237 protein-coding genes, 4 tRNA genes and 1 pseudogene (2 of these 242 only partly in view) are annotated in these 224653 nt (G+C 66.3%); 77 read left to right on the forward strand and 165 right to left on the reverse strand.

The window, feature by feature from the left end:
• The 10 genes from LH407_RS05340 to glmS all read right to left on the reverse strand — a co-directional run.
• A protein-coding gene (locus tag LH407_RS05340) for a DUF4190 domain-containing protein (RefSeq protein ID WP_322132325.1) crosses the window boundary here: on the reverse strand, nt 1-47 show its beginning. The gene continues 499 nt to the left of window position 1, outside the view; the window shows 47 of its 546 coding nt (coding positions 1-47); the start codon lies at nt 45-47; its stop codon lies off the left edge, out of view.
• A gap of 59 nt (nt 48-106) precedes the next feature.
• A complete protein-coding gene (locus LH407_RS05345; protein WP_322132324.1) occupies nt 107-424 on the reverse strand; it encodes a DUF4190 domain-containing protein in 318 nt (105 codons plus the stop codon).
• A gap of 75 nt (nt 425-499) precedes the next feature.
• Nucleotides 500-790 (reverse strand): DUF4190 domain-containing protein, encoded by a 291-nt coding sequence (locus tag LH407_RS05350; protein ID WP_322132323.1) that lies wholly within the window; start codon nt 788-790, stop codon nt 500-502.
• A gap of 86 nt (nt 791-876) precedes the next feature.
• Nucleotides 877-1923 (reverse strand): tRNA (adenosine(37)-N6)-threonylcarbamoyltransferase complex transferase subunit TsaD, encoded by a 1047-nt coding sequence (gene tsaD / locus LH407_RS05355; RefSeq protein ID WP_322132322.1) that lies wholly within the window; start codon nt 1921-1923, stop codon nt 877-879.
• Nucleotides 1920-2405, reverse strand: coding sequence for a ribosomal protein S18-alanine N-acetyltransferase (gene rimI / locus LH407_RS05360; RefSeq protein WP_322132321.1), 486 nt, complete (start codon nt 2403-2405; stop codon nt 1920-1922). The genes tsaD and rimI overlap by 4 nt, the downstream gene beginning before the upstream one ends.
• Entirely contained in the window at nt 2402-3010 is a 609-nt protein-coding gene (gene tsaB, locus LH407_RS05365) for a tRNA (adenosine(37)-N6)-threonylcarbamoyltransferase complex dimerization subunit type 1 TsaB (protein ID WP_322132320.1), read from the reverse strand. Before tsaB ends, rimI begins: the two co-directional genes overlap by 4 nt.
• The gene (tsaE, locus tag LH407_RS05370; protein WP_322132319.1) at nt 2994-3473 is read right to left on the reverse strand and encodes a tRNA (adenosine(37)-N6)-threonylcarbamoyltransferase complex ATPase subunit type 1 TsaE; all 480 of its coding nucleotides are present in this window, start codon (nt 3471-3473) and stop codon (nt 2994-2996) included. Before tsaE ends, tsaB begins: the two co-directional genes overlap by 17 nt.
• Entirely contained in the window at nt 3470-4561 is a 1092-nt protein-coding gene (alr, locus tag LH407_RS05375) for an alanine racemase (RefSeq protein WP_322132318.1), read from the reverse strand. Before alr (LH407_RS05375) ends, tsaE begins: the two co-directional genes overlap by 4 nt.
• Nucleotides 4558-4923, reverse strand: a complete 366-nt coding sequence (locus LH407_RS05380; protein WP_322132317.1) for a holo-ACP synthase — start codon at nt 4921-4923, stop codon at nt 4558-4560. The genes alr (LH407_RS05375) and LH407_RS05380 overlap by 4 nt, the downstream gene beginning before the upstream one ends.
• A gap of 15 nt (nt 4924-4938) precedes the next feature.
• Nucleotides 4939-6795 (reverse strand): glutamine--fructose-6-phosphate transaminase (isomerizing), encoded by a 1857-nt coding sequence (gene glmS / locus LH407_RS05385; RefSeq protein ID WP_322132316.1) that lies wholly within the window; start codon nt 6793-6795, stop codon nt 4939-4941.
• A gap of 65 nt (nt 6796-6860) precedes the next feature.
• Between glmS and coaA the strand changes: the two genes are divergently transcribed.
• Nucleotides 6861-7805, forward strand: a complete 945-nt coding sequence (gene coaA / locus LH407_RS05390) for a type I pantothenate kinase (RefSeq protein ID WP_322132315.1) — start codon at nt 6861-6863, stop codon at nt 7803-7805.
• 91 nt (nt 7806-7896) lie between these two features.
• Here the strand turns inward: coaA and LH407_RS05395 are convergent, their stop codons facing one another.
• The 6 genes from LH407_RS05395 to truA form a co-directional block, all read right to left on the reverse strand.
• Entirely contained in the window at nt 7897-8163 is a 267-nt protein-coding gene (locus LH407_RS05395) for a hypothetical protein (protein WP_322132314.1), read from the reverse strand.
• Between the two features lie 209 nt (nt 8164-8372).
• Nucleotides 8373-9479, reverse strand: coding sequence for a hypothetical protein (locus LH407_RS05400; protein WP_322132313.1), 1107 nt, complete (start codon nt 9477-9479; stop codon nt 8373-8375).
• Between the two features lie 32 nt (nt 9480-9511).
• Nucleotides 9512-10873, reverse strand: coding sequence for a phosphoglucosamine mutase (gene glmM / locus LH407_RS05405; RefSeq protein ID WP_322132312.1), 1362 nt, complete (start codon nt 10871-10873; stop codon nt 9512-9514).
• A gap of 14 nt (nt 10874-10887) precedes the next feature.
• A complete protein-coding gene (rpsI, locus tag LH407_RS05410) occupies nt 10888-11376 on the reverse strand; it encodes a 30S ribosomal protein S9 (protein WP_322132311.1) in 489 nt (162 codons plus the stop codon).
• 29 nt (nt 11377-11405) lie between these two features.
• The gene (gene rplM, locus LH407_RS05415; RefSeq protein WP_322132310.1) at nt 11406-11852 is read right to left on the reverse strand and encodes a 50S ribosomal protein L13; all 447 of its coding nucleotides are present in this window, start codon (nt 11850-11852) and stop codon (nt 11406-11408) included.
• 145 nt (nt 11853-11997) lie between these two features.
• Nucleotides 11998-12891: a tRNA pseudouridine(38-40) synthase TruA gene (truA, locus tag LH407_RS05420; protein WP_322134891.1), complete on the reverse strand. Its 894-nt coding sequence runs from the start codon at nt 12889-12891 to the stop codon at nt 11998-12000.
• Nucleotides 12892-12925: 34 nt separating this feature from the next.
• Between truA and LH407_RS05425 the strand changes: the two genes are divergently transcribed.
• Complete coding sequence (locus tag LH407_RS05425) at nt 12926-14785, forward strand: acyltransferase family protein (protein WP_322132309.1); 1860 nt, start codon at nt 12926-12928, stop codon at nt 14783-14785.
• A 62-nt stretch (nt 14786-14847) separates the two neighbouring features.
• Here LH407_RS05425 and rplQ read toward each other — a convergent pair whose 3' ends face one another.
• The 47 genes and pseudogenes from rplQ to LH407_RS05660 form a co-directional block, all read right to left on the reverse strand.
• Entirely contained in the window at nt 14848-15411 is a 564-nt protein-coding gene (gene rplQ, locus LH407_RS05430) for a 50S ribosomal protein L17 (RefSeq protein ID WP_322132308.1), read from the reverse strand.
• Nucleotides 15412-15451: 40 nt separating this feature from the next.
• A complete protein-coding gene (locus LH407_RS05435) occupies nt 15452-16447 on the reverse strand; it encodes a DNA-directed RNA polymerase subunit alpha (protein ID WP_322132307.1) in 996 nt (331 codons plus the stop codon).
• Between the two features lie 179 nt (nt 16448-16626).
• Entirely contained in the window at nt 16627-17025 is a 399-nt protein-coding gene (gene rpsK / locus LH407_RS05440; RefSeq protein ID WP_322132306.1) for a 30S ribosomal protein S11, read from the reverse strand.
• A gap of 48 nt (nt 17026-17073) precedes the next feature.
• Nucleotides 17074-17448 carry a 30S ribosomal protein S13 gene (gene rpsM / locus LH407_RS05445; RefSeq protein ID WP_322132305.1) on the reverse strand — a complete coding sequence of 125 codons (375 nt, stop codon included), beginning with the start codon at nt 17446-17448 and terminating at the stop codon, nt 17074-17076.
• 156 nt (nt 17449-17604) lie between these two features.
• A complete protein-coding gene (gene rpmJ / locus LH407_RS05450; RefSeq protein WP_129072182.1) occupies nt 17605-17721 on the reverse strand; it encodes a 50S ribosomal protein L36 in 117 nt (38 codons plus the stop codon).
• Nucleotides 17722-17786: 65 nt separating this feature from the next.
• The gene (infA, locus tag LH407_RS05455; RefSeq protein WP_179495133.1) at nt 17787-18008 is read right to left on the reverse strand and encodes a translation initiation factor IF-1; all 222 of its coding nucleotides are present in this window, start codon (nt 18006-18008) and stop codon (nt 17787-17789) included.
• Between the two features lie 131 nt (nt 18009-18139).
• Nucleotides 18140-18757 carry an adenylate kinase gene (locus LH407_RS05460; protein WP_322132304.1) on the reverse strand — a complete coding sequence of 206 codons (618 nt, stop codon included), beginning with the start codon at nt 18755-18757 and terminating at the stop codon, nt 18140-18142.
• Nucleotides 18754-20073 carry a preprotein translocase subunit SecY gene (secY, locus tag LH407_RS05465; protein ID WP_322132303.1) on the reverse strand — a complete coding sequence of 440 codons (1320 nt, stop codon included), beginning with the start codon at nt 20071-20073 and terminating at the stop codon, nt 18754-18756. The genes LH407_RS05460 and secY overlap by 4 nt, the downstream gene beginning before the upstream one ends.
• A gap of 79 nt (nt 20074-20152) precedes the next feature.
• Complete coding sequence (gene rplO, locus LH407_RS05470; protein ID WP_322132302.1) at nt 20153-20896, reverse strand: 50S ribosomal protein L15; 744 nt, start codon at nt 20894-20896, stop codon at nt 20153-20155.
• Entirely contained in the window at nt 20896-21081 is a 186-nt protein-coding gene (gene rpmD, locus LH407_RS05475) for a 50S ribosomal protein L30 (RefSeq protein WP_322132301.1), read from the reverse strand. The genes rplO and rpmD overlap by 1 nt, the downstream gene beginning before the upstream one ends.
• Nucleotides 21081-21785, reverse strand: coding sequence for a 30S ribosomal protein S5 (gene rpsE, locus LH407_RS05480; protein ID WP_407650641.1), 705 nt, complete (start codon nt 21783-21785; stop codon nt 21081-21083). The genes rpmD and rpsE overlap by 1 nt, the downstream gene beginning before the upstream one ends.
• On the reverse strand, nt 21782-22153 hold the full coding sequence (gene rplR, locus LH407_RS05485; protein WP_322132299.1) for a 50S ribosomal protein L18: 372 nt from the start codon (nt 22151-22153) through the stop codon (nt 21782-21784). Before rplR ends, rpsE begins: the two co-directional genes overlap by 4 nt.
• A 2-nt stretch (nt 22154-22155) precedes the next feature.
• Nucleotides 22156-22692: a 50S ribosomal protein L6 gene (gene rplF / locus LH407_RS05490; RefSeq protein WP_322132298.1), complete on the reverse strand. Its 537-nt coding sequence runs from the start codon at nt 22690-22692 to the stop codon at nt 22156-22158.
• A 6-nt stretch (nt 22693-22698) separates the two neighbouring features.
• Nucleotides 22699-23097 (reverse strand): 30S ribosomal protein S8, encoded by a 399-nt coding sequence (rpsH, locus tag LH407_RS05495; protein WP_322132297.1) that lies wholly within the window; start codon nt 23095-23097, stop codon nt 22699-22701.
• A gap of 70 nt (nt 23098-23167) precedes the next feature.
• On the reverse strand, nt 23168-23764 hold the full coding sequence (gene rplE / locus LH407_RS05500) for a 50S ribosomal protein L5 (RefSeq protein ID WP_322132296.1): 597 nt from the start codon (nt 23762-23764) through the stop codon (nt 23168-23170).
• Nucleotides 23765-23842: 78 nt separating this feature from the next.
• Nucleotides 23843-24178, reverse strand: a pseudogene (gene rplX / locus LH407_RS05505) (50S ribosomal protein L24); the annotation flags it as partial.
• Nucleotides 24179-24180: 2 nt separating this feature from the next.
• The gene (rplN, locus tag LH407_RS05510) at nt 24181-24549 is read right to left on the reverse strand and encodes a 50S ribosomal protein L14 (protein ID WP_179495097.1); all 369 of its coding nucleotides are present in this window, start codon (nt 24547-24549) and stop codon (nt 24181-24183) included.
• A 3-nt stretch (nt 24550-24552) separates the two neighbouring features.
• Complete coding sequence (gene rpsQ, locus LH407_RS05515) at nt 24553-24861, reverse strand: 30S ribosomal protein S17 (protein ID WP_322132294.1); 309 nt, start codon at nt 24859-24861, stop codon at nt 24553-24555.
• Between the two features lie 2 nt (nt 24862-24863).
• Nucleotides 24864-25187 carry a 50S ribosomal protein L29 gene (gene rpmC, locus LH407_RS05520; protein ID WP_322132293.1) on the reverse strand — a complete coding sequence of 108 codons (324 nt, stop codon included), beginning with the start codon at nt 25185-25187 and terminating at the stop codon, nt 24864-24866.
• Nucleotides 25187-25606, reverse strand: coding sequence for a 50S ribosomal protein L16 (gene rplP, locus LH407_RS05525; RefSeq protein WP_322132292.1), 420 nt, complete (start codon nt 25604-25606; stop codon nt 25187-25189). The genes rpmC and rplP overlap by 1 nt, the downstream gene beginning before the upstream one ends.
• Nucleotides 25607-25608: 2 nt before the next feature.
• Nucleotides 25609-26388 (reverse strand): 30S ribosomal protein S3, encoded by a 780-nt coding sequence (gene rpsC, locus LH407_RS05530; protein ID WP_322132291.1) that lies wholly within the window; start codon nt 26386-26388, stop codon nt 25609-25611.
• The gene (gene rplV / locus LH407_RS05535; RefSeq protein WP_322132290.1) at nt 26388-26789 is read right to left on the reverse strand and encodes a 50S ribosomal protein L22; all 402 of its coding nucleotides are present in this window, start codon (nt 26787-26789) and stop codon (nt 26388-26390) included. The genes rpsC and rplV overlap by 1 nt, the downstream gene beginning before the upstream one ends.
• On the reverse strand, nt 26789-27070 hold the full coding sequence (gene rpsS / locus LH407_RS05540; protein WP_322132289.1) for a 30S ribosomal protein S19: 282 nt from the start codon (nt 27068-27070) through the stop codon (nt 26789-26791). Before rpsS ends, rplV begins: the two co-directional genes overlap by 1 nt.
• 11 nt (nt 27071-27081) lie before the next feature.
• Complete coding sequence (gene rplB / locus LH407_RS05545; RefSeq protein ID WP_322132288.1) at nt 27082-27921, reverse strand: 50S ribosomal protein L2; 840 nt, start codon at nt 27919-27921, stop codon at nt 27082-27084.
• Between the two features lie 17 nt (nt 27922-27938).
• On the reverse strand, nt 27939-28238 hold the full coding sequence (gene rplW, locus LH407_RS05550; RefSeq protein ID WP_322132287.1) for a 50S ribosomal protein L23: 300 nt from the start codon (nt 28236-28238) through the stop codon (nt 27939-27941).
• Nucleotides 28235-28882 (reverse strand): 50S ribosomal protein L4, encoded by a 648-nt coding sequence (rplD, locus tag LH407_RS05555; protein WP_322132286.1) that lies wholly within the window; start codon nt 28880-28882, stop codon nt 28235-28237. Before rplD ends, rplW begins: the two co-directional genes overlap by 4 nt.
• Before the next feature lie 2 nt (nt 28883-28884).
• Nucleotides 28885-29535, reverse strand: coding sequence for a 50S ribosomal protein L3 (gene rplC, locus LH407_RS05560; protein ID WP_322132285.1), 651 nt, complete (start codon nt 29533-29535; stop codon nt 28885-28887).
• Nucleotides 29536-29574: 39 nt separating this feature from the next.
• A complete protein-coding gene (gene rpsJ, locus LH407_RS05565) occupies nt 29575-29883 on the reverse strand; it encodes a 30S ribosomal protein S10 (RefSeq protein WP_092503033.1) in 309 nt (102 codons plus the stop codon).
• A gap of 335 nt (nt 29884-30218) precedes the next feature.
• A complete protein-coding gene (locus LH407_RS05570; RefSeq protein ID WP_322132284.1) occupies nt 30219-31235 on the reverse strand; it encodes an acyltransferase family protein in 1017 nt (338 codons plus the stop codon).
• 10 nt (nt 31236-31245) lie between these two features.
• The gene (locus LH407_RS05575; protein WP_322132283.1) at nt 31246-33390 is read right to left on the reverse strand and encodes an MMPL family transporter; all 2145 of its coding nucleotides are present in this window, start codon (nt 33388-33390) and stop codon (nt 31246-31248) included.
• Between the two features lie 121 nt (nt 33391-33511).
• Nucleotides 33512-37969, reverse strand: a complete 4458-nt coding sequence (locus LH407_RS05580; RefSeq protein ID WP_322132282.1) for a cell wall-binding repeat-containing protein — start codon at nt 37967-37969, stop codon at nt 33512-33514.
• 222 nt (nt 37970-38191) lie between these two features.
• Entirely contained in the window at nt 38192-39385 is a 1194-nt protein-coding gene (gene tuf, locus LH407_RS05585; protein ID WP_179495069.1) for an elongation factor Tu, read from the reverse strand.
• A 109-nt stretch (nt 39386-39494) separates the two neighbouring features.
• Nucleotides 39495-41609: an elongation factor G gene (gene fusA, locus LH407_RS05590; RefSeq protein ID WP_322132281.1), complete on the reverse strand. Its 2115-nt coding sequence runs from the start codon at nt 41607-41609 to the stop codon at nt 39495-39497.
• Nucleotides 41610-41692: 83 nt separating this feature from the next.
• Nucleotides 41693-42163 (reverse strand): 30S ribosomal protein S7, encoded by a 471-nt coding sequence (rpsG, locus tag LH407_RS05595; RefSeq protein ID WP_322132280.1) that lies wholly within the window; start codon nt 42161-42163, stop codon nt 41693-41695.
• Nucleotides 42163-42537 (reverse strand): 30S ribosomal protein S12, encoded by a 375-nt coding sequence (rpsL, locus tag LH407_RS05600; RefSeq protein WP_322132279.1) that lies wholly within the window; start codon nt 42535-42537, stop codon nt 42163-42165. The genes rpsG and rpsL overlap by 1 nt, the downstream gene beginning before the upstream one ends.
• Nucleotides 42538-42820: 283 nt before the next feature.
• A complete protein-coding gene (locus LH407_RS05605; RefSeq protein WP_322132278.1) occupies nt 42821-43264 on the reverse strand; it encodes a DUF6121 family protein in 444 nt (147 codons plus the stop codon).
• The gene (locus LH407_RS05610; RefSeq protein WP_322132277.1) at nt 43236-44024 is read right to left on the reverse strand and encodes a hypothetical protein; all 789 of its coding nucleotides are present in this window, start codon (nt 44022-44024) and stop codon (nt 43236-43238) included. The genes LH407_RS05605 and LH407_RS05610 overlap by 29 nt, the downstream gene beginning before the upstream one ends.
• 74 nt (nt 44025-44098) lie before the next feature.
• Nucleotides 44099-44869 carry a type 4a pilus biogenesis protein PilO gene (gene pilO, locus LH407_RS05615; RefSeq protein ID WP_322132276.1) on the reverse strand — a complete coding sequence of 257 codons (771 nt, stop codon included), beginning with the start codon at nt 44867-44869 and terminating at the stop codon, nt 44099-44101.
• Nucleotides 44866-45555: a hypothetical protein gene (locus LH407_RS05620; RefSeq protein ID WP_322132275.1), complete on the reverse strand. Its 690-nt coding sequence runs from the start codon at nt 45553-45555 to the stop codon at nt 44866-44868. The genes pilO and LH407_RS05620 overlap by 4 nt, the downstream gene beginning before the upstream one ends.
• A complete protein-coding gene (gene pilM, locus LH407_RS05625) occupies nt 45552-46550 on the reverse strand; it encodes a type IV pilus assembly protein PilM (RefSeq protein ID WP_322132274.1) in 999 nt (332 codons plus the stop codon). Before pilM ends, LH407_RS05620 begins: the two co-directional genes overlap by 4 nt.
• Nucleotides 46543-47376, reverse strand: a complete 834-nt coding sequence (locus tag LH407_RS05630) for a prepilin peptidase (RefSeq protein WP_322132273.1) — start codon at nt 47374-47376, stop codon at nt 46543-46545. Before LH407_RS05630 ends, pilM begins: the two co-directional genes overlap by 8 nt.
• Nucleotides 47373-49238 carry a hypothetical protein gene (locus LH407_RS05635; RefSeq protein WP_322132272.1) on the reverse strand — a complete coding sequence of 622 codons (1866 nt, stop codon included), beginning with the start codon at nt 49236-49238 and terminating at the stop codon, nt 47373-47375. Before LH407_RS05635 ends, LH407_RS05630 begins: the two co-directional genes overlap by 4 nt.
• Nucleotides 49232-49822: a hypothetical protein gene (locus LH407_RS05640; protein WP_322132271.1), complete on the reverse strand. Its 591-nt coding sequence runs from the start codon at nt 49820-49822 to the stop codon at nt 49232-49234. Before LH407_RS05640 ends, LH407_RS05635 begins: the two co-directional genes overlap by 7 nt.
• The gene (locus LH407_RS05645) at nt 49819-50238 is read right to left on the reverse strand and encodes a hypothetical protein (protein WP_322132270.1); all 420 of its coding nucleotides are present in this window, start codon (nt 50236-50238) and stop codon (nt 49819-49821) included. The genes LH407_RS05640 and LH407_RS05645 overlap by 4 nt, the downstream gene beginning before the upstream one ends.
• A 103-nt stretch (nt 50239-50341) precedes the next feature.
• The gene (locus LH407_RS05650; RefSeq protein WP_322132269.1) at nt 50342-50764 is read right to left on the reverse strand and encodes a type IV pilin protein; all 423 of its coding nucleotides are present in this window, start codon (nt 50762-50764) and stop codon (nt 50342-50344) included.
• A gap of 141 nt (nt 50765-50905) precedes the next feature.
• On the reverse strand, nt 50906-52150 hold the full coding sequence (locus LH407_RS05655; protein ID WP_322132268.1) for a type II secretion system F family protein: 1245 nt from the start codon (nt 52148-52150) through the stop codon (nt 50906-50908).
• Entirely contained in the window at nt 52150-53265 is a 1116-nt protein-coding gene (locus LH407_RS05660; protein ID WP_322132267.1) for a type IV pilus twitching motility protein PilT, read from the reverse strand. Before LH407_RS05660 ends, LH407_RS05655 begins: the two co-directional genes overlap by 1 nt.
• Between LH407_RS05660 and LH407_RS05665 the strand changes: the two genes are divergently transcribed.
• A complete protein-coding gene (locus tag LH407_RS05665) occupies nt 53264-53563 on the forward strand; it encodes a hypothetical protein (RefSeq protein ID WP_322132266.1) in 300 nt (99 codons plus the stop codon). The genes LH407_RS05660 and LH407_RS05665 overlap by 2 nt on opposite strands.
• 118 nt (nt 53564-53681) lie before the next feature.
• Here the strand turns inward: LH407_RS05665 and LH407_RS05670 are convergent, their stop codons facing one another.
• A complete protein-coding gene (locus LH407_RS05670) occupies nt 53682-55349 on the reverse strand; it encodes a GspE/PulE family protein (RefSeq protein WP_322132265.1) in 1668 nt (555 codons plus the stop codon).
• A 93-nt stretch (nt 55350-55442) separates the two neighbouring features.
• Nucleotides 55443-55847, reverse strand: coding sequence for a hypothetical protein (locus LH407_RS05675; RefSeq protein WP_322132264.1), 405 nt, complete (start codon nt 55845-55847; stop codon nt 55443-55445).
• A 165-nt stretch (nt 55848-56012) separates the two neighbouring features.
• On the opposite strand from LH407_RS05675, the gene LH407_RS05680 reads away from it, so the two are divergent.
• Genes LH407_RS05680 through LH407_RS05690 form a run of 3 tightly spaced genes read left to right on the forward strand, consistent with a single transcriptional unit; the run spans nt 56013 to nt 58836 of the window.
• Nucleotides 56013-56666: a response regulator transcription factor gene (locus LH407_RS05680; protein ID WP_322132263.1), complete on the forward strand. Its 654-nt coding sequence runs from the start codon at nt 56013-56015 to the stop codon at nt 56664-56666.
• Nucleotides 56663-57841, forward strand: coding sequence for a sensor histidine kinase (locus tag LH407_RS05685; protein WP_322132262.1), 1179 nt, complete (start codon nt 56663-56665; stop codon nt 57839-57841). Before LH407_RS05680 ends, LH407_RS05685 begins: the two co-directional genes overlap by 4 nt.
• Nucleotides 57838-58836 carry a hypothetical protein gene (locus LH407_RS05690; RefSeq protein WP_322132261.1) on the forward strand — a complete coding sequence of 333 codons (999 nt, stop codon included), beginning with the start codon at nt 57838-57840 and terminating at the stop codon, nt 58834-58836. Before LH407_RS05685 ends, LH407_RS05690 begins: the two co-directional genes overlap by 4 nt.
• Before the next feature lie 156 nt (nt 58837-58992).
• On the opposite strand, the gene LH407_RS05695 is transcribed toward LH407_RS05690, so the two are convergent.
• From LH407_RS05695 to LH407_RS05705, 3 genes are all read right to left on the reverse strand, one after another.
• Nucleotides 58993-62874 (reverse strand): DNA-directed RNA polymerase subunit beta', encoded by a 3882-nt coding sequence (locus tag LH407_RS05695; protein ID WP_322132260.1) that lies wholly within the window; start codon nt 62872-62874, stop codon nt 58993-58995.
• Nucleotides 62875-62921: 47 nt separating this feature from the next.
• Nucleotides 62922-66446, reverse strand: coding sequence for a DNA-directed RNA polymerase subunit beta (gene rpoB / locus LH407_RS05700; RefSeq protein WP_322132259.1), 3525 nt, complete (start codon nt 66444-66446; stop codon nt 62922-62924).
• A gap of 299 nt (nt 66447-66745) precedes the next feature.
• Entirely contained in the window at nt 66746-68530 is a 1785-nt protein-coding gene (locus tag LH407_RS05705) for an Ig-like domain-containing protein (RefSeq protein ID WP_322132258.1), read from the reverse strand.
• A gap of 187 nt (nt 68531-68717) precedes the next feature.
• Here LH407_RS05705 and LH407_RS05710 point away from each other — a divergent pair, with 187 nt between their 5' ends.
• Entirely contained in the window at nt 68718-71375 is a 2658-nt protein-coding gene (locus tag LH407_RS05710) for a LuxR family transcriptional regulator (RefSeq protein ID WP_322132257.1), read from the forward strand.
• Here the strand turns inward: LH407_RS05710 and LH407_RS05715 are convergent.
• The 4 genes from LH407_RS05715 to LH407_RS05730 form a co-directional block, all read right to left on the reverse strand.
• Nucleotides 71372-71740, reverse strand: coding sequence for a group I truncated hemoglobin (locus tag LH407_RS05715; protein ID WP_322132256.1), 369 nt, complete (start codon nt 71738-71740; stop codon nt 71372-71374). The two genes, LH407_RS05710 and LH407_RS05715, sit on opposite strands and share 4 nt — an antisense overlap.
• A 49-nt stretch (nt 71741-71789) precedes the next feature.
• Nucleotides 71790-73349 (reverse strand): glucoamylase family protein, encoded by a 1560-nt coding sequence (locus tag LH407_RS05720; protein WP_322132255.1) that lies wholly within the window; start codon nt 73347-73349, stop codon nt 71790-71792.
• Nucleotides 73350-73431: 82 nt separating this feature from the next.
• Nucleotides 73432-74433, reverse strand: a complete 1002-nt coding sequence (gene speB / locus LH407_RS05725) for an agmatinase (protein ID WP_322132254.1) — start codon at nt 74431-74433, stop codon at nt 73432-73434.
• A gap of 3 nt (nt 74434-74436) precedes the next feature.
• Nucleotides 74437-74793, reverse strand: a complete 357-nt coding sequence (locus LH407_RS05730; RefSeq protein ID WP_322132253.1) for a group I truncated hemoglobin — start codon at nt 74791-74793, stop codon at nt 74437-74439.
• A gap of 112 nt (nt 74794-74905) precedes the next feature.
• On the opposite strand from LH407_RS05730, the gene LH407_RS05735 reads away from it, so the two are divergent.
• Nucleotides 74906-75769, forward strand: a complete 864-nt coding sequence (locus LH407_RS05735; protein WP_322132252.1) for a spermidine synthase — start codon at nt 74906-74908, stop codon at nt 75767-75769.
• Between the two features lie 52 nt (nt 75770-75821).
• Here the strand turns inward: LH407_RS05735 and LH407_RS05740 are convergent, their stop codons facing one another.
• The gene (locus LH407_RS05740) at nt 75822-76826 is read right to left on the reverse strand and encodes a hypothetical protein (protein WP_322132251.1); all 1005 of its coding nucleotides are present in this window, start codon (nt 76824-76826) and stop codon (nt 75822-75824) included.
• A gap of 130 nt (nt 76827-76956) precedes the next feature.
• On the opposite strand from LH407_RS05740, the gene LH407_RS05745 reads away from it, so the two are divergent.
• Nucleotides 76957-78075 carry a PQQ-dependent sugar dehydrogenase gene (locus tag LH407_RS05745; RefSeq protein ID WP_322132250.1) on the forward strand — a complete coding sequence of 373 codons (1119 nt, stop codon included), beginning with the start codon at nt 76957-76959 and terminating at the stop codon, nt 78073-78075.
• A 74-nt stretch (nt 78076-78149) separates the two neighbouring features.
• A complete protein-coding gene (locus LH407_RS05750) occupies nt 78150-78599 on the forward strand; it encodes a SprT-like domain-containing protein (protein ID WP_322132249.1) in 450 nt (149 codons plus the stop codon).
• A 3-nt stretch (nt 78600-78602) separates the two neighbouring features.
• Here LH407_RS05750 and LH407_RS05755 read toward each other — a convergent pair whose 3' ends face one another.
• Complete coding sequence (locus LH407_RS05755; RefSeq protein ID WP_322132248.1) at nt 78603-78905, reverse strand: DUF427 domain-containing protein; 303 nt, start codon at nt 78903-78905, stop codon at nt 78603-78605.
• Nucleotides 78906-78988: 83 nt separating this feature from the next.
• Here LH407_RS05755 and LH407_RS05760 point away from each other — a divergent pair, with 83 nt between their 5' ends.
• The 3 genes from LH407_RS05760 (at nt 78989) to LH407_RS05770 (ending at nt 81888) form a co-directional block, all read left to right on the forward strand.
• Nucleotides 78989-79453, forward strand: coding sequence for a hypothetical protein (locus tag LH407_RS05760; RefSeq protein ID WP_322132247.1), 465 nt, complete (start codon nt 78989-78991; stop codon nt 79451-79453).
• Nucleotides 79454-79629: 176 nt separating this feature from the next.
• Nucleotides 79630-81240, forward strand: coding sequence for a DEAD/DEAH box helicase (locus tag LH407_RS05765; RefSeq protein WP_322132246.1), 1611 nt, complete (start codon nt 79630-79632; stop codon nt 81238-81240).
• A gap of 42 nt (nt 81241-81282) precedes the next feature.
• A complete protein-coding gene (locus tag LH407_RS05770; protein WP_322132245.1) occupies nt 81283-81888 on the forward strand; it encodes a CGNR zinc finger domain-containing protein in 606 nt (201 codons plus the stop codon).
• A 147-nt stretch (nt 81889-82035) separates the two neighbouring features.
• On the opposite strand, the gene LH407_RS05775 is transcribed toward LH407_RS05770, so the two are convergent.
• A complete protein-coding gene (locus LH407_RS05775; RefSeq protein WP_322132244.1) occupies nt 82036-82563 on the reverse strand; it encodes a 2-phosphosulfolactate phosphatase in 528 nt (175 codons plus the stop codon).
• A 105-nt stretch (nt 82564-82668) separates the two neighbouring features.
• The gene (locus tag LH407_RS05780) at nt 82669-83208 is read right to left on the reverse strand and encodes an NUDIX hydrolase family protein (protein ID WP_322132243.1); all 540 of its coding nucleotides are present in this window, start codon (nt 83206-83208) and stop codon (nt 82669-82671) included.
• 31 nt (nt 83209-83239) lie between these two features.
• Here LH407_RS05780 and LH407_RS05785 point away from each other — a divergent pair, with 31 nt between their 5' ends.
• Nucleotides 83240-83863, forward strand: a complete 624-nt coding sequence (locus LH407_RS05785) for an alpha/beta hydrolase (RefSeq protein WP_322132242.1) — start codon at nt 83240-83242, stop codon at nt 83861-83863.
• On the opposite strand, the gene LH407_RS05790 is transcribed toward LH407_RS05785, so the two are convergent.
• Nucleotides 83860-87642 (reverse strand): lamin tail domain-containing protein, encoded by a 3783-nt coding sequence (locus tag LH407_RS05790; RefSeq protein WP_322132241.1) that lies wholly within the window; start codon nt 87640-87642, stop codon nt 83860-83862. The two genes, LH407_RS05785 and LH407_RS05790, sit on opposite strands and share 4 nt — an antisense overlap.
• 128 nt (nt 87643-87770) lie before the next feature.
• Here LH407_RS05790 and LH407_RS05795 point away from each other — a divergent pair, with 128 nt between their 5' ends.
• Both LH407_RS05795 and LH407_RS05800 read left to right on the forward strand, forming a co-directional pair.
• The gene (locus tag LH407_RS05795) at nt 87771-88340 is read left to right on the forward strand and encodes a GIY-YIG nuclease family protein (RefSeq protein WP_322132240.1); all 570 of its coding nucleotides are present in this window, start codon (nt 87771-87773) and stop codon (nt 88338-88340) included.
• 10 nt (nt 88341-88350) lie between these two features.
• Entirely contained in the window at nt 88351-89538 is a 1188-nt protein-coding gene (locus tag LH407_RS05800) for an acyltransferase family protein (protein WP_322132239.1), read from the forward strand.
• A 6-nt stretch (nt 89539-89544) separates the two neighbouring features.
• Here the strand turns inward: LH407_RS05800 and LH407_RS05805 are convergent, their stop codons facing one another.
• The 11 genes from LH407_RS05805 to LH407_RS05855 all read right to left on the reverse strand — a co-directional run bounded on the left by LH407_RS05805 (nt 89545) and on the right by LH407_RS05855 (nt 98044).
• Nucleotides 89545-90207, reverse strand: a complete 663-nt coding sequence (locus LH407_RS05805) for an NADPH-dependent F420 reductase (RefSeq protein ID WP_322132238.1) — start codon at nt 90205-90207, stop codon at nt 89545-89547.
• A 59-nt stretch (nt 90208-90266) separates the two neighbouring features.
• On the reverse strand, nt 90267-90437 hold the full coding sequence (locus LH407_RS05810; protein ID WP_322132237.1) for a CsbD family protein: 171 nt from the start codon (nt 90435-90437) through the stop codon (nt 90267-90269).
• A gap of 122 nt (nt 90438-90559) precedes the next feature.
• Complete coding sequence (locus LH407_RS05815; RefSeq protein ID WP_322132236.1) at nt 90560-91780, reverse strand: Dyp-type peroxidase; 1221 nt, start codon at nt 91778-91780, stop codon at nt 90560-90562.
• Complete coding sequence (locus tag LH407_RS05820; RefSeq protein ID WP_322132235.1) at nt 91780-92316, reverse strand: copper chaperone PCu(A)C; 537 nt, start codon at nt 92314-92316, stop codon at nt 91780-91782. Before LH407_RS05820 ends, LH407_RS05815 begins: the two co-directional genes overlap by 1 nt.
• Complete coding sequence (locus LH407_RS05825; protein WP_322132234.1) at nt 92313-92936, reverse strand: copper resistance CopC family protein; 624 nt, start codon at nt 92934-92936, stop codon at nt 92313-92315. Before LH407_RS05825 ends, LH407_RS05820 begins: the two co-directional genes overlap by 4 nt.
• A gap of 106 nt (nt 92937-93042) precedes the next feature.
• Nucleotides 93043-93624: a hypothetical protein gene (locus LH407_RS05830; RefSeq protein ID WP_322132233.1), complete on the reverse strand. Its 582-nt coding sequence runs from the start codon at nt 93622-93624 to the stop codon at nt 93043-93045.
• A gap of 83 nt (nt 93625-93707) precedes the next feature.
• Complete coding sequence (locus LH407_RS05835; RefSeq protein ID WP_322132232.1) at nt 93708-95012, reverse strand: ABC transporter permease; 1305 nt, start codon at nt 95010-95012, stop codon at nt 93708-93710.
• Nucleotides 95009-95704 (reverse strand): ABC transporter ATP-binding protein, encoded by a 696-nt coding sequence (locus tag LH407_RS05840; protein ID WP_322132231.1) that lies wholly within the window; start codon nt 95702-95704, stop codon nt 95009-95011. The genes LH407_RS05835 and LH407_RS05840 overlap by 4 nt, the downstream gene beginning before the upstream one ends.
• Nucleotides 95705-95872: 168 nt before the next feature.
• Nucleotides 95873-96802 carry a YncE family protein gene (locus tag LH407_RS05845; RefSeq protein WP_322132230.1) on the reverse strand — a complete coding sequence of 310 codons (930 nt, stop codon included), beginning with the start codon at nt 96800-96802 and terminating at the stop codon, nt 95873-95875.
• A 192-nt stretch (nt 96803-96994) separates the two neighbouring features.
• Nucleotides 96995-97447: a hypothetical protein gene (locus LH407_RS05850; RefSeq protein ID WP_322135036.1), complete on the reverse strand. Its 453-nt coding sequence runs from the start codon at nt 97445-97447 to the stop codon at nt 96995-96997.
• 507 nt (nt 97448-97954) lie between these two features.
• Nucleotides 97955-98044: transfer RNA gene (locus LH407_RS05855), tRNA-Ser, on the reverse strand.
• A gap of 90 nt (nt 98045-98134) precedes the next feature.
• Here LH407_RS05855 and LH407_RS05860 point away from each other — a divergent pair.
• Nucleotides 98135-98428, forward strand: coding sequence for a rhodanese-like domain-containing protein (locus LH407_RS05860; protein ID WP_322132228.1), 294 nt, complete (start codon nt 98135-98137; stop codon nt 98426-98428).
• A 51-nt stretch (nt 98429-98479) separates the two neighbouring features.
• Nucleotides 98480-99820 (forward strand): DNA repair protein RadA, encoded by a 1341-nt coding sequence (gene radA / locus LH407_RS05865; RefSeq protein ID WP_322132227.1) that lies wholly within the window; start codon nt 98480-98482, stop codon nt 99818-99820.
• A gap of 18 nt (nt 99821-99838) precedes the next feature.
• On the opposite strand, the gene LH407_RS05870 is transcribed toward radA, so the two are convergent.
• The 3 genes from LH407_RS05870 to LH407_RS05880 all read right to left on the reverse strand — a co-directional run bounded on the left by LH407_RS05870 (nt 99839) and on the right by LH407_RS05880 (nt 102350).
• Nucleotides 99839-100504, reverse strand: coding sequence for a DedA family protein (locus LH407_RS05870; protein ID WP_322132226.1), 666 nt, complete (start codon nt 100502-100504; stop codon nt 99839-99841).
• A gap of 61 nt (nt 100505-100565) precedes the next feature.
• A complete protein-coding gene (locus LH407_RS05875; RefSeq protein ID WP_322132225.1) occupies nt 100566-101678 on the reverse strand; it encodes a DUF2510 domain-containing protein in 1113 nt (370 codons plus the stop codon).
• A 120-nt stretch (nt 101679-101798) separates the two neighbouring features.
• Nucleotides 101799-102350 carry a TetR/AcrR family transcriptional regulator gene (locus LH407_RS05880; protein WP_322132224.1) on the reverse strand — a complete coding sequence of 184 codons (552 nt, stop codon included), beginning with the start codon at nt 102348-102350 and terminating at the stop codon, nt 101799-101801.
• A 49-nt stretch (nt 102351-102399) separates the two neighbouring features.
• Here LH407_RS05880 and LH407_RS05885 point away from each other — a divergent pair, with 49 nt between their 5' ends.
• Nucleotides 102400-103110, forward strand: a complete 711-nt coding sequence (locus LH407_RS05885) for an MBL fold metallo-hydrolase (RefSeq protein ID WP_322132223.1) — start codon at nt 102400-102402, stop codon at nt 103108-103110.
• A 1-nt stretch (nt 103111) separates the two neighbouring features.
• Here LH407_RS05885 and LH407_RS05890 read toward each other — a convergent pair whose 3' ends face one another.
• From LH407_RS05890 to LH407_RS05905, 4 genes are all read right to left on the reverse strand, one after another.
• Entirely contained in the window at nt 103112-103999 is an 888-nt protein-coding gene (locus tag LH407_RS05890; RefSeq protein WP_322132222.1) for an aminodeoxychorismate lyase, read from the reverse strand.
• Nucleotides 103999-104634, reverse strand: a complete 636-nt coding sequence (locus LH407_RS05895; RefSeq protein ID WP_322132221.1) for a hypothetical protein — start codon at nt 104632-104634, stop codon at nt 103999-104001. Before LH407_RS05895 ends, LH407_RS05890 begins: the two co-directional genes overlap by 1 nt.
• 26 nt (nt 104635-104660) lie before the next feature.
• Nucleotides 104661-105164, reverse strand: coding sequence for an amino-acid N-acetyltransferase (locus LH407_RS05900; protein ID WP_322132220.1), 504 nt, complete (start codon nt 105162-105164; stop codon nt 104661-104663).
• Nucleotides 105165-105299: 135 nt separating this feature from the next.
• Complete coding sequence (locus LH407_RS05905) at nt 105300-107783, reverse strand: ATP-dependent Clp protease ATP-binding subunit (protein ID WP_322132219.1); 2484 nt, start codon at nt 107781-107783, stop codon at nt 105300-105302.
• A gap of 171 nt (nt 107784-107954) precedes the next feature.
• On the opposite strand from LH407_RS05905, the gene LH407_RS05910 reads away from it, so the two are divergent.
• The 5 genes from LH407_RS05910 to LH407_RS05930 are packed head-to-tail and all read left to right on the forward strand — an operon-like array spanning nt 107955 to nt 110560.
• Nucleotides 107955-108563, forward strand: a complete 609-nt coding sequence (locus LH407_RS05910; protein ID WP_322132218.1) for a hypothetical protein — start codon at nt 107955-107957, stop codon at nt 108561-108563.
• Complete coding sequence (locus LH407_RS05915; RefSeq protein WP_322132217.1) at nt 108560-109183, forward strand: hypothetical protein; 624 nt, start codon at nt 108560-108562, stop codon at nt 109181-109183. Before LH407_RS05910 ends, LH407_RS05915 begins: the two co-directional genes overlap by 4 nt.
• Nucleotides 109180-109404 (forward strand): helix-turn-helix domain-containing protein, encoded by a 225-nt coding sequence (locus tag LH407_RS05920; protein ID WP_322132216.1) that lies wholly within the window; start codon nt 109180-109182, stop codon nt 109402-109404. The genes LH407_RS05915 and LH407_RS05920 overlap by 4 nt, the downstream gene beginning before the upstream one ends.
• A 9-nt stretch (nt 109405-109413) precedes the next feature.
• A complete protein-coding gene (locus LH407_RS05925; protein WP_322132215.1) occupies nt 109414-109563 on the forward strand; it encodes a hypothetical protein in 150 nt (49 codons plus the stop codon).
• Between the two features lie 16 nt (nt 109564-109579).
• Entirely contained in the window at nt 109580-110560 is a 981-nt protein-coding gene (locus LH407_RS05930) for a pirin family protein (protein WP_322132214.1), read from the forward strand.
• Between the two features lie 120 nt (nt 110561-110680).
• On the opposite strand, the gene LH407_RS05935 is transcribed toward LH407_RS05930, so the two are convergent.
• The 15 genes from LH407_RS05935 to tilS form a co-directional block, all read right to left on the reverse strand.
• Nucleotides 110681-110860 carry a hypothetical protein gene (locus tag LH407_RS05935; protein ID WP_322132213.1) on the reverse strand — a complete coding sequence of 60 codons (180 nt, stop codon included), beginning with the start codon at nt 110858-110860 and terminating at the stop codon, nt 110681-110683.
• 104 nt (nt 110861-110964) lie between these two features.
• Complete coding sequence (locus LH407_RS05940; RefSeq protein WP_322132212.1) at nt 110965-111108, reverse strand: hypothetical protein; 144 nt, start codon at nt 111106-111108, stop codon at nt 110965-110967.
• 30 nt (nt 111109-111138) lie between these two features.
• Entirely contained in the window at nt 111139-112641 is a 1503-nt protein-coding gene (lysS, locus tag LH407_RS05945; RefSeq protein ID WP_322132211.1) for a lysine--tRNA ligase, read from the reverse strand.
• Between the two features lie 164 nt (nt 112642-112805).
• Nucleotides 112806-113666 carry a pantoate--beta-alanine ligase gene (panC, locus tag LH407_RS05950; RefSeq protein WP_322132210.1) on the reverse strand — a complete coding sequence of 287 codons (861 nt, stop codon included), beginning with the start codon at nt 113664-113666 and terminating at the stop codon, nt 112806-112808.
• A gap of 27 nt (nt 113667-113693) precedes the next feature.
• Nucleotides 113694-114392 carry a Rossmann-like and DUF2520 domain-containing protein gene (locus LH407_RS05955; RefSeq protein WP_322132209.1) on the reverse strand — a complete coding sequence of 233 codons (699 nt, stop codon included), beginning with the start codon at nt 114390-114392 and terminating at the stop codon, nt 113694-113696.
• The gene (locus LH407_RS05960; RefSeq protein WP_322132208.1) at nt 114389-115915 is read right to left on the reverse strand and encodes a PH domain-containing protein; all 1527 of its coding nucleotides are present in this window, start codon (nt 115913-115915) and stop codon (nt 114389-114391) included. Before LH407_RS05960 ends, LH407_RS05955 begins: the two co-directional genes overlap by 4 nt.
• A 29-nt stretch (nt 115916-115944) precedes the next feature.
• Nucleotides 115945-116424, reverse strand: a complete 480-nt coding sequence (locus LH407_RS05965; protein WP_322132207.1) for a PH domain-containing protein — start codon at nt 116422-116424, stop codon at nt 115945-115947.
• Nucleotides 116421-116903, reverse strand: a complete 483-nt coding sequence (locus LH407_RS05970) for a DUF3180 family protein (RefSeq protein ID WP_322132206.1) — start codon at nt 116901-116903, stop codon at nt 116421-116423. Before LH407_RS05970 ends, LH407_RS05965 begins: the two co-directional genes overlap by 4 nt.
• Nucleotides 116900-117373, reverse strand: coding sequence for a 2-amino-4-hydroxy-6-hydroxymethyldihydropteridine diphosphokinase (folK, locus tag LH407_RS05975; RefSeq protein ID WP_322132205.1), 474 nt, complete (start codon nt 117371-117373; stop codon nt 116900-116902). The genes LH407_RS05970 and folK overlap by 4 nt, the downstream gene beginning before the upstream one ends.
• Nucleotides 117370-117768 (reverse strand): dihydroneopterin aldolase, encoded by a 399-nt coding sequence (gene folB, locus LH407_RS05980; RefSeq protein WP_322132204.1) that lies wholly within the window; start codon nt 117766-117768, stop codon nt 117370-117372. The genes folK and folB overlap by 4 nt, the downstream gene beginning before the upstream one ends.
• Complete coding sequence (gene folP / locus LH407_RS05985) at nt 117765-118550, reverse strand: dihydropteroate synthase (RefSeq protein WP_322132203.1); 786 nt, start codon at nt 118548-118550, stop codon at nt 117765-117767. Before folP ends, folB begins: the two co-directional genes overlap by 4 nt.
• Nucleotides 118547-119119, reverse strand: a complete 573-nt coding sequence (gene folE, locus LH407_RS05990; RefSeq protein ID WP_322132202.1) for a GTP cyclohydrolase I FolE — start codon at nt 119117-119119, stop codon at nt 118547-118549. Before folE ends, folP begins: the two co-directional genes overlap by 4 nt.
• An 8-nt stretch (nt 119120-119127) precedes the next feature.
• Nucleotides 119128-121137, reverse strand: coding sequence for an ATP-dependent zinc metalloprotease FtsH (ftsH, locus tag LH407_RS05995; protein WP_322132201.1), 2010 nt, complete (start codon nt 121135-121137; stop codon nt 119128-119130).
• A 427-nt stretch (nt 121138-121564) separates the two neighbouring features.
• Nucleotides 121565-122116 carry a hypoxanthine phosphoribosyltransferase gene (gene hpt, locus LH407_RS06000; RefSeq protein WP_322132200.1) on the reverse strand — a complete coding sequence of 184 codons (552 nt, stop codon included), beginning with the start codon at nt 122114-122116 and terminating at the stop codon, nt 121565-121567.
• A 31-nt stretch (nt 122117-122147) separates the two neighbouring features.
• Nucleotides 122148-123257, reverse strand: a complete 1110-nt coding sequence (tilS, locus tag LH407_RS06005) for a tRNA lysidine(34) synthetase TilS (protein ID WP_407650642.1) — start codon at nt 123255-123257, stop codon at nt 122148-122150.
• Nucleotides 123258-123305: 48 nt separating this feature from the next.
• Here tilS and LH407_RS06010 point away from each other — a divergent pair, with 48 nt between their 5' ends.
• Entirely contained in the window at nt 123306-123788 is a 483-nt protein-coding gene (locus LH407_RS06010) for an inorganic diphosphatase (protein WP_322132199.1), read from the forward strand.
• A gap of 29 nt (nt 123789-123817) precedes the next feature.
• On the opposite strand, the gene LH407_RS06015 is transcribed toward LH407_RS06010, so the two are convergent.
• Together LH407_RS06015 and LH407_RS06020 are read right to left on the reverse strand one after the other, a co-directional pair.
• Nucleotides 123818-125035: a C40 family peptidase gene (locus tag LH407_RS06015; RefSeq protein ID WP_322132198.1), complete on the reverse strand. Its 1218-nt coding sequence runs from the start codon at nt 125033-125035 to the stop codon at nt 123818-123820.
• A 139-nt stretch (nt 125036-125174) separates the two neighbouring features.
• A complete protein-coding gene (locus LH407_RS06020; RefSeq protein WP_322132197.1) occupies nt 125175-126398 on the reverse strand; it encodes a M23 family metallopeptidase in 1224 nt (407 codons plus the stop codon).
• Between the two features lie 218 nt (nt 126399-126616).
• On the opposite strand from LH407_RS06020, the gene LH407_RS06025 reads away from it, so the two are divergent.
• The 3 genes from LH407_RS06025 to LH407_RS06035 all read left to right on the forward strand — a co-directional run bounded on the left by LH407_RS06025 (nt 126617) and on the right by LH407_RS06035 (nt 126899).
• Nucleotides 126617-126692, forward strand: a tRNA-Glu gene (locus LH407_RS06025).
• Nucleotides 126693-126712: 20 nt separating this feature from the next.
• A tRNA-Asp gene (locus LH407_RS06030) sits at nt 126713-126786 on the forward strand.
• 37 nt (nt 126787-126823) lie between these two features.
• A tRNA-Phe gene (locus LH407_RS06035) sits at nt 126824-126899 on the forward strand.
• Between the two features lie 80 nt (nt 126900-126979).
• Here LH407_RS06035 and LH407_RS06040 read toward each other — a convergent pair.
• On the reverse strand, nt 126980-127807 hold the full coding sequence (locus LH407_RS06040; RefSeq protein ID WP_322134889.1) for a DUF4328 domain-containing protein: 828 nt from the start codon (nt 127805-127807) through the stop codon (nt 126980-126982).
• Between the two features lie 100 nt (nt 127808-127907).
• A complete protein-coding gene (locus LH407_RS06045; protein ID WP_322134888.1) occupies nt 127908-128324 on the reverse strand; it encodes a MarR family winged helix-turn-helix transcriptional regulator in 417 nt (138 codons plus the stop codon).
• 57 nt (nt 128325-128381) lie between these two features.
• Between LH407_RS06045 and LH407_RS06050 the strand changes: the two genes are divergently transcribed.
• The 4 genes from LH407_RS06050 to LH407_RS06065 all read left to right on the forward strand — a co-directional run bounded on the left by LH407_RS06050 (nt 128382) and on the right by LH407_RS06065 (nt 130189).
• Complete coding sequence (locus LH407_RS06050) at nt 128382-128753, forward strand: VOC family protein (protein WP_322134887.1); 372 nt, start codon at nt 128382-128384, stop codon at nt 128751-128753.
• A gap of 73 nt (nt 128754-128826) precedes the next feature.
• A complete protein-coding gene (locus LH407_RS06055; protein ID WP_322134886.1) occupies nt 128827-129159 on the forward strand; it encodes a TraR/DksA family transcriptional regulator in 333 nt (110 codons plus the stop codon).
• Between the two features lie 59 nt (nt 129160-129218).
• On the forward strand, nt 129219-129605 hold the full coding sequence (locus tag LH407_RS06060; protein WP_322134885.1) for a DUF2510 domain-containing protein: 387 nt from the start codon (nt 129219-129221) through the stop codon (nt 129603-129605).
• A 107-nt stretch (nt 129606-129712) separates the two neighbouring features.
• Nucleotides 129713-130189 carry a nucleoside deaminase gene (locus LH407_RS06065; RefSeq protein WP_322134884.1) on the forward strand — a complete coding sequence of 159 codons (477 nt, stop codon included), beginning with the start codon at nt 129713-129715 and terminating at the stop codon, nt 130187-130189.
• An 82-nt stretch (nt 130190-130271) separates the two neighbouring features.
• Here LH407_RS06065 and LH407_RS06070 read toward each other — a convergent pair whose 3' ends face one another.
• The 6 genes from LH407_RS06070 to LH407_RS06095 all read right to left on the reverse strand — a co-directional run bounded on the left by LH407_RS06070 (nt 130272) and on the right by LH407_RS06095 (nt 139889).
• Nucleotides 130272-133658, reverse strand: a complete 3387-nt coding sequence (locus LH407_RS06070) for a cell wall-binding repeat-containing protein (RefSeq protein WP_322134883.1) — start codon at nt 133656-133658, stop codon at nt 130272-130274.
• A gap of 323 nt (nt 133659-133981) precedes the next feature.
• Entirely contained in the window at nt 133982-135703 is a 1722-nt protein-coding gene (locus tag LH407_RS06075) for an amylo-alpha-1,6-glucosidase (RefSeq protein ID WP_322134882.1), read from the reverse strand.
• 34 nt (nt 135704-135737) lie between these two features.
• Nucleotides 135738-136556: a carbohydrate ABC transporter permease gene (locus LH407_RS06080; RefSeq protein ID WP_322134881.1), complete on the reverse strand. Its 819-nt coding sequence runs from the start codon at nt 136554-136556 to the stop codon at nt 135738-135740.
• Nucleotides 136553-137533, reverse strand: a complete 981-nt coding sequence (locus LH407_RS06085; protein WP_322134880.1) for a carbohydrate ABC transporter permease — start codon at nt 137531-137533, stop codon at nt 136553-136555. The genes LH407_RS06080 and LH407_RS06085 overlap by 4 nt, the downstream gene beginning before the upstream one ends.
• 30 nt (nt 137534-137563) lie before the next feature.
• Nucleotides 137564-138790, reverse strand: coding sequence for a sugar ABC transporter substrate-binding protein (locus LH407_RS06090; protein ID WP_322134879.1), 1227 nt, complete (start codon nt 138788-138790; stop codon nt 137564-137566).
• A gap of 94 nt (nt 138791-138884) precedes the next feature.
• Nucleotides 138885-139889, reverse strand: coding sequence for a LacI family DNA-binding transcriptional regulator (locus tag LH407_RS06095; RefSeq protein ID WP_322134878.1), 1005 nt, complete (start codon nt 139887-139889; stop codon nt 138885-138887).
• A gap of 154 nt (nt 139890-140043) precedes the next feature.
• Between LH407_RS06095 and LH407_RS06100 the strand changes: the two genes are divergently transcribed.
• Nucleotides 140044-140664 (forward strand): class I SAM-dependent methyltransferase, encoded by a 621-nt coding sequence (locus LH407_RS06100; protein ID WP_322134877.1) that lies wholly within the window; start codon nt 140044-140046, stop codon nt 140662-140664.
• A 75-nt stretch (nt 140665-140739) separates the two neighbouring features.
• Here the strand turns inward: LH407_RS06100 and LH407_RS06105 are convergent, their stop codons facing one another.
• From LH407_RS06105 to helR, 4 genes are all read right to left on the reverse strand, one after another.
• The gene (locus LH407_RS06105) at nt 140740-140943 is read right to left on the reverse strand and encodes a hypothetical protein (RefSeq protein WP_322134876.1); all 204 of its coding nucleotides are present in this window, start codon (nt 140941-140943) and stop codon (nt 140740-140742) included.
• On the reverse strand, nt 140940-141161 hold the full coding sequence (locus LH407_RS06110; protein ID WP_322134875.1) for a hypothetical protein: 222 nt from the start codon (nt 141159-141161) through the stop codon (nt 140940-140942). The genes LH407_RS06105 and LH407_RS06110 overlap by 4 nt, the downstream gene beginning before the upstream one ends.
• Before the next feature lie 74 nt (nt 141162-141235).
• Nucleotides 141236-142294: a hypothetical protein gene (locus LH407_RS06115; protein ID WP_322135037.1), complete on the reverse strand. Its 1059-nt coding sequence runs from the start codon at nt 142292-142294 to the stop codon at nt 141236-141238.
• Nucleotides 142295-142364: 70 nt separating this feature from the next.
• Nucleotides 142365-144602: an RNA polymerase recycling motor ATPase HelR gene (helR, locus tag LH407_RS06120; RefSeq protein WP_322134873.1), complete on the reverse strand. Its 2238-nt coding sequence runs from the start codon at nt 144600-144602 to the stop codon at nt 142365-142367.
• 90 nt (nt 144603-144692) lie between these two features.
• On the opposite strand from helR, the gene LH407_RS06125 reads away from it, so the two are divergent.
• The gene (locus LH407_RS06125; protein WP_322134872.1) at nt 144693-144890 is read left to right on the forward strand and encodes a hypothetical protein; all 198 of its coding nucleotides are present in this window, start codon (nt 144693-144695) and stop codon (nt 144888-144890) included.
• Here the strand turns inward: LH407_RS06125 and LH407_RS06130 are convergent.
• The 4 genes from LH407_RS06130 to LH407_RS06145 form a co-directional block, all read right to left on the reverse strand.
• Nucleotides 144887-145345 (reverse strand): SRPBCC family protein, encoded by a 459-nt coding sequence (locus LH407_RS06130; RefSeq protein WP_322134871.1) that lies wholly within the window; start codon nt 145343-145345, stop codon nt 144887-144889. The genes LH407_RS06125 and LH407_RS06130 overlap by 4 nt on opposite strands.
• 5 nt (nt 145346-145350) lie before the next feature.
• Nucleotides 145351-146805: a phytoene desaturase family protein gene (locus LH407_RS06135; RefSeq protein ID WP_322134870.1), complete on the reverse strand. Its 1455-nt coding sequence runs from the start codon at nt 146803-146805 to the stop codon at nt 145351-145353.
• Entirely contained in the window at nt 146806-146997 is a 192-nt protein-coding gene (locus LH407_RS06140; RefSeq protein WP_322134869.1) for a hypothetical protein, read from the reverse strand.
• Between the two features lie 96 nt (nt 146998-147093).
• A complete protein-coding gene (locus LH407_RS06145) occupies nt 147094-147417 on the reverse strand; it encodes a DUF7882 family protein (RefSeq protein ID WP_322134868.1) in 324 nt (107 codons plus the stop codon).
• Nucleotides 147418-147604: 187 nt separating this feature from the next.
• Between LH407_RS06145 and LH407_RS06150 the strand changes: the two genes are divergently transcribed.
• The 3 genes from LH407_RS06150 (at nt 147605) to LH407_RS06160 (ending at nt 149446) form a co-directional block, all read left to right on the forward strand.
• Nucleotides 147605-148561, forward strand: a complete 957-nt coding sequence (locus LH407_RS06150) for a DNA topoisomerase IB (protein ID WP_322134867.1) — start codon at nt 147605-147607, stop codon at nt 148559-148561.
• A 30-nt stretch (nt 148562-148591) separates the two neighbouring features.
• The gene (locus LH407_RS06155) at nt 148592-149056 is read left to right on the forward strand and encodes a CinA family protein (RefSeq protein WP_322134866.1); all 465 of its coding nucleotides are present in this window, start codon (nt 148592-148594) and stop codon (nt 149054-149056) included.
• A gap of 123 nt (nt 149057-149179) precedes the next feature.
• The gene (locus LH407_RS06160) at nt 149180-149446 is read left to right on the forward strand and encodes a GlsB/YeaQ/YmgE family stress response membrane protein (RefSeq protein ID WP_322134960.1); all 267 of its coding nucleotides are present in this window, start codon (nt 149180-149182) and stop codon (nt 149444-149446) included.
• A gap of 68 nt (nt 149447-149514) precedes the next feature.
• Here the strand turns inward: LH407_RS06160 and LH407_RS06165 are convergent, their stop codons facing one another.
• Nucleotides 149515-149727 (reverse strand): hypothetical protein, encoded by a 213-nt coding sequence (locus tag LH407_RS06165; RefSeq protein WP_322134865.1) that lies wholly within the window; start codon nt 149725-149727, stop codon nt 149515-149517.
• The gene (locus LH407_RS06170) at nt 149724-150047 is read right to left on the reverse strand and encodes a DUF7882 family protein (RefSeq protein ID WP_322134864.1); all 324 of its coding nucleotides are present in this window, start codon (nt 150045-150047) and stop codon (nt 149724-149726) included. The genes LH407_RS06165 and LH407_RS06170 overlap by 4 nt, the downstream gene beginning before the upstream one ends.
• Nucleotides 150048-150289: 242 nt before the next feature.
• On the opposite strand from LH407_RS06170, the gene LH407_RS06175 reads away from it, so the two are divergent.
• The 3 genes from LH407_RS06175 (at nt 150290) to LH407_RS06185 (ending at nt 152154) form a co-directional block, all read left to right on the forward strand.
• Nucleotides 150290-150907: a flavodoxin family protein gene (locus LH407_RS06175; RefSeq protein ID WP_322134959.1), complete on the forward strand. Its 618-nt coding sequence runs from the start codon at nt 150290-150292 to the stop codon at nt 150905-150907.
• Nucleotides 150908-150981: 74 nt separating this feature from the next.
• Nucleotides 150982-151860 carry an SDR family oxidoreductase gene (locus LH407_RS06180; protein ID WP_322134863.1) on the forward strand — a complete coding sequence of 293 codons (879 nt, stop codon included), beginning with the start codon at nt 150982-150984 and terminating at the stop codon, nt 151858-151860.
• Nucleotides 151861-151884: 24 nt separating this feature from the next.
• Entirely contained in the window at nt 151885-152154 is a 270-nt protein-coding gene (locus LH407_RS06185; protein WP_322134862.1) for a DUF7218 family protein, read from the forward strand.
• A gap of 57 nt (nt 152155-152211) precedes the next feature.
• Here LH407_RS06185 and LH407_RS06190 read toward each other — a convergent pair whose 3' ends face one another.
• From LH407_RS06190 to ypfJ, 3 genes are all read right to left on the reverse strand, one after another.
• Nucleotides 152212-152358: a hypothetical protein gene (locus tag LH407_RS06190; RefSeq protein ID WP_322134861.1), complete on the reverse strand. Its 147-nt coding sequence runs from the start codon at nt 152356-152358 to the stop codon at nt 152212-152214.
• Nucleotides 152359-152421: 63 nt separating this feature from the next.
• Nucleotides 152422-152994, reverse strand: coding sequence for a hypothetical protein (locus LH407_RS06195; protein WP_322134860.1), 573 nt, complete (start codon nt 152992-152994; stop codon nt 152422-152424).
• 32 nt (nt 152995-153026) lie between these two features.
• Nucleotides 153027-153893 (reverse strand): KPN_02809 family neutral zinc metallopeptidase, encoded by an 867-nt coding sequence (ypfJ, locus tag LH407_RS06200; protein WP_322134859.1) that lies wholly within the window; start codon nt 153891-153893, stop codon nt 153027-153029.
• Between the two features lie 111 nt (nt 153894-154004).
• Here ypfJ and LH407_RS06205 point away from each other — a divergent pair, with 111 nt between their 5' ends.
• Nucleotides 154005-154790: a TspO/MBR family protein gene (locus tag LH407_RS06205; RefSeq protein ID WP_322134858.1), complete on the forward strand. Its 786-nt coding sequence runs from the start codon at nt 154005-154007 to the stop codon at nt 154788-154790.
• Between the two features lie 31 nt (nt 154791-154821).
• On the opposite strand, the gene LH407_RS06210 is transcribed toward LH407_RS06205, so the two are convergent.
• Together LH407_RS06210 and LH407_RS06215 are read right to left on the reverse strand one after the other, a co-directional pair.
• A complete protein-coding gene (locus LH407_RS06210; RefSeq protein WP_322134857.1) occupies nt 154822-155490 on the reverse strand; it encodes an MOSC domain-containing protein in 669 nt (222 codons plus the stop codon).
• Between the two features lie 76 nt (nt 155491-155566).
• The gene (locus LH407_RS06215) at nt 155567-157636 is read right to left on the reverse strand and encodes an acyl-CoA dehydrogenase family protein (protein ID WP_322134856.1); all 2070 of its coding nucleotides are present in this window, start codon (nt 157634-157636) and stop codon (nt 155567-155569) included.
• A gap of 260 nt (nt 157637-157896) precedes the next feature.
• Here LH407_RS06215 and cofG point away from each other — a divergent pair, with 260 nt between their 5' ends.
• From cofG to fgd, 3 genes are read left to right on the forward strand one after another with little or no spacing between them, the layout of a single operon-like run.
• A complete protein-coding gene (gene cofG, locus LH407_RS06220) occupies nt 157897-160134 on the forward strand; it encodes a 7,8-didemethyl-8-hydroxy-5-deazariboflavin synthase CofG (RefSeq protein ID WP_322134855.1) in 2238 nt (745 codons plus the stop codon).
• Entirely contained in the window at nt 160131-161633 is a 1503-nt protein-coding gene (locus LH407_RS06225) for a flavin-containing monooxygenase (protein ID WP_322134854.1), read from the forward strand. The genes cofG and LH407_RS06225 overlap by 4 nt, the downstream gene beginning before the upstream one ends.
• A gap of 15 nt (nt 161634-161648) precedes the next feature.
• A complete protein-coding gene (fgd, locus tag LH407_RS06230; protein WP_322134853.1) occupies nt 161649-162656 on the forward strand; it encodes a glucose-6-phosphate dehydrogenase (coenzyme-F420) in 1008 nt (335 codons plus the stop codon).
• Nucleotides 162657-162816: 160 nt separating this feature from the next.
• Here fgd and recQ read toward each other — a convergent pair whose 3' ends face one another.
• Both recQ and LH407_RS06240 read right to left on the reverse strand, forming a co-directional pair.
• Nucleotides 162817-164769: a DNA helicase RecQ gene (recQ, locus tag LH407_RS06235; protein ID WP_322134852.1), complete on the reverse strand. Its 1953-nt coding sequence runs from the start codon at nt 164767-164769 to the stop codon at nt 162817-162819.
• 32 nt (nt 164770-164801) lie between these two features.
• Nucleotides 164802-165614 carry an alpha/beta hydrolase family esterase gene (locus LH407_RS06240; protein WP_322134851.1) on the reverse strand — a complete coding sequence of 271 codons (813 nt, stop codon included), beginning with the start codon at nt 165612-165614 and terminating at the stop codon, nt 164802-164804.
• A 71-nt stretch (nt 165615-165685) separates the two neighbouring features.
• On the opposite strand from LH407_RS06240, the gene LH407_RS06245 reads away from it, so the two are divergent.
• The 3 genes from LH407_RS06245 to LH407_RS06255 all read left to right on the forward strand — a co-directional run bounded on the left by LH407_RS06245 (nt 165686) and on the right by LH407_RS06255 (nt 168843).
• Entirely contained in the window at nt 165686-166123 is a 438-nt protein-coding gene (locus LH407_RS06245) for a MarR family winged helix-turn-helix transcriptional regulator (RefSeq protein WP_322134850.1), read from the forward strand.
• Nucleotides 166124-166200: 77 nt separating this feature from the next.
• A complete protein-coding gene (locus LH407_RS06250) occupies nt 166201-167397 on the forward strand; it encodes a Fic family protein (RefSeq protein ID WP_322134849.1) in 1197 nt (398 codons plus the stop codon).
• Nucleotides 167398-167415: 18 nt separating this feature from the next.
• On the forward strand, nt 167416-168843 hold the full coding sequence (locus tag LH407_RS06255) for a class I adenylate-forming enzyme family protein (protein WP_322134848.1): 1428 nt from the start codon (nt 167416-167418) through the stop codon (nt 168841-168843).
• Nucleotides 168844-168904: 61 nt separating this feature from the next.
• Here LH407_RS06255 and LH407_RS06260 read toward each other — a convergent pair whose 3' ends face one another.
• Nucleotides 168905-170041 (reverse strand): glycine-rich domain-containing protein, encoded by a 1137-nt coding sequence (locus tag LH407_RS06260; protein WP_322134847.1) that lies wholly within the window; start codon nt 170039-170041, stop codon nt 168905-168907.
• A 181-nt stretch (nt 170042-170222) separates the two neighbouring features.
• On the opposite strand from LH407_RS06260, the gene LH407_RS06265 reads away from it, so the two are divergent.
• Nucleotides 170223-171425 carry an alpha/beta hydrolase family protein gene (locus tag LH407_RS06265; RefSeq protein ID WP_322134846.1) on the forward strand — a complete coding sequence of 401 codons (1203 nt, stop codon included), beginning with the start codon at nt 170223-170225 and terminating at the stop codon, nt 171423-171425.
• Here LH407_RS06265 and LH407_RS06270 read toward each other — a convergent pair.
• The gene (locus LH407_RS06270) at nt 171403-172383 is read right to left on the reverse strand and encodes a Gfo/Idh/MocA family protein (RefSeq protein ID WP_322134845.1); all 981 of its coding nucleotides are present in this window, start codon (nt 172381-172383) and stop codon (nt 171403-171405) included. The genes LH407_RS06265 and LH407_RS06270 overlap by 23 nt on opposite strands.
• 10 nt (nt 172384-172393) lie before the next feature.
• Complete coding sequence (locus tag LH407_RS06275) at nt 172394-172858, reverse strand: hypothetical protein (RefSeq protein WP_322134844.1); 465 nt, start codon at nt 172856-172858, stop codon at nt 172394-172396.
• 108 nt (nt 172859-172966) lie between these two features.
• Here LH407_RS06275 and alr (LH407_RS06280) point away from each other — a divergent pair, with 108 nt between their 5' ends.
• From alr (LH407_RS06280) to LH407_RS06295, 4 genes are read left to right on the forward strand one after another with little or no spacing between them, the layout of a single operon-like run.
• A complete protein-coding gene (alr, locus tag LH407_RS06280; RefSeq protein WP_322134843.1) occupies nt 172967-174073 on the forward strand; it encodes an alanine racemase in 1107 nt (368 codons plus the stop codon).
• Nucleotides 174070-174993, forward strand: a complete 924-nt coding sequence (locus LH407_RS06285; protein ID WP_322134842.1) for a D-alanine--D-alanine ligase family protein — start codon at nt 174070-174072, stop codon at nt 174991-174993. The genes alr (LH407_RS06280) and LH407_RS06285 overlap by 4 nt, the downstream gene beginning before the upstream one ends.
• Nucleotides 174990-176228, forward strand: coding sequence for a sensor histidine kinase (locus tag LH407_RS06290; RefSeq protein ID WP_322134841.1), 1239 nt, complete (start codon nt 174990-174992; stop codon nt 176226-176228). The genes LH407_RS06285 and LH407_RS06290 overlap by 4 nt, the downstream gene beginning before the upstream one ends.
• On the forward strand, nt 176225-176875 hold the full coding sequence (locus LH407_RS06295; protein ID WP_322134840.1) for a response regulator: 651 nt from the start codon (nt 176225-176227) through the stop codon (nt 176873-176875). The genes LH407_RS06290 and LH407_RS06295 overlap by 4 nt, the downstream gene beginning before the upstream one ends.
• Here the strand turns inward: LH407_RS06295 and LH407_RS06300 are convergent, their stop codons facing one another.
• Complete coding sequence (locus LH407_RS06300; protein WP_322134839.1) at nt 176876-177541, reverse strand: nuclear transport factor 2 family protein; 666 nt, start codon at nt 177539-177541, stop codon at nt 176876-176878.
• 26 nt (nt 177542-177567) lie between these two features.
• A complete protein-coding gene (locus LH407_RS06305; RefSeq protein ID WP_322134838.1) occupies nt 177568-178503 on the reverse strand; it encodes an NADP-dependent oxidoreductase in 936 nt (311 codons plus the stop codon).
• 69 nt (nt 178504-178572) lie between these two features.
• Here LH407_RS06305 and LH407_RS06310 point away from each other — a divergent pair, with 69 nt between their 5' ends.
• The 3 genes from LH407_RS06310 to LH407_RS06320 are packed head-to-tail and all read left to right on the forward strand — an operon-like array spanning nt 178573 to nt 180234.
• Nucleotides 178573-179520, forward strand: a complete 948-nt coding sequence (locus tag LH407_RS06310) for a GlxA family transcriptional regulator (protein ID WP_322134837.1) — start codon at nt 178573-178575, stop codon at nt 179518-179520.
• 49 nt (nt 179521-179569) lie between these two features.
• Complete coding sequence (locus LH407_RS06315) at nt 179570-179848, forward strand: ArsR/SmtB family transcription factor (RefSeq protein ID WP_322134836.1); 279 nt, start codon at nt 179570-179572, stop codon at nt 179846-179848.
• Nucleotides 179845-180234 (forward strand): VOC family protein, encoded by a 390-nt coding sequence (locus tag LH407_RS06320; protein ID WP_322134835.1) that lies wholly within the window; start codon nt 179845-179847, stop codon nt 180232-180234. Before LH407_RS06315 ends, LH407_RS06320 begins: the two co-directional genes overlap by 4 nt.
• A gap of 57 nt (nt 180235-180291) precedes the next feature.
• On the opposite strand, the gene LH407_RS06325 is transcribed toward LH407_RS06320, so the two are convergent.
• From LH407_RS06325 to LH407_RS06340, 4 genes are all read right to left on the reverse strand, one after another.
• On the reverse strand, nt 180292-183135 hold the full coding sequence (locus tag LH407_RS06325; RefSeq protein WP_322134834.1) for a cell wall-binding repeat-containing protein: 2844 nt from the start codon (nt 183133-183135) through the stop codon (nt 180292-180294).
• A 173-nt stretch (nt 183136-183308) separates the two neighbouring features.
• Entirely contained in the window at nt 183309-184742 is a 1434-nt protein-coding gene (locus LH407_RS06330) for an MFS transporter (protein ID WP_322134833.1), read from the reverse strand.
• A 71-nt stretch (nt 184743-184813) separates the two neighbouring features.
• Complete coding sequence (locus LH407_RS06335; protein ID WP_322134832.1) at nt 184814-185737, reverse strand: ion transporter; 924 nt, start codon at nt 185735-185737, stop codon at nt 184814-184816.
• Between the two features lie 34 nt (nt 185738-185771).
• Entirely contained in the window at nt 185772-186428 is a 657-nt protein-coding gene (locus LH407_RS06340) for a GntR family transcriptional regulator (RefSeq protein ID WP_322134831.1), read from the reverse strand.
• 153 nt (nt 186429-186581) lie between these two features.
• Between LH407_RS06340 and LH407_RS06345 the strand changes: the two genes are divergently transcribed.
• Both LH407_RS06345 and LH407_RS06350 read left to right on the forward strand, forming a co-directional pair.
• On the forward strand, nt 186582-187277 hold the full coding sequence (locus LH407_RS06345) for an alpha/beta fold hydrolase (RefSeq protein ID WP_322134830.1): 696 nt from the start codon (nt 186582-186584) through the stop codon (nt 187275-187277).
• Nucleotides 187278-187303: 26 nt separating this feature from the next.
• Nucleotides 187304-187951, forward strand: a complete 648-nt coding sequence (locus tag LH407_RS06350; protein WP_322134829.1) for a trimeric intracellular cation channel family protein — start codon at nt 187304-187306, stop codon at nt 187949-187951.
• 7 nt (nt 187952-187958) lie between these two features.
• Here the strand turns inward: LH407_RS06350 and LH407_RS06355 are convergent, their stop codons facing one another.
• The gene (locus LH407_RS06355) at nt 187959-188441 is read right to left on the reverse strand and encodes an ATP-dependent zinc protease family protein (protein ID WP_322134828.1); all 483 of its coding nucleotides are present in this window, start codon (nt 188439-188441) and stop codon (nt 187959-187961) included.
• Nucleotides 188442-188468: 27 nt separating this feature from the next.
• Here LH407_RS06355 and LH407_RS06360 point away from each other — a divergent pair, with 27 nt between their 5' ends.
• Genes LH407_RS06360 through LH407_RS06370 form a run of 3 tightly spaced genes read left to right on the forward strand, consistent with a single transcriptional unit; the run spans nt 188469 to nt 191893 of the window.
• Nucleotides 188469-189659, forward strand: a complete 1191-nt coding sequence (locus tag LH407_RS06360) for a RimK family alpha-L-glutamate ligase (RefSeq protein WP_322134827.1) — start codon at nt 188469-188471, stop codon at nt 189657-189659.
• A gap of 4 nt (nt 189660-189663) precedes the next feature.
• Nucleotides 189664-190548 (forward strand): EamA family transporter, encoded by an 885-nt coding sequence (locus LH407_RS06365; protein ID WP_322134826.1) that lies wholly within the window; start codon nt 189664-189666, stop codon nt 190546-190548.
• 52 nt (nt 190549-190600) lie between these two features.
• On the forward strand, nt 190601-191893 hold the full coding sequence (locus LH407_RS06370; RefSeq protein ID WP_322134825.1) for a hypothetical protein: 1293 nt from the start codon (nt 190601-190603) through the stop codon (nt 191891-191893).
• Nucleotides 191894-191901: 8 nt separating this feature from the next.
• On the opposite strand, the gene LH407_RS06375 is transcribed toward LH407_RS06370, so the two are convergent.
• The gene (locus LH407_RS06375; protein WP_322134824.1) at nt 191902-192951 is read right to left on the reverse strand and encodes a lysylphosphatidylglycerol synthase transmembrane domain-containing protein; all 1050 of its coding nucleotides are present in this window, start codon (nt 192949-192951) and stop codon (nt 191902-191904) included.
• A gap of 93 nt (nt 192952-193044) precedes the next feature.
• On the opposite strand from LH407_RS06375, the gene LH407_RS06380 reads away from it, so the two are divergent.
• Both LH407_RS06380 and LH407_RS06385 read left to right on the forward strand, forming a co-directional pair.
• The gene (locus tag LH407_RS06380; RefSeq protein ID WP_322134823.1) at nt 193045-193779 is read left to right on the forward strand and encodes a polyprenol monophosphomannose synthase; all 735 of its coding nucleotides are present in this window, start codon (nt 193045-193047) and stop codon (nt 193777-193779) included.
• A gap of 35 nt (nt 193780-193814) precedes the next feature.
• The gene (locus tag LH407_RS06385; protein ID WP_322134822.1) at nt 193815-195098 is read left to right on the forward strand and encodes a hypothetical protein; all 1284 of its coding nucleotides are present in this window, start codon (nt 193815-193817) and stop codon (nt 195096-195098) included.
• A gap of 12 nt (nt 195099-195110) precedes the next feature.
• On the opposite strand, the gene LH407_RS06390 is transcribed toward LH407_RS06385, so the two are convergent.
• From LH407_RS06390 to yczR, 4 genes are all read right to left on the reverse strand, one after another.
• Entirely contained in the window at nt 195111-197120 is a 2010-nt protein-coding gene (locus tag LH407_RS06390; RefSeq protein WP_322134821.1) for a DEAD/DEAH box helicase, read from the reverse strand.
• 259 nt (nt 197121-197379) lie between these two features.
• Nucleotides 197380-197847, reverse strand: a complete 468-nt coding sequence (locus LH407_RS06395) for an NUDIX hydrolase (RefSeq protein ID WP_322134820.1) — start codon at nt 197845-197847, stop codon at nt 197380-197382.
• 9 nt (nt 197848-197856) lie between these two features.
• A complete protein-coding gene (locus LH407_RS06400; protein ID WP_322134819.1) occupies nt 197857-201504 on the reverse strand; it encodes an efflux RND transporter permease subunit in 3648 nt (1215 codons plus the stop codon).
• Between the two features lie 62 nt (nt 201505-201566).
• A complete protein-coding gene (yczR, locus tag LH407_RS06405; protein ID WP_322134818.1) occupies nt 201567-202985 on the reverse strand; it encodes a MocR-like transcription factor YczR in 1419 nt (472 codons plus the stop codon).
• Between the two features lie 61 nt (nt 202986-203046).
• Between yczR and yczE the strand changes: the two genes are divergently transcribed.
• Together yczE and LH407_RS06415 are read left to right on the forward strand one after the other, a co-directional pair.
• Nucleotides 203047-203679, forward strand: a complete 633-nt coding sequence (gene yczE, locus LH407_RS06410) for a membrane protein YczE (protein WP_322134817.1) — start codon at nt 203047-203049, stop codon at nt 203677-203679.
• Nucleotides 203676-203798: a hypothetical protein gene (locus LH407_RS06415; RefSeq protein WP_322134816.1), complete on the forward strand. Its 123-nt coding sequence runs from the start codon at nt 203676-203678 to the stop codon at nt 203796-203798. The genes yczE and LH407_RS06415 overlap by 4 nt, the downstream gene beginning before the upstream one ends.
• Nucleotides 203799-203842: 44 nt before the next feature.
• Here LH407_RS06415 and LH407_RS06420 read toward each other — a convergent pair whose 3' ends face one another.
• Nucleotides 203843-204586, reverse strand: a complete 744-nt coding sequence (locus LH407_RS06420) for a MerR family transcriptional regulator (protein WP_322134815.1) — start codon at nt 204584-204586, stop codon at nt 203843-203845.
• Nucleotides 204587-204741: 155 nt separating this feature from the next.
• Here LH407_RS06420 and LH407_RS06425 point away from each other — a divergent pair, with 155 nt between their 5' ends.
• Together LH407_RS06425 and LH407_RS06430 are read left to right on the forward strand one after the other, a co-directional pair.
• Nucleotides 204742-205545 carry a DUF4097 family beta strand repeat-containing protein gene (locus LH407_RS06425; protein ID WP_322134814.1) on the forward strand — a complete coding sequence of 268 codons (804 nt, stop codon included), beginning with the start codon at nt 204742-204744 and terminating at the stop codon, nt 205543-205545.
• Nucleotides 205542-206138 (forward strand): PadR family transcriptional regulator, encoded by a 597-nt coding sequence (locus tag LH407_RS06430; protein ID WP_322134813.1) that lies wholly within the window; start codon nt 205542-205544, stop codon nt 206136-206138. The genes LH407_RS06425 and LH407_RS06430 overlap by 4 nt, the downstream gene beginning before the upstream one ends.
• A 6-nt stretch (nt 206139-206144) precedes the next feature.
• On the opposite strand, the gene LH407_RS06435 is transcribed toward LH407_RS06430, so the two are convergent.
• Nucleotides 206145-206789: a hypothetical protein gene (locus LH407_RS06435; protein ID WP_322134812.1), complete on the reverse strand. Its 645-nt coding sequence runs from the start codon at nt 206787-206789 to the stop codon at nt 206145-206147.
• Nucleotides 206790-206809: 20 nt separating this feature from the next.
• On the opposite strand from LH407_RS06435, the gene LH407_RS06440 reads away from it, so the two are divergent.
• Genes LH407_RS06440 through LH407_RS06450 form a run of 3 tightly spaced genes read left to right on the forward strand, consistent with a single transcriptional unit; the run spans nt 206810 to nt 209651 of the window.
• A complete protein-coding gene (locus LH407_RS06440; RefSeq protein WP_407650646.1) occupies nt 206810-208891 on the forward strand; it encodes an APC family permease in 2082 nt (693 codons plus the stop codon).
• Nucleotides 208891-209286 carry a fluoride efflux transporter FluC gene (locus LH407_RS06445; RefSeq protein ID WP_322134811.1) on the forward strand — a complete coding sequence of 132 codons (396 nt, stop codon included), beginning with the start codon at nt 208891-208893 and terminating at the stop codon, nt 209284-209286. The genes LH407_RS06440 and LH407_RS06445 overlap by 1 nt, the downstream gene beginning before the upstream one ends.
• Nucleotides 209283-209651 (forward strand): fluoride efflux transporter FluC, encoded by a 369-nt coding sequence (locus LH407_RS06450; RefSeq protein WP_322134810.1) that lies wholly within the window; start codon nt 209283-209285, stop codon nt 209649-209651. Before LH407_RS06445 ends, LH407_RS06450 begins: the two co-directional genes overlap by 4 nt.
• On the opposite strand, the gene LH407_RS06455 is transcribed toward LH407_RS06450, so the two are convergent.
• Together LH407_RS06455 and LH407_RS06460 are read right to left on the reverse strand one after the other, a co-directional pair.
• Nucleotides 209633-209959, reverse strand: a complete 327-nt coding sequence (locus LH407_RS06455) for a hypothetical protein (protein ID WP_322134809.1) — start codon at nt 209957-209959, stop codon at nt 209633-209635. The genes LH407_RS06450 and LH407_RS06455 overlap by 19 nt on opposite strands.
• Complete coding sequence (locus LH407_RS06460) at nt 209956-210156, reverse strand: hypothetical protein (RefSeq protein ID WP_322134808.1); 201 nt, start codon at nt 210154-210156, stop codon at nt 209956-209958. The genes LH407_RS06455 and LH407_RS06460 overlap by 4 nt, the downstream gene beginning before the upstream one ends.
• Nucleotides 210157-210323: 167 nt before the next feature.
• Here LH407_RS06460 and LH407_RS06465 point away from each other — a divergent pair, with 167 nt between their 5' ends.
• Entirely contained in the window at nt 210324-210893 is a 570-nt protein-coding gene (locus LH407_RS06465; RefSeq protein ID WP_322134807.1) for a D-alanyl-D-alanine carboxypeptidase family protein, read from the forward strand.
• Here the strand turns inward: LH407_RS06465 and LH407_RS06470 are convergent, their stop codons facing one another.
• Nucleotides 210894-212045 carry an AAA family ATPase gene (locus LH407_RS06470; protein ID WP_322134806.1) on the reverse strand — a complete coding sequence of 384 codons (1152 nt, stop codon included), beginning with the start codon at nt 212043-212045 and terminating at the stop codon, nt 210894-210896.
• A gap of 47 nt (nt 212046-212092) precedes the next feature.
• On the opposite strand from LH407_RS06470, the gene LH407_RS06475 reads away from it, so the two are divergent.
• Nucleotides 212093-212962 carry an LLM class F420-dependent oxidoreductase gene (locus LH407_RS06475; protein WP_322134805.1) on the forward strand — a complete coding sequence of 290 codons (870 nt, stop codon included), beginning with the start codon at nt 212093-212095 and terminating at the stop codon, nt 212960-212962.
• Between the two features lie 10 nt (nt 212963-212972).
• Here LH407_RS06475 and LH407_RS06480 read toward each other — a convergent pair whose 3' ends face one another.
• The 3 genes from LH407_RS06480 to LH407_RS06490 are packed head-to-tail and all read right to left on the reverse strand — an operon-like array spanning nt 212973 to nt 215487.
• The gene (locus tag LH407_RS06480; protein WP_322134804.1) at nt 212973-213812 is read right to left on the reverse strand and encodes a hypothetical protein; all 840 of its coding nucleotides are present in this window, start codon (nt 213810-213812) and stop codon (nt 212973-212975) included.
• Between the two features lie 2 nt (nt 213813-213814).
• Nucleotides 213815-214375, reverse strand: a complete 561-nt coding sequence (lspA, locus tag LH407_RS06485; RefSeq protein ID WP_322134803.1) for a signal peptidase II — start codon at nt 214373-214375, stop codon at nt 213815-213817.
• A 2-nt stretch (nt 214376-214377) separates the two neighbouring features.
• Entirely contained in the window at nt 214378-215487 is a 1110-nt protein-coding gene (locus tag LH407_RS06490; protein ID WP_322134802.1) for an NAD(P)-binding domain-containing protein, read from the reverse strand.
• Between the two features lie 159 nt (nt 215488-215646).
• Here LH407_RS06490 and LH407_RS06495 point away from each other — a divergent pair, with 159 nt between their 5' ends.
• Nucleotides 215647-215853: a DUF3073 domain-containing protein gene (locus LH407_RS06495; RefSeq protein ID WP_322134801.1), complete on the forward strand. Its 207-nt coding sequence runs from the start codon at nt 215647-215649 to the stop codon at nt 215851-215853.
• A gap of 22 nt (nt 215854-215875) precedes the next feature.
• Here LH407_RS06495 and purM read toward each other — a convergent pair whose 3' ends face one another.
• The 3 genes from purM to LH407_RS06510 all read right to left on the reverse strand — a co-directional run bounded on the left by purM (nt 215876) and on the right by LH407_RS06510 (nt 217955).
• Nucleotides 215876-216982 carry a phosphoribosylformylglycinamidine cyclo-ligase gene (gene purM, locus LH407_RS06500; protein WP_322134800.1) on the reverse strand — a complete coding sequence of 369 codons (1107 nt, stop codon included), beginning with the start codon at nt 216980-216982 and terminating at the stop codon, nt 215876-215878.
• A gap of 142 nt (nt 216983-217124) precedes the next feature.
• On the reverse strand, nt 217125-217433 hold the full coding sequence (locus tag LH407_RS06505) for a response regulator transcription factor (protein WP_407650647.1): 309 nt from the start codon (nt 217431-217433) through the stop codon (nt 217125-217127).
• Between the two features lie 99 nt (nt 217434-217532).
• Entirely contained in the window at nt 217533-217955 is a 423-nt protein-coding gene (locus tag LH407_RS06510; protein ID WP_322134799.1) for a hypothetical protein, read from the reverse strand.
• Between the two features lie 253 nt (nt 217956-218208).
• On the opposite strand from LH407_RS06510, the gene purF reads away from it, so the two are divergent.
• Nucleotides 218209-219666: an amidophosphoribosyltransferase gene (gene purF / locus LH407_RS06515; protein WP_322134798.1), complete on the forward strand. Its 1458-nt coding sequence runs from the start codon at nt 218209-218211 to the stop codon at nt 219664-219666.
• 127 nt (nt 219667-219793) lie between these two features.
• Nucleotides 219794-221155, forward strand: a complete 1362-nt coding sequence (locus LH407_RS06520) for a D-alanyl-D-alanine carboxypeptidase family protein (RefSeq protein ID WP_322134797.1) — start codon at nt 219794-219796, stop codon at nt 221153-221155.
• Here LH407_RS06520 and LH407_RS06525 read toward each other — a convergent pair.
• Nucleotides 221143-221469: a hypothetical protein gene (locus LH407_RS06525; RefSeq protein ID WP_322134796.1), complete on the reverse strand. Its 327-nt coding sequence runs from the start codon at nt 221467-221469 to the stop codon at nt 221143-221145. The genes LH407_RS06520 and LH407_RS06525 overlap by 13 nt on opposite strands.
• Complete coding sequence (locus tag LH407_RS06530) at nt 221466-221831, reverse strand: sterol carrier family protein (protein WP_322134795.1); 366 nt, start codon at nt 221829-221831, stop codon at nt 221466-221468. Before LH407_RS06530 ends, LH407_RS06525 begins: the two co-directional genes overlap by 4 nt.
• Before the next feature lie 53 nt (nt 221832-221884).
• Here LH407_RS06530 and purD point away from each other — a divergent pair, with 53 nt between their 5' ends.
• The 3 genes in view from purD to LH407_RS06545 are tightly spaced (at most 43 nt apart) and all read left to right on the forward strand, a layout consistent with a single transcriptional unit that may run on beyond the window.
• The gene (gene purD / locus LH407_RS06535; protein ID WP_322134794.1) at nt 221885-223126 is read left to right on the forward strand and encodes a phosphoribosylamine--glycine ligase; all 1242 of its coding nucleotides are present in this window, start codon (nt 221885-221887) and stop codon (nt 223124-223126) included.
• Complete coding sequence (locus LH407_RS06540) at nt 223123-223971, forward strand: phosphoribosylaminoimidazolesuccinocarboxamide synthase (RefSeq protein WP_322134793.1); 849 nt, start codon at nt 223123-223125, stop codon at nt 223969-223971. The genes purD and LH407_RS06540 overlap by 4 nt, the downstream gene beginning before the upstream one ends.
• 43 nt (nt 223972-224014) lie before the next feature.
• On the forward strand, nt 224015-224653 hold the 5' portion of the coding sequence (locus LH407_RS06545; RefSeq protein WP_322134792.1) for a hypothetical protein. The gene runs 504 nt beyond the window's last position; only the first 639 of its 1143 coding nucleotides appear in the window; it begins with the start codon at nt 224015-224017; the stop codon falls past the right edge of the window.

The following is a 224653-nucleotide window of genomic DNA, read 5'->3' on the forward strand; positions in this document are numbered from 1 at the left end:
GCCGGAGGAGTGGGGATCGGGGGGACGGTCTCGTCTGAATCTGCCATGACCCGACTCTATCGCGGGGCACCGGCGAGAGGCATGGCCGTGGCGCCGGAACGTGGGCCTAGTTGTAGGTGGCGGCGATTCCCACAAAGAGGAGGATGAAGGCCACATAAACGAGCGAGAGAACGATCACGACGAGAGAGAAGCCGATTCCGACATAGCCCGCGATGATTCCCGTCAGCCAAAACGCCTTGGCCTGCGGCTCCCGCTTCTGAGCGAGGTGCCCGAGCACCACGGCGGCGATCGACACGAAGATGCCGAGGAAGAAGCCGGAGAGCCCGAGCGCCATCGACACGATCGACAGCGTCTGCGACGGCTGGGACGAGACCGAAGCGTACGGGTCAGCCGATTCCGTGGTCTGCGTTGGGGTGTCGGTCATGTGAACGACCCTACCGCCGGGAATACACAAACGGGGCCGCACCCAAAGGCGCGACCCCGTTGTGTGAACGGAGATCTAGTAGGACGAGTAGCCAACGGCTCCTGCGAATGCGAAAAGCGAGAACCACACGATCCAGAAGATGATCCAACCAACGGCACCGAGGTAGCCGAGGATCAGTCCGATGATGGCAAGCACGTTGCCCTGCTCGCCTGTCTTCTTAATCTGACTGAGCGAAATGTGGCCGGTGATGATACCGACGAGGCTGAGCCCCAGGATCGACGTGACAAGCGAAACGATCGAGAGAACGTTCCACTTGGCCGCCGGCGCGACAGGCGCGGCGGCCGGGGTGGGCACGGATTCAGACATGGCAACTCCTTTGACGACGAAGACGTGAGAACGGCGGTGCCATAGTGGCAGCGCGCTCGGGCGCTGTCAACACGCCGTGCCGGAGGTTACGGCGCCTGGACGACGGTGACCGGGAGGGTTGAGTCCGCGCCGAACTCGAGCCCGGACGGCGCCCGGCCGGCAGCCACGAGTTGGGAGCCAATCGCCGCGATCATCGCACCGTTGTCGGTGCACAAGCTCAACGGGGGGATCCTCAACTCCACGCCGGCGGCGGCACAGCGTTCCTCAGCGACCGCACGCAGTCGGGCGTTCGCGACAACGCCGCCCCCGAGCAACAGCCTCGGCACCCCGAGGTCAGCACACGCGGCCAGTGCTTTCGCGATGAGTACATCAACGACCGCCTCGCGGAAGCTCGCGGCCACATCCGCCACCGGAACCGGAGCCCCGGCATCCTGCTCACGCTCGACCCAGCGTGCGACCGCGGTCTTGAGTCCGGAGAACGAGAAGTCGTAGCGGTGCTGGGCCATGTCCTTGGGGAGACTGAGCCCCCGCGGGAAGCGGATCGCGGTCGGATCGCCGCCCACGGCCGCACGGTCGATTTCCGGACCACCCGGATAGGGCAGCGAGAGCAAGCGCGCGACCTTGTCAAAAGCCTCACCGGCAGCGTCGTCGATGGTCTCACCGAGGAGCTCGACGTCCGAGATGAGATCGCGAACGAGGAGCAGGGACGTGTGCCCGCCCGAAACGAGGAGCGCAACGGTCGGGTACTCGATGTCGTCGCCGGTGAGCAAATCCGCCCCGACGTGCCCGACGAGATGATTGACGGCGTACAGGGGTTTGTCGAGCGAGAGGGCAAGCGCCTTGGCGGCTCCGACACCCACCATGAGAGCACCCGCGAGGCCCGGACCACTCGTGACCGCGATGGCGTCGAGGTCCTGGAGGCTCACACCAGCGTCATCCAACGCGCGCTGAAGGGTCGGCGCGAGCGCCTCGAGGTGAGCGCGGGCGGCAACCTCGGGAACAACACCTCCGTACCGCGCGTGCTCCTCCATGGAGGATGCGATCACGTTTGCGAGAAGCTCCGTTCCCCGGACGATGCCGACACCCGTCTCGTCGCAACTCGTCTCGATACCGAGCACCAGGGGCCCACTCATGCCATCGCCACTTTCGGTTCGGGGATCGTCAAGCGCATGATGATCGCGTCAACACCGTCCGGTTGGTAGTAGCGGGGGCGGACGGCGATCGCCTCGAAGCCGAGCGAATCGTAGAGCGCCTGCGCACCCGGGTTGTCGGCACGGACCTCGAGGAAGAGCTCGCGAGCGCCGCGCCGACGCGCCTCGTCGATGAGAGCGCCCATGAGCACACGCCCTAGGCCCTGCCGTCGAGCCGACGGCACGATCGCGATGGTCTGGATGTCCGCCTGCGGCTCCCCACGGGGCGCTCGGAGCCCGGCATACGCGTCGACCTGCTCCGGTACACCTACCGGGAACGCAACGAGGTAGTAGCCGAACCGATCGACGAGTTCGGCCGCCATATTCTCACGCGACCACGCGTCGGTGCCGAAGACGTCCTCCTCAATCGCCATGATGGGATCGAGATCCTCGGGAGCCGCGCGGCGAAGCTGCCAGGTCGTCATCCGGTCACTCGCTTCGGACCGGCGGAGATCGTGACGTCCGGAGAGCGCAAGTACAGCGGTTCGTCCGCCGGGAACGGGCGACCGACGGCGTACCAGGTCTCCGCGAGGTGGCCGAGGGATGCGGCGTCGATCGAGGTCGCATGAATGAGGTGGTGGCCGGCGGGTGCTACGAACCCTTCAGCCTTGGCGAGCGCGGGCCCCTCGACGCGCAGCGGGAGCCCAGCGTCGTCGGAGCCGGAGTACACGGAATAAAAGAGTTCGCGCCTGCGGGCATCCGTCGTCACCACGATCGGTTCATCCTCGCCGAACGCGACGGCGTCGTGGCTGGCGAGCGGCACGACGGGCACTCCGGTACCGAAGGCGAAGGCACGCGCGGCAGCGATGCCCACACGAAGCCCCGTGAACGGCCCCGGCCCCATGCCGGCGACGACACCAGACAACTCGGTTACCGCGATTCCGGAATCGCGGAGGCATTCGTCGATGAGCACACCGATGAGCTCGGCATGGCCGCGTGTATCAGGGCTCGACGCGACGGCGAGTGTGCCCAGATCGCGATCGACGATGGCGACGGATGTTCCCACCGACGTATCAATGGCCAGCAGCACGCCAGCTCACCCCCTCCCACCGGGCCCCGACGCCCGTGATCGTGACGGTTCGAGGCTCAACTTCGGCCGACTCGTCGCCGCCGTGCGGCCGCTCGATGTCGATGCGCAGCCACGAGTCGGTGATGCCGTCGAGCAGGCCGTCGCCCCATTCGACGACCACGATCGAACCCGCGAAATCCAGGTCGAGGTCGTCGAGTTCGACGGGACTGCGAAGACGGTACGCGTCGACGTGCACGAGGGGTGCGCCGTGCTCCCGTGGGTGTGTTCTCGCGAGCACAAACGTCGGGCTCGTGACAGGCCCGCGAACGCCGAGCGCCTCACCGATGCCACGCGTGAGCGTCGTCTTGCCCGCGCCGAGTTCGCCATTGAGCATGACAAGATCCCCGGCACGCACCTCTGCCGCGATACGAGCGCCCAACTGCGACATCTCCTCGGGGCTGCGGATGCTCAGCACCTCGCTCATACGTACTCCCGGGTCACCCGGCTGCCGATACGCGTCACGATCTCGTAGTTGATGGTGCCCGCGGCCGCCGCCCAGTCGTCGGCGGACGGAACACCGGTTGACGGGTCCCCGAACAGCACAACACGATCGCCCACCGCGATGGGCGCATCCCCCACGTCAACGATGAACTGGTCCATGGCGATACTCCCGGCGACACGGAAGGCATCACCGCCGACGGCCACCGGTGCTCGGCCCGATGCCGCACGCGGCACACCGTCGGCATAGCCGAGAGGCACAAGAGCCAGGGTCGTCTCCTCGGTCGTGCGATAGCGGTAGCCGTACGAAACCCCGTGACCGGCTGGCACGCGCTTGAGGGAGACCACCGTCGTCTCGAGGGTCATCGCGGGGGTGAGGCCGAGGTCGAGTGACGACACATCGTCGAAGGGCGAGAGCCCGTAGCATCCGATGCCGAGACGGACGAGAGAGAAACGAGCGTCGGGTAGACGGAGTGTTGCGGCGGTCGCCGCGAGGTGCACAAACTCGGGCTGGAGGCCTGCCGACCGAGCGGCATCGAGGGCCTCGTCGAAGCGCGCGAGTTGCTCGCGGTCCTCGACCTCGCCCGTGTTGGAAAGGTGACTCCACACTCCGACCACACGGAGCAGGCCCGCGCGCTCGTGGGCGGCCGCCGCCTCGACGAGAGCCGGCCACTCGGTCGCGGTTGCGCCACCGCGGCCGAGTCCCGTGTCCGCCTTGAGGTGCAGGACAGCACCCGGAGCGGTTGTCGCCACCGCCTCGAGTTGCTGGAGGGAACCCACGCCGAGCTCGATGCCCGCCGCCACTGCCGTGGGGAACGCGGCATCCGTCTCGTGCAGCCAGGCCAGGATCGGAGCCCGGATGCCCGCCTCTCTGAGCTCCAACGCTTCGTCGATCGTCGCCACACCGAGGCGCTCCGCGCCACCCTCCAGTACCGCGCGGGCGGAGGGGACCGCGCCATGACCGTAGCCGTCGGCCTTCACGACCGCCATCGCGGCAACACCACCGGCGGCACGGCGCAGTGTCTCAACGTTGCGCGAGATCGCGCCGAGGTCGATGGTTGCGAGCCTGCTCACGATTCGGCCACCACATAGGCGATGGCGATGCCGGCGTCGTGGCTCATGGAGAGGTGCACGGCGGTGATGCCGCGCGCGTCGGCGATCGCGCGCGTGGAGTCCTGCAGCTCGAAGCTTGGGTTACCCAGTTTGTCGTTGACGACGAGCATGTCGTGCCACTGCACGCCACTTGAGTCGCCGAGCGCCTTGATGAGTGCTTCCTTCGCTGCGAACCGTCCGGCGAGCGAGCGCAACGGCATGGGTTGGCCGTCCTTGAGCTGTTCGCTGGGAGCGAACAGACGGTCTTTGAGGGTCGGTGTGCGCACGAGGGCGCGCTCGAATCGAGCGATGTCGACGACATCCACCCCGATACCGACGATCATGAGATGCGCTTCCGGCTACTCGACCGTGACGGACTTCGCCAGGTTGCGCGGCTGGTCGACGTCGAGACCCTTCGCGTCCGCGAGCTCCATGCCGAAGATGTGTAACGGCACAACGGCGAGGAGCGGCTCGAAGAGGCTGCCAGCGAGCGGGATCGGGATGACCTCGTCGGCGAAGGGGAGCACCGCGGCATCCCCCTTCTCGGCGATGGCGATCACACGCGCGCCGCGGGCGCGGATCTCCTGGATGTTCGAGACCACCTTGGGGTGCAACGACGACGGGTCGCGGGGGCTCGGCACGATCACAAAAACCACCTGACCGGGTTCGATGAGGGCGATCGGCCCGTGCTTGAGCTCACCAGCCGCGAAACCCTCCGCGTGAATGTACGCGAGCTCCTTGAGCTTGAGCGCACCCTCCATCGCGATGGGGTAACCGACGTGACGACCGAGGAAGAGAACGGACTGGGTGTCGGTCATCCAGTGGGCGAGTTGGCCGACCTGGCCCTGGGCAACGTCGATGACCTCCGCGAGCTTGTCGGGGACGGCCTGGAGCTCGTCGACGGCCGCGCGAATCGCTGCGTCGTCGAGGGTGCCGCGCACCTTCGCGAGGTGAAGACCGATGAGGTAGAGCGCCGTCACCTGCGCGACAAACGCCTTCGTGGATGCGACCGCCACCTCGGGGCCTGCGTGCGTGTAGACGACGGCGTGTGACTCGCGCGGGATCGTCGCACCCTGGGTGTTGCACACCGAAAGAAGGTGCGCCTTGGACTTGTCGTGCACGTACTTGACCGCCATGAGCGTGTCCATCGTCTCGCCGGACTGGCTGATCGAGATGACGAGCGTGCGGTCGGAGAGGATCGGGTCGCGGTAACGGAACTCGTGCGACAGCTCGACATCGACAGGGATGCGCGACCACTGCTCGATCGCGTACTTGCCGAGCATCCCGGCGTATGCAGCCGTACCGCACGCGATGATGACGATGCGGTCGATATCGCGCAGTGCCTCATCGCCGATGGGGTCGAGTTCGTTCAGCTGCACGAGACCGTCGTGGGTGCGGCCGAGGATGGTCTTGGCGACGGCTTCGGGTTCCTCACTGATCTCCTTAGCCATGAAGCTCGACCAGCCGCCCTTGTCGCTCGCGGAGGCATCCCAGGCGATCTCGAACTCGTCAGTCTCGACCGACTTGCCGTCGAAGTCGGTGACGACAACCGAATCGGGGCGAATGGTGACGATCTGGTCCTGGCCGATCGCGACGGCCCGACGGGTGTACTCGACGAAGGCCGCGACATCCGACCCGAGGAAGTTCTCGCCGTCACCGAGTCCGATGACGAGCGGCGAATTGCGGCGAGCGCCGACAACCTCGCCAGGACGGTCCTCGTGCATGACGAGGAGAGTGAAGGCACCGTGGAGTCTGCCAACAACCTCACGCAACGCCGCTGTCAGGTCGCCCGTGCGCGCGTAGGCCTCGCCCACGAGGAGAGCCGCAACCTCGGTGTCGGTCTCACTCGTGAATTCGGCGCCGCGCTCGAGCAACTCCTGCTTGAGGTCGGCGAAGTTCTCGATGATGCCGTTATGGATGAGCGCGAGCTTTCCATCGGCGGAGAGGTGCGGATGCGCGTTCCTGTCCGTCGGGCCGCCATGGGTAGCCCAGCGCGTGTGACCGATACCGGTACCGCCGTTACCGAGCGGGCGGTCTTCGAGGTCATCAACGAGCACCTGCAGCTTTCCGGCACGCTTACGGGTTCCGATCTGCCCCGCCTCATCGAGCACGGCGACACCGGCCGAGTCGTACCCCCGGTACTCGAGCCGCTTGAGCCCGCCGAGGAGCACCTCGAGACTCTTGTTGTCACCGACGTAACCCACGATTCCACACATGGGGTCGATTGTAGTTCTCGCGTCGCTGAGAACCCCGCTCGCGGCCCTGACTAGGATGGGGCGCAATGTCCGATCCCACCGCTCAGGGCGGCCATCCGTCGCCGTTTCTTGAGATCGATCGCGCCGAGTGGGCCGCTCTTGCTCCCCGCATGGAGACACCCCTAACCCAGGCGGAGATCGTTGAACTTCGCGGCATCGGCGATCACCTCGACCTTGTCGAAGTGGAAGAGGTCTACCTTCCCCTCTCCCGACTCCTCAGCCTCTACGCCGAGGGCGCGCAACAGCTCCACGACGTCACAACGACCTTCCTCGGCACGTCATCGCGCCGCACACCCTTTGTCATCGGGGTCGCCGGCTCCGTCGCCGTCGGCAAGTCGACGGTGGCACGTCTCCTGCGCGAACTGCTCGGCAGATGGGAGGGAACCCCCAGAGTCGAGCTCGTGACAACCGACGGATTCCTCTACCCCAACGCCGAACTCGAACGGCGCGGACTCATGGAACGTAAAGGCTTTCCGGAGTCATACGACCGTCGCGCACTCCTGCGGTTTGTGAGCAGGGTCAAGGCAGGCGAAACGGAGGTCGGAGCGCCGGTCTACTCCCACCTCGAGTACGACATCGTGCCGGATGCCGAGGTGATCGTGAACTCGCCCGACGTGCTCATCGTCGAAGGCCTCAACGTGCTCCAGCCCCCGGCGCCCGGCAAACACCTCGCCCTCAGCGACCTCTTCGACTTCGGAATTTACGTCGATGCGAGAACGAGCGACATCGCGCGCTGGTACGAGGAACGTTTCCTGTCGCTGCAACGCGGGGCGTTCTCCAACCCCAAGTCGTACTTTCACCGCTTTGCGTCGCTGACCGAGGAACAAGCGCGAGCTCGCGCTGCGGGGATCTGGGCATCCATCAACGAACCGAACCTCGTGCAGAACATCCTGCCGACCCGTCAGCGGGCGTCCCTCGTTCTGCGCAAGGGACCTGCGCACGCCGTGCACAGCGTGCTCCTGCGCAAGTAGCGCATCGCCTTTTCGTCGACTGATGCCAAATGGCTGCTATTTCCGCGCCCAGAGCAGCCATTTGGCAGCACTCGGCGACGCGGGGTGGGGGCTAGTTGTACCAGCGGAGCTCTTTGGGGAAGGGGATGCCGCGCGCAGCGGTGTACGCGCGCGCGGCGGCTCGCGCTCGATGCCAGCCGGGAATCGCCCTCAGGCACTGAACGAGCAGAAGCACCGCCATTGCCGCGAAGAGGCCCACCACGAGCCATCCCCACCACTCCTCGCCGAGCTTTGTGGCAAGGAACCAACTGCTGGCACCGATCAGGGGCACGAGCCAAAGGGAGAGGTAAGGGTTCACGGGCGCCCTCTGCTGGCGCATGCCGTAGACGGAGGGGGCATTGCCTATCGCTCCTATGACTACCGCGTCGAGTTCTTTATCTCGCTTCGCTCTGAACTCGTCAGTTGCCCAGCCCTCACTCTCCCAGGGCCACTGAATGTTCGACTTTCGCGACGACACAGCACCACCGTACCGACGCGAGTCTGTCGAGTGCTGCCGTTTGGCTTCTATCCCTGCGCTCGGAGCGGCCATCAGCTGCTGCGGAGGAGCGTCAAGTCGAAGTCGTAGACGTACGATGCGTCGGCGTAGTCGCCCGAGAGGGAGATCGAGATGACCGGTTCGGCGCTTCGTCCGGCAGGATCGCGCGAGACGTAGGCGTGCGCCTCAGCGTCGTCGATCGCGGCGTCACTGAGCGCGAGATCGACCGCGGCACCAACCTGCGCGAAGTCGAGGTCCGAGGCATCAAAAAGCTCCGCAGAGAGGTCGGTCGGCTGGATGAGCTCCGGACCATCACGCCATGCGCGACCGTACCGGTACAGGTAGGTGTCGGTTGTGCTTGCGCCAGGTGTGGTCGGTGCATCGACGATGAGGTAGGTGTCGTAGAAGACGACACTCGTGAACTCGTAGCCCCCGACAACATCGGCGACAGCATCCACCGCATCCTGCTGGAATCGCCCCGTGACGAGGCTCGTGCCATCCCACTCTCCCGCCGCCAGACTTTGCGCGGCCCGGGAGATTGAACCCCATGCTGGCACCGTCGTCACCACGGCCGCGACCGTGATGATGACGAGCGAGACCGCGGCCTGAGCTCCCGCACCCAGACGCCGCCGCGTACCGGGGCGCGGTGTCGCCGGTGTCGACTCGGTCGCACGTTCCCACGTGGGAACGCTCGATGCGGCAGGGATAAAGGACGGATCGTTGTGGGCTCGGCGCGCCCGCTGCGACATGGATGCCGGGTCGCTGGGGATGATCGTGACATCCGGCCGGTGCGGTGAGAGCCGCCTCACCTCGATGATCGCGCCGGACGTGAACAGGCGCATATCGTCGCTCGGAACCTCGACGATCGTGGTCGTCTGGTAGGCGTCCTCCCCCTCTGGCGCGACAGTCAGACGCACGGACAGTTCCTGCACACCGTCGAGTTCTCGTCCGGTGCGGGATACGGTTTCGATGCGCGCGATGGCACGACCATGGTCCGGCATCGTCGTTCGACGCACCCCGCCGAAAAGCGCGAGGATGAAGAAGGCAGACACTCCGGTCGACCACACGAGAATGTAGATCCAGTCGCCCGTCACGATCGAACCGACGACGCCACCAATGAAGACACCGGCAGCAACCTTCGCCAGAATCGACAGAATCATGCGGTCAGGGTATCGGGCCGCGCGAGGAGGGGCTACAGCGCCAAGCGCTCCTTGACGATCGCCGCGAGCTCGGCCGCGACCTCGTCGGCGACGGACTGCTCGGATGCCTCGACCATGACCCGCACCATGGGCTCCGTGCCCGACGGGCGCAGCAGGACTCGCCCCGAGTCACCCAGACGCTCGCTCGCGACCTGCACGGCCGCGGCAATGACTTCGTCCGAACCGAGGGCGCGGTGATCGACTCCGCGCACATTGACGAGCACCTGCGGGTACACGGTCATGACGGAGGCGAGCTCCTTCAGTGACTTGCCCGTGCGAGCGAGCTCGGCGGCCAGGTGCAGCCCCGTCAGGATGCCGTCGCCCGTTGTCGCGAACTTCGTCATGATCACGTGGCCGGACTGTTCGCCGCCGAGGGAGAGGCCCTCGGCCGCGAGGGCCTCGAGCACGTAGCGATCGCCGACAGCGGTCTCGAGCATCCGGATGTCATTCTCGGCCATCGCACGGCGAAGACCGAGATTACTCATGACGGTTGCCACGAGCGTGCGATCGGTGAGCACACCGCGCTCGGCCATCGACAGGGCCAGGATCGCCATGATCTGATCGCCGTCGACGACGTTGCCCTCGGCGTCCACGGCAAGGCACCGATCGGCGTCGCCGTCGTGTGCGATACCGAGGTGCGCACCGTGAGCGACAACGGCCGCGCGGAGCGACTCGAGGTGGGTCGAACCGACACCGTCGTTGATGTTGATGCCGTCGGGGTCCGCGCCGATGACGGTGACCTGAGCCCCGGCATCGGTGAACACCTGAGGCGACACCCCTGCTGCGGCGCCGTGGGCGCAGTCGAGCACAACGTGCAGACCATCGAGGCGGTGCGGAAGCGTCGAAAGCAGGTGCACGATGTAGCGGTCCTCGGCATCCGAGAACCGACGGATGCGACCGACATCGGCACCGGTCGGTGCGAGCTTCGACGACTCGAGTGCCGCCTCGATACGGTCCTCGACCTCATCGGGGAGCTTGGTTCCCCCGGTGGCGAAAAACTTGATGCCGTTGTCGGGAGCCGCATTGTGCGACGCCGAGATCATGACACCCAGGTCCGCCTTGAAATCGGCCACCAGAAAAGCCGCGGCCGGGGTCGGGACCACACCAGCGTCATAGACGTCGACACCGGAACTGGCAAGACCAGCGGCGACGGCGGCGGCAAGAAACTCACCAGAGATACGCGGATCGCGCGCAATCACCGCGACCGGCCGACGACCGGATGCTCGGCGACCGTCGGCGACTCGGCCCTTGCCCAGCACGACTGCAGCCGCCTGGGCAAGGCCGAGCGCAAGCTCGACGGTCAATTCGGAGTTCGCGAGACCGCGAACCCCGTCCGTACCGAAAAGACGAGGCATGGTGCCCGCGAAGCTTAACGCTTCGAGAACTGCGACGCCTTGCGCGCCTTCTTGAGACCGGCCTTCTTGCGCTCGATGACGCGAGCGTCGCGCGTGAGGAAGCCCGCCTTCTTGAGCGTCGGACGGTTGTTCTCGCGGTCGATCTCGTTGAGCGCACGAGCGATCGCGAGACGCAGGGCGCCGGCCTGGCCCGAGGGGCCACCACCGGTGATACGTGCGGTCACATCGTACGAACCCAGGAGGTCGAGCACCTTGAACGGGTCGTTGATGAGCTGCTGGTGCAGCTTGTTGGGGAAGTACTCGGCGAGGTCACGGCCGTTGACGGTCGCGGTACCGGCGCCGGGGACGAGACGAACGCGAGCGATCGCCTCCTTGCGGCGACCCACCGCCGCACCCGAAACGTTGAGGACGGCGCGGGGAGCCTTGGGGGCCTCCGACGCGGGCGTCTCGGTGGTGAAGCTCTCGGCGACGGTCTCGCCGATGGAATCCTGAATGCTGGCCACTGTCTTAGATCCTTTGGGTTTCGCTGGCGCTACTGAGCGACCTGGGTGAGGGTGTACGGCTTCGGCTGCTGTGCAGCGTGGGGGTGCTCGGCACCCGCGTAGACCTTCAGCTTCGACAGCTGGGCCCGGCCGATCGAGTTCTTCGGGAGCATGCCGCGAACGGCCTTCTCGACCGCGCGGGTCGGGTGCTTCTCGAGGAGCTCGGTGTACGAGGTGGCGGTGAGGCCGCCCGGGTAACCCGAGTGACGGTACGCCTTCTTCTGCGCGAGCTTGGAACCCGTGAGGGCGACCTTCTCCGCGTTGATGATGATGACGAAGTCGCCGCCGTCGATGTGGGGGGCGAACGTCGGCTTGTGCTTACCGCGCAGGAGCGTGGCAGCGTGGCTGGCGAGACGACCGAGAACGATGTCGGTCGCGTCGATGATGACCCAGTCCCGCTGGATGTCCTCGGGCTTGGGAGAATAGGTGCGCGTCACAGTAGTGCTGCTTTCCGTTGATCGAGTGAGGTGTTCGTGAATCCCGCTCCGGTGGGGAGTTCCGCCTCGATGAGGTGGGAACGCTCCGGTGGAGGGCTCATGATCGGATGTCGACGGTCGGGCCGCGCGACACCAAAGGTCAAGCTTAGGTGATCGGTGTGCCCTGGTCAAACGCCTCGTCGTCACGACGTGCACGTGTGCGCTCGGCACGGGCCGCCAGGTCGGCGTCCTCCGGATAGCCGACCTCGACGAGCGTGAGGCCCTGGGCCGGCATGACCTTGAACTCGCTCGTGCGTTGCTGCTCCCGACGGATGCCCACCATCCTGTCGCTCGCAAGCTTGCCCTCCCCCAAGGCGACACCGGCACCCACGAGCGCACGCACCATGCTGTGGCAGAACGCATCGGCCTTCAGGTGCGCCGTGATCACCCCATCGGCTCCGCGAACCCAACGGAACTCCTGCAGCTCCCGAATGGTCGTCGACCCCGCGCGAGGCTTGCAGTAGGCCGCCCAGTCGTGAAGCCCCACCAGCTCATCGGATGCCACGTTCATCGCGTCGACGTCGAGAGCGGACGGGTACCACGTCGTGAACAGACGGTGCAGCGGATTGCGGGCTGCGAGGGAATCCGCGATGCGGTACTCGTAACGTCGCCACACCGGGGAGAACCTCGCGTCGAACCCGTCCGGCGCCAGCGCCGCGCGGGTGAGAACCACATCGGACCGGAGCCCCGCGATGCCGTTGATGCGACGTACCAGGGCGGAACCGGGATCCGGCGCCGGTCTACCGCCGTGGGGCTTCGCGAGAGAGCGGAGCTGTTCCGGGGTGAGGTCGAGGTGCGCCACCTGACCCGTGGCGTGAACCCCGGCATCCGTGCGTCCCGCGACGGTGAGCACAGGCGGGTTGTCGTCGCGGAGAACGGTCGCGAGCGCCTCCTCCAGCACACCTTGCACCGTGCGCAGGCCAGGCTGCTTCGCCCAGCCCGCGAATCCCGTGCCGTCGTAGGCCAGGTCGAGCCGCATGCGGATACGGGACTCGTCCATCACGGTTGCCCAGCGTAGTCTGGGTGCGCCCATCATGACCGCCAGCCTGACTTCGACCCGCGCCGTCGCGACCCCGAATGCCTCGGTGCCGGTCACGCGTGTCCACCTTTCCGGACTCGACGGTCTTCGCGCCGTCGCCGTGCTCGCTGTCATGGTGTTCCACTTCACGCCGATCGCCGCCCCCGGCGGGTACATCGGAGTTGATGTCTTTTTTGTCATCAGCGGCTTCCTCATCACGGGCCTGCTGCTGCGCGAGCACACATCGCGCGGCCGGATCTCACTGAGACAGTTCTGGATGCGACGCGCTCGACGCCTCCTGCCAGCCCTCGTTCTGGTTGTCGCGGTATGCAGCGCCGCTGCCTTTTTCGTCGGTGGGGACGTCATCGTCGGTCTGGGTGTGCAGATTCTGGGGGCCGCCACCTTCAGCAGCAACTGGATTTACATCGCGCAGGGCACGAGCTACTTCGATGGCACAACACCGGAGCTCTTCCGAAATCTGTGGTCCCTCGCGGTCGAGGAGCAGTTCTACCTCGTCTGGCCACTCCTGCTCGTCGCACTCCTGCTGCTCCGGAAGCGTCGCACACGCATCGCCATTGTGCTTGCCATCGCCGCAGCATCCGCCGCCGCCATGGCCGTGCTCGCTCCAGCATCGGGCGATGCCACGCGTGTCTACTACGGCACCGATACCCATGCCTTCGGTCTCGCGCTCGGTGCCGCGCTGGCGATGCTGCTCTCCGCTCGGTTCTCCCCAGGCTCCGTCGCGCCACCCCGACGCTGGTTGGCGTGGGCCGGCGCTGTCGCCGTCGGTGGCATCGTTTTGCTCGCCGTGGCGATGCCGGCAGAGGATCCCTTCGTCACGCGGGGTGGCCTGGTACTCGTCGCACTCCTGACGGTTGTCGCCATCGCGGGAGCCACCGAAGCGGGCTCGTGGCTCGGGCGCTCACTCGATGCGGCACCCTTGCGATGGATCGGTGAGCGGTCGTACGGCCTCTACCTCTGGCATTGGCCGGTGCTCATCCTCGTAGCCGCAACACTGCCTCGGGATGCCGCGTGGTGGACGGCCCCGGTTCTCGCCCTCGCCATCACGACCCTCGCTGCGGCGCTCTCCTATTCATTCGTGGAGCTCCCCATCAGGCGCAGCGGGGTTCGCGCCTACGTCGCGGACCGCCGTCGCACAGTCGCGGGGAGCATCGGGCTGCTGGCGGCCTTCGCACTCGCCGTGAGCGCCGTAGCCCTCGACCCCGGCAAGACCTCCGCCCAGATCGCCATCGAGGAAGGGGCCGCTGCGGTGGCTGCGGCGACGGCGCGGGCACAGGAGGCAGCGGCAACCACCGATCCTGCACCGGACGAGCCGGACCTCGTGACCGGCGACCAGGTCTACGCGATCGGTGATTCCGTCATGCTCGCCGCCGCACCGTGGTTACAGGAAAGGTTGCCCGGCATCGCTATCGACGCGGAGGTGTCCCGGTCGATGTTTGTCGCACCGTCGCTCGTCCAGGCCGCCGTCGACGCAGGCACCATGCGTCCCATCCTCGTTCTGGGGCTCGCCACCAACGGAGACGTCGACCCGGACGATCTGGCGGAGGTACTTGACATCCTCGGACCCGACCGGCTTCTCGTTGTCGTCAACGGCCAGGCGCCCCGCGACTGGATCCCCATCGGCAACCAGGTTGTGGCCGACTTTGCCCGGTCCGAGCGCGAAGTCGAGCTCGCTGACTGGCACGGTGCCATCGCCCCGAACATCCATGAACTCGCGAGCGATGAGGTCCACCCCGGTGGCCCCATCAGCGGTGGCATCTACGTGGACTCGGTGATGGATGCCCTGCAGCGCCTCTCCGAACTGCCGGCACCTCTCGACGAGGTCTACGACCCCTCCGTCAACCGCGTCATCTGATAGCCGTTAACGCAGGAACCCCGCCACGAGGGCGGGGTTCCTGATGAACTTCGTGCGAGACGTTACTTCGCTTCGTCCTCGGCGGGAGCGTCGTCGGCGACCTCCGCGTCAGCGTCAGCGACCTCGTCTGCGACCGTCTCGTTCTCGACGTCGGGGGTCGACTCCTCGACCTCGGCGGCCGTCTCGGTCTCCTCGACCGACTCGGTCTCCTCGGCGACGGGCGCCGCAGCCTTCGTCGAAGCCTTGGTCGACTTCGCCTTCGGCTTCACCGGCTCGAGCACGAGCTCGATCTGAACCATAGGAGCGTTGTCGCCCTTGCGGAAACCGAGCTTCGTGATGCGGGTGTATCCGCCTTCACGGTTCTCGACGAGCGGTGCGATCTCCGTGAAGAGCTCGTGAACGACCGTCTTGTCGCCGATGACCGACAGCACGCGACGACGTGCGTGAAGGTCGCCACGCTTGGCGAACGTGATCAGGCGCTCAGCGACGGGACGCAGACGCTTGGCCTTCGTCTCAGTCGTCTTGATGCTCTTGTGAGTGAACAGGGCCGCGGCGAGGTTCGCGAGCAGCAGGCGCTCGTGCGCCGGTCCTCCGCCGAGTCGGGGTCCCTTGGTGGGTGTAGGCATGGTGTGGTTTCTCCAGTACTAAGTACGCTGCGGCGCGGGCCTAGGCGTTGGTCTCGTCGTCGTCGTAGCCGCCGTAGAAGTGCGCGCCGTCGAATCCGGGAACACTGTCCTTGAGCGACAGTCCCATCTCGACGAGCTTGTCCTTCACCTCGTCCACCGACTTCTGTCCGAAGTTGCGGATGTTCATGAGCTGCGTCTCCGACAGGGCGACGAGTTCACTCACGGTGTTGATGCCCTCGCGCTTGAGGCAGTTGTAGCTGCGCACCGAGAGATCGAGGTCCTCGATGGGCATGCTCAGCTCGCTGGAGAGCACAGCGTCGACCGGCGCGGGGCCGATCTCGATACCCTCCGCCGCGCTGTTGAGCTCACGGGCAAGGCCGAAGAGCTCGGTCAGCGTGCGACCGGCCGAAGCGACGGCATCCCGCGGGCTGATCGCGGACTTGGTCTCGACATCGACGACGAGGCGGTCGAAGTCGGTGCGCTCACCGGCGCGAGTGGCCTCGACACGGTAGGTGACCTTGAGCACGGGCGAGTAGATGGAGTCGACCGGGATCTGGCCGGACTCGCTGAACTCGCTACGGTTCTGCGTCGCCGAGACGTAGCCACGACCACGCTCGATGGTCAGCTCGAGCTCGAACTTCGCCTTGTCGTTCAGCGTTGCGATGACGAGCTCGGGGTTGTGGACCTCAACGCCGGCCGGAGCCGAAATGTCGGCGGCCGTGACCTCGCCCGCGCCCTGCTTGCGCAGGTACGCGGTGATGGGCTCATCGTGCTCACTCGAGACGACCAGGTTCTTGATGTTGAGGATGATCTCGGTGACATCCTCCTTGACACCGGCAACGGTGTCGAACTCGTGAGGCACGCCATCGATACGGATGCTCGTGACCGCTGCGCCGGGGATCGACGACAGCAGGGTGCGGCGCAGGGAGTTGCCGAGCGTGTAGCCGAAGCCAGGCTCGAGGGGCTCGATGACAAACCGCGAACGGAACTCGGAGATGTTCTCCTCAGCGAGGGTGGGGCGCTGTGCAATAAGCACTGATGATTCCTTTCGGCGAGGTGTCCGCTATTTGACACCTGGGTACGACGGGTGGCTGGCCCGCCGGTCTGTTGAGTTATTAGCGCGCTTGTCTATGGCGCAGGTACTACGTAACCGCGACCGGGACGGTCGCGGCGTTTGACCGAGCGGGGGCCAGAAATGGCCCCCGCTCTATCGAGTCAAACGCGGCGACGCTTCGGCGGGCGGCACCCGTTGTGCGCCTGCGGGGTCACATCGTTGATCGAACCCACCTCGAGGCCGGCGGCCTGAAGCGAGCGGATCGCCGTCTCACGACCCGATCCCGGGCCCTTGACGAAAACGTCAACCTTCTTGAGCCCGTGCTCCTGCGCCTGACGCGCAGCAGACTCGGCGGAAAGCTGAGCGGCGAACGGGGTCGACTTACGCGAACCCTTGAAGCCGACGGTGCCGGACGAAGCCCAGCTGATGACCGCTCCGGTCGGGTCGGTGATCGTCACGATCGTGTTGTTGAACGTCGACTTGATGTGGGCCTGGCCCAGCGCGATGTTCTTCTTGTCCTTCTTGCGCGGCTTACGAACGGCCGATTTTGGTGCTGCCAATGTTTTCTCCTAAAACCTGTGGCGACGCCGGTGGGCTAAACCCAGCGACTATCGGGCCTTCTTCTTGCCTGCAACGGTGCGCTTCGGTCCCTTACGGGTACGAGCGTTGGTCTTGGTGCGCTGCCCGTGGACGGGCAGACCCTTGCGGTGACGGATTCCCTGGTAGGAACCGATCTCGACCTTGCGACGGATGTCCGCTGCGACCTCACGGCGCAGGTCACCCTCGACCTTGAAGTTGCCCTCGACGTAGTCGCGGAGGGCGATGAGCTGGTCGTCGGTGAGATCCTTGACGCGGATGTCCCCGTTGATGCCGGTGTCGGCGAGGGTCTTGAGTGCCCTCGTGCGGCCAACACCGTAGATGTACGTCAGTGCGACCTCCACGCGCTTATCGCGCGGGATGTCAACGCCTGCTAGACGTGCCATGGTGGCTTCTCCTGTGAGTGAGTGGAGGTGTGGTGCACCGCCGGTGCCCGGGCCTCCAACCCGAGGTGTCCCCCGCCCCGAAGGGTGGGATCTGGCGGTGCGGTTCTGTATTCAGTTACGAGCTTTTGGGAGGGGCGCTGTCAGCGCCCCTCGGCATCAACCCTGACGTTGCTTGTGGCGCGGGTTCGACTTGCAGATCACCATGACGCGGCCGTTACGACGGATGACGCGGCAGTGGTCGCAGATGGGCTTGACGCTGGGGTTTACCTTCATGATTGTTCCTATTCGCTGTCTTCGTACCCACGGATGACCGTGGGCCGTTACTTCTCAGCGGATCTTTACTTGTAGCGGTAGGTGATACGGCCGCGTGTCAGGTCGTACGGGCTCAACTCGACCACTACGCGGTCCTCGGGGAGGATCCGGATGTAGTTCTGTCGCATCTTGCCGGAGATGTGAGCAAGCACCTTGTGGCCGTTCGTCAACTCAACGCGGAACATCGCGTTGGGGAGAGCCTCAACCACCGAGCCTTCAATCTCGATGACGCCGTCTTTCTTGGCCATATCCTCTTCGTCGTTAGAAGTGTGATCCGCTGGTCTGCGGGGGATGTGGTGTTCGAACGGTGAGCAAATTCGGACACGCCGAAGCGCTTACAAACACCAAAGGTCGAGCTTAGGCTATTTCGCTGGCAGTATCAAGCAGACATCGGCTGCGGAAAGCCGCGTTCGCTCAGAGCGCTCGTGATGCGCTCAGTGACCTCATCGATCTCGCCGATACCGTTGACCTCGACGAGCAAGCCGCGTGCGCCGTAGATGTCGATGATCGGTTCGGTCTGCTCGCGATACACCTCGAGGCGGTGACGAACGACGGAGTCGGAATCATCCGAACGTCCCTGCTCCTGGCCACGCAGGCGCAACCGCTCGATGACCACCTCCGGGTCGGCGACGATCTCAACGACGGCGTCGAGCGAGTGCCCGTGGCTGAGCAAGATCGCATCGAGCTCACGCACCTGGTCCGCGGTGCGCGGATACCCGTCGAGCAGGAATCCACCAGCCGCGTCGACCTCGGAGAGGCGGTCGCGGACGAGGTCGTTCGTCAGGGAGTCGGGAACGTTGTCCCCGGCATCCATATACGCCTTCGCCTTGAGCCCGAGCTCGGTCTCATTCTTCACATTGCTACGGAAGATGTCGCCCGTCGAGATTGCAGGAATGCCGTAGTACTCCGCCAGCCGTGCCGCCTGCGTTCCCTTGCCCGCGCCGGGAGGACCGATCAGGAGGAGACGCGAAGCGGGTCGTTCCTGCACCGGCGTCACCGCAGCAGGCCCTCGTAGTGCCGCTGCTGAAGCTGGGAATCGATCTGCTTCACCGTCTCAAGTCCGACACCCACGATGATCAGGATGCTCGCGCCGCCGAACGGGAAGTTCTGGTTCGCCTGCACGAGAGACAGAGCGAAGAGCGGAATGAGCGCCACGATACCGAGGTACAGCGAGCCGGGCAGCGTTACGCGAGTCAACACGTAGTCGAGGTACTCCGCAGTGGGACGACCCGCGCGGATACCCGGGATGAAGCCGCCGTACTTCTTCATGTTGTCGGCGACGTCCTCCGGGTTGAAGGTGATCGCGACGTAGAAGTAGGTGAAGCCCACGATGAGGAGGAAGTACACGAGCATGTACAGACCGTTGTCGCCGGTGGCGAAGTAGGTCTGGATCCAGGTGACCCACTCGGGGTTGTTGCCGTCCGGCGACTGGTTGAACTGCGCGATGAGCGCAGGCAGGTAGAGAAGCGAGGACGCGAAGATCACGGGCACAACACCGGCCATGTTGACCTTGATGGGGATGTAGGTGTTGTTGCCGCCGTAAGTGCGACGCCCCACCATGCGCTTGGCGTACTGCACGGGAATACGCCGTTGTGATTGTTCGACGAACACGACCGCGGTCATGATCACCAACCCGACGAGGATCACGAGAATGAAGATCTCCCAGCCGCGGGCCACCTGGATGTTCCACAGGGCCGTGGGGAAGGTCGCCGCGATCGACGTGAAGATGAGCAGCGACATGCCGTTTCCGACACCACGCTCGGTGATGAGCTCACCGAACCACATGATGAGGCCGGTGCCGGCGGTCATCGTGATGACCATGAGGAGCATCGCGGGAATCGACTCGTTCGACACGAGCTGGTTACAGGCAGCGACGTTGTTGCCCGGGAAGAGCGCACCGCTGCGCGCAACTGTGATGAGGGTGGTCGACTGGAGCACACCGAGCGCGATCGTGAGGTAGCGCGTGTACTGCGTGAGCTTCGACTGACCGGCCTGACCCTCCTTGTAGAGGGTCTCGAAGTGCGGGATGACCACACGCAGCAGCTGCACGATGATCGACGCCGTGATGTACGGCATGATGCCGAGCGCGAAGATCGAGAGTTGGAGTAGCGCGCCACCGCTGAAGAGGTTGATGAGGTCGTAGAGGCCCTCGGTGTTGGCGTTGCCGGCGAGACAGGCCTGGACGTTGCCGAAATCGACGAACGGTGCCGGGATGAACGATCCCAGGCGGAACAGCGCAACAATGCCGAGTGTGAACCCGATCTTCCTGCGAAGGTCGGGCGTGCGGAAGATCCGCGCGACAGCTCTAAACACAAGGCCTCCGATTACTTAGGTGTGCAGCGGGTGGGGCACCGCCGTGGTGCCCCACCCGAATAAAGCCAGACGGGTTCGGTTACTTGACTGAACCGCCAGCCGCGACGATCTTCTGCTCAGCAGAGCCGGAGACCTTGTCGACTGCAACGTTCAGCTTAACCGTAATGTCACCGTTACCAAGAACCTTGACCTTCTCGTTCTTGCGGACGGCGCCCTTGGCGACGAGGTCACTCACCGTGACGTCTCCACCCTTGGGGTAGAGCTCGGCGAGCTTCTCGAGGTTGACGACCTGGTACTCGACCCGGAACGGGTTCTTGAAGCCGCGCAGCTTGGGCGCGCGCATCACGAAGTTCAGGTTGCCGCCCTCGAAACCGGCGCGCATCTGGTAACGAGCCTTGGTTCCCTTGGTACCGCGACCTGCCGTCTTACCCTTCGAGCCCTCACCGCGTCCGACGCGGGTCTTGTCCTTCTTCGCGCCAGCGGCGGGACGAAGGTGGTGGGCCTTGAGTACCTGCGGGCGGGAAGCGACGTCAGACGACGTCTCCTTCTTCGCCGCAGCGGGCTTCTTGGCGGTGGTCTTGGCGGGAGCCTTGTCCGCAGCAGCAGCCTTGGCCGGGGCCTTGTCCGCAGCAGCAGCCTTGGCTGGAGCCTTATCGGCGGCGGCCTTGGCCGGAGCCTTCTTCTCGGCTGCAGCCTTGGGAGCGGCGTCCTTGGTGGCGGCGGCCTTCGCCGGAGCCTTCTTCTCGGCAGCAGCCTTGGGAGCAGCGTCCTTCGCGGCGCTGGCCTTCGCTGGGGCCTTCTTGGGGGTGGCTTCGTCAGCCATTAGTCAATCTCCTCAACCTTCACGAGGTGAGCAACCGTGCGAACGTAGCCGCGGTTCTGCTGGTTGTCCTCACGGACGACCACATCACCGATGCGGCGAAGCCCGAGGCTCCGCAGCGTGTGGCGCTGGTTCTGCTTCTCACTGATCGTGGACTTGATCTGGGTCACCTTCAGGCGTGCAGCCATCAGACACCTGCCTTCTCTGTTGCCGCAGCCTCAGCCTCGGCGCGCAAGAGGCGCGACGGTACGACGTGGTCCACCTCGAGGCCGCGACGTGCGGCAACCGCACGCGGCTCCTCGAGCTGCTTGAGCGCAGCGACGGTGGCGTGGACGATGTTGATCGTGTTCGACGATCCGAGCGACTTGCTCAGAACGTCGTGGATGCCGGCGCACTCGAGCACCGCGCGCACGGGACCACCGGCGATAACACCGGTACCGGCGGATGCGGGGCGCAGAAGCACGACGCCGGCAGCGGCCTCACCCTGGACGGGGTGCGGGATCGTCGCGGCGACGCGAGGAACGCGGAAGAAGTTCTTCTTCGCCTCCTCGACACCCTTCGAGATCGCGAGCGGAACCTCGCGAGCCTTGCCGTAGCCGACGCCCACCAGGCCGTTGCCGTCTCCGACAACGACGAGTGCGGTGAAGCTGAAGCGACGACCACCCTTGACGACCTTGGACACGCGGTTGATGGTCACGACGCGCTCGAGGAACTGGCTCTTCTCGGCGTCACGGCCCTGGCCGCGGTCGCGGTTGGGGTTGCGCTCGCGGCTACCGCGGCGAGCCTCGCGGGGCTCGCTCGTGGTGTCGGTTGCAGGTGCATCCGTCACGGCGGCCTCGGTAACCTCTGCGGTCACGTCCTGCTCCTTGTTTGTTGTCTCTTCGTTGCTCACAGGCTCAGACCACCTTCCCGGGCGCCATCTGCGATCGCTGCGACGCGTCCCGCGTAGCGGTTGCCACCGCGGTCGAACACGACCGACTCGATGCCGGCCTTCTTGGCACGGTCTGCCACAAGCTCGCCGACCTTGCGGGCCTTGGCGGTCTTGTCACCGTCGAAGGTGCGCAGGTCCGCTTCGAGCGTGGACGCCGACGCGATGGTGTGACCCTTCGAGTCATCGACGACCTGCACGAAGACGTGGCGGGCCGAGCGGGTGACCACGAGACGCGGACGCGCCTCGGTGCCGACGACCTTCTTACGAAGGCGTGCGTGGCGACGGCTCTTGGCCGCCGACTTGCTCTTACCTCTGGTTCCGAGAGCCATGATTACTTACCACTCTTTCCGGCCTTGCGGCGGACGACCTCGCCCGCGTAACGCACACCCTTGCCCTTGTACGGCTCGGGCTTGCGCAGCTTGCGAATGTTCGCCGCGACCTCGCCGACGGCCTGCTTGTCGATGCCGCTGACGGTCAGCTTGTTGTTTCCCTCGACGGTGAACGTGATGCCCGCGGGCGGGTCGACCGTGATGGAGTGCGAGTATCCGAGAGCGAACTCGACCGAGTTGCCCTTGGCCTGGACGCGGTAACCGGTACCGACGACCTCGAGGCCCTTGGTGTAGCCCTCGGTCACACCGATGATCTGGTTAGCGATCAGCGTGCGCGTGAGACCGTGGAGCGAGCGCGACTCGCGCTCGTCGTTCGGGCGCGTGACGTGGAGCTGGCCATCCTCGATCGCCACCTCGATGGGGCTCGCGACGGTGAGCGCGAGCTCACCCTTCGGGCCCTTGACGGCGACGGCCTGGCCGTCGATCTTCACCTCGACCCCGGCAGGGATCGAGATGGGAAGTCGTCCAATACGTGACATGACGAGTTACCACACGTAGGCGAGGACTTCCCCACCCACGCCCTTCTGAGTCGCCTCTTTGTCCGTGAGGAGTCCGGAGGAGGTGGACAGGATGGCAACGCCGAGTCCGCCGAGAACCTTGGGGATCTCGGTCGACTTTGCGTACACGCGCAGTCCCGGCTTGGAGACGCGCTTGATACCGACGATCGAGCGCTCACGGTTGGGGCCGTACTTCAGGTCGATCGTGAGGGTCTGGCCGACGCGAGCGTCCTCGACCTTCCAGTCGGAGATGTAGCCCTCGGTCTTGAGGATGTCGGCGATGTGCGACTTGAGCTTGCTGCTGGGCAGCGAAACCTGGTCGTGGTGCGCCGAGTTGGCGTTGCGCAGTCTGGTCAGCAGGTCTGCGACCGGATCTGTCATGGTCATGTGTTGGTTTTCCTTGTCTCGTCTGGTTTCGACACCCCGTACACGGAGGCCGACCTGGTCGATGGGTGGGTTAGCTCGCGGCCTGCTCGTTCGAGCGGAAGGGGAATCCGAGCGCCTTGAGCAGCGCGCGACCCTCCTCGTCGTTCTTCGCCGTGGTCACGATGGTGATGTCGAATCCGCGAACGCGGTCGATCTTGTCCTGGTCGATCTCGTGGAACATCGACTGCTCCGTAAGACCGAAGGTGTAGTTGCCGCGTCCGTCGAACTGACGGTCCGAAAGTCCACGGAAGTCGCGGATACGCGGGAGGGCGAGCGTCACGAGACGATCGATGAACTCCCAGGCGCGGTCGCCGCGAAGCGTGACGTGGGCACCGATCGGCTGGCCCTCACGCAGCTTGAACTGCGCGATGGACTTGCGAGCTGCGGTGACCTGCGGCTTCTGACCCGTGATCGCAGTGAGGTCGCGCACGGCGCCCTCGATGATCTTCGAGTCGCGAGCGGCCTCACCGACACCGGTGTTCACGACGACCTTGACGATCCCGGGAACCTGGTGAACGTTGGTGAAACCGAAGTCCTTGGTCAGCTGCGCCGCGATCTCTTTGCGGTACTTCTGCTTCAGGCGGGGCTGGTAGGCGCCAGCCTCCGCGGCAGTAGTGGTCTTGGCCATTGTTCGTTAGTCCTCTTCCGTCTTCTCGACGGACTTCTTGGTGGATGCCTTAGCGGCCTTCTTGCCTTCCGCGCGACGCGACTTCTTGAAGTAGCGGACGCGAACCGTCTTGCCGCGGTCATCCGTCTCGATGCGGAATCCCACACGAGCCGGCTGCTTGGTGTCGGGGTCGACGAGCGCAACCTTGGACACGTGGATCGGGGCCTCCATGGTCTCGATGCCACCGGTCTTCGTACCGCGCTGGGTCTGACCGACCTTGGTGTGCTTCTTGACGTAGTTCACGCCCTCGACGACGACGCGGTTGTTCTCCACGTCGATGCCGATCACGCGACCCTGCTTGCCACGGTCGCCGCCGCGAGCCTGCGTGGCCCCGCTGATGACCTGGACGATGTCGCCCTTACGAATGTTTGCCATAACTACAGCACCTCCGGTGCCAGCGAGATGATCTTCATGAACTTCTTGTCGCGAAGCTCACGGCCGACCGGGCCGAAGATGCGGGTACCACGGGGGTCCCCGTCAGCCTTCAGGATGACGGCGGCGTTCTCGTCGAACTTGATGTACGAACCGTCGGGACGACGGGTCTGCTTGACGACGCGCACGATGACGGCCTTGACGACATCGCCCTTCTTGACGTTTCCGCCGGGGATGGCGTCCTTGACGGTCGCGACGATGACATCACCGAGTCCTGCGTAACGACGGCCGGAGCCACCGAGGACGCGGATCGTCAGGAGTTCCTTGGCGCCGGTGTTGTCGGCGACCTTGACTCTCGATTCCTGCTGCAGCATGACTTACTTCGCCTTCTCGAGGATCTCCACCAGACGCCAGCGCTTGGTGGCGCTGAGCGGGCGGGTCTCGCTGATGATGACGAGGTCGCCGACGCCGGCGCTGCCGGCCTCGTCGTGCGCCTTCACCTTGGAGGTGCGGCGGATGACCTTGCCATAGAGGGGGTGCTTCACGCGGTCCTCGACCTCGACGACGATGGTCTTGTCCATCTTGTCGCTGGTCACGTACCCGCGGCGCGTCTTGCGGTAACCGCGGACGAGCTCGGCCGTCTCGACCTGCTCTTCGGCGCTGTTAGCGGTGTCAACCTTGGCCATGACTACGCCTCCTTCGTCTCTTCGGTCGCCTCGGCGGTGTCAGCCGCGTCAGCCTTCTTGGTGGTCTTCTTGGTCGCCTTGGCCGGAGCCTCGACCGGAGCGGGCGTGGCACGGATGCCGAGCTCACGCTCACGGATGACCGTGTAGATACGCGCGATGTCGCGCTTGACGGCACGAATGCGGCCGTGGCTCTCGAGCTGGCCGGTGGCCGACTGGAAGCGCAGGTTGAACAGCTCTTCCTTGCTCTTCTTCAGCTCGTCGACGAGTCGCTCGTCTTCGAAGGTGTCGAGCTCGACAGGGCGGAGCTCCTTGGATCCGATCGCCATTACGCGTCGCCCTCCTCGCGCTTGATGATGCGTGCCTTGAGGGGCAGCTTGTGGATTGCACGGGTCATGGCCTCACGAGCGAGTTCCTCGTTGACACCGGCGACCTCGAAGAGGACGCGACCCGGCTTGACGTTGGCGACCCACCACTCGACCGAGCCCTTACCGGAACCCATGCGGGTTTCGGCCGGCTTCTTGGTCAGCGGGCGGTCGGGGTAGATGTTGATCCACACCTTTCCACCACGCTTGATGTGACGGGTCATTGCAATACGTGCCGCCTCAATCTGGCGGTTGGTCACGTACGCGGGAGTGAGAGCCTGAATGCCGAACTCTCCGAAAGCCACCGTCGTGCCACCGGTCGCCTGGCCGCTACGGCCGGGGTGGTGCTGCTTACGGTGCTTGACCTTACGAGGGATCAACATGGTTACGCCTCAACTCCTGTGGCAACCGGCGCCTCAGCCTTGGGAGCGGAGGAGCGGCGCGAACGGTCTCCGCCATCGCGACGGTCGTCGCGGCGGTCGGGACGGGATGACTTCTGGTTGGCCTGCTCGCGAGCAAGCTCCTTGTTGGTGATGTCGCCCTTGTAGATCCACACCTTCACGCCGATGCGACCGAACGTCGTACGAGCCTCGTAGAAGCCGTAGTCGATGTTGGCGCGGAGCGTGTGCAGGGGCACGCGGCCCTCGCGGTAGAACTCGGAGCGGCTCATCTCTGCGCCACCGAGGCGGCCAGAGACCTGGATGCGGACACCCTTGGCGCCGGCGCGCTGGGCACCCTGCAGACCCTTGCGCATCGCGCGGCGGAACGCCACACGAGCGGAGAGCTGCTCGGCGATACCCTGAGCAACCAGCTGAGCCTCGGCCTCGGGGTTCTTCACCTCGAGGATGTTGAGCTGGATCTGCTTGCCCGTGAGCTTCTCGAGGTCGGTGCGGATGCGCTCTGCCTCGGCACCACGACGTCCGATAACGATGCCGGGACGTGCCGTGTGGATGTCAACGCGAACGCGGTCACGCGTGCGCTCGATCTCGATGCGTGCAACACCGGCGCGGTCGAGCGAGGTCTTGAGCAGGTTGCGGATCTTGACGTCCTCGGCGACGTAGTCGCTGTAACGCTGTCCCGGCTTGGTGCTGTCCGAGAACCAACGCGACACGTGGTCGGTGGTGATTCCGAGACGGAAACCGTACGGGTTTACCTTCTGTCCCATTAGTTCTTCCCTGCCTTGGCCGCAACGGGTGCGCTGGTCTCGGCGATGTGGTCGGGCGTCGCGAGGACCACGGTGATGTGGCTCGTGCGCTTGAGGATCTGGCTGGCACGACCCTGTGCGCGCGGACGGAACCGCTTGAGGGTTGTGCCTTCGTCGACGTAGGCCGCCGAGACGATGAGGTCCTGCTCGTCGAGGAAGCTGTTCGTGGCATCCGCCTTGACGCGAGCGTTGGCCATGGCGGCCGCAACGAGCTTGTAGATGGGCTCGCTGGCGCTCTGCGGGGCGAACTTGAGGATGGCGAGAGCCTCCTCAGCCTGCTTTCCACGAATGAGGTTGATGACTCGACGTGCCTTGGTGGGCGTGACGCGGATGTGCTTCACGCGGGCGATTGCTTCGACCATTAGCGGCGACGTCCCTTCTTGTCATCCTTCACGTGACCGCGGAAGGTGCGGGTCGGCGAGAACTCGCCGAGCTTGTGCCCGACCATGGTCTCGGTGACGAACACGGGGATGTGCTTGCGACCGTCGTGCACCGCGATGGTGTGACCCAGCATCGCCGGGATGATCATCGAGCGGCGCGACCAGGTCTTGATCACGTTTTTGCTACCGGACTCGTTCGCCTTCACGACCTTCTGCAGCAGGTGGTCGTCGACGAAGGGGCCCTTCTTCAGACTGCGTGGCATCTTCGGTACTCCTACTTGCGCTTCTTGCCGACGTTGCGGCGACGAACGATGAGCTGGTCACTGGGGAGGTTGCGCTTACGCGTACGACCCTCCTTCTGGCCCCACGGGGTAACGGGGTGACGTCCACCGGACGTCTTGCCCTCACCACCACCGTGCGGGTGGTCGACGGGGTTCATGGCGACACCACGCACGGTCGGGCGGACGCCCTTCCAGCGCATACGGCCGGCCTTACCCCAGTTGATGTTCGACTGCTCGGCATTGCCGACCTCGCCGATCGTGGCGCGGCAGCGCAGGTCGACGTTGCGGATCTCACCCGAGGGCAGGCGAAGCTGCGCGTAGGGGCCGTCCTTGGCGACGAGACGAACGGATGCACCGGCCGAACGAGCCATCTTCGCTCCACCACCCGGGCGCAGCTCGATCATGTGGATGACCGTACCGACGGGGATGTTCTTGAGCGGGAGGTTGTTGCCGGGCTTGATGTCAGCGCCGGGACCCGACTCCACGATGTCGCCCTGGTTCAGCTTGTTCGGGGCGATGATGTAGCGCTTGGTGCCGTCCACGTAGTGGAGCAGCGCGATGCGCGCCGTGCGGTTGGGGTCGTACTCGATGTGAGCGACGCGGGCGTCGACGCCATCCTTGTCGTTGCGCTTGAAGTCGATCACGCGGTACTGGCGCTTGTGGCCACCACCGATGTGACGGCTCGTGATGCGGCCGGCGTTGTTACGACCACCGGTCTTGGGCAGCGGACGCAGCAGCGACTTCTCCGGCGTCGAACGGGTGATCTCGGCAAAGTCTGCAACCGAGGATCCGCGGCGACCGGGCGTCGTGGGCTTGTACTTACGAATAGCCATGATTGATCTCTCTGCTCCTAGCCGACCGCGGTGAAGATGTCGATGGAGCCACTCTTGAGCGTGACGATGGCGCGCTTGGTGTCCTTGCGGCGACCGGTGCCGAAGCGGGTGCGGCCGGCCTTGCCCTGACGGTTCAGGGTGTTCACCGAAGCGACCTTGACGCCGAAGATCTTCTCGATAGCGAGCTTGATCTCGGTCTTGTTGGCGCGGGGGTCCACCACGAAGGTGTACTTGCCGTCATCGATCAGGTTGTAGCTCTTCTCGGAGACGACGGGCGCGAGGATGATGTCGCGGGGGTCCTTGTACGTGAGCGTCATGCGCTGACCTCTTCTTTCTGGGTCTTCGACGCGACGAACGTCTCGTACGCGGCCTTCGTGAACACGACGTCGTCGCTGACGATGACGTCGTACGCATTGAGCTGGTCGACCCACAGCACGTGGACGTCCTTGAGGTTGCGCAGCGACTTGAAGCCGATCTCGTCACCGCGGTCGAGCACCACGAGGACGCTCCTGCCGGCGATCGAAGCGAGAACCGCTGCTGCACCCTTGGTCGACGGTGCGTCACCCTTGCCGAACGAGTCGACGATGGTGAGACGCTCACCGCGTGCGCGGTCCGAGATGGCGCCGAGCAGAGCCGCAGCGATCATCTTCTTGGGGGTGCGCTGCGAGTAGTCGCGGGGCTGCGGACCGTGGACCGTGCCACCGCCGCGGTGCTGCGGCATGCGGACCGAACCCTGGCGGGCACGACCGGTGCCCTTCTGCTTGAAGGGCTTGCGGCCGGAGCCGGAGACCTCGCCACGACCCTTGGTCTTGTGGGTGCCCTGACGGGCGGCTGCGAGCTGAGCGACGACGACCTGGTGGATGAGCGGAACGTTGGTCTGCACGTCGAAGATCGACGCGGGCAGCTCAACCGAGCCGGTCTTCTTGCCGGAGGTGTCGACGACGTCGAGCGAGTTCGCCATGATCAGGCTCCCTTCACTGCGTTGCGGACGAAGACGATACGACCACGAGCGCCGGGCACGGCGCCCTTGACGAGGAGGATGCCCTTCTCGAGGTCGACCGAGTGGACGGTCAGGTTCAGCACGGTGACGCGGTCGCCACCCATACGACCCGCCATGCGCATTCCCTTGAACACGCGGCTGGGGGTCGAGGAGGCACCGATCGAACCGGGCTTGCGGTGGTTACGGTGTGCACCGTGGGAGGCCGAAACGCCGCGGAAGTTGTGGCGCTTCATGACACCCGCGAATCCCTTGCCCTTGCTGGTGCCGACGACGTCGACCTTCTTGCCGGGCTCGAAGATGTCGACGGTCAGCTCCTGGCCGAGCGAGTACTCGCTCGTGTCATCCGTGCGCAGCTCCGTGAGGTGACGACGCGGCGTGACACCGGCCTTCTCGAAGTGGCCGGCGAGCGGCTGGGTGACCTTGCGGGGGTCGATCTGGCCGTACGCGATCTGAACGGCGCTGTAGCCGTCGACCTCGGGCGTGCGGACCTGCGTGACGACGTTCGGGGTGATCTCCACGACGGTCACCGGGACGAGCTTGTTGTTCTCGTCCCAGACCTGCGTCATGCCGAGCTTCTTGCCCAGCAGACCCTTGGTGGTCTTGGTGTTAGACATTGGTTTCCTCTTCGGCTCTCGAGTCTTCGCCTCTAAGGGCTAGAGCTTGATCTCGATGTTGACGTCGGCGGGCAGGTCGAGACGCATGAGCGAGTCGACAGCCTTGGGCGTCGGGTCGACGATGTCGATGAGCCGCTTGTGGGTGCGCTTCTCGAAGTGCTCGCGGCTGTCCTTGTACTTGTGAGGGGAGCGGATCACTGCGACCACGTTCTTCTCGGTCGGAAGCGGGACCGGGCCCACCACCGTGGCACCCGCGCGGGTAACCGTGTCGACGATCTTGCGTGCCGACGAGTCGATGACCTCGTGGTCGTACGACTTCAGTCGAATGCGGATCTTCTGTCCCGCCATGACGTCACTCTCTTCTCTTGCTCATAGGCCTGCGCGGCAACGAGGCCTTGCGACCCCGCCATGCGCAGCACTTCTGCTGTGCACCACTGTTTACGTATCAATGTCGTTCTCCGCCGCCGCAGGCACAGACGTACCCACGGCATCAGAAATCGATTGAGTCTTTAGAGTTCTGCTCCCTGCGGCCTAGCCTCCGCGCCCGTCAACCGGACTAGCTCTGTGAGCCGGACTATGCACTGCCTGGGAGTGAGTCGCACGCATGGAGCGGCGACGTGTTGAACTAGAAGAGTTTGCCACACCCCGGCATTTGCTGCAACCCGGGCGTGTCGCGATTGTGCCTATCGCTCGATCGGTTCCTTCGCGGAAGCCTTGCGCGGCCTGCGCGCGGGCGGATTCCACTCGAAGAACCACTCGACGGCGCGGTAGCGATCGGCGAGAACGGTGATGATCACGGGCGGCACCAGGCCGCAGAGGAAGGTGATGGGGATGAGCCAGCGCAATGGCACGTCACCGTTCGACGTCATCCATCGCAAGGGATATTCGATGAACGGCCAGTGCAGGATGTACACCTTGATCGTGCGTTCCCCCACGTAACGAATGGGAGAGAGGAACCGGGCACTGGCAATGGGTCTCACGAGGCCTGCCGCGCCGACGAAAAACGTCACGGTGATCACGACCTTCCAGATCACACCCTGTGGCGCCTGCCCGTAGAGGTTCTGGATGGTCACGGCCACCGTGGCCGCGGTGAAGAGGACAGCGCACAGGATTCGGTTGTCGAGGAATCTCTCGAATCCCGAGATGAAGGGGCCGAGCGCCACCCCGATGAAAAAGGCGACGGCCTGGTACCAGAACCGTTCCCACTCCCCCTCGATCGGCAGCATGCTGAGCCCCACCGCGGCCACAGCGATGATGAGCGGGTGCACCCAACGACAGAGGAGAGCAATCGCGTAGTACAGGACGAGGTAGCCGAGGAACCACAGCGGAGTGGCGGACTCTATGAACAGCAGATGGAACAGGTCGGGGAAGACAAAGGCACCTGCGGCGAGCGCCGAGAGAAGCGCGAGGATGACCGTCCACAAGACGTACGGATAGAGGACCTTCGAGAGCTTGCCCTTGAGGTAGCCCCACGTGCCCTTGAGAAGCGAGCGCGGCACGAGCATGCCCGACAACAGGAAGAGCATGGGCATCCGCAGCGGCGTGAGGATGTTGATGATCGTCGGGAGGACCGGAACCGGGTCGTCGTAGTACTGGATGAGGCGAACGGTGTGCGTGACGACGACCATGATCACCGCGAGCCCGCGGAGCACGTCCATCCAGTCGCGGCGCCCGGGTCCCCACTCGGTCGTCTGCAGCATCCATTCGACCCTACCTGCCCTCGCGCGCACCCCCTCCGGCGGGAACCGTGCGCGAGCGCGCGAAACGAGGAGCCCACCAGTTGGCTGAGCCGAGCAGGGTCATGACCGCTGGCATGAGCAGCCCGCGGATGATGGTGACGTCCAGGAGGATGGCGACAACCATGCCGACGCCGACCTCCTTCATGGCGAGGAGATCGCCCGCCGCGAAACCGATGAAGACGATCGAGATAGCCAGCGCGGCGAGGGTCACCACGGGTGCCGTCTGGGTGATGCCAGCGAGGACGGCTTTGTCGCTGGCTGCCCGCGGAGTCAGCGTACGATCTCGCGCGCGCCAGTGCTCGGTGATGCGCGCGATGAGGAAGACCGCGTAGTCCATCGACAGCCCGAAGGCGAGGAGGCCGATCAGGAGAGGGGTCGACGCGTCGACAGCACCCCAGGGAGTGAACCCCAGGATGCCCGCGCCCCAACCCCACTGGAAGACCGCAACGACAACCCCCAACGTCGCGGCGATCGTCAGTGAGTTGAGGAGGAGGGTCTTGAGCGGAACGATCACGGATCGGGTGAGCGCAAACAGCAGAACGAACGTAGCCACCAGAACGACCACCGCGGCGATCGCAAGACGCTCGGCGAGGTGATCGAGGGTATCGACGAGCTCTGCGGCAGGGCCGCCCACAGCGATCGGGAGATCGGCGTCCACGGCTCGCACGTCGCGGACCAGTTGTTGCGCCGCGGCCCCCGTGGCATCTCCCTCTGGGGTGAGGGCGATGATCGCCGTTCCCTCCGGCAGGTCGGGGATGAGCGCCTCGGCATCGACCACACCGGGAAGCGCGGCGACACGATCGAGGATCGGAACAACGGCAGGATCGCCGATGTCGCCGTCGACAGAAACAACGATCGGCTCCACGCCGAGCTCATCGAATCGCGTGATCGTCGCCTCGTAGGCACGGCGCTCCTCCGCGCCGGCAGGGAGCGACCGAATGTCGGAGCTGCCCAGAGTGAGGGTGGTCAGCGGCGCGGCGAGAATCACGAGGAACAGAGTCGCCGAAACGGTGACGAGCGCGGGCCGTCGCTGCGCGAACGCCGCAAGTCGCGGTACGAGCCGCCGCGCATCCGTGCCGGTCCGGGGTCGTGGGCGCGACCACGTCCGCTGCCCCGACGACGGTATCCACCGATGCACGAGGGAAATCCAAGCGGGGACGAGCGTGACACTCGCGAGCGCCGCCACAACGACGGCAATCGCGCCTCCCACCGCCATGCCCGACAACAGCGGGTCACCGAGGAGGAAGAGGCCGGCCAGTGAGACACACACAATGACGGCGGAGACCAGCACGGCGCGACCAGCGGTGTCGACAGCCGAGGCGACGGCGTCGACGGGATCGGGCATCCTGAGCCGTTCCTCCCGGAATCGGAAGATGACGAGGATGCCGTAGTCAACGGCGAGCCCGATGCCGAGCACGGTCACGACGTTCACGGCGAACTCGTTGACCGACACGACACTCAGAAGCCCACTGAGCACGAGCAGTGACACGGCGATCGTCGTGATGGCCGTCACGACGGGCAGGACGCCGATACGAAATCCGCCGAGAATGACCACCAAGAGCACGAGCAGTATGAGGATCGCGGCGCCCTCGCCGATCGCGGCGCCCGTGATGGCCAGGTCGACGAAGGCTTCCTCCGCAAGCACTTCGCCACCCACGAGAACGTCGGCCGGCTCGATCGTGTGGAGGAGACTCGCGACCTCGCGCGCGACCGAGACGGCGTCATCGGCGGAGAGCCCCTCGTCGAGTTCGATGACGGCGAGTGAGCTGCGGCCATCGTCGCTGGATAGACCACCACCCGTGTAGGCGTCGGTGACGGTGACAACACCCGGAATCGCACGGATCTGCTCCATGACGGCACTCGCGCTCGCGATGAGCGCCCGGTCGAAGAAGTCCTCACCCTCGATGACCGCGACGACCGTCGGGCCACCCGGGTCCACCTCGTCCACGAGACGGGCGACCTCGAGAGACTCGGACCCCGCCGGGGCGTTCGGGATCTCGGCCGCGCTGTCGAAAACCGCACCGCTCAGCCCGAGCCCTGCAACAAACAGCACGGCCCACACGGAGAGCACGGTGAGGCGCCGACGCGCAACCCAGGCTCCGAGGCTCCTCAGCATTCGGTGGTCCCTTCGATCCTGCCAACAGTACTGGCGCCGGAGCGCACACAGCGATGGCCGTCGCCCCGCCGGACCTCCCGATCCGGCGGGGCGACGGCCATCCCGTCTTACTTACCCTTCATCACCCACACGCGGTGAGACTTGCCACTCCCTCGCTCAGCGAAACAGGTCCGCCGAGCAGAGTGATGTGCGTCGCACCGAGAGCTTCGATGTCATCGAGAACACCCTGCGGAACGCACGTACCCGGGACCACGTACATGGGGGCACCGATGGATGCTGCCCACGCCGAGCCCGCCAGAGCGTCAGGGAAGTTCAGTCCCGTCGTCAGGAACACACGCTCAGCGGTGTCGTAGGCGTCCGCGTTGATCGCGCGAGCCGCCTGGTAGCGGTCAGCACCGGCAAGGCGCACCGTGTTCGCAATCTGCGACAGGTCGTCGAAGAGTCCGGGCGAAACACTGTTGACTCCACCGAGCACCTTGATCGACGTCACCCCGAGATCTTCGAGGAGGTTCGCCGTCGCGGTGTCCAGATCGGTCGCCGTTCCGTTCACGAGGATGACGGGCGAATCGTTCGCACCCGCCACGGCACCACCGGTCAGCGCGTCGGGGAAGTTGCGCCCCGTCGCGATGTACGCGGTCGTCGCGCCGGACTCGCCGAAGACGGCCGATGCGAGCGCACGCGACGCCTCATACCGGTCGGTTCCCGCGATGCGCTCGATCGTTCCGGGCAGGCCCTCGAGCTGGGCGTAGACCGCCTCGGAGACGGATGCCGGTCCGCCCACCACAACGATGTGCGAGGGGCTCAACCGCTCGAGCTCGTCCGCCACCACCGTGGGCACCAGGGTCGGCGAGACCAGGAGCAGCGGGCCACCCGAGAACGCGGCCGCGGGACCAGCGGAGAGAGCATCCGGGTAGTTCTGACCGTTGGTGATGAACACCACGTCAGCGCCCTCCGGGTACGACTGTGCCGAAATGGTTGTCGCTACCGAGTAGCGGTCAGGACCGGCGATACGGTCGACGACCGTCTCACCCGGGATGACCGCGTCGATCTCGAGCACCTGCTCCTCGGAGACGAGCCCGGCGTTGTCGGTGGCGCGGTAGGTCACCGTCTCGGCGCCGGCACCGACGAGGAAGCCGAAGTCGTACTCGGTCCACTCGTCTTCCGCGTCACCGCTCAGGCGGTACTCCACCGACGCCACACCACTTGTCGCATCGGACGCGGTGAGCACAACCTGGCGACCGGAGAGCGATGCGCTCACCGTCGGGGCCACCGTGTCGCGCTGGATCGTCTCGACGATTTCCTCCGACTCGTTGCCCTCGGAGTCGGTTGCCGTGAACGCGACCTCGGTCGTTCCGTCGGTCGAGACCACGATCGGGGCGGTGTGCGGGGCGTACTCCCCGGTACCGACCTTCGACTCCAGCTGCACGGTGCCGGGAATGTTGCTCGCTCCCGTCGCGGTCACCGATACATCGGTGGTCCACCATCCGTTGTCACCGTTCGGCGTCGCCGGGTCGAGAGTCGTCGTGACCGTGACCTCGGGGTCGGCGAGCTTCTTGATGCTCACGTCGCGGTAGTACACCGTCTCACCGGAACCGTGGTTCTGGAGGCCGATGAACCCCTGTGCCAGGTCCCTCGCGGGATCGGTGCTCGTGAAGTCGTTGACCAACGCCCCGTTGAGGTAGATCTTGATCGTGTTGTCGTGGACGACGATGTCGTACGTGTTCCACTGTCCGACCGGGTTGAGCGCGGCGTCGCGCGCTTCGAGGTCGGCACCCTGGAACGTGTAGATGGCGCCCGTCGTGCGGTCGTCGGCATCCGTCGCGTCGATCTGGATCTCGTAGCCCTGGTTGACGGCGACCCAGGGGTCGTTGCCCGGGTTCGGGAAGCCGACGAAGATACCACCGTTGTGGTCGGCGACGAGCTTCCAGTCCAGCTGCAGTCGGTAGCTGTTGAACTCCTCGGCGGTGTACCAGAGGAGGCCAAGGCCACCGAACGTGCGCAGCGTGCAGTCGTCCTGGCGAGCGAACGAACCGGGTCCAGCGAGACGCCACTTCTCGAAGCTCTCGAGGGTGCCGTCGAAGAGCGGCTGGAAGCCGTCTTCCTGGGCCGCCGGCGTGCAGATGTCGGGCTCGCCGATCGACAGCACGTCGAAGTTGACGTTGCCGTCGTCGCCCGAGTCGTACCGCAGCGAGATCGTGTTTGTGCCCGCATTGAGCGCCACGTCACGCGAGATGGTGTCCCAGGTCTTCCAGTCGCCGAGGCGCGGAAGGTTCCATGGGCCGACCTTCTGGTCGTTGACGTAGAGCGAGATCTTCTTGCTGCCGTCGAACGGGTTGGGGCCGTTGGCGTAGCGGAGGTTGACCGGGTAGGTACCCGCCTCGGGCACCGTCACGGTGAAGTTCACGCCGGCGCCGACATTCTGGATGCCCGCCACGAAGCCGAGTCCGGAGTATCCGCTGTGTTCGGTCGCGATGCCAGCCGACCCGGTGAGGGCCGCCTCCTCCGCTTCGTACCAGCCACGATCGGCCGGTGCGACGTAGCCCGGAAGGCTGTTGAGCGTGTACCAAGCCTCGGTGCTCCACAGTTCCTTGCCCGACTCGGACTCGAACGGGCGCGGCGACCGCACGTGGACCACGTATCCGGGCTTGAGCCCTTCCACGGAGAGCGTGACGGTCGTGCGGTCCTCGGAGACGACAGCGTCGGTGACGCTCAGCGTCTCCTCGCCGACCTTCGGTCCGCCGTAGGAGGGGGTGGGGACGTACTTCCAGTGGTTCACGCGGTACGCGTTCGCCGCGTTGGCTGCGGTCTCCTCAGAGATCGGCTCCGTGTACTCGAGCTCGAAGCCACCCTCGATGACGCGCATCTCCTTGATGTCGAACGCGTTCTGTCCAGCGGGGTCGAGCTTCTGGAGGCCGTAGTTGAGCTTTCCGTTCTCGCCCCAGTTGCCACCCTCACCGGTTCCACCGATGTAGAGAGCGCCGTCCGGGCCCACGATGACACGGTTCACACCGACCTCGAGCCCCGCGGTGTGACGGAAGACCGCACCCTGGTACTCGTCGTCGATCTTCTCCAGGTACGCACGCTGGAGACCACCGTAGGTGACGTCACCGAACAGCATCTGACCCGCGTACACACCCTGGTCGAGCAGGATCGGGGTGCTCGGCGAGTTGCCGATCTCGTTCTGCGGGATCCACAGAGCCGGTGCGCTCACCGGGTTCGAGTCGAACGGTCCAGCCGGGTTCATGTAGTGGTTGAAGAACTTGCCCTGCTCAATGTGGACGAGCTTGGATGCCGGAAGCCATCCACCCTGGTTGTCCATGGCGAACCGCTCACCGTCGGGACCGAACGCGATTCCGTTCGGCGTGCGCAGACCACCAGCGACATAGGAGACCTCACCCGTCGTACGGCTGACGGCAAGCGACGTTCCGCGGTTCTGTGCGGGCTGCGGGTTGGTGGTCGCGCCACCGTTGTCAATGGCGACCGAGAGGTTGAGGTAGAAGTTCTCGTCGTCGTGAATGAGACCGAATGCGAATTCGTGGAAGTTGCCGCCATCCGGCCACTCCGCGAACTTCGTGTGGACGTCGAACTGGCCGTCGTCGTCGGGGTCGGTGAGCTTGGTCAGTTGGTGACGCTCGGAGACGTAGATCTCGTCGCCGATGATGTCGATACCCATGGGGTTCTTGAGCCCCGTCGCGATCTTGGTGACCGTGACATCCTCGGGGCCGTCGGCCTCCGTGGCACCCTCAACGAGGAAGACCTCGCCGGGAGCGGGGTTGGGCACCCAACCGCCGGCGCTGACCGAACCCGTGGTGACAACCACGAGGTCGCCCTCGTCGGTGAAGTCGAGCGCCGCAACCTTGGGCTGGAAGCCCTCGGGGCGGAGGTTCACGAGGCTGTAGTCCGGGTTGACCGACTCGAGACGAAGACCGTCACCGGGGGTGTCGGTTGCTCCCTCGCAGAACTTGGTGCCGGGCGCGACAACACGCACGACGTCTGCGTCGGTGCTGAGGGCGCTGTTGGGGATCGTGACGAAAGAGCTCGACCCGGGCGTGCGCCACTGAACGAGAAGTCGCTGGCCGTAGTCGTCCTCGAAGTGCTCGACAAAGAGCGGGTACGTACCAGCGTCGAGGGTGATGTTCGCTTCGACGGAGGTCGAGTCCTGGTAGCCGTCGTTGTTCAGGAGGAGCTGGTTGTTGAGGGTCAGCCGCGCACCGTCGTCATTGGTCATGCGGATCGTGTACTGACCGGACGTCGGAACGGTCAGGTTCGCGATGGTGTGGCTGATGAACTTACGGGATGCCCCGAAGTCCGCGTCGCTCGTGAAGTCGATCGTCGGCATGAGCTTGTCGACGTTCGGGGTCTGCCCGGACTTCAGGGTGCAGAGCTCGGGGAAGACCTGATCGGGCATTTGGTAGACACGCAGCGTAACGCCGGGAGTCTGCGGGGGTAGATCGGCGTGGACCGCTGTCACCCCCATGGTGAGGGTGAGCGCACCGACGGCAAGGCCCGTCAGGGCCACCTTCGCTGCGGTGAGAGACCTGGACCGTCGTCGGATCGACGGACCGATAGCTGTGGGCATCGTTGCTCCTCTGTGACTGGGACTGGCTGCGCGGGCACCACTGCTCGCTCGCCAAACAGAGATAGCGTAGACAGCTTTCGCTGCCATGTCCACATGTTTAAGTCGTTGTTCGCCATTACTGCGATTCTGAGACAACAAAGCATCCTTCGTCTCTCGTTTTTTGTGCGACAACGACGAAGGGGCCGAGCCCGAAGGCTCGACCCCTGTCGTTGTGATCCGTTGTTACTTGAGGATCTTGGTCACCTTGCCGGCGCCCACGGTGCGGCCACCCTCACGGATGGCGAAGCCGAGGCCCTCCTCCATGGCGATGGGCTGGATGAGCTCAACCGTCATGTCGGTGGTGTCGCCGGGCATAACCATCTCGGTGCCGTCGGGCAGCGTGATGACGCCGGTGACGTCGGTGGTGCGGAAGTAGAACTGCGGGCGGTAGTTCGCGTAGAACGGGTTGTGACGCCCACCCTCATCCTTGGACAGGATGTACGCGGTGCCCTCGAACTGGGTGTGCGGCGTGACCGAACCCGGCTTGACGACGACCTGGCCGCGCTCGACATCCTCGCGCTTGGTGCCGCGGAGCAGCAGACCACAGTTCTCGCCGGCCCAGGCCTCGTCGAGCTGCTTGTGGAACATCTCGATACCCGTGACGGTCGTCTTCTGGGTCGGGCGGATGCCGACGATCTCGACGTCCGAGTTGATGGCCAGCGTGCCACGCTCGGCGCGGCCCGTGACGACGGTTCCACGACCGGTGATCGTGAAGACGTCCTCGATCGGCATGAGGAACGGCTTGTCCTTGTCGCGCACCGGGTCCGGAACGGACTCGTCAACGGCGTCCATCAGGTCGAGAACGGACTGAACCCACTTCTCGTCACCCTCGAGAGCCTTGAGGCCGGAGACGCGCACGACGGGAGCGTTGTCGCCGTCGAAGCCCTGGCTCGAGAGCAGCTCGCGAACCTCGAGCTCGACGAGCTCCAGGATCTCCTCGTCGTCGACCATGTCGGACTTGTTGAGCGCGACGAGCAGGTAAGGAACACCAACCTGCTTGGCGAGCAGCACGTGCTCACGCGTCTGCGCCATCGGGCCGTCGGTGGCCGCGACAACGAGGATCGCGCCATCCATCTGGGCGGCACCGGTGATCATGTTCTTGATGTAGTCGGCGTGACCCGGGGCGTCAACGTGTGCGTAGTGACGCTTCGGGGTCTCGTACTCGACGTGCGAGATGTTGATCGTGATACCACGCTGGCGCTCTTCCGGCGCCGAGTCGATGGACGCGAAGTCACGCTGGACGTTCGTCGCCGACGGGTACTTGTCGGCCAGGACCTTCGAGATCGCCGCGGTGAGCGTCGTCTTTCCGTGGTCGACGTGACCGATCGTTCCGATGTTTACGTGCGGCTTGTTCCGCTCGAACTTGGCCTTAGCCACTGTGGGTCCTCCTCAGGACTCGGTGCTGTCGCATCCGGATGGTTTTCCGGATGCTCGGCGATTGGTGTGTGTTTATGTTAGTAGAACTGCCTCAGACTACTGACGGACGTCAGTCGCCCTTGCTCTTCTGGATGATCTCGTCAGCAACCGCCTTGGGAACTTCCGAGTAACTGTCGAAGGTCATCGAGTACACGGCACGGCCGGAGGTCTTGGACCTCAGGTCGCCCACGTAACCGAACATCTCCGACAGAGGCACCTTGGCCGTGACGACCTTGACGCCGGTCGCGTCCTCCATGGACTGAATCTGCCCACGGCGGGAGTTGAGGTCACCGATGACGTCACCCATGTACTCCTCGGGAGTACGCACCTCGACCGCCATGAGCGGCTCGAGAAGCACGGGGTTTGCCTTACGAGCGGCCTCCTTGAAGGCCATCGAGCCGGCGATCTTGAACGCCATCTCCGACGAGTCGACGTCGTGCGCCGCACCGTCGAGGAGGAGTCCCTTGACACCGACCATCGGGTAGCCAGCGAGGACACCGACGGCCATGGCCGCCTGGAAGCCCGCGTCGACCGACGGGATGTACTCGCGCGGAACACGACCACCGGTGACCTTGGACTCGAACTCGTAGATCTTGTCCGCCGTGACCTCGAGAGGCTCGAGCGAGATCTGGACCTTCGCGAACTGGCCAGAACCACCGGTCTGCTTCTTGTGCGTGTAGTCGTGCTTGTCGACAACGCGGCGGATCGTCTCGCGGTAGGCCACCTGGGGCTTACCGACGTTCGCCTCGACGTTGAACTCGCGCTTCATGCGGTCGACCAGGATGTCGAGGTGGAGCTCGCCCATTCCCTTGATGACCGTCTGGCCGGTGTCCTGGTTCTGCTCGGTGCGGAACGTCGGGTCCTCTTCGGCGAGCTTCTGGATGGCCGTGCCGAGCTTCTCCTGGTCGGCCTTGGTTTTCGGCTCGATGGCGACCTCGATCACGGGCTCCGGGAACGTCATCGACTCGAGGACGACCTGGTTGTTCAGGTCGCTCAGGGTGTCACCGGTGGTGGTGTCCTTGAGTCCGATGACCGCGTAGATGTGGCCGGCGGTCACACTCTCGACGGGGATCTCCTTGTTGGCGTGCATCTGGAAGATCTTGCCGATGCGCTCCTTCTTGCCCTTCGTCGAGTTGGCAACCTGGCCACCCGACTCGAGGCGTCCGGAGTAGACGCGGATGAAGGTGAGTCGACCGAAGAACGGGTGAACGGCAACCTTGAAGGCGAGCGCCGCGAAGGGCTCCTCCGCCTTGGGGTGACGCTCGATCTTCTTCTCCTCGTCGCGAGGGTCGGTGCCCTCGGTCGCCGGCACGTCGAGCGGGCTCGGCAGGAAGTCGACGACGGCGTCCAGCATCGGCTGAACACCACGGTTCTTGAACGCGGAACCACAGAGGACCGGGTAGATCTCGCTTGCCACGGTGAGCTTGCGGATGCCCGCCTTGATCTCGGCGACCGTGAGCTCCTCACCAGCGAAGTACTTCTCGAGCAGCGCGTCGTCGGTCTCGGCGACGGTCTCGAGGAGCACCTGGCGGTACTCGTTTGCCTTGTCGACGAGATCGGCAGGGATCTCCTCGACCTCGTACTTGGCACCCATGGTCACGTCGCCCTTGGCGTCGGACGGCCACACCAGGGCACGCATCTCGACGAGGTCGACAACACCAACGAAGGCGCTCTCGGAGCCGATGGGGAGCTGGAGAACCAGCGGCTTGGCGCCGAGCTTGTTGATGATCGTGTCGACCGTGAAGTAGAAGTCGGCACCGAGCTTGTCCATCTTGTTGACGAAGCAGATGCGCGGAACGTCGTACTTGTCGGCCTGACGCCACACGGTCTCGGACTGGGGCTCAACACCCTCCTTGCCGTCGAACACGGCAACAGCGCCGTCGAGCACGCGAAGCGAGCGCTCCACCTCGACGGTGAAGTCGACGTGACCGGGGGTGTCGATGATGTTGATCTGGTTCTTGTTCCAGAAACACGTCACAGCGGCAGAGGTGATCGTGATGCCACGCTCCTGCTCCTGCTCCATCCAGTCAGTCGTCGACGCACCGTCGTGCGTCTCGCCGATCTTGTGGTTGACGCCCGTGTAGAACAGGATGCGCTCTGTCGTGGTGGTCTTACCGGCATCGATGTGCGCCATGATGCCGATGTTGCGGACCTTCTTGAGGTCGGTGAGCACGTCCTGTGCCACGGGGGTTCCTTACTGTCGGGGGTGGGTTGACTGGTCGGGCCAGTCGAGACCGTGTCGATCTCGACTGGCCCGATCGACGTCTTTTACCAGCGGTAGTGCGCGAAGGCGCGGTTGCTCTCGGCCATCTTGTGGGTGTCCTCGCGGCGCTTGACCGCGGCACCGAGGCCGTTCGAGGCGTCGAGAATCTCGTTGGTGAGTCGCTCGGTCATCGTCTTCTCGCGGCGCGACTTGGCGTAGCTCGTGAGCCAGCGAAGGGCGAGGGTGTTGGCGCGGTGCGCCTTGACCTCAACCGGCACCTGGTACGTCGAGCCACCGACGCGGCGGGACTTGACCTCGAGGGTCGGGCGCACGTTGTCGAGCGCCTTCTTGAGCGTGACAACGGCATCCTGACCGGTCTTGGCAGAGACCTGCTCGAGTGCACCGTAAACGATGCGCTCGGCGAGGCCCTTCTTGCCGTCGAGGAGGATCTTGTTGACGAGCTGGCTGACGATGGGGGCGCCGTAGACGGGGTCTGCGACGACCGGGCGCTTGGGAGCTGGACCCTTACGAGGCATTACTTCTTCTCCATCTTCGCGCCGTAGCGGCTGCGAGCCTGCTTGCGGTTCTTGACTGCCTGGGTGTCGAGGGCGCCGCGGACGATCTTGTAACGAACGCCGGGGAGGTCCTTCACACGACCACCGCGAACGAGCACCATCGAGTGCTCCTGCAGGTTGTGGCCCTCGCCGGGAATGTAGGCGGTGACCTCGGTGCCGTTGGAGAGCTTGACACGGGCGACCTTGCGCAGAGCCGAGTTCGGCTTCTTGGGCGTGGTCGTGTAAACGCGGGTGCAAACGCCGCGCTGCTGCGGGTTGGAACGAAGGGCGGGAGCCTTGGTCTTGGTGACCTTCGGCGTACGTCCCTTGCGCACCAACTGCTGAATGGTGGGCACTACTTGACTCCTTGTAATTGCTGCACGGTGACAGCGGGTTGATGTTTGAGCATCCGACCCGGCGCGCACCGGCCCTGAGGGCCGTGGCTGCTGGGTATGCCGTGGGGGCCGCCCGGTGGGCGAATCCCGGTGATGTGGAGTGTCGTTCCCTATCGAGACCCGGGAGGGCACACGACATGGGCGCGACAAAGCGCACACCCGATCGAGAATAGCCCCAGCAAGCCCGCCGGTCAACTGATTCCGCTCCGGGCGGACGGGGCATCACCCGATATTCACGGGAGGTTCACATCGCGTCGCGGCCATCGCGCGCGATGGCCCATGCGCCGACAACAGCTCCTATCGAGAGTAGGGCAGCCGCGAGGGTGAACGGACTCAGTGCGAAATGGGCCGCCGAGACAACGACGGTCGCGATGGATGCCCGGATGAGGGAGTACCCGATGGCCCCCGCGATAACGATCGCGGCGAAGCATCCGATACCGGTCACGACGGCGCGACCCCACGGCCCGCGCAGGGCTGCAACCCCGCGGCATCCCGACCACGTCACGAGCCCTGCCGCCACCACCATGACGATTCCGAGATAGGGGCCAGCGTCCGGATAGTCAATGACGTCACGGTCGAGGCCGAGACTGAGGAAACCCGAGACGGCGATGACGGCCGCGAGATAGGTCACCGTCACGAGGACGGGAAGGAGTCTCGAATCAGGGCGCGGGGTATGCGGTGCGCTCATACTGCGCCTTGGTGTCGGCGACCTCACGTTCCCAGGCGGCGCGGGCCTCAACGTTGCGAGCCGTCACGCGGCGACCGCGGCGGGCGATGAGTGCTCCCGTCCACAGCGAAACCTCGCGGGCGAGCAGCGCGGCGGTGATGACGATCGGATCGACGAGACCGGCGGCGAACATCGCGGCCGCCTCCTCCGGGGTGCGGAGGATGACGTTGTTCGTGAGCATGACCGCACCGATGGTGCCGAAGTAGACGACGAGGGCCACGAGGATGCTGCCCAAAATGTAGGCCCACCAGTTTGCCCGATTCGCGAGAACCACGACCACGGCAAACCCGAGCAGGAAGAACAGCACCGGCAGGTAGATGGTTCCGTTGGCAAGGAAGTCGAAGGAGAACTCCCCCGTGCGCGACAGGTTGATGAAGGCGACGATCACGATGAAGACGACAAAAAAGATGAGCGCTGATGCCGCGGCGATCGCGATTCCGACACCCCGGTTGCCCTTCCTCGCGGGAGGCGGAGGAGTGTGGACGTACACGTACTGGGGTTCGGGCGCCACGACGGGCTCGGGCTGCTGCGGTGCGACCGGCTCGGGCTCCTGAACCGCAACCGGCTCGGGCTGCGGCTCAACGACGGTGGGGGGCACCGTCACCGGGGGTGCGGTCGCCTCGGGCGGCGAGACGAGAGGTGTCTCCTCGACGACGACCGCGTCTTCGATGACCTCGGTCTTCTTCGTTCGCGGCTTCGGCGGTGGCGTCGTCTCGCTCATGCGGTCAGCCTAGCAACGGGACGCACCCCGACGTCAGGGGGATGACGAGGGGGTGCGCCCGGCTACGGCCCGCCCTAGGTGGCGGGAGCTTCTGTGGGAGACGGCTCCTCCGTGTCGGGAGTGAGCACGCCGGTGTCATCGGTGAGCACGTAGGCGTAGCCGGAGATCGTCGCGCGGGGTGGCTCCCCCGAATCGATCGTGAACGCGGTCACGACAAACGTTCTGTTCATGGACTGCAGCGCCCTGGCCATGGCGATCATCTGATCCTGCGCGCCGGAGACCTGGATCTCGACGGGTATGACGATGAACCGGTCGGGCGGCAGCAGCGCGAGATCCCCGGGGTCGACGGCGACAACTCCCCCGGCGGGGTCGACGGCGGGATCAGTGGCGGCTGCCGGTTCTTCGGTGGCGGCATCCGAACCCTCGGCGGTTGAGTCGGTGCCCGAGTCGGTGGCCTCCGCCGGGGCAGCGGCCGAATCGGCCGGAGCATTGACGGCAGGCACGAAGCCGACGGCATCCGATGCCTTGATCGCCACGAGCGCGACACCGCTCGCGGTGGCCGCGTTGCCGACCTCGCGAATCAGCTCCGGCATGGCCTCTCTCGGCGGGAGTGCGCTCACGAGGCCGTCGAGGTCCGCGCGCAGCTGCCCGATGTTCTCGTACTCATTCCGCAAGTCAGCGAGGGTCGCCTCGTGGCCCGCATTCTGCTCCGCCACGGCGGCGCGGTCGTCGTCATTGGCCCCGGCCTGGGCGAGAACCGGAGACACGGCGGCGAACCAGCCGAGTACGAGGATCGCCGCGATCGCGATCGAGCCGGCGATAATCCAGATCCGTCGAGCACTCATTCGCTGACCTCACCTTCGGCGACAACGAGGGCGTCCTTATCCACATAGATCACGAGATTCGACGTGAACACTCCCTCGTTCTCACCCGTATCGACGAGCAACACCTCCGCAGCGCCAACGACGTTGGTTGACAGAGACTCGATGAGAGCCGCGGAATCGATGGGCGAACCACTCGAGAACGACGCCTTCACGGCGGCGATGCGTGGCCCCTGCAGAGGCACGGTGGGCTGAGGGAACGGCGTCGTGGGTGTCACCGACTGGATATCCACGGTCACGAGCGACATACCGGCGGGCTGGGATGCGACAACCTGACCGAGGAGGTTCGTCCAGTCGACCTCGGTCGACGTGCCAACGCGCTCCGCGGCCTCGCTCGCCGTCACCCGGGATTGGATGTGCCGCACCTCGATGAACTCCTGCTGCTGCGCCAGGAGGTCGAGTGTGCGCTCCTGCTCTGCGGCGAGCGCCAACGACGTCTGCATCACGCGAAGTGTGGCGAAGGCGTAACCACCACCCACCACCACGATGGCGAGGATCGCAAGGAGCAGGATCGTCGACCGGGTGGACCGCATCTTGCGTTGTTCGTGAACCTCCGGCGGGAGCAGGTCGACCCGGGGAACCGCAGCGACGAAGGCGGGGGCATCCGGGGCCGCGGACGGCTTGCGGGTGAGGACTCGTGTGCCGCTCATGCTGCCGTACTCCCCTTCGCGAGGCTGAGCGCCACCGTCATCCGGGTATCGCTCGCTGGGTCTGCCACCTGCGCGGGCAACTGGGTCATCTCGCTGAGGGCGTTCACGAACCCGCGCAGCTGTGCGCCGCCGCCGGTGACGACAACCCGTGAGATCGCGGTGCCGCGAGAGCTCACGAAGTAGTTGAGTGTGTTGCGAAGCCCCGTGAGGAGTTGGCCGGCCTCGGTCACGATGATGTCGGCGACCGCTCGCTGGTCCGCTTCGACGGGGCCGAGCGGGATGCCGAGCACCACCTTGGCGCGCTCCGCCTGCTCGTGAGTGAACTCGGCGCGCTCGACGAGTGCGCGAGTGACATCCTCACCGCCCGCGGGGATGATGCGCACGAACTGGGGAACACCCCCGGTCGCGATCGTGACGCTCGTGGTGGTCGCGCCGACGTCGATGTAGCCGACCGTTTCGCGACCGCCCGAGTCGGCGAGGAGTCGTGTGAGCGAGAACGGGATGAGGTCGACCCCCACTGTCTCGAGCCCTGCCGTTCGCACCGCGGAAACGTTGGCGAGCACCACATCTTTGAGGGCGGCGATCAGCAGCCCGTTGACGACCGCGCCGTTCTCGCCCATGCCGTGCGAGATCGGGTAGAAGTCGAGAATGGCGCCCGCAGACGGCACCGGCAGAAGGTCCTGCGCTTGGAAGGGCAGCGTCTCGCGGATCTGATCGAGAGGCATCGATGGCACGGTGAGATCACGAGCGAGCACACGGCTGTTGCCCATCCCGAGCACCACACGCTTGGTCTTGAAACCTCCCGTGCTCCACAGTCGCTTGAGCGCGGATGCGACGGTGTGCACCTCACGCACCTCGCCGTCGACGATCGCCGTGTCGGGAACCGTCACCTCCGCCGAGCGCACAACACGCCCCGACGTACCCACCGGGTTATCGACCTCCACCGCGCGGATTGCGCGATGACCGAAGTCCACCCCCACCACTCTTTTAGCCACCAGCTCCCCCTGCCAGTCCGATGATGTGTGCGTAGCCCTGCCAGAGGGCGTCGCCGAAGAAGATCCCGATCCACGCGCCGGCGAGCATCCACGGTCCGAACGGCACCGACGAACGCCGACCGACGCGCCGCGCGATGAGAAGAACGAGTGCGAACACCCCACCGAGCACAAAGGCCGCGAACGCGCCGACAACGAGCGCCGGCCATCCGACCCAGGCCGTTGCCAGGCCGAGAAGTGCCGCGAGCTTCACGTCACCCATACCCATGCCGCCGCGCGAGACGAGCGCGAGCGCGAGATAAAAGAGGAAGAGGGCAGCGCCCCCGACGAGCGCACGGATGATCGCGCCGGGGTCACCGCGCAGGGCTGCTGCGACCGCGAGCAGGACCGCGATGGTGACGAGTGCAGGCACAACGATGCGATTCGGCAGCGTCGAGGTGTCCAGGTCGATGAGGGCGAGCGAGACACTCACCGCGGCGAGCGCGAGGAACGCAACGAGAACGACCACGTCACTCGCGACACCGAGCGCCGTGGTGGCGGTCGGGAAAAACACGAACGCCACGGGAACAAAAAACAACGCGGTGCCGAGCTCGACGAGCGGGTACCGCGGCGAGATCGCGGTACCGCAATCCCGGCAGCGACCGCGCAGAATCAGCCACGAAAGCACGGGCACGTTATCGATGGCCCGGATGCCCGCGCCACAGTTCGGGCAGGCGCTCGGCGGATTCACAACCGAAAGCCGACGTGGCACGCGATATACAACAACGTTGAGGAAGGAGCCGATGAGGGAACCGAGGAGGCCCGCTGCGACAAGTGCGACGCCCATCATCCGATGTCGTATCTGCTCGTGATGACCGCTGACGTGCTCGACGATCCGGACGTCTGGCCGGGGATCTCGACACCCGGCACGGTCATGATGGCGCGCTTGATGAGGAGGCCCGAATCGTAGCTGCCGCTACCCGAGTAGATCTGGCCGTCCATGCTGTCCTGCTTGTTCTTGATCTGGACGAGGCACGGTGTGTAGAGGAAGATGCGCGTCGAGTTGCTCACGAGGAGCTTTTGGAAGTAGAGGGTCGGGCCGCCGGAGCATGTGGGCGAGAGTTGCCCGGGTGCGCCGGTCGGATCCGGCTGGCTCCAGGTGACTCCCGGCGAGTCGGAGGGGGCGATGACCATAAAGGTCCACGGGCCACCGGACGACGAGATTCTGGTGTCGTTCTCCCAGTTGACGCCGCGTGGGGCCATGATCGCGAGGTCACCCTTAAGCGTGAGGGAGAGGTTGTTTCCCGGCAGCTTGTCTGTGCACGGCATCTGAAGGAGAAGCTTCGTTCCCGATGAGTAGTTGCCGATGATCTTGGTGAGTTCGGTCTGCATGGCGTTCCCGCTCGCGCACGCATCAGCGGGAACCACGGGCTTGACCCATCCGCTCCAATGTTGGGCGATCGCGGTGGAGGTCGACAGGATCTGCGGGAAACCCTGTCGTGGCGGCTTGTTGACGGACACCACTTGCGCCCGGGTTCCGAGGTTGGTCGAGCCCGACGGTGTGAAGCTCGCCCGCGGGTTGGACACCATGGGCAGAACCGACGGAGCGGTGCATTTGGTCCAATAAGTGCTGTCCACCGTTTGGCTGCACGTGTTGGATTTGTTGATGTTGTTCTGGGCATTCGAACTCGAGATCGAGCCGTAGACACTCACCTGTCCGGTGACCTTCGAGCCCAGCATCGTGAGGCCGCCATTGAGCGAGACGACCCCGGCTGGCCGGGGAGTCTCGTCGTTGTTGGGGAGCGTGACGCCATTGCGGGCGTAGAGCGAGCCGGCAATGGGCGATCCGTTGCTCGCGAGGTTGATTGCCCCGTTGAGAGACCACACCGATCCACACACGTTCGTCGAGCTACCGCTTCCGCAGTTCGAGTTCGACTTGTTGGTGGTGCTTACGTCCCCGTTAGCGACGACGTTGCCGAGGATGCGGGCCTTGTTGATGGCCGCGGAACCCGCCGCATACACATCACCGGCGATGCGGACATCCGACTGCCGTAGGTCGACATTGCCACCCGCCCAGAGGGAGTCCAGTGCCTGGCACGTGTTCTCGATGGTGATGTTGCCCCGCGCAATCATCTCCCCCTCGATGCGGTTCTGAGTCATACACGTCAGGTTCCCGTTCGTGTAGACGTCTCCGTCCAAAACCCCCGGAGCCGACCCCTGCACGAGCGAGTCGTTGGTGAGAACGAGGCTCGACTCGGTGAACACGGCTTGGTCGAGGAGAGCCCCCGACGTTGCGAGAGTAATGGTCGCCTTCGCGCCGATGCGGTGAGTGTTCGAGCCGATCGCGGCGTACCCGGTCGAGTCGATCGTGGCCGTGGCGGGGCTTCCGGATGCCGAGGTGCTGCACGACAGTGTGGTTCCCGTCGCGCTCACATAGGTGATGGTGACGAGGAACGCCGGGTCGGACGAACGCTGATCGCCCTGACACGGGAAGTACCCGCGGTTGAACTCGCCGAGCGCCCACTCGATACCCGCCTCGGCCGACGCCTTCGACTGCACGCTCGACCGCGAAGTGACGGTGATGCTACTCGCGGCGACGAGCGACGTGCCGATCGCGGTGACAACAACGATGGAGATCGCGGCGAGGGCCACAACTGTGACGAGGGCCGCGCCCTGGTCGTCGCGCCGGAGCGCGCGGAGAAGCCTCAACATGTGGCCGGCCCCGTTCCTGATGTCGTCGGTAAGGTTTGCTTGCTGATGCGGTTGGTCACGAGCGCGGGGGCGCCGTCGCCCTCCGCTTGAGCTTCGATGGCGAGACTCACCGTTCCGCCGTTGACGGTGAACGCGGCTGTGGCGCCGGGGGCCGTGCGGACGCGCTCCGCAATGAGCGACCATCCGCTCAGGCCCGACGGCGACAGGCTTGTTGGGGCCGCGATCGCCGCGGTAGAGGTGCGGTGATACACGTCCCCCGCAGGCGTAATGAGCCACGATTGGCATTGCCACGTCGCGGTTCCGGCGGCCGCGAAGGTGCCGGTGCGGGTGACCAGGCGCTGGCCGATGGCCGTCGCCGCCGGTGCGCTGACGGTGGATGCCGTGCGCACACCCTTCTCGATGGATGCCGCCACCACTTGCGCTCGGCTCGTGGCGCTCGCCATCGCGGTGAGGTCGCGCTGGCTCGTGAGAGCCGTGATGAGCAGAGACCCCGCGATTGCGGTGATGACAACGAGGAGCATGACGTAGACGAGGAGCTCGGCCAGGCTCATGCCGGAGTCGCGGACGAGGAAGGGTTCGCTCATGGTTCCACGAACACAATCGTTGAAGCGCTCGTGACCACTCGACCCGACGTCGAGTCCAGGATCGAAATGGTCATCTTCTCGGAGCCGGTCTGAGCGGCGTTCGAGGGGCACGCGAACGTGCGCGAGACGGTGAGAGTGACGTTGCGCTCGGTGTCCACGACACGATCGAGGGTAGTGTCCGCGCGGTTCTTGAACGTCGTGAGACCAGCGCAGTTACGAGTCGAGAGCTGTCGGAGCTGGTCGAACTGCTGGTCGAGGAGCTGAGTCGCCGTAGCGAGGGTCGTGTTGGTGCGGGTCGTGCCGTAGCTGTTGATGAGGAAGGGAAGGAAGGCTATCGCGATGAGCGCGATGAGGAACATGGAGACGACGATCTCGATGAGCCCGAGGCCGGACTCGTCGTCAATGATGTGGTTCATGCTCCCCTCCCCCCAGAGTCGCTGAGCTGTGTGCTGCTGTTTGTGGTGCTGGAGCGGCGGATGCCGGTTCGGGCCGGGCATCCGCCGCTCGCTGTGGTGCTATCTAGCCCGCGGCAGTGGTGCAGGCGGTCTCCGTAGTCTGCTCACCCTCGGTCGACGTGGAATCGGTCGTCTTGAAGACGCGTCCTCCGTCGAAGCTCGCGCTAATGCAGAAGGCCTCGCCAGCGGCGAAGTAGTCGAAATCGACCTCTTCGCTAGGAACGAAACCGGAGTCCTCGATCGCCTCCGGCAGTTCGCCGGTGGCCGTGTAGTGCGCCACCACGGCGGTCTTGGCGTCGGTCACCGTCGTCTTGGCAGTGTTGTCGCGAGCGGTCGCCTGGACGTTGATAAAGATCGGGATCGCAATTGCGGCGAGCACGCCGATGATCAGAACGACGATGAGGAGCTCGATGAGCGTGAAGCCCTTCTCCCCCTGGCTGACACGATTGCGAAGGGCGGAGAGCCGCTGGTTGAGTGCAGTAAACATTGATGGATTCCTGTTCCTTGATGACATGGACAGGAGGTGTGTATTCCCCCTACGACATACATTGCGGGGTACAAGCCGGACGCAAAATCCCTTGAATGGGGGTGATTTACGGAAATGGCGACCCCAGTTTTGGGGTACAAATCACGCGCCCTGGACTTCGCCGATGATGCCGAACATCGGCATGTAGAGCGCCACGATCATTCCGCCGATCACAATGCCCAGGAAGGCAATCATGAGGGGTTCGATGAGCGCGGTGAGCTGGTCGGTCATCGCCTCGACTTCGCTGTCGTAAAAGACCGCGATCTTCTCGAGCATGGGCTCGAGGGCACCGGCATCCTCGCCGACGGCCATCATCTGCGTGACCATGGCGGGAAACACGGGTTCCGACAAAAGCGGAGCCGCAACGGTGCCACCGGTACGAACGGACTCCTGCACACGCAGCAGCGCCTTCTGGATGACCATGTTTCCACTCGTCTCCCCCACGATGGAGAGTGACCGCAGAATGGGCACACCGGATCCGATCATGGTGGAGAAGTTGCGCGCGAACCTGGCGATCGCGATCTTGGCGGTCAGGGTTCCAAAGACGGGCAGTTTGAGTTTGATGGGGTCCACGACCTCGCGCACGGATTCCTTGTGTTTGTTCCGCGACCACCAGATCGAGAACGCCACGATGAGCACGGCGAGGGTCGGCGCGAGCCAGACCATCGCGCCCGAGAGTGTCACCAGGATTTGCGTCGGGAGGGGCAGTTGACCGCCTAGGTCGCCGTACATCTTCGCGAAGACCGGAACGATAAACGCGAGCATGAGGATGACACCGACGATCGCCATCACGAGAACGATCACCGGATAGGTGAGCGCCGCCTTGACCTTATTGCGCAGCGCCACCTCCTTCTCGAAGTTCATCGCGATCGCATCGGTCGACTTCTCGAGGAATCCGCCCGTCTCTCCCGCGCGGATGAGGTTGATCATGAGCGGCGGGAACACCCGCTCGTGGCGCGCGAACGAGTCGGAGAGCGAGTTGCCGCGCTCCACGTCCGACCGCACCTCACCGAGGGTCTTCGCGAGCTTTTTGTTTTCGGTTTGCGAGGCGAGGATGTTGAGGGTCTGAAGAATCGAGAGTCCGGCCGAGATCATCGTCGACATCTGACGGCTCATGATGGCGAGGTCCTTGAGGCCGACACCGCGCTCGAAGCCGGCGAGTGTGATCTCGGTCTGCAGCCCGGTGCCGGTGCCGACCTCACGGATGCTGAGCGGTGCAACCCCCATTCCCGCGAGCCGCGCGATGACGGCGGACTCCGAGCCTGCCTCGACACGGCCCTTGACGACCTTGCCTTTGCCGTCTCGCGCGCGGTACTCGTAGGTGCGGGCCGCGGTTGCGGTACTCATCAGCGACCTCCCGAGAACGCGTCGCCGAAGTCGATGCCCGCATCGCTGATGGGCTGACGCGACTCCGGGCGCTGCACGAGTCGAGCGAAGCCCTCGGCGTCGTGCACCTTCTCGAGGGCCGCGCGGTGAGTAATCCTGCCCGAGTTCACAAGATCGGCGAGGTGCTGATCCATGGTCTGCATCCCCATTCCGCGACCAGCCTGTAACGCGGTAGGGATCTGGTACGTCTTGCCCTCGCGGACGAGGTTGGCGATGGCCGGTGTCATGAAGAGGATTTCGGTGGCCACGACGCGACCCGTTCCGCTCGCGTGCTTGACGAGCGTCTGGCACATCACGCCCTGCAGGGTTGCCGCGAGCTGCGTTCGGATCTGACCCTGCTGGTGGGGTGGGAAGACATCGATGATGCGATCGACGGTCTGCGGGGCATCCTGCGTGTGCAGGGTCGCGAACACGAGGTGACCTGTCTCAGCCGCGGTGAGGGCGGTCGAGATCGTCTCGAGGTCGCGGAGCTCACCGATGAGGATGACATCGGGGTCTTGGCGCAGTACGTGTTTGAGGGCATCCGCGAAGCTGTGCGTGTCCTGGCCGACCTCGCGCTGGTTCACGAGCGAACGCTGGTTGGAGTGCACAAACTCGATCGGGTCCTCGACCGTCATGATGTGGTCGGATCGCGTGCGATTGACGAGATCGATGAGCGCGGCGAGTGTCGTCGACTTGCCGGAACCCGTGGGCCCGGTGACAAGTACGAGGCCGCGCGGAAGTTTCGCGAACTCGCCGACCACCTCGGGCACACCGAGATCCTTGAGCTGTTTGACCTCGGTCGGGATGAGACGGAATGCCCCACCGATCGCGCCGCGCTGCTGGTAAAAGTTCACACGGAAGCGCGCATTGGCCGACACCGAGTACGCGAAGTCGAGCTCGAGGCGGTCCTCGAAGCGCTCGCGCTGCTCGACACTCATGATGCTGTAGAGCGCGTCGGTGACCTTGTGCCGCGGCCACGGCTCCGCGCCGTTCACGGGTCGCAGCGAACCGTCGATGCGGATCATCGGAGGTGTGTTGACCGAGACGTGGAGGTCGGATGCCCCGTTCAGGAGCACCTCCTGAAGCGCTGCCATGAGGTCCGGATCCCCCCGGAGCGCTGAGGTCTGGGTCGTGCTCGTGGGCGCCGCTGGCGGAGGGAACGCCGCCGTCGCGGGCGGAGAGAAGGCGGGTGCCGCTGGCGGGAACGTCGGTGTGGCGCCCGTGTGCGGCATCGTGGGCACGGCACCGGTTGGCGCTGCCGGGAACGTGGGGGTGGCTCCGGTTGCCGGGGCAGGCGGAGCCATCATCGGCGGCACGGCGTTCGATGGCACACCTGCGGGCGGCACACTCGGCGGCGGAGCCGACGCGAGCGGGTTTACCGGAACCTGCTGAGTGGTTGGGGGCGGGCCATAGGTGTTGGGGTCGGTCGGCGGCGCGCCGGGGGGCGCAACCGGCGGCGAGTTGCGCAGGCCCTGGTTGACAGGGATCTCGTAGATCGGTTTATTCACGGTCAGGCCACCACTCTCAAAATTTCCTCGATGGACGTGAGTCCGAGTTGCGCTTTCGCCCAGCCGTCCTGGCGGAGCGTCTGCATGCCCTGATGGATCGCCATACGGGCGATCTCCGCGCTTGACGCGCGCGCAACGGCAAGCCGCTCGATCTCCTCGGTGACGGTCATGACCTCGTGGAGCGCCAAACGACCGCGGTATCCGGTGTTCGAGCAGCTCGCGCATCCGACCGGCCGGAACAACTGCCCCATGGGCTGACCCGCCTGATAACCGAAGCCGAGACCGGCGATCTCATTGACATCGGGCTGATAGGGCTGCCTGCAGCGTTCGCACAGGCGACGCGCAAGACGCTGGGCGACCACGCAGTCCAGCGCCGAGCCGACCAGGAACGGCTCGATGTCCATCTCGGTGAGACGGGTGACAGCGCTCGGGGCGTCGTTCGTGTGCAGGGTCGACAGCACGAGGTGGCCGGTGAGCGAAGCCTCGATGGCGATCTGTGCTGTCTCGTGGTCGCGAATCTCACCGAGGAGCACAACATCGGGATCGGAGCGCAGGATGCTGCGCAGAGCGCTCGCGAACGTGAGGCCCGCCTTGGGGTTGACCTGAACCTGGTTGATGCCCGCCATCCGGTACTCGACGGGATCCTCGACCGTGATGACGTTGATCTCCGGCCGCGCGACGGCGTGGAGGGTCGTGTACAGGGTCGTCGATTTGCCCGATCCGGTCGGACCGGTGACGAGGATCATGCCGTACGGCTTGGAGTACGACCTGCGGTACGCCTCGAAGTTGTGGGGCAGCAGGGCGAGGTCGGCCATGTCCATGCTCGACGAGTTGTTGTCGAGGATTCGCATGACGACCTTCTCCCCCCACACCGTGGGGAGGGTCGCGACACGAAGGTCGATCTTGCGACCACCGTGGCTCACCGACATCCGGCCATCCTGCGGTCGGCGTCGCTCGGCGATGTCGATGTCGGCCATGATCTTCAGTCGCGAGATGACACCGTTCTGAATGTTCTTGGGCGCGCGCTGCATCTCGTGCATAACGCCGTCGATGCGATAACGAACCCCCATGTCGAACTCGCCGGGCTCGATGTGGATGTCCGATGCGAGGTCTTGGATGCCCTGGCTGATGAGCAGGTTCACAAAACGCACGATGGGTGCGTCATCCTCGCGCGCCTCGACGACCCCCTGCTGGCGCACGAGTTCGGCGGCCGAGGCTGCCGCCTCTTCTTCGATGGCAGACGAGAGGCTGCTGAGTTCGCCATCGGCCCGGATGTAGCGGTCAAGCGCCGCGCGAAGGTCGCTGAGTTCTGCGACCACACACTTGACGGGCTGACCGGCGAGCGCTCGCACGTCGTCGATCGCGAGGATGTTGCTGGGGTCGGCGATCGCGAGGATCAGGTATCCCCCGGCGAACCCCACCGGCAGCACGTCGTGGCGGCGGCACAGCGCGGGTGGCACGATGCCGACGGCTCGCGCATCGACGGGATAGTCGAGCAGCTCGACAAACGGCATGCCGGCCTGCGCTGCACGCGCGGCAGCAAGCTGGGCCGGAGAGATGCGGCCCCGATCCATGAGGTCGGCGACGAGGGCGTCGTCATCGAGCCCGATATCGATGCTCTCGATGGGCATGATTCCGTGCAGGATCAGAATCTCGGCTAGAGACGCCACGTTTACACCTCCCCCAGCGAAAAGCGGCTTCTCTAGCTAATCGTGGGGTGTGCGCACTGTCACCCCCGTAACCGGGGGACGCTCGACGCGACGCTAGAGCGCGACGCGGGGAAGGATCGCGTCGACAGCTCGCGAGACGAAGGCCTCGATTCGGGGTTCGACGCAGTGGGTGAGGATCTCCCCGAGGTCGTCGCGCTGCTTGCGCACGGTGTCGGTCACGTATCGGGCGACGGCGCCGGCGCCGCTCCCGTAACCGGGGATCGAGCGATCCTGGAGGGTGTCCTGGATGTCGACGGCTGCGGCATCCAGAGTCGATGCGAGGTGGTGCATGAGGTCGTGCGGCCATGCTGACAGGTCGAGAACGCGCGCCACGAGCGAGGAAGAACAGGTCGTGCAGAGGTGGGCAGACCCCTGCCCTGGAGGCTGCCACTCGGCAGCGGCTTCAGACCAGCTCGCCAGAATCGTGGCGAGGAAGTCGTCGATTGCAAGGCGATTCACGGTGCGACTCCGTTTTCTCGGGTGCTTCATGCTCGCAAGGGACAGAACGGTATATCAGTCGTCGCTTTCCATGACACCCGTTCGGGGGACAGCGGTACCCCATGTTTCTGCATGGAACCCGGATTCGTGGCATCCTCGAAATTGCTGGGCTTTGTGGAGGACAGGATGACGAACGACGCGCCACCGCCGCTTCGTGTTGCCCACGTCGACGATCACGAGACAGTCAGGCTGGGATTCGCCTCCCTTCTCGGCGATGTAGACGACATCGAACTCGTCGCCTCCGCCACGAGCGTCGACGATGTTCTGCCGCTCGTTGCGGACCTCGATCTTGTTGTCCTCGATATCAGGCTCTCCGACGGCTCGACGGTCGCGCGCAATCTCGCCGTGTTGCAGGATGCCGGCGCTCGGGTACTGGCCTTCACCGCGGCCGACAACGCCAACGAAGTGCGTGCCGCCTCCCGCGGTGGGGTACTCGGGATCGTGCGCAAGTCCGATTCGCGCGACGCCATCATCGACGCCGTCCGAAACGCGGCCCGCGGATTGACCGTGGCCACAACAGAGTGGGCCGCGGCCCTCGACGCGGACGGGACATTCTCGGCTGGTCTCAGCCCGAAAGAGCGTGAAGTACTCGCTCTGTACGCGTCGGGCGAGAAGTCCGTGACCGTCGCCAACCGCGCCGGTCTGTCGGCGGGGACGGTAGCCGAATACGTGCGCCGAATCCGCACCAAGTACGCGATCGCCGGACGGCCTGCACACACCAAGGTTGACCTCTACAAGCGGGCCGTCGAAGACGGGATCCTGCCCTCCCCCGAATCGTGATCCCGACCACAGAGAGCAGGCGCGCCGAGGAACAGGTCGCCCGCACCATCACCGTCGTCATCGCCGCAGGAGCCCTCCTGCTCGGCACGATCTCGCTCGGTCCGATCGTGGGCGGGACGGCGTACCTCGCGCCCTGGTACACACCGCTCGCACTCGGAATCGTGTTCGGCGGCTACGGGGTACTGCTCGTCACCGTGTTCCTGGTGCCCTTGAGAGGCATCCGTATCGCCCACGGCGTCTACGCGATCGCGTTCCTCGTGGCGCAACTCGCGCTCGTCTTCGCCGTTGGCCCCGAATCCTTGCCCACCGAGCTTCCGCCGTGGGTGCTCGAGATGCCCGCCATCGGCACCGCGTGTGCCGCGCTGGCCTGGCGCCCCAGCATCGCCTGGGGCTACCTCCTCGCGACCTCGATCCTCGAGGCTCCTCTTCGCTGGGTGGCCCACGGTCTGGACGACTGGGACATCGGGGTCAAATACGCTCTGCTGACGGTAATCCTCGCCGGCCTCTTTACGGCGCTGGCTATCGCGGCCATGCGAAACGCGGCCGCCGTCGACACCGCAACCCAGACCCTACGCGAGGCGGCCGCTCGCTCCGCGGCCGCGACGGCCCGCGCACAGGAGCAGGCCAGGCTCGACGCACTCGTGCACGACGAGGTCATGAACACGCTGTACTACGCATCACGCGATGACCCGCGACTGGAGGATTCCGTGCGACGCCAGGCCCGCGCTGCGCTCGACGAGCTGGAGGTGCTGCGCGGCGGTCGCGAAGAAACGCCCACGGGGGTGCGAGTCGACGAGTTCGTGTCACGCCTGAGATCGGTTGTGCTCGAGGCATCCATCGACGCTCGATTCGAGGCGAGCTTCGAGCGCGTCCGCGACGTACCCAGTTATGTGGCCGCGGCATTCGCCGAAGCCACCTCGGAGGCCGTGCGCAACAGCCTCTCGCACGCGCCGGACGCGACACTCTCTGTTGTCGTCAGCGCACGGGATCGTGGCATCGTGGCGCGAATCGCCGATGACGGCCCCGGTTTCGACGCCTCGGATGTCGCGCCTCATCGTCTCGGCATCGCCGTCAGCATCCGCGGAAGGATGGCTGCCGTCCCTGGCGGAGCGTCGCGCGTGGAATCGTCGCGCGGACGCGGCACCCTGGTTGTGCTCGAGTGGAGCGACTCGTGAGCGCGGGGGGCGTCGACAAGGTCGACTTCACGGGTCGGGGAACCCACATCCTCCTGTGGGCCTACATCGTCGCGAGCGGGATCCTCGCGGTGTGGAGCATGGACGAGATCTCCACGCCGTGGCCGACTGTTCTCGGCCTCGGTGTGCTTGTTGTCATCGGCATCCTTCTGACCGCCGACACGGCGACCCCCGTGCGCCTCTCGACCGCACTGATCTCGGCAGTGGCGTGGACGATCGTCGCGCTGGCGAGCACCTGGTACATCGTTGTGCCCGGCGGCCACGCCCAGTGGTATTACGGCGCCGGCACGGTAACGATGTTTTTCCTCGCGCTGCGCGGGCGCCTCGGTATCGCTTGGCTCGGCTTCGGTGCCCAGTCCGCGGTGATCGTTGTGTGGGGTCTCACAACGGATGTCGGCCTCATCGTCTCGCTTTTCCTCATCGGCAAGCAGCTCGCGATCTTGCTCGTCGGCACCCTCTTCACGGTGGGGCTCCGACGAGCGGATGCCACGCTCCGCCGCCTCGCGGAGCAGACCTCCGCACGCGCCATGCTGGAGGCCGCCGGCCTGGCCAGCACCGCGGAGCGCAACGAACGGCTACAGGAGCTGGACGCGCTCGCAACGCCGCTCCTCGCGCGCATCGTCGACGGCGGGCCCCTCACACCCGAGGACAGGGTCGAGTTTGCGGTGGCCGAAGCGGAGCTCCGCGACGGCCTCCGGGCGCGCGCACTGGCCAGTGCCGACGTGGTTGCGGCGGCACGCGCAGCCCGGAGGCGCGGAGTAGAAGTTGTGCTTCTCGATGACCGCAACCCCGAGGCCCTCGACGATGCGACGCTGCGCGCCGTGATGGCCGACATCGTTCAGGCACTGGATGCCGCGACCGCGGGACGCGTTGTCGCGCGACTGCTCCCGCCGGGCCGCGACGCCGCCGCCACGATCCTGAGCGACACGGGAACGCGGCAGGAGCATCACGGGGTGCCCTACGCGGGGCATCCGTAGGGACAACGCACTCCAGGCATCCGTAAGGCAGCACAACGGCCCCGCCACCCGAAGGTGACGAGGCCGTTGTGGTTGGTGCTAGAGGTTTCGACTGGCCGCCCGGTAGGGGCGGCCGCTCAACCTGATCAGGCGCGGGGCTTGCGCCCCGCGCGCGGATCAGTTGTAGGTGCCGGGCGTGAAGTCGTCCGAACTGAAGCTGTCGAAGTCGACGAAGCTCAAGTCGGCCTCGCTCACACCGAGGTCGTCCGCGAAGATGCGGTTCGGGTAACGCTCGGCCCGAGCCTCCTCGGTCGCCTCGACGGAGACGTCGCGGTAGCGCGCCAGACCGGTACCGGCCGGGATGAGCTTTCCGATGATGACGTTCTCCTTGAGACCCATGAGCGGATCGGACTTGCCCTCCATGGCGGCCTGCGTGAGAACGCGGGTCGTCTCCTGGAAGGACGCGGCCGACAGCCACGACTCGGTCGCCAGCGACGCCTTGGTGATACCCATGACCTCCTGACGTGCCGACGCGGTCTTCTTGCCCTCGGTCAGCGATGCGCGGTTGATCTCGTTGTACTTCTGGCGGTCGACGAGCTCACCGGGGAGCAGGTCGGTGTCGCCGTGGTCGACAACGGTCACCTTGCGCAGCATCTGACGAACGATGACCTCGATGTGCTTGTCGTGAATCGGCACACCCTGCGAGCGGTAGACGCCCTGCACACCGTCCACGAGGTGCTGCTGCACCGCACGGACACCCTTGACGCGAAGAACTTCCTTCGGGTCCAGGTTTCCGACGTGGAACTGCTGGCCGAGCTCGACGTGCTGACCGTCCTCGACGAGGAGGGTTGCACGGCGCAGCACCGGGTACGCGATCGGCTCATCGCCGTTGTCGGGCGTGAGGATGATCTTGCGGGTGCGGTCGCCGTCCTCGATTGAGATGCGGCCAGCCGCCTCCGCGATCGGGGAAGCCGACTTCGGGGTGCGAGCCTCGAAGAGCTCGGTCACACGGGGCAGACCCTGGGTGATGTCATCCGCCGATGCCACACCACCGGTGTGGAAGGTACGCATCGTGAGCTGGGTTCCCGGCTCACCGATGGACTGAGCGGCGATGATACCGACGGCCTCACCGATGTCGACGAGCAGACCGGTCGCGAGCGAACGGCCGTAGCACGCGGCACACACACCGACAGCGGACTCACACGTGAGCACCGAGCGCACCTTGATGTTGTGCACACCGGCGGCAAGGAGCGTGTCGAGGAGCACGTCGCCCACGTCGGACCCGGCAGGAGCGATGACCTCCCCCTTGTCGTTCACGGCGTCGGCAGCGAGGCTACGCGCGTAGACCGAGTTCTCGACGTTTGCCGCGAGAGCCCAGGTGCCGTCGGCACCCTGCTCGGCGATCGGCATGTCGAGACCCTTCGAGGTGCCGCAGTCGTCCTCACGGATGATGACGTCCTGCGAGACATCGACGAGACGACGCGTGAGGTAACCCGAGTCGGCGGTACGGAGTGCGGTGTCGGCGAGACCCTTACGTGCACCGTGGGTCGAGATGAAGTACTCGGCCACGGTGAGGCCCTCCTTGTAGGAGTGCACGATCGGGCGGGGGATGATCTCACCCTTCGGGTTCGACACGAGACCACGCATACCGGCGATCTGGCGCACCTGCATCCAGTTACCACGTGCACCGGACGACACCATGCGGTTGATGTTGTTGTTGGTGGCGAAGTTGTCCTGCATCGCGGTGGCGACCTCGGCGGTTGCCTTGTTCCAGATCTCGATGAGCTCCTGACGACGCTCGGCGTCGGTGGTCAGACCCTTGTCGTACTGGGCCTGGACACTTGCGGCCTGCTTCTCGTACTTCGCGATGATCTCCGGCTTCGACGGAGGGGTCACGATGTCGGAGAGCGCGACGGTCACACCCGAGCGGGTTGCCCAGTGGAAACCTGCGTCCTTGATGCGGTCGAGTGCTGCTGCGACCTCCACCTTCGGGTAGCGCTCGGCGAGATCGTTGACGATCGCCGAGATCTGACCCTTGTCGGCCACGGCCTCCACGTAGGGGTAGTCCTCGGGAAGAGCCTCGTTGAAGAGCGCGCGACCGAGGGTGGTCGTGAGCAGGAACGTCTTGCCCTGCACGAAGCCCTCGGGAGCGGTGCCCTCGGCGAAGTGCAGGCCGTCGAGACGGATGCGCACGGTCGCGTTGAGGTCGAGCGTGTGCTGGTCGTGCGCAAGGATCGCCTCGGCGATCGACGCGAACGCACGGCCCTCACCCGTCGCACCCTCCTTGACCGTGGTCAGGTGGTGCAGACCGATGATCATGTCCTGCGTCGGCAGGGTCACGGGGCGACCGTCCGACGGCTTCAGGATGTTGTTCGACGCGAGCATGAGCACGCGGGCCTCGGCCTGAGCCTCGACCGACAGCGGAAGGTGCACGGCCATCTGGTCACCGTCGAAGTCAGCGTTGAACGCCGCACACACGAGCGGGTGGAGCTGGATGGCCTTGCCCTCGACGAGCTGCGGCTCGAAGGCCTGGATGCCGAGGCGGTGCAGGGTAGGTGCGCGGTTGAGCAGCACGGGGCGCTCACGGATGATCTCCTCGAGCACATCCCACACCTGCGGGCGCGAACGCTCGACCATACGCTTGGCGCTCTTGATGTTCTGAGCGTGGCTGAGGTCGATGAGGCGCTTGATCACAAACGGCTTGAACAGCTCGAGTGCCATCTGCTTGGGCAGACCACACTGGTGAAGCTTGAGCTGCGGGCCGACGATGATGACCGAACGGCCGGAGTAGTCGACGCGCTTTCCGAGCAGGTTCTGGCGGAAGCGACCCTGCTTTCCCTTGAGCATGTCGCTCAGGGACTTGAGGGCGCGGTTGCCGGTACCGGTGACGGGGCGACCACGACGACCGTTGTCGAACAGGGCGTCAACGGCCTCCTGCAGCATGCGCTTCTCGTTGTTGACGATGATCTCGGGTGCACCGAGGTCGAGCAGGCGGCGGAGGCGGTTGTTGCGGTTGATCACACGACGGTAGAGGTCGTTGAGGTCGGAGGTCGCGAAGCGGCCACCGTCGAGCTGGACCATCGGGCGCAGCTCCGGCGGGATGACCGGGACGACCTCGAGCACCATGGCGGCCGGCGAGTTGCCGGTCTGGAGGAACGAGTTGACCACACGGAGGCGCTTGATGGCGCGGATCTTCTTCTGACCCTTACCGGTAGCGATCTCGTCGTGAAGCTTCTCGCTCTCGGCGGTCAGGTCGAAGTCCTGCAGGCGCTTCTGGATGGCCTCGGCGCCCATGTGGGCCTCGAAGTACATGCCGAAGCGGTCCTGCAGCTCCTGGAAGACCGAGTCCTCGGGCTTCAGGTCGCCGACCTTGAGGTTGCGGAAGTCCTCCCACACGCGCTCGAGCTGAGCGATCTGCTCGTCGAAGGCCTTGCGGGTCTGGCTCATCTCCTTCTCGGCGCCGTCCTTGGTGCGACGCTTCTGGTCGGCCTTGGCACCCTCCGCCTCCAGGGCCGCGAGGTCCTCTTCGAGCTTGGAGAGGCGCTCCGCGATACGGGTGTCGCGCTGGCCCTCGAGCGTCTTGATCTCGAGACGGATCTCGTTCTCGAGGCCGGGCAGGTCGTCGTGACGACCCTGCTCGTCCACCGAAATGATCATGTAGGCAGCGAAGTAGATGACCTTCTCGAGGTCCTTCGGTGCCATGTCGAGGAGGTAACCGAGACGGCTCGGAACACCCTTGAAGTACCAGATGTGGGTAACGGGGGCAGCGAGCTCGATGTGGCCCATGCGCTCGCGGCGGACGGAGGACTTGGTGACCTCCACGCCGCAGCGCTCGCACACGATGCCCTTGAAGCGGACTCGCTTGTACTTACCGCACGAGCACTCCCAGTCGCGGGACGGGCCGAAGATCTGCTCTCCGAAGAGACCGTCCTTCTCCGGCTTGAGCGTGCGGTAGTTGATGGTTTCAGGCTTCTTGACCTCGCCGTGCGACCACTTACGGATGTCGTCCGCTGTAGCCAGGCCGATCTTGATCTCGTCAAACGCGTGAACGTCGAGCAATTTATCTTCTCTCTTGAAAAACGAAGGTGTCGTATCGGTGGCGGGGCTTAGATCTCGTCGATCGACGAGGACTCGAAGCGCGTGGAGATGTTGATACCGAGCTCCTCGGCAGCACGGAAGACCTCGTCATCCGTGTCGCGCAGGTTCACGGCCGTGCCGTCAGCCGAGAGCACCTCGACGTTCAGGCAGAGCGACTGCATCTCCTTGATGAGGACCTTGAAGGACTCCGGGATGCCCGGCTCCTGGATGTTCTCACCCTTGACGATGGCCTCGTACACCTTGACGCGACCGAGGATGTCGTCGGACTTGATCGTGAGGAGCTCCTGGAGCGCGTACGCGGCACCGTAGGCCTCGAGGGCCCACACCTCCATCTCACCGAAGCGCTGGCCACCGAACTGCGCCTTACCACCGAGCGGCTGCTGGGTGATCATCGAGTAGGGGCCCGTCGAGCGAGCGTGGATCTTGTCGTCCACGAGGTGGTGGAGCTTCAGGATGTACATGTAGCCGACCGAGATCGGGTCCGGGAACGGCTCACCGGAGCGACCGTCGAAGAGACGGGTCTTACCGGACGAGTCGATGAGACGGTCGCCGTCGCGAGTCGGAAGCGTCGAGTCGAGCAGACCGGCGATCTCCTCCTCGAGCGCTCCGTCGAACACGGGCGTCGCGACCTTGGTGCCGGGGGCAGCACTGCGTGCCTCCTCGGGCAGGCGCGCGGCCCACTCCGGGTTGCCCTCGACCTCCCAGCCCTGCTTGGCGACCCACCCGAGGTGGGTCTCCAGCACCTGGCCGAAGTTCATGCGACCGGGGATACCGAGCGGGTTGAGGATGACGTCAACCGGGGTACCGTCCGCGAGGAACGGCATGTCCTCGACGGGCAGGATCTTGGCGATGACACCCTTGTTGCCGTGACGGCCGGCGAGCTTGTCGCCCTCCGTGATCTTGCGCTTCTGAGCGATGTAGACCACAACACGCTGGTTGACACCCGAGCCGAGCTCGTCGTCGTTGTCGGCGCTGAACTCCTTGACCGCGATGATCGTTCCCTCGACGCCGTGGGGCACCTTGAGCGACGTGTCGCGGACCTCGCGGCTCTTCTCGTTGAAGATCGCGCGGAGCAGGCGCTCCTCGGCGGAAAGCTCGGTCTCACCCTTAGGCGTGACCTTGCCGACGAGGATGTCGCCGGGGCGAACCTCGGCGCCGATGCGGATGATTCCGCGCTCGTCCAGGTCGGCGAGGAGCTCGGGGCTCACGTTGGGGAGGTCACGAGTGATCTCCTCCTTGCCGAGCTTGGTGTCACGGGCATCCACCTCGTACTCCTCGATGTGGATCGACGACAGCACGTCGTCCTTCACGAGGTTCTGGGACAGGATGATCGCGTCCTCGAAGTTGTGACCCTCCCACGGCATGAACGCCACGAGGAGGTTCTTGCCGAGCGCGAGCTCGCCGTTCTCCGTCGCGGGGCCGTCGGCGATGACCTGACCGGCCTCGATGCGCTCGCCAGCGGAGACGATCACACGGTGGTTGTAGCTCGTGCCCTGGTTGGAGCGGTCGAACTTGCGCAGGTAGTAGTCCTGCGTTCCACCCTCGTCGAGCTGCACGGTGACAACATCCGCCGACACCTCGGAGACAACACCGGCCTTGTCGGCGGTGAGCACGTCACCGGCGTCGATGGCCGCGAAGCCCTCCATACCGGTTCCGACGAGCGGCGACTCGCTGCGCAGCAGCGGAACAGCCTGACGCTGCATGTTCGCACCCATGAGGGCGCGGTTCGCGTCGTCGTGCTCGAGGAAGGGGATGAGGGATGTTGCGACGGACACCATCTGGCGGGGCGAGACGTCCATGTAGCCGACCTGGTCGACGGGGACGAGGTCGACCTCGTCGCCCTTCTTACGGGCGAGCACGTGGGACTCGGCGAACTTGGCGTCCGCGGTGAGCGGCGCGTTGGCCTGGGCGACAACGAAGTCGTCCTCCTCGCTCGCGGTGAGGTAGTCGATGGTCGACGTGACCTTGCCGTTCACGACACGACGGTACGGCGTCTCGATGAAACCGAACGCGTTGATGCGCGCGAAGGATGCGAGCGACCCGATGAGACCGATGTTGGGGCCTTCCGGCGTCTCGATCGGGCACATGCGGCCGTAGTGCGACGGGTGGACGTCACGAACCTCGACGCCCGCGCGCTCACGCGACAGACCACCGGGGCCGAGGGCCGAGAGGCGGCGCTTGTGGGTGAGGCCCGCGAGCGGGTTGTTCTGGTCCATGAACTGCGAGAGCTGCGAGGTTCCGAAGAACTCCTTGATCGCGGCGACGACGGGGCGCACGTTGATCAGGGTCTGCGGCGTGATCGCCTCGATGTCCTGCGTGGTCATACGCTCGCGGACGACACGCTCCATACGCGACAGACCGGTGCGGACCTGGTTCTGGATGAGCTCGCCGACGGCGCGGATACGGCGGTTGCCGAAGTGGTCGATGTCATCGACGTCGAGTCGGACATCCACCTTCTTGCCGTCGCGCGTGCCCTTGATGGTCACGGCACCGTTCTCACCGGTCGAGACGAACGGCGACGAGGTGTCGTGAAGCGAGACGAGGTACTTGATCGTCGCGATGATGTCCTGCACCGTGAGCACCGACTCGGTGATCGGGGTGTCGAGACCGAGCTTGCGGTTGATCTTGTAGCGACCCACCTTGGCTAGGTCGTAACGCTTCGGGTTGAAGTAGAAGTTGTCGAGGAGCGCACGCGCGGCCTCGGCGGCGACCTGCTCGCCCGGACGAAGCTTGCGGTAGATGTCCTTGAGCGCCTCCTCCTTGGTGAGGATGGCGTCCTTCTCGAGCGTGAGCTCGATCGACGGGAAGCCCTTGAACTCCTCGAGGATCTCCTCGCTCGTGAGGCCGAGGGCCTTGAGGAAGACGGTCACCGATTGCTTGCGCTTGCGGTCGATACGAACACCGACCTGGTCGCGCTTGTCGATCTCGAACTCGAGCCAGGCGCCACGGCTCGGGATGATGCGTGCCGAGTAGATGTCCTTGTCGGAGAGCTTCTCGGGCGTGCGGTCGAAGTACACACCGGGCGAACGGACGAGCTGCGAGACGACAACACGCTCGGTTCCGTTGATGATGAACGTGCCCTTTTCCGTCATGAGCGGGAAGTCGCCCATGAAGACGGTCTGGGTCTTGATCTCACCGGTGAGGTGGTTCATGAACTCGGCGTTCACGTAGAGCGGCGCGGCGTAGGTCTTGCCACGCTCCTTGCACTCGTCGATGGAGTACTTGGGCTCCTCGAGCTCCGGCTCGGCAAACGAGAGCTGCATGGTCTCGCCGAGGTCCTCGATGGGGGAGATCTCCTCGAAGATCTCCTCGAGTCCGCTGCGAGTAGCGATGTCGTTACGTCCGGCGGCCTGGGCCGCGGCGACACGCTCCTTCCAGACATCGTTTCCGACGAGCCAGTCAAAGCTCTCGGTCTGCAGTGCAAGCAGATCGGGAACGGTGAGGGTATCGGTAATTTTGGCGAAAGAGAGGCGGGATGCGTTCCGCCCGTTCTTCGGTGACTTCTTAGTGGACGTGGTGCGCGCAGCAGCCAAGGAACTAACCTCCGTGGGCCTGATCAGGGCCCGTTTGTCATACAGTGACGGTCGGCAATGAATTGCTCACCAGTACCCCAAGGAGATTGCCCCGCCGCTATACTCGGGGCGCGCCAGCTGTCCACAATATGACGGCACGGGTGGTCTGGGAGCGCAAAGAACAACTATATGTCGCAACGACGCGCCTATGCAAGTTATTCCTTGACCAGATTCGCCGGATCGGATATAAGCGCGCTGTCCAGTGCGAAAACGGGGCAGCCCCAGCAGGAACTGCCCCGTTGAGGCGGAGGGGATGTGCGCTACCGAGCCCTGCTCCGTGCGCGGCTGCGCCGCATCGCCACTCCACCGATCGCGACGAGAAACACAGCCGCGAACGCTGCAAGGCCACTCGTGGCGCTTCCCGTCGACGCCAAGGCATTCGAAGCCGAGGGCTCACCACCGGCGGTCGTGCCATCCTTCAGTGGCTCGTCGGGGTCGGCCGGCTGAGCCGGCAGCTGGGGTTCGCCCTCGCCTGCACCTCCACCCTCACCCTCAGCCTCACCCGGGGTCACCGTGATCGTGACCGTCGCCCAGTCGGAAAGGTTGTTGCCGTCGGTGGCCCGGTAATCGAAGGTGGCGTCGCCCGAGAAGCCGACCGGAGGGGTATACGTGAACCCGCCGAGGGGATCAACCGAGACTGTGCCGGCCGACGGGTTGTCGTACGACGCCACCGAGAGCAGGTCGCCCTCAGGGTCACTATCGTTCGCGAGGAGTCCAACCAGCGCTGGCATGGAGAGCGTCTCTCCCTGAGCGATCGTGAACGCATCGTCCGCTGCGACCGGCGAGGTGGGCTCGGCACCCTCGGCGAGAACATGAATGGTGACCGTTGCGACGCCGCTCTCTCCGCCTTGCGGATCGCGAGCGACATAGGTGAAGGTGTCATCGCCGACAAAGCCATCCGAGGGGACGTACTCGAAGGCGCCAGTCAGCGGTGACATCGACGTGATCGCGCCATGGTCAGGAAACACGTAGGACGCAAGGCTGAAACTCGAATCGGCGTCGGTATCGTTGCCGAGCAGGCCCGGCGCGGGCACGGAGAGCGTTGAACCCGACACAACCCAGTACTCGTCGTCTACCGCGACCGGTTCGGCGTAGTCCACCAGTTCCTCGGTGATCTCGAAGACAAGGGCCACAGGGGCCGAGTAGTCGATTCCGTCCCACGCACGGTAGGTGAAGGTACGAGTACCGGTGAAATCAGTCGGGGGCGTATAGAAGGTCGTCCCATTTTTCGGATCGAGGATGAGCTGCTCACCGGGGAGGGCTCCGCCAGCGGGGACAACGATTGCGGCCTTTAGCGGGTCGCCGTCGGCGTCCGTGTCGTTCACCACAACACCGGGAGCCGGGATGACCAGGAGCTGGTTTTTGCCCGTCACGTAGGAGTCGGCGACGGCCACGGGAGCGGAGTTGGGTTTGGGCGCGGCGGCCACGGTGATGGAAACGAGAGCCGGATTGCTCTCGTCCGTGCCATCCGTCACCCAGTACCAGAACTGGATCTCGCCGCTAAAGCCTGCGGCAGGGGTGTAGGTGAAATACCCCGTCGTGGGGTCGAGATTAAGGATGCCCTGTCCGGGCGGGTCGAATCCGACAACCGTGAGGTCGTCGCCATCCCCGTCTGTGTCGTTGCTGAAGAGTCCGCTGGCGGAAGTGGTAGCGACGAGGGGTTCCTCGTAGCCCGTCTCGTAGAAGTCCGCGTATGCCACCGGGACTGCATTTACCGGAAGTGCTTCCTCCACGGGGGACGGAACGGCATCGACCGGGAGCACCGCTTCTGCCGCAGTCGGGAGCGCGTCGTCCGGCAAGAGCACCTCGGCCTCGGCCGGAGCTTCGTCCACTGGGAGGGGAGTCTCGGCGAGGTCCGAGGTGGAATCCTCGTCCACGACGATGGAGGGGTCCGTCGTGTCGTCCGCGATGGCTGGCATCACCGCCCAGGTACTGAAACCGAAGGTGAGTGCGATCACGAGGATGATGGCGCCGAAGCGCAGCGGGCGTGTGGTCATCGCCGCGAGCCGGAATCGGTGCGCGGGCGACTCGAGCGGAGCAGGCATGAATCGTCCTTAAGGGTGTCGTTGAAACTGTCGGCGTGCCGGAGTGGCACGCAGACAACAGTGCCGATCAACCCCCCTGCTCCGGATGGGGAGGGCTTGCTCAACCTGATGAGACGCATTACTCATGTGCTGCGAACTACTCACCTTCCCGTCGCTAGAATCCACTCATTCACCCGTGGAGGCATTCGTGACCCGCTCCGTACCGACCGGCACGCGAGCCGCCGATGGTCGGTGGCCGCTCGTGGGCCGGGAACAGCTCGTGGATCGGCTCTGCCGCTGGTTCGCGGGCGATGGAGCGCGCCTCTGCGTGCTGTACGGATCATCCGGGGTTGGCAAGTCCCGGCTCGCCTTCGAGACGGCCTCGCGACTGTCGGGCGAGGGATGGGCCTCCTTGCCTGTTTCGGCGAGCACAATCATGGCCACGGTCCCACTTGGCGCGCTGACTCCGCTGTTTTCGAGCGACCGGGAGGCGCTCGACGCCGTCGCCTCAGACCCCGGTGCCCTGTTTCGGCGGGCAACCGAGGCGGTACGGGACGCCGCGGCGGGGCGCCGCACCGTGCTCGTCGTCGACGATCTGTCGCTGCTCGATCCACTCTCGGCAACACTCATCGCACAGCTCGTCGCCTCCGGGTACGTCCGATTACTGGCCACCGCCCGCGATCGCGAGCCTCTACCCGACCCGATCATGGCGCTGTGGTCGAGCGACTCCGCGCTGCGCGTCGACGTTCCCCCGCTATCGGTCGGCGACTATGAGTTGGTGCTCCGCGAGGTCCTCGGCGGACCCGTCGCCCACCGCTCAGCGGTCGAACTGCACCAATCGACGGCCGGGAACCCTCTGGTCCTTCGTGAGCTGACGATGGGGGCCCTCGAGGTCGATCGGCTCGTCGAGCACGCCGGAGTGTGGCAGCTCGTGGGCGAACCCGTCGGCACCCCCGCGTTGCGCGATCTCATCCTTTCCCGGCTCCGGCACCTCGACGATGCGGAGCGCGACGTCGTCGAGCGCCTCGCGGTATGCGGCGAACTACAGATCGACCATCTCACGTCCGATGGCGCTCGGGAGGCTGTCATCAGACTTGAGTCGGCGGGGATCATGACGCTCGTCGAGGGCCCCCGCGGCCTCGTCGGCCGACTCGTTCACCCCCAATACGCCGGCGCCGTGGTCGACTCACTCAGCCGCCTGCGCGTCTCCGACGTGCTCCTCCAGCAGGCCGACCTCCTCGAGGCCGAGCGCTCGGGGGCAAGCGACGACCTTCGCGTCGTCGTGTGGCGCCTTGAGGCAGGCAAAGCGACGGACCCGGAACTCCTCGCGAGCGCGGCTCGGCTGGCCCGGCAAGCAAGCGACCACCCGACGGTCGAGCGGCTCGCGGCGGCCGCCATCCGCGTCGCCGGCGGCCGCCCCGACTTGCTGCTGCTGCGCGGCGAAGCGCTGTTGAGGATGGGACGCGCAGAGGACGCCCTTGAGGTTCTGGCCGAGGCGAGAATGGAGGACGCACCCGGTGAACTTCGCTCGGCGATCGCCGCGACGACGGCTATCGCCCATGCGAGCGTCCGGGACGGCCTCGACGCGGGACTCGAGGTCATCGATGCTGCGGAGGAGGGGCTGAGTTCGCCCGACGTCGGTCTCGTCCTGACTCGAGCGCTCATCGAGCTCTACCAAGACCGGGCGATCGAGGTAGATGCCCTGCTCGCCGAACTCGACGCTTCCCTCGGGTCCTCCCCCGCCGAGCGCGCAATCGTCGCCTCCACACGCTCCCTGTCGCATGCCGCACTCGGGCGCACGGACGAAGCGCTGCGGGATGCCCGGCTCGCGCTCGACTTCGCCCGGTCAACGAGCGGAGCAGGAATCCCTGGGCTCTCGGTCGCCATGGGCCTCGGCACTCTCGCGACCGTTCAGTTACACGTTGGAGACCCGGACGGCGCCCTCCGGTCCGCGACGTCCGCCCTCCTCGAGTCACTCGTCGCCGACGACGAGATTGTCGCGCGTTCCCACGAGTTCCTCCTCGCTCGCATCGAGTGGGAGCGCGGCAACCTCGACGCAGCGGAACGCTGGTACCGCGACACCATGAGTGGAGCCCTCTCGATGGGGCCGATCAGCCTTCACGTGCCCGCAGCATGCGGACTCGCCATGACGCTCGCGATGCGCGGCGACCTCGCGGGAGCGCGTGACGCCCTGGCAATCGTTCCCGACCAAGCCGACCACGTGCCGGGCGCCGTGATCGCGCGGGCCTGGGTGAGCGCTCTGAGCGGGGACGCCCAGACCGCCAGGAACGCACTGCTGGCTGGAGCCGAGCGATTCGGTCAACCGGGACATCGCTTCCTCGAGGCGGTTTTCCTTTTTCACCTCGCCCGCCTCGGCTTCGCAGCTGATGCCGCACCCCGGCTCGCCTCGCTCGCGGAGCTCACCGGAAGCCCGTTCTTCGACCGGCAGGCCCGGCATGCCGCGGCCGAAGCATCGGGCGACCGTAGAGCGCTCGTGGACGTCGCTGAGGAGTGGGCCGCCTCGGGAGCGCGGCTCTTCGCGGCGGAGGCGTTCGCGTCGGCGGCGCGCGCCGCTCGGCGAGCAGAGGACCACCGGCTCGCCGTGTCGCTGCAATCAGCCGCAGACGAGCACGCGCGAGCGTGCGGTGGGGCATCCACTCCCCTGCTGCAGTTCACCGAAGAACTCACGCCGCTGACCAGGCGCGAAAGAGAGATCGGCGCGCTCGCCGCTCGCGGGCTCAGCAGCAAGCAGATTGCCGACACTCTGTTCTTGTCGACGCGCACCGTCGACAACCACCTGCAGTCGATCTACGGAAAGCTCGGCATCCGTGGTCGGCACGAACTGCAGTCGTCAGGACTCGGCTAGTCGCTGGCCGCCTGGAGCACCACCACACGTTCGCGTAGCGCGTTCACTCGCTCCCGAACCTCGGCAACAACATGGTCGGTCGCGCCCAGGTCGTGCAGGGCGATGGTGAGGTGCTGTACGACGGAGTCGAAGGCCTCCGGAGTAATGTCCAGGCCGGCGTGGGCGAGCTCGAGTTCCCGACCGGCGAAGAGCTCTGGCCCGCCGAGCGCCGCGGCGAGGAATGCACGCTGGTGCGCCTTGAGTCGTGACAGGTCGACACCCTCGAACCACGGCGCGAGCGAGTCGTCCGCCGTTACTCGGTTGTAGAAGACAGCGACGGCCGCCTTCATGCCGGCGTTTCCGCCGACCTGGTCGTACAGGCTCATGCCCTCAAGGGTAGAGCTGCGTGTGTGCAGCGAACCGAGTAGTGATTACTCAGTTATCAGCGTTACTGAAAATCTGCGCCTCGACGAGCGGACGCACCACCTTTTCGAACTTCTTGTCGACGAAGTACTTCTTGAGCTTGTCGTCGAGCAACTCGTTGCCGATCGCGGCCATGATCATCGACTGGTCGAGGGAGAGGTAACGGTCGGCAACCGTTCCACTTCCCACCGCGATCGCGTCGTAGAAACCACCGGCGCCATAGGAGTCGAAGTTCGACTCGAGGCCCTCGAGGTTCGTCAGCACGGCATCCCGGTCGTAGGGAAGCGCGAGGAACGAGGCGTGCGGGGTCACAACACCGTCGCCGTACTCGGGCGAGGGGTTGGTGGCGTCACGGCATCCCTCGTATCCGTAGTCGACGTCGGTGGACTCGGCGTCGCTCGCGTAGCCGTCGGCACTGATTCCGAGGCCCTCCACCCCGTACTCGCGGTATCCGGCGAACGGATCGCTCGCGGGAGAGAATCCCCAATAGCCGTACCCGGCCTCCTCCATACCGTGCCAGCGTTGCGCCTCGACGGTGGCCGGATGATTGACGGCCCACGAGTTCGCCCCCCATTGGGCCTCAGGCACAAACAGATCGGGCATGAGCGCCTCGAACATGCTGCCGCCCCACGAGGGAACGAGTCGCTGGCCCGCGTACTCGTAGGTGCCCTCGAAGACACTCACGCCGAGGTACTCGCGTGTCTCGCCGACGGGCTTCTGCTCCTGCCAGCCGAAATCGCAGGCCTGGTCTGGCATGGTGCGGTACGTGCCGTAGTAGGCGGATGCCGGGATCTGCCCGTTCGCGATGCCGAGGTACGTCGCGATGCGCGCCTCGCTCACCGTCGTGTCGTACCAGTGGCACGTGTAGTAGACGTCGGGCCCGTCGCCTGCGTAGTTGTCGGGCACCGCGCATCCGTCGCCCGGTGGTTCCACCCAGAAGCCACCGCGATTGAGCGTCACGCCCTCTCGGGCATTCAGGTCGTGGAACCAGCCGAAGTCCATGCTGTCGTAGAGCACGGTCGCCTGACGCTTCAGCGACGGCTCCGCGGACGCGACAACGCGGAGGGAGGCTGCGAGCCATCCATTGTCCACCGTCGAGAGGAACGGGTAGACGACGTCGCCGCTGTCGGGCCACGTCGTGAGCTTGGACGCGTCCGTCGGCGAGTACCAGTTGTAATACATGCCACTCGGCTCGTGGCGCTCCATCGACGCGAGAGTCGTGAGTGTTGTGCGAAGGCGTTCCCTCGCGTCCTTCTTGCCGATGATGCCGAGGTCTCTGGCCACGATCGTCGACCACAGGTAGCCGCCGATGTTGGTGGGCGACGTGTACTCGCCCGCCTCGGCGAGGTCACCGCTGATGTTGTCGCTCGCGAGACCAGTCGCAGGGTCCGTCATCGCATGGAGCGACGCCCACGTGTCCTCGGCGTACCGCAGTAGCGTATCGTCGCCGGGATTCGATGGATGCCCGTGGCCACCGCCCGGGCCCCCGGCAACCGCCGCGGGGGCGATGGCGAGTGTCGCGGCGGCAACCGCGGCAATCGCGGGAATGGTGAAACGGCGAAGTGACGTCATCAGAAAGCTCCTTCGGTCCCTGTCACCCCACGCTCGCACCACCCCCGAAAGGGGGGCAAGGGGGTTGCGGTCCGGTCGGAGCTCAGCTAGCGGCGTCGCGTCGCCGTACCGCGAGAGCGGCGAAGGCCTCCCAGATGAGCCGGTGTGCGGCGTTGACCGTGAGGTCGGCGTGGTCGTAGGGCGGCGATACTTCCATGACATCGAAACCGACGACATCGAACTCGAGCACGAGCGCTCGGACGATACGTAAGAGGTCGATCGTGGCGAACCCGCCGGGTTCTGGGGTGCCCGTCGCCGGCGCGTGCGCGGGATCGAGCACGTCGATGTCGATCGAGAGGTAGACCTTGTCGCCGCGTTCGCGACCTGCCGCGATGAGATCGGCGAGGACCGCGTGGACGCCGCGCTCCCAGAACTCCTGCATCATGAAGTGCCGTAGGCCGTGGTCGCGCATCCACCGCTGGTCTTCCTCACCCGGCCAATAGCCGCGGAGCCCCACCTGGATGAACTTGTCACCGGGAATCGCACCGGACTCGATGAGCCGCCGCATCGGGGTGCCGTGGCTCGCAAGGTTGCCTTCGAGGATGTCCGCCGTGTCGGCGTGAGCATCGAAGTGGATCATCGTGACGTTGCCGAATCCGTGCTGTTCGGCGACGGCGGTCGCCGCCGGCCACGTGATCGAGTGGTCGCCGCCGAGGATGAACGGCACGATGCCGCGGCTGGTGACCTCCTTCACACGGTCGTAGATCGCCTTCTTCGAGAGCTCCCACATTCCGTGACTCGTGACGGCATCGCCGTAGTCGACCACGTCGAGGTGGTCGAAGATCTCGATACCGAGGTCGAGGTGGTACGTGCCGGGGTCGTACGTGCTCGCGCGGAGCGCACGCGGTCCGAACCGTGCGCCCGGCCTGAAGGTCGTGTTGTCGTCCCACGGGGCACCAACAACGGCCACGTCGGGCTGCCACTCATCGAGTTGCGCTGGCTCCGTGAGGAGGGGACGCATGCCGAAGGTCGCGGGCCCGACGTACGACTGTGCATCGAGTTGGGCGCGCAAACCTGGGGGGACGGGGCGGGACGGCTCGGGCATCCTTCACCGTATCTCCACGATCGCTGCGCGCAGTAGCTCGATCCGCCGAATCACTCCATCCGCGAGCTCGGGTTCAACCCTCAGGTCGTCGAGAGTGTCTCGCAAGTGACGTAGCACCCTCGTGTACTCCGCTTCGGTAATGCCGAGCCCCGAGTGTGCGTTGCGCATGCTGCGCCCGTCGTAGATCTCCGGCCCGTCGAGGAGAACGCTGAAAAAGTCGCGCTGGTGTCGCTTGATGGCCGAGACATCCATCCCCTCGAAGTAGCGTGCCAGCTCCGGGTCGGCGAGAACTCGGGAGTAGAAGGACTCAACGGCGACGGCGATAGCGGGATCGCCGCCGAGTTGTTCGTAGAGGTTCACCTTTTGTACCGCCTTCGGCTCGGGGATGCTGGGGCGTCCCGGAGAGTGTACGGCGAATCCGTGAGTTGCGCTCGCACATCACGGACAGCGGTGGGTGTGGCAGGGTCGAGGGGTGGCCGATCATCCGCACCGTACCCTTTCGCACAGTGGCTTCCACGCCGTTGTGAGCCCCGACCGCTGGATCCGCGGTGCCTACACGCTCACCGTCGACGGCACCCCTCAGAGCCACGTCAACCTCGACGACCCAACCCAGCTCTTCTTCGAATACGTGCAGCGGATGGGGCATGTCATCGATCAGCTCAGGATGCCTGGCGAGCCGCTCACGGCCGTGCACCTGGGCGCGGGCGCCCTCACCCTCCCCCGCTACATCGAGGCGACGCGGCCGGGGTCACGGCAACAGGTCATCGAACTCGAGAGCGATCTCGTGGAACTCGTCCGCGAGGAGCTGCCATGGTCGAGCCGCGCGTCCATCCGCATCAGGCACGGCGACGCCCGCGAGGTGCTCGAGCGCCTGCCCGCGGGGTTGCAGGGCTCCGTCGACCTCGTGATCGTCGACGTCTTCAGCGGCGCGCGCACACCAGCGCACGTGACATCCGTCGAGTTCTATCGAACGGCCGCGCAACTGCTTGCACCCGGTGGCGTGCTGCTGGCGAATATCGCCGACGGGCCCGGACTCGCCTTCGCGCGGGGGCAGGCCGCCACGCTGCACCACGTGCTCGGCAACGTCGCGGCGCTCGCCGAGACACAGATCCTCAAGGGGCGACGGTTCGGCAACGTTGTGCTCGCGGCATCCGCGACACCTCTTCCCCTCGAATGGATGCCGCGACTTCTCGCCGCGGGCCCGCACCCTGCGAAGGTCGTCGAAGGCGCCGAGCTGCTGGAGTTCATCGCTGGCGCGAACGTCGTGACGGACGAAACGGCCACCCCATCACCCCCACCGTCGAAGGGCATTTTCCAGGTCAAACCCGGATCATGAGAAGAACCCGCCCGGCAGAGCCGAGCGGGTTCTTCGTCACGAACTGAGCTGGTTAGCGCTGCACCGCCGAGCGGCGGACTCGGATGACCGACAGCACCACGGCGCCTCCCAGCAGGAGCGCTGCGCCGATCGCGACGAGCGGAGCCTGATCGAGACCCGTCGCGGCGAGCACGGGCACCTCGGGTTCGACAGCGACACCCCACACGGTGATCGGGTTGATGTCTGCGTCAACGACAACACCGTCGACCGAGAACGGCTCCAGGAAGGGGTTGAGGCCGGTCGTGAGGTCGAGTGTGGCCAGAGCGGACAGGATTTCGGGAGCCTCGCTGTCACCCTCGAAGACCCACGACGTGACCCAGAGCTGGCCGTCCCGGTCGAAATCGGCACCGAAGACGGGGTTGTCGAGGTCAACGACGAACGTTGCTCCCGCGTCCTCCGACAGGGTGTAGACCGACGAGGTGAGCACGTCGGAGAAGTCGTACGAGAACGCGTACAGGACACCGGTCACGGGGTGGACCGCGATCGCTTCAATGTCCAGGTAGTCCTCGCCGGCGAGTTCGATGACCGGCGTGAGGTAACCGGTCTCGGGGTCGACGGGGCCAACGTAGGTCGCGTCGAAATTCTCGGCCTCGAGGTAACACGCCGCGTAGATCACGCCACCCGTGAAGTCGAGCGCAGAGCAGGTGTCCGCCTCTTCTACGACGTCGCCGTAGTCGAAGTAGACCCGGATGTCGTTGCTGAGCGTGCCCGTGTTGGCATCGGCGTTATAGAGGTAGGCGCCGCCTTCCGCATAGTCGGCGATCGCGTACCCGTAGCCATCGTCGTTCACGTCGACGGCGTTGATGAAGTCATCCTCGTAGGGCGTCTGGGTGCCGAAGGGAGTGAGCGCGGCAGTGGCGGGGTTGGCGTCGTAGTACTGCCACTCGAACGAGTCGATGACGGAGATCACCTGTCCCGACGGGAGGGTAGCGGCGCTGGCGGGTGCGGCGGCAAAAAGCGTGAGGGCTGCGATCGACCCGACGGCAATCGCGGCGGTGAGCGAGCGGGATGCGGACATAGCTGTATCTCCTCGGTATGGCTGGAACTGCCTCACCTTATTGTTTGCTGTGAATTTGTGTCCAGACTTGCGCGCAAACTCGTGTACCCCGTTTGGGTCACTTTTCGGTTACGCGTGCTGAGATGGGGCTATGCCTCGTCTGCTCGCCGCGCTCAGCCTCGCATCCGCCGCGATCGTTCTCGCAGGATGCACGGGCACCCCGGAGCCGATGCCGCTACCCACACGCAGCGCGATCGAGACTCCCACCCCCACGGCGACGCCAGAACCCGAATTGCCCGGCCCCGTGCATCCGTCGGGTGTGACCACCATCGCGACGGGCCTCTCGGCGCCGTGGTCGATCCTACGACTCGAGAGCGGTTCGACCCTCGTCAGCGAACGCGATCGTGGCGTCGTGCGCGAAGTGACCAGTGACGGGCAGGTGCGTGATGTCGGTGCGGTGCCCGGGGTTGTGCCCGGCGGCGAGGGCGGCCTCCTCGGGCTGGAGTTCATTGACGGCAACCTGTACACGTTCTTCACGAGCGCGAGCGACAACCGGATCGTTCGATTCGAGTTGAACGGAGCACCGGGAAGTTACGCACTCGGTGCCGGCACGGACATCCTTACTGCGCTACCCAAGGCGGGCACCCACAACGGCGGACGCATCAAGCTCGGGCCCGACGGCATGCTCTACGCGACGGCGGGTGACGCGTCGGTTCCCGACAACGCTCAGGACCCGAACAGCCTCGGCGGCAAGATCCTGCGCATGACACCGGATGGCGCGGTGCCGGACGACAACCCCTTCCCCGGGTCGTACGTCTACTCCCTCGGCCACCGCAACCCGCAAGGAATCGCGTGGGACGGAGACGGTCAACTATGGGCGGCGGAGTTAGGCCAGAACACGTGGGATGAACTCAACCTCATCGAACCCGGCGGCAACTACGGATGGCCGATCGTCGAAGGCCAGACCGAGGACGCCCGGTTCAGGAACCCGGTGAGCCAGTGGAGCCCGGCCGATGCGAGCCCGAGCGGACTCGCGTGGACACGCGACACGTTTTTCCTCGCTGCCCTCCGCGGGGAGCGGCTGTGGACGATCATCACCGATCGCGGCGAAGTGATGCCGTGGTTCGCGGGAGAATTCGGTCGCATTCGTGACGTGGTGCCCGGGCCGGACGGCACTGTGTGGATGATCACGAACAACACCGCAGGTAAGGGCACGCCGCGAGACGGAGACGACAAGCTCGTGCAGGTGCTCCTCGAGCCCGTGGCGTGACGGGTTTCCGCCGCAGTTCCCACTGATCACGGGCGTGAACAGATCGTGTCGCCGACCCGGGTTAGCCTCATCGGGTGGCTGATCTGAATCGAGTGCGCGTGTGGGCGGATGCCCTCATCACCCTGCACCTCGACGACAGCTGGAGCTTCGGCTTCGACAACGCCAAGACCCGGGCTGGCCTGTGCAACTTCACGAAGAAGCGCATCACGGTTTCGCGATACCTGGCGGCGCGATTCGAGGACGACGACATCCACCAGACCCTCCTCCACGAGGTGGCGCACGCCGTCGCGGGGCCACATGCCGGTCACGGGCCGAAGTGGAAGGCCATCGCCAAGGAGTTGGGCTACGAGGGCGGGCGCCTGCACGATGGGCCGGTTGCGACGGAGTTCGCGCCATGGGTGGGGACGTGCCCCGCGGGCCACGTCATCCATCGCTACCGCCGGCCGACCCGGCCGATGGCGTGCGGTCGCTGCTCGCGTCGCTACGACCCGGCCCACGCGATCAGCTGGGTGAAGCGGGGGTAGGCGCTACTCGACGACCTGGACTTCCTTCCAGAAGGCCACATAGTTGGAGAAGTCCTTGCCGACACGATCGAACGCGCTCGGGTACGGAGTGGGGTAGCTCCAGGCGCGGTCCTGCAGGAGCGTGTCGCCGTCCTTCACCGAGAAGTACTGGCACTCGCCCTTCCACGGGCACGTGTACGGCGTCGCGCTCTCGACGAGCAGCTCGCTGTTCACGCTCGACGGCGGGAAGTACCAGTTGCCCTCGATCGAGATGAGCTCGTCCTTCGGTGCCTCGGCGATAACGGTGTCGCCCAGTACTGCCTTCATGGTGTTCCTCCTGTGATCGGATGCTCTGCCAAACGCTACTCGCGCTCGCTGCATTCCTTCCCAGGTCCGGGCACACTGAGATCATGCGCGTATTGCTGAAGTTCACACTCGACTGCACGCCGGACGCCGCGTGGCGAGCGCTGCGTGACCCGAAGGTCGTCGGACAGGTGGACGGTCCGATTGCCGCCCCCACATCGCTCGAGCCTGGCGGATTTCCCGACGAGTGGACTACCGAACCGCATCGTGTCGCCGTGAAGGCGTTTGGCCTCATCCCGATCGGCGAGCAGGAGATACGGCTGAGCTTCAGCGAGCGCGCGGGCGCACGGATCGTGCAAGACACCGGCCGACCACTCAGCGGGGCCCTCGCCACCGTGACGAGCTGGCGGCACACCATGGCCGTCTCGCCGCGGGGCGATGGACGCACGCTCTATCGCGATCGCCTCGAGTTCGGCGCAGGACTCCTCACGCCCGCCGTGTGGCCGGTGTTGTGGGCGCTGTGGCAGTGGCGCGGGGCACAGCTAAAGCGGCTCGCCCCGACCTGGGAGTAGCGACACTGCTAAGCTGTTGTTACTTGCGAAGCACCGATTGCTTCCCTGCGTCGTAGAACGCTTACTCTTCTCGCCCGGTCGTCATCGACCTTGTGACAGGGCTCGTAGAAACTTTCACGGCGACTCTGTGCCGAGCACACGCCCGGCATCGCCCATCACAATCCCGAAGGACCCCTGTGTCATCCACCACTTTCGGCGCGCTCGGCGTGCCCGCTCCGCTCGTCGCCGTGCTCGAAGCATCCGGCAAGACGGAGCCGTTCCCCATTCAGCAGGACACCCTGCCCGACACCCTCGCCGGGCGCGACGTGCTCGGCCGCGGAAAGACCGGCTCGGGCAAAACCCTGGCGTTCGCGATCCCCATGGTCGCGCGGCTCGCCGCATCCGGTCGGCAGGGGCGCAAGCCCCGCGGCCTCATCCTCGCCCCGACTCGGGAGCTCGCGACCCAGATCTCCGCGACACTCGAGCCCCTCGCATCCGCTGGCGGTCTCACCATCACGACGATCTTCGGTGGCGTCTCCCAGCAGCGTCAGGTCGCCGCCCTCAAGGCCGGCGTCGACATCGTTGTGGCCTGCCCCGGCCGACTCGAGGACCTCATGCAGCAGGGTTTCGCCCACCTCGACCAGGTCGAGATCACCGTGCTCGACGAGGCGGACCACATGGCTGACCTCGGCTTCCTGCCGGGCGTCACGCGAATCATGAACGCCACCCCGTCGACCGGTCAGCGCCTGCTCTTCAGCGCAACCCTCGACAACGGCGTTGACAAGCTCGTGGCGCGCTTCCTGCGCAACCAGGTGCTGCACTCCGTCGACGAAGCGACATCGCACGTCGCCGCGATGACCCACCACCTGTTCGAGGTGGCGGATGCCGACGCCAAGCGCGACGTCGTCGAAGCACTCGCCTCTGGCACCGGCCGTCGCATCCTGTTCATGCGCACCAAGCACCACGCCAAGCGCCTCGCGAAGCAGCTCACGGCGGCGGGCATCCCGTCTGTCGACCTGCACGGCAACCTGTCCCAGCCGCAGCGCGACCGCAACCTTGCCGCGTTCTCGGACGGTTCGGCCCGAGTTCTCGTGGCGACGGATGTCGCGGCCCGCGGCGTTCACGTCGACGGCGTCGAGCTCGTGGTTCACGTCGACCCGCCGGCCGAACACAAGGCGTACCTGCACCGCAGCGGACGCACCGCGCGTGCCGGGTCTGAGGGCGACGTCGTAACGGTCATGCTGCCGACGCAGCGCGGCGACACCCTCGCGCTCCTACGCAAGGCCGCCATCAAGGTCGCGCCGCAGTCGGTGACGGCTGGTTCGGAGCCCGTCGTGTCGCTCGTGGGCGAAGTCGCCCCGCGTGTTACCCCCGCACCCGTGTCGACTCCGGCCCGCGGTCGCTCGCAGGGCGGAACCTCTCAGGGCGCCAACGCGCAGCGCAAGCGTGCTGCCCGCGATGCCCGTGGCCAGGGCGACAGCGCCGGCGGAGGGTCGCGCGGGTCGCGGTCACGTCGCGGCGGTGCCGCGGGTGCGGCCGGTGCTGGTCGTGCCGGCGGAGCTGCTCAGGCCGGCGGGGCCCGCGGTGCGGGTCGGGCTGGCGGTGCTGGCGCAGCGCAGGAATCCCGCGGGCGTGCAGCGGCGTCGCACGGAACGCGCGGCCAAGGCGGTGCCAGTTCTGCTGCGCCTCAGCGCACGGCTGCAGCCCCGTCCGGGTCGCGGCCGCGTGGCGGCAAAGGTCGCGCGCAGGCACCGGCAGGGGGCATCCGGGTCGGCTCGGTAGTCCGCCCCAACGTGCGCGGTCGCTGACTCTCTGTCTCACGCGGCGGGGTAACCTGCCAGAATGGTTACGTGTTGTACCCGACGACCGTGAGACCAACGGGCCAGTGGCTCGAGCAAACAGACGGACCCCGCTGGTGGTTCGACTCGGGCGCCCTGCCGCTCGACTTCGCCTACACCGGCCCCATGCCCGATCAATCGAACCGCGAGTACCTCGCCACCCCTGAAGACCTCGCGGAGTGGCTCGAACCGCGCTTCGACGAGGTCGACGGCTCGGTGAGCGAAGGCGACCTGCGGGATGCCCGCGCCCTCCGCGAGGCGATCGCGCGGGCCGCGGTTGCCGCGAGCGGGGGCGCTGGCCCTGACGCGGCTGACGTGGATGTGATCAACCTCTACGCTGCCATCCCCGACATTCCCCCGGTTTTGGAGGGGGGCGGTCGCCGCGCCGGACGCAGTACGGCCCGCACCGCGCAGGCGTTGAGTGTGATTGCGCGCGCTGCGGTTCAGCTCTTCTCCCCCGAGGAGCGCGAGCGCATCAGGGCGTGCGCGGCCGATGACTGCGGTGTGATCTTCTACGACGAGTCGCGTTCCAACAACCGGCGGTGGTGCTCCATGGCGCGGTGCGGTAACCGCGCGAAGGTTCGGGAGTATCGCGAGCGCCGAGCGAAGCAGGCCTGAGCCCGGGCATCCGGTCGCCCTCCCTCATCCCAAATACAGGACTTCCGCGCCTTTCGGCCCCGAGTTCGGCATGAGTGCGGCGAGGAGGAGGAGATCTCCTGCATTTGGGATCATGACGCGGCAGCAGGGGCAGCGCGGCGGGGCACCTCAGCCCTCGCGGAGCACCTCGAACTCGGGCGCGGCAGAGGCAGCGCGCGCGGCATCCAGGGCTTCCGGGCCTTCCGTCGCCAGGAGCAGCTGTCCTGCGACCGACGCCGAGAGCACGTGGCTGCCCGCGTTTTTGAGCGCGAGGAACGCGCCAGCCGCAGCCGCGGCCTCGGGTGATGTGTAGTCGATGCCGAGCTCGCCGAGGGCGTCGATGACGGCGCCGGCCGCGACGAGATCCTCCACCGCGAACGCCCCACCGCGGCCGCCAGCGGCAACGACTGCCACGAACGCGCGGTCGCCGAGCGATGCCTGGCGGTCCAGAATCCATTGCGCAACGGCAGCGCGCGACCCAATCGAACCGGAAACGATGGCGGCGGTGCCGCCGAGGGCACCAATGCCGGGAGTCGCGCCCTCGGGAAGGGCATCCACCCACACGACAACGTGCGCACCTTCGGCGATGGCGCTGCCGCTTTCGATGCCGAAGGCGAAGCGAACCTGGTACCGGGACTGCGATTCGGGAAGACTCACGCTTCGAGCGTAACCGGTGGCCGGTCAATGAAAAGGGCCGAGGCGCGCCATTGCACCCCGGCCCTTCCCTCGAATGTCATGGACGATCATTCGAGGCTTGGCAAACTACGGGAGGACCCCCACGGATGCGAGTGCTGCACGCAGCAGCGCACCACGGCCACCTTCCATATCGGCGGTGACCGCTTCGGATGCGGCTTCGGCGGGGCGGAGCCACGTCAGTTCTAGGGCGTCCTGTCTAGGCTCGCACGTCCCGGTGACGGGCACAACAAAAGCGAGCGCGACGGCGTGCTGTCGGGTGTCCATGTACTGGCTGTTGCCGGGCCACGGGAAGTATTCGGCCACCTGGAACGGCACGGGGCTCGCCGGCAGGAGCGGGAAGGCCATCGGCCCGAGGTCCTTCTCGAGGTGGCGGAACAGGGCGTCCCGCAACGTCTCGCCGTACATCACACGGCCCGAGACGAGCGTGCGCGTGATTTCGCCGTTCGACGCACGAAGGAGGGTGCCCACTTCGGTGACACGACCGAGTCCGTCGACACGCACAGGAATGGCCTCGACGTAGAGCAAGGGGAGCCGACGACGCGTTTCGGCGAGCTCCTCTTCGGAGAGCCAACCGGAGTTCGGGTCGGGCGTACCTACGGAGCTCATGCTCCATTGTTGCGCACGTAGGGTGGTGCACATGAACCTCGACACGTCCGCGGTGCTCTGGTCGGCTCCCGAGCGGGAGCGTGCGGGCCGCGACCTGCTGGTGCTCCTGCACGGCTACGGATCGCACGAGGGCGACCTGTTCTCGCTGTCGCCCGCACTTCCGCTGGGTGCTGTTGTGGCATCCGTTCGTGCGCCGCTGCGCGAGAGTGGCGGGTTCGCGTGGTGGTCGCTCGAAGGAGCCACGCCCGGCGCCCCGGACCCCGTCGCGGTGGACGAGGCCACGGATGCCGTGCTCGCGTGGCTGGACACCCTCGAGTACCGCAGCGTGAGCATCCTCGGGTTCTCGCAGGGCGGGGCGATGACGCTCCAGCTGCTGCGTCACGCGCCTACGCGGTTCGCCGCCGCCGTGTGCCTCTCCGGGTTCGTCGCGACGGCATCACACCCCGGCGACACGGAACTTGCCCGTGTGAAGCCTCGCGTGTTCTGGGGTCGCGGCACCACCGACGAGGTGATCCCGGATGCCGCGATCGCTCGCACCGCGGAGTGGCTGCCCGCGCACGCCACAGCCGACGTGCACGTCTACGAGGGGCTGGGACACTCCATCTCCACCGAGGAACTCACCGACTTCGCGCGCTTCCTGGCCCCCCAGCGTTAGTTCGCGGACACGCGGCGCGTGGCGAGGGCCACCACACCGAGGAGCAGGAGCACTGCCGCAACCGGTGCGATGGGCGGCAGCGTCGACCCGGTCGACGCGAGGACTGCCGCGGTCACCTGGATGCCGTACCAGCCGATGACGTCGCCGTTCTCGTCCGTGACCGCGAGGCGATGGGCCCCCACGGTCGCGTCAAGGGGGATCGCCACGCTGATGACACCCGACTCCGAGACGGTGCGTGTTCCAAGGTGCGTCGGCTCGGAGAACAACCAGCCGTCGACGGTCTCACCCGCCCACGACTGACCCACGGTGACAACGATCGCGCTGCCCTGAACCGCGCTCTTCGGGCCGGAAATGCCGCCCTGGGTTTCTGGCGTGAGGTCGGACTCGCTCGGGGCAGCCGGTCCGGACGGATCCGTGGGATCGGTCGGGTCGACGGGGTCGACGTCGCTCACACAATCGAGTGTCGCCTCGCGAAGCGCGTAACCCGCAGTTTCGGCATCGTCCGCGTAGAAGACGGGCTTCGCGTTGTCGATGCAGAGCTCCTGGGGCGCGATCGCGAAACCCTCGTTGGCGATGCTGTCGAGCATCCCTTCAGGGTTCTCGTAGACGTTCGAGATCTGGAACTTTCCGTCGAAGGCGCCGTCCTGCGCGATCTCGAGCGTGACCGTTTTGCCCTGGCACGCCTCGTCGCACACCGCCCACAGGAGGCCCGTCGAGGCGTCGAAGGTAACCTCGGCCGCGATCGTGAGGCCCGGGTCAATGGTCGCGATGAGGGTCGCCTCTCCCGTGGTCTCGAGTGCGACCGCGTAGACATCACCCGTGGCCTCGACGGCCACGAAGAACAGACCGCTGCCGTGTGCGGGGTAGTCGGCGGGGTTGTAGGCGAGGCCCGTGGACTCGTCGATCATGCCGCGGCTTGTGAGGAAGGCATCCGGAACCCACGTCACACCCTCGAGACCGGTGTTGTTGCCCATGGGCGGAAGGATGCCCGTGAGGTTCCACTCGTGGGTTGCCGTGAGCGTCGAGCCCGGGTCTGACACGTCGAAGCGAAGCACCGACGGGCGGCTCACACCGCTGGCCGCGCCATTGCGCTCCGTCGCGACGTAGATGCCGTCGACCGACCCGGCTGCCGCGAAACCGACACCCTCGGCATCCGGTTGCCCCGTGCCGTCGGGGTAGCGCAACGCCTTGCCCGCGGCCCAGTCGCTGGCGGCCGGCACCCATGCGGTGCCGTTCCACTGCAGCTTGAAGAGGGTGCCGCTGCCGTTGTTGACGGCCCACAGAGTGCCGCGCGTCTCGGTTCCCGTGCCTTCGTACGCGAGGCCGCTCATGTCCTGACCGAAGAAGTTCTGCTCGCTCACGACGGTGACGTCCGGGCCGCCCGGCCATGGCGACGACGGCACGATGCCCGCGCAATCGTTGAGAGCCCCGCGCGTCGGCGACGCCGACGTCTCGAAGAGGCCGGTTCCATCGGGGCACCGCGCGTAGGACGTCGCGGCGTGCTCCGTCCAGCTGTAGGCGTCGAGCAGCACGGATGCGGCGTCGTAGAGCCGCGCGGAGTCGGCTCCACCCAGCCCGAACGCGGGCTCGGTGTCTACCACGTAGTACGCGCCGGCGGCGAGGGTTGTCCCCGCGGGGATCGTCACCGCGTGCGTGTCGTCGTTGTCCTTGACGATCCACCCGGAGATGTCGACCGCCGCATCACCCGCGTTGACGAGCTCGACCCAGTCGCCCGGGGTTCCGCCGCTCGACTCGACCTCGTTGATACGCACGGGCGAGCAGTCGTTGGGGGCTCCCTTGGTGGAGGAGAACGTCTGGATGAACTCACCGGTGCCGTCGGGGCACAGACCGAACGTTGTCGGAGAGTGGTCCGGGCCCCAGATCCGCTCGTCGACGAGGGTCGTGTTGTCGGGGAGGTAGAGGCGCACACGGTCGTTGTTGCCGAGGCCGAAACCACCGGGCACGTCCACGACGGCGACGGCGAAGCCGAGCGGCTCGATCGTGGTGCCAGCGGGGATCACGAACGTGTGGTCGTCCTCGCTGTCGTGGATGATCCACGCCGACAGGTCGACCGCGGTGTCCCCCGTGTTGTAGAACTCGACCCAGTCGGCGGGAGTGCCGCCACTGGACTCGACCTCGTTGATGACGATGTTGTCGAACCCGGCCGGTGCCGGGCAGTCGTTTGGTGCGCCCTTGGTCGCGGCATCCGTGTCCACGAAGTCTCCGGAACCGTTCGGGCACCGCCCGAAGGTCTCGTCCGCGTGCGCGGTCCAGGAGTAGCTGTCGATGAGGGTTGTGCCGTCCGCCGTCATGAGTCGTGCACTGTCGGCACCACCGAGGCCCGTGACGTCAACGGCGAGGTAGCCGCCGGGTGCGATGACGGATGCCGCGGGCACCGTGATCGTGTTGCCCTCGCCGCTGTCCTTCAGCAGCAGGCCGCTGGCATCCACCGGGATCGACGCCGTGTTGTAGAGCTCCACCCAGTCCGTGGTGTCGCCGTTCGACTCGATCTCGTTGATGACGAGCGCCTCGGCCGGGTCCACGGCGCACGCGTTGAGCGCACCCCTGGTCGCCTCGGCGGTGAGCACGATGTCACCCTCACCGTCGGGGCAGCGACCCCACGTTCCGGGTGCGGTCGGATGCGACGGGTACGAGATCTCGTCGACGACGGTCACACCGTCCGCGAGGTACAGGTGGAACTCGTCGCCGTTACCGAGGCCGAAGCTGAAATGCGTGTCCTGCTCGAGCACGAGGAACCCGTTTGCCGGCACAACGGCGGCTGCCGGGAGCACCGACGTGGTGCCGTTGTCCGCCACAACCCAGCCGGAGAGGTCCATTGGGGTGTCGCCGGAGTTGTAGAGCTCGACCCAGTCGGCTGCGACCGGGTCATCCGACTGCAGTTCGTTGATGGAGATCTCGTCAGCGCCCTCGGGAAGCGCGCAGTCGTTGGAGGCTGCCTTCGTCGGCTCGACCGTGAGCGCGAAATCACCCGAGCCGTCGGGGCATCGGCCGTAGGTCGTCGCAGCGTGTGCCGTCCACGAGTACGAATCGACGAGCACCTCGCCGTCGAACAGACGAGCCGAGTCGTTACCGCCCAGCCCGAATCCGGAGCTGCCGGTCTCGACATCGAACGCGGCGAAGCCACCGGCCGCGATGACGGTGCCCGCGGGGATGGTCCACGCGTGCGAGTCGTCGTTGTCCTTGATCACGAGACCGGAGATGTCGATCTGCACACTCGCGGTGTTGTGCAGTTCCACCCAGTCGCCAGGAGTACCCCCGCTCGACTCGACCTCGTTGATGACGATGTAGTCGGCAGGCTCCGCGTCACACGCGTTGGCCGCACCCTTCGTGGCGACGAGGGTGTCCACAAAAACGCCGCTGCCGTCCGGGCACGCACCCCACGTGACTGCCGCGTGCGACGCGTACGTAAAGCTGTCGATCTCGGTCACGCCGTCCCACACGTGCACCTGATCGCCGTTGCCGAGCCCAAAGCTGCCCGAGCCGACACTCACGTCAACGGCGAGGAATCCGAGCGCGGGGACGATCGAACCGCTCGCAATCGTGAAGGTGCGGCTGGGATTGTCGTCGGTGACCCGAAGACCCGAGGCGTCGATGGCAGCGCCCGTGGGGTTGTAGAGCTCGATCCAGTCGGTCGTGTCGCCGTCCGACTCGACTTCGTTGATCACGAGGTCGGTCGTGGCTGCGGCAGCGGGAGCGCTCACGGCGACGATGGTGGACAGTCCGAGCAGGGCGACAAGGATCGCGGCGATGCGGCGCATGGCGGAAGGGGCCTTTCGTGGGGGACCCCTGCAGTGTGGTGAGGCGCGACGAACGGAACGTGAACCGACGGTGAACGCGAGTCTGTGGTCGCGCCTGCCGTGTCGGCAGTCACACCTAGCCTTGCGGCGTGAGGTGCGCGATCGAGGGCTGCGACGGGATGCCCGAGCCTGGGGCATCCGTTCCCCTCTGCTCTGATCACCTCTTCGCCGCCTACGAGACGGTCTCGCGTGACCACGGAATCACCGACCTCCTGCCCTCGCCGTGCGTGGCGTGCGGTTCCCGACTCGGGGTGCGCTGGCCGAGCGGATGGCTGTGCGCGATCTGCGAATGGCGCCACGGTGAATGGCCGGATGCCGAGAGACCGGATGCTCGTGTCGATGTCGTTTACTACGTGAGGTCGGGCGATCGCATCAAGATCGGCACCTCCGGTAATCCTCGTTCGCGTCTCGCGGCCTTGCGGTTCGACTCGCTCCTCGCCTTCGAGCGCGGTGGTCGCGCGCTCGAGCAGCAACGCCACTGGATGTTCGCCGAACTGCGGTTCGCGGGAAGCGAGTGGTTCCGTGCGGAGGAGCCGCTGCTCACCCACATCGAGTCGATGTCGACCGGCGAAGATGCCTGGAACCAGTACTTCCGGTGGGTGAGTGCGAGGCTGGCTCTCGCTTCCGGGGTGAGCCCATGGGGGTCCGAGCCGGGGTAGCGTAGAACGAGTGTCGGCCTCCGCAAGCCCTCCCGCGTCACGGCTGCACTTTCTCGACGGACTGCGTGGGATTCTCATGTTTTGCGGGATTCCGTACCACGCCGCACTCGCCCTGTCGGGTGGGTGGTGGATCGTCTCGAGCGATACCGACTCTCCCGGAATGCACGTCATCGCTCAGTTCCTCGGCATCTGGCGCATGCCGACGTTTTTCATCATCGCCGGGTTCTTCGCGCTCCTCGTGCTGCGGCGCCGAGGTGCGAACCAGTGGTTCCGGGGCAGGCTTGTTCGGGTCGGCCTGCCGTTGCTCTTCGGGCTCGCGACAGTTGTGCCGGTGCAGTGGTTCATCGCGGGGTTCTACGAATCGGGTTCTCTGACGGGAGCGATGAGCTTCGCCGCCGATCGTCTCGCCACGCCGAGCGGATGGTGGCTGCTCCACCTCTGGTTCCTGCTTGCCCTCCTCGCCTACTCCTTCGTGCTGTGGGTTGTTGCCACGGTCCGCCCGGTCGGGGCGGTCGCGGGCCGCACGATCCGAGCCGCGGGCGACGCCGTGGAGCGGCACCCGATGCTCGCAATCTCCGTGTACATGGTGTTCACCGCGGCCGCGGTCATCGCGGGAAATTGGCTGTGGGATGTGGTTGGCGGTGACCAGTTCGCGGGCGGGTTGATCCCACCCGTCGTCGTGCGCTACGCCCCGCTATTCGTTTTGGGGTGCATCCTGGCGTCGCGACCGCGAGGACTCGCGGTCTTCCTCCAGGTGCCGCTGTGGCTGACCCTCGGCCTCGGCTTCGCGAGCTTCGGTGTGCTCCTGGGCATTCCGTACCTCGAGCTCGGCACGCTCGCACCCGCGGTGGGTGAACTGGCTCTCGCGGTTGGTGCAATCGCGTTCGCGTCAGCCTTGTTCAGGGTCGCCGAGAGAGTGATCCGGCGCCCGAGCTCTGTCGTGGACTGGATCGTCGACTCGTCGCTCGTTGTATACCTGGTCCACCAGCCGGTCATCGCACTCATCGCACCGCCCATCGAGGCGTCAACCCCGTCGACCGCGATCGCGTGGGTGACGATCATCGCACTCACGTCGATCATCTCCATCGCGCTCTACGAGCTCATCAATGCGACCCCCGGAGTGCGTTTCCTCGCAACGGGGATGCGGTCTCGCGGGCGGAGTGTCTTCGGGCTGACCGCGGCAACCCCGCGGCAGTAGGGCCGATCAGACGGCGGTCGCGGTGGCGCGATCGATGGCGTCGCGGATGCCGTCGGCATCCTTCTTCGCACCGAATAGTTCCGCGCCCGGCCCGAGGTGTACACCCTCGTCGAGCCCGCCAACGACTACCGGATCGAAGCCGAGCGCGTCGACGATCGCCGCAGCCTCGGCGACGGCGCTCTCGTCGTCGCCCGCGATGGCGATCGCACTGCGACCGACGGAACCCGACGGCTGCGGCGACTCATCGAGGTCGTGGTAACCGAGGTGGTTGAACGCCTTGACAACGCGCGAGTCCGGCAGCAAGTTTTGCACGAGTCGACTTGTCGACACGGTCGGGTCGCCGAGATCGTCGCGGTGACCGTCGACCTCCCACCAGTAGTTCATGGCGTCGAGCACAACCTTGCCGGCGAGCGCGTCGCGCGGGATGCCCGCGCCCTCGTCGAGCGGGAGGGCCTTGCCGAGCGGCAGAGCGAGAATGACGACGTCGGCCTGCTCGGCGACCTCGGCTGCGGTGAGCGGAATCGCGCCGGGGGCGAGCACGTCGACGATGAGTTCGATACGGTTCCTCGGCCCGGAACCCGCGATGAGTACGCGGTAGCCGGCAGCCACCGCGAGGCGTGCCAGCACGGTTCCGACCTTGCCTGCGCCGAGGATTCCGAGTGTCGTCATGGTCGGGGAAACGAGAAACCGCGCCGGAGTATTCCGGCGCGGTTTCTCGTCACTCGAACTCAGCGGAAGGCGTCCTTGACGTTCTCGCCCGCCTGCTTGAGGTTGGCCTCCGCGCGATCGGCGCGGCCTTCGGCCTCAAGGCGGTCGTTGTCCGTCGCCTTGCCGACGGCCTCCTTCGCCTTGCCCGAGAGGTCCTGTGCGGTGTTCTTGATCTTGTCGTCTGCACCCATGATGATGAGTCCTCTCTCGTCGTTGCCTTCTATCCCACCCGCTCTTGTGTCTCGCGTGAAGGGGGTTGACGATCGCGCGTGGCCGACCTACGCGCGGAGCGACGTCCGGTTCGCTGACAACATCAGCCCAGAAGTGTCTCCCCGATATAGCCACCCTCGCTGCATCCCGGAGGCACGGCGAATACCGCGGAGCCGATGGGAGTCGTCCACTCGTTGAGCAGATCGAGGTCGGCGAGACGCTGCTGGATGGGCACGAACTGCGCGTCGACGTCGGCCTGGAATGACGCAAACAGCAACCCGGATTCCGACACCGATTCGCCGGCGGGGCGTTCGTCGTAGTTGTAGCCGCGACGGAAGATGCGCTGCCGTTCGTCGTCGGGGCGGGAGCGGCGCACGTGCGAGAACTCCGGGATCACCGGGAACCCGATACTGGTCTTGGCCTCGAAGTCCGGCTCGTCGAATTCGTCAGTGCCGGTGAGAGGTGCACCGTTGGCAAGCGTTCGCCCGACGGACTGCTCGCGGCCACCACGATCCAGGCGGTCCCACTTGTCGAGGTCCATCCGGATGCGACGCAGCACGAGACTCGTGCCGCCAGCGAGCCATCCGCGCTCCGCCCACACGATCCGGTCGAACTCCTCGGTGCCCGGTTGTGCATTGGTTGTGCCATCCACCTGACCGAAAAGATTGCGCATGGTGGTGCCGGGTCGCTCGGAACCGTAGGCACGACGGAAGCCCGCCTGGGTCCAGCGCACCGTCGCAAAACTGCGGGTGTCCTTGAGGAGCATGCGTGTGGCGTGCGCGACCGTCAGCGGGTCGTCGGCGGCGATCTGCAACAGAAGGTCGCCATCCGTGAACGCCGGGTCGAGCTTGTCGATGCTGAACGGCGGCAGGGGACGCAGCCAGGTTGGTGCATTACCCCCGGCACGCGACACGAACTCGGGGCCGAACCCGAACGTCACCGTCAGTCGCGCGGGAACAACTGCGAGCTCCGGCTCCGAATCGGCGAGCGCCTTGACACCCTGGGTGAGGCGGGCGGCATCCCCCGTGAGGATGCTCATAAGTCTGCGGAGGGCATCCCGATCCGTCTCCGGAAGCAGATCGAGCGCGATGAACGTGGCATGCGCTTGTGCTGCGTCGGCGATGCCCGCCTGGTGCCTGCCGTAGAACGGCACGATCTCGGCGCCGTTGAGCGCGGCCGCCGCCTCCGGGCTCGATGACCGGTTCAGTACGAGGTCGGCGCCCACCGCCGCGGCGGCGCCGACACCGGCGACAGCTCCCCCGATGAGGAACTGTCGCCGGCTCGGTACGAACCGACCAGAGCTTTTAGCCTGGTCGGCGCTCATTACTGACCCATGTCCATTCCGCCGTCCATCTCCATGCCGTCGCCCTCGTAGTTCTCGTTGGCGCCGGAGTAGTCCTTGACGGGTGCGGTGAACGTGTACTCGGAACCGTCGGCGAAGGTGAGGGTGAACTCGACCTCCTCGCCCGCGGCGAGCGGGCCGGTGAGACCCATGAGCATGATGTGGTTCGCGCCGGGCTCAAGCGGGAAGCTCGAGCCGGCAGGGATGACGAATCCGCCATCCTTCTCCTGCATGACCATCTCGCCGCTGTCGTTCTCCACGGTCTCGTGGAGTTCGATCATCGGGGAAGCTGCCGTGGTCGCGGAGACGATCGTTGCGTCCGCCGAACCGGAGTTCTCGAGGATGCCGAACGCTGCCGACATCCCCTCCTCGGCCGACTTGACCCACGCGTCGGTGATGACAACGCTGTCGGCCTGAGGCGCGGCAGACTCCGGTGCCTCCGACGCGGGAGCGCAGCCCGCGAGCGCGAGGAGAGCTACGGCGACAGCGGCGAGGGTGGACGTGGTCTTGGTGTTCATTGTTGTGCCTTTCGGGACGTGGCCGGCCGGTCGTCAGCGACCGGGCCGGGGCCAGCGGCGGCACGTGCCGACCGCTGGCGGAAGAGAAGGAAAATGAGGAACGCGGAGGCCGCGACAAGGGCCCCCAGCACTCCGAAGAGGATCGTGCGCAGAAGCGACTGATCCTCCCCCGTGTTCTGATCCACGGTGGATGCGACGACCGGCTCCGGTGTGGCCGCCACCGGGCGAGTGAGAGGTTCAGCGTCACCGATCGTGAACGGGATGACCCCGCTGATCGGATGCCCGTCCTCGCCGATCACACGCCAGCGCACCTCGTACCCCGCGACGGGCATGCCCTGGTCGAGCGTCGTGACAACAAACGGCCCATCAACGGTCGACGCAGAACTCACCCAATCGGTGCCATCGGCATCGACAACGAGCACGAGCGCACCGATCTCCATGACATCGGTCGTGAACTCAAGGCGGATCTCGGTGGGAGCCTCGGCGAGGCTCTCACCCTCCGACGGCGAACTCGACACGAGGTCATCGTGGGCGTGCGCTGCCGGCACCCCGACGAGGCAGAGCGCGGCAACGAGTGCTGCCCCGGAGAGGAGCAGACGGGTGGAACGGGGGAAACGCATGGCAGGTCCTCACTGCGCGCTCGAGTGTGCGCACGTGTGCCGATGCGCACGGAGGCGCGCACGGCAGTTCGCTGGCGCGCCAATTCAGGGCGCGCCGGGGAGTGGATCAGACTGCCAGGACTGGTGGGCCGCGCCGGGGTGCGACGGAGGCTGCGTCCAGCAGGGAGCGCGCGATACGCACGTGCCAGTGCATGGGTGCTGCGGGGCGGGGCTCGGATGCCGGAACTACCGCGATCGTGGCGGCACGGAGCATCCGGTGCGTGAGGAGGAGCACGAGCTCGGCGAGCGAACGCAGAACTCGCTCACCGTAGAAGAGCGCAAGCACGGTGACGACGCCCGCGACGAGGTGGCCGATGCTCATGCTGGTGGCGCCGTGCGCGGCGCCAGAGTCGACGACCACACCGTGCCCGTGGTGGGCGTGCAGCACATGCGTCGACGAGCTGCCGAGCACAAACAGGAAGTGGAAGAGCACCTGCGAGACGGCGACCGAGATGCTGAGACGCAGGAGCGAGAGGGCGCGGCCGGCGATGAGGACGCACACGGCGCCCGAGAGAACGAGGGATGCGACGAGCCCGAACGGACCCGGAAAACTTCCCCCACCCGCGACGTGACCGAAGAGCGCAACAAAAGTGGCAAGGGAGGCTGCGGATAGCCCCTTTGCCACGTGCGTCGCCCTGTTGACAGTCACGTGCTCATTCTTACAGGGGATTGCCGTTTTACGCGATGCTCCGCCCGGAGTCCGTGGAACGGCGGTCGGGGCGGAGCGCGCGACTACTCGTACCGCAGCGACTGCACGGGGTCGGCCCTGGCCGCCCGGGCGGCCGGGAGCGTGCCCGCCAGGAACGCGATTCCCATGACGATGAGAATGATCGTGGCAATCGATACCGGATCGAAGGCGATAAGGGTCAGCCCGGGAAGCTCGGCGAGGAGCGACGTGGACAGCGCCGAACTGATCGCCGTGCCCGCAAACATTGCCAGGACGACCCCGATGGCGCTTCCCAGGAACCCGATGAACGCCGCCTCCAAACTGAAGAGAGAGAAGACCCGGCCGCTGCCCATTCCCATCGCCTTCATAAGACCGATCTCCCGCGTGCGCTCCTGAACGGACATGAAGAGGGTGTTGACGATACCGAAGCTCGCCGCGAGTAGAGCAATGATGGCGAACGCGTTGAGCACGAGGACAATGCCGTCGATGACGGTCGTCACGGTTCCGAGTTGGTCGGCAACCGTGGTGCCTGTGAAGCCTGCATCCTCGAGTCGGGCGGTGAGCGCTTCGATGTCCTCCTCAGTGGCCTCGGGATCGAACCACACCGTCGCACTGAGGTAGCGCTCCGCTTGGTCCACAGTGAGGCCGGTGCTCTGTGCGTCGAAGAGTGCATCCGACAACGCGCTGTTGAGGAGGGCGCTCGAGCCCCCGGGCGAGACGAGCGCGTCCTCCGCAACACCGACGATCGTCGCGTCGATGAGGTGCTGGGTGCGCTCGGCGTCGGTGACGGCGATGGTGACGGTGCTGCCGACGGCGTCCGCGTCATCCTCGAAGCCCAGGGGTTCCACGTAGCTGACGGGGATCACCACCTCGGGCTCGCTCGAGGCGTCATTCGGCTCGGCTCCGGTCGCCAGGACAACCGTTTGCGCAGGGACGAGGCTCGAGACTCCGATGACATACTGTGTGCCGCTCACCGCCTCGATGTAGTCGGGGCTGAGGCTGCGGATGGCATCGACGTCGAGCACCCCCTCCACCTGCCGGATCGAGTCGATGTCCTCTGCCGTCATGGCCACAACGGAGCCTCCCGGCATGCCGTTGTTCACGCGGTCCGGGTCGTACTCGCTGGGTCCGGAGCTTGCCGTACCGGGGGCGGTCACGTCTCGCTCTGGAGACTTTTCTACCCGCATCGCATCGGATGCGCCCACGCCACTCACGGTGTCATCGATGTACCGGTTGATGCCCGTGCCGAGACCGCTCGTGAGGGCGAGGGTGAAGGCTCCGATGAAGATGGCGAGCACGGTGAGGATGGTGCGGGTCTTCGAGCGGAACGTGTTCGAGACCGCCGAGGCGATCAGATCTCCGGTTTTCATGCTGCCACCGCCGAGTCCTCGACGATCTCGCCGTCCCGGATGAGGATGCGCCGATCGCAACGAGCGGCGAGTTCCTCGTCGTGTGTAACGACGATGAGGGTGATGCCCTGCTCGCGATTGAGGGCGAAGAGGATGTCTTCCACAACGGCACCCGTCTGCGAGTCGAGGTTGCCGGTCGGCTCGTCGGCGAAGATGACGCGGGGGTTGTTGACGAGAGCGCGAGCGATAACGGTGCGCTGTTTCTGACCGCCTGAGAGGTTGAGAGCACGGTTCTTGGCCTTGTCGCCCAGCTCAAGCTGCTCAAGCGCGGCCTTCGCCCGAGCGCGGCGTTCGGCGCCCCCGAGGCCAGCGATCTTGAGGGGCAACATGACGTTCTCGAGCACCGACTGGTTGCCGGTCAGAAAGAACTGTTGGAACACGAAGCCGAAGGAGCGATTGCGCGTGCGGTTGAGCCTGGCACCCTTGAGGGTGCGAGTGTCGGTGCCCTCGAGAGCAATGGTGCCGGCATCCGGCGCGTCCAGGAGAGCAAGGATGTGCATGAGTGTCGACTTGCCGGAGCCGCTCTTGCCCACGATGGCTACGCTCTCGCCCTGAGCAATATCGAAGCTCACCCCTTTGAGGGCGTCAAAACGATTGGTGCCTCGACCGTACGATTTGCGCACGTCGCGAACCGAGAGAATCGGTGTTGTCATGGGTTCTCCTGGGATGTGTTCGGTGTTGTGCTTCCAGCCTCGTGACGACGTGGACCTCGCGCATCCGCCCGCGGGTGACACTTGCGTACTGCGACGGCAGTACGCCGCCGAGTGCGCCGAAGGTGCCGCTTTGGGCACTCGCATTCCGGGGTTATCGGAAAACTGGGGCTAGGGCGTCGCCGCCCAGCAGAGGCCGTCGGGGTTGCGGCCTACGAGGAAGGTGCGTGTCACCTCGGCGCGAGCGATATCGACCTCGACGACCGCGCCGTCGGCGTCACACGCCGAATACGCGTGCGTTCCGTCGGGGTGGATGATGATCGCCTGAGGCTCGGACGGAACATCCGTCACGTCGATCCTCGACGGGTCGGCGAGATCGATCACGCCGATTCGGGACTCCCACCTCAACGCGACAATGAGCTTCCCACCGTCCGGCGTCACCGCCGTGCCGAAGCCGAGCGCCGGCAGGTCGATCCAGGAGACGTCACCGCTGTCCGTGTCGATCGCGGCGAGACGCGGGTTCCTCTGGTCTGCCGTGTAGACCGTGCGGCCATCCGGCGAGATGGAGATGCGATTGACCTTGTCCGCGACCTCGACAACGGAGACGAGCGCGCGGGTCGCAACGTCGATGATGCTCACCGTGCCCGTATCGACGTTCGCCGAGTAGGCGCGAGCGCCATCGGGAGAGAGCACAAACATGTGCGACTGGGGCCGACCTGTTGGCAGCCTCGCCACGAGTTCACCTGACGCTGGGTCGACGACGGTGATCGACTCGTCCAACTCGGTCCCGACGTACAGCAGGCCGCCCGGCCCGACGGCAGGCAAGTGCGGGCGCGAGGGAATTCCGAGCGGGATTGTCTTCTCTACGCGGAGACCCACGAGGTCGATGACGTCGACGGCGCGACCATCCGTGCCCGGGTCTCCGAGCCACGCGTCACTGTAAATCGGGAGGTAGGCGCGAGTGCCGTCCACCGTGGCCGCTACCTCGTGTGGGGTGTACCCGGACGCGCGGATGCTGCCCACCGTCGTACCGGATGGCAGGTCGATGACCTCGAGCGCTTGGTCGTCCTTGCAGACGACAAGAAGTCTTCCCGCGGGCATCCGTTCACCTCGAGGAAAGGATAGTGGTCGGGCTGGCGGGGTCCTCGATACGTTCCAGGGTGACATCCCACTCCAGTTCGCGCGCTCGCTGGACGAACTCGTCGGCATTGGCGCCAGGGACGAAGAGTTTGGCCCTCGGAGAACAGCAGAGGAAGCGCGACAGCGCAGTAGCGGTGAGGTCGCGAGGCGATGTCACCGCGATTTGCGTTCGCGAAGCAGGGCGCGTACTGCCTCATACTCGTCGCGCGAAATCGCTTTGGACCGGAAAAGGTTCATCAACTCGGCCGAGGACGGTGAGGAAGTTGACGCGCCATCGTAGGCGCTGATGCGTCCAGGCTTCCTGCGCGCAGTCATAGCGGACGCCAAGGCACGAATCATCTCATCAGACGAAAGACGGGCCGCCTCACGCTCGGCGACAATCGAACGAAGTCTGTCGACATCAACGGTGAGTTGCTGGCGCTTCAGGCGACGGGACACTTCAGGCTGAGAAAGGCCAGCAAGCGCTGCAATATCGCGCTGAGTAACGCCTAGCGAGGCGAGCTGCCGGATGCCTCGCTCGATTTCACGAGTTGCCACATCCTGCTGTCGCTTGCTCGTCACCAAGTGTCGAACGACAGCGCCCGCCGAGGGCGCGACTTTGGCCACGCGAGCAGCGATCTCGTCTGTCGAAGTCCGAATCACAGTCACCTGGACACCTCCCCTCGGTTGATACCAAGCGTATCAAACCACGCGGTTTGGATGCACTACGCGGCGTGCAGGCTGACTGCTCTGCGGGGGCCCACGAGTGGCTTCGCGTCCGACCACCACAGCAAAATGCGTACCGGTGGGATTTGACTCCCCTACTGAGCCGCATCCACACTGCGCGGTTCGCCGGAGTGCACGCCATCGCGAAGCGCGCAGTGCGGCTGACTGCTCAGCGGGGGCCCACGAGTGGCTTCGCGTCCTACCAGCTCAGCGAAACACGAAAGGGCCGCCCCGTTCGGGGCGACCCTTTCGTGATTGGCGGTACCGGTGGGATTTGACTCCCTGCCGTGCCGCCAGCCCAACCTACGGTTGGTCTGGACTGCGCGGCCGGGGCCCACGAGTGCGTTCGCGTCCGACCACCACAGCAAAATGCGTAGGGCCCCACCTGACGGCGGGGCCCTACGCATTTGGCGGTACCGGTGGGATTTGAACCCACGGTGCGCTTTCACGCACACAACTTTTCGAGAGTTGCACCTTCGGCCGCTCGGACACGGTACCGCCGACGAGTTTAGCGCAGGATCGCCGAGTGCTGCACCGAGGTCGATTAGCCTCGATGAGGGCGCCCGCCGAATCATCCGAGGAGGACACATGGAGACCATCGACGTCGACGCACTCGCCGCCATTGACGGCGCGACCATCATCGATGTTCGCGAACCGTGGGAGTACGAGGGTGGTCACATCCCGACTGCGGTGAGCATCCCCATGAGTGCGATCGTCGAGCGGGTAGACGAGGTGCCGCGCGACGGCACCGTGTACCTCGTGTGCGAGAGCGGCTACCGCAGCTCTCAAGTCGGCCAATGGCTCGACCAGCAAGGCGTCGACGTGGTGAATGTCGAGGGCGGCACGGCCGCGTGGCGCGCCAGCGGACGGCCGGTCGACTAGCCCTGTGAGTCGTCGCCCGGGCTGTCGGATGCCCGGCCTAGGCTGAGCGGCATGGCCCGCGTCACGTCGAACTTTCGCTGCACAGAGTGCGGGTGGACGAGCATCAAATGGGTTGGCCGCTGCGGCGAATGCCAGCAGTGGGGCACCGTCATCGATCAAGCCGAGCCGGTCGCGCGCGTGACACCTCTGCGCCCCGTGAACGCGGCCCGGTCGATCACCGAGATCGGTGCCGAAAGTGTCGCCCACTGGCCGAGCGGCATCGCCGAGTTCGACCGTGTGCTCGGTGGTGGCGTTGTTCCGGGTGCCGCGATCCTGCTCTCGGGAGAGCCCGGCGTCGGTAAGTCGACTCTCCTGCTCGAGGTTGCCAGTCGCGCCGCTGCGCTCGGCCAGCGTGTGCTCTACGTGAGCGCCGAGGAGTCGGTAAGCCAAGTGCGTCTCCGCGCCGAGCGCACGGGGGCGTTGCATCCGTCGCTCTACCTCGCCGCCGAGACCGACCTCGCGACGATCCTCGGGCAGATCGACCAGGTCTCCCCCGAACTCGTCATCGTCGACAGCGTGCAGACCGTCGCATCCGGACTCACCGAGGGCCTCGCCGGCGGACCAGCCCAAGTGCGCGAAGTCGCGTCGACCCTCATTCGCGTGAGCAAGGACCGCAACCTGCCGATCCTCCTCGTCGGCCACGTCACCAAAGACGGCACCATCGCAGGCCCCCGCCTGCTCGAGCACCTTGTGGACGTGGTGCTGCAGTTCGAGGGCGACCGGCAGACGAGCCTTCGTTTCGTGCGCGCCCACAAGAACCGCTTTGGCCCCACCGACGAGGTCGGATGCTTCGAGATGACAGGCGACGGCATCGCCGAGGTACCTGACCCCTCCGGCCTGTTCCTCTCCCGCGCGCGTGTGCCCACGAGCGGAACGTGCGTGACCATCGCCGTTGAGGGGCGTCGGGCGTTGCCCGTGGAGATCCAGGCACTCATCGTCGAGTCCAAAGCTCCGCAGCCGCGGCGCGTGGTCAACGGGGTCGACTCGTCGCGTGTGGCAATGGTGCTGGCCGTGCTCGAGCGCCGCCTCAAGATGGCCCTCTCTGGGTTCGACGTGTACGTCTCCACTGTTGGCGGCATCAGAGTGGTCGAGCCCGCGGCCGACCTCGCCATCGCATTAGCCATCGCGAGCGCCTTCCGTGACAAAGCATTCGCCGTCACCCAGGCCGCCGTCGGAGAGATCAGCCTCGCGGGCGAAATCCGGCCGGTGGCCCAGGCCGGTCAGCGCGCGACAGAAGCGCGACGACTCGGCTTCAGCACGATGATCGACGCAGAGTCGGCACACATTCGCGAGGCGATGAGGCTCGCCTTCGCGGCATCCGTCGACGAACGGGGCGACATTCCCGAGTTCTGAGTCGTCAGGGCCGAGCCGTCAGCGCTCCTGGGGCGTCGGGTCGTCCTTGTGGCGACGGATGTCACGCACACGAGCGATCACGAACCACGCGATCACCCCCACGATCCCCACGATGACAATCCACTGCAGGATCTCCGCGTACTGCTCCACGATGTGCCACTGCTCGCCCAAGAAGAACCCGGAGAGCACAAAAATGCTGTTCCAGATGAGGCTTCCCGCAAGCGTGTAGAGCCCGAACTTCACCGGGTTCATCCGTGTGATGCCCGCGGGGATGGAAATGAGACTGCGGAAGATCGGCAGCATCCGGCCGAAGAACACCGCGGCACCGCCGTGCTTGTCGAACCACGCGACACTTTTGTCGACGTCACTGCCCCGCACGAGCGGCAGCCATTCGGCGGCGCGACGCAAACGGTCTGCGCCGAGCAACGCACCCAGCGTGTAGAGCAGGAAGGCACCGACCACCGAACCGGCTGTCGTCCAAATGAGCGCCTCAGCGAGAGTGAAGGAGCCGCGGCTGGCCGCGAGACCTGCGAGCGGAAGGATCACCTCACTCGGCAGCGGCGGGAAGATGTTCTCGAGTGCGATCGCAATACCGGCTCCGGGCGGGCCGATGATGTCCATGAGCGAGACCGCCCAATCGGCGAGCATGCTCAGGATGGACGGGGACGTTTCGTCAGTGGCCATGGCCGGTTGGGCTCCTGCTGGTCGGCGGTCGGGATGCTGCGCCCGACGCGATCACGCGGGGCTAATCGACGACGGTGATACCCCAGTCGGTGACCTCCCACGCGATCCAGCCATTGCGGCGCGCGAGTTCGACAACCACCGAATCGGTTCCCCCGTCAAGGGACACCCTCTCACATGTAACAGAGTCTCCGACGAGCACGGGCGGGGCGGGGCAATTCACCTCGAGTTCTGCACCCAGGAGGCCACGGGCATCCGCCTCGACCGACTGCGCAGCCTCGGCGGCAAATGCAGCAGGGAACGCCGCGATGACGAGTCCCGGAACGATGAGGATGCCGGCGAGCACGGAGACAACGGATGCCGCGAACACCGCGAGCGGGGCGAAGCCCTTGCCGGTCTCGCGGTAGGTACGAACCGCACGCGCGACGAGGTATCCGGGTTCCAGCAGGAGCGCCCACCAGGCGCTCGCTGGCCGGGAGTGACCCCAGAGCTGAAGTACAAGACGATCGAATGCGGCGAAGCCGAGCACGATCAGGTACGGGGCGGTCCACACGAGAATGAAGAGCGGGTAGTTGCCACCGAGGCCCGTCAGCAGAAGGACGATGCTCACGACGAGCTGGATGACCGGCATGAGGGCGATGATCCAGACAATCGCCGTGTATGTGCGCATCGCCTTCGGTTCGCGCTGAGGCATGGGGTCATCGGCGAGCGCCGTGAGAACGGACTCCACGGGAACGGCGTTGGCGTGACTCGACGCGCGCCTCGGGCCCGGGGTCACATCGTCCACGGTCTCGGTAAGGGGCGGCTCGAGTTCCTTGAGGGTCATGGCGAGGAGCGGCTGCGCACTCAACTCGTTTCGCCCGGCATCCGCTTCGGACTCGAGGATGGCGTCAGTGTCGAGCGGTTCGGCGAAGCTGCGGTCACGCTCACGGCGCTCGCGTTCGCGCTGCTCACGGCGCGAGGGAAGGTCTTCGTCGGCGTACGCTACGCGCGCGGGAAGGTCGTCATCGGCCCAGCCGAGACGTGTGCTCGTCGCAGTCGCAGGCTGGATGACGATAGGCGCGCGCGCCTCCGAGGTGTGCTCCGTCCACGCCTGGGAGTCCCACCACCGCAACTGCGGAAGCCCCAGTGGATCCGGATACCACCCAGCTGGTACTCCGAAGTCATTCCCATCCACCGGATAACACTAACCTCACAATGTCTTGCGCAGAAAGCCCCGTCTACCAAGGGCGACGCGCCGAATACAGGCAGTTCTCACCGTTTTGCCGGGGAGGGCACCCGAATTGGGGCGCGCAGATCACGTCGGGGGACGCGTCAAGCCGGCCACGAGCGCGTCGACGCCGTACCGGAAAGCGCTCTCGACATCGCCTCCGAGCCGGAACGCGCCAGCCAGTTCCATGCTGATGAAGCCGCTCGCCCAGGCCGTCACGGTGCGGGCGGCATCCAGAACATCCTCCTCGGGCACGAGGGTGCGGCACACCGTGACTATCGGTTCGCTCGCGACCGCAGCGAGTTCCGGCGAGAAGTCGGCGGAGAACGCGAGACGGAAGCCGTGGGGTCGCTCGTGAGCGAAGTCCCGCAGTTGACGCGCGAGTTCGTGAAGGGTCGCCCCGTGAAGCCGCTCCGACAGGTCGACCACGGTCGCATCGGATACGAGCCGCAGAAGTGCGTCCCTGCCGGCGACCCGTTTGTAGAGGGAGGGCGACTTGACCCCGACGCGATCCGCGACGGCCTGCATCGTGAGTCCGTCAGGGCCGGAGACTTCGAGGATGTCGCGGCCGGCAGCGACGATCTCGTGCAGCGTGGTGCGCTCTGGCGTGGGCATCCGTCCTCCAATGGCTATTGACATTAGCTATCATAGCTACGTACATTAGCCATGATAGCCGGAAAGGACGCTCATGAAACTCGCACCACACCTCCACCGCATCGGCAACGACATCGTCGCCGCCTACCTCGTCGACACCGCTGACGGGGTCACGATCATCGACGCCGGGCTGCCCGGGCACTGGCGCGACCTTCAGCGCGAGCTCGCCTCGCTCGGCAAAACGGTGAGCGACGTGCGCGGGGTGGTTCTCACTCACGGGGACAGCGACCACCTGGGGTTCGCCGAACGGCTGCGTCGCGACCATGGCGTTCCCGTGTTCGTGCACGAAGCCGACGCAGACCGCGCCAAAGGCGGCGACAAACCCGCAACACCCCTCGGCCGGGCCAAAGCGCTACCGGTGCTTCGGTTCTTTTTCTACTCACTGAGCAAGGGAGGCCTTCGCACCCACTACCTCAGCGAGGTCACCACCGTCCGCGACGGTGAGACGCTCGACCTTCCCGGCTCCCCCGTCATCGTCGGTCTGCCAGGACACTCTCCCGGCAGCATCGCCGTACACGTGCCCGTCGCCGACGCAGTATTTGTGGGCGACGGTCTCACCACGCGGCACGTGCTCACCGGCTCCGAGGGAGCACAGCCGGCACCGTTCACGGATGACCCGGCCGAAGCCCTCGACTCGTTGCGCAACCTCGCGCATCTCGACGCCGCATGGGTGCTACCCGGGCACGGCACACCGTGGCGCGCTCGCCCAGCCGATGTCGAATCCGAAGTCCGCAGCAGGGCGTGAGCTAGTTGTCCAGCGCGGCGAGCCACCCATTCATGGTGTCGGTGAACTCGCGGTCGACGGGTAACGGCACCCCGTCGATCGCGCGCACCGGGGCTGCAAGCCTCACACTCGACACGAGCCACGCGGCATCCGCGGACCGCAGAATGTCGGGCGTCGTGAGCTCGAACGCCGTTGACATTCCGAGGCCCTCGGCCCAGCGGAAGACGTTCGCCTGAGTCGTGCCGTCCAGAATGCCGAGGCCCGTGCCCGGCGAGAACAGGCCGTCGCCCCTGCGGTAGACAACCGTCGAGGTCGGTCCCTCGAGCACGATCCCGTCGCTGGAGACGAACACCACGTCGTCCGCACCGCGCCGCGCAGCCTCGCGCGCCACCGCACGATTGACCGCGTAACTCAACGTCTTCGCGCCCGCGAGCAACCAGGGCGACGTGCGCTCGACATCGTGGCGATAGCCACGGTCGAGCAAGACGACGCTCACACCATCCGACCGCTCGCGCGTGAAGTCCGGCGAGACGGAACCGTAGGCCCAGCCGGTCGGCCGGTCGCCGTACTCGATGCCGCGCGTCATGACGATCTTCACGAACGCCTCGCCCGGCACGTCCAGTTCTGCGACCGCGGCGAGGATGACGGCGCGCCAGGTTGCGAGATCGGGCGCCGGCAGGTCGAGCATCGCCGCCGATCGGGCAAACCGGCGGAGGTGGTGGTCGAGCGCCTGAGCCCTGCCGTGGTTGACACTCAAGGTCTCGAAGATGCCGTCGCCCCGTGTCGCTCCGAGATCGAGCGCGGTGAGCTGTGGTGACGCGGGGTCCACGAAACGCCAGTCCGAGGCATCCGGGGCCGCAGGCGCCTCGAGAGATGGCCGCGCAACGATCGCGAGAACGTGGTCAGGCATCAGTAGAGCAAGAACTGCCGGGATCCCGGTGACTCGACATCGCCGACCGCGACCTCGAGGTGGTAGCTCGCACCACCGGCCGTTACCTGCTCACCCGGCACGTCGCACGTGTCGGGCGATGATCGGGTGCGATCCCACGTGATGCGCGGTCCCTCCTTGGGCACGCCGGGCTGGAGGGTTGTCGTCGCCGCTTGCGGGTCGGTCTGGCAATCGGTCGACGACCAGATCACCTCGTCACCACTCGTGATCACATACTTCTGAAGGTCGGAGCCGGCAGCGAAACTGCAGGGTTCCGTCATCGTGCTCTTCATGGTGAACCACAGCTGGGGAGCGACACCGGCCTGGTAGTCGGTCGCGTCGGTCATCGGCTCGAGCGTGACCTTCGCCGGGTCACACGCGACGAGACCGGATGCACCGGCCCCGGCCTCGGTGTCTGCCTCGGTTGCGCCTCCCTCGGCCGCTCCACTCGAGGTCGGCGTGGGTGTGGGTGTGGGCGCGGGAGTGGTGGAACCGGGACGCACGATGATGAGCACCACAACAATGATGACGGCGAGCAAACCGAGCCCCACGGTGATCCTGCGCCGCCAGTAGACGCTCGCAGGCTGGGGGCCGACGGGGTTGCGTATCGTCGACATGTCCCCAGGTTAAGCGGGTGCGGCGCCTACAGGCGCTTGAGCATGCGCGTGTTGCCGAGCGTGTTCTGCTTCACACGGGCGAGATCCAGAAACTCGGCGACACCCTCGTCGGGCGAGAGCGCGAGTTGGGCGTACACCTCCGGGGCGACGATCTGCTCGCCGATCGCCTCGAAGCCGTGCTTTCCGAAGAACTCGGTCTCGAAGGTGAGGCAGAACAGTCGCGAGAGACCCAGGGCGCGGGCATCCGTTTCGATCTGATCGAGGATGGCGTGACCGACACCGGTCGACAGGCGATCCTCGCGCACTGCGAGGGTGCGCACTTCACCGAGGTCCTCCCACATGACGTGAAGGGCACCGCACCCGACGAGACTGCCGTCGCCGGCCTCGGCGACGCGGAACTCCTGCACGGCCTCGTAGAGGGTGACACGATCCTTGCCGAGGAGGATGCGGCGCTGGGCGAGCGGTTCGACGAGGTCCTGAATGCCGGGGATGTCGCTCGTGCGGGCCCGCCGCACGCTGAAGTCGCTCACCCCCTAACGGTACTCCCGCCCTCGTGAGTTGCCGACTTCGGTGGGTTTGCGCGCGCCAACAGCAACCGAAGTCGGCAACTCACGACAGAGGGGGCGGTGGGATGCTCCCACCGCCCCCTCTGAGGGTGCTGCTATTTACGCCTCGATCTCGGCGGGCTCAGCCTCCGGCTCAACGGCTCCGGGCTGGCGGCTCGTCGTGAACACGAACTGACCGTCCAGGTAGTCGGCGTGCACGTGGTCTCCCGCGTTGAGCTCGCCGTGGAGGATCTTCTCGGACAGGGCGTCCTCGATCTTCTGCTGAACCGCGCGGCGCAGCGGGCGGGCACCGAGTGCCGGGTCCCAGCCCACCTTGATGAGCTGCTCCTTGGCCGCCTGGGTGAGCTCGATCGTGAGATCGCGGTCCATGAGGCGGTCGCGGAGGCGGCGGATGAAGAGGTCCACGATCTGCAGCAGCTCGGACTGCGTGAGCTGCGGGAACACGATCGTCTCGTCCACACGGTTGAGGAACTCGGGCTTGAAGTGCTTCTTGAGCTCCTCCTGCACCTTGCCACGCATCCGGTCGTAGCTCGTCTGCGTGTCACCCTCGATCTGGAAACCAACCGGGCCACCGGTGATGTCCTTGGTACCGAGGTTCGTGGTCATGATGATCACGGTGTTCTTGAAGTCGACCACACGACCCTGGCCATCGGTCAGACGTCCCTCTTCCAGGATCTGGAGGAGCGAGTTGAAGATGTCCGGGTGTGCCTTCTCGATCTCGTCGAACAGCACAACACTGAAGGGCTTGCGACGAACCTTCTCGGTGAGCTGGCCACCCTCCTCGAAGCCGACGAATCCGGGAGGAGCACCGAACAGTCGCGAGACCGTGTGCTTCTCACCGTACTCCGACATGTCGAGGGAGATGAGGGCGTTCTCGTCGTCGAAGAGGAACTCCGCGAGCGCCTTGGCCAGCTCCGTCTTACCGACACCGGTGGGGCCGGCGAAGATGAACGAACCGGAGGGACGCTTCGGGTCCTTGAGACCGGCACGCGTACGACGGATCGTCTTGGCGAGAACCGAGATGGCCTCCTCCTGACCGATCACACGCTCGTGCAGTGCCTTCTCCATGAAGATGAGTCGGCTCGACTCCTCCTCCGTGAGCTTGAACACCGGGATGCCCGTGGCTGCGGCCAGCACTTCGGCGATGAGTCCCTCATCCACCGTGCCGGTCGTGCCGACCTCTCCGGCCTTCCACTGCTTCTCGAGGCGGAGGCGCTCACCGAGGAGCTTCTTCTCCTCGTCGCGCAGCGACGCAGCCTTCTCGAAGTCCTGGTCCTCGATCGCGGCCTCCTTCTGGCCACGCACGACGGCGATGCGCTCGTCGAACTCACGCAGCTCCGGCGGGGCGGAGAGGATCGAGAGGCGCAGGCGTGCGCCGGCCTCATCGAGGAGGTCGATCGCCTTGTCGGGCAGGAAGCGGTCCTGCACGTAGCGGTCGGCGAGGTTCGCGGCGGCCACGATCGCGCCATCGGTGATGGACACCTTGTGGAACGCCTCGTACTTGTCGCGGAGCCCCTTGAGGATGTTGATCGCGTGCGGCAGCGACGGCTCGTTGACCTGCACCGGCTGGAAGCGGCGCTCGAGCGCTGCATCCTTCTCAAAGTGCTTGCGGTACTCGTCGAGCGTGGTCGCACCGATCGTCTGCAGCTCACCGCGAGCGAGAAGCGGCTTGAGGATGCTCGCCGCATCGATCGCGCCCTCGGCGGCACCGGCACCGACGAGGGTGTGGATCTCGTCGATGAACGTGATGATGTCACCGCGCGTGCGGATCTCCTTGGTGACCTTCTTGAGGCGCTCCTCGAAGTCTCCGCGGTACCGGCTGCCGGCGATGAGCGAACCGAGGTCGAGCGTGTAGAGCTGCTTGTCCTTGAGCGTCTCTGGCACGTCTCCTCGCACGATCGCCTGGGCGAGGCCCTCGACGACGGCGGTCTTACCGACGCCGGGCTCACCGATCAGCACGGGGTTGTTCTTGGAACGGCGGGAGAGGATCTGCATGACGCGCTCCATCTCCTTCTCGCGCCCGATGACGGGGTCGAGCTTGCCGTCGCGGGCGGCCTGGGTCAGGTTGCGACCGAACTGGTCGAGCACCTGGCTGCCCTTGTCGGGTGCGGAGTCGTTGCCGCCCACGGCGACAGCCTCCTTGCCCTGGTAACCGGAGAGCAGCTGGATGACCTGCTGACGTACCCGGTTGAGGTCCGCGCCGAGCTTGACGAGCACCTGTGCGGCTACGCCCTCGCCTTCGCGGATGAGGCCGAGCAGGATGTGCTCGGTTCCGATGTAGTTGTGGCCGAGCTGCAGCGCTTCGCGCAGGCTCAACTCCAGTACCTTCTTCGCACGCGGGGTGAAGGGGATGTGGCCGGTCGGCTGCTGCTGACCCTGGCCGATGATGTCCTGCACCTGCTCGCGCACGGCGTCGAGGGAGATGCCGAGCGACTCGAGAGCCTTCGCGGCAACACCCTCACCCTCGTGGATGAGACCCAGGAGGATGTGCTCGGTACCGATGTAGTTGTGGTTGAGCATCTTGGCCTCTTCTTGGGCCAGGACGACGACACGACGGGCTCGGTCGGTAAATCTCTCGAACATTGTTTACTCCCTGCACGCGTCGGACGTGGGTGGCGCGTTACAAAGAGAGTAACGACGCGAGAGCCGGAAAAGTCCCCTGTTCGCCGTCGGCGTGACGGGGGTTGCGTCATCCGCTGTCCTCGCCTAGCTTAACGTTTATCGTTATTATCGATAATCGTTAGGAGGGACACGATGTCCACCACGTACCGGCCCAAGCCGAGTGACCGGGGAGCCCTCGTGCTCACCATCGTCCTGGGCGCGGGAGTCTCCGTCTGGACGATCATCCAGGCTGTGCTGCGGATCATCCAGATCGCACCCAACAAGGACGTACCCATCACCGCCGCGTTCGCCGAGACACCCGCCACTCTTCCGATCGGCCCGGGCGGCGCATCCGTCGACGTTGTCGCCAACCAGGTGACGTTCCTCGCGAGCGACCTCGCCCCCGCCACCTACGTCGCGCTCATCCTGGGTGAAGTTGTATTCGCCATCGCCGTCGTCGCGACTGTGGTGTGCGTGTCGATCGTCATCCGCAACCTCATCCGCGGAGCGGCCTTCACCCGCCAGAACCTCGCACTCGTCGGAACCTCGACCATCGTTGTCGCCTTCGGATGGATGCTCACCTGGCTGTTCACGACGATGGGGGCAAACGGTGGCGCTGCGGCGCTCGCTGGCGAGTACCCCGACAACACACCCCGGCCCGTCGACCCGATCATGATCTTCGCGATCGCCGCCCTCGGTGCTCTCGTTGTCGCGTTCCAGGCCGGATACCGACTCGACCGCGAGACGGAGGGACTCGTATGACGCCCGCGGAGCGCGGTCGTCGCGCTGGCGAGGTCACCCAGAAGTTCATCCTCGGTGTCATCGCCGGGGGCGCGGCAGCCATCGGCGTCGTCGAGGTGGTGCTCCTGATCGTGCGTGTCGCCGGATTGCTCGGCGATGAGGCGGTCACCGTTGCGGGCATCCCGCTCGCATCGCCGCTGGAGCCCGACTTCGCCGCAGGCCTCGCTGCGGTCACCGCCGCGAGTTACGACTCGGTGACCCTCACCATCGCAGGCCTCGTGGGCAGCGCACGCGGGGCGCTCGTTGGCGCGGCCATCGTCACGTCGCTTCTCTCGATCGCCGTGTGCGCCGTCGTCGCGTGGCTCGCGCTTCGGGTGTTCCTCGGGCGCCCGTTCGTGACCTCGGCGTCGTGGGGTATCGGACTCGTTGCGGTGCTCGCGATCTCCGTCGGCTTCCTGCAGCCGATGTTCCTCGGTTTCGCTCACGCCGAGATCGCGCAGCAACTGGGCACGGATGCCCTGCCGACCTTCCTCGTGGAGCTCGACCCCGCCCCCATCGCCTGGGGTCTCGCCCTGGCCGTCGTGGGTGCCGCATTCGAACTCGGCCAGCGCATGCAGCGTGACACGGAGGGTCTCGTATGAGCGACGAGGAGGACGGCCCGTCCGGCATTCATTGCCGTCTCGACGAGTTGCTCGCCGAGCGCGGGATGACCGTTACGAGGTTGAGCGAGCTCGTTGGCGTGAGCGTCGTGAACCTCTCCGTGCTGAAAAACGACCGGGCACGCGCCATCCGGTTCTCGACACTCACCGCGATCTGCGACGCCCTGCAGTGCGACGTGGGCGACCTGCTCGTTCGACGCTAGGCTCGCCGCATGAGCGATGACGATGACACGGGCCCTGTCGGATTTCTCGGGCGCCTCCGCAACGGCAAAGTGCTCGCGTGGGTGCTGATCATCTCGCTTGTTGTACTCGCCGTCGGCGCCGGCACGATCGCCGCGATCGTGCAGTTCGTAGTGCAGTAAGGCTTACCGTAGACGCGTGAGCAACCTCGAGAAAGATCCGGCAGAAGTCCTCATCGAGGAACGCCCGGACGACGAGGTCGCTGACCCCACCGGCACCGTCGAGATTCTCGACCCGCGAGACGTGCCACTCGGCGGTGCACGCGCGATGGCTGTGCGCCGCACCCTCCCGCAGCGCGCCCGCAGTCTCATCGGCGGGTGGTGCTTCGTCGACCACTACGGGCCCGAGGCGGTGACGATGGATGTTCCGCCGCATCCGCACACGGGACTCCAAACGGTCAGCTGGCTCTTCGCCGGCGAGATCGAGCACCGCGACACAGTCGGCAGCCACGCCATCATCAACCCCGGCGAGCTCAACCTCATGACCGCGGGGCGAGGCATTGCCCACTCCGAGGTGTCGGTTCCGACCGGCACACCCATCCCCCGTGTGCTCCACGGCGCGCAACTGTGGATCGCCCTACCCGATGCGGCCCGCCACCGCGAGCCGTTTTTCGAGAACTACGTTCCGGAGCCGTTCCTGCTCGGTGCCGCAACGGTGCGCGTGTTCATCGGGTCGCTCGCCGGGGTGACCTCATCGGCGACAGTGTTCAGCCCGCTCGTGGGCGCACAACTCGACCTTCCGGCTGGGGCATCCGTGGCCGTCCCCGTGCAGGCCGCGCACGAGCACGGGGTGCTCGTCGACCTCGGCGACGTGACCGTCGACGGAACCAGGGTGCCCGTGTCGCACCTCGGGTACGTGCACCCGGGAATCGAGAGCCTCACCATCGAGGCGGCGACGGATGCCCGCATCCTGCTCATCGGAGGCGAACCGCTCGGCGAGCAGATCGTCATGTGGTGGAACTTCATCGGGCGCGACCACGACGAGATCGTGGGCTTCCGCGACGAGTGGCAGGCGGGGCTCGCGCAGACCCCGGGACGCTTCGGGGTGCTGAACGGGTACGACGGCAGCCCGCTGCCAGCTCCGCCGCTGCCGCCGATCCGCCTGAAGCCCCGCGGGTAGTTCGGGGGCTGGTTTCGAGACGCCGGGCTTCGCCCGGCTCCTCAACCAGCAGCAGGGCGGTGCAACCTGGTGGTTGAGGAGCCGCCGTAGGCGGCGTCTCGAAACCACCACCCCGCGCGGCTACGCGTCCTTCGGCGGGAGGCCCATCTTCGCGCGCTCCTCGCGCTCGATCTTCGCCTTCGCCGAGCGCTCGCTGCGGTCGGCGCGGATGATGGCGCGCAGAACGAACCAGAACACCAGCCCGATGAGCACGGTCGGCGTGACCGAGTAGAGGGCGTTCAGCCAGAAGTCCTGAGGCATTACTCCAGCGTACCTATCGTGCGAAGAACCACAGCACGGCCACCAGCAGCACCGTACCGACAAGCGCGAGGGTCATGACCAGGCGCGATGTGCGACGGTCCACGTCAGCCCTTCGCGATGATGCCGACGACACCCGAGATGACGAGGTAGAGGCCGACACCCGCAACAACGATCCAGATGAGCAGACGGCCGTTGGAGATGCCACCCTTCTTCTTGTCGTCCTCGCCGGGGAGCTTCAGGTCACTCATGCCGCCACCCTACTCGACGCGTCTGCGCGCTCACTTGACGAGGGGGAACAGGATCGTCTCGCGGATTCCGAGACCGGTGATCGCCATGATGAGGCGGTCGATGCCCATACCCATTCCGCCCGATGGCGGCATGCCGTGCTCGAGTGCTCGGAGGAACTCCTCGTCGAGCCGCATCGCCTCGTCGTCACCACGGCTGGCCTGCTTCGCCTGTTCGACGAAACGCTCGCGCTGGATGACGGGGTCGACGAGTTCCGAGTAGCCGGTCGCCAGTTCGAAGCCGCGCACGTACAAATCCCACTTCTCGACGACACCCTCGATGGAGCGGTGGTCGCGAACGAGGGGGGAGGTGTCGACGGGGAAGTCCATGACGAAGGTCGGGCGATCGAGCCCCGGCTTGACGTAGTGCTCCCACAGTTCCTCGACGAGCTTGCCGTGAGTGGGGTGCTGCACTTCGATGCCGAGCGACTCGGCGTGCTGGTACAGCTCACCGGCGAGGGTCTGCGGCGTGATGGACAGCCCGGACGCCTCGTTGAGCGAGTCGTACATGGAGATGCGGGACCACTGGCCGCCGAGGTCGTACTCCGTGCCGTCGGCGAGAGTGACCTGCAGGCCGCCCGTGACGGCGCGCGCAGCATCCTGAACCAACTGCTGGGTGAGGTCGGCCATCTGGTTGTAGTCGCCGTAGGCCTGGTACGCCTCGAGCATCGCGAACTCGGGGCTGTGGGTGGAGTCTGCGCCCTCGTTGCGGAAGTTGCGGTTGATCTCGAACACACGCTCGATGCCACCGACGACGGCGCGCTTGAGGAACAGCTCGGGCGCGATCCGGAGGTACAGCTCGGTGTCGAACGCGTTGCTGTGGGTCACGAACGGACGAGCGGATGCCCCACCGTGGATCACCTGAAGCATGGGGGTCTCGACCTCGAGGTAGTGGTGGTGCGAGAACGTGGAACGCAGGCTCGCGTTGACCGCCGCCCGGGCACGGACCGTCTGGCGCGCCTGCTCGCGCACGATGAGGTCGAGGTAGCGGCTGCGCATGCGCGCCTCGTCGCTGAGCTCGGTGTGCAGGTTCGGAAGGGGGCGGATCGCCTTCGAGGCGATGGCCCACTCGCGCGCGAGGATCGACAGTTCACCTCGGCGGCTGGAGATGACCTCGCCGGAGACGAAAACGTGGTCGCCGAGATCGACGAGTTCCTTCCAGCGTTCGAGGGACTCCTCCCCCACCTCCGCGAGGGAGATCATGGCCTGGATGCGTTCGCCGTCGCCCGACTGGAGTGAGGCAAAACACAGCTTGCCCGTGTTGCGCAGGTGCACAACACGACCGGCGAGGCCCACGACGTCGCCCGTCGCGGTGTCGGGCTCGAGGTTCGGGTACTGCGCTCGAACCTCGGGGATGGTGGTGCTGATGCCGACGCCGACCGGGTAGGCACCGGCGCCGGACTCGATGAGCTTGTCGCGCTTGGCGAGCCGCACGGACTTCTGCTGGGAGACCTCTTCTTCGGTCAGCTCGGGCTCAGGTGCGGTCGCGTCAGTCACGGGACACCATCGTACCGTTCACCCTCGCCGCTCCCGGCGGAGTGCGGCGAGGGCCCCTTCGTCCATCCCAAATGCAGGAGTCACCGCGCAGCCGAGCCCAGGAGCCCTGGGTTTTCGTCTACGGGCGCCCAATCTCCTGTATTTGGTATCGCGACGGGGGCGCGTCAGCCGATGCGGAGAGGCTCGTTGTCGATGAGGCGGGTGGCGCCGAGGCGAGCGGCAACGATCGCGGTGGCGCGCCCGCGGTAGTCGTCGTCGACGGGGCGGAAGGTCTCCGGATGCACGACCGCGAAGTAGTCCAGGTCGACGAGCGGCTCGCCCATGAGTGCACCCTGCGCCGCGGCGAGCGCCGCGTCGATGCCGCGCTCGCTTGCGGACACCGCGGCTTCGAGCGCCGCGGAGAGTGTGCGCGCGGCCCGCCGTTCCGCCGGTGACAGGAAACGGTTGCGACTGGAAAGGGCGAGACCGTCGGGCTCGCGCACGGTGTCGATGACCTCGACGCGGGTGCCGATGTTGAGGTCGGCGATCATGCGGCGCACGAGGAACAGCTGTTGGGCATCCTTTTGTCCGAAGGTCACGACGTCGGGGGTGACGATGCCGAGGAGTTTCGCGACCACGGTGAGCACACCGTCGAAGTGGCCGGGCCGCGACTTGCCCTCGAAGGTGCCGCCGACGTCGCCGGCGTGCACGGTGATCTTCGTCGGGCCGGTCGGGTACATCTCGTCGACGTCCGGCGCGAAGACGAACTCGACCCTGTGTTCGGCGAGGCGGTCGAGGTCCGCGTCGAGGGTGCGCGGGTACCGTTCGAGATCCTCGGGTTGGGTGAACTGGGTGGGGTTGACGAAGATCGACACCACTCGTGTGTCGGCGACCTCTGCCGCGCGAGCGACATGGGCGAGGTGCCCGTCGTGGAGCGCTCCGAGCGTCGGAGTCAGTGCGACGGTGCGACCGGCGGCTCGCTCTGCGGCGATCACCTCGCGCATCTCGGCGATGGTTGTGATCACGCGCGGTCGTTGAGCTGGCACGCCCTCGATCGTAGAGGAGGGTCGGGTCTACTCCGGGAAGGCCGCGGGCGGGGGCGACTGCAGCGCGTTTTCGACGGCGGAGCGCACGAGCGGGGCGATGACGGCCCCCGGATGCTCGAGCCCAATGCCGCCCAGAAGTTCGATCGACTGGCGCACGATCTCACTCGAGAAGCTCGTCGCGGTGGTGATCGCCTCCGCGTACGCCGGCCGGTCGGCTTCGGCGACGATCACCGGTTCCGCCCCGAGCTCCACGACGAGGGCTTGCGCGATCGGCAGCACGGGGGTCGGAGCCGTCACGGCGCAGAAGCTCTCGCGCAGGCGAACGAGGTCCATGCTCGTTCCGGTGAACGACATCGCCGGATGCACGGCGAGGGGTATCGCGCCGCGGGAGAGCGCGGGCCCGAGTACGCCGTAGCCGAAACCGGGTGCCGTGTGCATGACGAGCTGACCGGGCATCCAGGTTTCCGTCGCGGCGAGGCCCGAGACGAGCGCTTCGAGTTCGCCTTCCGGGATGGCGAGAAGCACGAGTTCGCTGCGTTCGACGAGCTGCGGAATCTCGAGGATGGGCGCGTCCGGCAGGAGCGCCTGAGCACGATCGCGCCCGGCATCCGACACCGTCGAAATTCCGGTGATCGCGTGACCCGCTGCGGCGAGACCGGCACCGAGAACGGGGCCCACTCGGCCAGCGCCGATGATGCCGACCCCGAGACGCCCGGCGGCGGTCACGGTGTCGCCTCGCCTCGCCAGCGGTGGGTGCGATCCGATTGCATGGCGGCAACAACCCCGCGCGACAACTCCTCGAAGCCGGTGACGGCCTGGTCCTGGTCGATCGCGCCGACGTAGGTCTGCACGGGGCCTGCGACGGTGTGCACACGCAGGGTCGCGATCCGAAGCCGACGGCCGAGCGGGCCGCGCGAGATGGCGAGACTCTGGATGCGGGCCTTGGGAACGATCACGAGATCGCGCCAGATGGCACCGCGCCGCAGGAGCACCGCACCGGAGGTCTGGGCGTAGCCGTTGCGCCGCCAGGAGAACCAGCGAACAACCGCCGCTCGGCGAGGCGATGTCGTGAACTCGTCGCCTCCTCGCGAGACAAGGGCACGCTCGAGGCCGTCGATCTCCTCGGCCATGGTCGGCAGCACAAGCTCGAGCACCTTGCGCACGTCGGCGAGAGTGCCGACGGGCAGGATCGTTGTGTTCGCCTGGCCGGCCGCGCCCTGGGCGGATGAGCTCGACGCACGGTTGATCTTGATCTCCCACCATCCGGTGAGCCGCCACAGGAGCGGCTGGCTGACCTGGATGGCGTGGATGCGTCCGGGTGGCAAGGTGTCGTTGCTCGTCGAGAGCAGACCGAAGCCCACACGAACACCGTCGGGTGTCGAGGCGATGCTGTACCGCAGCGAACGGGTGAAACGTGAGATGACGAAGCTACCGACACCGATGATGGCGGGGATGAGTCCGAAGATGAAGAACCCGGAGCCGAGGTTCGAGGCGAACACGATGACGAGCACGATCGCGGCGACAACGATGATCGTTCCGAGATTGAGCACGAGGGAGGCGAGGAGTCGTCCCGGGTGCATTTTAACGACGGATTCCGGCGCGGCGAGTGACGGATCGAGCTCGGGAGCGAGCAACTCGTTCACACGGTCGGAGACGAGTGAGCCGGAACCCACCGCGGGCGCCGGCGCCGCGTCATCCGCCCGCGAGCCCGATGCCAAGAGCAGGATTTCGCGACGCAGATCGTCGGCCGCGGCCGACCCGAGGTAGGCGAGCGGGATGTTGGCATCCTGGCCTGCCACATTCACTTCGAGCTTGGCGGCACCCACCAGTCGGGCGAGGAAGGGCCGCATGATGTTGATGCCCTGGATGCGGTCGAGGCGTCCACGACGATGGGTGCGGAACAGGATGCCGCTGCGCACCTCGACGAGTTCGTCGGTGATGCGGAACGTGTGCATCCGCCACGACAACCAGAAGCCGAAAATCGTGAGCGCAAGACCCACGATGATCGCGAGCACGATCAGACCGAGATACTCGTGCTCGATGATGTACGTGACCGGGTTGTAGTCGTCGCCGAAGTCCGGCCCGCCGAAGACGATCTCGATGACGAGGTCGCGCAGGTTGACGATGATGATGCCGAGGATCGCGACGAACGCGATTCCCCCACGCAGGAGCGGGGTCGCGGGGTGCAGTCTGTGCCACTCGCCATCGGCAAGGCGGTTGCTCGCCGCCAGCGGATTCGTGTCGGGCACGGCGGATCCGGGGTCGGGGGGAGGAAGCGTCACAGTCCCGCCCGGCGGCTTTCGGCGAGCTCGACGAGGCGGTCGCGAAGCTCCTCGGCCTCCGCCTCGGGCAGACCCGGAATCGTCACGCCCGTCGCGGCGGCCGCCGTGACGAACTTGAGTTCGCTGAGGCCAACGGCACGAGCCAGCGGTCCACGATTGACGTCGACAAGCTGCATCCGGCCGTACGGCACCGAGACGAACCGCTGAAACAGGATGCCGCGGCGGAACAACAGGTCGTCGTCGCGGAGCTGGTACCCGATCGAGCGAACACGGCGCGGCGTCACCGCGAGGGTGATGAGGAACACGACCGCGAGCGCACCCGGGATGAACCACAGCCACGTGTTGCCGCTCACGGCCGGCGCGATCGACGCGCCACCCACAACGATGACGGCCATCACGAGTGTGCCGATGAGGTCGACCACGATGTACTTGGGCGAAACCCGCCGCCACTGGGTGTCGGGCAGTTCGAGCGTCACGAAAGACCTCCGGGGTTGGGGCGACCCTCGCGCGGGTCTTCGTCATCTGGCGGGATAGCGCACATGTGTTCGGCCACCAGACCACACACGAGCAGCACAACTGCACCAACAGCGGCAGCGAACGCCAGAGTGATCGAGCCTATCCCGGGCACAACGGAACGGGTGAGGAGGTAGGCGGCAATCGCGAGTCCCGCACCGCCGAGCAGTGCCCCGCTGAGGCTCGACGCCTTGGCCAGCATGACGACACGCGTCGCGTAGAAGGGGTCAACCCGGGCACCCTCGACGCGGCGCGCCACACGACGAACGGGGAGAGCCATGACGATGACGATCGCGCCGATGAGGGCGAGCGCGAAGCTCAGCGTGAGGGGCGGGATGACCACGGCGTTACCGGTGGCGACGAGGGCCGTCTCCAGGAACCACGCGAGGGTTCCGCCGAGAACGGCGAGCAAGACGAGAGTCAGGGGTTTGGTGCGGGTCACGTCGACTTCCTCAGCTCGGCAAGGAGATCGGAGACCCGACGACCGCCCAACACGGCATCCGCGTCCGCCTCCAGCCAGGGAGCGAGCACGAAGTCACGCTCCGCCGCGCGCGGATGCGGCACGGTGAGGTCATCGGTGGCCAAGGCGACCCCCTCGATGTCGACGATGTCGAGGTCGAGGGTGCGATCTCCCCAACGTTCCTCGCGCACGCGTCCGTGGTGTTGCTCGATCCCACGGAGCGCACGAAGCAGGTCGTGCGGGTCGCGCCGCGACTCCGCAACGATGACCGCGTTGAGGTAGGCGGGAGCCTCGTGGTCGATGCCGTGCGGTTTGAGCGCCGGAGTCTCGTGCAGACCGGAAACGGCGACGAGTTCGACGCCGTCGAGCTCCGCGATCTCGCGCACGGCGTCGAGGATGGTGAGCTCGCGTTCACCGAGGTTGCTTCCCAGAGCAATGACGGTGCGGGTCACGCGCGGAACCCCGCGGGGCTCGCCGGGCCCGAGCGGGCGCGCATGATCGTCACCGACACGTCATCGAACGGCACCGTGATCGGGGCGCTCGGCTTGTGCACCGTCACGTTCACGAACTGCGCGAGCTCATAGGAGAGGGCGACCTGCGCAACACGCTCGGCGACGGTCTCGATGAGGTCGACCGGGTCCGTCTCCACCGCGGCGACAATACGCTCGGCGAGTTCGCCGTAGTGGATGGTGCGATCGAGATCATCAGAGGCCGCGGCATCCGTGAGCTGAAGGTGCACGGTCACGTCGATGACAAAAACCTGACCGGTACGGCGCTCCTGCTCGTACACACCGTGGAAGGCGTTGGCCCGCAGGCCGGTCAGAGTGATCTGGTCCAGGGGATTCATGGGGCGTGTCCGTTCTTCCAGGCCGACTCGACCCCGAGGGCGAGCCGAGTCGATTCGACGTCGTGCACTCGAACACCCCAAGCACCAGCGCGAGCGGCGAGCGCGCTGATGACCGCGGTTGCCGCATCCCGCTGCTCCGGGCGCTCGCCCCAGGGGGCGAGGAACCGCTTGCGCGACGCACCCACGAGGATCGGATGCCCGAGGGTCGCGAGCTCATCGAGCCGCGACAGCAGCTGCCAGTTGTGGTCGGCCGTCTTCGCGAAGCCGAGACCCGGGTCGAGGATGACGCGTGCCGGGTCGATACCGTAGACCGCCATCTCGGCGAGGCGATAGCGCAGCTCGTTGCGCACGTCGGTGACGACGTCGTCGTAGCGAGGCTCGGCATCCGTCTCACCGCGCGAATGGGACGCAATGTATGGGATGCCCGTCTCGGCGATCACCCGCAGCATGTCCGGGTCGGCGAGGCCCCCCGTCACATCGTTGATGATGGATGCCCCAGCCTTCGCCGCGGCACGCGCCGTGCTCGCGTTCATCGTGTCGACGCTCACCTCCACCCGCGCGGCAACAAGCCCGCGCACCACGGGGATCACACGATCCTGCTCCTCCTCGGGGCTCACGCGTGCAGCACCCGGGCGGGTCGACTCACCGCCGACATCCACGAGATCGGCACCGGCGTCCCGCAGACGGATGCCCTCCGCCACAGCCTCGCGCGCCGAATCGAACCGACCACCATCGCTGAACGAGTCCGGTGTCACGTTGAGGATCGCCACGATGTGCGTCATGCGCCACCACCTAGGAGAGTCATGACCTCGGCGCGGCGCGCCGGGTCGGCGAGCACACCACGGGAGGCGACCGTGACCGTTGAGGAACCCGACTGGCGCGGCCCGCGCGTCGTCACGCACGCGTGCGTGGCGTCGAGCACCACAAGCACACCCTCCGCTCCGAGACCATCGGCGAGGGCATCCGCGATCTGCTCGCCCACCCTCTCCTGAACCTGAGGGCGCGAGGCCACGGTCTCCACGACACGGGCAATCGACCCGAGTCCCACGACGCGATCGGCCGGCACATACGCGACATGGGCAACACCCACAAACGGGAGCAGGTGGTGTTCGCACACCGAGCGGAACGCCACATCCCGCAGCAACACGAGTTCGCCGCGTTCGTCGGCAGCGAGATCCATGTCGGATGCGAGCAGAGCTGCCGCGTCCACACCGACGCCGGAGAAGAACTCCGCATACGCCTCGGCAACACGACGCGGAGTCTGCTCGAGACCCGGGCGCGTGGCATCCTCACCGATCGCCTGCAGGAGTTCGGCTACGGCAGCCTCGATTCGTTCGGAGTCGACGGCCATCAGCGCGATCAGGCCGTGGCGATGCCGGGCGACTTACGGGGACTCGGAGCGCGCTTGGGCTTCTCCTCCGGGTAATCCGACTCGACGCCACCCTCCGAAAGACTGCCATCAACCGGGAGCTTCGACGGGATCGCGACCGGGGGCCGGTCCGACAGCGGTCGAGTCTCGCTCGAGAGCCACGTCGGGCGCTCCGGAAGCTTCTCCACGTCGGCGAAAATGGCCGCCAGCTGCTCGTGGTCGAGAGTCTCCTTCTCGAGAAGCTCCGTCGCAAGACGGTCCAGGATGTCGCGGTTGGTGTTGAGCACCTGCCACGCCTCGTCGTGAGCCTTCTCGATGAGAGCGCGCACCTCCTCGTCGATCGCCTCCGCGATCTGATCCGAGTAGTCGCGCTGGTGACCCATATCGCGGCCGAGGAACGGCTCACCCGACGCCTGCCCGAGCTTCACCGAACCAACACGAGTGCTCATGCCGTACTCGGTGACCATGCGCCTCGCGATCGCCGTCGCCTTCTCGATGTCGTTGGATGCACCGGTCGTCGGGTCGTGGAACACGATCTCCTCCGCAACACGGCCGCCCATCGCGTACGTGAGCTGGTCGAGAAGCTCGTTGCGAGTGACCGAGTACTTGTCCTCCAGCGGCAGCACCATCGTGTACCCGAGGGCGCGACCGCGCGGCAGGATCGTCACCTTCGTGACCGGATCCGTGTTGCGCATGGATGCCGCGGCCAGAGCGTGACCACCCTCGTGGTACGCCGTGATGAGCTTCTCCTTGTCGTTCATCAGACGAGTGCGGCGCTGGGGGCCAGCCATCACACGGTCGATGGCCTCATCCAGGGCGCGGTTGTCGATGAGCTGCGCGTTGCTTCGCGCCGTCAGGAGAGCGGCCTCGTTGAGCACGTTCGCAAGATCGGCACCCGTGAAACCGGGGGTCTTGCGCGCCACAACCTCGAGGTTCACACCCTCGGCCATGGGCTTGCCCTTCGAGTGCACCTCCAGAATCTGCTTGCGGCCCTGCAGGTCGGGTGCGTCCACCCCGATCTGGCGGTCGAAACGGCCCGGGCGCAGCAGTGCCGGGTCAAGAACATCCGGACGGTTCGTCGCCGCAATCAGGATGACGTTCGTCTTCACGTCGAAGCCGTCCATCTCCACGAGCAGCTGGTTGAGCGTCTGCTCACGCTCATCATTACCGCCGCCGATACCCGTTCCGCGGTGACGGCCAACGGCGTCGATCTCGTCGATGAAGATGATCGCCGGCGAATTCTGCTTCGCCTGCTCGAATAGATCGCGCACGCGGCTGGCACCGACACCCACAAACATCTCCACGAAGTCGGAACCCGAAATCGTGTAGAACGGCACGCCAGCCTCGCCAGCTGTCGCGCGGGCGAGAAGCGTTTTACCGGTACCGGGAGGGCCGTACAACAGCACACCCTTCGGGATGCGAGCGCCCACAGCGAGGAACTTCGCCGGGTCCTTCAAGAAGTCCTTGATCTCCTCCAGCTCCTCGATCGCCTCATCGGAGCCAGCCACATCGGCGAACGTGATCTTCGGGGCCTCCTTGCCCACGAGCTTCGCCTTCGACTTGCCGAACTGCATCACCCGGCCGCCGCCACCCTGCATACGAGTGAGGAGGAAGTAGAAGATCACACCGATGATGAGGAACGGCAGAAGGATGCCGAGAAGGCTCATGAAAAAGTTGGTCTGAGGCACCTCGTCGTCGAACGTGTCCAGGTTGGCGGCATTCACCGCCTCGATGACCTCGGTACCGCGCGGGGCGACATAGTAGAACTGCACCTTCGTGCCGTTGTCACCGTCCGCCTTCGACAGCTCCAGGTCGACCCGCTGCTCACCGTCGACGATCTTCGCCGACTCCACAGTGTTGCCCTCGAGAAGCTCGAGACCCTCCTGCGTGGTGATCTCGCGGAAACCGCTCGCCGTGAGGAGCGTCGAACCGATCCAGACGACGGCGATGGCGAGCACGATGTAGATGATCGGCCCGCGGAAAATGCGCTTGAAATCCATGTCACTCCGCCCTGCGAGGCGCGGCACCTTCCTGAGTAAGAGATGGTGACGTAAGGCTACCGGGCGAGTACTGTGCACGGACTGCACGTTCGCTGTAGGAGTATCTCGGCTGCGTCTCGTGTCTCGGGGGGTCGCCGCGGGGCCGCATTCCCTGGTGGTTGAGTAGCCGCGGCGCAGCCCGGCGTCATCGAAACCACCCGACGAAGTAACGCGGGGCTCGGTTTCGAGACGCCGCCTCCGGCGGCTCCTCAACCAGCGGGGTGGACGCCGCCCCGGCGGCTCCTCAACCAGCGAAGTGGACGCCGGGGGAGGCGCTGGCCGAGCCGCCGGTAGCGGAGGGACGGGCCTGCGTTCGCAGGTCTCCGGTGTGGTGGGCGTCTACGGGCAGAGACCTGCGAACGCAGGCCCGGGCCGGAGCGGACGCGCGTTACTCGTAGACGTGGGGGGCCAGCACCGCCACGCCGCGGAGGTTGCGGTAGCGCTCCGCGTAGTCGAGCCCGTAGCCGACAACAAACTTGTTGGGGATGTCGAAACCGAGGTACTTCACCTCAACATCCACTTTCACCGCCTCCGGCTTGCGCAGCAGTGCGCAAATGTCCACGGAGGCCGCCCCCCGGCTCGCGAGGTTGCCGCGCAGCCACGACAGGGTGAGCCCGGAGTCGATGATGTCCTCCACGATGAGCACCCGGCGCCCCGTCAGGTCGGAGTCGAGGTCTTTGAGGATGCGCACCACACCGCTCGACTGGGTGCCGGTGCCGTACGAGGAGACGGCCATCCAGTCCATCTCGATGTCCACCTTGAGCGCGCGAGCGAGGTCGGCCATGACCATGACGGCCCCGCGAAGTACACCGACGAGGAGGATGCGTTCCCCCGCGTAGTCGCGTTCGATTTCTCGTGCGAGCTCGTCGATTTTGTCGTGAATCTGCTCCTGCGTGAGGAGGATCTCGTTGAGGTCACCCTCGACGTCGGAGAATTCCATCGGCGTTCCTTAGCTCGTTCGGCTCGCTCGTTCAGCGTGCACTGAAGTGCAGGTATCCGGCCCGCCGCTCCACCCTAACCCCGGGCAGGTCGACGCCGGCCTGGCCGTGCCAGTCGGTGATGAGGCGCGCCACCTCGAGGGTCTGGGCGCGACTAAGCGACACATGGAATTCGCTTGCCACGGCCAGACGGATGAGCCTCTGCCGCAGCGCGGGCGGGTTCGCCTCGAGGGCTTTCACGGGCAGCGCGATACCCGCCTCGGAGTGTTCTGCAAGGTCTTCGGCGATCTCTTCAGCGAAATGGTCGAGGGCGTCGGAGTCTTCGCGCAGCTGGTCGGCACTGCGGGCGAGCGCTTCAGCGATGCCCGGGCCGAGCTCCTGCTCGAGCACGGGAAGCACCGTCTTCCGCACGCGGACCCTCGTGTACGCGGGGTCGTCGTTGTGGGGGTCGTGCCAGGGCGCGAACCCGGCATCCGAGCACGCTTGCACCGTGGTGGAGCGACGGATGCCCAGCAGCGGGCGACGGTACAGCCCTGCCACAGCATCCATCCCACGGAGGCTCCCCGCGCCGCTCCCCCGCGCAAGCCCGAGGAGCACGGTCTCGGCCTGATCGTCGAGGGTGTGCCCGAGGAGTACGGCGGCCGCGCCGGTGTCGCGCGCGGCCTGCTCCAGTGCGGTGTACCGCGCCGTGCGGGCTGCGGCCTCCGGGCCGCCCTCGGTACCGACCTCGACGGCGAGCACCACAACGGGGTCGAGTCCGAGGTCTCGGGCGGCGCGGGATGCTTCGGCCGCGGCATCCGCCGACCCGGCTTGCACCCCGTGGTCGACGATCACGGCGCCCGCGCTCAGCCCCGCTCGCGGCGCCTCGAAGGCGGTGGCCGCGGCGAGCGCGAGGGAGTCGGGACCACCGGAGAGGGCGACGAGCACGAGTGGAGCGCCCCCACCTCCAGCCCTCATCCCAAATACAGGAGCCTTGGCATCCGTCACCCGACCTGTCGCGGAAGCCTCCCCGTGTTTCGACGCATCTCCTGCATTTGGCATCGAGACGGGAAGCTGTCGAGGGGCGGCAAGGGGCTGGAGGGCGGCGCGCACCGCTCGCCGCACATCGGCGATCGCGGGCGTGAGACGGGGGCGGTCGGGCATCAGCTAACGTTATTGCAGCATTCCGACCCTGACCCAAGGAGTTGTCTCATGGCCGCGTACGACGTCATCGTGGAAATCCCGAAGGGGAGCCGCAACAAGTACGAGGTCGACCACGAGACCGGTCGCGTCTTCCTCGACCGTTACCTCTTCACCCCGATGGCCTACCCCACCGACTACGGCTTCTTCGAGAACACCCTCGGCCTCGACGGTGACCCGGTGGATGCCCTCATCCTGCTCGACGAGGCGACCTTCCCCGGTGTCGGCATCTCCGTGCGCCCCGTGGCCGTTTTCAACATGACGGATGACGGCGGCAGCGACGCCAAGGTGATCTGCGTGCAGGCGAAGGACCCGCGGTGGAGCCACATCCAGGACCTCGACGACATCCCCGAGTTCACGAAGAAGGAGATCGAGCACTTCTTCACCCACTACAAGGACCTGGAGCCCGGTAAGTGGGTCAAGGTCGAGGGCTGGCAGGGTGCAGCCGAAGCCGAAGCTGTCGTGCAGGCGGGCGTCGCGGCATACAAGGGCTGACCTCAGGCTCTCCCCTGACGTGGCGGGCGCTATCCCGTCGGACGACCCGCGTAGGGCAAGGCGTCGTAGTACCGCACACCGGTAACACGCACGGGCACACCCTCGCGCGGCGCTTCGACCATCATGCCGCCACCCACGTACATGGCCACGTGGTAGAAACTGCCGGCGTAGCCACCGTCGGCGTAGTAGATGAGGTCACCCGGCTGCATCTGGCCGATCGGAACGAGTCGTCCGGCGTTGGCCATCGTGTAGTACTGGCTCGACACCAGGTGGGCGCCGATGTAGACACCGACGGATGCGTAGGCAGCCTTCGTGAGGCCCGAGCAGTCCCACCCGTACGGGCCGGAACCACCGAAGACATACGGCTTGCCAATCTGCGCATACGCGAAGGCGATAGCACCTGCGGCGGCCGACGTGTTCGGCGGCGCGGGGTTCGGGTTCGGTGCCGGGGTGGACGGGTTCGACGGGCCTGCCGGTGACGTCGGAGGCGCGGGCGGCGGTGTCGCCTGCTGCAGGCCCTCCAGGTAGCGGGACTCGACGTCGGCCGTTGTGCCCTTGAGGGAGGCCAACTGCTCGTAGAGCTGGTCGGATGCAGCCTGCTGTTCGGCGAGGCGGGCATCCATCGCGGCGGACGCTGCCTGCGCCTCGGTGAGGGCGGTCTCCGCTGCGGTCGAGAGCTTGGCGCGTTCGGCCTCGGCAACCTCGGCCTGCGCGGTCATGGACTCGGCACGGTTGCGGTCGACGCTCGCCTGCTCGTAGATTTCGGCCGCGCGCTCGGCGACCTTGCTGGCTGTGCCGAGTGTGCCGAGGAGGTCCTCGGCGTCGGGGGCCATGACGAGCGCCATGTTCAGGTCGCCACCGCCGGTGCGAGCCAGCTGCGCGATGAGCTGGCCGGCGCGCTGGTTGGAGACGCGGGCGCGTTCTGCGGCTTCGCTAGCCGCCGTCTTGAGGCGGTCGGCGCGGGCGGCCGCGCTGTCGAGCGCTGCACGAGCGGCGTTGTATTCCTCTGCACGCTTCTGAGCGGTGCGACCGAGGGCCGCAGAGTCAGCCTCGAGCTGTTCGAGAAGTTTCTCGATCTCGGCGATCTTCTGCTGCGTTGCCTGCTCGTTGCCGCGGGCGGCCTCAACCTCTTCCCACGTTGGAAAGTCATCCGCGACCGCGGGGCCCGCGATGCCCAGGGTCACCAGGAGGGTGGCCGCGAGCGCAGCCGAAAGCCCCGTGATGTACCGTGTGCGCGCCTTGCCCATGTGCTCCCCCGAGTCACGTTGTTAACATTGACAACAGAGGCAACAGTAGCAACACGCGGGAGAAATGCCCAGCGTGAAAGATTCGAGGCGCTAAGGAGCACCGGATGCTCGTGCATCCGGTCAGATCGAGGGGCGGCTACTAGCCGAGGTTGATGCCCTGTGCCGCGAAGAACGGCACAGAGTCGACGGCCACACCGTTGATGCGGGTCTCGAGGTGCAGGTGGCAGCCGGTCGACGTTCCCGTCGTACCGACGCTCGCGATCTGCGTGCCCACGTCGACGGGCTGGCCGAGGCCCACGATGATTCCGCCGTCGACGATGTGCGCGTACGCGGTCTGCACGCCGCCACCGTGGTCGATGAGCACGAAGTTGCCGTAGCCGCCGTTCCAGCCGGCATACGCGATCACACCACCGTGGGCGGCGAAGATCGGTTGGCCGCAGCCTGCGCCGAGGTCGGTTCCCTGGTGGAAGCTCGACGCGCCACTCGTCGGCGGGATGCGGTAACCGAAGCTGGAGGTGATGTTGCCGTTGACCGGCTTCGCCCACCCGCTCAGGCTGATCTCGCCGGCACCCAGGCTCGCGCCAGCCTTGAGGCGCTCCTCGACGCCTGCGAGGTAGTCGGCCTCAGTCGCGGCGCGGCGCTCCTTGAGCACGGTCAACTGCTGCTGAAGCCGCGCCTGGTTCTCCTGCTGCTCGGTGAGCGCGGTCGCCGCCTTCTCGGCAGCCGTCTTCGCCTCGGCGAACGCCTTCTCCGCGGCGATCTTGAGCACCTCGAGCTCGTCGCGCGCAATCTCCGCCTGGTCGCTGAGCGCCTGCGCGGTGTTGCGGTCCTGCACGGCGCGGGCGTAGATCGCGTTGGCCTGCTCGGCGATCTTGCTCGACATTCCGAGACCGTAGAGGAGGGCATCCGGGTCGCCCGAGCCCGTCAGGAGCGTTGTCGTGACGTCGCCGCCACCAGCGCGCACGAGCTGAGCGGCCATCTGACCCGCGCGCTGCTCGGACTGGACGGCGGAAGCATCCGCGGCATCCGCCTGCTCCTGCAGGTTCGCCGCGCGCGTCGCTGCCGCCTGAAACTTGGTGTCGGCCTTGCCCCACGCCTCACCCTTGACCTGGGCATCCTGCTGGCTGCGCTGAACATCCGCCTGCAGCTGCGAGAGCAGGGCCTCGATGGCAGAAACCTGCTGCTGGGTTGCGGCCTCATCACTGCGGACCTTGGCAACGTCATCCCATGTCGGGTAGTCCTTCGCCCACGCGGGCTGGATCGCACCGGCGATGGTGCCTACGATGAGGGTTGCGAGAACAGCCGCCATGGCGATGATGCGACGGATGCGCCGCTCCCTCTGAATCGCGTGCGTGCTGCTCATTGCTCCCCATCACCTGTCGCGCCAGCCACACTGCCAACACGAGTAACTCCGTCAACAGTAACTGTTCGGTAACGGCGTTTCCTGCATGCGGGCAGAGAACGCCGCTTCGAAACTAACCCGGGAACGCGGCCACCGCCGGGACATCCGTGCGCGGTTTGGCATTTGCGGGGGCTGCCCGTATGCTTGTCCCTCGGTAGCTAAGAGGTTCTGAACTTCGCGGCCCCATCGTTTAGTGGCCTAGGACGCCGCCCTTTCACGGCGGTAGCACGGGTTCGAATCCCGTTGGGGTCACCAAACACAGAAACAAATAGCTAGGCCCTGTAGCGCAGTTGGTTAGCGCGCCGCCCTGTCACGGCGGAGGTCGCCGGTTCAAGTCCGGTCAGGGTCGCAAGGTACGGCTTCTCTCGCCAGTTGCCGTTCCCCACGGCTCTGTAGCTCAGTTGGTAGAGCGCACGACTGAAAATCGTGAGGTCACGGGATCGACGCCCGTCGGAGCCACCATCACTTCTACTTCTCCGCGAGTGTTGCCAAATGGCTGCTATTTGCACGCTCAGAGCAGCCATTTGGCAACACTCGGCGAACTACGCCTCGCTGGGTGTGGATTCGGTGGGGCGCTCGGGTGTCGCGGTCTCGGGCGACTGCTGCGGCAACGCCGCGCGCTCTTCCAGACCGCGCGTGATGCCGCGAACGATCAGCCACGCGAATGGCACGGCGGCGAGGGACAGCAGCTCGCCCACGATGCTCGCCGCCATCGCCGAGCGGTATTGCTCGGGGTCATCGGCCGCCAAGTAGATGCGGGCCGAGATCTGGATGACCGCGTTGCTCGCAAGCCACAGCAGCCACCAGAGGATCAGCCATGAGGGCCGAGCGCGCCCGATCGCCTTCCAGAGGTCGGAGATGTTCTGGTACGGAAACCACCAGGCGACCACGGGGATGAACCACGATCCCGCGTGCCACGCGGGCGAGCGGCGAGTGAGCCCCGCCACCTGTCGTGCCGCCTTGTGCTGCCAGATGACCCAGAGGATTCCCGTGGCAATAAGCGAGGCCGACGACAAGAGGGTCACAACCGGGCTGATGCTGCCGTAGACGTTGAGCAGGTCGACCGATGACATGTCGCCGTCGAGAACGTTGGTTACCGCAGTGAATCCCAACACCTCGATTCCGATGATCACGGCGGCGAGCGCTCCACAGGCGATGAGGAGGGCCTGCGTGACCGCGGCGAGCTTGGGGATGGCGCCGTCGAACGCGGGCCGCGGAGCAGACGTCTGAGTCGTTGCGCCGGGTTGCGTCCACTGCGATCCGTCCCACCACCACGACCCCTGCGAGCCATCGGGTGCGGGGTACCAGCCTGCGGGCGGCAGAGTCGAGTTGTCGGTCATGGCGTCTCCACAGGCAGTCTCGTCGGGCATCGCGGCAGGAAACTACCGCGGGGTCGAGTGCCACCCTAGACCGAGGCGCAGCGATTCCGAGGAGTTGTCACTCGCGCGTCGGGTTGGGTGCCTGCCTGCGTCAGCCGAGTGAGCGGATGCACGCACCCAGGGCACGCTCAAGGGCTGCCGTCTCGGCGGGGGTGAGGTCGCCGAGCATCCGCTCCTGTACAGCGTCGACGAGCACCTGCGCCGAGTCCAGGGCGCTGCCACCCGCAGCGGTCAGGACGGCCGGTAGGGCCCGACCGGTCTCGGCCTGGGCGGGCCTGTCGACGAGTCCGCGATCGATGAGTTGCTGGAGCAGGGCGTTCATGGACTGGCGAGTGACGAAGGTGGCGCGTGCGAGGGCTGCCGCAGAGATGCCGGGCTCGCGGCGGAGGCTGTGCAGGCAGGAGTACTGAGAGACGGTGAGGCCGAGGGGCGCGAGCGCCTCCTCCATGCGGGCGTGAAGGAGGGCCTGCGCTTGCTTCAGTGCGTAACCGACCTGCGTGTTGACCATGTCAGTATCCTGACATATGGTGACTATGTAAGGAAACTGACATAAAGGAGACACACCATGGCCGTTACCGGTCCCGACTTCATCGCCCTTCAGGTACGCGACCTCGATCAGGCCGCGACCTTCTACGAGGACGTTGTCGGCCTCACCCGCGCCCCCTTCTCACCCCCACACGCGGTCGTCTTCGACACCCAGCCGACCTTCGCTGTCCGCGAGCCTGCGCCCGGTGTTGATCTGGATGCCGGTCCCGCGGGTCTCGGCGTGGCCCTCTGGCTCCACGATCCCGATGCGACGGCGCTCCACGCGACCGTCGCTGCCGCGGGGGCCGTCATCGTGCAGGAGCCGTTCGACGGCCCATTCGGCACGACCTTCGTGTTCCAGGACCCCGACGGGTACTTGGTCACCGTCCACGATCGCGCCACCCGAGGCTGAGGCCCGCCGAACGTTCCGAAAGTCCCGTTACGGGACTTTCGAACACTCAGTGGACGCACTTAGGGTGGCGCGCATGGATGCTGAGGCGCTGCTACTCGCACGGCGAGACGAGCTGCTGCGCGCCATCGGGGTGTCCGGCGACGAGCTTGCGGGCATCCGCGTCGCACGCTCCGATGGAACCGCGGACGACGAGCACGACCCGGAGGGCTCGACCCTGTCATCCGACTGGTCCCGCATCACGAGCCTCCACTCGACCGCACTCGCCGGCCTCGACGAGGTTGACCGCGCCCTCGAGCGCCTCCGCGACGGAACATACGGCGTGTGCGTCTCGTGCGGCGCGCGCATCCCGGACGCCCGCCTCGAGGTGCGCCCCTGGGCGGACCGCTGCGTCGCCTGCGCGGTCTGAGCGCCCGCTAGGATGCGGAGCGCGATTCAGTTATTCGCGCACGAGCGAGAGGAAATCCGATGGCAAAGGTGCCCGAGGGTTGGTACGACGACGGGTCCGGCAAGCAGCGCTGGTGGGACGGACAGAACTGGACCGATCGCTGGCAGGATCCCGCGCCCGTAACCAGTCCGAGCACGTTCGTCGAGCACGTCAAGGCTGAAGCCGCAGCGGGCAGCCACCCGAGGCCAGCGCCCAACGGGATGAGCTACGTGGTTCTGCAGGTCATCCTGAAGGAGAAGCTGTGGGGCACCGGATCCGGCAATCTCACAGAGCTCGAGAGAGCGATCAACGGCCAGGCCGCGCTCGGGTACAGGTTGCACACCATCACAACGGCGTCCTCGGGCAGCAAGGGACTGGGCGGCGGCGACCGCATCCAGGCGACGCTCGTCTTCGAGAAGCTCGTCTGACTTCGTCGAGCGTTGCCAAATGGCTGCTGTCGCGCCGCTCAGAGCAGCCATTTGGCAACACTCGGCGCGGTGGGATTGAGGGGCGGCGCGTGCGGCACACTAGGGCCATGAGCGTGAGCACCCAAGACGAGGCGCACCTGCGCGACGCGATCGCGGAAGCGCAGGAGGCGCGGGATGCCGGCAACCATCCGTTCGGTGCTGTGCTGGTGACGCGTGCCGGTCGTGTGATCCGTGCAGGCAACACGGTGGTGACGGACCGCGACCCCACCGGTCACGCGGAGACCAACCTCGTGCGGCTCGCCGCGCGCGAACTCGAGCGCGAGGAGCTCCGGCACAGCACGTTGTACACGAGCACGGAGCCGTGTGCGATGTGTGCCGGCGCCATCTACTGGGCCGGCATCGGGCGTGTGGTGTTTGCGTTGTCCGAGCAGGGGCTCATCGAGATCGTGTCCGCCGTGAGCGACGAGCCGGTGCTCGACGTGCCGAGCCGCGAGGTGTTCGCCCGCGGGGGTGACACCGTGGCGGTTGCAGGTCCGGCGCTGGAGGCGGAGGCATCCGCGGTGCACGCGGGCTTCTGGGGCTAGCTTCCGCCGAACGTGCCGCGGGTGCGAGTCACAGTACGAGTGGCCGCCGCGCACCCGGCGACGGCCACTCGTGGTTACTGCGCTAGCTGCACGCGGTGAGGTTGAACACCGCGGGCGTGAGGGATGCCTCGCCACCGAGCAGCGTCACGTGGGTGACGCCGAGGGTCTCGAGGTCGGCAAGAACTCCCGCAGTGACGCACGTGCCTGGTGCCACGTACATCGGGGCTGCAGCCGCTGCGGCCCACGCGGAACCGGCGAGCGCATCGGGGAAGTTCAACCCCGTCGCGATGAACGCGCGGTCGGCGCTTTCGAAGGCGTCGGAGTTGACCGCTCGCGCAGCCTGGTACCTGTCGGAACCACCCAGTCGCACCGCGGTCGAGATCGCGGCGATGTCTTCGAACACACCGGGCGTCACGGATGCCTCGCCTCCGAGCACTCGCGTGTCGGTGGTGCCGAGGCTGTCGAGCAGCGCCGCCGTGTCGGCGTCGAGGTCGCTCGCAGAGCCCCTCACCAGCACGACAGGTGCATCCTTCGAGCCGGCCGCGCCACCCGCGCTGAGTGCATCCGGGAACTTCTCCCCCGTCGCAACGTAGACGAGCGGAACGTCGGCACTGCCGAACGCGTACTCGGCTACATTGCGTGACACCTCGTAGCGGTTGGCACCAGCGATGCGCACAGTCTCGTCAGTGAGGGCCGCGAGGTCGTTGTAGACACCCTCCGTTACCGAAAGGATGCCTCCCACCACAACGATCTTCGATGGCTGCAGTCGCGCGATCTCCGCGCTAACTGATGCAGGCAACTCGCCCGGCTTCACGAGGAGCAGTGGACCTCCCTCAAACGCTGCGGCGGGACCCGCCGACAGCGCGTCAGGGTAGTTCTCTCCACTCGCGACGTAGACCACGGGAGCGGTCTCCGGGTACGCGCCCTCCGAAATGTTCACGGCGACCTCGTAGCGGTTCGCTCCCGCCACCCGGTCGACCGTGATGTCGCCTGGCTCCGGCTCCTCGACCTCGGTGAGGGTCCAGAAGCGGTCAGGCGTCTGAGCGTCCGTGGCTGTCGTCGCCGTGCCTGAGGATCCCGTCCCCGCCACGACTGTGCCGTTGCGGTTGTTGCCGGAGCTGTCGATGAGTGTGGTGAAGTTGCTCGTCTCGTCGAACTTGTAGTTCGCGACGTTTCCTGCACCAACTTGACCCGATGCGAGCGCTGCCACTTCTTGGGCACTCAGCGCACGATCGTAGATCGCCAGGTCGTCGACGGCGCCGTTGTAGGCGGGGTCGTTGTACTGCGACTTTCCGATGTAGTTGCGGTTCGTCTGGCCGAGCGCTGACGGCTTCGTCGTGAATGCCGTGTTGGTGCTCACCGCGTTGCCGTTCACGTACATCGTGCCCGTGGTGCCCGACGACACGATGGTGACGTTCGACCACTGATCGAGCGGCAGGTTCTGGCCCGTCCAGTTCAACTGCTTCTCGCTGCCGGCCCCACCCGACGTAATCGCGAATCGAGGGCCGTTGCCCGCGCTCACGGTGAGGAACATGTTCGCCGACTGCCCGGTTCCGAAGTCGAATACACGCGACCAGGTGGCAACCGTCTTCGGCTTGACCCATGTCGAGATAGACCAGTCTCCGGTGAGGCCGCTCACGATGCCGGTGGGCAGCTGGCCGTAGCCAGAGGTGCCACAGAGATCGAGCGCGGTGTTGAACTTGCCAGGCTGTCGCGACGTAGTGGGGAGACACCCGGTGGACTGCACACCGTCGGCCCACTGAATGACCGAGGCACCGTCTGCGGTGCTCTTGTCCTGCACCCCGAGTGTGAGTCCCGTCCCGTAGTTCGTGAATCGGATATTGCCAACACTGTTCGGCACCGGCTGCCAAAGCTGATTCTCGGCAGCGCCGGATGCTGCCACCACAGCAAGAGCCCCGTTGGTCGTCGAGCCGCCCTGCACGCCGAGGGCGAGGCCGCTCGCCTTGTTCACGATCTTGTAGAGACCGGATCCGGCGTGGGTCACGTCCCAGACCTGCTCAGCCGAACCGTCGGCGGTTGACTGGACGACCGTCGCGCCATCCGTTCCGGCCGAAGGCTCGAGAGCGAGGCCGCTGTTGCCGTTGGTGATGACATACGAGCCGTCAATTGTCTCTCCGTCACCGGCTTCGGTGATGACGACGTGGTAGCCGTATGCCGGGTTCATGACGATAGGCACCGTGATCGATCCGTTCTCTCCCACCTCGTAGGTGGTGTTCGAGATGGTGATGGGACCAGCGGTGGGGGTCGTGCGGCCGTAAGCGGGCGTGTACTCGAGCTTGACGTTGACGTTGTCGCCGAGGTTCAGCTGGTCCAGCCCGTTCACGACGACGGAGGTCGCTCCGGTGTTACCGCCCGCGATAATGCGAACCGTGTCCTTCGCGTCGTTGACCGACGCCAATCCCTCGAGTGGGCTCGTGTTGGATGGCGGCGTGGTGGTGACCATGTCGCCCTCGAACTGTGCGTACCAGGTGTACATCCAGTAGGCACCGTTAGGCGCTCCACCTCGGCTCACGAGGAGGTCGCCGAGGGTACCGGACTGGTTCCAGAACGGCAGCTCGGCACGGTCGATCCCGTAACGCTCGAGCTTCGCAAGGTAGGGAACGAGCTTGCCGGGGATTCCGACCTCCGCGGTCGTGGCGTACTCGGTGATGTCAACCGGGATGTCGCCGAGCTCAAGCTCCTCGAGGAGCGCATTCACGGTGTTGACGTGAGTCGGGATGAGGTCCGGGCGAATCAGTTCGTGCCACTCGAGCACGTCGGGCACGGTGTTGGTCTCCTTCGCGAACTCGAGGAACTCGCGCATGTCGCTGATGTCCGTCGAGTAGTTCGGACCCTGGATCGGCACATCCGGAGCGATCTCACGAAGCAGGTTGTAGCTGAACTCCCAGAAATCGAGGAAGGAGCCGTTCTGGTCTCTCCATGTGATGTCGGGCTCGTTCCACGGCGCGTACGCGACAACGTTCGTCACACCCGCCGTTTCGATCTTGTTGACGATGTCCCGAACGGCGTTCTCCCAGCCGAGACGGGTCTGGGTGTCAGTCCACGAGAACTGGTACGGCCAGCCCGGGTAGTAGTCGACGAGACGCACGACGACGCCGGCACCCGCACGATCTGCGGCCTGCCAGACGTTGAGGGTGTCACCGGTGGGCTGTTGAGTGCCACCGGGGGGCATTTGCACGAAGGTGTCCGGCTTGAGGGGGGCGATGAGCGCATCCGATGGCACGCCGTCGTTGGCGATTCCGTAGAGCGAACCGCTCGCCATGACCGTTGCTTCGCGGAACGGCTGATCGGCCTCGACGGTAAGCGTGGCAGCGGGACCGGGGGCGGCCTGCGCGGTTTCTGTGATGGCGGGCAGGGCGACTGCGAGCGACGCAGCGAGCGTCGCTGCGACGCCCACGGCGACCGGGCGCCGGTATCGCCTCGTGGGGTGGGGGTGGGTGAGTGACACGAGAGTCCTCCGTCTTTCGTCTGGAGGCACCGGGCGAGCGCCGATTGGTATGAGACGGAATAACCGGACTCTCAGTGAGTTTCGATGCCCCGTCGCATCCCGAACCGCTCTTCCGAGCCTGTCGGTATCTCCGTCGAACCGGTTCAGTACGGCGATGTGTCGAACCGGTTCGATGAAGTCGTACTGTCTTGTTTACCCGAGTCCCGAGCGCGATACAACCCCTCCGCACAAAGTCACGGACCCTCACTGTCTGGCGGGCTTACGACGCCGCGGCACGCCGAATACTCGCCCCGAGCGAGGGCGAGTATTCGACGTGAAAGGGGTCAGGATGCGGTCATCCGACGTCCCTCGGATTCGTCCGCCAGGAGGAGGTAGCTGCTGGCCGTCCACGAGTACGCGCGGTCGCGAAGACCCTCACCCGTGACGGCGTCGAAGTTTTCGGCGAAGCCCGACTTCTCGCAGAGCGCGCGAAATCGCTCGCTCACCCGATCCGCGAGTTCGGCGAATCCGCTCGAGCGCAGGCCGGACTCGATGAGCACGGTCGATGGCGCCCAGATGGGTCCGCGCCAGTACCCGTCCGGCTCGTAGAGGGCGGTCCCGGGAATCTCCGTCGCAGGGCCGTACTCGGTCACATGCCGCTCGATGTGCGACGCAAGCGCGCTGCGAACACCCTGAGGGAGGCGATGCGCGGCGAGAATCGGCAGAAGATTGAGGAGGCTCGTCGCCGTGCTCGTCCTCCCAGACGAAGCCCCGATCGCTACGAAGTTCTCGCCATCCCACAGGTCCTCGAGCAACGCATCGAGGATGCTGGCGGACTCGGCCCGCCACCGAGTGGCATCCTCGCCGAGTTCGTCGGCGAGGCCCGCGAGCACGTCGAGCTGCACGACGAGGAAGGCCGCGAGGTCCGGGGACTCGATGACACGATCGACGTCGAACGTCGTCGAATTGTCCCAACCGGAGTCGTTGCCGTGTTGGTAATAGGGCAGGGTGCGCCCGGGTGCTCGCCGGAAGTCGAGCCAGAACGTGCTCCATCGGCTGAGGCGCGAGTAGATGTCGGCGAGCTCGTCGCGGGTTAACGGCCTGGGCATGCGCTCGCGTAGCTTCGCGAGCGCCCAACCGTGGATGGGCGGCTTGACGTAGTTATAGAGCACCTCGGAGTGTGTAACGGAGTCCGGCGGCGCTCCCGTGTCGTCCTGGTAGTCGAACGGGGCGAGGAACTGATCGAGCGCGATATCCGGCAGGCCAGGGGCAAGGGCCAACGCATTGAACGCGTGGTCCCAACTCCAGACCTTGTCCATCCAGTGTTTGGACATGAGGATCGACTCGCGACCCAGATACCCGAGTGGGCTCACAGTCGCGGACCACAGCACATACGCCGCGCGGGCCACTCCCGGAGTGCGCTCACCGCGCCATGGCGCGAGCGCCTCAAGGTACTCCTCGAAGGCCGCGGCGTTGGCCTCAACGACCGACTCGAACGACGCGGATGTTTCGTACGGCGCCCGCGCGGCCGTGAATTCTTCCACGGCCACCTCCCAACTGGCCCCGTCTCCGCCGGCGAGCACGGCACGCGTGCCCTGCCCGAGCGCGCCGTCCCCTTCGACGTCGAGTCGGCCAGACAATCGCGTGACTCGATAGCGCCGTCCTGTTTCGTAAGACGTGAACACGGCGCTCTCAGTGCCGGGTTCGGTGAAGAGGTACGTGCCTGTGAAGGGTGTGAGTTCGGCCGCGGCATCCGCGATTCGCAGGCCAACGCCGCGGCCTCGGAGACGCACTGTCGACGTGCCGTCGAACGTGGCGTCGACGGTGCCCCGGTCGTGCACCCAACTGAGCAGTGACGGGCTCGCCTCCACCGTTGTCTCGACCCTCTGCCCGTCGATCTCGGGTACCAGGGACAGCACGCCGTGCATGCCGTTCTGATGCGATACGAGATGGAGGTCGTCTCGCCGGGTGTGCAGTGCGACGACGGGTGAGAGGTCGAGCCACGAGCCGCGCACCGAGAAGGGAATCTCCGCGATGTCGAAGTGATGGCCGGGGCGAGTGTGCATGGATGTCCTTAGGGAATGCGAGGGTCGAGCGAGATCAGTCTTTGACGGCACCGGCCGTCACGCCCGCGGCGACATAGCGCTGTGCGAGCACGAGCAGCACGGCCGCGGGGATGGAGGCGACGACGGCGGTCGCCATGATCGCGTTCCAGTCCTGGGTGTTGTTGCCGATGTAGCGGTAGATGCCGATCGTGATCGGCTGGAACGCGCCCGACCTGTTGAGCGTGGAAGCGAACAGGAAGTCCGACCACGACCAGAGGAAGGCGAAGAGCGAAACGGTGACGATCGAGTTGCGGCTGACGGGCAACACGATCGATCGGAACGTGCGCCAGGCACCCGCGCCGTCGATCTTCGCTGCGGCGATCAACTCATTGGGGATGCCCGACATGAACGCGACGAAGATAAGCACACCGAAGGGAACGGCGAGCGTTGAGTCCGCGAGGATGAGCCCTGGGATGGTGTCGAGAATGCCCCAGTTGAAGAAGATCAGGTAGAACCCCATCGCCATGATGATGCCGGGGATCATCTGGGCGATGAGCAGGACGAAGTTGAGGGTTGTGCCACCCCACGGACGGAGCTTCGCGATGGCGAACGCCGCCGGGGCAGAAATCGCGACCGTCAGGATGACCGTACCGAGCCCCACAACGAGACTGGTTCCGAGATACGGCAACTGCTCTGAGATGACGCGGGAGTATCCGTCGAACGTCGGGTTGAACGGAAACAGGTTTGGCGGATCTTTGCGCAACTCGTTCGGTTGGGTGAGCGAGACGTTGATCATCCAATAGAGCGGGAAGAGCATGATGCCCGTGAGGACAACGCCCACTGCCGTCTTCCACAGCCGACCGCGTGTTCTCATGATTCGACCAACTTCCGTTGCGAGCGGATATAGAGCAGCCCGAAGACGAACGCGAGGATGATCAGCAGATTGCCGACCGCCGCCGCAGGGCTGAGTTCTGGGCTGCCGCCTCCGAAGCCCAGACGGTACGACCAGATCGCGAATGTCGTCGACGAGTTGCCGGGAGCACCCCGGGTCATGATCCAGATGATGTCGAACACCTTGAGGGTGTACACCAGACCCAGGAGGATCGTGATCGCCGACACCGGGCGCAGGAGTGGGAACGTGATGCGCCAGAAGGTCTGCCATCCGTTCGCGCCGTCCAACGAAGCCGCCTCATAGACCTCACCGGGGATGTTCTGCAGACCGCTGTACAGGATGACGAGGTTGAACGGGATGCCGATCCAGATGTTCGCCAGGAGCACCGAGACCATCGACCACTGGGGCGACGTCAGCCAGTTGACCTGCCCCAGTCCGATCGTCTCGAGCGCGGCGTTGACGATGCCGGACTCGCTGTTGAGCATCCATGCCCACACCGAGGCTGAGACGAGCAGGGGCAGCAGCCACGGCACGAGGAAGAGTGCGCGCAGTGTGGCCGACAGCGGGAAGTGGCGGTAGAAGAACACCGCGAGGAGTAGTCCGATGGAGAACTGGAAGATGATCGACACGAACGTGAAGACCGCCGTGTTGATGAGTGCCGGCGCAAACGTCGAATCCGCGAGCACCTGCGCGTAGTTGTCGAACCACACGAACGGCGCATTGCCGTCAATGAAGGAGCGCAGCGTGTAATCGCGAAAACTCAGATCGAGGTTGCGGAAGAGGGGGTACGCGTAGAAGACCGCGAGGTAGATCACCACGGGAGCGACGAATGCCGACGCGACAAGTCGTTCACGCCAACGGGGCTTCGGCGCCCGGCGGCGGGATGGGGCGACGAGAGACGCCGCCCCATCCTTGGTGACACGCGCAGCCGACTCAGAGGTGATCTGTGTCGCTGTCATGGAGTGCCTTCCTGGTGGTGCCGGTGGTGATTACTGCAAGCGCTCGGCGGCCGCCGCCTGTGCGTCCGCGAGGGCGTCAGCCGGTGACGAGACGCCACTGAGAGCGTTCTGCACTGCGGTGTAGAGCTGCTCGGAGATGATGCCGTACGAGATGCCGAGGTTGTCGGCGGTGCGCGGCTTCGCGTCTCCGACAGCGGTAATCCAGAACTCGAGCGACGGGTCGGCCTCGAGCTGAGCGGCCTGTCCCTCCGCGGTCGGCGCGACGTAACCGAGAGCGTCGGCACCGGCGTTGCCGGTGGTCAAGCACTCGACGATCTTGGTCGAGGTTTCGTAGCGCGAGGTGTCCGACTGGACCGGAATGGTGATGAACTCACCACCGGTGGGCGCGGGTGCTGCTCCCCCGTCGATACCGGGAACCTGGATGGACAGGTAGCCCGCCTCATCCGCTGCGCCCTTGAACCACGACCCGTTCTCCGCGAAGCCGTACTCGCCGGTCATGAACTCGTCCCAGCTCGTCCCCTGTGTGTTCGAGAGCACCGAGTTGGGTGCGAGACCCTTGTTCACCCAGTCAGTCCAGAGCTGGAGTGCCGACTGGGCAGCGCTCGAGTCGAGTTCGGTCAGGTCCGCGTCTGCACCCCAGAACCACGGGAGGAACTGGAACGTTCCCTCCTCGGTTCCCACGGCCGAGAACGTGATGCCCTTCGCGCCGGAGGCCACGACCTTCTCGAGCGCGGCAGTGAGCGACGCGTAGTCGGTCACCGAGGCGATGTCGACGCCGGCGGCCTCGAGGATCTCGGGGTTGTAGTACAGGCCGAGGGTGTTGGCTCCGACAGGAACGCCGTAGGTTTCGCCATCGAGCTCGCCCGCCGAGAGGATGTTCGCCTCGATGGCCGACGTATCGAGACCGGTCTCGGAGTTGGTGGTGAGGAGCCCCGCATCAGCGAGGGTGCCGACCTTGGGGTTATCGACCATCGCGAGGTCGGGGAGATTGCCTGCGGCCGTGGTGAGGTCCTTGACGGTGTCGCCCGTGTTGCCCGAGTTTCGCTCGATGGTGATGCCGAGCTCGTCGGCGCACGCATCAATGGCCTGAGCCCATGTGGACGACGCATCGCGGTCCGGGTACGGGTCCCACAGGGTGTAGGTGGTGCTGTCGCCGCCGCCTTCGCTGCTCGGGGCGCAGGCCGCGAGCGAACCGATGAGGGCTGTTCCGAGGACGAGCGCGCTTGCCGCGCGGATCCCCTTGCTTGTCGTGATCACGGTATTCCTCTCTGAATCGTGCTTGTCACTTTTCGGGATGTATCGAACCGGTTCGAACGCCGATCGCCAGAAGTCGTTGACCTCTCGTCACTGGCTACGCCGTGCTGCCCCGATCAACCAACTCCGGCGCGACGAACTTCACGACTGCGGGGCCTGCCTGTCCCGGGTCGATGATTCGCCGAACCAGTTGCTGGACCGCCATGCGGCCCAACTTGTCGGGCGAACTCTCGACTGCCGTGTACGGCAGGGAGAAGGTTCGCCCGAAGTCTTGTGCGTACAGGCTCACGACCGAGAGGTCGTCGGGCACGCGCACACCTCGGCGCTGGAGCACCATGGGCAGTGCGGCGATCGTCGCATCGTTGTGCACGATCATGGCGGTCGCCGTGGGCCGAGCATCCAGGATCGCGTCGATGTTGACGGTGATCTCGGGCTGCTGGGATTCGCCGTAGTAGGGATGAATTCGGATGCCGTACCGCCCGGCGCGCTCGATGGCCGCATCGCGGAACCGCCAGCCGTACGCTCCCCCGCGCTCGAACACATGTTTTGGCGGACTCACGAGGATGATTTCGCGGTGGCCGAGGCTGTAGAGGTGGTCGACCATGACGCGCGCGGATTCGCCGAAATCGAGGTCAAAAACGTCGAGGCCTTCCGTGTCGCCGGGCAGCCCGACGAGGGCTCCGGGCTGTCGTGCCGCTCGTAGCGCGTCGAGGCGCGGATCGGCGTGCGTGACGTCGAGGAGTACTACCCCGTCGACCATGTTCGACGACGTGATTCGACGAACAGCAGCCGAGCCGTCAATGTCGGTGACGAAGAGCACGTCGTAGCCGAGTTCGCGCGCTGCGTCCGAAACGGACCGGATGTACTGGAGCATCGCGGGCGCGAACTCGTCGCGGTGAAACTGCGAAAGGAGGCCAATGGCCTTTGTTTGCGCGGTAGCCAGAGCCCGTGCGCCAGCGTTGACCGTGAACCCGAGCTCGAGGATGGCTTGATCGATACGCTCTCGCGTTTCACGAGAGATGGGGCGGTTACCTGAGAGCGCGTACGATACGGTGCTGCGGGATACCCCGGCGGCACGCGCCACGTCTCCGATTGTCGCCACGGCTTCCTCGCTCTCCATCGAACCGGTTCGATGTACGGTAACACAGTCGCGCGGGGTGCACCACAACTTTTCTTTAGGACCCAGGCGATGCGCCGCACTTGCCGAACCAGCAAACCGAGTGGCGACCACCCCACCCCTCTGTCATGGTGTGCCCATGAGCACATCCGAGGCGTTCGACTATTGGGAAGCCCGCTACCGCGACGGCAAGACATGGAGCGGCAACGTCAATGCGGCGCTCGAGCGCGAGGTGGCGGACGTCGCCCCGGGTACGGCCCTCGATCTCGGTTCTGGTGAGGGCGGCGATGCGTTGTGGCTCGCGCGCCGCGGCTGGCGGGTGACCGCAGTCGATATCTCGCCTTCGGCGATCGCGATCGGGCAGGCCGAGCAGGATGCGGCCGACGACATCACGTGGGTTGCGGCAGATCTCGCGGAGTGGGTACCGCCGCAACAGTACGACCTGGTGACGGCGAGTTTTTTGCACTCCACCGTGGAGTTGCCGCGCGAGCGGATCTTGCGGCGAGCGGCACAGGCCGTGGCATCCGGCGGCCTGCTCGTCATCATTGGGCACGTCGGGGTGCCGCACTGGGCGAGCGAGGAGATGCATCAGCACGCCGAGGAGCTGCCCACTCCCGATGAGGTCTACACGTCACTCTTCGCGAGCGATTCGCCGTTGAGCGACGACGACTGGACGGTAGTAACGAACGCTCTCGTAGAGCGTGACTCGCACCACGGTGGCTCCATCACCGACGGCATCCTCACCCTGCGCCGGGCATGACGACGCCGAGTGCCGCCGTGTGGCTGCTACGGGGGCGGGTATAGCAGCCCTCTGGCGGCACTCGGCGTCGGAGGGTTAGGAGAGGAGTTCCTCGAGGCGGGATGACTCCACATGGAGTCCCGCCTCGGCAGCGCGCTGCTGCAGCACGTCCCTCTCCTCATCCGGAGGAACGGAGCCGAACTCGACGTCGCGCTTGACTTGCTCGACTAGGCCGCGGAGCTTGTCGTCGTCGCTCGCATCGAGGCTCCCGTCCTCCACGGGTTGGTCTTGCATGCTCACGAAGCAGCCTTCATGCTCCCGGCGATACGCTCGCCGACCACGGGAACGCGGCGAACCTGCTCGCGGGCGTCGGCCATGGTGCGGGGAAGCTCGGCGTCAGACCACAGGTGTTCCACCTTGCGGCGGCCCTGAGAGACGAGCTCGCGACCCTTCGGGGTCGCAGCGAAGGCGATGGCGGCGATAGCGCCCAGAACCAGTAGACCCGTAGAACTCTTCATCGATCTCTCCCTTGTTCGTATCGAGGTGAGGAGACGCTACGCGGAGAAGCTGGAGAGACGAGGGGGGTTGACAGCTACTGCGAGATGGGGGCGTACCGGTACCCGAGCCCGCTCACCCAATCGCGGATGACCTGCTGCTGGTTCGCGTCGCACGTGTAGCCGTAGCCGACGCTCACCTCCCAGTACTCGAAAGCCCCCGTGTAGATCGTGTGGTCGAGCGTCCAGCCGGGCAGCGTGGTGAGCGCGTAGCAGTCGGCCATGGTCTCGTAGTCGTCACCGAAGGATGCGACGGCCGACGCCGTCTGCTCGGGATTGGTGAACTGCAACACGTGCGCGTACTCGTGGTACGCGAGCCCCGTGCGCAGCCAATCGGTCATGTACGGCTCGGAGGCGGTCTGCGCGTTGTCGTAGTGGATGGCCCACGGGTCGGCGCCGCTCACGCAGCCCCACACGTCCTGTTCGCACGTCGCGTCTGCGGTGTCGAGGGAGGTGCGCAGATAGCCGGTTCCGAGCGAGTCGGTGAGCGATTCGTAGACGGTGCCACTCGCGTTGCTGGATGCCTCGGCCTGGGCTGCGGAGTGACGGGCCGCGAGCTCATCCTTTGCCGCAACGAGGTTCTCCGTGTCGGCATCGAGCAGCTCGGGATTCCAGCGGTGCGCCCAGCCGGCACGGATGAGGCCCGTGAGGTTGGTGGTGTCCACGATCGTGGCGTACGGCAGGCCGTCGAAGAGCGCCGCGGTGTCCATAAGTTCTTCCGCCGCGGCCCCGAACGTCTCCTTCTTCTCGATGAGGTCCTGCTGCTCCTGGATCTCGCGGTCCTGATCGTCAATACGATCGTTCGCCTGCTCCAGTCGCTGCAGCGCGAGGTAGAGGAAAACGCCCGTGGCGATGAGCGCGAGCGCGAGCAGCACAACCGTGATGATCCAGCCGATCCGGCTCCGCTTTTTCGGCGCGGGTGGGGGCGAATACGTTTCGACCGGCGCGACTGCCGGGGCAGCGTAACCGGCGCCGGGAGGAGCGGGCGGCTGCACGGTAGGCACAACCGCGGACGGAGGAACCGGCGGCTGTACGGGTGGCACAACCACAGGAACCGGGGGCTGCACGGGCGGAACCGGCGGTTCCACGGGAGGCACGGGCTGCTCGGGCGGGTCGTCGCCGGGCGGGTCAAAGGTGGAGATGGGGAATCCTCTCGTCCCGGCCAGTTTAACCGTCGAGCGCTGAGGAGGCCACGACGAGCTGTCCTGTCGCACGCGTCATCGCCACATACCTGTCGACAGCGCCCGCGATTCCGTCACCGAAGCTCGCGGGCTCGACAACTACAACGAGGTCGAATTCGAGACCCTTGGCGACAGTCGGCGTCAACGACCGCACGCGCGGGCCGCCCTCGAACCACGGCGCACCGATGACGCACGCCACGCCCTCCTCGTGTTGCTTCAGCCAGTCCGCGACGACCCCCTGAATCTGCGATACGTCGACCCGGATGACCGGCTCTCCCCCCGCTCGGATCGATTCCGGCACGTTCGCATCCGGCAGCACGGCGAGAATTTCGGGGGCGGCTACCGCCATCACCTCGCTCGGGGTTCGATAGTTGATCCGCAACGTCGCAATATGGGCATCCCCGAACCCCACACGCGCGAGCCGCTCCTCCCACGTTTCCACGAAGCCCTGGCGCGCCTGAGCGCGGTCCCCCACAACGGTGATGCTGCGCGACGGGCACCGTGCGAGCACCATCTGCCACTGAGCATCCGTGAGTTCCTGCGCCTCATCGATGACGATGTGGGCAAAGGGACCGGCGAGGCTGTCGACGGCCTGCTCCGACAGAGCCGCCCGATCCACGAGAGCTGAGCGCAGGTCCTGCCCGCGCAACATCGACATGACACCCATGTCCGAGTCGTCGTTGGCGATCAGCTCCGCGGTGACCTGCGCCATGCGTGCGCGCTCGCGCTCCTCGGCGGCGCGCCAACGACGTGCGGCGTCCGCCCGACCGGGGTCGCCCAGCCGCCGGTGGGCAGCGTCGAGGAGAGGGAGGTCTTCGACGGTCCAGCGGTACGGATGCTCGCGCTGAAACGACCGGACCTGCGAGTCGCTCAACCACGGCGCAATCCGTGAGAGCACCCCGGGGTCCGACCGCAGCTGGGCGACGAGGTCGGCTGCACCGAGCAGCGGCCACGATCGCGCGACGGTGCCACGGAGGAGTTCGTTCGCCGCGAGGGTGCGCTCCAGATCGCGCGGCCCATCGTGCACGAGGTCATAGGCGTCGAAGTCATCCGTGTCCTCCTCCCGCGCCGCGTCGACCTGGTCGGCGATGATCTCGACGATCGCGGCCCACACCTGCTCGCGCGCAGCGTTGTGGGTGAGCCCGGGTTCCGGTGCGGCAAACGCCTCAGCCCATTCGCGGGCTCCCAGCACCGCATCACCCCACGGCGTCTCGACGGTGAGCGTGCGCGTCGGCGGCCGCTCGGCGATATCGACCGCTGCCTCGACGGCCCGCACCATCTCGAGGGACGAGGCAACAGTGAGCCCGCCGTCGGTGGCCGCGTCGCGCCCTTCCGGCACCAAATCGCGCAGAGTGCAGGTCTGCACGCTGTTCTCTCCGAGGCTCGGCAGCACGTCGTGCACATAGGCGAGGTAGTCCGGGCTCGGCCCGATCACGAGTACACCCCCCGCCCGGATCCGTTCGTTCGCGTAGAGCAGGTAGGCGGTGCGGTGCAGCGCCACCACCGTTTTGCCGGTTCCCGGCCCCCCGTCCACGACGAGAGGTCCGCGCGCACCCTGACGGATGATGGCGTCCTGATCGGCCTGGATCGTGCCGAGCACATCGCGCATGCGCGGTGATCGTGTGCTCGCGAGACTCGCAATGAAGGAGGAATGATCATCGAGGGCGGCAGCGTCACCCAGCGAGTCGAGGTCGAAGACTTCGTCCCAGTAGTCGACGACACGACCGCTGCTCCAGCGGAACCGGCGGCGGCTCGCGAGGCCCAGCGCGTTGGCGTGGGTTGCAGCGAAGAAGGGCTCGGCGGCCGGCGTACGCCAATCGACGAGGAGCCGGATGCCCGAAGCATCCGTGAGTCCGATACGGCCGATGTACAGCGGCTCGGGGTCGGCCTCGGCGCTGGCCTCCGGCACGATCCGCCCGAGACACGCTTCGGCTCCGTAACGCTCGAGGGTGGACATCCGGGAACTCAGCCTGCGAATCTCATCATCACGATCGCGTAGTTCTGCTCCGGTGTCTCCTCGACGGCGGCGAAGCTCGTCGAGGCGAGCCGCCACGTGGGTTCGCTCCTGCTCGATGGCGGCGGCGATCGCGGCGAAGTGTGCCTCGTCGCCAGCGATGAGGTTCGGGGATCGCTTGGCGGTCAGGGCTAGCGGCAGGTCAAAAAACGTCGTGTTCAGGGCGGGCTCCAGTCGTGCACGGCGGGACGGCCGCTCAGTCTGCGCCATGAGGGGGGTCTTGCCGCAAGCCCCCGCCCGAGCGTTAAACTGGACACGGCGGGAGGGGTGTTCCCGTCTTTTTTGTGCCACGATCGAGCCATGTCGATCTCCAAGAAGCACCGCGCGATCCTCGAACAGCTCAAGCACGACGGGCAGGGTGACACCGAGCACTACGCCCAGCTGGAGGCGCTCGCCACTCAGGCGGGCAACCTCGCCGCAGGACCCGGCCGCGATGATGCTGCCGCCCACGAGCTCGAGAAGAAGTTCTCCGACCTCGCGGCGAAGCACCGCAGCTAGCCGGCCTCCCGGTCTCGTTTGGCCTTGCCGCCCTCGGCAGCGAAGGCCAAACGCAAGAGGGTTTCGCGATTACGCACGCGCAGCAGCGACTCCGTAACCGGTCGTGGGACGAGCCGTGCCGGTCCCCTCAGCACCTCTTCCGTCATCCGCACAACACACCCGTCACCGCGGGGCTTGACCTCGATTATGACGAGGGCCTCGCCGAGCGGCCACCCGGCGGGCTTCATCGCCATCTTGTGTGGCGGATCCCACTCGAGGACGGTTGTGCGGTCGTCAATGACTGCGGGCCACAGGCCGAACGAGTGATGGAGCTGGCTCCCCACCTCAGGCCACGACTCGTCGACGTCGCGCATGCGGGATGCCCCCACCACCCACGTCGGAAACACCCAGCCGTCCGCGAGCACCGCGAAAACATCGTCGGGCGAGCACGCCATCTCGCGCACGGTCACGGACATTCCGCCTACCTTTCGGGCCCGAGTTGTGGGCCGGTTGTGATGCCGAACTCGTGCCGAAGCGCGCTGCGGGCAGCGTAGTAACCGGCAAGGCCGTGCACGCCGGGCCCGGGCGGTGTCGACGAGGAGCAGAGGTAGATGCCGCGACCGGGGGTTCGCCACGGATCGGTCGAGAGCACGGGTCGTGCAACGAGCTGAAGAAATCCAGCCTCACCCGCGGCGATGTCGCCGCCAACGTAATTGGGGTTCTGCATCTCCATGTCGACCGCGGTTTTGCTCGCGCTCGCCAGAATCGTGTCGCGAAACCCGGGGGCGAATCGTTCGATCTGCGCGGTGACCGCCTCCGTTTGATCCGAGGTCGAGCCGCTCGGCACGTGGGTGTAAGCCCACAGTGTGTGTTTGCCCTCCGGTGCGCGGGTCGGGTCGCCGACCCCCGGCTGGGAGACGAGCACGTAGGGGCGAGAGCTGTGTCGCCCCGCCGCGACCTCCCGTTCGGCGTGCGCGATCTCGGCACGAGTGCCGCCGAGGTGCACGGTCCCCGCCGACGCGAGGTCGGGATTGGCCCACGGCACGGGCGCGGAGAGCGCGAAGTCGACCTTGGCCGCGCCGCTGCCGTACCGGAAGTTATCCAGGCGGCGCAGGTACGAGTCTGGGAGGTGGGACCGGGCAATGGAGGCCAGTCCGCGCGGTGCGACGTCGAGGAGCACAACTCGTGCTGGCGGCAGCTCGGCGAGGGAGGTGACGCCCGTGTCGGTGATGATCGTGCCACCGTGGGCTCGAAGATCGTCGGCGAGGGCATCCGCTATCGCCTGGCTGCCGCCCACCGGGATCGGCCACCCGCGAGCGTGAGCGTACGTTCCGAGTGAGAGCGCCGCGGCCGCGGCCGCGAGGCTCGGCATGGGACGGATGGCGTGGGCCGCGACACCCGAGATCATGGCGGGGGCGAGGTCTTCGCGAAAGCGGGTGTTCCAGTCGATCGAACCCTGCTCAAGCGCCTTCAAGCCGAAGCGCACGGCCGTGAGCGGATGCGCCGGCACACTCACGAGCGGAGTTCCCGTGTACTGCGCGACGCGGTCCGCGCGCTGCACGAGTGGACCCATGAGCCGACGGTACGACGGACCATCACGACCGAGGTCGTCGACCGTGCGGTCGAGATCCCGCCACGCGAGTGCGGCGCGACCCCCGTCGAGCGGATGCCCGTACGAGAGTTCCGGAACCACAAGCTCGATGCGCTTGTCGAGGCCGAACTTGCGGAAGAAGCCGCTCGCGAGGGCGAGGGGGTGCACGGCAGAGCACACGTCGTGCCGAAAGCCCGGAAGCGTCAACTCCGCGGTGCGCGTCCCGCCTCCCACGGTCGACTCACGCTCGTAGACGGCGACCGAGAGCCCCGAGCGGGCGAGAGTCACGGCGGCCGCGAGCCCATTGGGTCCTGCGCCCACGACGATCGCGTCGTATCGCTCCACCTAGGCGCCCTGTTTGTCGGGGTTGCCCGGTCGCACGGCTGCCGTGTCCGCCACGTCGATCCGCGTCGTGTCGCCGTGCTGCGTTGTGGTGATGCGCGGCGCCGCATCCGATTCGTCGGATTTGGGCGCTCGCGTGAGTTGATCGTGGCGCTTCTCGTCGTCGGTCATGCCGTCGGATGCTCGTGCGTTCACGGTCACGACGTTACGCGCTCGCGCTGCCGCGGGTCGAGGCCTTGACACCCTCGCGCGCGATGGACCGGAGGTTCAGCAGGTAGGACAGCCGTGCGCTCACGCCGTTTGCAGTTCTTCCGCGGTCTCCGGCTCTGGCATCAGCATGAGGCCGGTGGGCTGGTGCGCGGATTCGATGATCTGCTTCACCCACGGCTGATTGATCCTGGGCGGCCTGCTCCCGTGGAAGAGAAATCGCAGGTCGGTGGTCGGTGAGATCCAGAGTGTCTCGCGACCGCTACCGATGTCCGCTGGCCTCACAAACGAGAACGCGGTGCTCTCACCAGCCCGCATGAGGCTCAGGATGGCCACTTTCAGGTGCGCGAGCGGGCGATCGTCGATCTGCACCGCATAGGCAGTTGTTCCGTAATACAGATAACCCATCGTTCAGTCCTCCCAGGTGACTTCACGTTGACGGGTGCAACGCGACGCCGATGCGTCGGTGACCCACAAACGGGGGCCACTCTCAGAGTCCCACGATGTGACCTCTTTCGATAGGGGTTGCGCTGAGCGCGGAACGGTGCCGAGTCAACCCCGTGACGACCGCCGAAGCCCGTCATACATTCGTGTCGTGAGACTCACCCAGGCCAGGCCCTACGAAGCGCCGGGCGTCACGCGCATCCGGCGCGGGGACGCGTTCGACTACCGCAGACCCGACCGGCGGAAGGTGGGCGCCGAGGAGCGTGCGCGATTTGACGCCCTCGCCATACCGCCAGCGTGGCGGGAGGTGTGGATCGCGCCGAGCCCGTCGTCTCACATCCTCGCGGTCGGTCTCGACGACGCCGGCAGGCGCCAGTACATCTACCACCCTGCATGGCGGGCGGCTCAAGACGAAGCGAAGTTCGATCGCGCGCTCGCCCTCGCAGCGGCTCTCCCCGCGGCACGCCGTCGTGCCGCACGCAGCTTCGGCGAACCCGCACTCTCGCGCGACCGGGTGCTCGCCACCGCCTTCCGTATCCTCGACCTCACCGCAATGCGCGTGGGCAACGAGACCTACGCGACTACTAACGGCTCGCGTGGCCTGTGCACGCTCCTCGTGCGGCATGTGGTCGTCGGCGACGGCGGCGTGACCTTCGACTTCGTCGGCAAGAGTCGGCAGCGGGCATCCATCGCCGTCACGGATGCACCCCTTCTCCTTGCGCTGGACGAGCTGACCACCCACAGGGCCGCTGGCAGTCGACTCCTCGCGTGGGCAAACGGACGACGCCGCGACCCCATTCGCACGTCCGAGGTCAACGAGTTCATCCGGGGTACGGCAGGTGACGGCTTCACCGCGAAAGACTTCCGCACCCTCCACGCCACGGCCACCGCGGCAGCAGCTCTCCCCCGCCGCACGCCGGAGGCGGAGCGCGAGGTGCAGCGAGCGATCCGCGAGGCGACGGATGCCGCGGCCCGGATGCTCGGCAATACGCCGACCGTTGCCCGGGCGAGCTACATCCACCCCGCTGTCTTCGAAAGGTTCATCGACGGGCGCACGATCGCACGCCCCGGAAGTATGACCTCGCTCCTGGAGTTGCTCCAGGACTGACTTCAATCCACCACGAGAACGGAGAACCTCATGCCGTCGACAACAGAACTAGCGGAGCGTCTCGCACGCCGCGTGAGCGACCGCGGGGCATCGGTCGCCGTCGCGGAATCCCTCACCTCCGGGACGATCGCGAGCGCCTTGGGCGCGAGCGAAGGGTCGTCGGAGTGGTTTCGCGGTGGGGTGATCGCCTACGCGCCGGAGGTGAAGTTCGACGTGCTGGGGGTGGAGCCTGGCCCCGTAGTCACCCGCGAGGCCGCGGAGACCATGGCGCACGGGGTCGCGAAGCTCTGTGGAGCGGACCTCGGCCTCGCCGTAACCGGCGTCGGCGGTCCAGCTCGAGAGGGCGACATTGAACCCGGGACGGTGTTTATTGCCGCGGTATACGACGGCACCGTCGTGTCTCAGCAGCGACGTTTTCCTGGAGGCATGGACCGGGTCCTCGAGGCGACAGTGGGTGCCGCGCTCGAACTCGGATTGCGTGCCCTAGACAACTGAGTCGCGCACGTAGCACTCGGAACAGTGCCATCGCAACCCCTCCCGTGTGAGGGTCGAACGGTGGTTCAGTAGAGCCGGTTCCGAGACCCGGAACAGCAGAAAGTGATCGACTGGGAGGTCGTCATGGGTATCATCGCCTGGATCATTCTGGGGCTGGCAGCAGGGGCGATCGCGAAGGCGATTCTGCCGGGCCGTCAGGGCGGCGGCTGGATCGTCACGCTCATCCTCGGCATCGTCGGAGCACTGTTGGGAGGCTTCATCGGCAGCGCCATCTTCGGCGTCGGCCTCGAGGGCTTCTTCGACATCTCGACCTGGCTGCTCGCGATCGGTGGCGCGATTCTCGTGCTCTTGATCTACGGCCTGGTCACGCGCGGATCGCGCCGCGCCTAACGGCCACAGGTCCCCCAAGGGGTACAAAAAGGGCGGTGAGCTTCGGCTCACCGCCCTTTTGTGTTCCGCTACTCGGCGGGGTCGCTCGTGTCGATGAGGCTGATCGGGATGCCGGCGCAAATGAGGATCTCCGCCGCCTGAAGTTTGCCCCGCCCGTGGTTGACCGTGATCCACCCCGGCTCACCGGTGGCGAGCACTCCGGCGATCTTCGCCTTCACGTCGTCCGCGGTGAGTGCGACGACGTACTCGATTCCGTCGTAGAGGATCGTGGTGCGGCTCATGATTCTCCGTTCGTGGCAGGCGCGGAGGTGGGTTCGGCTGTGATCTGCAGACCGGACGGGGTATTGGCTGACAGCAACATCTCGTCGATCCACTCACGGTTGAGGGCGGGAGGTCTGCTCCCGAAGAACTTGAACGAGATCGGAATCGACGGATGCACCCAGATCACCGAGCGTCCGTTTCCGATAGCGGAGTCATCCTTCCAACTGAAGAAAAACGCTTCATTGCGTCTCAACTTCGCGCCGATGACCACCTGGAGATGGGCCAGTGTGCGGTCATCGAAGTCCGCCGCCAGCGTTGAGTCATATGTGAGAGTGCCCATGGTCACTCCATTGTGAGGGTAAGAGCGTCGGAGCGCAGTACCCCACCCGGGGTGAACGACCCTTCTTGCCACTGCCGTCTGCACCGTCGCTCCCGCTCCCTGTCAGCGTTCACCGACACTGCTCCATCGTGCGTCTGCCGGTGGTCGCGATCAACGGGTTGACATGTCATCGAATGCGCCCGACCATGCGCTTTGTCAACCCCCGGGCAGTCGCGGGAAAGCGGGCTTAGCGTCGAAGGATGATGCCTCGAGACATTTCCGTCCTCGCCCTCGTCTGCACGCTCACCCCGTCGCCGGAGCTATCGAGTACGCAGCTCCTCGCCGATCAGGTGCTCGCGAGTTTCCGGGAGCTCGGTGTGCTCGGGCAGTCCGTGCGCACGGTCGACATGAACGTCTCGCCGGGAGTGACGGCGAACGAGGGTGACGGTGACGGCTGGCCGCGCATCCGGTCGCTCATCATGGCCGCGGACATCCTGCTCGTGGCAACACCGATCTGGATGGGCCATGCCTCGAGCGAGGCCTATCGCGCGATGGAGCGACTGGATGCCGAACTCTCCACGTTCGACGATGAGGGCCGCGCGATCCTCGCGGGCAAGGTGGCAACAGTCGCGGTCGTCGGCAACGAGGACGGCGCCCACAAGGCGACCGCGGACCTGTATCAGGGGCTCAACGATGTCGGCTTCACGATCCCGTCTCAGGGTGGAACCTATTGGGTCGGTCAGGCGATGCAGACGGTCGACTACAAAGACCTGGACTCCATCCCGGACGAGGTCGCGAATGCGAATCTGCTGCTCGCCACCAACGCCACCCACCTCGCGTCGGTGCTGCGCGAGAAGCCGTACCTTCCGACGCGACCGTAAGCCTGTCAACCCCTTCACAGCCAACACCGACCCCTGATGGTCTGGAGTGACGCTAGCGAAGAGGAGGCACCCACATGTCCACAACGGACGACCCGCGTGACGACCACCCCGCAGACGGATTCGACGGCACGCCACAGTCACAGCCGGGGCTTACCGGCGACACCAATCCCGCACCCGATCACGGCGAATCGAGCTACGTCGGCACGGGCAAGCTGACCGGTCGTCGCGCCCTCATCACGGGCGGTGACTCCGGTATTGGTAGGGCGGTTGCCATTGCGTTCGCCCGGGAGGGGGCGGATGTCGCGATCGTGCACCTTCCCGAGGAGCAGGAGGACGCGGCATCCACCGCCGAACTCATCGCCGAAGCGGGCCGCAAGGCGCTGCTGATCCCGGGTGATGCTCGCGACGAGAAGTTCTGTGTTGACGCGGTCGAGCAGACCGTCGCCGCGTTCGGGGGGCTCGACATCCTCATCCCCAATGCCGCATACCAGAAGGACCGCGACGGCATCGAGAACCTCGAGACCGCTGAGTTTCAGCGGGTGATCGAGACGAACCTGTACTCCATGCTGTGGTTCACCCGCGCGGCGGTGCCCCACCTCGAGCCCGGCTCGAGCATCATCGTCACGAGTTCGATTCAGGCGTTTTCGCCGTCTCCCGGGCTCGTGGACTACGCCATGACGAAGGCGGCACAGGTGGCGTTCGTTCGCGCCATGTCGCAGGAGCTCGGGGAGCGTGGCATCCGTGTCAACGCTGTCGCCCCCGGCCCGATCTGGACGCCGCTCATCCCGGCAACGGACTGGCCGGAGAAGGTCGAGGAGTTCGGCAAGGACACCCCGCTCGGGCGTCCGGGGCAGCCAGCCGAACTCGCACCCGCATACGTGCTGCTCGCCAGCGACGACGGCTCCTACATGTCGGGTGGCGTGATTCCGGTCACCGGCGGCAAACCCCTGTAGCCGCCACGAGAGAGGGAGGGGCGGATGCCACGATCGAACGGTAACTCATCACTCAAGGATCCCGAGCTGTACGAGAAACTCCGGGACGAAGGCAATTCAGCGCAGAAGGCCGCGCGCATCTCGAATGCCGCGGCGCGCGACGGACGATCCACGCTGGGGCGCCGCGGCGGTTCGAGCGGCGACTACGAGGACTGGACGGTGCCCGAGCTGCGCAAACGGGCGAAAGAGATCGGCCTGACCGGCTACTCGGGTAAACGCAAGAGCGAGCTCATCTCGGCGCTGCGCGATAGCTGATCCGAACAGAGCGATGCCCCGCGTCGGCTGGGACACGGGGCATCGCGGTCTGTTGGGCTACTCCGGTGGAGTGCCGTACGCCTCATCAGGCGTGTCGGGCTCTTCTGGAGCGCCACCCGAAACGGTGTCCGGCTGAGACTCCGTCTCATCGGGCGCGCTCGGTGTGAGGTCCGGGTCTGTTCCCTGCGTGTTGTCCCTGTCCATGTGGCAACGCTACGACTCTCGTGCGCTGAAGGGCGAGGGGTTGACGAGCCGCACCCGCCGGGCCTACGTGCCGTAGACGTTCTCTGCGACGGTGGTCAGGTACCGCGTCATCGTCGCAACCTGCTCCGCGCCACCGTAGGCGCTGAACGCGGTCAGCCAGCTGTCGTCGCGCACCACGTGAACGACGGCAGGCTCACCACCGGGCGAACCTTCCTTCACCCACGTCGTTACGGTCTCATCCCCCGACGACACGAAACCGGCGAGCGCCGACTCGACGGACACGCGGTCGCGGATGAGCTGCGCTGCGATCTCGAAGGTGGAGAGGTCCAGTCCGTCAACCCCATACCAGCAGCTGAGCGGCGACCCCGTCGTTTGTGTACTCGAGATCGGGTAGTGGATGCCGGCCCCCGGTGTGGAGGAGAAGAGCACGTAACCGCCCCCGAGGATCTCGGCCTCCAGCACCGGGCCGAGGAGCTCCGAGCATGTCGATACGGGAGTGAACACGGGCGCGGCTGGGGTGCCAGCGATCACGGGAGCTGCCGGGGCGGGGTCGGTCTCGGCATCCGCGGGAGTGCAGGCGGCGAGCGACACCACCATGGCAACAGCCATAAGCGCTCGCCCCCGCGCGATCCACATGCGGTGAATCTACCTCAGCACCACGTGATGGGCTAGAGCGACTCGGCCTCGAAAGTACTGCACGCGTTCGGACCACCCTCAAGGCCCGCGACGAACCAGCGCTGCCGCTGCTCGCTCGAACCGTGAGTCCACGCCTCCGGTGTCACCTGACCGGTCGTCGACTCCTGGATGCGATCGTCGCCCACCGCGGATGCCGCACTGAGGGCATCCGCAATCTGCTGCTGGGTGACGGGCTCCAAGAACGCAACACCCTGGTCATCCCGAAGCTGTGGCGCGGCGCCAACCCAGGCGCCAGCAAAACAATCCGCCTGGAGCTCAAGACGAACGGCGTCGGACGCTGGCCCGGTGTCCTGCAGGTTCAGGCCATCCATGATGCCCGTGATGTTCTGAATGTGGTGACCCCACTCGTGTGCGACAACGTACATCTGAGCGAGCGGACCACCCGACGACCCGAAGCGGGACTGCAGCTCGTCGTAGAAACTCGTGTCGATATAGATCGTCTCGTCCGGCGGGCAGTAGAACGGGCCCACCGCGCTCGTCGCCCCGCCGCACGCCGTGTCGACACTCCCCTCGAAGAGCACGATGCCCGTCGTGCGGTACTCCGCCCCGAATGTCGGCAACTCCTCCGACCAGTAGGTGTCGAGGGAATCCGCGGCGCCCGCGATGCGGCAATCGAGATCGGCGTTGGCATCGAGACCCGTGCACTCTCCGATGCTCTGGTCGGGCCCCTGCTGCTGGCCGCCACCACCGGCGAGACCCGTCAGGTCCACACCAAGCAACTGCGACAGGAGGAAGAGACCCACCACGAGGAGGCCACCACCACCGACCGCGATACCCGTGGTGCGCCCGCGCCGACGGACCTTGCTCGTATCGATCCTGGCGTTGTCGTTGAACGTCATGGCCATACGGTACTCGCGCGCGGCGCTCACCGATTGGCCCTTGCGCTAGCGCCTGAGGTCGTGATTGTCGAGAGCTGGATGCACTCACGGCCGCAGCTCTAGGCTCGCGTCATGCGCCAGCCCGCGGATGTGCTCCGCCAGATCGTTGTCATCTCCACGGCCGTCTTCGCCGTGATCGCCTCCTTCGTCGGCTCCGGTGCCGCCGGTGGAACACCCATTCAGGACGCGGCGGGAGGTGCGCTCGCAGCGGATGCGACACTCATCGCTCCCGCGTCGCCCGCGTTCTCGGTGTGGTCCGTGATCTACCTCGGGCTCCTGGCGTATGCGGTGTGGCAAGCGCTCCCAGGGCAGACCGCCGCGGAACGGCACCGTCGGTTGGGCTATTGGGTCGCGGCATCCCTCGTGCTCAACGGGCTGTGGATTCTGTCGATCCAATTCGACCTGCTCGGACTGAGTGTGCCCATCATCGTGGTGCTCCTCGCGGTGCTCATTCAGTGCTTCCGGCAGACGCTGCAGTACCGGCCGTCGGGCGCCCTCGACGCTGCGTTCACGGATGTTCCGCTCGGCCTGTATCTCGGCTGGGTGTGCATCGCGACCGCCGCCAACGTGACCGCGTGGCTCGTCGCGATCGGATTCGACGGGTTCGGAGCCGCGCCGGAAGTGTGGTCGGTGATCGTGTTGATCGTCGCCGCCCTCGCTGGGGTGGTTCTCGCGTTTGTGGGCGCCGGGCGCCTGTCGCCAGCGCTCACGCTGTCGTGGGGTCTCGCGTGGGTTGCCGTCGGTCGCCTCGTGGGTGAGCCCGCCTCCATCGTGACGGGAGTGGCGGCCATCGCGGCGGTGATCGTTGTGCTGCTCGTCACCGTATTGCGTCGGCTCACGGCATCCCGCACGGCGTGACGCCGTGCGGCGAGCGACGCTGAGCGTCGTTCTACCCGGCGTCGAAGGCCGCGTTCTTCTCGATCGCGCCGCGGGTTTCGTCGTCGAGGTCCGTGCCAGCCTCGAGAAGACTCGGAAGCAGGTGCCGCTCCGTCGTGAGCGCACGATAAGTGAGGGCGACCGTCACGTTGTGATCCGGGCGATGGATGACACGCAGCTCATCCCCCGCGCTGATGACCCCGGGCTGCACCACGCTCAGGTACGCCCCCGGGCGCGCCGCAAGGGTGAAGGTGCGCAGCCAGCCCTTCTCATCGACCCACCCGCGGAATGTCGAACAGGGCAGTCGCGGACTCGTGACCTTGAGTTGCACGGTGTCACCGATCTGCCAGATCTCCCCGAGCCGCGCCTCGTTCACGTCGTAACCCTCGGTCGTGAGATTCTCCCCGAAGAAGCCGTCGGTGAGCTCGCGGTCGAGTCGCCCCTCCCACGCGTCCAAGTCCTCACGCGTGAAGGAATACACGGCTTGCTCGTCGCCGCCGTGGTGACGCGGGTCACCGATGAAATCGCCGACGAGACCGCTTCCCAGCCCCGTACCGCGTGGCCCTGGCGCGCGCACCTCGACGGGCCCACTCTGGGGCCGCTTGTCGATGCCGGTGTCACGTGTCGCCTTGTGCGGGTTCGGCCGTGGCATCCCGATGTTGACCGATTTCACGCGTGACATAGGCCAAGGCTACGACGCCGGCGCGGGAGTGTGCCCTGGCAACGAACACACCCTTATCGAATCGGGACAGCAAGGGCTAGGCGCGGACGGGCTTGGCTGGCGCCTTCTCCGCGATCGGGGCCGTTCCACTCTCGCGCTGCTCGCGGTAGTAGAGCATCGCCTCATCCTGGCGCTCCTTCTCCGCACCGAGCGCGATGGGCGCACCGATGAGTTCGGGGCTCAGCTCGAAGGCAGCCACGAGCGGCAGCGCGTACTCGCGCAGACGCGGGAGCAGGCGGTCGTCGATGTAGCTCGTGATGGCCTGTGCGCGCTGCGCCGAGATGCGGCCGTGGATGAGGTACCACGCGGCGTGCTTCTCGATGAGGCCCAGCCCGAAGAGATCGCGGAGCCACGTGAGTACCTGGCGGGTTCCGGCATCCTCGATGCCCTCGACGGCCTCCGTGAACGCCTCCCACTGGAGAAGCTCGCCGTGTGCACGAGCCGCCTCGATGAGAGCGTTCTGGTTGCTGTTGAAGAGTTGCGCGGCCTCCATCTTGGGCAGCTTGCCCGCGTCACGCAGGCGTCCGGCGATCTCGGCGATCATCGACTGCACGCGATCGGTGAGGAGCTGACGCTGGGCGTCGGCGTCCCGCACGTAACCCACGGAACGGGCGGTGGAGCCGAAGTCGACGATGGACTGGGCGAGCTTGCGCAGACCGGTGCGGTTGAGCGTGGCATCCCCCACCTGACCTGCGACGTACTGTGCGAGCGCACCCGCGTCGGCGCCAGCGAACTTCTTCGAGTAGTCCGTGAGGAGACGCTTGGCAACGAGCTGCAGCAGCACGTTGTTGTCACCCTCGAAGGTCGCGTAGATGTCCATGTCGGCGCGCAGCAGCGTGAGCCGGTTCTCCGCGAGGAAGCCGTTGCCGCCACAGGCCTCGCGGGCCTCCTGCAGAATGTCGAGCGCAGCCCACGTGGAGAGCGGCTTGAGCGCTGCGGCCAGGGTCTCGAGATCTTGACGGTCCTCGTCGGTGTCGGCGCGACCCGTGAAGACGGCGTCGAACTTCTCGAGGAAGACGTCGTGCGCAAAACTCATCGCGTAGGTCTCGGCCAGGCGCGGGAGCAGTCGCCGCTGGTGACGCTGATAGTCGAGGATGACCTCCTCCTCCGTGTCGCTGGCCGCCGTGAACTGGCGCCGCTGCGAACCGTAGGAGAGGGCGATCGTGAGGGCGAGCTTCGAGGCCACGACCGAGGCGCCGTCGAGCGAGACACGACCCTGCACGAGAGTGCCGAGCATCGTGAAGAAGCGGCGACCCGGGCTCGCAATGGGCGACGAGTAGGTGCCGTCCTCGGCGACGTCGCCGTAACGGTTGAGGAGGTTCTCACGCGGGATACGCACATTCGTGAAGTGGAGGCGGCCGTTGTCGATGCCGTTGAGGCCACCCTTGAGGCCGTCATCCTCACCCCCGATACCCGGAAGGAAATTCTTGTCCTTGTCTCGGATGTCCACGTAGAAGGCATGAACTCCGTGGTTCACACCCTTCGTGATGAGCTGGGCAAACACAACAGCGGCCTCACCGTGGAGGGCTGCGTTGCCAAGGTAGTCCTTCCAGGCCGCGCGGAACGGCGTGTGGATGACGAACTCCTGGGTGGACTCGTCGTAGGTCGCCGTGGTGCCCACTGCCGAGACATCCGAGCCATGCCCCGTCTCCGTCATCGCGAAGGCGCCGGGGATCTCGAGGCTCATGATGCCGGGAAGCCACTTCGTGTGGTGCTTCTCCGTGCCGAGGTGCATAACCGCCGCACCGAAGAGACCCCACTGCACACCCGACTTGATCTGCAGGCTCGGGTCGGCGAGCAGCAGCTCCTCGAACTGGGCGATGTTGCCACCGGCATCCTCGAGGCCGCCAACACTCTTGGGGAACGCTTTGTGCACCGACTTGTGCTCAACGAGGATCTTCAGTTGCTCGAGCACACGCTCCCGGTGCTCGGCCATCGTTTGCCCCGGAATACGCTGCATCGCGGGAGTCGCGGCGAGCTCGCGGGATGCCCGGCGTTCTGCCGCCCAACGCCCCATCAGTCGCTCGCCGAGGGCCGCGACATCCACTACCGGCTTCTCCTGCTGCGCTGCGGGAACCTTGCTCGTACGGTCGATCGTCTGGCTCATGGCGTTAACGTACGACTGCTACAACGAATGGGGGAATGTGCCGTAGGGAGTGCACGACTTCTGGCCGCGGCATCCCGAGCCCGTTGGGGACTCCGCACAATCTCTGGGACGACGCTGAGCGACGCTCCGCCCGCGCGGGGGTTTGGTGACCACGCTGGTGTACAAACGTGCGCGACGGAATCAAACCCGCGCGGGCGGAGCGACGCTGAGCGACGTCCACTCGCAGGGATGTGATCGCGGAGCGCGAGTACGGTGGAGAGGTGACGCTAGTCGACGCGAGCCCCCGCTCCTCGGTCGAGGAGATCCTCGAGCGCGTGCGTGCGGGTGGGCGGGCATCCGTCGACGACGCCGAAGTGTTGCTGGATGCCCGGGGCGACGACCTCGAACGGCTCCTCCACCTCGCCGCACACCTCAGGGACGAAGGGCTCGCTCGCGCCGGACGCCCCGGAGTCATCACGTACTCGCGCAAGGTCTTCCTGCCGGTGACGACGCTCTGCCGCGATCGCTGCCACTACTGCATCTTCGTGGACACGCCTGGCCAGCTGCTCAAGCTCGGCAAACCCGCCTACATGAGCCGCGAGCAGGTGCTCGCGGTCGCGCGAGAGGGTGCGGCGCTCGGCTGCAAAGAGGCGCTCTTCACCCTCGGCGATCGACCAGAGGAGCGGTGGCCCGAGGCTCGCGCCTGGCTTGACGAGCACGGCTACGAATCGACGCTGCACTACGTCGCCGACATGGCCCAGGCCGTGCTCGACGAGACGGGGCTGCTCCCCCACCTCAACCCCGGAGTGATGACGGCCGCCGAGCTGGAGTTCCTCCGCCCGTACGCGCCGTCCATGGGCATGATGCTCGAGACCACGTCGACGCGGTTGTACACGGAGAAGGGGCAGGTCCACTACGGGTCCCCCGACAAGGACCCGGCAGTACGCCTGGCCGTGATCGAGGATGCGGGTGCCGCACGGGTTCCGTTCACCACGGGCATCCTCGTGGGCATTGGCGAGACCGTACGCGATCGAGCGGAATCGCTCGTCGCGCTGCGGGACGCGGACGACCGGCACGGGCACATTCAAGAGGTCATCGTGCAGAACTTCCGCGCGAAACCCCAGACCGCGATGCAGGCAGTACCGGATGCCGAGCTGCTCGAGTACGTGGCGGCCATCGCGGTCGCGCGCATCGTCATGGGGGCGGATGCCCGCATCCAGGTTCCGCCGAACCTCTCCGATGCCGGCGAGTTCGAACTGCTGCTGCGGGCCGGGGCCGACGACTGGGGTGGCGTGAGCCCGCTCACCGCCGACCACGTCAACCCGGAGCGTCCGTGGCCGCACCTCGACGACCTCGCGGAAGCGACCGCACGGTACGGCTTCGAGTTGCGTGAACGCCTGACCGCGCACCCCGAGTACCTGAACGAGCAGTGGATGGACGCGGGGATCGCGCCCCGGGTGACGGCGATGGCCGACGACCGTGGGTTGGCCGCGGACGACGCTTGCGGGTTGAGGAGCGGGCGCAGCCCGCGTCTCGAAACCCCACAGGAAAACAACGTCGGTGCGGTTTCGAGACGCGACCTTCGGTCGCTCCTCAACCGGCAACTCAGTAGCAACGAATACGACGAGCTCGTTGCTGAGGCTGACGCGCTTCGGCGCTACACGGTCGGCGAAGCCGTGAGCATCGTCGTCAACCGCAACCTCGACTCGACGCGCTACAGCGAGTACGGACCCGACGGTGCAGCGGCGGTCGCCCGCGAAGCCTGGGAACTCGGTGCGACCGAGTTGTGTGTGCAGGGCCTCATGCCGGGCGGAGAATATCTCGAACTTGCCCGCGCCGTGAAGAGCGCTGCGCCGGGCATCCATCTCCATGCGTTCCGCCCGGCGGACATCGATGACTTCGCGACCCGCAACAATCTGTCGCTGGATGCCGCCCTAAGCCAACTCCGCGATGCCGGGGTGGACACGATCCCGGGTACAGGGCTCAAGCTCCTCGATGAGGATGTGCGCGCACGGATGTTCCCCGCCGACCTGCCCGTCGAGCGCTGGGTCGAGGTGATCACCGCCGCGCATCGCGCCGGCTTCCGCACCAGCTCCGTCATGTTCTACGGTCACGGCGAGACGTGGGAGCAGCGCATCGCTCACCTCGAGCGGCTCATCGAGATCCAGTCCGCGACGGGTGGTTTCACGGAGTTCGTTCCCATTCCGCTCCCGGGGTCGACCGTGAGCATCGAGGAGCATCGCGCGGTGCATGCCATTTCACGCATACTTCTGAACGGGCACATCCGTCACATCCAAGTCCCGTGGACGCGACTCGGTGTCGATGCGTCCGCGCTCATGCTGCAGTCGGGCGCCGACGATCTCGGGGGGACACTCCTCGACGGCACCGTGCTGCCGGAGTTCGCAGCCGAGTTCGGTCAGGAGCTCACGCTCGACCAGGCGAAACGACTGACCGCGAAGCTCTTCCGCCCGCTGCGTCAGCGCACGACAACCTACGGTGAACCGGGAGCCCGGTCGTGACCCACGTGCGCGTCGCGATCGTCGGCGCCGGATTCGCGGGGCTCGGTGCAGCTCACGAACTGCTGCGGTCGGGCGAAAGCTCGTTTGTTGTGCTCGAGCGCGCCGCGAGTGTCGGCGGAACGTGGCGTGACAACACTTACCCGGGTGTCGCGTGCGACGTGCCGTCGCATTTGTACAGCTTCTCGTTCCTGCCCAACCCCGCGTGGACAAACGTCTTCGCCCGCGGCGAGGAGATTCACGGCTACCTTCGCGGTGCGGCGAACGGCCTCGAATCCCATCTTCGGCTGAACACCGCCATGACCGCCCTGCGCTGGGACGACGAGTGGGCGGTGTGGCGGGTCTCTACCAGCCGCGGCGACCTCACGGCCGATGCCGTCATCCTCGCCGCGGGCCGCCTCACCGAGCCTCGCATCCCCGAGGTCGCCGGCATCGAGACGTTCACGGGCGACATGATGCACACCGCGCGGTGGCGGCACGACGTCGACCTCACGGGCAAGCGTGTGGCCGTGGTGGGAACGGGAGCCTCCGCGGTGCAGGTGGTTCCCGAGGTGGCAGCGGCCGCGGCATCCGTCACCGTGTTCCAACGGAGCGCGCCGTGGATCGTGCCGCGCCCCGACCGCGAGTACACGGAATCCGAACTCGCGGAGTTCGCGTCGGACCCCACCGCCATCGAGCGACTGCGCACCGCCCAGTTCTGGGAGGGTGAAGCCATGTTCGCCGCACGAGCCGGCGACCCTGCTGCGATCGCCGCGGCCCGACAGGAGGCCCTCGAGCACCTGCACTCCCAGGTCACGGATGCCCGCCTCCGCGCCGCGCTCACCCCCAACTATGAGATCGGCTGCAAGCGCCGCCTCATCTCGAGTGACTACTACCCCGCTTTCGAGAGCGGCGCGGTGCACCTCGAAGCGTCGGCGCTGGAGCGCATCGACCACGGTGTGCTCGTCGCCGCGAGCGGTGAGCGCTACGACGCCGACGTGGTGATCTTCGCCACCGGGTTCGAATCGTCCGAGCAGCCGTACGCGGCGCTCGTCGAAGGAGTTGGCGGTGTTACCCTCGCCGAACACTGGGCCGACGGGATGACCGCATTCGCCTCGACGACGGTGCACGGCTTCCCGAACCTCTTCATCGTGAACGGGCCCAACGCCGGCCTCGGCCACAACTCGGCCGTCTACATGATCGAGACCCAGTTGCAGTACGTCGTCGGTGCGCTCGAACACCTGGACGGTGTGCTCGAGGTGAGCGCCGACGCCGAGCGGGAGTACACCGCCGAGCTCGATCGACGGGCAGCCTCCACGGTGTGGTTGAGCGGGTGCGACTCGTGGTACCTCGATTCCCGGAGCGGACGATTGACCCTCCTGTGGCCGGGGTCGGCGCAGGAGTTCCGCGAGCGCAATGGCGTGTTCGATGCAGCGCCCTACCGTGAGGTGCGCGAAATGGAGCCGCGTGTACAACGAGAAGTTCGGGCATCCGTGGACTGGCCTTTGTCGGTCGGTTGGTAAGAGGAGGAGACAGGCATGAAGCACCCCATTCGGTTCGGGTACAAGGCGTCGGCGGAGCAGTTTGCTCCGCGCGAGTTGCTGCGGTTCGGCGTGCTGGCCGAGGAGGTCGGCTTCGACTCGGTGTTCATCTCCGATCACCTTCAGCCCTGGAATCACGACGGCGGCCACGCGCCGGCCGCGCTCCCGTGGCTGGGAGCTCTCGGGGCCAGCACCGACCGCGTGCTCATGGGCACCTCGGTGCTGACGCCCACGTTCCGCTACCACCCGGCAGTGATCGCGCAGGCGTTCGGAACCCTCGGCTCCCTGTATCCGGGCCGCGTCATCCTGGGTGTCGGCACGGGTGAGGCGCTCAACGAGGCGACGCTCGGCATCCCCTGGCCCGAGCCGCCGGAGCGTTTCGCGCGCCTCAAGGAGGCCCTCGGGCTCATTGACGAACTGTGGAGCCGCGATCGAGTCACCTTCGAGGGTGAGTATTACCGCACCGTGGATGCCACGATCTACGACAAACCCGAAACACCCGTGCCCGTCTACATCGGCGCCGCAGGGCCTGCCGCCACCCGGCTCGCGGGGCGGATCGCCGACGGGTTCATCACGACCTCCGGCAAGAAGCGCGAGCTGTACACGGACACGCTCCTGCCTGCGCTGGCCGAGGGCCTCGAGAAGGCCAGCCGCACCGCGGACGACATCGACACCCTCATCGAGGTGAAGGTTTCGTTCGACCACGACCATGAGCGCGCCATGCAGGACACCCGATTCTGGGCACCCCTCGCACTGTCGCCCGAGGAGAAGATGGGTGTTGAGGACCCGATCGAGATGCAGAAGCTCGCGGATGCCCTGCCGATCGAGCGCGCGGCATCCCGTTTCATCGTCTCGACCGACCCCGACGAGCACGTTGCCCGCATCACCGAGTACCTCGACATGGGGTTCAAGCACCTCGTGTTCCACGGTCCGGGCCATGACCAGGAGCGCTTCCTGCGCACCTACGGCGAGGAGATCCTGCCCCGCCTGCGCGCCCTGAAGTAGGCCGTCGCCGCGACATCCGGGTGCCCAGCTCAGCGCCGCTCGCCGCGCGGAGGTTTGGTGACTGCGCGCCCGTACAAACACCCGCGGCGTCACCAAACCTGCGCGCGCGATGCGTCGCTCAGCGACGTCCTACCAGTCGGAGCTGCCTCCGTCGGGCCGCTTACTCGTAGAGCGGGTAGGCGTCGTCCGGCGGGGCGTCGTCGAAGGGTGGGGCATCGTCGGGTTCCGGCGCGAAGCCCGCGACGGGAGCTGTCGCCGCCGGGGTTCCGGATGCCACGGCATCCCGCACCTGCGAGCCCGGGGCCTCCGGCTCCCGACCCGCAACAACCGCAAGCACGGCCTCACCGTACTGCTCCAGTTTCTTCTCACCGACGCCACTGATCTGCGAGAGTTCGGCGAGGGTTGTCGGACGAGTCACCGAGACCCCTCGAAGGGTCGCGTCGCCGAACACGATGTAGGCGGGAACACCTTGCGCCCTGGCTTCGCCGGCCCGCCACTCTCGCAGTTTCTCGAAGAGCGGCATCGCGTCGCCGGGAAGGTCGGCCGCGACCGCACGCCGGGCAGCCTTGGAGGGTCGAGCCGCCTCCCGGCGAAGCGGCACGGGGGTGTCACCCGAGAGCACGGAACCCGAGGTGGGGGTGATGACGAGCACACCGTATTCGCCCTGCACGGCGAGCAGCCCCCGCGCGAGCAACTGCCGCACGACACCGCGCCACTCCTGCTCGCTGAGGTCCTGTCCGATGCCGTACGTGCTGAGCGCGTCGTGCCGCCCGCGTGTGATGCGGTCATTGGTTTTGCCGAGGAGGATGTCGATGATGTGACCCGCACCGAACTTCTGGTTACGCTCGCGCTCCAGGCGAACCACCGTCGACAACAGCTTTTGCGCCGGCACCGTGCCATCCCAGGTTTCGGGTGGCGCGAGGCACGTGTCGCAGTTGCCACAAGGCTCCGACTCCTGCCCGAAGTACTGCAGCAACTGCACCCGACGGCAGCCGATCGTCTCGCACAGCGCGAGCATCGAGTCGAGGTGCGCCGAAAGGTTGCGCCGGTGGGCCAGGTCGCCCTCGGACTGGTCGATCATGCGGCGTTGCTGCACAACATCCTGCAGGCCGTAGGCCAGCCACGCGGTGGAGGGCAGGCCGTCGCGACCGGCGCGACCGGTCTCCTGGTAGTAGCCCTCAACGGACTTCGGCAGATCGAGGTGGGCGACAAAACGAACATCCGGCTTGTCGATTCCCATACCGAACGCGATGGTCGCCACCATCACGAGGCCGTCCTCACGGAGGAAGCGCGACTGGTTGCGCGCTCGCACCCCCGAGTCGAGCCCCGCGTGGTACGGCAACGCCGTGATGCCGTTCTCCACGAGGAAGTCGGCCGTCTTTTCGACGGATGCCCGCGACAGGCAGTACACGATGCCTGCATCACCCGCGTGCTCGGTGCGCAGCAGCGAGAGCAATTGCTGCAGCGGCTGGGCCTTCGCTTCGATGCGGTACTGGATGTTCGGCCGATCGAAGCTCGACACGAACTGTTTCGCGGTGCCGAGGTCGAGGCGCTGGGCGATCTCCTTGCGGGTGGCCGCGGTCGCGGTGGCGGTGAGCGCGATGCGCGGCACGGTTGGCCAGCGCTCGTGGATCATCGAGAGCCCGAGATACTCGGGCCGGAAATCGTGGCCCCACTGGGACACACAGTGCGCCTCGTCGATCGCGAAAAGGGCGAGACGTCCGCGATCGAGCAGGTCGGCCGCAGCGCGCAGCCGCTCGGGCGCGAGATACAGGAGGTCAAGCTGCCCAGAGAGGAACGCGGCCTCCACCTCGCGGCGCGCCTCGAGACTCTGGGTGGAGTTGAGGTATGCCGCGCGCACGCCGACGGCGGCGAGGGTATCCACCTGATCCTGCATGAGCGCGATGAGGGGGGAGATGACGACACCCGTGCCCTCGCGTACGAGCGCGGGGATCTGGTAGCAGATCGACTTGCCACCGCCCGTCGGCATGAGCACGAGGGCGTCCCCGCCATCGACCACGGTCTGGATGATCTCGCCCTGCTGCCCGCGGAAGCTGTCGTACCCGAACGTCGTCTCGAGCACCTGCAGGGCGGGCGCTGTGGCAGACGTCATGCGTTCCAGCCTAGGCGCGCCCGCCGACGGCTTTAGGCGGTGGCTGCAACCGGGGGAAGCACCGCGGCTGTGGAGAAGAACGACCGCAACTCTTCGCCCGAATCGAGGACACGCAGCGAGGGCCCGACGAACGGCGGCGACGTCACACGATTCGGGATGACGTGGCCCGCTCCCTCCAGGGTGACGAGGCGCACTCCGGGCCAGTCGGTACGTGTCACGGAGCCCTCGGTGGACTCGAGCGGGGCATCCGTCGTCGCGGAATATGCAGCCGCGGTCTCGCGCGCCGAGAGCACGTCACCCTTGCTGCGGCCGAGGAGACGCACGGTACCACCCGCGAAGGGCATGACCGGGTCGGCCGTGCCCTGGATGAGGAGAGTCGGGATGCTCTGACGCAGGTCGTCGCCATATTCTCGGTCGCTCGGCACGGGGAGCCCCGCGGCGATGAGCATCGCGCCCGCGAGAGGTGTGTCGCTTTCGCGCAGGTACCGGTGCAACAGTTGCCCGCCGTTCGAGTAGCCGATCGCGATGACGGGTCGGCCGAACCGTTCGATCACGGACTCGACGAAGCCGACATCGTCGACGTTCTCCCGCTGGGCGGCAGAGGTCTGGATGCGCCGACCATCGTTCCACGCGCGGCGGTACCCGGTGAGGTACACGATGTCCGCGCCGAGTGACTCGGCCAGGTGGTCGAACGTGCCGCCACTGAAGCGCCGCATGGCCCGCGGATTCTGCGTCGTACCGTGCAGCGCGACGAGCAGCGGTGCGTCGGGATTCGGTGCGGAGGGCGCGACGTGCACGTAGCTGCGTCGGCGCCCGCCGATCTCGAGGACTGTGGTCTGGGCCATGATTCTCCTATGCTTGAGTTACTCAAGCAGTGTTGCGTATTTGCTTGAGTTAATCAAGCAATGGAGTGTTGATGCCCCTGTCGACGACGATCACTGCGGTGGAACGCATCGCCAGCGCGCACCGGGCAGCCGCCGTGCCCGTGCTCCACGAGGTGGGGCTCTCGGAGACGCAGGGCGCACTCCTGTGGGCCCTGGGCGGAAGCATCACCTCCGACCTGACCATGAGCGAGGCCGCCGCCGCGCTGTCGTGTGACGCCTCCAACCTCACCCTCCTCGCGCGGCACCTCGAATCGCTCGATCTCGCCGAACGGATCCCCGATCCCGCCGATGCTCGGCGCCGCCGACTCACCCTCACCCAGCACGGCCGTGAGGTGGTCGAGCGGATGACGCGAGCCCTCGACGATGCGAGCCCGCTGCGAGCGCTCACCGACGCCGAGCGCGCAACGCTCGACGAACTCCTCGCGAAGGCGATGGATCACGCAGCCGCCAGCAAGGACGACAATTACTGACATTTAGTTCATTAAATGTCAGCACTGTGTGCTTTACTGACATTTATTGTTATAAATGTCAGTAGCGGGAGCGGAGAATGTCAGAAGTTGTCCCCGTGACACCACTCACCTACGTCGAGGACGTGTGGACGGTGGCCCACCCCGAAGCAAGCAGAACCGTACGCCAGCGGGAGAACGGCCCGTACCTCAGGCCCACTGTTCCCGCGATCGCTCACCTGGTTCTCGACCTCCCGGGCGCCGTAGCGGCGAGCGTCGACGAGGCCACCCAAGAGTTGTCGCGGTTCGACACGTACGCCACCACTCGCCTCGGCGACGGAGAACTCGCCCCTATGTCGGCAATCCTCCTGCGAACCGAGAGCGCTTCCTCATCCCATATCGAGCAGATCACCGCTGGCGCCCGACAGATCGCCCTCGCCGAGCTGGGCGAGTCCACTGCGGAGAACGCAAACCTCATCGTGCGCAACACCCACGCGATGGAGGCCGCCCTCGCACTCGCGGACGACCTCGATGAGACGGGCATCCTGCAGCTGCACTCGGAGCTACTCGCCGACAAGCCCGAGTGGGCCGGACAGTACCGCGCCTCGCTCGTCTGGGTCGGAGGCTCCAAGTACGGCCCTCGAGGCGCAAGTCACGTGGGGCCATCGCACGACGACGTCCCCGCGTTGATGTCGGATCTCGTCACCTTCCTCCGGCGCAGCGACCTGCCCCCTCTCGTTCAGGCGGCGATCGCCCATGCGCAACTCGAGACCATCCATCCCTTCTCGGACGGCAACGGGCGCGCAGGTCGAGCTCTGGTGCACGCGGTCCTACGTCACTCCGGCATCGTGGCGCGCGCCACAGCACCAGTGTCAGCAGGGCTTCTCCGCGACACGGAAGGCTACTTCGACGCACTGACGAGCTATCGCGCCGGTGACGCAGCACCGATCATCGAAACCTTCGCGGCAGCTTCCCGGTTCGCCGCCCGCAGCGGCGTTGAACTGGTCGACGAGTTGCACACGCAAGTGCTCCTATCGGCTGAGTCGCTCGAGGGAATCCGATCGGATGCTGCCGCGCACCGCGTCATCCCGCTGCTCGTCGGCCAGCCGATAGTGACAGTGAAATTCCTGCGAGACGCGCTGCGGCTTCCCGAGCGTGCCGCGTTCCGCGCTGTGGAGACCCTCATGGAACGCGGGGTGCTGCAAGAGAGGTCAGGTCGGGCCCGGGGCCGGGTTTACCAGCACGCGGGCATCCTTGGTGTCCTCGACGACTACGCGGCCGAGCTTCGCCGCCGCTAGCCCGCTACCCTGTGGACCATGTCCGCACCGAACCCGTTCCTCTACCTGCAGAGGCACGCCGACGAGAATCCTCACGGCGTCTTCATTCACACTCCCACTCAGACGATCACGAACGCGGACGCGGTCGTCAACGTGAAGAAGATCGCCTACGAGCTCCGCCGTCTGGGCGTGGCTCCCGGCGACATCGTCGCCCTCGACCTTCCCGACCAGCTGAGCATCATGTTCACCGAGGCCGTTTACCACGAGGGCGGCATCAGCACGGTGATCCCGGATGGCGCGACGGTCGACCCGCGCGTCGGGGTGCGGTGGCTGTTCACCAATCGAGGAACGGCCGCGCCGAACGACGCCACCGCGGTGCTCGTCGATGCCCCGTTCCTCCAGCGAATCGAGCAGAACCCGTACGGGATACGTGCGAGCGAGCATACGATCGACACTCTCCGCATCGTGTTCTCGAGCGGCACGACCGGTACACCGAAGGCGATCGCTCTGGGTCGGCGTATGGAGATGCTGATGGATGCCGCGCTCCCCCAGTGGTTCCAGGGCAGCCCGTACCTCTCACTCATGGACACCGGCACCGTCGCGGGTATCGGTGAGTTCTTCCTGAGCATGAAGGCAGGCCAGCCGTTCCTCAGTGCGGGCGGTGCGAACCCGGAAACCCTCATTCGCATGATCGACAAACATCAGGTGCGAACCCTCAAGGGCTCTCCAGCACAGGTGGTCGCGATCATCGACGAACTGGAGCGCCAAGGCCGCACCCTCCCGAGTGTGCAATCCGCTATGGTCGCCGGAACGGTCATGCCTCCGCAGGCCGCTGAACGTGCGCGACGCGTCTTCGAGGGATGCCTCGTGCTTACGAGCTACGGATCCACAGAAGCCGGCGGCGCGACGATCAGGCCCTACGAGTCCGACGACCCCTTCGATGTCGGCCACGTACAGCCGGGGTCGACGATCGAAATCGTCGACGAGGCCGGAGAGCTTGTGGCACCGGGCGAGGTCGGGGTCATCCGGCACCGCAGCCCGGGGATGGCCGAAGGCTACCTCGGCAACCCCGAGGCCACGGCCGAGGTGTTTCGCGATGGCTGGTTCTATCCGGGCGACCGCGGCTTCTTCCGCGAGGATGGCGGGTTAACGCTCGCGGGTCGCGACTCCGAGGTCCTGAACGCCGGCGGCGTCAAGTTCGATCCAAATCTGCTCGATCACGCCGCACTCGACCACCCGGGTGTCACGGATGCCGCAAGCTTCACCTACACCTCAGGGTCGGGCCTCGCGCAGGTGGGTCTCGCACTCGTCGCGTCGGACGACGTCGACCCGAAGGCCGTCGTCGCCGACCTCAGGGCCACTTTCGGCGCTGCCGCCCCCGCGCTCGTTGCACGCGTCGACTCCATCCCGCGCAGCCGGACGGGCAAACCGTTGCGCCGCGAGCTCGCCGAGCGTTTCGGGCAGTAGAGCAGCGAAAACGACGAAGGCCGCAACCCTGTGACGGGCTGCGGCCTTCGCTGTGATTGGTCTAGCTCTGGCGACGCTTGCGTGCGGTGGCGGCGACGACGAGGCCGGCCCCCGCGGCGAGAATGCCGAGGGCGATCGGGAGGCTTGCGGCATCCGTCGTCGAACCGGTCGCGGCGAGGGTGGGAGCCCACGAGGCGTAGTAGGTGGTCGACTCGGTGAGCGGGGTGCTGAAGTCGACGGGGACGGTGAGCGCGGCATCCGCGAACCAGCCCTTGAACTCGAAGCCGGCAGCCTTCGGTGCAACGGGAGCAGTCGGAGCGAAGCCGGGGATGACCTCCTGGGCTGCGGGGGCGACACCCTTGCCGCGCACGTCGAACGTGAGGGTGACGGGCGCCGCGTTCCAGCGCACGAGCACGACACCGTCGGCGCCCGCGCGGAGCTCCGCGGACTGCGTGGTGGTGAGGCCCCCACCACCGCCACCGCTGTTGGGTACCGCCGCGACGAGGCCGGTGCCCAGTGCGTCGATAGGGCCGCCGCCACCGCAGCCGGGGAAGCCCTGTGCGGTTGCCGAGCCGGCGGCGCCACCGCCACCGAAGCAACGGTCGTCGTTCTCGAAAAGTGATCCGGGTGCAACGAGCGAACTCACGATGACGCCATCGCCACCGTTGGCGACGTCGGCGTCACCGCCAGCTCCGCCACCACCAGCAAGAGTGCCCGAGTAACCCTCGTACTCGTTGTCACCGCTGTTGCCACCAATGTTGGAGCCCTCGGTAGTCAGCGCATCCGAGCCGTTGGCTGCCGAATCGGCGATCGAGCCGTTGTCGGCGGTGCTGATGCTGCCGCCCGCCGCGGCCACGGCGATGTCGATCTCGTCGGTCGAACCGCTGAAGTCGATGTAGGTGACCTGTCCACCGCCACCGGCGGCCGCGTAGCCTGCCGTGTTGACCTCGGGCTGGTCGGCACCCGAACCTCCGGCTCCCACCAGGAGAACTTCGAGCTGGGTCATCTCAGCGGTCGGTGTGAAGACGTTCTCCACGCCGTCCGTGTAGCTGAGCTCACAGATACCGGGCTCGACGAGCACGCCATCGAGACATGGCTCACCGGGGGCTGCCATGGCCGGGGTGGCCCCGAGGAAGAAGCTGGATGCGCCGGCGGTGGCGACGGCCGCGAAGGCGGCGGAAGTCTTGCGAACGTTCATGTGTGGGAAAACTCCAGGTCAGGCTGTGCGGTCAGCCCCGAATGCGGATGCTTGAGTATGGCAGACCCACAGCACGCGCGATAGACACCAGGCCCGTGCAATTCGCGTGCAATGCCGGGCAGCTTGACCCCGTAGCGGAGCGCCGTCGAGGATGGCGGTGCGAGTAAAGGGGACTCCAGTGATGAAGCGCGCCATCCGTTTTTCTGACAACGACGACTTCGATTTCGACATTCGCACGGTGATCGGCAGTGCCGTCGAACGCGCAGCCGATATCGGCGAGGTGCTCGCCGCGACGTACGGCATCGCCAAAGGCGACCACGATGCATGGTTTGCGGCGTGGGATGCCCTCGCCGCTCGCACCGCGGCGACCGCAGCGTCTTCTGCCGAGGCCGGCCACACGGTGAGCGCCGCGGAGGCCTACCTTCGCGCGAGCAACTACTACGGGGTCGCGGTGAACGCGGTCAGTTCGCTCAAGGAGTCGACCGAACTGGTGCCGACGTTTGAGAAACAGAAGGCCGCCTGGGAGGGTTTCATCGATCAGTCCCCGGCTGCCGAGCGTGTGGAGATCCCGTACGAGGGTTCGTCGCTGCCCGGGTACTTTTTCTCGGGCGGCGGCGGCCCCACCCTCGTGGCGGTCAATGGGAGCGACGGCTCGCTCGCGAGTGTGTGGTCCATGGTGGGAGGCCCAGCGCTGCGCCGCGGCTTCAACGTTCTCCTCTTCGATGGACCCGGCCAGCAGTCGCAGCTCTTCGAACACAATGTCCCCTTCCGGTTCGACTGGGAGGCCGTGCTCACCCCGGTCGTGGACTACCTCCTGACACGCGACGACGTGGAGGAGGGCACCCTCGCCGTGTACGGGATCAGTCAGGCCGGCTACTGGGTAACGCGGGCGATCGCCTTCGAGCATCGGTTCGCCGCGGCGGTCGTCGACCCGGGAGTGGTGGATGTCTCCACATCCTGGACGGGTCACCTCCCGCAGAGCCTGCTCCACGTGCTCGACGAGGGTGACACCGAGAAGTTCGACCGCGACATGGCGTTCGGCATGAAGATATCGGCCGAGACCGGTCGCACGTGGGAGTTCCGCGCGCGGCCGTACGGCACGGAGGGCTACGCCGACACGATCACCGAGGTGCGCAAATACAACGCCACCGAAGTCGCCTCCCAGATCACCACGCCCCTCCTCATCCTCTCCCCCGAGGACGAACAGTTCTGGCCCGGCCAGGCGGAGCAACTCGCCGAACTCACCCCAGGTGTGTCCACCCTGCTGAGGTTCACCGCAGCGGAGGGAGGCGCCGGGCACTGTGAGCCGCTCGCGCGGGGTCTCGTGGCGCAGCGCGTGTTCGATTGGCTAGCGGGCCAGCTCAAGGAGTCGTCGCCCGCCTAGGAGACATCCCCGCGGCACGGTACACGTCGTCGATCGTCTGCATTGTCTCGACCGCTGCGGCGACCGACGTGAATACCGGCCCGCCCGCCTCGATCGCGTCCCGGAACGCCTCCAACTGGTACGAATAGCTCGACCGCCGAGACGCCCGCTCCCGCAGTCGCACCCCGCGACCGGTGACGCCGATCTTGCCGCCGAGTTGCGGGGTGAAGGGCATCCGCACGGTCATCGTCGCGGCGGACCCCGTCACATTCGCGGCGATGAGCAGCGGCGGAGAGCCCCACATGGCGGCGCGCACGCGGGCGGGCACTCCGTTGTAGTGGAGCCGGGCATCCATCGACGCGTCGATTCCGTCGTGGTCGGATGCCGCCGCCGAGAGCACCTCGGGTGCGACCCCGAGCACGTCGCGAAGCCATCGGATCGGGTAGCACCCGAGGTCCATGAGGGATCCACCCGCGAGGTCGACGTTCCAGCGGATGTCCTTGCTCGGGGGCATCGGCACCATAAACGACGCCTCGGCGGAGAGGAGTTCGCCGAGCATCCCGCTCGCGACGATCTCGGCGGCGCGTTTGGTTTGCGGGTGATGCGAAGCGTGATGGGCTTCCATGACGACGAGACCGGATGCGGCGGACGCCGCCTCGACCGTGCGAGCCTCGTCCGCATTCGCCGTGAAGGGCTTCTCGCACAGCACGTGTTTGCCCGCCTCGATGGCGGCAATCGTCCAACGCCCGTGGAGCCCGTTCGGTAGCGGAATGTAGACGGCATCGATGCTCTCGTCGGCAAGCAGTGCCTCATACGACGCGTGGACAACGGGGATGCCGTGCCGCGCTGCAGCATCGGACGCGCGCTGCGAGTCGCGTGCCGCGATCGCGGCGACCTCGACACCGTCGATGGTGGCCGCCGGCCGGATGAGGGCGTCCCGCGTGATCCGGGCGGCCCCGAGCACTCCGATCCTCAGCATGGGGCCAAGGCTAGCCGTCGGGATAGTTGCGCTCGGAGTCAGCTGCTCGCGTCCCGTCGAATCTCGCGCGCGCGATGAGCACCCAGATGCCAGCGATCACCAGTCCCACGAGAAGCAGGGAGACCCAGAACGCATTTGTCCACACCGGCGTCGGCGAGACCATCGAAAAGAGCAGTAGCCCGACGCCGAGGAGGCAGGCGGCAAACAGGGAGAGACCCCACGCAGCAACCCCTCGCCGAATGGGAAAGTTGGCTCCGAAAAGCGCGAATGCACCGCACGACGCTGCGCCGAGCGCGAGAACGATCGGGCCGAAAATCGCTGCCGTGGCGTAGCCAGCGGTCGACTCATCGATCACCGATGCTTGCCGCGCGGCAAACCAGTGAGCGGCCGCTGCGGCTGCAGCAAAAATCGTCGCCATGGCGAGAATCGCGCCGACGAGCGCGAGTCCGGCGAGCCGGTTCTTGTTCGTGATCATGCCTCAATCATTTGAGGCGAGCGGCACAGCGCACATCATCCTGAGGTACCACCGCGATGGCACTGCAGCCCGATGTCGTCCATCGGTGCCGTTTCTAGCGTGGATGACATGATCGCCCTCACCGCCAGCAGCAGCATGCTCACCGAGCCCCGACTCACCGTCGACCTCGACGCCGTAGGCCACAACACGCGCACCCTCGCCAGCAAAACCACACTCATGGCGGTGGTCAAGGCCGACGGGTTCGGCCATGGCGCAGCCGAGGTGGCGCGCACGGCGCTCGCAAACGGAGCGATAGCCCTCGGTGTCGCAACACTCGATGAGGCGATCGCCCTCCGAGCGGTCACCGACGCACCAATCCTCGCGTGGGTTACCCACCGCGCTAGCGACTTCGACGCCGCCCTTCTCGCCGGAATCGAGCTCGCCGTGCCGAGTGTCGACCACCTCGACGCCATCACCCGTGCGGCTCGAACCACCCGCCTGGCGGCCCGCGTCCACCTCCACCTGGACACCGGGATGGCGCGCGATGGCGCGCCGCGAGAGCAGTGGCTGACGCTCGCGGCGGCAGCACGGCGCGCGGAGCGGCTCGGGCAGATCGACGTCGTGGGGATGATGTCGCACCTGGGGCTCGGCGAGAAGCCGGGGCATCCGGCCACCGCCGCAGCGGTGACCCGCTTCGTCGAAGCCGAGGCGGTGCTGCGATCGGTGGGGCTTCGCCCGGCGATCCGCCACCTCGCCGCGACCGCAGCGGCCCTCAATGAACCCGCGGCGCGATTCGATCTCTGCCGCATCGGCGCTGGCCTCTACGGCATAGGCGCGGGCCTGCGCGAGGCGATGACCCTCACCGCTCCCGTCGTGAGTGTGCGCGATGTCCCTCGCGGAACCCCCGTCGGCTACGGCCACAGCTACGTGACCGACCGCGCAACACGCCTCGCCCTCATTCCCCTCGGTTACGCGGACGGCATCCCCCGCATCGCGTCCGGCAACGCGAGTGTTCTCGTGCGCGGTCGTCGCACACCTCTCGCGGGAACCGTCTCGATGGACCAACTCGTCATCGACGTTGGCACGCTCGGAGTCGAAGCGGGCGATATCGTCACCGTGTTCGGGCCGGGAGACGACGGTGAGCCGACCATCGCCGACTGGGCTCGATGGTCGCGCACGATTCCCCACGAGATCATGACCGGCATCGGCTCCCGCGTCGTGCGGAGCGTCGCGTGACCCGCGTCGCCGTCATCGGTGGTGGCGAGAACCCCGAGCACGACGTGTCGCTGGCGAGCGCAGCATCCGTGTGCTCAGCCCTTCGCAGCCACGACCGCTTCGAGGTCGTGGCGCTCACCATCCAACGCGACGGCCGGTGGACGGATGCCCGTGGCGCCAGGATCACGCTGGCGGAGGCGGTCGACGAGCTCCAGCGCTGTGGCGTCGTGTTCCCCGTCGTCCATGGACCGCGCGGCGAGGACGGAACTCTCGCCGCCCTCCTCGATCTCGCTCATGTGCCCTACGTGGGTTCCGGCCTGCGCGCTGGCGCCCTGGCCATGGACAAGGTCACGACAAAACTGATTGCCGAGTCCGTCGGGGTGCGCACGGCCCGCGCCGCTCGTGGCACCTTCCCCGCCGTCGTCAAACCGAGCGCTGCCGGGTCGAGTTTCGGGGTCGCTCGGGTCGACGACGAGTCGGAGCTGACCGCCGCACTCGAGGTCGCGAGAGGGTTCGACGATCGTGTTCTCGTCGAGGAGTACATCGTGGGTCGCGAGATCGACGTCGCGGTGGTGACGCGCGCGGACGGGAGCCGGATGGTTTCCGCGCCGCTGGAGATCGTGGTCAGCGGTGCGGTGTTCGACTCCGAGACCAAGTACGACGGGACCGCCGACTTCCGCGTGCCCGCCGCGCTCACACCCGCCCAGCAGAGCGACCTCGAACGGCAGGCGCTCGCGGTCTACGACGCACTCGGGTGTTCCGGGGTCGCGCGTGTCGACTTCTTCCTCACCCACAATGGGTTCGTGCTGAACGAGGTGAACACGGTGCCGGGGCTGACGGCGCGATCGCAGGTGCCCCGCATGTTCGAGGCGACGGGCATCCCGTATGCCGAGCTTGTGGCGGACCTCGTCGACGCGGCGCTCGGAAGGGTGCTCGCATGAGGTGGGGACTTCGCCCGCTGGATCTCGTGTTCGGCGGAGCCGTGCTCGTATTCGGTTTCGCACGCATCCTGCGTGCCGCGTTCTGGCTGCCCCTCGACCCGTACTCGCTGGTGGTGGGTGCGGCCTCGGTGGTCGCGTCGAGCCTCATCGTGCTCGGGACCGCCGCGGCCGTCACCCTCTACCGTCGTGCGCCCGCCGTCGCTCTCGCACTCGTGTGGTTCACCGCGATCGTGCAGGTTGCAGCGGGTCTCGACACCGCCCTCGTCCAGCTCGCGGTCGTGCTGGTCGCCTACGGCACGAGCCGCTACGGAAGCACCCGAACCGTCGTCGCGAGCGTGGCATCCATCCCGCTCGCCGGCATCGCGGTTGTGGTCTATGCGTGGTTCGCGGGGATCGGCGGAGTGGTGCAGGAATCCGGCCTGCGCGATCTGCTGGGAGCGATCGTCTCGGTCGCGGGCCTCGGGGTGTACGACGTGTCGACGGGGCTCGCGATCGGATTTGTGCTCGTCGCCGCCCTCCTCGGTGCGCCGTGGGCGCTCGGGCTCGTTCTGCGCTTCCGCGAGCGCAGCCGAACGGCAGAACGCGAGCGGGCGGATGCCGAGGCCGACGCCGAACGCAGCCAAGAGCTCGCCGACCTCACCGCCCAGCAAGCCAGACTCGCGCGAGACGTACACGACGTGGTCGGACATTCGCTCGCCGTCATCGTCGCCCAGGCGGACTCGACGCGTGCACTCCCCGACGACGAGCTCGACCGGATCCGATCGGCCGTCGCGAACATCGCGGAGACGGCACGCAAGTCGCTCAAGGACGTTCGCAGTGTTCTCTCCGACGAGGGCCCCGCGGCCGCAACCAATGACGACCTCGACACGCTCATCGAGGGAGTTCGCAGCGGCGGGACCGACGTGGCACTCAAGACCATCGGGTCCGCGCGGCCGCTCCCCCCGGAGCTCGAGGTCGTCGCGTACCGAACACTGCAGGAGCTCCTCACCAACGCACTCAAACACGGCGTCACCGCGGAGGGCATTGCCGTCACCCTCGACTGGCGCCCCGATGAACTCGTGGTGGTCGTACGCAACACGACCGCCGAAACCCCGGGCCCCGGAGGGGGGACGGGCCTCGACGGTGCACGCGATCGACTCGCCGCGGTCGGCGGCACGGTGCACACGGGCCCCGACGGGGCAGAGTGGGTGGCAACGGCGCACATTCCCGTGCGTCGGGAGGGGGCATCCGCGTGATCACGGTTCTACTGGTCGACGATCAGGAGTTGTTCCGCTCGGGGGTCGCGGTGACACTCGCCGCCGAACCCGACATCGAGGTTGTTGGTCAAGCGGCGAACGGCGCCGAAGCGGTGCGACTCGTCGCCGAGACTGCGCCAGACGTCGTTCTCATGGACATCCGCATGCCGGAGCTTGACGGTGTCGAGGCGACCCGGCAGATCTTCGCCCCGGATGCCGCGGCCAAACGCACGAAGCCCGTGCGCGTGATCGTGCTCACGACGTTCAACCTCGACGATCGGGCCGCAACGGCGATCCGGTACGGCGCGAGCGGGTTCCTGCTCAAGGATGCCGCGCCGGAACTGCTCACCGCGGCGATCCGCACCGTGCATTCCGGCACCGCGGTTATCGCACCCGACGACCTCGGGGCGCTCCTCGGCACCGTGCGCGAGGTCACACCCATGCCTGCGGAGTATGAGACGCTCACGGAGAAGGAACGCGAGGTGCTCGTCGCGATCGCTCGCGGACTCAGCAATGCGGAGATCGCCTCGACCATGTTCCTCAGCGAGTCGACCATCAAGACGCACGTCGGCAGCATCCTGCGCAAGCTCATGCTTCGCGATCGTGTGCAGGTCGTCGTGTTCGCCTACGAGCACGGGCTGGTGTAGTTAGAACACCCCGTTGTCGTGCGGGAGGGTCGCCGGCACGGGCGCGATGAGTGTCCAGTGCTCGACGACCGCGTCGCCCTCGACGCGCCACAGGTCGTTGAGGATCGCCTTCGCCTCAGCGGCACGACCCTCGGATCTGGTGAAGACGAAGTCGCCGTCTGCGATCACCGTGTGCACGGCATCCACAGCGTAGGGGCCCGCAATCGCGAGCGCAGGAGTGTGCTCAACCGCGACGGCGGCTCGACCGGCCCCCAGGTGCGCGAGAGCAAGTCCGCGTGAGGCTTCGGCATCCGATGACGAGGGGGCGACAGGCCCATCCACGGCCGCGGTCGCGTCCCCAACGGACGGAGCGAGCGCATCCCAGTGCTCCACGATGCGGTCGCCCTCGACGCGCCAGACGTCAAACCCGACGACGGGAGCCGCGCCGTACCCGTAGTAGAGGCCATGAGTGACCACGAGGTCCCCGTCCGCGAGCACGCGCACGAGTTCATAGCGGAAGCCGTCGGGCAGGCCAGCTAGCAGGCCCCGGATGCCCGGCAGCCCATCGACTCCGAGCGCCGAATGCTGCACGTACACGGGCCCGAAGAAGTCGTCGATCGCGGAGGCATCCTTCTCGCCGAAGAGCCGGGAGACGGCCGTGCTAACGGTGGTGCGTGGGTCGGTCATGATGAAGCCTTTCGTGGGTGGATTGGTCAGTCGACGACGAGGACGACTTTGCCGGGGCCGTGCTCGGTGGCATGGGCGCGAGCGGCATCGGCGAGTGGGTACTGTGCCGCGATCGTCGGGCGCAGTGCGCCGGAGTCGACGAGATGGGAGAGCGCGAGCATCCCCATGCGGTCCGCCTCAACGAATAGTCCCGCCAGTCGCACTCCGCGCGCCTGGGCGCTCGGAGCGAGACCGACGAGGCTTTGCGGCAACGTGGAGACGAGTGTTCCGCCGTGCCGGAGAGTTGTGAGTGCTCGGGCGGGGTAGTCGCCACCGATCGCCTCGAGCACAACGTCAACATCGCGCACCTCAGCCGCGAAATCGGCGCTGCGATAATCGATCACTTCGTGCGCGCCGAGTGCCCGAGCTCTCTCCACGTTGCCGGTCGACGCGACCGCGATGACGTGCGCGCCGCGCTGCGCCGCGATCTGCAACGCAAGGTGCCCGACTCCGCCGGTGGACCCGGTGATGAGTACTCGCTGGCCCTGCGTGAGGCCGGCAGTGTCGACGAGAGACTGCCACGCGGTGAGGCCTGCAAGCGGCAGTGCAGCGGCCTCAGGGTGCGATAGCTGCGCGGGCTTCGGCACGAACGCCCGCGCCGGGCCGACGACATACTCTGCGTACGCCCCGGCACCGCGGGGGAACGGCAGCAGCCCGAAAACCTCGCCACCAGGTTGGTGGATCGTCACGCCCGGCCCGGTGGCCGCAACGTCACCGGAAACATCCCACCCGAGAATGAAGGGCGGGGGCCCGCTGAAGACAGCGGTCCGACGGTTCATGTGGTCGGCCGGGTTGATTCCGGCGGCTCGAACGCGAATGAGAATCTCACCGATACCAGGTTCCGGGCGGGCTACGCGCGAAAACGTCAACACATCGGGGCCGCCGGGCTCGTTTTGTGTGACGGCGAACATCGTTTCTGACACAACTCAACGCTAGGGAGCGCACTCGTTCACACCAATGACCGACACGTCACCTTTCGATACAATCTCGCCATGCACTCAACGTCAGCCCACCTGGTGGTCGTTCTCGCACAAGAGGGCGCATACCCCTTTGAATTGGGCATTCCGTCGCGAATTTTTGGTGCCACCGACAGCGCGTACGACGTTCAGCTTTCTACGCCGACGGGTGAGCCCATCACCACCAACGCCGGGTTCGACGTCGTGCCGAGTGTCGGTCCCGAGATCCTGGCCTCGGCCGACACGGTCATCATCGCGCCGGTGGACCCCCGGATGCTTCGACCGCACCTCACCGTGGAAATGGAGTCCGCCCTCGAGCGAGTGCGCGACGATGCTCGGCTTGTCTCGATCTGCACGGGGAGCTTCACTCTTGCGGCGGCGGGGCGCCTCATCGGACGCACGGCGGCGACACACTGGCAGTGTTCACCCCTCTTCCGGGATTGGTACCCCGAGGTTGAGCTCGACGAAAACGTCCTGTTCAGCGGTGATGGATCGGTGATGACTTCGGCAGGCGCGGCCGCCGGTATCGATCTGTGCTTGCACCTGATCCGCGAGGATTTCGGGGTCGAGGTCGCAACTCAAGCGGCGAGACGGTGTGTGGTTGCCCCGCACCGAGAGGGGGGCCAGTCTCAGTTCATCGAGCGCCCGATTCCGGATGCCCCGGATCTTTCCACCTCGTCGACTCGCGTCTGGGCGCTCGAGCGCATCGCCGACGACCTCAGCATCGCGCGCCTCGCCCAGCATGCGCACATGAGCGAACGAACTTTCGTACGTCGGTTTCGAGCCGATACCGGCCTCGCGGTGGGTGAGTGGATCACACAACAGCGCATCGCAGCCGCACGGCACCTCCTCGAGGCGACCGATTTGAGCATCGATTCCATTGCCGCCGAGGTTGGTTACGCCACAGCGACCTCATTGAGGCGGCATCTCGCATCCCAACTCGGCCTCTCGCCCACCGCCTATCGACGCACCCATCGAGCGTGACGGGCGCCCACCCTTGACATGCAAGCGCTCGCTTGCCTATCGTAGCCCCGTGGTCGAAATCTTCCATGCGCTCGCCGACGGCACCCGTCGCGCGATCCTCGACGAACTCGCCGAACGCGACGAGCAGACACTCTTCGAGATCTGCACGCGGCTCGCGATGAAGCACGGCCTCAACTCAACCCGCCAAGCAATCTCGCAGCACCTCGACGTGCTCGAGAAGGCCGGGCTCGTCCATGCCGAGAAGCGGGGACGCTACAAGTTCCACACCCTCGACACCACACCGCTCGCGCAGATCGCGCAGCGCTGGCCACCCAAGGAGACCCCGTGAAGATCACCGCCATGACCATCTTCGTCGACGACCAGCAGAAGGCCCTCGACTTCTACACGAACGTGCTCGGCTTTGTGCCCATCGCCAACGTGCCACTCGGCGAGCACTCGTGGATCACCGTGGCCTCCCCCGAGGCGCCGGATGCCACGCAGATCTCCCTCGAGCCCAAAGACCACCCCGCCGTGACCCCCTTCACCGACGCTCTCGTGGGTGACGGAATCCCGTGGACCTCGTTCGGCGTCGACGACGTGCAAACAGAATACGAGCGCCTCGTCGAGCGGGGCGTCGTCTTCACGCAGCCGCCCACAAACGCCGGGCCCGTGACCATCGCCGTATTCGATGACACCGTGGGCAACCTCATCCAGATCGCCGGGATGAACGCCTAACGAGCCTTAACGAGTGTGGGGCCCGGCCTAAGCCGAGCCCCACACCGCGTCAATCGACTACTGGCAGACCGCCAACTCCGCGACCTCGGGCGAGAGCGAAGCCTCGCCGCCGAGCAGCGTCACCTCGGAGACGCCCAAGGTGTTGAGGTCGGCGAGCACACCCGCCGTGATGCAGTTACCCGGCACCACGTAGAGGGGCGAACCGCTCGTGGCAGCCCACGCCGAACCGGCGAGCGCGTCGGGGAAGTTGAGCCCCGTCGCGAGGAACGCCTGGTCGGCCGACTCGAACGCGTCGCTGTTGATTGCGCGCGCCGCCTCGTAGCGGTTGGCACCACCGAAGCGGGTCGCATCCGTGATCGCCGCGAGATCGGTGAAGACACCAGCGCTCACCGACGCCTCGCCACCGAGCACGCGGGTCTCGGTTGTGCCGAGGCTGTCGAGCAGGTCCTCCGTTGCCGCGTCGAGGTCCGTTGCCGAACCGCGCACGAGCAGCACGGGTGCGTTCTGCACACCGGCCGCGCCACCGGCGGAGAGGGCATCCGGGAACTTCTCACCCGTCGCGACGTACGCGACCGGCACATCCTCGCCGCCGAAGGCGTACTCGGCGATGTTGCGCGACACCTCGTAGCGGTTGGCGCCCGTGATGCGCACTGTCTCATCTGCGAGTTCCTTGAGGTCGTTGAAGGTGCCCTCGGTCACCGAGAGTGTTCCACCGACGACCACGATCTTCGACGGCTGGAGGCGCTCGATCTCGGCGAGTACGGCATCCGGTGCCTCGTTAGGCCGCACGAGCAGCAGCGGGCCACCCTCGAACGCCGCCGCCGGACCGGCCGACAGTGCGTCAGGGTAGTTCTCGCCGTTCGCGACATAGACGACGGGAGCCGTCTCCGGGTAGGAGGCCTGCGAGATGTTCACGCCGACCTCGTAGCGGTTGGCGCCACCGATGCGCTCAGGCTCCGCCGGAATCACCGGCAGATCGACGGTTGTCGTCGTTCCGGTGGACGGCACGGTGATGGTCAGCGGCAGAGTGCTCTGCGTCGTGAGCGGAACCGTGATGGTCACGGATGCCCGGCCAACCTCATCGGTCGTGTCCACGATCGACGGGTCGATCGTCGCAGAGCCGAGCAGCGTGCCCTCGGAGCTGACGTTGACCGTCCCGGTGCGCGGACCATCCTGCGAGAACAGCAGCGACGACAGCGAGAGGGTCACCTCGTCACCCACACCAAAACCGTCACCGTCTGGCGTCGGAAGCTTCACGCCAACGGCGCGCTGCGTGTAATCGGGTGAGACGACGGGGAACTCCTCGAAGTACTCGACCATGCTCTGCAGATCGACCTTGCCGGAGTCGGCGGGGTTGGTGCCCTGCGCGAATGCCCCGAAGTTGTCTCCGCCGGAAGCGAGGAACGAGTTCATCGTCACGCGGTACGTCGCGGTCGGATCGAGGGGAGTGCCGTCGAGCCAGACCTGCGTGATGCGGCTGCCAGCGGCAGCGGTGGCGTCGTAGGTGTAGGTGAGCCCCTCCGAGATGCCGAGCTTGAGGAAGGGACGCGCCGCGCCGGATGGCTGCCACTGCTGCTCGAGCACGAGCTTGATCTGGTTACCCGTCATGTCCTTCGTGACGAGCGTGTTGGCGAACGACTGAACAGCGGCGCCCTCCGAGTACGTCACGACACCCGTCCCGTCACCGGGGGTGGTCGGGTTGATGGCGTACTTGAGGTCGGCACGCAAACCGCCGGGATTCATGAAGGCGATCTGGGATCCGGAGTCCTCCGTTGCCCACAATTGCACGTCGGCGACGAAGTTACCGAGAGTCGATTCGGCTCCGCGGTTTTCAGCGCCTCCCGATTGCACACCGCGGTTGAGATCGGCAGTGATGTCACCGAGCTTGACCGAGCCGCGCTCGCGCGCGACGGCCACAGCGTCAGCCACGATCTGGGCGACCTCGGCGTTCGGAGCATACGCACCGAAGAGGTTCTTAATCTCGGTCGTGAACGACACGATCTCACCGCTGTCCGGGTCGATTTGGATGGCGGAGTGAGCGAACTTCTCGCCGTACTGACCGGACGAGATCACGGGACGCGTCTTGTCGGTACCCGGGATCGGAACGGTGTGGTTGTACGCGAGGTGCGTGTGGCCGGAGATGATGGCGTCGACGTTCGCGTTGGCGCCGGTGACGATGCGACCGAAGGGCGAGTCATCCGTCGCGCTCGCAATGTTCGTTGTCGCCGCACCCTCGTGGACGAGCAGGATGACGACATCTGCCTCGCCGTTGGCCGGGTTTCCGTCGCTCAGCTGGTCGGCCACCCGGTTCACGGCCGGAACCACCGGCCCGACATCGATCGAGGCAATGCCCGCCGGGGAGACGAGACTCGGCAGCTCTTCGGTGACCGCGCCGACGAAGCCGACACTCACGCCACCGAAGTCCTGCACGAAGTACTCCGGGAATGCTGGAGTGCTCGTGCCCTTTTGGTACAGGTTCGCCGCCAGGTAATCCCAGTCGGTGAGCGGCTCAATGCGGTTGACGACATCGTCAACACCGTGATCGAACTCATGGTTGCCGAACGAGCTCGTGTCGAGGCCCATGACGTTGAGGGCTTCGATCGTCGGCTCATCCTGCTGGATGAACGAGGTAAAGGTCGAGGCGCCGATGAGGTCGCCCGCGCCAACGAACAGAGTGTTCGGGTTGGCCGCGCGGTAGGAATCGACCATTCCGGCGAGCACTGCCGCGCCGGCGATGGGCGAGGACGCTTCGAGCCGACCGTGGAAGTCGTTGATGCTCAGCAGGTCAACGGTGACGGGGTCTGCGGCGTGTGCGGCCGGCACGGTGCCGACCGCAGTGAGGGCCAGAGCGAGGACAGCCGCTGGGGCAATCCTCCTCAGAACGGAACGGGAGGATCGCATTGTTCTCCTTGTGTGAGATCTGTTGCAGCACGAGACGCCCCCTCTTTGGGGGGCTAGGCCCGAGCATAGACAGAGCGGTCTCGCCTTGTCGAGAGCTCACAGCAATAGTTCACACGACGGTAAAGAGCAGGTCAGCGACCGTTCGCGAGATTGTCCGCCGGTCGGATGCCGTGCTAGCGCGGCCCGTCGGTCAGACCCGCGACATCCGCTGGCTGGTCCGGTGCCGGCACCTCGTCGGGCTTCACGGACTCGGTCTGGCCCGCGTACTGCGCCGAAATCCTGCGGTAGGACTTGGTGAAGAATGCACCGATCGCGGCAAGCACCATGACGAGTCCCGCGACGAGGAACACGAGCGCGATGCCACGCGCTTCGCCGTCACCGAGCAGCCAACCGAAACTTTGGCGGCCGGCATCCGTGCCCATAAACGGGATGATGATGAACTCGGCGATGGGCGCGATGAGGAACGCGGTGATCGGCGCTGCTGCCGACTCGAAGGCCTGGGCGAACCCGAACACTCGACCCTGCGTGCGGAAGGGCACAACCTTCTGAATGACGGTCTGCTCTGCCGCCTCGACCGCGGGGATGATCGCCATGTAGACCCAGATTCCGAGCGCGTACAGCCACCACCACTCGCGCAGGGTGAAGGTCGCGCCGAGGAATCCCATGAGCATGACGAGCAGCAGCATGGTTCGGATCGGATTGCGACCGAGACCGAACTTGGCGATCACCAGTCCGCCGATGATGAAGCCCGTTGAGGTCACGCCGAGCACAACACCCCACAGCTCGACGGGGAACAGCTCGAGCCCGTACGGGTCCATGAGCGCCATGTAGACGCCACCGATGAAGTTGTTGAACGTCGAGAAGATGATGAGCGCGAAGAGTCCGGTCGCAGCGCGGACGGCCGTGATGCTGCCCCGGAGGTCGATGAATGGGGCCTTCTCTGGCACGTGCGGTTGTTCCTCGGGAATGCGGAGGAAAAACAGATGGATGAGCGCCACTGCGGTGAGAGCGATGGCGATGAGCATCGTCCACCCCATGCCGAGGAGCCCGACAGAAAGCCCACTGAAGACACTCGTGACCATAAACGCCACACCCTGGACCGTGCCGACGAGACCGTTCGCGTTGGCGTGGCGCTCGACGGGAACGAGGAGCGTGACCGTCGTGGAGAGGGCGATGTTGCGCATGTTCTCGACCACCGCGCCAAAGAGGATGACGCCCGTGAATATCCAGAACATCGGTCCGCCGATGTTCAGCAGTGAGCTCTCCGGGAAGAAGAGGTAAAGCGCGCCGGCAACGGCGAACGCCCCGAGGGTGACCGTGCCGGCAAAGATCATGACGGCGTACTTGCGGTGACGGTCGACGATCGTGCCGAACACCATGGAGAACACGGCGACGAGCAGCATGTAGGCACCGCCGATGACGCCGGTCGCGAGAACGGACCGGGTCTCGAGGTACACCCAGAAGGTGAGGGCGAACCAGAGGTAGCTCGTCGTGATGTTGGCGATCGCCGTGTTGACGAGCACTTGGTAGAACGTGCGGAGACCGCCGGCTGGCGGTTCGTGCGCGGGGGTCTGGGGAGTGCCGGAATCGTCCGTCGTCGAGCTCATAGTCCCCTCACCTTATGTTCACAGCGTTCACATGTCGAGTCGCTCTACGTTATCGCGAGCATCCGACACGCTCAGCTCGAGGCGAGACGGTCCAGTTCCTCGCGGATTCGACGCAAGTGGTCAGGCGACACCTTGTAGCCGGCCTCGACCTCGGCCAGGCGCGTGCGCAGTGCCTGGAGCTCCTCCTCATGGGGGCTGATCGCGGCCTCTCCCCCCGGAGCGGAATTCTTCGCAACCTCCTCGCGCGCTTGGTCCATCGCGTTGATGACGATGCCGATGAGCACGTTGAGCACCGTGAACACGATGAAGAACATGTAGGTCAAGAAGTAGAGGAGCGCAAACGGCGTGACCTCGAGACCGCTGAGGAAGGCATCCGGAAAATTCTCGAGGGTGAGCATGACCGTCAGCGTGAGAAATGCGGCTCCGACGTTGCCCCACCGCTCGGGGTCCGCCGCGCCGAACAGGTACACCCCCGCCATGGCATAGATGAACATGAGGAAGCCGATGAGCACGGCGAGGTTCGCGAGCGGGGCAACCGACTTGACCATCGAGATCATGAGGATGCGCGCCTCCGGCAGGAAGCGGAAGATGCGGAGAATGCGGAGCAACCGCACGAGCCGGAAGATGACCGTGCTGTTGTTGAGGAACGGAATGAGGATGACGACGAGGAAGTCGAACACGTTCCAGGGGTTGCGGAAGAACATCCACGGTTTGCGCCCATACGACACGATGCGCAGCACAAGTTCGACCGAGTAGAAGATGATCGCGAAGAAGTCGACGGCGCGAGCGATCGACACGACGGTGGGGTTCACGTCATCGAAGGTCAGGATCGCGAGAGACACCGCGTTGGCGAGGATGACCGCAATGACAACGATCTCGAACGGGTCGCCGTACATGATGCGGGCGAGCCACCGAATTCGGTAGGCGGGGAGGGTGACTTCGGTGTCGCTGAACAGCCCGGGGCGCGCGGTCGCCCGGGATTGATCGGTGGTCATGACGCGACACTAGCGGACTGCGAATCCGCTTCGCTCACCGCCCTGCGTCGGGCTCCGCGTCGAGGCTGCGCCAGATGTTGTATGCCACGGTGGATGCCTCGTCCGCCCTGCCTTCGGCGATGAGGTCGATGAGCTCGTCGTGAACCTGAGCCGATGCGTCGCCGTGATCGATGAACCGTACGCGCTCGGAACGCCGGACGAGCGGGTCAAAATGCTCGATGACCGACTCGAGAGCCTTGTTGCCGAGCACGGCAACCGGTACGTGGTGGACTTCCTCGTCGGCGTCGAGGGCGGCGTTGATGTCGTTCGCAGCGACCGCCTTTCGGAAGCGCCCGTTGGCTACCCGCATTCGTTCGATGTCGCTCGCCGTCATCAACGGCGTTGCCTCCTGCACCGCGAGCGCATGCATGGCGCCGATGACGTCGCGTGCGTCACGCACGGCGTCGGAGTCGAGTTGGCTGACCGTTGTGGATCGCCCCGGGATGGCGACGACGAGTCCATTGGTGCCGAGGCGAAGGAGCGCTTCGCGAATGGGTGTGCGGCTGACGCCCAGCCATTCGGCCAGTTCTCCATCTTTGAGCTGCTCGCCGGGCGCGAATGTGCCGTCGACGATGGCATCGCGGAGTCGGCGGTAGACGTCGTCGCGGAGGAGCGAGCGCCCTACTGTCGCGGAACCTTCGGGGATCGGCATGCAATATGTTGCGCACATTTTCCACAGTCGTGCAACTCGGAATAAATTCGGTTGCGCTCGGTTGTTACATCCAATATGTTGCACATTAGAACCGATGAGATCGGCTCGGCAACGTCGCCAGGCGGGTATCCGCCGACAAGGAAAGGGAAGATCATGAGCAGCATCACCAACGTCGTACTGGTCCATGGAGCATTCGCCGACGGCTCCGGATGGCGCGGGGTCTACGACAACCTCACCGCACGGGGATTCCGCGTCTCGATCGTGCAGAACCCGCTCACGTCGTTCGCTGACGACGTTGCGGCAACCCGGCGTGTGCTCGACCGTCAGGACGGCCCGGCGATCCTCGTCGGTCACTCGTGGGGCGGCACCGTGGTCACCGAGGCCGGCCTTCACCCGAACGTCGCGGGCCTCGTCTACGTCTCCGCGCTCATCCCCGATTCTGGCGAGACCAGCGGACAGCAGTACGAGGGGTTCGCCCCGACACCCGAGTTCGTCATCGACGTCGCACCCGACGGCTTCGGCTTCTTGAATGACGCCAAGTTCAAGATCGGTTTCGCCGACGACCTGAGCGACGCGGATGCCGCGTTCCTTCGCGACAGTCAGGTGCCGGTCAACATGAGTGTGTTCGCCGAGCCCGTGACCGAGGCGGCGTGGCACACGAAGCCGAGCTGGGCTGTGATCGCCGAGGACGATAACGCGTTCGACCAGGCCATGCTCCAGCACATGGCGACCCGCGCTGGGGCGCAGATCACGACGGTCCCCGCGAGCCACGCGCTGTTCGTCTCGCAGGCCGAGACCGTCGCGAACGTGATCGCGACCGCCGCCGAGAACGCGCTCGTCAGCGCCTGACGCCACTCACCCCGCAGGAGGCCCGCATGCTCACCGAAACGTTCCAGATCCCACTCTGGATCGAACTGGTGGCTGCGGGCCTCGGTGGTGTTCAGGGTGCGCTCTTCGCCTCGCACCTCCGCGATCGGCGCATCGATGTGCTCGGTGTGATCGTGATCGGAATCATCGTGTCGTTGGGAGGCAGCCTCCTGCGCGACATCGTGCTCAATCAGCTTCCGGTCGTGATCTGGATGAACTGGTACCTGGTTGTGGCCGGGGCATCCGCCGTTCTCGGGATGCTCGTCGCCCCCCTTATCGAGCGAGCGGACTGGCCCATCACGGTGCTCGACGCCATCGTCATGGGTCTCTTCGGCGCGATCGCGGCGACCAAGGCACTGTCGCTGGGGGTGGGCATCGTGGGGTCGCTCGTTGTGGGAGTCATCGGGGCGATCGGCGGCGGGATGCTCCGCGACATTGTGTTGTCGCTCCCGATCTCGTTCCTGCACGTGGGCACCCTCTATGCGGTCGCCGCCGGCGCGGGCGTGGGAACACTGCTCCTGCTCGTCTCGCTAGGTGTGCCCGTGCCGATCGCGGGACTCGTGTGCGTTGCGGTAACCACCGTCGTGCGCATCCTGGCCGTCGTCTTCGACTGGCGCTTCCCCGAACAACGCTCCGCGCTGCGCAGCCCCGCCTGAGCAGCGATCAGACCTCGCGACCGCGGTTGCGGCGGCGGGTTGCCTTGGGGGCGCGCCCGCCCAAAAAGGAGCGACCGGATGCCACGACAAACCCTCGCCTCAGCGCCTCGCGACCGATGAGCATCCGAAACCCCATCTGGTCCCGATTGCTGAGCGTCACCTCGGCCTCGACCTCACGGCCCACGAGCACGACGGTCATGAGCACAACGAGCCGCTCCTGCACGTGACCCGAGGAGCTCCTCACCCGCCGCCGATCATGCACGGGACACTCGACGACAACCTCGTCTTCAGTGGACTCCTGCCACGGTCTCACCGTGAAACGAACCCAGTCGACACCGTCCCGCTCGAAAACCTTCTTTTTGTAGGCGTGCAGTGATGACGTTCGCGCACCGGTGTCGAGTTTTGCCTTGATCCACGGGATGCCCGCCTCCGGCAACTGCACCCATTCACGCCACCCCGCGAGGGTGTTTGAATGGGGTGTCTTACTCACCGCACCATCTTGACAGGACACCCCCACATGAAACTCGCGATCCTGTCGCGCGCGCCGCGCTCCTACTCGACCGCACGACTGCGTGCCGCTGCGGAACAACGCGGTCACGTCGTGCGGGTCCTCAATACGTTGCGGTTCGCCATCGACCTCTCCGGCCCCGATCCCGACCTGCAATACCGCGGCAAGCCGCTCAGCGATTACGACGCGATCCTCCCCCGCATCGGCAACTCGATCACCTACTTCGGTACCGCGGTGGTGCGCCAGTTCGAGCAGATGGACGTGTACACGCCGAACACCGCGAACGGCATCTCGAACGCGCGAGACAAGCTCCGGGCTACCCAGATCCTGTCGCGGCACAACATCGCGATGCCCGCGACAGCGTTCGTGCGCAATCGCGCCGACGTGAGACCTGCCATCGAGCAGGTCGGCGGTGCCCCCGTCGTCATCAAGCTCCTCGAGGGAACCCAGGGTATCGGCGTGATTCTCGCGCCCGAGGTGAAGGTCGCCGAAGCGATCATCGAGACCCTTCATTCGACGAACCAGAACGTGCTCATCCAGAGTTTCGTGAAGGAGAGCCGGGGCCGCGACATCCGAGCCCTCGTGGTGGGAGATCGAGTTGTCGCCGCCATGCGCCGCACAGCCAACGGCGACGAGTTCCGCTCCAACGTTCACCGTGGCGGTTCGGTCGAAGCCGTCGCACTGACTCCCGAGTTCGAGGCGGCGGCGGTGCGCTCCGCCCAGATCATGGGTTTGCGTGTTGCCGGCGTCGACATGCTCGAAGGCGCCGACGGACCTCTCGTCATGGAGGTGAACTCCTCGCCCGGCCTCGGCGGCATCGAGGCCGCGACACAACTGGATGTCGCGGGGGCGATCGTCGACTACATCGCGAACCAGGTGGCGTTCCCCGAAATCGACGTGCGCCAACGCTTGAGTGTGTCCACCGGCTACGGGGTGGCAGAACTCCTCGTCCACAACAACGGCGACTTCGTCGGGCAGACCCTCGGCGAATCGGGCCTGTGGGAGCGCGACATCACGGTGCTCACCGTGCACCGCGGGGCATCCGTCATCCCGAACCCGCGTAAGGGTGTTGTGCTCGAGGCGGGAGACCGCCTGCTGTGCTTCGGCAAGCTCGAGGAGATGCGCTCCATGATCCCGGAACGTCGTCGCCGTCGCGCGAAGGTGCGCAAGCTGCCACCCGAGGCGCTCCCCGCGGAGTGAGCGCATGATCACGGTTCTCGTCGGACTCGGGTCCGCTCTCGTTTACGGGGCCGCCGATTTTTTCGGTGGGCTCGCTGCGCGACGGATGAGCACGATCTTCGCCACCGCGGTGGCAGCGCTCGCCGGCCTCGGTGCCGCCGCCGTCATCGGCCTGCCCCTCGTCGGCGGAGCGTGGTCGACCGAAGCTGTGCTGCTCGGCATGCTCTCCGGCGTGCTCGGGGCCATCGCCCTCGCCCTGTTGTACGCGTGCCTCGCGATCGGGCCGATGAGCATCCTCTCCCCGCTGACCGCTGTGGTGAGCGCCATCGTCCCTCTCACCGTCGGCCTCGTCGGCGGGGACCGGCTCGGGCTTCTCGGGTACATCGCGCTGAGCCTGGCGCTCGTGGCCGTGGTACTCGTCGGCTTCACACCATCAGGCAACGGTGAACTCGTGCGTGGAGCAGTGCGCCCTTCGCTTCGCGGGGTGCTCATGGCGATCGGGTCGGGTGCGGCGATCGGCGCGTTCCTCGTCGTGATCGATCAGACCCCGGATGACTCGGGCATAGTGCCGCTCGTGCTCAATCGCGCGACGAGCTCCACGATCCTCTTCGCCGCTGTCGCCATTCTCGTGCTGACGGCATCTCGACGGGGCACCGGACGGGTGCTGAACGCCACGCGCGCCGGCGTGCTCCTCGCGGTCACGTGCGGGGTACTCGATGCCCTGGCGAACGCGGGCCTCCTGCTCGGCGTCCGCCTCGGGGAGCTCTCGGTGATCGCGGTGCTCACCGCTCTGTATCCGGCTGGCACGATCATCCTGGCGGCGGTTGTGCTGAAGGAGCGCATTGCGGTCCTCCAGTATGTGGGGTTGGCGTTGGCGATCCTCGCGGGGGCGATGCTCGCGCTCGGATAGCCCTTTGCCGCGTTGCCGGCCCGGCCGGGGGCACGCCGATATGCTGGCGACCGTGAAAACGCGACTCATCCTCGTCACCATCGTGGTGGTGGGAACCGTCGTCACACTTCTCCGCGTTCCGCTCTCCCACCTCGATACCGTGTGGGCGGAGGACGGGCAGATCTTTCTCCAGGAGCACCTCGACGAGTCGGCGTGGGCCGTTCTCGTCAAGGGGTATGCGGGGTACCAGCACCTCATTCCACGCATCGTTACTGCGCTCATCGTCTCCGTCGTCCCCATCGACGCGTTCGGGGTGGCCGTCTTCATCGCGTGCGCGATCCTCACGGGCGGTGTCGCCGCTGCCGTGTTCTGGCTGAGCCGCGACCTCGTGGAGTGGCTGCCCGCGCGCCTTGGTCTGGCCGGCATCACCCTCCTGCTTCCGCTCAGTGCGCAGGAGGTTGTCGGCAATCTCGCGGACTTCCACAGCTACTGCTTGTGGTTGACGCCGTGGCTTCTTCTCTACCGGCCGCGGAGCCTGGGTAGCGGCATCGGGTGGGGCATCGTGGCGTTCTTGTGCGCGATGACCGAGATTCAGTCGCTCCTCTTTGTTCCCCTTCTGATCCTCATGGTGCGCAGGCAGCATCGGTTCGCGTGGCCGATCGGCGCAGGCCTGCTGCTCGGACTTCTCGGCCAGATCGTCACATCCCTACTCCTGCCGCGGCCGAGCACGGCAGGGTGGCACGGAATGTCCTCGCTGCTTCTCGGCTACCTCTACAACACGGTGTTGCCCATGCTGAACCCGGACCCGGTGTGGCAGGCGAACATCCTCCTGTCCTCCGGCGCACTCGTTCCCGCGCTGGTGGTGCTTCCATTCGTCGCCGCGACGATCGTGGCTCTCGTGTGGGGAACGGGGCGCCAGCGCATTCTGGTGATCACCCTGGTGCTGGCGTCGGGGGCGGTGTACGCGGGCGGAGCCACCATCGACGGCGGCGGATATTTCGCGTACGCCCACCACCTCAACCTTGGCGGGTTCGACGGGCTTCAGAATTCTCGCTACGGCGTCGCATCCGGTTTTCTGCTCGCGGCGACCGTGCCGCTTGCCGCCACCATTCTCGTGCGACTGGGCGACGAACGCGGTGTCCGCTGGCCCCGGGCCGTGGCGTGGATCGCGCTCGTGGGGCTCATGGTGCAGTTCGCGCTCGCGAGCACACAGTCGGTGTCGAGCCGCGAGTCGGGGGTCACCTGGTCGGGCAACATCGCGGCAGCGCGCGCGGCGTGTGATTCTCTGCCGCCGGAGACCGTCATGGATATCGCCAACGCGCCCTACCGGCTCGTCAAAGTCACCTGCGCGGAGTTGATGCGCTGAAGCGCTCGCTAGTCCCTGGCGGGGTGCGGTCCGGTCGGTGGCTCATCCGCGGAATGCCAGTCGCCGAGCTGCGCATACTCGTTCGAGGCGACGTCCCGTGCGCGCAGGCTGCGACGCATGATCAGGACAACAATTACCGCGGCGCCAGCCAGCAGCAGATCACCAGCGGTGAACATCGCGCGCGACAACAGGCTCGCCGCCTGAGCATAGGCATCCGGAACGGAGACGGCGAGCATCACGAGGATGAGCACGAGTTCACGGATGCCCGCTCCCGACGGCAGGATCGGAGCGACCAGACTCGCGGTGAAGCCAAGGCTGATAGCGCCGCCGAGCATCAGGATTGTGATGAACGACCACGGCAGCACCTCGCCGACAAGGAGGTGCAGATGCACGCCGTAGAGCACGTAGGAGAGCAGCGACCATCCCATGGCGATCGCGATGGTTCCGTACCGCACGCGATGCTCGAGGGGCGGCCGGCGGAACACTTTGAGCGTGAGATTCGACAGCCACGTCATCACACGCGGATGCAGACACACGAGCCCTATGGGAAGCAGGAGGTACAACCACGCGAGCGCCGGTTGGTCCGCTGCGACGGACGGGATGACCGAGACTCCGAGGATGAGGGATGCCACCACCCCGATGCCCGCGGCGTACAGGGTGGTCACGAGCACTCGCGCGCGGGCGATCCCGTACTGGCGCCCGAGTTCCATCTGCATCACGTAGCCCCAGACCGAGCCGGGAACGTATTTTCCGAGTTGTCCGACGAGCATGATCTGCGAGCCGCGGGGCAGGGGCACGACGTGACCGAGGCCGTTGAGGATCGTCACCCAACTGAGCACATTGGCGACCATGCCGAGAAGCATCACCAGGAACGAGGCGACAACACCCCACACGGGGATGCGGGAGATCACGTCGGTGATCTGGGTCCACCGTTCGGCGAAGAAGGCGACAGCGAAGCCGATGACGACGGCGAGCGCGATGTAGCGAAGTGCAGTGAAGAGGTGAGCTCGCGTGCGGGAGACCGGCTTGTCCCCTGCATGCTCAGCGGCGTCCGTCACGATATTCCTCTCACCGGCGGCCCGCGCAAGTGCACCGACTCCGTCGACTACCCTAAGTGCAACTCGTTCATCTCTTGAAAGCTGACTCACATCGTGCCGACCACCCCTGCGCTGGTGATCATCCCGACATACAACGAGAGGGAGAGCATCGAGAGGATCCTTCCGCGTGTGCTCGCCACCGGGGTCGACATCCTGGTCGTGGATGACTCGAGCCCCGACGGCACGGGAGAGTACGTCGCATCCGTCGCGGAGTCAGAGCCGCGCATCCACTTGCTCACTCGCGCTGGCAAGCAGGGCCTCGGTCCCGCATATCTCGCAGGCTTCGCTTGGGGTCTTGAGCGGGAGTACGACGTTCTGTTCGAGCTCGACGCCGATGGGTCGCACCCACCCGAGGTCATCCCCACCATGCTCAGGGTTCTGGCGGACGACACCGCCGGTCGCGTCGGCGGGGTCATCGGCTCGCGATGGGTTGCGGGTGGTTCGGTCGTCAACTGGCCGGCGAGCCGCAAGTTCATCAGCCGCGGCGGTAGTTGGTACGCGCGTACGATGCTCGGCCTCTCCGTTCGGGATGTTACGGCTGGCTACCGCGCCTACCGCGCCGACGTGCTTCGGTCGCTTCCCCTCGCCGGCATCGAGTCCCACGGGTACTGCTTCCAGATCGACATGACGCGTCGAATCGCGAACGAGGGCTTCTCGCTCGTCGAGGTCCCGATCGAGTTTCGTGACCGCGAGTTCGGCGACTCGAAGATGAGCGGGGCGATCGTGCGCGAAGCGATGCTCAAGGTGACCGAGTGGGGCTTCCAGCGTCTCGTCGGCCGCCGCCCGTGAACCGAAGCGAATCCCGCTCGGGTTAGGGTCGAAGGGTGCGAACCCGACTCACACTTGTGGCGATCGTTGTCGCTGGCGCGGCGATTAGCCTCCTCCGCGTACCGACCAGCCACCTCGACACCGTATGGGCCGAAGACGGCGACGTCTTCCTTGCCGATGCCCTTCGCGAGTCCCCCTGGGGGCCCCTCTTCAAGGGTTACGCGGGCTATCAGCATCTGATCCCGCGCATCGTCGCGGCGATCCTTGTGAGCCTCGCGCCCCTCGAGGCCTACGGAATCGCCGTTTTTGTCGCGTGTGCACTCCTCACGGGCGCTGTCGCTGCAGCCGTCTACTGGCTGAGCCGTGATCTCGTTCCGTGGCAACCGGCGAGACTCACACTCGCCGGCATCACCATCCTGCTCCCGCTCGCGGGCCAGGAGGTGCTTGGCAACCTCGCCGACTTCCACAGCTACTGCCTGTGGCTCGCCCCCTGGATACTTCTCTACCGACCGCGCACCCTCGGCGGTGGACTCTGGTGGGGTTTCGTCGCGTTCCTGTGCGCCGCAACGGAAATCCAAACGCTCCTGTTTCTCCCGCTGCTTCTGTTCATGGTGCCCCGTCGGCACCGAAACAGCTGGCCCATCGGCATCGGACTGGCCGTCGGACTTGCGCTCCAGGTCGCCACGACCCTGCTCTTCCCCCGGCCGAGCACCGCCGGATGGCAGGGCCTCTCGTCGTTGTTGGTCGGCTACCTCTACAACGCGGTGCTTCCCCTCGCGAACACTGACGCGGGGTGGCAGGTCGCGGTGATCCTCGCGGGCGGGCCGCTGCTTCCCGCGCTCATCGCCGTCCCCTTCGCCGCTGCAACGGTGGTCGTGGTGGTGTGGGGCAACCGGATGCAGCGCGTTCTCGTCATCACGTTGGTGCTGGCATCCGGCGCAACCTACGCGGCCGCGGCGATCAACGACGGAAGCTACTACTTCCGTTACACCCACCACCTCAACGCGGACGGCTTCGAAGGCATCCTGACCGTGCGTTACGGTGTCGCGGCAGGACTGCTGCTCGCCGCGACGGTGCCTCTTGCCGCGGCCGTCGCCTACCGTCTCGCCCAGGCACGCGGCGTGGAGTGGCCCATCGTCACGTCGCGCGCCGTGTTGGCAGCACTCCTGACCCTCATGATCTTCTCCGGCTCGCAAGTGGATTCATCACGGGATTCGGGGGTCGCGTGGTCGACCAATGTCGACGAGGCCCGTGAAGAATGCGATGAGCGGGAACCGACCGAGGTCGGCATCACGATCGCGCCAGAGCGCGAGGTTGTCCTCGCGTGCTCGTTGCTCTGACGCGATCGCGGACTAGAGCGCTGCGAGGGTGTCGAGCAACTCGTCGCCGGGGGCGACGTGTGCCACGTCCGCCTCGATCTCCGCGCGACCGAGAAGCTCGTCCATCTTGCGACGACGCTTGTGCCCGACGAGCGTCACCACGGTGCCCTGCTTGCCCGCGCGTCCGGTACGTCCAGAGCGGTGGAGGTAGGTCTTGTACTCCTCCGGCGCGTCGGCCTGGATCACGAGAGAGATGTCGTCGACGTGGATGCCACGAGCCGCGACATCCGTCGCCACGAGCACGTTGACCCGGCCACTCGTGAGCAGCGACAGGTTGCGCGTGCGGCGCGACTGGTTGAGGTCACCGTGCAGGCTCGTCGCCGGGATGCCGGAGTCCTCGAGGTAGTCGCTGAGCTCCTCGGCGAAGGCGCGGGTGCGGGTGAACACGAGGGTCTTGCCCTCGCCGCCCGCGAGCTGCTCGATGATGGCCCGCTTGTCGCGCTGCTCGATGAGGAACACGCGGTGGTCGATCGTCGACGACGCCTGGTCCTCCCCAGCAACCTCGTGCACACTCGGCTCGACAAGGAACTCGTCGACGAGGGTGGCAACACCCTTGTCGAGGGTCGCCGAGAAGAGAAGCTTCTGGCCGCCGGGCTTGGTCTCGCGGAGGATGCGCTGCACGGGCTCGAGGAATCCGAGGTCGCACATGTGGTCGGCCTCGTCGAGAACCGTGATGAACACGTTGCTGAGGTCAAGGCGGCCCTGCTCGACGAGATCCTCGACGCGGCCGGGGGTGGCGATGACAATGTCGACGCCACGCTGCAGTGCTCCGACCTGCTTGTGCTGCGGAACCCCACCGACGATGGTCGTGGTGAAGAGTCCGACGCTACGAGCGATGGGCTGCACGGTGCGGTCGATCTGCTGGGCAAGCTCGCGGGTGGGCGCCAGGATGAGGGCGCGAGGCGCGCGACCCATCTTGCGGTCACGCCCGCCATTGTTCTCCATCAGTCGCTCCACGACGGGGGCGCCAAACGCGATGGTCTTGCCAGAGCCGGTCTTGCCGCGCCCGAGGACATCGCGACCGGAGAGTACAACGGGGATCGTCGCGGCCTGGATCGGGAAGGGCGCGGCCGCACCCATCTCGCCGAGCTGACGCACGATGTTGCCACCGAGGCCGAGGTCGGCGAAGGTCTTGCCATCGACGTCGCCAGCGGAGATGGCGGATGCTTCGAGGCGCTCGAGCACGACGTCATCCTGCGGCGTGAAGCTCTTCGTGTCGCGCTGCGGGTAGTAGGAGCTGTCGCGACGAGGTGCGCGGTCGTCGAACGAACGGCGGGGTGCGCGGTCGTCGAAGTTCCGACGCGGAGCGCGATCCTCGAAGTTGCGACGGGGGGCGCGGTCCTCAAAGTCGCGACGGGGGGCGCGGTCTTCAAAGTCGCGACGCGGCGCACGGTCGTCATAGGAGCGGCGCGGAGCCCGGTCCTCGAAGTCACGGCGCGGGGCACGGTCATCGAAGTTGCGACGCGGGGCACGGTCGTCGCCGTCACGACGGGGAGCACGGTCGTACGACCCGCGCTGCGGACGGTCACCGTATGCGGGACGGTCCCCGCGCTGCGGGCGGTCGCCGTAGGACGGGCGATCGGCGCGCTGCGGACGGTCGCCGTACGCGGGACGCTCGGAACGGTCACCGTAGGAGGGGCGGTCCGCGCGAGGGTTACGGTCGCCGTACGAAGGACGCTCGGTACGGTCGCCGTACGCCGGACGCTCGGTCCGGTCGCCGTACGCCGGGCGACCGCCACGGTCTCCATACGAGTCGCGCTGCTGACGCGCAGGCTTCTCGCGCGGAGTCCAGTCGGGACGGCGGTCCTCGCGTGCGGGCTTGCCGTTCGCGGGGCGATCGCCAGTGCGGGCGGCACGGTCATCCGCGGTCCACCGCTTCTTGGGAGCGGGGGCAGCATCGGGGCGGTAGCCGCGGTGCTTGGGGCTCCGCGAGCCGCTCTTGGGCGCGCCGGAGTTCTTCGCTGGCTTCTGGTACTGGGGCATGGTCATACTTTCCGGGTTTCTGTTATGCATGGCGGTGCGCAGCGGAGTAAACCGCGCGCCCTACTGAACCCGGGCAGTCTTTGACCGAGGCCGTCACATACGTGGTGATTGTCGATCAGCAGATGTGCTGTCGAACCGGCCCGCAAGACACACAAACCCTGTGGCGCGTGAAAGCGCCCGTCTTGAGCCGACCCGTCAACGTTACGCGATGGCGGGCGAGAACTCTAGAGGCATTCCAATCCGGGCGTGTTGCCGGTGCTCAACGCACGAAACGGGTGGTGCCGTCGAAGTCCACCGCACTGCGGATGCGCGCCACCATGTCGGGCGCCATATCGGGAAGGTTGTCGAGATCGAACCACGCGGCATCCGTGTTCTCGCCATCGGCCGGCCACGGTTCGCCCGACACGAAATCGCAGCGGAACGTCAGATCCACATACTGCGACACGTCGCCGTTGTCGTAGGTGACGGGAGGGATGACGTGCACCCACGTGAGCGCGTGTGCCCGCACCACGACACCCGCCTCCTCGAGCGTCTCCCGCTCGGCTGCGACCGCAGGCTCCTCGCCGGGGTCGACTATCCCCGTGACAGGAGTCCACGCGCCCGTGTCGGAACGACGGACGAGGAGCGTGCGTGATCCGTCCAGCACGACGGCGCTGACCCCCATGAGCCACAACGGGTCGTGGCCGATTTTGGCGCGAAGGGCGAGGACGAAATCGGGCGTTGGCACGTCGTGAGCCTAGTTGTCTTTCGAGGTGTCGCTCTCGTTCGCGGGCCGGGAGGAACTCCAGTCGTCGGGCATCGGCCACGCGGGGGGCGCGGGAGGCGCGGGAGGCACGGCGGGCTTCGGCTGAACCTGCTCGGGTACGGGGGGCGCGCTCGGCAGCGTGACCGGTCGGGTGACCGGTGCGCTCGGTGTCGGCTGCACGGAAGGCGCCGCCGCTGTGGGAGCAGGGGGCACCGCGGGCGCGGGGGCGACCGGAGGAGCCGGCGGAGCGGGCGCCACAGGAGGCACTGCCGGAGCGGGCGCCGCTACCGGAGCCGGCGGCATTACAGGAGGCACCGCGGGGGCCGGTGGGGCTGCGGGAGCCGGGGCCGTGACCGGCGCCGACCGCGGCGGCGCGAACGCAGGAATTGTGCCAACGGGAGCGGGAGCAGCAGTTGCGGGGGTGGTCGGCGCCTGCGAAGGTGGTGCCGCCTGCGGCACCGGTGCCGCTGCGTGGGCACCGCGTCGTGCTGCGGGTGCGGCATCCGGTACCGGTGCGGCGGCCGAGCCAGCAGAGGCCGGGCCAGCAGTGGGCGGGTCGGTGGGCGCGTTGCGGGCCGCGCGCTTGTCCGCACGGCGCTCGAAGAGGCGGTACACGAGGTAGTACAACACCGGCAGCACGATGAGGGTGAGGATCGTCGAGGAGGTCAGTCCTCCAATGACGATGATGCCGAGCGGCTGCGAGATGAAACCACCATGGCCGGTTATCCCCAGCGCGAGCGGGAGGAGGGCGAAGATCGTCGCCGCCGCGGTCATGAGGATGGGGCGGAGCCGTCGAGCCGAACCGTGGATGACGGCATCCTTCACCCGCATTCCGCGCTCGCGGTATTGGTTGATGAGATCGACGAGCACGATCGCGTTCGTCACAACGATTCCGATGAGCATGAGCACACCGATAATCGACGCGACACCGAGCGGGATGCCCGAGGCGAGCTGCAACAGGATCGCCCCCGTCGCCGCGAACGGCACCGAGCTGAGCAAGAGCACCGGCTGCAGCAGGCTCTTGAACGTGGCGACCATAACGACGTAGACGATGAGGATCGCGGCGAGAAGCGCGAGACCCAGCTGACCGAAGGCGTTCTGCTGGTCAGCGGTCACACCACCGACCTCGGCCGCCGTGCCCGCGGGCAGTTCGAGTGTGTCGAGTTCGGCGACGACGGCTGCGGATGCCGCACCGACGTCCTCCGTGGAGGGGGTCACCTCGACCGTCGCCGACCGTGCACCCTGCACCGCGGTAATGCTCGACGGACCGTCGGTTACCTCGACCGTGGCGAGATCGGAGAGCGGCACGAGCCCGAGCGCTGTCGGGATTGTGAAGTCGCGAAGCTCCTGCACCGTCAGCGGTGCCTCGTCGTTGACGATGTAGATCGAGAGGGTCTTCTCATCGATCACGACCGATCCCGACGGACTCGGGTTCATCGCCGCTGAGACGATTCCGCCGACGGCCAGCTCGCTCAGCCCCACCTCGGCGGCGGCATCACGGTCGACAGCGACCTCGATGAAGGGCTGCTCCGCCGAGAGGTTGCTCGTCGCCTGGGCGACCACGTCGAGGTCGGACATCGCGGCCTGCACCTGGTCAGCGGCGGCGCGAAGCTCGGACTCGGTCGTCGCCGTGATGTCGATGTCGATCGTGGACGAGCCGAAGCCGCCCTGCGATGCGGCGAGGGTGAGCTCCCCGGCATCCGTGATCTCATCGAGCCGCTCGCGCACGGTGTCCTGCAGTTCCGTCTGGTTGACGTCGGGGTCGGTGGTGATGGAGAACGTCGCACCGCTCGAGCCGGAGAACGCCGAGCGCAGGGTGTTGCCTCCGGAGCCGATCGACAGTTGCACGGTCTCGATGCCGTCGATGTCGAGGAGGGTGTCCTCGACCGTGGATGCCGCGGCATCCTGCTCCTCGAGGCTTGAACCCGCCGGCAGCTCCTGCCGCACGGTGATGGTGTTCTGACCGCTGTCACCCAGGAAGTTGGTCGGCAGCAGAGTGGCCGCGGCACCGGATGCGACGAGCACCAGCAACGAGAGAACAAGAACCATTACGCCCTTCCACGCGCGGGACAGGGTCCACCGAATGATCGGGAGGTAGGCGCGCTGCAGGCGGGTCGGCTTGTCGAGTTCATCCTCGGCATCGGCCACACTGGAGTGCTTCAGCTTCTTCGTGCCGAGGAACCAGTACGCGAGCACGGGAACGATCGTGAGCGAGACGAAGAGTGACGCGGCGAGCGCGAGGCTCGTGGTGATCGCGAAGGGGCGGAAGAGTTCGCCGGTGACGTCGCCCACGAGTCCCAGCGGCAGGAACACGGCGATCGTCGTGACCGTCGAGGCCGTGATCGCGCCGGCGACCTCGCGCACGGCTTCCAGGATCGCCGCCTTCTTCTCCTTGCCGAGAGCGAGGTGACGTTTGATGTTCTCGATGACGACGATCGAGTCGTCAACGACACGGCCGATGGAGATCGTGATGGCACCCAGGGTGAGGATGTTGAGCGAATAGCCGAGCGCGAACATCCCGATGAACGTGATGAGCACGGAGACGGGGATAGAGATCGCGGTTACCAGCGTCGAGCGGATCGACAACAGGAAAATGAGAATGACGACAACGGCGAAGGCGAGGCCCAGTAGACCCTCGGTGGCGAGCGCTTCGATGGACTGCTCGATGAAGGGCGCCTGGTCGAACACCACCGTGAATTCGGTGTTTCCGCCCACCGCCTCGGCAAGCGCCGGGAGGGCTTCGATGACCTGCTGGGAGACGGAGACGATGTTGCCGGTTGGCGCCTTCGACACCGAGATGGTGACCGCGGGTTCACCGTTGACGCGTGACACACCCGTGACGGGATCGTCGACGATCGCGACATCCGCCACGTCGCCGATGGTCGTCAGCCCTGTCGTCGCTCCGATGAGTGGTAGCGCCTCGATGTCTGCGGCGCTTTCGAGTCGGGTGCCGGCCTGCACGGTGAGGGTTTGGCCGTCCTCGGTGATCTGACCGGCCGGAAGCAAGAGTCCGTTCGAGTCGAGCGCCTCGGTGATGGCCTGACCGGTGAGACCGCGAGCGAAAAGCTCAGCCTGGTCGGGGGTGATCGTCACGCGTTGGGTGGTGGCACCGAGGAGTGTGACGTCGCTCACGCCGTCGAGCTTCTTGAGATCGGCGATGGCGGAGGCTTCGACCCTCGCCGCGAGCTCGATCGGGTCGAGGTCACTCGTGACGGCCAACTGCATGATGGGGAAGTCGGAGAAGCTGAACGTGAGCACCTGGGTGTCGACGTTGTCGGGCAACTGCGCGGAGATGCGGTTGATGGCCGACTGGATCTTCTGCTCGGCCGTCGCGATGTTGGTGCCGTACGTGAAGGACGCCGAAATCGTGGAGACATTGGCACTCGACGTCGAGGTCGTCGACTCGAGATCGGCGACGTTCTGGATGGCAGACTCGATCGGCCCCGAGACATCGTTGTCGACGACCGAGGGGCTCGCACCCGGGTACGTGCTCACGATGAACACCTGCGGGAGCGAGAGCGAAGGAATCAGCTCCTGCTTCAGTGTCGTGAGCGAGATACCGCCGAACACACCCACGACGATGGTGACGAGGGCGATGAGGGCGCGATTGCGCAGGCTGAAGACAGACAGAAGGTGCACACGAAATTATCGCCCGCGTCGAGCACTACTCGCATACTCCATGGGGAGTAACCGCGTCGGGGTTACACGACGGAGGCGAGATCCTCGGGGGCTTGCGCGGCCGCCGGGTACCGCATCACGGTTGCCCAGGCCCTCGCGAGGGCATCCACCCCACGGGTCGTGTGCTCCTCCGAGTAGGAGAAGGGGATACGGATGAAGCGCTCGAAAGCACCGTCGACACCGAATCGGGGTCCGGCCGCGATCACGAGCCCCTCGTTGCGCGCCGCGATAGCGAGCTGCGAGCTCACCGGTTCGCCCAGGTTGATCCACGAGGTGAGGCCGCCCCGCGTGCGAGGAACCTCCCATTCCGGCAACCGATCCCGGAGCAACTGAACGAGCCGGTCGCGTCCCTCCCGAAGGTAGCTGCGTCGATCCGCGAGGATGCCCTCGAAATCTCGCAGCAGGTGGGCGACGATGAGCTGCTCCATGATCGGGGTGCCCAGGTCGTTGGAGAAGCGGGCGCGCGCCAGCCGCTGGATGACCGTGCGATCGGCGCGGATCCAGCCGACGCGGAGTCCACCCCACACGGTTTTGCCGACCGACCCGATGAGGATCGCCGAACCGTGGGCGGCGATGGGCAGCGGGGAGACGTCCCCCTCGAGCCCGAGCTCGGCCATGGTCTCATCGGCGACGATCGTGGTGCCGTGGCGGGCCGCGAGCGCGAGGAGCCACTCGCGTTGCTCCGGCGGCATCGTGCGTCCGGTCGGATTGTGGTTGTCGGGCATGAGGTAGGCGAGTGCGGGGCTCGAGCGCTGGATGGACTGCTCGAGGGCAGCGGCATCCCACCCCTCATCCGTGGTGACGCTCACCGGAAGGATGCGCGCACCGGCGCCGCGGAGAGCATCGATGGCGTGCGGGTACGTGGGGTGCTCGATGAGCGCTCGGTCGCCGCGGCCCATGATGGTGCGCGCGACGAGAGCGATGGCGTTCTGCGCTCCCACCGTGATCATGACCTGGTCGGGGCTGGTGGGAAGGCCGCGTGCCGCGTAACGATCGGCGATGGCTTCGCGCAGCACGCCGAGACCGTAGGCGTCGAAGCCGGACTCCCCCAGGTGGCGCGGCAACTCTGCGGCCGCGGCCTGTGCGGCGTCAGCAACCTGAGGTATCGCGGGCATGGTGGCCTTGCTGAGGTCGAGCAGGTCGGGGTAGGTGCCGTCGAAGGCGACGTGCTGGCGAGCGGGTAGCTGTGCGATGCTGCCCGAGCCGCGCACGCTCAGGAGGTAGCCGGATTCTCGGAGTGCCGCATAGGCGGCCGTGACTGTCGTACGGCTCACGCCGAGAGCTGCAGCGAGTTCGCGCTCGGCAGGAAGTCGGGTGCTGGTCGGCACGCGACCGTCGAGGATAAGCAGGCGGATGCGGTCCGCGAGGGCCGCGTAGGCAACACCCGCGTCACGCCACCCGGCGAGCAAAGTGGCCAATGCGCGGGCCGAAAGAGTGCTCATGGGGCCAGCGTAGATCGATTGGCCTCTTGTGTCCAGTCCAATACGGCAATTGGATTGCACCATGTTCAGTCCACGGCTTCTCCTGGTCCGCCGAATCACTCAATTGGTCGGCGGCCTCTTTCTCTACGGCATCGCCATCGCACTCATCGTGCGCGCCGGCATCGGTGTCGCTCCGTGGGACGTGCTCACTCAGGGGATCGTCGCCCAGACCGGACTGTCGTTCGGGCTCGTCACAAACATCGTCGGCGCCACCGTGCTTCTTCTGTGGATTCCCATCCGCCAGAAGCCCGGAATGGGCACCGTGCTCAACGTGCTCCTCGTCGGCCCCAGCGCCCAACTCGGGCTGTGGTTCATCCCCGAGGCAAGCGACGTCGGGACCCGTGTCGCCCTCTTCGCGGGCGGGCTTGCACTGCTCGCGCTGGCGACGGGGCTCTACATCGGCGCGGGATACGGACCGGGGCCACGTGATGGCCTCATGACGGGCATCCATCGGCGGTGGGGTGTGCGGATCTGGATCGTTCGCACCGCCATCGAGGGCACCGTGCTCGCCATCGGCTGGGCGCTCGGTGGCAACGTGGGCATCGGGACTCTCCTCTTCGCCCTGCTCATCGGCCCCATGGTCGGTGTGACCCTGCCCCTGCTGAGGGTGCAGCTACCGGCATCCCCGACGCCGCGAAAGGTGGTGAGGACATGATGGCTCTCACGATCGCACTGGCAGCGCGCGCCCTGTGGGCGATGATCGCGACGATCGAGGTGACGATGCGGGACGGGTACGGACCGGTCGCGACAGTCGACGCGTGGCTCACCTACTAATACGAGCGACCCCCGGGAGCACGTGTCTCCCGGGGGTCGTCCGTTTATAGGTTGCGGTCAACGTAGACGCGGAGGGCATCCCGCACAAACGTGGCACCGTCGGTGCCACCGTAGTTCGCACCGAACCGCCCGTCGGCGACGTACATGTCTCCGAGTCCGAGCAGGTACTCGCGGGTGACGCCAGGAGTGCCGGGCACGCCGCCCAACCATTCCGCGTGACGCGCGGCGAGCGCTTGCGCATCCCCTCCAGCGGGGTCGGCACCGGATGCCGCGGCCGCGGCCCAATCCGAGCTGAGGGTGGCCACTTTCCGCTTCCACTCCTGCTGCTGTTGCGCGGTGAGCCCGCGCCACCAGCGGTCGGAATCGGCGTAGGCCTTCGCTCCCCAACGCCCCTCGACCTCCTCCTTGTATTGGGTGTGGTCGAAGCCGTCGAACATTGTCTCTGCCATCAGTTGTTCACCTCCTTCCGTGTCGGCGATCGTCTTCTCGACGCTGGCGATCTGCCGGTCGATGCGGTTTCTCTCCTGCTGCAGCCAGTCGAGGTGGGTCCGGAGCGCGTGGACGTCGTCGCGCTGACCCGCGAGCACGTCGGCGATCGCGGGGATGCCGAGACCGAGGTCGCGCAGCATGAGCACCCTCTGCAATCGCACGAGCGCGCGCTCGTCGTAGTAGCGATACCCGTTGTCACCGATTCGCGACGGCGACACTAATCCGACGTTGTCGTAATGCCGCAGCGTGCGCGAGGTGGTTCCCGCGAGTCGTGCGATCTGCTGAATCGGCCAGTCCATGGGCTCTCCTTCCCGATACACGACGCTAAACCTTGACGCAGCGTCAAAGTCAAGAGCCCCATTACAGCGATAAACGCGATATAGCTTGACGTGCGCTAAAACGCGATATAACGTGACTTTTGTCAGACGCGATATAGCGCGAAAAGGAGAGACCCGTGGCGCAAGAAAAATGGATCATCGACGGCCCCAAGGTCATCGACCTCGACGGCATCACCGCCCTCAAGGTCGGCCTCATCGGCGGGCAGGTCGACGTCATCGGCCACGACGAGCCTGGTGTGCGCGTCGAAATTCATTCCGTCACGGGGCGCGACCTCAAGGTCAGCGTCGACGGCCACACACTCGAGATCGACCACCCGCAGCTGCGATGGGACAACTTCATCGACGTCTTCTCGTCGTGGCAGGGCGGCACAGCGAAGGCAGACATCAGCATCCGAGTGCCGCGTGATGTCGCACTCAAGTTCGGAGTGATCTCCGCCACCGGGCTCATCTCCGGGCTCCGAGCGGATGCCACGATCTCCACCGTCAACGGAGACCTCGTGATCGACGACCTCACGGGCAAGCTCCAGCTGAACGCGGTGGGTGGCGAACTGTCGGTTCGTGGCCACAACGGACCCGTCACCGCGCACACCGTGGGCGGTGACATCACGGCATCCGGTGCGATCACACGCTTCTCCGCCGACACTGTCACCGGCGAGATCTTCCTCGACCTCTCCGGCATCCCCGACGAGGTGAACGTCAATACCGTGAGCGGCAACGTCACCGCGCGACTCGCCCCCGACGTGCCCGTGCAGTACCGCATCAACACCGTCAGCGGCAAAATTCATCTCGACAACGCGGGTGTCAACGGCCTGCGCGGCAACTACACCGGGCGAGTCGGTTCCCTCGACAAACACTGGACCGATGTGAAGGTCAACACGGTCTCCGGGCGCGTCTCCGTACTGCAGTCGGTGACGGCATGACGCCGCCGGTCTTCGCGCACGGCCACCTGCGCCTCTACCTGCTGAGCCTCCTGTCCGAATCGGAGCACGGGATGCACGGCTACGAGCTCATCCAGGCACTCGGGGACCGCTTCGGCGGCACCTACGTTCCGAGCGCCGGCACCATCTACCCGCGTCTCGGCAAACTCGAAGCCGAGCGGCTCGTCACCAAGACAACGGACGGACGAAAGACCGTGTACGAGATCACGGATGCCGGGCGCGCCGAACTCGCCGCCCGGGCATCCGAGCTCGACGACATCGAGACCGGCGTCACCGACTCGGTGCGCCGACTCGCGGACGAGGTGCGCTCGTCGGTGAACGACGCGATGCGCTCGCTCCGCGCGGAGTTGGCCGCCGCCGCGCGCGAAGTGAAGGAGCAACCGGTCACGCGGCTGTACGAGTCCGGCCCCGAACCGCAGTCACGCGTGCACCTTCAGGAGGCCGAGGCGATGCTCGCCGAGTTCCGTGCTGCGGTGCGCACCGAGTTGCGCACGCGTGCAGCTCGAAATGGGCTCACGGCTGACACGGTCGCGACGCTGCGCGAGGGACTGAACGCGGTGCGCTCGCGGCTGTAACGGGATCTACTCGGCGAAGGCGACCGGCAGATACACGTCCTGCACACGATCGCTCAGCGCCGTGTGGTCATTGCGCGTGTAGATCGCACAGCGATCGACACGACAGTCGAAACCCTCACCCGAGGCCTCTCCCACCTCGAGGTACGCGGTGAAGGTACCCGTCGCGACATCGTCGTAGCTGCGCGCGCCGAACAGTCGCCACGCCCAGTCGTCGTTGATCCAATTGCTCGGGGCGAACTGGACGGTGCCCTCCGCGACCTCGGACTCCTCCTGCGCCGGCACGCCACCGACGCAGGGTCCGGGTTTCTCGGTGGGGGCATCCGGAATCACGCAGATCGCAACGTAAATGCCTCGGGATGCGTCGTAGCCCGTGCCGCTCACAACGAGCCGGTCTCCCGGGGTCAGCGCCGACGTATCAACCGTCTCGCCCGGTTGCACCGCATGCACCTGGAGTTCGCGGGTTCGCCCGTCGTCACCCGTGGCCGACACCTCGAGGGGAAAGTCCTCGACCGGGTCTTGCCCCGCACTCCCCTGATTCACGTGTGTGAGGATCGGGACGACCACGATGGAGATCGGCACGAGCAGCACAATCAGCACGGCTCCCGCCACAATCCACGGCAGCGCGCGCCGACGGTTCCGAACCCCAGCCATGCGCAAAAGTGTATGCCGCGATGCGGTTGTTGACAGCGGTTGGCGCAGGAGTACGCTTGCCCCTCGTGACAGACCAACCCCGGTCGCCAAAACGTTGGCTGATCGGGGAGCCGCTCGCCTCCGACAAACTCGAGGGCCAGCTCCTCCCCAAGCATCTCGCGCTCCCCATCTTCGCGAGCGACCCCCTCTCCTCCGTTGCCTATGCACCGCAGGAGCTCCTCATGATCCTGCTGATCGGCGGGCTCGCGTTTCTCTCCTTCGCCCCGTGGGTGGCTGCGGCGGTCGTCGTTCTCCTCATCGTTGTGGTGTTGAGTTACCGGCAACTCATCAAGGCCTACCCGAGCGGCGGCGGCGACTACGAGGTGGCATCGAAGAACCTGGGCGAGAAGGCCGGCCTGGTCGTGGCATCCGCTCTCCTCGTCGACTACATCCTCACCGTCGCCGTGTCTGTCGCGTCGGGTGTTGACAACATCATTTCGGCGTTCCCGGGGCTGAACCCGGCCCGCATCGAGATAGCAATCTTTTTTGTCGTGGTGCTCGTCGCCGTCAACCTGCGCGGTGTGCGGGAGTCGAGCAAAGCCTTCGCGATCCCCACCTACCTCTTCATCGGGTCGATCGCGGTCATGATCGTTGTCGGCCTCGTTCGCACCGCCCTCGGCGACCCGCCCATCGCTGAGAGTTCCGAGTTGGTTGTGCAGGCCGAGAGCCTCGGTCAGGCGGCGTTCATCCTTCTGCTCCTGCGCGCGTTCGCGAGCGGATGCGCCGCCCTCACCGGTGTCGAGGCGATCTCCAACGGCGTGCCTGCGTTCCGGCGGCCCAAGATCCAGAACGCTCAGCGCACCCTCGTCGCGATGGGCACCATCGCGATCATCCTCTTCGTCGGGCTCATCGCGGTCGCCCTCATCTCCGGCGCGCAGTATTTGGACTGTACGGATGAAACGATCCGCACGATGGCGGAGTGCACCGATCCCCTCTCCCCCCAGCGCAGCCTCATCGCACAACTGGCCGCGGCGACCTTCGGCAACAACTCGGTCTTCTTTTTTGTGATCCAGGGTGCGACGGCGGCCGTGCTGCTGCTCGCGGCCAACACCGCCTTCAACGGTTTCCCCCTGCTCGGTTCCGTGCTCGCCACCGACCGCTACGCCCCGAAGTCGCTTGCGACGCGCGGCGACCGCCTCATCTTCTCCAACGGCGTCATCGCCCTCGCGGTCGCCGCGAGTGTGCTTCTCATCGTTTTCCAGGCGGACGTGACGACTCTCATCCAGCTCTACATCATCGGGGTGTTCGTGTCCTTCACCCTGGGGCAGATCGGTATGGTGCGGCACTGGTCGCGCATGCTTCGCGAGGGCTGCGACGACCGAGGTGCGGTGTGGCGGGGCCTCGCCATCAATGGCGTCGGCGCGCTCATGACCGCGAGTGTGCTCGTCATCGTCACGGTCACCAAGTTCACGCACGGGGCGTGGATCGTGTTTGTGGTCATGCCGATCCTGTTTGTGCTCATGCTCGGGGTCAACCGGTACTACCGCGATGTCGACAAGGAGATCGAAGCGGACCCGACGACGCGCTTCGGTGCCACCGGCGACCACGCCATCGTTCTCGTCGGGCGCATGCAGAAACCCGTCCTCAAGGCGCTCGACTACGCGATCGCCGCCCGTCACGACTCCATCGAAGCGGTGCACGTCTCCATCGACGAGGAGGCGACCAAGCAGCTCGAGCGGGACTGGGTGGCTCAGAACATCCGGGTGCCGTTGACCATTGTGGAGTCGCCGTATCGTGACATCAGCGCACCGCTGGCGAAGTACATCAAGTCCCGTCGCGAAGAGCACGGTGCCGAGGTCGTCACGGTGTACACGCCGCAGTACATCGTTGGGCACTGGTGGGAGCACCTTCTGCACAACCACAAGGCACGGCGCATCCGTCAGAAACTCTCGCTTGTACACGGCGTGGTGATCGCCGTGGTGCCGTGGCTGCTCGACTCGTCCGACCTCATCTACGGGCGTCGCTCCCGGCCGGTACCCGGCCAGGACCGTCGCGGGGAACCTCGGCGCCCGGTCGTGCGCAAGCCCATGCCACCCGCGAAGCCAGGATCCAAGAAGCCCTGATGAGAGAGCTGCTCGCGGTCATTGCCGGTGGGGTTGTGGGCACCGGCCTGCGCTTGGCGGTGGACGCGCTCCTCGTGCACGGCGACGCGGGCTTTCCCTGGTCAACGCTTGTCGTCAACGTGGTCGGCGCGTTCACGCTCGGACTCCTGGTGGCACGGCTCTGGCCCTCGGCGCCCGGATGGCTGCGCGCCGGACTCGGTGCTGGACTACTCGGCAGCTTCACGACATTCTCTGCGCTCGCGGTCTCGCTCGTGGCGATGACAACGGCCGGCAACGGGATGCTCGCGCTCGCCTACCTCGTGGCGAGTGTCGTTCTCGGCCTTGCCGCCGCCTGGGCGGGGCTCCGGCTCGGTCGCCCCCGCGGGCCCGTCACCATCGACGAGGTGGACGAGTGAGCGCCGCCGTTGTTGTTGCCGTGCTTGCTGCCGGTGCCGGCGGTGCAGCGCTGCGCTATCTGGTGTCTCGCGGGTTCGCCGGGCGCGACCGCGGCTTTCCGTGGGCGGTTCTCGTCGTCAACGTCGTGGGGTCCGCCATCGGGGGCGCGGTGCTCGGACTCGCGGAGGCGGGTGGCATCGGCGCGGACATCCGGCTCATCCTTCTCACGGGGCTGTGCGGCGGTCTCACGACCTTTTCGACGCTGAGCGTCGAAACAGTGCAGCTCGTGATCGACGGGCGCGCGCGGTTCGCGGTCGCCAGCGGCGCGGCCAACCTCGTGCTGGGCATCGGAGTGGCGGCAGCGGCTTACGCGCTGACCCGCTGAGGCGGGTCGTCGTCGTCGTCATCCTCGACGCGGGGGTAAACACCGAAGTGGTAGGGCAGCGCTTTGCGCCACGCCTTCGGTCGATTGCGAAGCTCGAGAAAAGTGATCGCGAGTGCGAGAAGGAGCGTGGCAGGAATGCTGAAGGCAGCGGCACCCTCCGGATCATTTTCCAGTGTGAGCACCCTGTGTGCGTTCCAGAGAAGGAACGCTCCCAGCAGCAGATAAAAGCTCGGCCCGACAATCCGGAACACGATGTTGGACACAACTTCGCCGTACCAACTCGCCCTGGCCACCCACCTCGGCCTCACGATCGCGACACCTTGACGACACCCGCAATGATCGCCGCAATACCCAGCGGCACCCCGAGGAGGAGGAGGGGGAGCTTCGTCGGCACAGGAGTGTCGACCACCGACAGGTAACTGAAGGTCACGAGACCGATGACAACGAGCACGATGCCGCCGACGACGAAGGTCCACCCGTCTGACGACCTGGGGCTGAGGCTCACGATGTTCCCCCTTCCGGATGCTCCCAGCACAGCACGGCTCGTTCGAGAGTGTCGAGGGGTTGCGCGCAAGCGGATCGACACCGCAGGACGAGGGGGTTGGCACCTGAGAGCGATCCGCCGGGCGCGGATCGAACGGAGGCTGGACGAGACCTCGAAAGGAATCATCCGTGTCCCTCCGCTTCACCCCCGTTCTCCTCATCGCCGCACTCTCGCTCGCAGGCTGCGCTGCCGTCGCACCCGAGCAACCGTCCCCGCCCGACCCAGGACCGCTCTCCGTGGCGCCACAGGCTCCCGATACGGCCGGCCTCACAGCGGACGACGGATACGTGGCCCCTGGCGTGTGGTTGACGCTGAACGACGACGTCCCCGCGATCACCAACCTCGATCCTGACCTCCGGCGAGCGCTCGACGCGGCCGCCGCAGCGAGCGACGTTGAGTTCTCCTTCACGAGCGGCTGGCGCAGCGGCGACTACCAGCAGCACCTCTATGACGAGGCTGTTGCGAACTACGGAAGCGAAGAGGAGGCACGCAAATGGGTCATGCTGCCGGATGATTCGCAGCACGTCCATGGCAAGGCCGTCGACGTAGCAACGGCCGACGCCATGGACTGGATCAACCGCTTCGGTGCACCCTTCGGGCTCTGCCAGATTTACGCGAACGAGTCATGGCACTTCGAGTTCGTGCCCGGGGTGACAGAGCAGTGCCCGCCGATGCTCCTCGACAGCACTGCGGGCTGATCAGCGTTTCGGCCAGGTCCACGCTGGCTCGTCGAGCATCCCCTGACCGACAACGGTGGTTTCGCCGGTGTCCTTCGCGAGGTGGATGCGAGACGCCCGGGGAAGGGCATCCGCCAACCTCGTCGAGTGGGTGACCACAATCACTTGCGATCGTGTTGCGGCGTCGGCGATCAGCTCTGCCAGGGGCTCCGTGAGGTCGGGGTGGAGACTCGTCTCCGGCTCGTTGAGCACAAGAAGTTTCGGAGGGCGCGGGCTGAGTAGCGCCGCCACCCACAGTAGGTAGCGGATGGTGCCGTCCGAGAGCTCCGCGGAGGCGAGAGCGCGCAGCATCCCCGGCTGCCGCAGCCCAAAATCGAACAACCCGTCTCGGCCATCCACGACGAGACTGCTGCCAGGGAACGCACGATCGATCGCTTCGTCTAGCCCGGTCCCGAGCTCTCGCACGGTCTGGAGCGCAGCGGCCAGGGAGGAACCGTCGGCGGGGAGAACCGGGGTGCGTGTTCCGGGAGTGAGACGGCGCGCGGGAGCGCCGGCGTCGGTCCGCAGGTGATCGTAGAACCGCCACGACCGCAGCATCTCGCGCAGCGCGTAAAGCTCGGGCGCCGTCTGCGGGTCCGAGTACTCGCTCAACACGCTCTCGAAGGGGCGCGCCCGATACGGGTGGTGCATCCAGTCGCCTCGCTCGTCGCGCATCCGAACGTCGGCGCCTCGTCTCTCGGTGAGCAGAGTGCCAGGCCGGAGAGCCATGCCGCTCCACACGGACTCGACCTTGATCTCGGGGTCGAGCGAGAACAGTGTGCGATCAGAGGGAACCGGCAGACCGAACTCGATGGAGTAGCTCAGGTCATCGGAGGCGAACCCGAGCCGCAACGCCACGGGGGCGGTGCGACGTGTTCCCTGGATGGGCTCCTCGCCCAATCGCATTCCCTTGGAGATCGTGCCGGGCCCGGCCCACAGGGTGCTGGCGAGACCGCCCTCCCGGGCGAGCCCGGAGACGGCACCGCCGAGGGATGCTTCGGCGAGAAGTCGCAGGGAACGGTACACGCTCGACTTGCCCGTGCCGTTGGCGCCCGTGACCACCGTCAGCTGGGACAACGGCACCACGAGGTGTCGCAGCGATCGGTAGTTCTCCACGGCGAGGGTCTGAAGCACCCCGCAAGCCTAGGTATTCCTCCTGACAGCGGGCGTAGCCTGAAATCATGCGCTTCGGATTTCACTTCTTCGACATGACTCTCCCCGGCGGGCCCGCGGGTCTCGCCCCCGCGATCCGCGCCGCCGCTCGCACCTCCGACGACATCGGGGCGAGCTGGTTCACCGTCATGGATCACTTCTTCCAGATGGAACAGTTCCGCACCGCCCACGACCCCATGCTCGAGGGCTACACCACGCTCGGCTTCGCGGCGGGTGTGACGGAGCGGGTGAAACTCGGAACCATCGTGACCGGTGTTACGTACCGGCATCCGGGACTCCTCTCCAAGATCGTCACGACACTCGACGTGCTGAGCGAGGGCCGCGCGTTTCTCGGGCTCGGAGCCGCGTGGTACGAGCGCGAGCACCTCGCGCTCGGGGTGCCATTCCCGCCCCTGAAGGAGCGCTTCGAGCGACTCGAGGAGACCCTCCAGATCGCGCACCAGATGTGGAGCGACAACGAAGGACCGTTCGAGGGCAAGCACTACCAGCTCGCCGAGACGATCAGCGTGCCGAAACCCGTGCAGTCCCCACGACCGCCCATCGTGATCGGCGGCAGTGGTGAGCAGAAGACATTGCGCCTTGTCGCCCAGTACGCGGATGCCACGAACCTCATCGCCGCGGACGCCGAAACGATCACCCACAAGCTCGCCGTACTGCAGGGGCACTGCGACGCCGTCGGACGCGACTACGAAACCATCGAGCGCACCGCGCAGACGCGGCTGGCACCCGACTTCACCGCCGACGAGGTACTCGCACAGGCCGAGGCGTTCGCAGGCGCGGGCATCCAGCACCTTCACTTCGGTGTGATCGGCCCCGACCCGGCCGCGTCGATCGCGCGCTTCGGCGACGAGGTCGCACCGCGACTCTCGACGATCTAACGGCGGCGCCCTACGGCAGCCCGCAGTAGCTGCCGTAGAACGCGTACATCTGCGCGCGAACCTCGTCGCTCGCGGGGAGCACGAGGGTGCCGCTGAGCTCCCCCACCGTTACCTCCAGCGGGATTCTGGTGCCGATCTTGTCCTCCGCGAGGGCGTGCGCGTCACACCGGTTGGGCACGATCGGCACCCGGACCTCGTCGGGGCCGGCCGCGTCCAATCGAGCGTTGAACGCGAGCCTCGCCACCCCAGACGAGCCATCGAACGGGGCGAGCAACGTTGTGCCCTGGACCGCCGTCACCAGCACCTCGCCCTCGGCGCCGGTCGGCACCGTGCTGAGCACCAGCTCGCCCGCGACTCCAGCCTCGCCGGAGGAAAGGAACGCGGCAGACTGCACGTCCACGATGCTTGCCACTTTCTCGGCGAGGCACGCGCCGTCCCACAACGTGCGCAGGGCGACGGTGGGGTCGGGGGCGGGCACCGTCGTGACGGTGGCAGGCGTGCCCTCGGACGAGACCTCGACCGTCGCGGTTGCCTCGGCCGTGGCATCCGCCTCACAGTTCCACGTGCCGAGCGGCACGCGGAGGTCGACGGTCCGGCCAGGTTTCAGTGTCGCCGGTCCATCGCTCCAGAGCAGCGGCTCACCGAGCAACTCGGAGTCGAGGCTGGCCGAGACCAGTTCGAGAGGTTCAGACCCCGGGTTCGTCAGGCTGATCGCCACGACACCTTGCGCGATGCCCGTCCGCGGTTGAACGACGGATGCCTCGAGCTCCACCTCGGGGGCCGTTGCAGCACACCCCGCGACCCCAGCGGCGACCGCGCCGCACAGGAGCACCGAGACGAGGCCGCGCACGGCTACTGAGCCTTGACCTCGGGAGCTTCCTCGGGGTCCGGCTGCTCCGACTCTGTCTCGGGGTGCCGGCCAGTATCCACGCGGAACAGCACGAGTAGCACCGCGAAGATCGCTCCGCCGACGATCATGATGTCGGCGACGTTACCCACGAAGAGGTTGCCGTACCCGATGAAGTCAACGACGTGCCCGTGAGCGAAACCCGGGTCGCGGAAGAGCCGATCACCGGCGTGCGTGATCGCGCCACCGAGGATCATGCCGAGCACGATCGTCCACGCCACCGACTTGACCCGCCATGCGTACCAACCCACCGCGATCGCAGCGAGCACGGCGAGTACCGCCAGGATCCACGTGAAGTCTCCACCGATACCGAACGCGGCGCCCGGGTTGTAGACGAGCACAAACCGAAGCCACTCGCCGATCACCGGAATCACCTCGCCGTCGGAGAGGTTCTCGATCGCCCACCACTTCGTGAGCTGGTCGACGGCGACAATCGCCACCGCGATGGCGATGACGACCCAGAACTGGCGATGGCTGCCGCGTTCCGGTGCGGTGGACTCTGACATTGTTACCTCGCTGCCTGAAGCTTGCTGAGCGTCGCGATCACCTGGCGGGCAATCATCCGACCCGCCCGATTCGCTCCGATGGTGGATGCTTGCGGGCCGTAACCCGCGAAGAAGACTCTGGGATCCTTCCAGGATGCACCCTGGGCGACGACAACGCCGCCCTCCTTCTCGCGCAACTTGAGAGGCGCGAGATGCCGTAACTCGGGTCGGAAGCCGGTGGACCAGATGATCGCGTCCGCGTACTTGAAGGCGCCGTCGGCCCAGCGCACCCCGTGCGGCTCGATCGACTCGAAAACGGGTCGCGGGATCAGAACGCCGCGCTCGATGCCCGCCTGGATACGTCGGGTGCGCGGCACACCGGTTCCGCTGACGATGCTCGGCAGGGCCCGACCGGCGCGGGCCGCCTCATCCTGTTTCTGCACGGCCTCGATGCGGGCCTCCAGGTTGAGGCCGCCGTCCTCCAGGAAGTCGATGGGCCTGCGACTCACCCACGTCAGATCGGCCGCGACCCCTTCCAGTTCGAGCAGGAAGCCGATGGCGGATGTTCCACCCCCGACGACGATGACACTCTTGCCCGCGAACTCCTCGGCCGTGCGGTAGTCGTTGGTGTGGACGTGCCGGCCCTCGAACGACTTGAGGCCGGGGTACCAGGGGATGAAAGGCGCACCCCACGTGCCGGTCGCGTTCACCAGGGTTCTGGTCGTGACCTCTTTCGGGTCATCACCGTCGAGCGTGAAATGCACCTCGAGATCGGTGCCCCAGTTCTCGACGGATGTCACGTCCGCTGGTCGAACGACCTGCAACCCGTAGTGCTGCTCGTACTGGCGGTAGTACTCCGCGACGACGTCTTTGGCCGGTGCGTGCCGGTCGGCTGTCTCAAAGCTGAGGCCCAGCTCATCCATGCCGGGGAGGTCATTGATCTTGTGAGCGGACCCGATTCTCAGGGCCTCCCAACGGAACTGCCACGCGCCGCCGGTTCCCGGTCCGCGATCGAGCACAACGAAGTCATTGCCGGGGTCGAGCCCGAGCCTGCGGAGGTAATATCCGACCGAGAGTCCGGCCTGCCCGGCGCCGATCACGACGACGGAGGTGTCGGTGCTCGCGGTGGTCACCGCACCAACGTTACCGGGCGGCACCTCGGTGGAGAGAGGAAGCGCGTGCGGGCCCGCGTGATACGCTGTCGGTCAGATTTATTCCACCCTGTTCGCTCGTAAATGGTGCGATCCGTCCGCCACAGTCTGAGCGCGCGACAGAGAAAGAGGGGGTCACGCATGGGGCGGGGCCGTCAAAAGGCAAAACACACCAAGGTCGCGCGGGATCTGAAGTACTTCAGCCCGAACACGAACTACGACGCGCTCGAGCGCGAGCTCGCGGCATCCAAGCACTCGTCCGACGAGTCGAACGAGTGGCCGGAGTACGTCGACACGTACGCGGACGAGTACGCCGACTCCGATGAGGACGAGTCGAAGACCGCCTAAAAGGCGCTGATATCCGCGAGTTCTAGCTCGCGTACGACCCGGTCAGACGAACGGATCCACCGTCCACGCCCTTGGCGCCGTGTGTCCAGCCCGCAGCATCCGGTCGGTCACCAACGGTGACGGTTCCCACGGACCACGCGCGGATGCCTGTGGCTTCCAGTTGCGCAATTGTCTCGGCCACGGCATCCGCGGCGACCACCGCGATCATCCCGATGCCGAGGTTCCAGGTTCCTTCGCTGGACTCGAGCGTCGAACCCGCGAAGTCGGACAGCACCCGGAAGACCGGCAGTGGCGACCACGTTGAGCGCTCGAGTTCGGCCCAGCTGCCCTGCGGCAGCACGCGAGCGAGGTTGGCGGCAATACCTCCGCCGGTGACGTGGCTAAGGGCGTGAATCGCACCCGGCTGGGCTGCAAGCACGCCGAGCAGCGGCGAGGTGTAGAGGCGGGTCGGCTCGAGCAGGACCTCGCCGACGACACCACCGAGTTCTGCCGACCTGTCCGTGAATTCGAGACCGCGCTCTCGGAGGATGTGCCGCACGAGCGAGAACCCGTTGCTGTGGAGCCCGGATGACTCGAGCGCTACAACGACGTCGCCGTGCTGCACCCGTTCCGGGCCCAGCAGGTCCGCTGCATCCACCGCACCGACGGCCGCCCCCGCGACGTCGTAGTCGTCGGGCGCAAGAAGTCCGGGATGCTCGGCCGTCTCACCACCGACCAACGCGGTACCTGTCGCCTCGCACGCCTCGGCGATGCCGCGCACGATGTCGGCGATCCGTTCGGGGTAGACCTTGCCGCACGCAATGTAGTCGGTCATGAAGTACGGCTTCGCACCGACAACGATGATGTCGTCGACAACCATCCCAACGAGGTCCTGGCCGATCGTGTCATGTTTGTCGATGGCCTGGGCCAGCGCGATCTTGGTGCCGACACCGTCGGTGGAGGTGGCGAGAAGTGGCCGTTCGTACTGCTTGAGGAACGAGACATCCACCATGCCGGCGAAGCCGCCGACACCACCGAACACTTCGGGGCCGTGAGTGCGGGCGACTGCCGCCTTCATGAGTTCGACGGCGAGATCACCGGCCTCCGTGTCGACTCCGGCGCGGGCGTAGCTCGAGGTGTTGGCCGTCACGCGTCCAGAGTACCGGGCACCGCCTCCGGCGGTGCTACGCCCCGTCGCAGGCCGTCGACCGCTCGCCGCGAGGTTGCGGAGGATGACGCGCCGTGCCGGTCACGGCTTCCCACTTGTGCGCGTCGCGCCATCCTCCACAAGGTCAGGGCGCTGGGACGACGAGACCCTGCTCGTGGGCGAGCGCCGCGAGTTGCGTGCGACTTCGCAGCTCGAGTTTTCGCAGGATCGAGCTGACGTGGGTCTTCACTGTCGCCTCGGAGATGTGCTCGTGCGCCGCAATCTCCGCGTTGCTCAGGCCGCGCGCCACGAGGGCGAAGATCTCGAGCTCGCGGGGGCTCAGCCCCGAAAGGGTCGTGTGCGCAGGGCGAACGGATGACCCGTCCCGGCGTTCCTCGGCGATGATGGCCGCGATCCGCGCGAACCGCCCCTGCAACCCGAACCGGTAGAGCACGCCTATCGCCCAGAGGAGCAAGTACAAGCCGAAGGCGAACCCGGCGATGACGACAAAATCCTGCTCGTGAGGATTGACTCGCCCATAGAGCGCGTTCCACTACGCCCAACTGCCTTGAGGCCCGGGAGCAGCTAGGAGAAAGGCCACAAGCCCCGCCCAGATGAATCCCGCAACCAGGGTGAACCGCTTCGACCTTCCCTCCGCGATGCCACCGAGGATCAGCGCGGCAAGGGGCACCACGAGGTAGATCGGCCACGTGTTTGATCCCGGGCCGATCACGAGCCCAATCACCTGCGCGGCAGGAAGCAGCACCATGATGGCAAGCGATGCGACGGGCATCCAGGGCGTGATCGCCAGCAGCACGGCGGCGGGGATCATGAACCACAGCAGGTCCGGCCAGGGTCCACGGCCGATCTCCGAGATGATCCAGTTGAGCAGCACGAGGACGGCGATGATGGGCGCAAGCCAGTGGGCCGGGTGCCGCAGCATCCATCGACCGGCCCAAGCGAGTTTCTCTCTCATTCCGTCACGCTAACCCGAGCCCGGCACGGAGGGTGCCGACTTCACGCCGAATCCATCGAAGGTATGAGGCCCATCGCCGAACGTTGCGGAGGATGACACGCGGCGCGCGGCGGGCACACCGTGACGACTTCGGCGCGGCATCCTCCGTAATGTCGGGCAGGCGGCGGCACCGGATGCCCGGCGCGGGTATGGGAGACTGGAACGTACCCCCTGCCGCGGGTACACCCTCGAGCTCCAGGGAGTCACCGCCCCCATGTGCGGAATCGTCGGGATCGTCTCATCCGGTCCGGTCAATCAGCAGGTCTACGACGCGCTGTCGCTACTACAGCACCGCGGACAAGATTCGACGGGCATCGCCACGTCGGACGGCAGCACCATCCACATGTTCAAGGCGCGCGGTCAGGTGCGCGAGGCCTACCGCACCCGCGACATGCGCAGCCTCCTCGGCACGATGGGCCTCGGCCACGTCCGGTACGCGACGAAGGGGGATGCCCGCAATGAGCAGGAGGCTCAGCCCTTCTACGTGAACGCGCCCTACGGCATCACGCTCGTGCACAACGGCAACCTCACGAACACTCGGGAACTCACCGAGGAGCTCTTCCACATCGACCGCCGTCACCTCAACACGACGAGCGACACCGAGCTTCTCGTGAACGTGCTCGCCCACGAGTTGCAGGCCCAGGTGAGCGGACGCGACTTCGACCCGGATCAGGTCTTCAACGCAATCACCCGGCTGCACGAACGTGTTGAGGGGTCGTATGCCGCGATCGCGATCATCGCGGGGCGCGGGTTGCTGGCGTTCCGCGATCCGTTCGGCATCCGTCCGCTCGTGGTGGGCCGTCGCACGACGGGACTCGTGGGCGCCGAGTGGCTGGTCGCATCCGAGTCGCTTGTGCTTGAAAGTGCTGGATGCGACTACATCCGCGATGTCCAGCCCGGGGAGGCGATCTTCATCGCACCGGACGGCGAGATGACGAGCCGCCAGTGTGCCGCCAACCCGCGTCTCATTCCCTGCTCGTTCGAGTACGTCTACCTCGCTCGGCCCGACTCCGTGATGAACGGCATCTCCGTGTATGAGGCGCGGCTGCGCCTCGGCAACCGGCTCGCCGATACGATCGCCAAGTACACGCCCATGGGCGACATCGACGTCGTTATGCCCATCCCCGACTCGTCGCGACCGGCGGCGATGCAGGTCGCGCAGAAGCTCGGCGTCGAGTACCGCGAGGGCTTCTACAAGAACCGTTACGTCGGCCGAACGTTCATCATGCCCGGCCAGGAGCAGCGCAAGAAGTCGGTCAAGCAGAAGCTCAACGCCATGTCGACCGAGTTCAAGGGCAAAAACGTGCTCATCGTCGACGACTCGATCGTGCGCGGCACCACCTCGAAGGAGATCGTGCAGATGGCCCGCGAGGCCGGCGCCAACAAGGTCACCTTCACCTCGGCGGCGCCCCCCGTGCGATTCCCGCACGTGTACGGCATCAACATGCCGACGCGCCAAGAGCTCGTCGCACACGGTCGCAAGATCCCCGAGATCGCGACCGAACTCGGCGCGGACTACATGATCTACCAGGAGGTCGCCGACATGGAGGCCGCCATCATCGAGGGCTCGGATGTCACGGCCCTCGAGATGAGCTGCTTCACGGGTGAGTACGTCACCGGCACGGTCACACCCGAGTACCTCGCGTGGGTCGAGGCGAACCAGCTGAGCTGACGCGCGCCGGGCGCGGCGTGATGCACACGAACGGAGCGACGCGCCGACGGGAGCCCCGCGCGACCCGGCGTGGCGCGCGACGCGTGTGCACCCACCCACGAGCTGCCCGTGCGACGATGGGCGTGAGATGAGTGACGCACCCCGGACCCCTGACGTCGAGGCCCATACTGTTGCCGACCGGCTTCGATCGACGCGACTATCCCGTCGGGCGCGGCTCTGGCTCATCCTCGGTGGTGGCGCACTCGTTCTGCTTCTCGCGGCCGGCGGCGTTGTCGTAGCGCAGGTGGTCTCGGGCCAAGCTGCGGAGCAGGCAGCGCTCGCGTCGTTCCAGACAGCCGAGGACGACCTGAGCGACGCCGAACAGGCGCGCGATGCCGCGGTGGCCGCACGCGAGACCGCCTCGACGAAGGCGCTCGACGATCGCGCGAAGGCGAAGGCGCTCGAGGCCGCGATCGATCCAGCGTTGCTCGCCGACGCCGGGGCGCGAGACGCACTGTCGAAGGCGATCGGCACTCTCGAAAAGGCCGCGGGCATGACCGTCGCGGCCGACGGCAGTGCGACGCTGAAAAAAGCGACTTCCCCGTCCGCTGTGTCCCCTCCTAATGTCCCCGCCGATACCGCGGAGATTCCCGATGCCGTGACCGGGATCGGCTCGCTCATCGAACAACTCGCGGAGGAGACGACGGCGGCCGACAGGGAGGCGAAGGCGATCGAGGATGCCCGCACCGCACTAGCACGCAGTGGTGCTGCTGTCGTCGCATCCGCCCATGAGAAGGGCGCTGCGACCGCGCCCCCCGAGCTCGCGTCCCAGGAGACGAAGGACGCCTACGCCGCGGCCGTCGCTGCACTCGAGAAGCCCGCGAAGAACGCCGACCTCGCAGCTCTCGTGACTGCGTACCAGGGTGCGTGGGGCGCTACCGTCGCGTCCCACAACGAGGCCAACGGAGGCAGCGCGCCGGATGCGTCCGGCCTCCAGCCCACCTACATCCAGGGTGTCCTCATCGTGAACAAGACCTACCCGCTGCCGTCGTGGTTCGGCGACGGTCTCACCGCGGAAACACAGGCGGCGTTCAACGCGATGGCGGCGGAGGCAGCACAGTACGGCCTGGGCCTCTACATTTCGAGCGGCTTCCGTTCCTACGACACCCAGGTCTCCGTCTACGGCAACTACGTCGCGACTCTCGGTCAGGCCGCAGCCGACCGCACGTCGGCGCGACCGGGTCACAGCGAACACCAGAGCGGCCTCGCGTTCGACCTCAACACCATCGATCACGCCTTCGCCGACACGGCGGAGGGCCGCTACGTCCGCGATAACGCCCACCGGTTCGGCCTCATCATCCGGTACCCGCAGGGTAAGGAGCACATCACCGGGTACGAGTGGGAGCCGTGGCACATCCGCTACGTCGGAACCGACCTCGCGAACGCCCTGTACTCGAGCGGTCAGACGCTCGAGGAGTACTTCGGCATCACGTCGAGCTACTCGGACTGAGTGTCGCCCGGCTGCTCCAGCTCCGACAGCTCCACGCTCTGCACCGTCTCCTCCTCGGCCGCGACCGTGCGGGCTCGTCGGGAGGACCGACGGTCCACGAGGAGGGCGATGACCGCGGCGATGAGAATGCCCGCCGGAATCGTGAACAGGCTGAAATAGGCCACAAGCGCGCCGAACCCCACGTTCGGATCGGCCGGGAACTGGGCCGTCACGATGAGTGTCGCGATGAACGCGATACCGGCACCGACCACGATGAACGCACCGAACTTGGGTGCGCGGCGCACCTTCACGTCCACCTGTCTGTCGTTGCTCACCCCTCTATTGTCTCCCACCGCAGCGGGAGGTACGCCGAGAGGTCGGCGCGCTGACCCGACGCCGACACGACACCGGATGCCACGGCATCCGCCCACGCAAGGCTTCCCGTCGCGAGTCCCAGCCACACGTCCGCGGTCGTCTCGATCACGTTCGGCGGGGTACCGCGTGTGTGCCGAGGGCCCTCGATGGCTTGCACCGCACCGTACGGCGGAATCCGCACCTCGACCGTGTTGCCCTCCGCGGTGGTCGCGAGCACTTGCAGGAGGTAGCGGACGGCGGTCGGGACATCCGCCGCCGACCCGTCGAGGGCGGCACGAACGGCGGCCACTCCCGGACCCGTGGCGATGCGCTTGGCTGGCATCCCCCTACGGTACTTCGCTGCACTGGCCGAGCCTTGATCGGTAGGGTTGTCGGGTGCGAATCCTCGTTCTCGGCTCCGGCGCGCGTGAGCACGCCATCATCACTGCTCTGCTCCGCGAAGACGCGGGTCACGAGATCACCGCTGCCCCCGGCAACGCCGGCATCGCCGCCGATGTCGCCGTCGTGGCACTCGACCCCACTCGCGGCGACGTCGTCACCGAGTACGCGATCGACAACGACATCGAACTCGTTGTCATCGGCCCGGAGGCGCCCCTCGTCTCCGGTGTCGCGGATGCCCTGCGTCAGCGCGGCATCGCGGTCTTCGGCCCCGGTAAGGCTGCCGCAGCCCTCGAGGGCAGCAAGACGTTCGCCAAGCGAGTGATGGATGCCGCGGGTGTCCCTACCGGACGCGCCACTCGCGCCGGCACCATCGAGGAGGCCGTGCAGGCCATCGACGAGTTCGGCGCCCCCTACGTGATCAAGGCCGACGGACTCGCGGCAGGCAAGGGTGTACTCGTCACCCCCGACCGCGAGGCGGCCATCGCCCACGCCGACCACTACCTCCAGCAGGGCCCGGTGCTGGTCGAGGAGTTCCTCGACGGCCAGGAGGTCTCGCTCTTCCTCCTGAGTGACGGCCACACCGTGCTGCCCCTCTCCCCCGCGCAAGACTACAAGCGCGCGCTCGACGGTGACGCCGGGCCTAACACGGGAGGAATGGGTGCCTACAGCCCTCTCACGTGGCTGCCCGACAACTTCGTCTCCGAGGTCATCGAGACCATCGCCGTGCCGACGATCCGCCAGCTCGCGAGCGAGCGCACGCCGTTCATCGGCCTCCTCTATTGCGGGCTCATCGTGACCTCGAAGGGAATCCGGGTCATCGAGTTCAACGCGCGTTTCGGTGACCCCGAGACGCAGGTTGTGCTCCCACGGCTGGTGACGCCCCTGAGCGAACTGCTCATGGCGGCCGCTACCGGCGAGCTCAGCTCCCACCCGTGGCCGGAGTTCAGCGACGACGCCGCCGTGACCGTTGTGCTCGCAAGCGAGGGATACCCGGAGGAGCCCATCACCGGTCGCGTCATCACGGGCCTCGATGCGGTTCGCGATGTCACTATCGCACACGCGGCCACGGCCAAGGTCGACGGCCAGTTCGTCGCGACCGGTGGTCGAGTGCTCAGTGTCGTCGCCCTCGGTTCGGACTTCGCGGATGCCCGCAGCAAGGCCTACGCGGCGCTGGAGACGATTCACCTCGAGGGTGGGCACTACCGAACCGACATCGCAGCCAGGGTCGCGCAGTGACCCTGGCCGGCTGGAACCACGTCTATTCCGGCAAGGTCCGCGACCTCTACGAGAACCCGGCGGAGCCGGGGCGGATGCTTGTCATCGCCAGTGATCGTGTGAGTGCATTCGATCACGTGCTCGAGCCGGGCATCCCGGGTAAGGGCGAACTGCTCACGCAACTGAGCCTGTGGTGGTTCGCGCACCTCGACGTTCCGAACCACCTGGTGGTGGACGGAGACGGCATCCCCGAGGAGATCCCGGCCAGCGCGATGCTTGTCAAGAAACTCGATATGTACCCGATCGAGTGTGTCGTGCGCGACTATCTCGTGGGGAGCGGGTGGGCTGAGTACCGCGAGGTCGGCACGGTGTGTGGCATCCCGCTGCCCGGCGGCCTCGGGGAAGGCGACCGACTGCCGGAGCCGATCTACACACCCGCGTGGAAGGCACCGCTCGGCGAGCACGACGAGAACATCACGTTCGAGCGCACGGTGGAGCTTGTAGGCGAGGAGGTGGCTACCGCGTTGCGCGACACCTCGCTGGCAGTGTTCGCCGCGGCGTCGGCGATCGCGGAGGAGCGGGGAATCATCCTCGCCGACACCAAGTTCGAGTTCGGCGCGGACCCGGAGACCGGCGAGTTGACGCTCGGCGACGAAGTTCTCACGTCGGACAGTTCGCGTTATTGGGATGCCGTTCGCTACGCCGAGGGCGGACCGGACAGGCTCGACAGCTTCGACAAGCAGATCGTGCGCAACTGGCTGGCCGCCAACTGGGATCGCTCCGGCACTCCCCCCACGCTTCCTTCCGAGATCGTGGAGCAGACGGCCGCGCGCTATCGCGAGCTCATCGATCGCCTCACGCGCTAACAGGTGACCGCGGGCACCCGCGTGATGCGCCATGATGGGGTGCGTGAGCGATTCTCAGCCCCCCGTCGTGCCGCCCGTTGAACCCGTCCCTTCCGTCGATGCGGCACCCGGAAGCCTCGTGCCCCAGCCGGTTGTGGCTCCCGCGGGACCGCCGGCACCCCCGCAGCCGCGCAGCCGCCGCGGACTCTTCATCGGTCTCATCGTCGGTGGCGCCGCGCTCCTCCTTCTGATTCTCGCGGGGGTGATCGTGAGCGGCGTGCTGGCCGGTCAGCGAACGCCCGAGGCGTCGGTCGCTCGCCTTCTGCAGTCCGTCATCGACGGCGATTCGGCCGCCGCACTCGGGGAGCTCGCCGGAGCGCCGAACGGCCCGGACTTTTTGCTTGCCGATGGGGTCTACGAGGCGTCATCGGGCGGGATCACCGACTACCGCATCATCGGCAGTGACCGTAACTTCGACACCGCCATCGTCCGCGTCGAGATCACCCAGGACGGCGACACCTACACCGCCGACCTCCAGACCGAGAACACGGGACGCGAGCTCGTGTTCTTCGACTCGTGGAGGGTCGCCCCCGAGTCACTGCCCACCGTCCGGATCGACTATCCGCGCCCGGCGGACATGAGCCTGGCGGTCAATGGCGTGGAGATTCCTTCCTTCACCACGGGCACGGTTCTCGGCGTACCG

It is taken from the genome of Antiquaquibacter oligotrophicus (assembly GCF_020535405.1).
In the GTDB taxonomy this organism is placed as follows: Bacteria; Actinomycetota; Actinomycetes; order Actinomycetales; family Microbacteriaceae; genus Rhodoglobus; species Rhodoglobus oligotrophicus.

What these genes read in the sequence shown, in the direction of transcription:
- LH407_RS06475 (WP_322134805.1), top strand. Translation starts at nt 212,093, where the DNA reads ATGCGCTTCGGATTTCACTTCTTCGACATGACTCTCCCCGGCGGGCCC.
- LH407_RS05905 (WP_322132219.1), bottom strand. Translation starts at nt 107,783, where the DNA reads ATGTTCGAGAGATTTACCGACCGAGCCCGTCGTGTCGTCGTCCTGGCC.
- LH407_RS05680 (WP_322132263.1), top strand. Translation starts at nt 56,013, where the DNA reads ATGACGAACGACGCGCCACCGCCGCTTCGTGTTGCCCACGTCGACGAT.
- ftsH (WP_322132201.1), bottom strand. Translation starts at nt 121,137, where the DNA reads ATGGATTTCAAGCGCATTTTCCGCGGGCCGATCATCTACATCGTGCTC.
- radA (WP_322132227.1), top strand. Translation starts at nt 98,480, where the DNA reads ATGGCCCGCGTCACGTCGAACTTTCGCTGCACAGAGTGCGGGTGGACG.
- LH407_RS06530 (WP_322134795.1), bottom strand. Translation starts at nt 221,831, where the DNA reads ATGCCAGCCAAGCGCATCGCCACGGGTCCGGGAGTGGCCGCCGTTCGT.
- LH407_RS05580 (WP_322132282.1), bottom strand. Translation starts at nt 37,969, where the DNA reads ATGCCCACAGCTATCGGTCCGTCGATCCGACGACGGTCCAGGTCTCTC.
- LH407_RS06080 (WP_322134881.1), bottom strand. Translation starts at nt 136,556, where the DNA reads ATGAGAACACGCGGTCGGCTGTGGAAGACGGCAGTGGGCGTTGTCCTC.
- LH407_RS05610 (WP_322132277.1), bottom strand. Translation starts at nt 44,024, where the DNA reads ATGAGCGAGACGACGCCACCGCCGAAGCCGCGAACGAAGAAGACCGAG.
- LH407_RS06245 (WP_322134850.1), top strand. Translation starts at nt 165,686, where the DNA reads ATGCCCCTGTCGACGACGATCACTGCGGTGGAACGCATCGCCAGCGCG.
- LH407_RS06100 (WP_322134877.1), top strand. Translation starts at nt 140,044, where the DNA reads ATGAGCACATCCGAGGCGTTCGACTATTGGGAAGCCCGCTACCGCGAC.
- LH407_RS05605 (WP_322132278.1), bottom strand. Translation starts at nt 43,264, where the DNA reads ATGAGCGCACCGCATACCCCGCGCCCTGATTCGAGACTCCTTCCCGTC.
- rplE (WP_322132296.1), bottom strand. Translation starts at nt 23,764, where the DNA reads ATGGCCAAGACCACTACTGCCGCGGAGGCTGGCGCCTACCAGCCCCGC.
- LH407_RS05650 (WP_322132269.1), bottom strand. Translation starts at nt 50,764, where the DNA reads ATGTTTACTGCACTCAACCAGCGGCTCTCCGCCCTTCGCAATCGTGTC.
- LH407_RS06435 (WP_322134812.1), bottom strand. Translation starts at nt 206,789, where the DNA reads ATGGCTGGGGTTCGGAACCGTCGGCGCGCGCTGCCGTGGATTGTGGCG.
- LH407_RS06010 (WP_322132199.1), top strand. Translation starts at nt 123,306, where the DNA reads ATGGCCGCGTACGACGTCATCGTGGAAATCCCGAAGGGGAGCCGCAAC.
- LH407_RS06015 (WP_322132198.1), bottom strand. Translation starts at nt 125,035, where the DNA reads ATGGGCAAGGCGCGCACACGGTACATCACGGGGCTTTCGGCTGCGCTC.
- hpt (WP_322132200.1), bottom strand. Translation starts at nt 122,116, where the DNA reads ATGGAATTCTCCGACGTCGAGGGTGACCTCAACGAGATCCTCCTCACG.
- rpsC (WP_322132291.1), bottom strand. Translation starts at nt 26,388, where the DNA reads ATGGGACAGAAGGTAAACCCGTACGGTTTCCGTCTCGGAATCACCACC.
- rplD (WP_322132286.1), bottom strand. Translation starts at nt 28,882, where the DNA reads ATGGCGAACTCGCTCGACGTCGTCGACACCTCCGGCAAGAAGACCGGC.
- folB (WP_322132204.1), bottom strand. Translation starts at nt 117,768, where the DNA reads ATGAATCCCCTGGACCAGATCACTCTGACCGGCCTGCGGGCCAACGCC.
- LH407_RS06290 (WP_322134841.1), top strand. Translation starts at nt 174,990, where the DNA reads ATGAGGTGGGGACTTCGCCCGCTGGATCTCGTGTTCGGCGGAGCCGTG.
- LH407_RS05745 (WP_322132250.1), top strand. Translation starts at nt 76,957, where the DNA reads ATGCCTCGTCTGCTCGCCGCGCTCAGCCTCGCATCCGCCGCGATCGTT.
- LH407_RS05780 (WP_322132243.1), bottom strand. Translation starts at nt 83,208, where the DNA reads ATGAGCTCCGTAGGTACGCCCGACCCGAACTCCGGTTGGCTCTCCGAA.
- LH407_RS06330 (WP_322134833.1), bottom strand. Translation starts at nt 184,742, where the DNA reads ATGAGCTCGACGACGGACGATTCCGGCACTCCCCAGACCCCCGCGCAC.
- LH407_RS06390 (WP_322134821.1), bottom strand. Translation starts at nt 197,120, where the DNA reads ATGCCCCAGTACCAGAAGCCAGCGAAGAACTCCGGCGCGCCCAAGAGC.
- LH407_RS06325 (WP_322134834.1), bottom strand. Translation starts at nt 183,135, where the DNA reads ATGCGATCCTCCCGTTCCGTTCTGAGGAGGATTGCCCCAGCGGCTGTC.
- LH407_RS05755 (WP_322132248.1), bottom strand. Translation starts at nt 78,905, where the DNA reads ATGAAGGCAGTACTGGGCGACACCGTTATCGCCGAGGCACCGAAGGAC.
- LH407_RS06310 (WP_322134837.1), top strand. Translation starts at nt 178,573, where the DNA reads ATGCACTCAACGTCAGCCCACCTGGTGGTCGTTCTCGCACAAGAGGGC.
- LH407_RS06265 (WP_322134846.1), top strand. Translation starts at nt 170,223, where the DNA reads ATGAAGCGCGCCATCCGTTTTTCTGACAACGACGACTTCGATTTCGAC.
- LH407_RS05570 (WP_322132284.1), bottom strand. Translation starts at nt 31,235, where the DNA reads ATGCTGCAGACGACCGAGTGGGGACCCGGGCGCCGCGACTGGATGGAC.
- rplV (WP_322132290.1), bottom strand. Translation starts at nt 26,789, where the DNA reads ATGGTCGAAGCAATCGCCCGCGTGAAGCACATCCGCGTCACGCCCACC.
- LH407_RS05790 (WP_322132241.1), bottom strand. Translation starts at nt 87,642, where the DNA reads ATGCGCCGCATCGCCGCGATCCTTGTCGCCCTGCTCGGACTGTCCACC.
- rpmD (WP_322132301.1), bottom strand. Translation starts at nt 21,081, where the DNA reads ATGGCTGCACGCCTGAAGGTGACCCAGATCAAGTCCACGATCAGTGAG.
- LH407_RS05630 (WP_322132273.1), bottom strand. Translation starts at nt 47,376, where the DNA reads ATGATGGGCGTCGCACTTGTCGCAGCGGGCCTCCTCGGTTCCCTCATC.
- LH407_RS06240 (WP_322134851.1), bottom strand. Translation starts at nt 165,614, where the DNA reads ATGGCCCAGACCACAGTCCTCGAGATCGGCGGGCGCCGACGCAGCTAC.
- LH407_RS06180 (WP_322134863.1), top strand. Translation starts at nt 150,982, where the DNA reads ATGTCCACAACGGACGACCCGCGTGACGACCACCCCGCAGACGGATTC.
- LH407_RS06520 (WP_322134797.1), top strand. Translation starts at nt 219,794, where the DNA reads ATGAGTGACGCACCCCGGACCCCTGACGTCGAGGCCCATACTGTTGCC.
- LH407_RS05910 (WP_322132218.1), top strand. Translation starts at nt 107,955, where the DNA reads ATGTCCACCACGTACCGGCCCAAGCCGAGTGACCGGGGAGCCCTCGTG.
- LH407_RS06430 (WP_322134813.1), top strand. Translation starts at nt 205,542, where the DNA reads ATGACGCCGCCGGTCTTCGCGCACGGCCACCTGCGCCTCTACCTGCTG.
- yczR (WP_322134818.1), bottom strand. Translation starts at nt 202,985, where the DNA reads ATGAGCACTCTTTCGGCCCGCGCATTGGCCACTTTGCTCGCCGGGTGG.
- LH407_RS05635 (WP_322132272.1), bottom strand. Translation starts at nt 49,238, where the DNA reads ATGTTGAGGCTTCTCCGCGCGCTCCGGCGCGACGACCAGGGCGCGGCC.
- LH407_RS06170 (WP_322134864.1), bottom strand. Translation starts at nt 150,047, where the DNA reads ATGGGCACTCTCACATATGACTCAACGCTGGCGGCGGACTTCGATGAC.
- LH407_RS05890 (WP_322132222.1), bottom strand. Translation starts at nt 103,999, where the DNA reads ATGCCTGACCACGTTCTCGCGATCGTTGCGCGGCCATCTCTCGAGGCG.
- LH407_RS06445 (WP_322134811.1), top strand. Translation starts at nt 208,891, where the DNA reads ATGAGAGAGCTGCTCGCGGTCATTGCCGGTGGGGTTGTGGGCACCGGC.
- LH407_RS05760 (WP_322132247.1), top strand. Translation starts at nt 78,989, where the DNA reads ATGCGCGTATTGCTGAAGTTCACACTCGACTGCACGCCGGACGCCGCG.
- LH407_RS05925 (WP_322132215.1), top strand. Translation starts at nt 109,414, where the DNA reads ATGAGCGATGACGATGACACGGGCCCTGTCGGATTTCTCGGGCGCCTC.
- LH407_RS05810 (WP_322132237.1), bottom strand. Translation starts at nt 90,437, where the DNA reads ATGGGTGCAGACGACAAGATCAAGAACACCGCACAGGACCTCTCGGGC.
- LH407_RS06190 (WP_322134861.1), bottom strand. Translation starts at nt 152,358, where the DNA reads ATGGACAGGGACAACACGCAGGGAACAGACCCGGACCTCACACCGAGC.
- LH407_RS06340 (WP_322134831.1), bottom strand. Translation starts at nt 186,428, where the DNA reads ATGCCGATCCCCGAAGGTTCCGCGACAGTAGGGCGCTCGCTCCTCCGC.
- LH407_RS06155 (WP_322134866.1), top strand. Translation starts at nt 148,592, where the DNA reads ATGCCGTCGACAACAGAACTAGCGGAGCGTCTCGCACGCCGCGTGAGC.
- LH407_RS05835 (WP_322132232.1), bottom strand. Translation starts at nt 95,012, where the DNA reads ATGAAAACCGGAGATCTGATCGCCTCGGCGGTCTCGAACACGTTCCGC.
- LH407_RS06345 (WP_322134830.1), top strand. Translation starts at nt 186,582, where the DNA reads ATGAGCAGCATCACCAACGTCGTACTGGTCCATGGAGCATTCGCCGAC.
- LH407_RS05845 (WP_322132230.1), bottom strand. Translation starts at nt 96,802, where the DNA reads ATGCCCGCGGGAAGACTTCTTGTCGTCTGCAAGGACGACCAAGCGCTC.
- LH407_RS06350 (WP_322134829.1), top strand. Translation starts at nt 187,304, where the DNA reads ATGCTCACCGAAACGTTCCAGATCCCACTCTGGATCGAACTGGTGGCT.
- LH407_RS05395 (WP_322132314.1), bottom strand. Translation starts at nt 8,163, where the DNA reads ATGCGCCAGCAGAGGGCGCCCGTGAACCCTTACCTCTCCCTTTGGCTC.
- LH407_RS06160 (WP_322134960.1), top strand. Translation starts at nt 149,180, where the DNA reads ATGGGTATCATCGCCTGGATCATTCTGGGGCTGGCAGCAGGGGCGATC.
- LH407_RS06125 (WP_322134872.1), top strand. Translation starts at nt 144,693, where the DNA reads ATGTCGATCTCCAAGAAGCACCGCGCGATCCTCGAACAGCTCAAGCAC.
- LH407_RS06065 (WP_322134884.1), top strand. Translation starts at nt 129,713, where the DNA reads ATGAGCGTGAGCACCCAAGACGAGGCGCACCTGCGCGACGCGATCGCG.
- LH407_RS06510 (WP_322134799.1), bottom strand. Translation starts at nt 217,955, where the DNA reads ATGAGAGAGAAACTCGCTTGGGCCGGTCGATGGATGCTGCGGCACCCG.
- LH407_RS06085 (WP_322134880.1), bottom strand. Translation starts at nt 137,533, where the DNA reads ATGACAGCGACACAGATCACCTCTGAGTCGGCTGCGCGTGTCACCAAG.
- pilO (WP_322132276.1), bottom strand. Translation starts at nt 44,869, where the DNA reads ATGAGTGCTCGACGGATCTGGATTATCGCCGGCTCGATCGCGATCGCG.
- coaA (WP_322132315.1), top strand. Translation starts at nt 6,861, where the DNA reads ATGTCCGATCCCACCGCTCAGGGCGGCCATCCGTCGCCGTTTCTTGAG.
- rplO (WP_322132302.1), bottom strand. Translation starts at nt 20,896, where the DNA reads ATGGCTGACGAAGCCACCCCCAAGAAGGCCCCAGCGAAGGCCAGCGCC.
- rplN (WP_179495097.1), bottom strand. Translation starts at nt 24,549, where the DNA reads ATGCTGCAGCAGGAATCGAGAGTCAAGGTCGCCGACAACACCGGCGCC.
- LH407_RS05575 (WP_322132283.1), bottom strand. Translation starts at nt 33,390, where the DNA reads ATGCTGAGGAGCCTCGGAGCCTGGGTTGCGCGTCGGCGCCTCACCGTG.
- tilS (WP_407650642.1), bottom strand. Translation starts at nt 123,257, where the DNA reads ATGCCCGACCGCCCCCGTCTCACGCCCGCGATCGCCGATGTGCGGCGA.
- LH407_RS05820 (WP_322132235.1), bottom strand. Translation starts at nt 92,316, where the DNA reads ATGAACACCAAGACCACGTCCACCCTCGCCGCTGTCGCCGTAGCTCTC.
- folP (WP_322132203.1), bottom strand. Translation starts at nt 118,550, where the DNA reads ATGACGCACATCGTGGCGATCCTCAACGTGACACCGGACTCGTTCAGC.
- LH407_RS05715 (WP_322132256.1), bottom strand. Translation starts at nt 71,740, where the DNA reads ATGAGCCTGTACGACCAGGTCGGCGGAAACGCCGGCATGAAGGCGGCC.
- LH407_RS05645 (WP_322132270.1), bottom strand. Translation starts at nt 50,238, where the DNA reads ATGAACCACATCATTGACGACGAGTCCGGCCTCGGGCTCATCGAGATC.
- LH407_RS06335 (WP_322134832.1), bottom strand. Translation starts at nt 185,737, where the DNA reads ATGACCACCGATCAATCCCGGGCGACCGCGCGCCCCGGGCTGTTCAGC.
- LH407_RS06175 (WP_322134959.1), top strand. Translation starts at nt 150,290, where the DNA reads ATGCCTCGAGACATTTCCGTCCTCGCCCTCGTCTGCACGCTCACCCCG.
- rplP (WP_322132292.1), bottom strand. Translation starts at nt 25,606, where the DNA reads ATGTTGATCCCTCGTAAGGTCAAGCACCGTAAGCAGCACCACCCCGGC.
- LH407_RS05825 (WP_322132234.1), bottom strand. Translation starts at nt 92,936, where the DNA reads ATGCGTTTCCCCCGTTCCACCCGTCTGCTCCTCTCCGGGGCAGCACTC.
- LH407_RS06365 (WP_322134826.1), top strand. Translation starts at nt 189,664, where the DNA reads ATGATCACGGTTCTCGTCGGACTCGGGTCCGCTCTCGTTTACGGGGCC.
- LH407_RS05940 (WP_322132212.1), bottom strand. Translation starts at nt 111,108, where the DNA reads ATGAGTGACCTGAAGCTCCCCGGCGAGGACGACAAGAAGAAGGGTGGC.
- lspA (WP_322134803.1), bottom strand. Translation starts at nt 214,375, where the DNA reads ATGTCAGAGTCCACCGCACCGGAACGCGGCAGCCATCGCCAGTTCTGG.
- LH407_RS06165 (WP_322134865.1), bottom strand. Translation starts at nt 149,727, where the DNA reads ATGAGCCGCACCACGATCCTCTACGACGGAATCGAGTACGTCGTCGCA.
- tsaD (WP_322132322.1), bottom strand. Translation starts at nt 1,923, where the DNA reads ATGAGTGGGCCCCTGGTGCTCGGTATCGAGACGAGTTGCGACGAGACG.
- rplQ (WP_322132308.1), bottom strand. Translation starts at nt 15,411, where the DNA reads ATGCCTACACCCACCAAGGGACCCCGACTCGGCGGAGGACCGGCGCAC.
- LH407_RS06040 (WP_322134889.1), bottom strand. Translation starts at nt 127,807, where the DNA reads ATGCCCGACGAGACTGCCTGTGGAGACGCCATGACCGACAACTCGACT.
- LH407_RS06255 (WP_322134848.1), top strand. Translation starts at nt 167,416, where the DNA reads ATGTCCGCACCGAACCCGTTCCTCTACCTGCAGAGGCACGCCGACGAG.
- LH407_RS06250 (WP_322134849.1), top strand. Translation starts at nt 166,201, where the DNA reads ATGTCAGAAGTTGTCCCCGTGACACCACTCACCTACGTCGAGGACGTG.
- LH407_RS06045 (WP_322134888.1), bottom strand. Translation starts at nt 128,324, where the DNA reads ATGGTCAACACGCAGGTCGGTTACGCACTGAAGCAAGCGCAGGCCCTC.
- yczE (WP_322134817.1), top strand. Translation starts at nt 203,047, where the DNA reads ATGTTCAGTCCACGGCTTCTCCTGGTCCGCCGAATCACTCAATTGGTC.
- LH407_RS06420 (WP_322134815.1), bottom strand. Translation starts at nt 204,586, where the DNA reads ATGGACTGGCCGATTCAGCAGATCGCACGACTCGCGGGAACCACCTCG.
- LH407_RS05350 (WP_322132323.1), bottom strand. Translation starts at nt 790, where the DNA reads ATGTCTGAATCCGTGCCCACCCCGGCCGCCGCGCCTGTCGCGCCGGCG.
- rimI (WP_322132321.1), bottom strand. Translation starts at nt 2,405, where the DNA reads ATGACGACCTGGCAGCTTCGCCGCGCGGCTCCCGAGGATCTCGATCCC.
- rplW (WP_322132287.1), bottom strand. Translation starts at nt 28,238, where the DNA reads ATGACGCTCACGTACAAGGACCCCCGCGACATCATCCTCGCGCCCGTC.
- LH407_RS06050 (WP_322134887.1), top strand. Translation starts at nt 128,382, where the DNA reads ATGGCCGTTACCGGTCCCGACTTCATCGCCCTTCAGGTACGCGACCTC.
- folE (WP_322132202.1), bottom strand. Translation starts at nt 119,119, where the DNA reads ATGGCCGTCGACTCCGAACGAATCGAGGCTGCCGTAGCCGAACTCCTG.
- LH407_RS05805 (WP_322132238.1), bottom strand. Translation starts at nt 90,207, where the DNA reads ATGACGACACTCGGAATCCTCGGCGCAGGCAAGGTCGGAACCGTGCTG.
- LH407_RS06210 (WP_322134857.1), bottom strand. Translation starts at nt 155,490, where the DNA reads ATGTCACGCGTGAAATCGGTCAACATCGGGATGCCACGGCCGAACCCG.
- LH407_RS05920 (WP_322132216.1), top strand. Translation starts at nt 109,180, where the DNA reads ATGAGCGACGAGGAGGACGGCCCGTCCGGCATTCATTGCCGTCTCGAC.
- LH407_RS06215 (WP_322134856.1), bottom strand. Translation starts at nt 157,636, where the DNA reads ATGAGCCAGACGATCGACCGTACGAGCAAGGTTCCCGCAGCGCAGCAG.
- LH407_RS06130 (WP_322134871.1), bottom strand. Translation starts at nt 145,345, where the DNA reads ATGTCCGTGACCGTGCGCGAGATGGCGTGCTCGCCCGACGATGTTTTC.
- LH407_RS06205 (WP_322134858.1), top strand. Translation starts at nt 154,005, where the DNA reads ATGCGCCAGCCCGCGGATGTGCTCCGCCAGATCGTTGTCATCTCCACG.
- glmM (WP_322132312.1), bottom strand. Translation starts at nt 10,873, where the DNA reads ATGCCTCGTCTTTTCGGTACGGACGGGGTTCGCGGTCTCGCGAACTCC.
- LH407_RS05895 (WP_322132221.1), bottom strand. Translation starts at nt 104,634, where the DNA reads ATGTCGACGATACGCAACCCCGTCGGCCCCCAGCCTGCGAGCGTCTAC.
- LH407_RS06415 (WP_322134816.1), top strand. Translation starts at nt 203,676, where the DNA reads ATGATGGCTCTCACGATCGCACTGGCAGCGCGCGCCCTGTGGGCGATG.
- LH407_RS06055 (WP_322134886.1), top strand. Translation starts at nt 128,827, where the DNA reads ATGGATGCTGAGGCGCTGCTACTCGCACGGCGAGACGAGCTGCTGCGC.
- LH407_RS05345 (WP_322132324.1), bottom strand. Translation starts at nt 424, where the DNA reads ATGACCGACACCCCAACGCAGACCACGGAATCGGCTGACCCGTACGCT.
- LH407_RS05815 (WP_322132236.1), bottom strand. Translation starts at nt 91,780, where the DNA reads ATGAGCGCCGACCAGGCTAAAAGCTCTGGTCGGTTCGTACCGAGCCGG.
- glmS (WP_322132316.1), bottom strand. Translation starts at nt 6,795, where the DNA reads ATGTGTGGAATCGTGGGTTACGTCGGTGACAACAAGAGTCTCGAGGTG.
- LH407_RS05870 (WP_322132226.1), bottom strand. Translation starts at nt 100,504, where the DNA reads ATGGCCACTGACGAAACGTCCCCGTCCATCCTGAGCATGCTCGCCGAT.
- LH407_RS05720 (WP_322132255.1), bottom strand. Translation starts at nt 73,349, where the DNA reads ATGACGTCACTTCGCCGTTTCACCATTCCCGCGATTGCCGCGGTTGCC.
- LH407_RS06020 (WP_322132197.1), bottom strand. Translation starts at nt 126,398, where the DNA reads ATGAGCAGCACGCACGCGATTCAGAGGGAGCGGCGCATCCGTCGCATC.
- rpsH (WP_322132297.1), bottom strand. Translation starts at nt 23,097, where the DNA reads ATGACCATGACAGATCCGGTCGCAGACCTGCTGACCAGACTGCGCAAC.
- rpsG (WP_322132280.1), bottom strand. Translation starts at nt 42,163, where the DNA reads ATGCCTCGTAAGGGTCCAGCTCCCAAGCGCCCGGTCGTCGCAGACCCC.
- helR (WP_322134873.1), bottom strand. Translation starts at nt 144,602, where the DNA reads ATGGCGCAGACTGAGCGGCCGTCCCGCCGTGCACGACTGGAGCCCGCC.
- LH407_RS06195 (WP_322134860.1), bottom strand. Translation starts at nt 152,994, where the DNA reads ATGTGGATCGCGCGGGGGCGAGCGCTTATGGCTGTTGCCATGGTGGTG.
- rpsM (WP_322132305.1), bottom strand. Translation starts at nt 17,448, where the DNA reads ATGGCACGTCTAGCAGGCGTTGACATCCCGCGCGATAAGCGCGTGGAG.
- rpmC (WP_322132293.1), bottom strand. Translation starts at nt 25,187, where the DNA reads ATGGCGATCGGATCCAAGGAGCTCCGCCCTGTCGAGCTCGACACCTTC.
- rplR (WP_322132299.1), bottom strand. Translation starts at nt 22,153, where the DNA reads ATGGCTCTCGGAACCAGAGGTAAGAGCAAGTCGGCGGCCAAGAGCCGT.
- LH407_RS06145 (WP_322134868.1), bottom strand. Translation starts at nt 147,417, where the DNA reads ATGGGTTATCTGTATTACGGAACAACTGCCTATGCGGTGCAGATCGAC.
- LH407_RS06360 (WP_322134827.1), top strand. Translation starts at nt 188,469, where the DNA reads ATGAAACTCGCGATCCTGTCGCGCGCGCCGCGCTCCTACTCGACCGCA.
- LH407_RS05885 (WP_322132223.1), top strand. Translation starts at nt 102,400, where the DNA reads ATGAAACTCGCACCACACCTCCACCGCATCGGCAACGACATCGTCGCC.
- LH407_RS05425 (WP_322132309.1), top strand. Translation starts at nt 12,926, where the DNA reads ATGACCGCCAGCCTGACTTCGACCCGCGCCGTCGCGACCCCGAATGCC.
- alr (WP_322134843.1), top strand. Translation starts at nt 172,967, where the DNA reads ATGATCGCCCTCACCGCCAGCAGCAGCATGCTCACCGAGCCCCGACTC.
- rplF (WP_322132298.1), bottom strand. Translation starts at nt 22,692, where the DNA reads ATGTCACGTATTGGACGACTTCCCATCTCGATCCCTGCCGGGGTCGAG.
- LH407_RS06185 (WP_322134862.1), top strand. Translation starts at nt 151,885, where the DNA reads ATGCCACGATCGAACGGTAACTCATCACTCAAGGATCCCGAGCTGTAC.
- LH407_RS05915 (WP_322132217.1), top strand. Translation starts at nt 108,560, where the DNA reads ATGACGCCCGCGGAGCGCGGTCGTCGCGCTGGCGAGGTCACCCAGAAG.
- rplB (WP_322132288.1), bottom strand. Translation starts at nt 27,921, where the DNA reads ATGGCTATTCGTAAGTACAAGCCCACGACGCCCGGTCGCCGCGGATCC.
- LH407_RS06270 (WP_322134845.1), bottom strand. Translation starts at nt 172,383, where the DNA reads ATGCTGAGGATCGGAGTGCTCGGGGCCGCCCGGATCACGCGGGACGCC.
- fgd (WP_322134853.1), top strand. Translation starts at nt 161,649, where the DNA reads ATGAAGCACCCCATTCGGTTCGGGTACAAGGCGTCGGCGGAGCAGTTT.
- LH407_RS05880 (WP_322132224.1), bottom strand. Translation starts at nt 102,350, where the DNA reads ATGTCAATAGCCATTGGAGGACGGATGCCCACGCCAGAGCGCACCACG.
- LH407_RS05705 (WP_322132258.1), bottom strand. Translation starts at nt 68,530, where the DNA reads ATGCCTGCTCCGCTCGAGTCGCCCGCGCACCGATTCCGGCTCGCGGCG.
- LH407_RS06495 (WP_322134801.1), top strand. Translation starts at nt 215,647, where the DNA reads ATGGGGCGGGGCCGTCAAAAGGCAAAACACACCAAGGTCGCGCGGGAT.
- LH407_RS05665 (WP_322132266.1), top strand. Translation starts at nt 53,264, where the DNA reads ATGAGGTCCGGATCCCCCCGGAGCGCTGAGGTCTGGGTCGTGCTCGTG.
- LH407_RS06075 (WP_322134882.1), bottom strand. Translation starts at nt 135,703, where the DNA reads ATGCACACTCGCCCCGGCCATCACTTCGACATCGCGGAGATTCCCTTC.
- speB (WP_322132254.1), bottom strand. Translation starts at nt 74,433, where the DNA reads ATGCCCGAGCCGTCCCGCCCCGTCCCCCCAGGTTTGCGCGCCCAACTC.
- LH407_RS06060 (WP_322134885.1), top strand. Translation starts at nt 129,219, where the DNA reads ATGGCAAAGGTGCCCGAGGGTTGGTACGACGACGGGTCCGGCAAGCAG.
- LH407_RS05620 (WP_322132275.1), bottom strand. Translation starts at nt 45,555, where the DNA reads ATGAGCGGCACACGAGTCCTCACCCGCAAGCCGTCCGCGGCCCCGGAT.
- LH407_RS06300 (WP_322134839.1), bottom strand. Translation starts at nt 177,541, where the DNA reads ATGACCGACCCACGCACCACCGTTAGCACGGCCGTCTCCCGGCTCTTC.
- LH407_RS06110 (WP_322134875.1), bottom strand. Translation starts at nt 141,161, where the DNA reads ATGAAGAGTTCTACGGGTCTACTGGTTCTGGGCGCTATCGCCGCCATC.
- tsaE (WP_322132319.1), bottom strand. Translation starts at nt 3,473, where the DNA reads ATGAGCGAGGTGCTGAGCATCCGCAGCCCCGAGGAGATGTCGCAGTTG.
- purF (WP_322134798.1), top strand. Translation starts at nt 218,209, where the DNA reads ATGTGCGGAATCGTCGGGATCGTCTCATCCGGTCCGGTCAATCAGCAG.
- LH407_RS05740 (WP_322132251.1), bottom strand. Translation starts at nt 76,826, where the DNA reads ATGTCCGCATCCCGCTCGCTCACCGCCGCGATTGCCGTCGGGTCGATC.
- LH407_RS05640 (WP_322132271.1), bottom strand. Translation starts at nt 49,822, where the DNA reads ATGAGCGAACCCTTCCTCGTCCGCGACTCCGGCATGAGCCTGGCCGAG.
- rpsQ (WP_322132294.1), bottom strand. Translation starts at nt 24,861, where the DNA reads ATGGCCAAGGTTGACACCGCTAACAGCGCCGAAGAGCAGGTCGAGACG.
- LH407_RS05400 (WP_322132313.1), bottom strand. Translation starts at nt 9,479, where the DNA reads ATGATTCTGTCGATTCTGGCGAAGGTTGCTGCCGGTGTCTTCATTGGT.
- LH407_RS05935 (WP_322132213.1), bottom strand. Translation starts at nt 110,860, where the DNA reads ATGCCTCAGGACTTCTGGCTGAACGCCCTCTACTCGGTCACGCCGACC.
- LH407_RS06275 (WP_322134844.1), bottom strand. Translation starts at nt 172,858, where the DNA reads ATGATCACGAACAAGAACCGGCTCGCCGGACTCGCGCTCGTCGGCGCG.
- LH407_RS06260 (WP_322134847.1), bottom strand. Translation starts at nt 170,041, where the DNA reads ATGAACGTTCGCAAGACTTCCGCCGCCTTCGCGGCCGTCGCCACCGCC.
- LH407_RS05785 (WP_322132242.1), top strand. Translation starts at nt 83,240, where the DNA reads ATGAACCTCGACACGTCCGCGGTGCTCTGGTCGGCTCCCGAGCGGGAG.
- truA (WP_322134891.1), bottom strand. Translation starts at nt 12,891, where the DNA reads ATGGACGAGTCCCGTATCCGCATGCGGCTCGACCTGGCCTACGACGGC.
- rplC (WP_322132285.1), bottom strand. Translation starts at nt 29,535, where the DNA reads ATGTCTAACACCAAGACCACCAAGGGTCTGCTGGGCAAGAAGCTCGGC.
- LH407_RS05655 (WP_322132268.1), bottom strand. Translation starts at nt 52,150, where the DNA reads ATGAGTACCGCAACCGCGGCCCGCACCTACGAGTACCGCGCGCGAGAC.
- rpsS (WP_322132289.1), bottom strand. Translation starts at nt 27,070, where the DNA reads ATGCCACGCAGTCTGAAGAAGGGCCCCTTCGTCGACGACCACCTGCTG.
- recQ (WP_322134852.1), bottom strand. Translation starts at nt 164,769, where the DNA reads ATGACGTCTGCCACAGCGCCCGCCCTGCAGGTGCTCGAGACGACGTTC.
- LH407_RS05380 (WP_322132317.1), bottom strand. Translation starts at nt 4,923, where the DNA reads ATGATCGTCGGTATCGGGGTGGATGTCGTCGACATCGCTCGATTCGAG.
- LH407_RS05840 (WP_322132231.1), bottom strand. Translation starts at nt 95,704, where the DNA reads ATGACAACACCGATTCTCTCGGTTCGCGACGTGCGCAAATCGTACGGT.
- LH407_RS05660 (WP_322132267.1), bottom strand. Translation starts at nt 53,265, where the DNA reads ATGGCAGCGCTTCAGGAGGTGCTCCTGAACGGGGCATCCGACCTCCAC.
- LH407_RS05860 (WP_322132228.1), top strand. Translation starts at nt 98,135, where the DNA reads ATGGAGACCATCGACGTCGACGCACTCGCCGCCATTGACGGCGCGACC.
- ypfJ (WP_322134859.1), bottom strand. Translation starts at nt 153,893, where the DNA reads ATGACGTTCAACGACAACGCCAGGATCGATACGAGCAAGGTCCGTCGG.
- infA (WP_179495133.1), bottom strand. Translation starts at nt 18,008, where the DNA reads ATGGCCAAGAAAGACGGCGTCATCGAGATTGAAGGCTCGGTGGTTGAG.
- LH407_RS06440 (WP_407650646.1), top strand. Translation starts at nt 206,810, where the DNA reads ATGCGGTTGTTGACAGCGGTTGGCGCAGGAGTACGCTTGCCCCTCGTG.
- rpsJ (WP_092503033.1), bottom strand. Translation starts at nt 29,883, where the DNA reads ATGGCGGGACAGAAGATCCGCATTCGACTGAAGTCGTACGACCACGAG.
- rpmJ (WP_129072182.1), bottom strand. Translation starts at nt 17,721, where the DNA reads ATGAAGGTAAACCCCAGCGTCAAGCCCATCTGCGACCACTGCCGCGTC.